Raw genomic sequence first — 188,839 nt, 5'->3', positions numbered from 1 at the left:
CGCCCGGCCCGACCCAAAATGCGCGGGTGACGAGGCGGCTTTCTCTCGGGCCGGTTCAACGGACGACGACGTGTCGACTTGCTCAAGCCCAAGATTGTCGGGGACGCGATCCGCCGTCGTCAGATGCGCGGCAGGGTGGAACGGATCCATCTGCTTATCGAGCCGGCCCATCTCCGCTCTCCATGCAGCTATCTATCAACTTCGCCAGTTCCGCCGACGCGGCAGAATGAGGGTACCCGAGGATTCGATCAATCGGAACGGAAAAGGCTCCAATCCGCGCGTGAGCCGCTCCAACGGTAGCTTGCAAGAGACACGGCGCCAACCAGGGTCTACCCCGCGGATGCTCCGACCGCGCGGATGTTAGCCGGTGAAATGCAGCACTTTGATCGTGCGACGAACGCCCACTTTCAGTCGGATAAGCCCGGTCGTGCGACCAGCAAGTCATTGATCGTTCTCAACCCAAGGCTGACTCTTAATCAGCGGGTCCCAGGTTCGAGCCCTGGTGCGCCCACCAAGTTCTTCAAGGACTTGCCCTCGCCAACCGTTTGAGACGACCGAACTGAAACGGTTTTTCAAACGGTGATTTTGGCGACCAATCGGCGGGGCCACTCTCGGCATTGTGATCTACTTTACCCGCCGAGGCGGAGGCGAAGCCGACCCGAAGGCCGCCCGACAGAACCGCTTTCAACGTTCTGTCTGGATTAGAGCCGGCCGACATAGCCGGCATCTTCCCACTTCGTTTCTTTGTCGTCGGCGACGCATGGGGGCAGCTGCGCCGCGCTGCGAGTATGTAGAGAGACCGGCGCATCCTGGCCATGGCAACCCCACCTCACAGTAGGATTGTCGCTGCGAGTGGCACCAGTCATGCCGTCAATGCCGCTCGCGCAACGATTCCTGTCCTCTCGTCAGGCTCGGCGCCGTCGAGAAAGACTTTCACCGCGGTGCGAGCGCGCAAATCGATGTCGGAAAGCGTTGGTACGTCGCCGAGCTGAAGCACGGCCTCCAGATGGACGTTTCCATGGAGCATCCCAAGAAACTGGCGGGCGCCGGCTTCGCAATGTGCTAGATCGATTTCTCCGGCCTGCTTCGCTTTTGCCAGAATTTTCGTAAGGACCGCGATGGCTGGCGTAGGTCCATGTTGCGCGTAGGCCCGTGTCGCATCGGGGTAGCGGTCCGCTTCAAGTATGGCTGTATGACAGACCTCCAGCAACGACGGCGTCATCATCGTTTCGAGGAGATTGCGCCCAATGATGATGAGTAGTTCCCTGAGTGGCAAGGAAAGCTGGTCGGCACTGACACTCAGCGCGTTGGACGAGTAATGGCTGACGACTTTGGTGAACTGGTCGACGAGAAGTTGCTGCACGTTCTCGCGCCGCGTTGACCTTTCGCGCAGTAGCTGCCGGTAGAGACCGTGCGGCGTCCATGTCCAGCTCGGTCGGCCGAGCAAGAACGCCGAGAGAACCGCGCAGTTCGACCAACCGCGAAGCTGGCTCGCTTTGCCCGGGACCGCTTCGCGGACCCGCAGGATATCGCCCGTCGCACCCCACCGAAGAAATCTGACGGCATCGGCCGGTGGCAGGATCGTCACCATCATGCGCGTCCACCACGGCTCGACGAGCAGCCAACTCCCCGTGCTCGTGGGCCGCATCGCAAAGACATGCTTATGTCTGTGATGGACGAAGCGATGCCACCATTGCCGTCGAAGGCCGGGCACGAAACAGACGATCCAGTCGGCGGGGTCGACTGTCACCAGGGACCCATTATCGTCGATGCTGTTCGCCAGGTCCGCCGGGACGTCGCCGACAACCTTCAGTCTTGAAGGGCTCTCGCTCGGGCCAGACCATCTTGACCGGCCAATATCATTGGCTGCGCTCATCGCTTCATGCTCCGCGTGCTCCCGCATCCATGAATGAAGCTTTCGATACCGGCTCTGACGCGGTCGGCGGCTGGGGCTTCCAGGCTCATTGCCGGAGTCAGCATCAGCGCCTGGTAGAGCGGTTCTCTCAGTAGTCCCAGCAATTGCTCGGCGTATAGCTGAGCGTCCGATATCGACAGGATCCCCCGCTCATTTGCTGCGGACAGAAACTCCCGTAGCTTGAGTGTGACAATCGCTTGTCCCGCCTCGTGCACCCGCTTCTTCAGCGCAGGATTGCGTGCACCCTCGGTCATCATCATCCGAACGAACCCGACCAGGGTGGTCGAGTATTCCTCCCAGGCAACGCGGCCGAACGCGATGAGTGTCTCGCGTGCATCGTCTACGGTGCCGGGGTGCGCTCTCCTCACCAACGGCTGCGATATGAGGGAGGCTTTGTGTTCGGCGATCGCGACGATGAGCTCGTCGACGCACTTGAATGCCGATAGAATGTCTTCCTTCGAGTATTCGCTTCGGTCCAAAATACTATCGAGGTCAGCGGGCGCGCCGCTCGGATGGGCGAGGGCCTCGCTGACCGCCAGCACGATCTCGGCGCGAGGGTCTGGCCTCGACACGGCATTGGCTTGGCGGGAGGGTTTCGACGCGGGGTATGTCATGTACGGCTCCTCGGTTCGGGCCAACTGCGCCGCGCGCTTCTTCGCGTGCAGGGCAAACGCGATCTTGATGGTGACCAGAACCGGCGCAGCGATGACGAAAAGAAGAGCGATGGCAGCGAACGAGGTGTCGAAAGCGATCACCGTGGATTGACCGGTGAGGGCTCGACCCAACAGACCCATCGCAGTCCGGCCGGCGGTCACGCTGTCCATTCCTCGTGCTGCGAGCATGGCACTCGTCGTTCCCAGCCGCTCGCTGACCGCGGGAAGGCCTGCGGTGACACTGGCGCTGAGCACCGTGGCATTGGTGGTGACATTGTGGTCGATCATGGTCTGGAGCCCGGCTACCCCCATGAGGCCACCGAGCTGGCGCCCGGCGTTGAAAAGACCGATGCCGGACGCTCGATTGCGGTTGTTGAGGTCGCTGAAAGCGATAAGGGTGATCGACAGGAAGAGGAAGCCAAGTCCAAAGCCGCGAAGCAGGATGGCGGCCATCATGTCATCGGCGCCACTTTCGCTGGTCGAGCCGGACAGCATCCACATCGCGGCCATGATCATCAGGATTCCGAACGGCACCGTGGCGATAGGGGGAGCGCCCCTGACCTGCATGAGAAAGGCAGCAATGAGGAGCGCGCCGACGAAAAGCGCGCCGCTCGGCAATAGGAGCTGGCCGGCCTCACTTGGCGTGAACGCGAGTACGGACACGGCAAACGACGGGATCAGGAACGCGCTGCCGAACAAGGCGGCACCGGCGACGAAACTGACGATGAAGGCGAAGGAAAAATCGCTCGACCGGAACAGGGTGAAATCGAACAAGCCTTGGCTTTTGGCCATCGCCTGTTGGCTGAGAAACGCCAGCAAGGCGGCTGCGCCGATCACGGTCAGCCACGCGATGCGAGGCTCTTCGAACCAGCGCCATCGGCTGCCTTGGTTGAGAACATAGGTGAAGCAGAAGAATGTGACTGAGATCAGCAAGAAGCCGACCCAGTCGAACGGAAGGCGCGCAGCCGCAACGGGCCTGGGGCCGTCTGCGATCAGCAGAAGTCCGATGCCGGCGAGGGCTACCGGAACAACGCCGAAGAAGATCCATGCCCACGACTGGCTGTCGATCAACCATCCCAGGAGCGCCGGAGCGATGGTCGCAGGAGCCACCACGGACCCCATCGCAAACAGAGCCTGAAGGATCGGCTGGCAGGATCGCGGATAGGCGAGAAAAATGATCGACTGTCCCGCGACAAGCAAGGTGCCGCCGGAGAAGCCCTGTATGATGCGGAGTGCGACCAGCAGATCTAACCGATACGTGATGGCGGCGATGCCGCAGGCCGTGCCCATGACCAGCGTCGAACCGATGATCAGGCGGCGCGGACTGGTGCGTGTCATGAGCCAGGAGGCGGCCATGAACCCGACTAGCTTTGTTGCGGTGTATCCGATGTCCAGCCAGGCGAACTCGTCGGGAGTCGCATGGGTGTCGCCAATGATGTCGTTGCGTCCGAGCGACAGGACGGTGCTTGCGATCGCCTCCGTCAGAGTGGCGAGCACGATGCCTGCGACAAGAATGCTTCCTGCCGCGCGCCTGTCGTAGCCTGGCGTGGCGTCGGCGATCGCGGTCATGTGCCGCTTCCTCGATCTATTTGGACACGCGCCGACAGGCCAGGCACGACGCGGCCGGGCAATGGATTTCTGTCGAAGCGGATTTTCACAGGCACCCGTTGAACGACACGAATGAAGTTCCCCGTCGCATTGTCAGCGGGGAGCAGGGTGAACGCAGAACCGCTGCCGGGCGCAAAGCTGTCCACCACACCTTCAATCGTCTGGTTCGGATAGCCGTCCACCTTGATGCGGGCGCGCTGACCGGGCCGGATATGTTCGATCTGGCTTTCCTTGAAGTTCGCCACCACCCACACGTCCTTGACCGGAACGATATCGAGCAAGGAGGTGCCCGGCGTGACAAGCCGGCCGACGCGAACCTGGCGGTTGCCGACGACGCCGTCGACCGGCGCATGCACCACGGTGTGGTCGAGATCGATCTGGGCGAGATCGCGTGCGGCGTGCGCTTGCGCCACTGCAGCAAGTGCAGCTTCGCGCTGGCTGGCAAGGACGGCGATGCGTGCCCGCTGGGCCTCCACCGTTGCCGCCGCCGCCGACACCCCCGCCTCGGTTCTCGATAGCGCCGCATCGCTTTCATCGACCTGCGCCTGGCTGACCGCGTTGGTGCGGATCAGTTCGCGGCGGCGATCGGAGGCCTTTCGCGCCAGATTCAGCTCGGCCACGCTCGCAAGTCTTTGAGCTTCGGCCTGCCGTATCAGGGCATGCTGGAGTTGGATCTCCGCATCGACATTGGTGAGGCGGGCTTGGGCGGCTTCGACATTGGCCTCGGCTTGCGCCAGGCGTGCGCGGTAGTCGCGATCGTCGATCCGGAACAGGACGTCGCCTGCACGAACGGTCTGGTTATCCTGAACCTCCACGGCCGTGACGTAGCCTGCAGCCTTCGGCGTGAGCGAGGTCATTTCGCCGCGAATATAGGCGTTATCGGTGAATGTCTCGTTCGAATGGGCATACGCCCAGCCACCAGCCACAAGCACGACAGCGCCGAGGCACAGCACCAAGCCGACCGCCTTCTTGTTAACATGCACCACGATACCCTCCTGCAACGGTTGTTGTCGCTGACAGCTCTGCCCATTCACTCGCGTTCCGGCCGCCATCGGCGGAGATCGCGGTTTCCCCGCAATTCGTCGCCAAACCTAGTTGCGCACCGTTATGGCCTTCTTGTATGTCGCGGGGTCATCGAGGATCTTGACCAAATACTCGGCCACGTCCGCGCGGGTGGCTGTTGAGGTGATGTTCCAGCGCAGATCGGTCCCGGCCTTCAGGTTTCCGCGAGCACGCTTGAATGTCAGCGTCGCCGGTCGAACGATCGTCCAATCGCAGTCACTCTCCCGGACAGCTGCCTCCTGCGCCTCCTTGTCTGCCATCACCTCCTTGAGTGCGAGCTTGACCATGAAGCCTGCGCCAAAACTCCCGGTGTGGTAGCTCTCACCGACACTCACCGAGCTCTCAACGATGAGTCGACTCTGGCCTGGAGGCATGGCGGCCAGAATGTTCTTGGTTCCCACCGAGCAAACCGGGACACCGGGCTGGCGTCGACCCAGATCCTCCTTCGCCTGAGGTACCATCCCCAACGTGCAGATCACCGCATCCGCACCTTGGACCGCAGATGCCACCGAGGCTGCATCCATTGCATCGCCCCTGACGATCCTGAGATTCGGATGCGTCAAGGGCATGCGCTTTGGGTCACGGACAAAGGCAGTGACGACGTGACCCGCGGACAAGGCGGACTCAACGACGAGCCGTCCTGTCGACCCCGTTGAGCCAAAGACAACGACGTTCATCACACTCTCCCATCGCGCGGCTTCGAGGCGCGATCGCCGTGCGGAGGGTCCGTGAAGCCAGCAGCATCTTTGCGCGGACACTCAGGTTGCGCCGGGTCATCAACGGGAGCGGGCACTCACCGTGGCGGGTGGCTTCCTTGATATGCATGTGCACGCAGAAGGCGCAGCCGTTGACCTGCGAGGCGCGCACGGTCTCGTGTTTCATCGAGGTCGAGCTCCAAGAGGATTTTGGGTGAGCGGGCCGCGTTCCGGCGCCGGTAACGCGGCCCTTATCGAATAAGTGCTTACGATGCGCCTCTCGATCGAACTGTGCGATCAGTAGTCCCAGAAGACCGGCACCCAGCGAAAGGCGTCGCCGTCGACTGCCACATGTCCGACGGACGGGAACGGCAGGTGAGTGGCCACCAGCAGTCCACCGGTCTCAGCCAGTTCCCGCAAAAGACTGATACGAACGCGGGCCGACTCCTCGGGATCGTGTTCGAAGCCGTTGTACCAGTCGGGGTGCTCGAACCCGACCGCGAACACTAGGTCGCCGGCGAACGTCAGCCGGTCGCCGCCGGACGCCACGCGGACCACGCTGTGCCCGGGGGTGTGGCCGCCGGTGCGAGTGACGATCACTCCCGGTGCCACCTCGTACTGCTCCTCGAACGGCCGTAGCTGGCTGCGGTACTCTTTCACGAACCGCTTGGCGGTCGATCGAAGCGCGTCCGGGAAACCCGGCGGCATGGCGACGTGGGAGAAATCGGGCGCCTCCCAGAACTTGACCTCGGCGGCCGCCACGTGGATCCGCAGGTCCGGACGTAGCTGTTCCTTGACCCCTTCGACGAGCAGCCCACCGATGTGGTCCATGTGCATGTGGGTCAGCACCACGTCGGTCACGGACGCAAGATCGATGCCGGCGGCCTCCAGTCGCTTGATCAATTGCCCGGCGCGCGGCAAGTGCAAGTCCGGGTCGAGCCCAAGCCCAGCATCGACGAGTATGGTCCGGTCGCCGCTGCGCACCACGACCACATTCAGCGCCCAATCGTAAGCGTCGGGCGGCAGGAACATGTCTTTCAGCCAGGTCGCCCGGACGGCCGGGTCGATGTTGTGTGCCAGCATCGCGGTTGGGAGCGGTAGCACGCCGTCGCTGACCACCAGCACGTCAATGTCGCCGACCTGAACCGCGTAGCGCGACGGAACCAGTTCGTTGGGCCCCGGTCCGCCGGAGTGTGAGGTGTTGGCTAAGCTCGTGTCGACGTCCATGCTCGATCTCCTGTTTCATGTTCAAGGTGCTGGCTGATCTCGGTTGAGTTGGCCGCGCAGCCAGCGAGAGGCGCGGCCCATTTCGCGTGAAGCCTAGAAGAAGCCACTCACGTCAGTCACACGCTCCGGATCGGCAGCGGCCAGCGCGGCGGCACGCTCGGGCTGCGGCGGATAGATCCAGACGGTGTTGATCTCCTGCTTGGTCTTCTTGGCGACCTCGCCGACCATCGCCACCTTGCGTTCCCAGCCAACGGTGAACAGCGCACCGGCTTCGCCGAGGTCGAGGCAGGTGACATAGCCCTTCTGGTGATAGGGCTTGGTCGGAACGCCCAACAGTTCGGCGGCGGCGTTGTTGCCGGCAAAAGCGCCCATTCGCGTGGCGTGCTGACACGACATCAGCGCGTAATTGCCGATATCGTCGCTTGCGGCCCTGGCGGCATCGCCGGTAGCGAAGACACCTGGCACTGATGGCACGCGCAAATCCCGGTCGACCAGTAGGCGGCCGAAATTGTCGCGCTCGGCCGGGATCTGCTGGGTCAACGGTGCCGCGCGAATACCTGCCGCCCAGATCACGGTCTCGGCCTCGATGTGCTCGCCGTCGGAAAGCGTGACGCCGGATTCGTCTAGCGATGTAATGCCGGCGCCAAGCCGGGTCTCCACGCCGAGCTTGCGCAGGGCCTCTTCGATGACAGGACGGGGGCCTTCGCCCATATCAGGCGCGATCGCCTTGTTGCGGTCGACGATGATGACGCGCGTCTTGGCGTCCTTGCCGAGGATTCCGCGCAGTCGCGAGGGCATCTCGGTGGCCGCCTCGATGCCGGTGAAACCGCCGCCGGCAACGACAACCGTGTCACGCCCGTTCGCCGCCGGCCGTTTCGCCAGGCCGTGCAAATGCTTGTCGAGGGCGATTGCATCATCGAGCGAGTCGACGCTAAATCCGTGCTCGCTGAGGCCCGGAATGTTCGGACGGAATAGCCGGCTGCCGGTCGCCACCACCAGCCGGTCGTAGGAAAGGGTCTTCTTCGCACCCTTGGTGGCGACGATGCCCACCGTGCGGGATTTGGCGTCGATGGTTTCGGCGCTGCCTTGCACGTAAGTAACATCGACGGCCTTGAGCACATCCAGCAGCGGCGCCGTCAGGGTCTCGGGCTTCGGTTCGTACAGCCGCGGCCGGACCACCAGCGTTGGCTCTGGCGCGACCAGCGCGATCTCGAGCTCCTCGGGCGAAACGCCCTGGATATCGCGCAGGCGGGCTGCGGAAAGTGCGGCGTACATGCCGGCGAAGCCGGCTCCTATGATAACAAGTCGCATGTGATCTACTCCTTGGTTTGATTTTCTCGGTAGTGCACCGCCGCTTCTCTTTGGCGGCAAGCATCCTCCGATCGACGTCGACGCGAACAGGCGGACCGAAGACCGGCGGACCTATGGTAGGCAGTTCGGTTCCGAAGACATCGGCATGGGGTTTTCACAAGCCGCGCGGCAGCCTCCGAAAGGGGATGCCCAGCCACGGTTAAGGGTCACGGGCAAAGCTGGGCTCGGGCCCCAGTTCTGGTAGGGGAGCTGGGCGCCTACTTTGGACATGATGGAAATCACGGGACTGGTCCGTTGCACGGCCTGCGCTGGAATTTCCACCTCCTCCCCCGCTGCTGAAGTGAAGCGAACTCCCAATGAAAGTCCGTACACGAGTGCGGTCACGAAGCCTTTTCGGCGTGAAGTGATTGCAAGCCGGTCGACCAAGTTCTTCCTGAGCATGTTGTCTCCGTCTGCTGGGGCGTGGGGCACCCTCATGATCTAGCGGACCGAAGATGCGACTGCGCCAGAGCGATTGCTGTACCTGCAGAGCGATTGCTGCTAACGCACGCGGCGTTGCGCTAGGGCTTTCGCCCAGCCAATCGCTGAACGCCACGGCGGGGCGTACGAGGACCGCGTAGCCGAGCTCCGCCGCCAGCGACAAAAAACCATGCGTCGGCGACTTGCAGCATGTTCATGGTGATCGAGCGGTACTGTGGCGCAGCCGAACGGACGGCGAGATCCCGGTGCTTTCCTTGAAGGCTCGGCAGAAGTGGAAGCTCGACAGGCCCGCCTCGCGAGTGAGACATCGGTATCGATGTCCGCGCAAGTGTTCGCCGGTGCGGCGGCATTGCCATCGGCGACAACGCGTCAATGACCGGCTGGATCGCGGTCCAAGAGATCGCAGGGGATGATGCCGTGCCGGACAACGCGCTCGACTGTTGTCTGCGGATTACAGCATCATGTTTCAAGAACCCGGGAATACCCATCGCGAGGTTGAGCCCGGTCGATGAGTGTCATCGTGCGAGAACGCGCCGCTCCAAACACCGCCGATATCCCACTCACCGCTAGAACCGCAGTGATGCCGTGGGGGAGAGCCATGGACGTGGTCGGCCATAAGTGCGACTGCGTCGTGGACATTTCCCGCTGTGGGGAAAAGCTTGTTACGGTAGAACGAATGCCGTCAACGCTTGTGACGTCTCCAGTCGCTTGGCGTTTCGCCGGTCAGTTTCTTGAATGCCGCGGCGAAGGCGGTCTGGGAGGAGTAGCCGAGGGCCGCCGCGATCGAGACGACGGATTCATCGCTATCGCGCAGCATGCTCATGGCCTGCTCGAGCCGGTACTGGCGCAGCCAGGCATGAGGCGAAAGCCCGGTGCTTTCCTTGAAGGCACGGCAGAAATGAAAGCGCGATAGACCGGCATCCGAAGCCAGCGCCGCGAGCGAGACGTCCGAATCGCTGTCCGAGCGCAAGCGGTCGGTGGCACGGAGCAGGACCTTCGGCGAAAGCCCGCCCATTGTTGGCTGGATCGTCGTTGGCGAGCCGGTGTGCGCAGCCAGAAGACGCGTGGCCAGAAGGTCTATTAATTGGTGCCTGAACAGCGTATCCAGCGCCTCATTGCTCTCCAGGACATCCGTCGCGCTCAAGATCAATCGGGACGTAATGGGGTCGTGATGCGCCGTTCGCTCCACGAGGTCGATCGGTGTGGCGGTGTTGGCTTCGTCAGCGACGCGCTTGAGCACTGCGTGAGGAAGATAGAGCTGAACGACATCAACAGGTTTCGGAATATCCCATCGTGAGCTTGATCCTTCTGGAATGATTATCAATACACCGGGCCGAAACGTTCCGATCGCAACCGATCTGCCTGTCCGACGCTCCATGCGCTGCATCGAGCCGTTGTAAGCCATGATGACGTGATGGCTCATAGGCTCGACGACGTCGTGCAATGGCTCATGTTTCCAGTGAGCGATCGCGCTCCCAGAGGGGTCCAAAGCCATGCTGAGTGGTTTGGTGTGAAGCACGCGTGCCATCTCAACATCGGCAGGACGGCGGTCGGAAACCTGCAAATAACGCTGCTGCGCGCCGGAAGCGTCTGACTGGTTTTGTTGGTGCGAATGATCGCGCAAGATTGGCTGGCTCATGAACCTGTCCTAGCTTCGAGGAGCATCGTTGAGCGTTCGGCGCGCGTTCTAAGCGGGTACAGGCCCAGCGTCTTTCTCAAAACTCCCGTGCTTTGCCTGATCCTGCTGTAAGCTGATGCTAGGCGCCCGCGCCGCGATTAAAGTCGCAATCAGCGCGGCGGACGGTGGCGGTTAACTGCTGTCGAAATAGGCAATCGACGCCGGGAGCCGTCGTAAGCGGCAGCGAATGGACAAAATCGCTGACGTTCTCGAGCAGACATCGAGCTTTGTGTCACGAAACTGCCACGACGAAACTGGACGACCGTGCGCTAGCGTCAGATAATGGTTCACGAAATCACGTGCGGGCGCTTGTCAGTCCAACTTCGCTGAGAGAGTTATCCTATGACCCAGGCGAGCGCCTTCGGCCGGAAGCTCGGGCGGTTTTTGCACCTGAAGGATGCGCCGCCCTCGCTGATAACGAGTTCGCTGCGCGGGGTGGAGCTCGCGGTCACCGAAACCCGGGATGACAATCCAGTGCCGGGTCTTTCCGGTTCCTTTACCGCGGAGGATGCTTTCGTCGTCAGCCTCAAACTTCACGATTATCCCGACTGCGAACTCTGGGAAAATGGCAAGTGCGTGATGAAAGCGGATGTTCCCGCGGGAGCGACCTATCTGTACGACCTCAAGCGCGATCCGCGCTACGTGATCGACAAGCCGTTCCACTCCCTGTTTTTCTATTTGCCGCGCTCGGCGCTCGACGCTCTCACTGAGCAGCCCCGCATGCCGCGCGTCGGTCAGCTTGCCTGTGAACTCGGCGTAGGCCATGACGACACGGTCGTCCGTCATATCGGCGCGTCATTGCAACAAGCGCTGCGTCGACCAGACGAGACGAACCAGCTTTTCATCGATCACATGATGCTCGCGCTCACCGCACACGTCGCCCAGGCCTACGGCGGGCTACGTCCTTCTGAACCGAATCGCGGCGGCCTTGCGCCGTGGCAGGTCAAGCGCGTCTGCGAAAGGCTGGAGTCCGATCTCGGCGGAAAGCTTTCGTTGCAGGAAATCGCGGCCGAGTTCGATCTTTCGATCAGCCACTTTTCGCGCGCGTTTCGCATCTCCACCGGCCTGCCGCCGCACCAGTGGCTGCTGCGCCAGCGTGTGAAGGCGGCCAAGCAACTGATGACGGTTCGCGACCTGTCGCTGTCGGAAATCGCAATATCGGCCGGGTTCGCCAATCAAAGCCACTTCACGAGGGTGTTTTCGTCTGTGGTCGGCGTCAGCCCGGGAACGTGGCGCCGCGAGGCGCAGGGTGCACCGGAAAGCAAGAAGTGATCGGAGCCCCGGCAGAAGCCTTTTCGCTCAGCGACGCGTTGCCTGCGAGATAGCGTAAGCGGCGCGACGCACCGCAAACATTTCGTCCAACGGATGACCGATTCCTTCGGCCAGAGTTGCCGGATTGAACACGGGTTCGTCGCAGGCATCATTTTCTTCGACACCAGTGATCACGATCGTTCCCAGCCGTACCGCTTCGCGTCCGTCCTCATCGGGCCATCGGACGGTCACGTCCATGACCGGGTCGCCCGGACGGTCCAGCAGCGCCATCACACTGAACCTCATATCGCGAGCCGCGATCCGGGATTCGAGGTCGTGCAGCAGCTCGGTGGGTTTTGCGTTGGCTGCGGCCCTGCGCCTCGCCGCCTGTTCGCCGACTGGCGCGACCTTGAACTTGATGAACCTTGTCTCGCCTCTTGAATTGGTCGCGGGGAACGCGTGCACGCCCCAATAGGTTGTTGAGGCAAAGCTTGCGGCAGGCGGATGCGCGGCGATGTAGCTCGCCTGATGCAGCGTCTCGGGATTGGCAACTGAAAATGTCTCGACCATTTCCAGATCCGGCTTGCCGTCGGGTCCTGGAGTACGGGCTCGAAGGAAAGCCAGCATCTGGTCGGGGGTCCTCGCGAAATGAACCGGGGCACTCTGGGTTAAAATATCCGAGCGCTCGCCATCGCTGCCAAGCCGGAAGCTGAATCCGCGCAATAACAGGTAGTTGGTGTCTGGGCCTTCCGCCACCGAGAAGCGCGCCAGGAGGCGCGAAGGCTTGGTGAAGCTACAGGATTTCGTGATCTCCTTCGCCTGGTCCGATGGGGTATAGGTGCCGCGAACGCATCGGCCATTGGCAAAGCTCGCACGTGACTTTGGCGGAAGGCCGGCAACCGTCTTCATGGCGGCGACTATGGATGCGGAGCCGGCAAGGCCGCGGGGGAACTTGGGCAGGACGGGACCTCGTGATCTAGAGTTGGTAAAGTTCTTGGGCAGGACAACTTGGGCGTCTTTCCCGAATCCTTCCCGCCTTGTCTGTTTCTGCGACAAAGCTTGCCGACGGCAGCATCCCCGATGCGTACCGTTCGCAGGACCTCAGTTCGCTTCTGGTCCGGCGAACTTTGGCCAAGGCTGATGCTTGGCCCGCCATTTCGGGCCAGGGCCACGCATGTAGTGCAGCTCGGGCCGGTAGCTATCGCGTAGGTCCAAAAACAGGTTCTGAAGAATGCTGGCGATGTCGGACACGGTCACAGCCGCCTTCGAGAAAAAAACAGACTTTGCGGACCAGCGCGCAGAAGCCGGTGCGATCACACGAGGACTGACAATGTTTTTCCAGATCATCGTTTTTCTCCGTCCGCTTGGATGTCGGCCGATGATTTAGCGGATCGGGTCTGCTGCTGCGCCAGAGCGATTGCCGTACCTACAGAGCGATTGCTGCTAATGCATGCGCCCGGCCAATCGGTCGGGCCTCCGCAGGTTCCGCGAGACCTTCAGGCACACCGTGACCTCGGCCAAGCGGCTCCCGATGAATCTGCTCGATGCCTTGCGAGCGGTCGAACATTCAAGCGTGCTGCGGGATCATCTCGGGGAGTTCGTACCCGCCTATCTCAAGCTGAAGCATGAGGAGTGGAACGACTACGCACGCCATCTGACCCAATGGGAGCGAGACAACACTCTGGACTGTTGAGTCGCAACAGGTGTTCAGCACTGGCGCGATGGGAAGCCGGCACGCGCCGTATCACACATAGACGATCTGGAGGACCAGGTACCAAACCATTTGCTCGTCAACGAACCATCATTGTCGGTCCAGGGGATCGGTGGCAATTGCGGCAGGTAGGATGCATATGGCATCACTTTCGCAAGCGTCACCCTGCCCGGATACCGTGCGAGAAAAGCCTTGTTCATTCCGCCGTCGAATCCGCTGTAGATCGGGGCAACTGGCACGTTGTCTTCAAGCAATTGCGCGTACGCGCGCTCGTCGGCGCGCCGTTTTTCCAGCGCCCTTCGCGCGATTTCCGGATTGACGACGAAGGGAGGGCATTTCTCGATCGGATTGAACACGAGAGGGTGCGGCGAATTCGGGGAAGGTTGCGCATCGAACACATAGCGGCGGCTACACACATCCACTTTGGGTTCGAGCTGTGTCGTCTCGAAATGATCGTTGCCGACCTTGAGCATTTCCCAGAAGGGCAGGTTGGGATTGTTTCGATGGCGCGCCAGATTCACCGGTGTCAGGCGGAACGGATAGGCTTGGACCTGGAACGATGTTCGGCCGCCGCGGAATGAGTCACGCGCCAGCGAATAGATCTCGCTGATCTGTTCGTCCGTCATGGCATAGCAACCGCTCGACCAGCAGTCGCCGTGGATCATGAGGAAGCTGCCGTTTCGCTTGTTTGCCCTGTCGAAGCTGTTCGGATAGCCGAGGTTGATCGAGAGATAGAAATTGGAGTTGGGGTTCATCAACTCAGGCGTAACTGTATAAAAGCCTTCCGGAGCCTGTCGGTCGCCCTCGTACAATTTCGGCCCGAGATCGCCCGACCACCGGCAGATCGGATAGGTCTTCAGCAATTGGAAACGGCCGGCCGTGTCCTGCTTCCAGACTTCGAGCTCTGCCTCGTCCTTGAAAAGACGCACAAGGATGGGGGAATATTTCGGCATCTTCTTCTGTTTGAGCAGCGCGAGCAGCTCGGCCGGCAATTCCTGCGTCGCCTTGGCGGGCAACGGCTTGCTGCTTTCGCCAAAGCATGTGGCAGGTGCTAAGGCAGCGGCAAAAGCCGCCGCCAGCACAATTGCGTGTCGGACCATGGCGCATATCACTGCTGTACCTCCAGCCCGTCGCGCGCCGCTATTTCTCAAATCCGACGAACATCGTAGCCTCCTCGACCGACTTCCGCTCTGACACCATCGCATTCGCCGGAAAAGTCTCATCATTCTGCCCCCGATGTCGCCGAACCACCGGACGCTGCTTCAGCAGTTCGACGCCGTGCCGGCAAGCACGCGAAGGCGCAACACAAGTCGTTCGATTGCAATACTATGGATCAATCGGACGACATCGTCTACGGAGTGAACGACCTCGAGGCAAGGTGCTCTCCGCAAGCCTCGCCGGTTCGGCAGGCTCGGCTGAACTCGACGAGAGGTGATCGCGCTGGTGCACCGTGCCTCGCCGGTACCTCCGGCAGGCGCCAGGCGATCCATCACGGCGCCTGTACGCTTCAGCACGCGATGACACATCATGGTTCTGCTGCAAGATGGTCCCCGCTCCGGGCGAAGGCACGCGCTGGCGCGACCACCATTACTACAAGATGGCTGTCTCGGCGCGGCTTTCATCTCGACGAACCGGCGTCGTCGCTAGCGACTAGCGCAGCACGACTTCTTGATCTGTCCAGCGAAGATAATGCCGCGGTGCAGCGCCTAGCTCGCGCTTAAACATGGCGGCGAATGCGCTCGGGCTGTCATAGCCCACGTCCAGCGCTACGCATGTGACGGGTTCGCCTGCGCCCAGGCGTGCCAAAGCTTCCAGGAGCCGCACGCGTTGTCGCCACATTGAAAAGCTCTGACCGGTCTCGCGGCGGAACAGCCTCGTCAGCGTTCGCCGGCTGAGGCTGTATTTGTCTGCCCAGTCGTCGAGCGTAAGGTCCGAGGAGGGGTCTCCAAGCACTGCCTTACAGATCGCCGCAAGGCGGGGGTCCGGTGGCACCTGCACGTGAAGCGTCACCTCCGGCATGTGTGAGATCTCGGCGAGCAGGAGTTCGAGAAGCTTGCCGTCGCGTCCGTCCTGGTCGTAGGTCTGCGGCATCCGCACCGCCTCGTCCATCAGGGCTTCGACGAGCGAGGATGCACGAATCAGGCGGCACGTCTCCGACGTTCCTCGTCGGCGATCAGGCGTGACATAGATCGTCTGGGCCTCGACTTCACCCCAGGCGCGCGACTGATGTACAACGCCAGCCGGAATCCATAAACCATGCCCGGGTGGAACCACGAAATGACCGCGCTCGGTCATCATCGCCGTGACGCCGGTGATCTGCAGGATGAACTGGTCGCGCCGATGCGCGTGCCGCGTGCTGGTGCTCTCGTTCGGATAAGTTGCGGTCATCGCGGCGACCGGCCGCGCGATCGTCTGAAGTTGTCCGGCATAGTTGGCGGCCGCTGCGGGGCCCTCCTGTTTGCTGCAGGTGCGCAATTCGCCAGTCACATCTCGCCGCGCTACGACTTTCACGTGTCGTGAACTCCCGATCCAAGTCCTTTTCTGCAAGGCTCTTATGCATCTTCCGGGCCAGATATGGCCCGATCGCGATGGTTCTTGTCCCCGATCAGGTAGCGCGGGACAGGGCGTTTGGCAACAATGCTCGCGCCGGCCAGATTCGCCAAAGCCGAATACGGCGTCTGGCGAGGTCCTTCTCACGCCGATATGCGACACGGAGAGCTCGATGAACAGACGCGAATTCACCCAGGCCATGCTGGCCGCCGGCGCCGCTATCCCCTTCGGCATCACGCGAGCGGCCGGCCAGACCCGCGGTGGAACACTCAACACCATCATCCAGCCCGAGCCGCCGCTGCTGGTCACCGCCTTCAACCAGCAGCAGCCGACGCTGACGCTCGGCGGCAAGATCTACGAGAGTCTTCTCAAATATGGCGCTGACCTCAAGCCGATGCCGGGCATGGCGCAGTCCTGGGAGATTTCGCCGGACGGGCTGACCTATACGTTCAAGCTGTTTCCCAACATCACCTTCCACGACGGCAAGCCGATGACGTCCGAGGACGTCGTGTTCAGCTGCATGAAGGTGTTGACCGAGACGCATCCGCGCGCGCGGCAGAATTTTGCGCGCGTCGCTTCGGCCGAGGCGCCCGATCCGCTCACCGTCGTGTTCAAGCTGAAGCAGCCCTTTGCGCCGTTCCTCGGCTGCTTTGACTGCACCTCGGCGCCGATCGTGCCAAAGCACATCTATGAAGGCACCGACTACCGCAAGAACCCGCTGAACGACAAGGCGATCGGCACCGGCCCATTCAAGCTGAAGGAATGGGTGCGCGGCTCGCATGTCCATCTGGTGCGCCATGAAGGATACTATCTGAAGGACCAGCCGTACCTGGACGAGATCATCTACCGCATCATCCCGGATTCGGCATCGCGCGCGCTGGCGCTGGAGAACGGCACGGTGCAACTCGCGCAATGGACCGACGTCGAGTTCTTCGACGTGCAGCGCTTCAAGGCGCAGAAGAACCTCGAAGTCACCACCAAGGGCTATGAGTATTTCGCGCCGCACCAGTGGCTCGAGATGAACAACCGCATCGCGCCGATGAACGACAAGCGCTTCCGGCAGGCGGTGATGCACTTGATCGACCGCGATGCGCTCGCCAAGCGGGTCTATTTCGGCAGCGCCAAGGTCGCGACCGGCCCGATCTCGTCCAAGACGAAATTCTACGACGGCAAGGTCAAGCGCTACGACTATTCGATCGACAAGGCCAAGGCGCTGCTCGACGAGATGGGACTGAAGCCCGACACCAACGGCAAGCGCGCTGAGATCAAATACATCGTGCCGCCTTACGGCGAATCCTATCAGCGCGCCGGCGAGTTCTTCCGCCAGAGCTTTGCCCGCGTCGGCATCGATCTCGTCCTCGTCGGCACCGACATGGCCGGCTGGGCCGAAAAGGTCGGCAACTGGGATTATGAGATGACCCAGAACCTGCTCTACCAGCTCGGCGATCCCGCGCTCGGCGTCTCCCGCACTTACGTGTCGTCGAACATCAAGAAAGGCATCCTGTTCTCGAACACCGAAGGCTATTCCAACCCTGAGGTCGACAGGCTGTTCGACGAGGCCGCCGTCACGCTCGACGAGGCCAAGCGACAGGAGCTTTATTCCAAGGTGCAGCAGATCCTGGTCGAGGACGTGCCGGTCGCCTGGACGCTGGAGCTCGAATATCCCATCATCTACGACAAGGCGTTCAAGAACATCGTGTCGACCGGCATCGGCTCGCACGAAACCTTCGGGTCGGTCTACAAATCGTGATCCGTCTCGGCAGCGCGGCGCCGATCGGGCTGATGGCACTGAGCCGGATTGCCCAGCTCGTCGCCGTCATCCTCGTCATCGCCACTTTCAACTTCGTGCTGGTGCGGGCCGCCCCTGGCGATCCCGCCCAGGTCATGGCCGGCCAATCCGGCGCGTCCGATCCGAAGCTGCTGGAAGATCTGCGCAAGGAATATGGGCTCGACAAGCCCTACGCCGTGCAGCTCGCAAGCTATCTCGGCCGCGTCGTCAGGCTCGACCTCGGCTATTCCTACCGCCAGCGCCGCGCGGTGGTCGATCTCATCCTGGAAAGGCTGCCGGCGACGCTGCTGTTGACGGTGACGGCCTTCTGCCTCGCGCTGCTGATCGGCACGACCCTTGGCGCGCTGGCGGGGCTGGCGGCGGGCAGCGTGCTCGATACGGTCTTCACCGTGCTGTCGCTGGTGCTTTATGCGACGCCGGTGTTCTGGCTGGGGCTGATGCTGGTGCTGGTCTTCTCCGTGACACTCGGCTGGCTGCCGCCGTTCGGTTACGAGACCATCAACGTCAAGCTCTCGCCGCTGGAGCATGCGCTCGACATCGCCAAGCACATGATCATGCCGGTGACCTCGCTGGCTGCGATCTATCTCGCGATCTATGCCCGGCTGATGCGGTCCTCGATCATCGAGGTCGCCCAGCAGGACTTCATCAAGACCGCGCGCGCCAAGGGCCTGTCCGGGCCCAGCATTGTGGTCGGCCACATGCTGCGCAACGCGCTGGTGCCCGTCGTCACCGTGGCCGGCATGCAGGCCGGCGCGTTGGTCGGCGGCGCCGTGGTCATCGAGACGGTGTTCGCCTGGCCGGGCCTCGGCCGGCTGACCTTCGATGCGCTGCTCCAGCGTGATTATCCCGTGCTGCTCGGCATTTTTCTCATTCTGTCGATCGTGGTCATCGTGCTCAATCTGCTGACCGACCTCATCTACAGGCTGATCGATCCCCGCATGACGACAGGAGCTGCGTGATGGATGCGGTTCGCGCCTTCCTGCGTCATCCTAGCGGCATGGTCGGCCTCGTCGTGCTGCTTGTCGTGGTCGTCATCGCGCTCATCGCGCCCATCGTCTTTCCGGTCTCGCCCTGGGAAATGGTCAGCGCGCCGTTCACGCCGCCCGGCGAGGACGGCCTGCTGCTCGGCGGCGACACGCTCGGCCGCGACGTTGCGGCCGGCGTTGCCTATGGTGCCCGCGTGTCGCTCGTCATCGGCATCGCCTCGGCCATGGCGGCTATGGTGATCGGCGTCACGATCGGCGCAATTTCCGGCTATTTCGGCGGCAAGGTCGATCTCGTGCTGATGCGGGTGACCGAGCTGTTCCAGACCATCCCCGCTTTCGTGCTTGCGATCCTCTTGGTCGCGACCTTCAACCCGTCGCTGCTGACGATCATCCTGACCATCGGCGCCGTGAGCTGGCCGCCGCTGGCGCGCCTCACCCGCGCCGAGTTCCTGCGCCTGCGCAATCGTGAGTTCGTCGAAGCCGCGCTGTGCCAGGGCGAGGGCTCCTTGCAGATCGTGCTCGGCCATATCCTGCCCAATGCGATTTCGCCGATCCTGGTCGTGACCTCCCTGACGGTCGCCACCGCCATCCTGCTCGAAAGCGCGTTGTCCTTCATGGGCCTCGGCGACCCCAATCTGATGTCCTGGGGTTTCATGATCGGAGCCGGCCGCACCGTCATCCGTAATGCCTGGTGGATGAGCGTGTTTCCGGGGCTCGCGATCCTCATCACCGTGCTTGCCATCAACCTGTTCGGCGAAGGTCTCTCCGATGTGCTCAATCCGCGTGTATCGAGGCGCCGGTCATGAGCGAGGCCGTGCAAGCCAAGGCACCCGTTCTGTCGGTCGAGGGGCTCTCGATCGCGCTGCCCGAAGGCGGCGATCGCCCGTTCGCGGTCGAGAACGTCTCCTTCCAGGTCAAGCCCAACGAGGTCGTCTGTCTCGTCGGCGAGTCCGGCTCGGGCAAGTCGATGATCGCCCATGCGGTGCTGTCGCTGCTGCCGAAGAGCGTCAATATTGCCGCGGGCGCCGTGACTGTCGCAGGACAAGATCCGGCAAAGCTCGACCGGCAGGCGCTGCGCCGCCTGCGCGGCGGCGAAGCCGCGATGATCTTTCAGGAGCCGTTGTCCTCGCTGAACCCGCTCAAGCGGGTTGGCAGGCAGATCGAGGAGATGATCCTCACCCATCAAAAGCCAATGCCGTCGGCAATTGAGGTGCACGAACGCGTGCAGCAGCTCCTGACGCAGGTCGGCCTGCCAAATCCAAAGCTGCTTGAGAAGAGCTATCCATTCGAGCTGTCCGGCGGCCAGCGCCAGCGCGTCATGATCGCGATGGCGATGGCCAACCGTCCGGCGCTCCTGGTCGCTGACGAGCCGACCACAGCGCTCGACGTCACCACCCAGCGTCAGATCCTGCGCCTGATCGACGATCTCCGGCGCGACCGCGGCATGGGCGTGCTGTTGATCACCCATGATTTTGGCGTCGTTGCCGATGTCGCCGACCGCGTCGTGGTGCTTCGTCACGGCAAGGTGGTGGAGCAGGGGACGGTCGAGGAAGTCCTGCGCAGTCCTAAGGCTGACTACACCCGCGAGTTGATCGATGCCGTGCCGAAGGCGCGGCTCGACGAGATCCGCCGCACCGCGGTCCATCCTACACCGCTGCTCGAAGTCATCGGTCTTGAGAAGACATTCCGGGTCAAGCGCGGCCTGTTGCAGCCGCCGCGCGAGGTCGTCGCAGCCGACGGCATCTCGCTGACCTTGTACGAGGGCGAGACGCTCGCCGTCGTCGGCGAATCCGGGTCCGGCAAGTCGACGCTCGGGCGCATGATCGTGCGTCTGACCGAGCCGGATGGCGGTGCCATCCGCTTCAACGGCCAGGATCTGCGCCAGCTCCGCGGCGAGGCGCTCCGCCAGGCGCGAAAGCAGCTCCAGATCGTGTTCCAGGATCCGTTTGCGAGCCTCGATCCGCGCCAGAAGGTCGGCGATGCCATTGCGCGCGGACCAATGGCCTTTGGCACGTCGCGCACGGAAGCGATGGAGCAGGCGAGGAAGCTGCTGGTGCGAGTTGGCCTCAACGCCGTCGCCGCCGATCGTTACCCCCACGAATTCTCTGGGGGCCAGCGCCAGCGCATCTGTATTGCGCGCGCACTGGCACTCAAGCCGCGCGTGCTCATCGCCGACGAAGCCGTGTCGGCGCTCGACGTTTCCGTCCAGGCTCAGGTACTGGCGCTGCTTGCCGAGCTCCGTCAGGAGATGAAGCTCGCCATGATCTTCATCACCCACGACCTGCGGATCGCCGCCGAGATCGCCGACCGCGTCATCGTGCTCCAGAAGGGGCGCATCGTTGAAGAGGGCGCGACCGCGGACGTTTTCACGGCCCCTCAAGCCGCCTACACACGCGAGCTGCTCGATGCGATCCCGGGCCGCGATTTCTTCGACCAGCCGGGCTTTGCCAGCGTGACCGGCGCACTACCGACAGCGAGGATGAGTTCATGACCGACAGCCGTCCCCTTCCAGCCGGCGCGCGCGAGCGCATCGAGGCCACTGTGGATGCCGCCTTCGACGAGCAGATCGACACCACGATCGCGTTCACGGCGATCCCGAGCACGCGCGCGGCGGAGGCGCCCTGTCAGGACATGTTCGCAAAGCTGTTGCGCGATCGCGGCTACGAGGTCGATGACTGGGTCATCAACCAGGACGATCTGAAGGCGCTGCCGGGCTACGGGCCGGTCGAGACCGACTTTTCGCGTGCCCGCTCCGTTGTCGGCACCTTCCGGCCGGCCAGGGAAGAGGGCCGCTCACTGATCCTTCAGGGCCATTGCGACGTCGTGCCGGCAGGTCCGCTCGACATGTGGGAGCGGCCACCGTTTCAGCCGGTGATCGAGAACGGTTGGCTCTATGGTCGCGGCGCCGGCGACATGAAGTCCGGTACCATCTCGGCGCTCTACGCGCTCGATGCGATCAAGGCCGCGGGCTACAGGCCCAAGGGCCGCATCCACCTGCAATCGGTGATCGAGGAGGAGAGCACCGGTCTCGGCGCGCTCTCCACACTTCAGCGCGGCTATCGTGCCGATGTCTGCATCCTGCCCGAACCGACCGACGAGAAGCTGATGCGTGCCCAGGTCGGCGTGATCTGGTTCCGCCTGAAAGTGCGCGGGATACCAGTCCATGTCGCACGCGCCGGCACCGGCTCAAATGCGATCAAGGCTGCAATCCACCTGATCCAGAAGCTCGAAGGTCTCGAGGCCGAATGGAACGAGCGCGCGAAGACGCACCCCTCGTTCAAATCGGTCGAGCATCCGCTCAACTTCAATCCTGGAATCATCAAGGGCGGTGACTGGGCCTCCAGTGTGCCCGCCTGGTGCGATGTCGATTGCCGCATTGGTGTGCTGCCCGGCTGGAAGATCGCCGACGCCCAGGCCGAGATCGTGGATTTCGTCGCCAAGGCGGCGCGCTCGCATCCATTCCTCGCCAACAATCCGCCGGAGATCGTCTGGTCCGGCTTCCTGTCGCCGGGCTACGAGGCGACGGAGATTCAGGAAAGCGAGGCGGTTCTCGCTCCGGTCTACGAGCATGTGTTCGGCCGCAAGCTGACCAGCTTCTCGTCAACCGCACTGACCGATGCGCGCTTCTATGGTCTCGATTTCGGCGTGCCTGCGTTTTGCTTCGGCGCCACGATGGAAGGCGCGCACGGCTTCAACGAGCGCGTCGATCTCGCCTCGGTCAAGCGCGTCACCAAGGCGCTTGCGCTGTTCACCGCGAACTGGTGCGGCATCGAGGCCAATTAGCCGAAAGAAGGAAACTCACCGCAAAAAGGGAGGTTCGCGAATGGGCAGCCAGGGTGCAGGCGGCAAGCCGCCGGTCAAGACGCAAGAGGATCTGCGCGCGCATTTCGGGCAGCTCAGCCCGCTCGCCGAGAAGAAGGTTCTCAGCCATCTCGACAGGTTCTGTCGCGACTTCATCGCGCTTTCCCCGTTCCTCGTCCTTGCCACCAGCGATGGCAACGGTCATGCCGATGCAAGCCCGCGCGGCGACGCGCCGGGCTTCGTCGCCGTGCTCGACGACAAGACGCTGCTGATCCCGGACCGGCGTGGCAACAACCGCGTCGACACCTTCGGCAATATCATCGCTTCCCCTGGCATCGGCCTGATCTTCCTGGTGCCGGGGATCAACGAGACCCTGCGCGTCAATGGCCGCGCCGAGATCTCGCAGGATGCCGAGCTGTTGACGCCGCTCGCGGTGCAGAACGTGGTCCCAATCATCGGGCTGAAGATCCATGTCGAGGAGACCTATTTTCATTGTGGCAAGGCGCTGATGCGCTCGAAGCTCTGGAATCCGGCTGCTCAGGTCGAGCGCAACAGTTTCCCGACGCTCGGCCGGATCATCGCCGAGCAGACTGTCGCCATCGCGGTCGAAGAGGCCGAGAAGACGATGGAAGAAGGATACCGTACGAGGCTCTACTGAGAATGAGCAATCTGATCTAGCGGTCCGCCCTGCAGAAGGTTTCGACGATACGCTACATGCTCGCAGCCTGCCGCCCGTGAAATGTCTGCGAGGTAGGTAGCGAGCGGCAGCACTGAGCGCACAGACGCGACGAATCCGAACGGAAGCGGCATCGTCACGCTGCGAGGAAGAACCCGATGGCCGATGCCACGCTGTTGCCGCCGGCGCGCATGCCCGGAATGGCAACGAGCACTGCGCCGACGAGCAGAATGAGAACTGCAATGAGTTGCCGCTGGGACGGCACGCGCCGTGCGACAAGCAATCCTAGCAGAATGGTGAAGATCGGCAGCGAGCCGTTGGCGAACGCTCCCCGTATGCCGCCGACGCCCCCTTCAACCCAAAGTACATCAAAATGCTGTATAGCGCGCCGGGACCACAAATTGACATCGACAGGATTGCGTGCAGCGGCAGGTGGCGCGGCCCAGGCCTTGGCGAACGGAAGAACCAGGGCGCCGGTGACCAGGGACCGAAGTGCGGTCAAATCGAAGGGTGTCAGGCCGGATTGCATGCCGGCCCTCGAGAAGACGAGAAAGCCGGACCAGATGCAGAACACGCCGGCTGCGCTCAGGAGACCGAAAATCCGCTCGTTCGATTTGGCTACAGGTGTCAAGCCCGTGTCCGATTGCTTGAGATATCTTAGCGCACTTTAAAACACCTGCGAGTTTCAAGATGCTCTCCGCAACATGGCCCTCCAAGGTGCCGCCATGGTGAGCGATCCTTGGGAGTTTTTCTAGCCGAGAGTTCCGCAAGCCGCTGTAATCGGATCTCTGGGGTGCAGCCACGCTGTGCGATGACGGAATCAACGCCAGGAACACTTCCGGCGGCGCTCCGTTAGCGCAGCAAACGCCGGGAGTTGTCCATGACCAATTATCCAAAGCCGCCTTATCCTGCGCAGCAGCAGCCGATGCCGGGCTCGACGCGGGCCATGCAGCCGCGCCCGGATCATGGCGAGGAAAGTTACAAGGGCTCCGGCCGTCTTGCCGGAAAGAAGACCATCATCACGGGCGGCGACAGCGGCATCGGCCGCGCGGTGGCGATCGCCTATGCGCGTGAAGGCGCGGATATCGTCATCTCCTATTTGAACGAGGACGAGGATGCGGCCGAGGTCAAGGCGCTGGTCGAGCGGGAGGGACGCAAGGCCGTCCTGATCCCGGGCGATATCAGCAATCCCGAACATTGCAGCGCCATCGTGCGTCGCACCGTCGAGGACCTCGGCGGCATCGACATCCTCGTCAACAACGCTGCCCATCAGGCGACGTTCAAGGACATCGCGGATATCAGCGACGACGAATGGCGGCGGACATTCGAGATCAACATCCACGCCATGTTCTATCTGGCCAAAGCCGCCGTCCCCCACATGCGGCCGGGCTCCGCGATCATCAACACGGCCTCGGTGAACTCCGACATGCCGAATCCGAGCCTGCTGGCCTACGCCACGACCAAGGGTGCGATCCAGAATTTCACTGGCGGGCTTGCGCAGATGCTGGCCGAGAAGGGCATTCGGGTCAATGCGGTGGCCCCGGGGCCGATCTGGACGCCGCTGATTCCCTCGACCATGTCGGAGGAACGGGTCAAGAACTTCGGCAAGCAGGTGCCGATGCAGCGCGCCGGCCAGCCGGCCGAGCTCGCGACGGCATATGTCATGCTGGCCGATCCGCTTTCGAGCTACACGTCGGGGGCGACGTTGCCCGTCACCGGTGGCAAGCCGTTCATCTGATCCGGGCGAGCACCGTGGCGGGGCCGCACTATCGGCGTCGCCACTCTCAATCAGTAGCTTTCAATCACGCAGCGCTGGACGCCTTGGCGTTGACGCCTTTGCGCAGGGCCACCGTGTTCAGCTTGGTGTTGGCGGCCTTCTCTTCGTTCAGATTGGTGGTGAGGAAGCGCACGATGTCGTCGTGGCCGAGCTCTTCCGCCCAGGCGATCAGCGTGCCGTACCGGCACATTTCATAATGCTCCACCGCCTGTGCGTTGGCGACGATCGCGGCGTCCAGCACGGCCTTGTCCTCGATCTCGCCGGCGGTCTCGTCGGCTTCCTTGATCAGGCCGTCGATGGCCGGGCAATGCGTGCCGCTCGGCTCCTTGCCGAGCTTGGCGAAGACCTTATCGAGGCGCTCGACCTGCTTGTTGGTCTCTTCCAGATGCGCCTTCAGCCCGGCGACGAGATCCCTGTTGGTGGCCTTGTCGATCATCTTCGGCAGCGCCTTCAGGATCTGCTGTTCCGCGTAATAGATGTCCTGGAGCCCGTGCAGCAGCAGGTCTTCCATCGACTGGATGTCCTTGGTGAAGAATCCCATAAAAGACGTCTCCTTTTCACAATGATGGCAGTGGAACGCGGAGCGGCCGCCGCTGTTCCATTCCCGTGTGCAGATCGGGAGAGCCGAATGAGCGATGGAGTGGATCATTTTGTGGGCCTGCTCGGACGTGCGGCGATGGACGTATGGGGCGACATGCCTCGCGACATCCAGGAGGCACTGTTCGAGACCGCGATGAAGGGCCGCGACACCGAGCGTGAGGAGCTGGCGCGATTGCTGCACGAGCGGCATCCGCGCACGCTGCATCCGGCCCGGCCGGGCTGACGCCGGCGGGCTGGGAACGAACATGCGATCTCCTGATTGGTGAATCGGGTGGCGCCACACGGGCTCCAACGAGGACCGCGCGAGGCGCATCGCCCGAGCCTGTCAACCTGTGAGTCGACCGACGTGACTGAAAATATCGGCAAATGGTACGACCCGATTTCGGAGCGGTGGATCGTGCCTCGCCAACCCCACACCATCGCCGCGTTCGATCGGTCGAGCGCGGAGAACGTGCCGGAGGCGAACAAGAGAGAAGAGACGCAGCGGATCTGGAATCTGCTGGTCGATTGCTGCGCACGTGGATGATGCAGCGTCGGCGCCAAAACGAGCGACATGACGCGCTCGACGACGCTCGGGAGTGTCAACGGCCTTGAGGCTGGCTTTGCGCGGGGCAGGTCAGCGTTCCCGTCAACCCTGATCTCGACGACGTCCGGAGCGGATCGGTATATTACCACCCCTGCCGACGCCGCCGGAACAAGGATCAGAGATGGACGATACGATTGGCTTCCCCGACCCCGGTCTTGACCTGTCGGACGGCTTCAAGCCGCACACCTCACATTGGGGCGTGTTCTCCGCGCGTCAGGGCGCGGCTGGGCTGGAGGTCAGGGCCTATGCGGGCGATCCCGATCCGAACGGCATCATCGACAATTTTCCCGGCGCGCTCCGCCACCAGGCGCGCATCGCCCAGCCGGCAATCCGCCGCGGCTGGCTCGAGCGCGGGCCGGGCCCCGACGATCGCCGCGGCCGCGACGAGTTCGTCTCCGTCAGCTGGGAGAAGGCGCTGGATCTTCTCGGCGACGAGCTTGGCCGCATTCGCGACACCCGCGGACCCGGCGCCGTGTTCGGCGGCTCCTATGGCTGGTCGAGTGCCGGGCGCTTCCATCACGCCCAGAGCCAGGTGCATCGCTTCCTCAATATCGCGTTGGGCGGCTATGTGCGCTCGGTCAACACCTATTCGTCCGGTGCGTCCTCGATGCTGCTGCCGCAGATCCTGGCCGGCTACGAGGACATCACCAAGCGCAACGTCACCTGGGAGCAGATCGCGGCCGAGACCGACATCGTGCTGGCGTTCGGCGGCATGGCGCTGAAGAACTCCATGGTGGCCGGCGGCTCGATCAGCAAGCATGTCGAGCGCAGCGCCATGGCGGCGGCGCGGGCGCGCGGCTGCGAGTTCATCCTGGTCAGCCCGCTGCGCGACGATCTGCCGGTGGAGGCCGGCGCCGAATGGATGAGTTGCGTGCCCGGCACCGACACCGCCCTGATGCTCGGCATCGTCCATACGCTGGTCAGTGAGAACCTGCACGACCAGGCCTTCCTCGACCGCTACACCGAGGGCTGGGCAATCTTCCTGCGCTATCTCAACGGTGAGAGCGACGGGCAAGCCAAGCACGCCGAATGGGCCGCCGCGATCTCAGGCGTCAGTGCGGATGCGATCCGCAAGCTGGCGCGGCGTCTCGCCGGAAAGCGCGCGCTCGTCACCGTCTCCCATTCGCTGCAGCGCGCCGAGCATGGCGAGCAGCCGGTGTGGATGGGCATGGTGCTGGCGGCGGCCCTCGGCCAGATCGGCCTTCCCGGCGGCGGCTATGCCTATTCGCTGGGTGCGATCGGCTATTACGGCCGCCGCGTCAACGACGTGCCGGGACCGACGCTGGGGCAGGGCCGCAACGGCGTTGCCGATTTCATTCCGGTGGCGCGCATCGCCGACATGCTGCTCAATCCCGGCACCACGTATCGCTACAACGGCGAGACGCGCACCTATCCGGATATTCGTCTAGTCTACTGGGCGGGCGGCAATCCCTTCCATCACCATCAGGACATCAATCGCCTGCGCAAGGCCTTCGCGAAGGTGGACACGCTGGTCGTGCACGAGCTCGCCTGGACCGCCACCGCCCGCCACGCCGATATCGTGCTGCCCGCGACGATGACGCTGGAGCGCGAGGACATCGGCTATTCCACCAACGATCCCCTGATGGTCGCGATGCACCGGATCGCCGAGCCGTTTGGGCTCGCGCGTGACGATTACGATATCTTCGCCGATCTCGCCGAGCGTCTTGGGGCGCGCGAGCCGTTCACCGAAGGGCGCACGTCGCGGCAATGGCTGGAGCATCTCTACGAGCCGACCCGCGCATCGCTTGCCAAACGCGGCCTCGAAGCGCCGAGCTTCGAAGAATTCTGGGCGCGCGGCAGCCTGGTCGTGCCGCAGCAGCCCGATGACGGCGGCCGGCTACGCCGCTTTCGCGAGGATCCCATCAATCACGCTTTGCCGACGCCGAGCGGACGCATTGAGATCTACTCGGCCAAGATCGCGGGGCACGGTGATGCGGATTGTCCCGGACATCCGGTCTGGCTCGACAAGACCGATGTTCCCAAGCCGGGGGCACCGTGCTTCCTCGTCGCCAATCAGCCGGTGACGCGCCTGCACAGCCAGCTCGATTTCGGCGGACATTCGCTGGGCTCAAAGCATCGCGGCCGCGAGGTCGCGCGCATGAACCCGGTCGATGCACAGGCGCGCGGCATCAAGGACGGCGACATCATCCGCCTGTTCAACGCGCGCGGTGCCTGTCTCGCCGCGGTCCGCGTCACCGAGGGCATCGCGCGCGGCGTGGTTCAGCTGCCGACCGGCGCGTGGTACGATCCGATGGATCCGGAAGACGAGGCGCCGCTCTGCGTTCACGGCAATCCGAACGTGCTGACCCGCGACGTCGGCACCTCGTCCCTGGCGCAGGGCTGCACCGGCCAGTTGACGACCGTCGAGGTGGAGAAGTTCACCGGCAATCTACCGCCGATCCGCGCGTTCGATCCGGTTTGGGCAAAGCAAGGAGAACTTTAGATGATCCGCAAGGCAACAGCAGTCTGGAAGGGCACTGGTCGCGATGGCACGGGCCATGTGTCGAGCGAATCCGGCGTGCTCGCCGGGACGCCCTATTCATTCAAGACCCGCTTCGAGAACGAGAAGGGCACCAATCCCGAAGAGTTGATCGCCGCGGCCCATGCCGGCTGTTTCACCATGGCGCTAGCCTTCGGCCTGCAGATGGCGGGTTTCACGCCGGACGAGCTCTCGACCGAAGCCGCCGTCACGCTCGAGCCCGAGGGCAAGGGCTTCAAGATCAGCAAATCCGCGCTGACTCTGCGGGCGAAAGTGCCTGGTCTCGACGATGCCGGCTTCGCCCGGCTCGCCGGCGAGGCCGAGAAGAACTGCCCGGTGTCCAAGGTGCTCAACGCCGCCATCACGCTCGACGCCACGCTGATCTAGGGCGATGGACTGAGGCTAGATCGCTGCAAAGGCGGAGGTGCGCTCCCTCTCCCGCTTGCGGGAGAGGGTTGAGGGTGTTTCCGCAATGGGCGACCGGGTGGGCGTCAACGCGCGGCTTTCGGCCGGGCGGCCGAAAGCCTATATGATGGACAAGCTTTTGAGCGATCATTGGGAGCACATCACATGACGACGGAACGCGCAGTTTTGGCCGGCGGCTGCTTCTGGGGCATGCAGGATCTGATCCGCAAGCAGCCGGGCGTGATCTCCACCCGCGTCGGTTACACCGGTGGGCACGTCAAGAACGCCACCTACCGCAATCACGAAGGCCATGCCGAAGCGATCGAGATCGTGTTCGATCCGGCCAGGACCAGCTTCCGGACCATGCTGGAGTTCTTCTTCCAGATCCATGATCCGACCACGCTCAACCGTCAGGGCAACGATATCGGCACGAGCTATCGGTCGGCGATCTTCTACACCAGCGAGGAGCAGAAGCGGATTGCCGAAGACACCATTGCCGACGTCGAGGCCTCCGGCCTGTGGCCCGGCAAGGTGGTGACCGAGGTCGCGCCCGCGCGCGAGTTCTGGGAAGCCGAGCCCGAGCATCAAGATTATCTCGAACGTTATCCTGACGGCTACACCTGCCACTTCATCCGGCCGGGCTGGAAGCTGCCGCGGCGCGCTGCGGCAGTCGGAGGCTAGAGCCTGAAGAAGGTGGCTCGCCGGCTGTGGCGGTCCACCTCCTCATCGGTCAAAGCCGACGCGAGTCCGCTCACGCATCGACATGCAAGGTCCGGCGCTGCTCCGCGGTGACGATCCCCGCCGTCAACGTGACGAGACCCATCAAGGCGGCGAGCAGCCAGAATGCCAGCGGCAGTCCGCCGAGCTGTGCGACGAAGCCGACGCCGGCAGGGCCGAGCAGGACGCCTGCGTAGCCCGCTGTCGTGATCGCCGCGACCGCAAGTCCCGTGGGCATCACCTTTTGCTGCGCCGCCCGGCGGAATAGCACGGGCACGAGGTTCGAGGCGCCGAGCCCGATCAGCAGGAATCCGGCGATGGCGACCGCTGCCACGGGCGCGGTGAGCAGCACCACGAAGCCGGCGATCGCGATGAGGCTGCCCCACAGTAACGTCGTGCGGTCTCCGATGCGCGCAACGATGGCGTCGCCGCTAAGCCGGCCGATCGTCATCGCGATCGAGAACACGATGTAGCCGATGCCGCCTTGGGCCTCGCTGACGAGCCCGGCGCCGATCACGAGCAGCGCGCCCCAATCGAGCATCGCGCCTTCGACCAGGAAGGTGATGGCGCCGAGCAGCGCCAGCAGCAGCACCGATCCATGCGGCAGCACGAACAATGGGCCTTCCTGCACCTGCACCGATCGAAGCAGGCGCGGCCAGGTCACGAGCATCGCGATCAGCATCAGCACGGAGCAGATCAACGTCGAGGCGAGCGCGCCGAGCTGCAGAGAGAGCAGCGCCGTCATCAGCGCGGAACCGGCGAAGCCGCCAATGCTGAACAGGGCGTGGAAGCCGGACATCAGCGGGCGTCGCGCGGCGCGCTCCACTTCCACGGCGTGGATATTCATGGCGACGTCAATGGAGCCGAGTGCGGCCCCGAAGACGAACAGCGCCAGCGCGAGCGTCGCGGGCGACGCCGCGATGGCCAGCAATGGCAGCACCAACGTGAGACCAAGTCCGCCCGCGATGACAATCGGTTTGCTGCCGTAGCGCGCGCTGAGCACGCCGGTCAGCAGCATCGCGATCACTGAGCCGATGCCGAGGCTGAGCAGCAGCAGCCCGAGAACGCCGTCATCGACCGCGAGCCGCGCCTTCGCGAACGGCACCAGCGGCGCCCAGCACGCGATGCCGAAGCCCGCAACGAGGAAGGCAAGCCGGGTGGCAAGGCGGGTTGCCGGCCGGTCGGCAGAAGACATGGGAACTCCGGGAAGCAGGGGAGGAGACGGTCGACAGGCCCGAGGATTGCCGCGGCTTTATGGCAGAGCCCTGCTCGAATGGTCGTGGCAGGCGCTCAACGGCTGCATGCCTCGACCTAACTGCCGAGGATCCGGCGGCAGGCGTCGACGAATACCTCAGCTCCGGTGACGATGTCCGCATCGGAGGTGTTCTCGGTCCAGTGATGGCTGATGCCGCCGATCGACGGCACGAACAGCATGCCGGCGGGCATGACGGTCGCCAGCATCTGCGCATCGTGGCCGGCCCCGCTCGGCATGCGGATGGAACGGCCACCGGCGACGGCCTTGCTCGCGGCCTCGATCGCGTCCTGAAAGCTCGCGTTCATCATCGCGGGTGCGCCGGTGCGCAGCTTCGTCACGCTGACGGTGCAGGGGCCGTTGGCACTGGCCTCGTCCGCCATGGTCCGGAGCAATTGCTCCAGCCGGGCGATGACGGTCGGGTCGTCGTCGCGGATCTGGAACAACATCTCCGCGCCACCGGGAATGATGCTCGGTGCGCCCGGATCGAGCGTGATGCGGCCGGTGGTCCAGACCGTGCGCGGGCCGCAGGCGGCGGGGAAACGCTCGTCGATCGCCACGCAGAACTTGGCCAGCGCCAGGCCCGCATCCTTGCGCACCGCCATGCGCGTGGTGCCGGCATGGTTCTGCTCGCCGGCAAAGTTGATCTGGTACTGCCAGATGCCGACGATGGACGTCACGACGCCGATCGCCAGGCGCCCGCTTTCGAGCGTGTCGCCCTGCTCGATATGCGCCTCGAGATAACCGACGTGCCGTCCCGGCTCGGTGGTGATGCGCGGGCGCCCCGCGAGCCCCATGTCGGCAAGGGCATCGCGCATGCTGCGGCCGCTGGTGCGGTCGCGCGCGGCGTCGATGTCGGCCTCGGTCACCTGTCCGACATAGGAGCGCGAGCCGAGGAAATGACCGAAATGTCCCTCCTCGTCGCACCAGGCGGCGACCTCGACCGCGCCGTTCACCGAAGTGTCGGCATTGAGCACGCGCGCCGCCTCCAGCGCATAGACGACGCCGAGCGGGCCGTCGAGCCAGCCGGCATAGTTCTGGCTTTCCAGGTGCGAGCCCGCCAGCAGCTTCGGCCCGGGCTTCGAGCTCGTCCCGAACACATTGCCAATGCCGTCGACCGTCGCGGAGAGCTCGGCCTCGGGCAGCTTCTGGACGAGCCACTCCAGCGACAGCTTGTGCGGCTCGGAGAAGGTCGGTTTGTGCACGCCGGTCTTGTAGGCGCCAAAGGCGCGCAGTGCGTGGAGGTCGGCGAGAACGCGATGGCCGTCGGCACGAGCGTCAGGCATGTTCGGCAACCTTCAGCGCCTCGGTTCGGATCTCCTCGACCAGCCGTTCCTTCAGCTGGACGAATTCAGGCGTGGTCTTGATCTTGTAGGAGCGCGGATGCGGCAGGTCCACATTGATTTCGGCCTTGATGCGGCCGGGGCGCGCGCTCATCACGATGACGCGGCTGCCGAGGAAGATGGCTTCCTCGATATCGTGGGTCACGAACAGCACGGTCTTCTGGTCGCGTTCCCAGATCCCGAGCAGCATCTCCTGCATCAGGGCGCGGGTCTGGTTGTCGAGCGCGCCGAACGGCTCGTCGAGCAGCAGGATCTTCGGATCGTTGGCGAGCGCGCGTGCGATCGCGGTGCGCTGCTGCATGCCGCCGGAGAGCTGCTTGGGCCAATGGTTTTCGAAGCCGGACAGCCCGACCTGGCGGATGAAGGCATCGGCGATCTTGTGTCGCTCCGCCTCGGACACGCCGCGCTCGCGCAGGCCGAAGGCGATGTTCTCGCGCACCGTCAGCCAGGGGAACAGCGTGTAGGACTGGAACACCATGCCGCGATCGGCGCCCGGGCCGGTCACTTCGCGTCCGTCGAGCGTGACGCGGCCGCCGGTCGGACGGTCGAGACCGGCGACGATACGCAGCAGCGTGGACTTGCCGCAGCCGGAGGGACCGAGGATGGTGACGAAGTCGTTGTTGCCGATGGTGAGATCGGTCGGCTCCAGCGCCCTGGTCGGCGCGTTGCCGTGACGCGCGGGGAAGGTGCGCGAGACCTGCTCAACCTTAAGAATGGTCATGCGAGCTTCCAGGGAAACAGCCAGGCATTGAACGCCTTGAACAGGAAGTCCGAGATCAGGCCGATCAAGCCGATCACGATGATGCCGAAGATGATCTGGCCGGTGTTGAGCAGCGCCTGGCTGTCGGTGATCATATGACCGATGCCCGAGGACGAGCCGATCAGCTCGGCGACGATGACGTAGGTCCAGGCCCAGCCCAGCACCAGCCGCAGGATCTCTGCGATCTCCGGCGCGGAGGAAGGCAGCAGCACCCGGCGGATGATCCCGCGGTCGCTGGCGCCAAGCGTATAGGCGGCCTCGACCAGATCGCGCCGGGTGGCGCCGACCGTCACCGCGACCATCAGGATCACCTGGAACACCGAACCGATGAAGATGACGAGCAGCTTCTGCAGCTCGCCGATGCCGGCCCACAGGATCAGCAGCGGGATGAAGGCCGAGGCGGGCAAATAGCGTGCAAATGAGACGAAGGGTTCGAGGAAGGCTTCGACCGGCTTGTAGGCGCCCATCAGCACGCCGAGTGGCACCGCAATGACCGCCGCGAGCGCAAAGCCGCCGACGACGCGCCAGATCGTCATGCCGATGTCGAACAGGAAGCCGTGCTTGGTGAGCAGCTCGAGGCCTTCCTGCACCATGGTGAGCGGATTGGCGAGGAAGGTCTTCGACACATGGCCGCCGAACGTCGCCCACGACCAGAGGGCGACGAACAGCACGAAGAACGCCAGGCCATATGCCGCACGTTGCTTCGATGTCACGGGATCCAGGGGACGCATCAAACTGTATCCGAATGGTGCGCCGGCTCCGCTTGAGGCGGAACCGGCAGCTTGGAGAACGTTACTTGATGAAGCTCGCGTCGTAGAGGTCCTCGACCTTCGGCACGGCCTTGATGATACCAATCTCGAGCAGGAGCTCGGCGGCCTCCTTGTTGAAGGTCAGGAACTCGCCCGCGAAGAACTTCTGGTTCGCCGCCTTGTCCTGCCAGCGCAGGTATTTCGCCGAGTTGCCGAACTGCTCGGCGGTCTGCTTCACGTCGGCGCCCATGATCTCGTAGGACTTGGCCTGGTCCTTGGCGATCATCTCGAGCGCCTCGAAATAGCTGTCGGCGAGCGCCTTGGCGGCCTTGGGATTGTCGGTGAGGAACTTCGGCGTGCAGCCGAACGTGTCCATGACCATCGGATAGTCCAGCGTGGTGGCGATGATCTTGCCCTTGTCGGGCGCGGCACGCACGGTCGACAAGTATGGCTCATAAGTCATCGCCGCATCGTTCTGGCCGGAGACGAAGGCCTGCGCGGCCGCCGCCGGCTCGAGGTTCACCACGGTCACGTCCTTGGTGGTGAGGCCGTTCTTCTTCAGCATCCAGGCCAGTGCAAAGTAGGGCGAGGTGCCCGGCGCGGAGGCGGCGACGGTCTTGCCCTTCAGGTCCTTGATCGCGGCGATGTCGTTGCGCACGGCCATGCCGTCGGCGCCGTAGCTCTTGTCGAGCTGGAAGATCTGCTTGGTGGCGACGCCGTTGGCGTTCCAGGAGATCCAGGTCTCAACGGTGGTCGCCGCACACTGGATGTCGCCGGAGGCGATGGCGAGATGGCGGTCCTTCTGCGGGATCTTCTTGATGGTGACGTCGAGGCCGTTCTTCTTGAAGATGCCGGCCTCCTTCGCCAGCGTCAGCGGCGCGAAGCCGGTCCACCCGGAAATGCCGATGCCGACCTTGACGTCCTGGGCGAGCGCCGGAGTGGAGGCCGCGAGAGCAATGATTGTCGCAAATACTGTCGAACTACGCATGATTATCGTCCTCTTGCCGATCGATGGTTTGACGTCCTGTTGATCTCTGCCGGCCCATATGGGCGGTTCCGCGAAGCGTTGCACGATTTGTGCCGACATATCCTCTCAGCCTCCCTTGAATCGCGCGACAAGGCGGTGAGAGTCACCGGGATAGAGCAGGCGCACGGCGGTGATCGTGCGTGCGCTGCGCCAGGTATAGCGGTCGATCACGAGACAGGGGGCGCCGACGGCGATCGCGAGCGCTTCCGCCGCGCGGTCGTCCGCGACGATGGCGCTGATCGTGTGCTCGGCCTCGGTCCATGGGACATGGTGAAGCAGCCAGGAGCCGGGCGGCTCGCGCGAGAAATCCGCGGTCGCGGCGTCAGGAACGGACGAGAGATCGATCAACCTGTCCTCGACCGCGAACGGGACCTTGTCGGCGCTGTGCCGGCAGGTGATCGCGACCACCTTGTTGGCCTTCTTCACGCCGAGCCGGTCGCGGTCGGCGGCCGTCGCCGCGCGCAGCTTGCGGCCGATCAGCTCGTAGCCGTAACTGCGCCCGAGCGCGGTGATTTCGGCGCGGATGTCGGCGATCTTGAGCACCGCCGACTGATGCTGCGGCCGGCGCACGAACGAGCCGGCGCGCCGCCGTCGCTCGATCAGATCGGCCTGCGCCAGCTCAGATAGCGCCTTGTTCACGGTCATGCGCGAGCAGCCGTAGCGCGCCACCAGCTCGTGCTCGAAGGGAATGCGATGCCCGGGCGGCCATTCGCCGGTCAGGATGCGCTGCTCGATGTCGGCGCGGATGCGCTTGTAGAGCGTCGGCCTGTCGGCATCGGTGACGAGGCTCATGCGACGAGCCTCCGCATCGATGCGTTGAAGCGTTCGCGTGCGGCTTGGCGCAATCCATGCTGACCGCGCTCGACCACCTTGTTGCCCCCGGCCCAGACGCAATCGATGGCGGCGCCGCCGGCAGAAAAAATCCAGCCGTCGATGACGGCATCCTGCGCGCGTCCCGCCAGCGATGAATGCGCCGTGTCGAGCGTGACGATGTCGGCGCGTGCGCCGGGCACAAGGCCGATGGCCGGTTGTGCCAGCGCCCGCGCGCCGCCGGCGAGCGCCCCGTCGAACAGCGAGCGTCCCGTAGAGCGACCTGCGCCGCCGGAGAGGACGTTGCGCTGGCGGTGCTTGAGCCGCTGGCCGTATTCGAGCTGGCGCAACTCGTCTGCGGCGCCGATCAACACGTTGGAATCGGTACCGATGCCGAAAGAGCCGCCGGCGTCGACGAACTCCCGCGCTGAAAAAGTGCCGTCGCCGAGGCTCGCCTCCGTGATCGGGCAAAGGCCGGCGACCGCGCCCGTCTTGGCGAAAGCCGTCACTTCCTCACTCGTCATGTGGGTCGCGTGAATGAGGCACCAGCGTTGATCGACGGGCGCATGCTCCAGCAGCCATTGAACCGGACGGCAACCCGACCAGGCGAGGCAATCCTCGACCTCCTTCACCTGCTCGGCGGCATGAATGTGCACCGGCCCGCCCTCGGCGAGCGGAAGAATCGCGGCGAGCTCGTCCGGCGTGACCGCGCGCAAACTGTGCGGCGCGATGCCGATATTGGCGCCGGGCAAGGCGCTGATCGCCTGGCGCGAGGCCGTGATCAATGCGGCGAACTGATCGACCGAGCAGATGAAGCGGCGCTGCCCGGCATGCGGCGCTGCGCCTCCAAACGAGCCATGCGCATAGAAAGTCGGCAACAACGTCAGCGCAATGCCCGAGGCTTCGGCGGCCTGTGCAATCCGCGTGGCCATCTCGGCGGGGTCAGCGTAGGGCGACCCGTCGCGGTCGTGGTGCAGATAGTGGAATTCGCCGACGCGGGTAAAACCCTGCTCGAGCATCTCGACATAGAGCAGCGTCGCCACAGCCGCGACCTCGTCAGGCGTCATCGCCAGCGCAAAGCGATACATCGTCTCGCGCCAGGTCCAGAACGTGTCGGTGGAATCGCCGCGCAATTCGGCAAGGCCTGCCATGCCGCGCTGGAAGGCGTGGCTGTGCAGGCTCGCAAGTCCGGGAAGCGCGATGGCATGGCGTTCGTCGCCGGCGGAGGGCGCCACGCCCGGCGTCACCGCGGCGATCGCGCCGGCGGCGATCACCACCTGCACGTCATTGGCCCAGCCGGAAGGCAGGAGCGCGGAAGCGAAATGCAGTCGGGTCATGATCTACACGCCGGCTGGACAGAACCGTCTTACGATTATATGTCTAGACATATAAGTCAAGCATCCCCAGGGCGAAGGGATACCCGCATGGCAGAGCGCTTCGACCGGATCTGGCACAATGCCCGCCTCGCGACGATGCGGGTCGATCGTCCCGATCTTGGCGAGATCGAGCATGGTCTCATCGCCGCACGCGGCGGTCGCATCGCCTATGCGGGCGCGAAAGCGGATTTTCCCGCCGATGCAGACGCTATCGAGCGGATCGATTGCAAGGGGCACTGGATCACGCCTGGTCTCGTCGACTGCCATACTCATCTTGTCTATGGCGGCAACCGCGCGCATGAATTCGAGCTGCGCCTGAAAGGGGCGAGCTACGAGGAGATCGCGCGCGCCGGCGGTGGCATCGTCTCGACCGTGGCGGCAACGCGCCAGGCGAGCGAAGCCGAGCTCGTCGCAGGCGCGCTGCCGCGGCTCGACGCGCTGACGGCTGAGGGCGCCACTACGGTCGAGATCAAGTCCGGCTACGGCCTCGACACAGAAACCGAGATGCGCCAGCTCGCGGCTGCGCGCAGCCTCGGCCGTGAGCGGCCTGTTACGATCCGCACGTCGTTCTTGGGTGCGCATGCGCTGCCGGTCGAGGCGGGTGGCGACAAGGATAGTTACATCGATCTCGTCTGCAAGGAGATGCTGCCGGCGGTCGCAAAAGCGGGCCTCGCCGATGCCGTCGATGCCTTCATGGAGGGCATCGCATTCTCCGCCGAGCAGACCGCGCGGGTGTTCGAAACGGCGAGGGGACTTGGACTGCCGGTCAAGCTCCATGCCGACCAGCTCTCGAATCTCGGCGGCGCCGCGCTTGCCGCGAAATTCTCGGCACTCTCGGCCGATCATCTCGAGCATACAGATGAAGCCGGTGCTGCCGCCATGGCGAGGGCCGGCACGGTGGCCGTGCTGCTGCCGGGCGCGTTCTACTTCATTCGCGAGACGCAGAAGCCGCCGGTCGAGACGTTCCGCAAACACAACGTTCCCATGGCGCTGGCGACCGACTGCAATCCCGGCAGCTCGCCACTGACCTCGCTGCTGCTCGCGATGAACATGGGCGCGACATTGTTCCGGATGAATGTGGCCGAGTGCCTCGCCGGCGTCACCCGTGAAGGCGCGCGGGCGCTCGGCCTGCTGAACGAGACCGGCACACTGGAAACCGGCAAATGGTGCGACCTCGCGATCTGGGATATCGAGCGGCCCGCCGAGCTGGTCTACCGGATCGGCTTCAATCCGCTGCGCCAGCGGGTATGGAGGGGGCAGTGACGGAGCAGGAGACAGCGATCGTGGTCAAGCCGGGAACAGTGAGCCTCGACGATCTCGCGCGCGTGCTCGAAGGTGCTCCCGTCGTGCTCGATCCTTCGTTCTGGCCGCGTGTCGATGCGGCTGCGCTGATCGTTGCGCAGGCCGCGCAGGCCGACGTCCCCGTCTACGGCATCAACACCGGCTTCGGGAAGCTCGCGTCGAAGCGCATTCCGCCGGACCAGACCGCGCTGCTTCAGCGCAACCTGATCGTCTCGCATTGCTGCGGCGTCGGCCAGCCGACGCCGGAGCCCATCGTCCGCCTGATGATGGCGCTGAAGATCGTCTCGCTCGGCCGCGGCGCTTCCGGCGTGCGCCGCGCGGTGATCGAGCAGTTGCAGGACATGCTGGCCCGTGGCGTCTATCCGCTGGTGCCGCAGCAGGGCTCGGTCGGCGCCTCCGGCGATCTGGCACCGCTTGCGCATATGACGGCCGTGATGATCGGCCAAGGGCAGGCGATCATCGATGGCAAGATCGTGTCCGGCAGCGAGGCACTCGTCGCCGCCGGCCTCACGCCGCTGACCCTTGGGCCCAAGGAAGGCCTCGCGCTGATCAACGGCACGCAATTCTCGACCGCCTACGCGCTATCGGGCGTGCTGCGCGCATTTCGCCTCGCCCGCGCCGCGCTCGTGACCGGTGCGCTGTCGGTGGACGCGGCGATGGCGTCAACGGCACCGTTCCGGCCCGAAATCCAGGCGCTGCGTGGCCATGCCGGCCAGATCGCGGCGGCTGCGACGCTGAATGCGTTGCTCGACGGCAGCGACATCCGTATGTCGCATCTCGAGGGTGATGAGCGCGTGCAGGATCCCTATTGCCTGCGCTGCCAGCCACAGGTTGCCGGTGCTGCGCTCGATCTGATCACGCAGGCCGCGCGCACGCTGATCGTGGAGGCCAATGCCGTCACCGACAACCCGCTGGTGCTGGTCGAGACCGGAGAGATCGTCTCCGGCGGCAATTTCCACGCCGAGCCGGTGGCGTTTGCCGCAGATGCGCTGGCGCTGGCGCTGTCGGAGATCGGTGCAATCAGCGAGCGGCGCATCGCGACGCTGGTCGATCCCGCGCTCAATTTCGGACTGCCGCCGTTCCTCACCCCCGATCCCGGCCTCAATTCCGGCTTCATGATCGCCGAGGTGACGGCGGCCGCGCTCTATGCCGAGAACAAGCAGCGTGCGCTCGCCTGCTCGATCGATTCGACGCCGACCAGCGCCAATCAGGAAGATCATGTCTCGATGGCCGCGCATGCTGCGCGGCGCCTGTCCGACATGGCCGACAATCTCGCCGCCATCCTCGGCATCGAGCTTCTGGTCGCCGCTCAGGGCATCACGCTGCGCGCGCCGCACGCAACCAGTGCGCCGCTGGTCGCCGTCATTGCCGCGTTGCGTGAGCAGGTGCCCGCACTGGGCGCCGATCGCTACATGGCCGGTGATCTGGCCAAGGCCGCTGCATTGATCGAAGCCGATGCGCTTCCAGCTGCTGCGCTCGCCCAGCTTCCCACCGATCCGTTTCCGAGACTCGTCTGAAGAGGCCCGCATGAACCGCCGTCTGGACAATGACCGTACCATCCGCGCTCCCCGCGGCAGCGACATCAGCGCCAAGAGCTGGCTCACGGAAGCGCCGCTGCGCATGCTGATGAACAATCTCGACCCTGACGTCGCGGAACGCCCGAGCGAGCTCGTCGTCTATGGCGGCATCGGCCGCGCCGCGCGCGACTGGGAGAGTTTTGACCGGATCGTTGCGGCCTTGCGCAAGCTCGAAGCCGACCAGACGCTGCTGGTGCAGTCCGGCAAGCCGGTCGGCGTGTTCCGGACCCATGCCGATGCACCACGCGTGCTGATCGCGAATTCCAACATCGTGCCGCATTGGGCGACGCTCGATCATTTCAACGAGCTCGATCGCCAGGGCCTGATGATGTACGGCCAGATGACGGCGGGCTCCTGGATCTATATCGGCAGCCAGGGCATCGTGCAGGGCACCTATGAAACGTTCGTCGAGGTCGGTCGGCGTCATTACGGCGGCAGCCTCGCCGGTAAATGGATTCTCACGGCCGGCTTGGGAGGCATGGGCGGCGCGCAGCCGCTGGCGGCGACCATGGCCGGCGCTTCGATGCTTGCGGTCGAATGCCAGCCGAGCCGCATCGAGATGCGCCTGCGGACCGGCTATCTCGACCGGCAAGCCGCAACGCTTGATGAAGCGCTCGCGATCATGGCGGACGCCGCGAAGACGAACAAGGCGGTCTCGGTCGGCCTGCTCGGCAACGCCGCGGAGATCTTCCCTGAGCTGGTGCGCCGCGGCGTCAAGCCCGACATCGTCACCGACCAGACCAGCGCGCACGATCCCATCAACGGCTACTTGCCGAAGGGCTGGACGCTTGCCGAATGGGAAGCCAAGCGCGCGTCCGATCCGAAGGCAGTGGAGCGCGCCTCGAAGACGTCGATGGTCGAGCATGTCCAGGCCATGCTGGATTTCCATGCCCAGGGTATTCCGACGCTCGACTACGGCAACAACATCCGCCAGATGGCACAGGACATGGGCCTGAAGAACGCCTTCGATTTCCCCGGCTTCGTGCCCGCCTATATCCGCCCCCTGTTCTGTCGCGGCGTCGGGCCATTCCGCTGGGCCGCGCTGTCGGGCGATCCCGAGGACATCTTCAAGACCGATGCCAAGGTCAAGGAGCTGATGCCTGACGACAAGCATCTGCACAATTGGCTCGACATGGCAAAGGCGCGCATCAAGTTCCAGGGCCTGCCGGCACGGATCTGCTGGGTCGGTCTCGGCGACCGCCATCGCCTCGGCCTTGCCTTCAACGAGATGGTGGCACGTGGCGAATTGAAGGCGCCGATCGTGATCGGCCGCGATCATCTCGACAGCGGCTCGGTGGCGAGCCCCAACCGCGAGACCGAGGCGATGAAGGACGGATCGGATGCGGTGTCCGATTGGCCGCTGCTCAATGCGCTGCTCAATTGCGCCAGCGGAGCGACCTGGGTGTCGCTGCATCATGGCGGCGGCGTCGGCATCGGCTATTCGCAGCACGCGGGCATGGTGATCGTCGCCGACGGCACGCCCGAGGCTGCGAAGCGTATCGAGCGCGTGCTGTGGAACGATCCCGCCACCGGCGTCATGCGCCACGCCGATGCAGGCTACGACATCGCGATCGAGTGCGCTCGTGACAAGGGGCTCGATCTGCCGAGCCTGGCGACGTAGCTACAGCTCTCTTGTCCACCTCTCCCGCAGCGAGAGCTGGATCGTATCGCGAGATGCAGTCCGGGTGAGGGTTACGGTCCCTCCGAACGCCGCGGGGCGTATCGACCGGCAGCTTTGGCATCGTCGCCGCCGCAGTGTGAGCCGCTCGGGCCGGCACCAGAGAGCGGTTTCGGCGTACGCCTCCGACGACGGGGTTCATCCATGAGATAGCGAACCATCGCGCCGGCCCTCATCGGCCCTATCGCAACAATGGGCCGTCCCTCGCTCCGAATACCTTGCCGGGATGTCAACCATTTATTTCGACCTGAGCGAGTTTTTTTGTTTCTTGCTAGCTCAGGTTTGCGGCATCATGCGTCGCCGGCGTGTACAGGTGGCTGACATGGCTGACGATGGGCGAGCGCCGCCCGACGGAACAGGCGGGGAGGGTCTGGGAGGGATCTTGCGCCGCAAGATCTCGGTTGTGCCGGACCTGCTGGGGTTCGGCGGTCGTGCCACTGACGTCCGACCGATCGGATGGGATGAGGTGCATGCCGACGAGTTGGCTTGGATTCGCAAGCGCCGCGAGTCGCTTGGCGGCCGTAGCGACGGTGGCAACGCGCTCGATATGCAGCTCTCAGCGCTCTCGTTATCCGGTGGCGGCATCCGTAGCGCGGCATTTGCGCTTGGCGTGATCCAGGCGCTCGCGTCTAGAAAGCTGCTCAAGCATTTTGACTATCTCTCGACCGTCTCGGGTGGAGGCTACGTCGGTGCCTTCCTCACCGCTTGGGTACAGCGTACCGACTACGACAAGGTTGAGAAGCAGCTGGACCTTTGGGCGAGGCCGGCGCCCGACTCGCCATTGTCTCATCTCCGAAGGTACAGCCGCTACCTGGCTCCGCATTCGGGCCTGCTGTCCCCAGATACCCTGACGATCGTAGCGTTGTTCACGCGCAATCTGCTGCTCAACTGGATGATCATATTTCCTTTTGTCATTGCCGGCATCATCGCCGTGAAGTTCGGGGCAATGGGCGTCTGGCTGCTTGATCGGGTCGAATGGTTGCAGGAACTGCCCGCCTTGCTCGCCAGCATCGGGCTGGCGTTGATCGGCGCCTCACTGGTGGATTCGCTGCGACAACGGCCCGGCTGGGAGAGCGAAGTTTCGCAGGGATTGCGCTTCAATCGCAACGAGTTGATTCCGATGGCGTTCGGCACCATTTTCACGATGACCGCTGCGGCAACGGCCTTCGCAACGAACAGGAACTTCGGTCTTGCCGACGCGGTGAGTATCACAGGCACGGGTGCGGTGATCGGCCTCACGGTATGGCTCCTGGCGTTCTACTTCGCGCGGAAGGCGGAACTCGATTCCAGCGACTCGGCGAGCGCGGCGTCCCCCAAATCCACTGATTCTACGGTCGCGACGGAGCCCGCCAAGCGATACGTGGTGCTGACCGCCTTCAGCTTCACCATCGCCGGCGCGGTGACCGGAGCAGCCGCTGCCCTGGTCGTCTACGCTTTCCCAATGATCAAGCCGGACTGGATGGATCGCGACCTGGCGATCATCACCTTCGGCCCTCCGCTGGCAATGAGCGCGCTGTTCTTCGGCGAGCTGGCGTATATTGGCCTCGCCAGCAAGACCCCGTGGGCAGATGCCGAACGCGAATGGCTGGCGCGGGCTGCGGGCTATCACAGTCTTGTTGCCGGCATTTACCTCATCGTTACGGTGCTGGTGCTTTTCGGGTCGCCGCTGATGTTCAAGCTGCGGCCGACGCTCGGCCCGCAGCTCATTGCCGCCGCCGGCGTCCTCGCCGGCATCCTGATCGCGGTGCTCGGCAAGGCGCCATCAACGGCTGCCATGAAGCGAGAGCAGGTCAATTCGTGGACGGCTGTCCTCTACCGCGCCATCCTCGGTTGCGCCATGCCCGTTTTCCTGGCAAGCGCCGCGATCCTGATTTCGTGGCAGTTCGACGATATGCTGTTCGGCAAGCCGCTCACGCGATCGTACTTCACGAGCGCGCCGACTCCACACGTGCCTCTCTTGATGGCGATGACCTGGACGCTATGGGCCTTCATAGGCCTTACCGTCCTCGGGCTCATTGTGTCGCATTTCGTCAATATCAATCGCTTCTCGCTGCACAACATCTATCGCAACCGCCTGATCCGTACATTCCTGGGCGCGTCGCATACGGGTCGCACGCCGAACTTGTTCACCGATTTCGACGAGCGCGATAACCTCAAGCTGCGCGATATCTGGCCAAGCAAGGCCGAGCCGCTGAAGGGAAAACCGGCGCACGAACCCACGCCGCCACCTCAATTCCTCGTCGTCAACATGGCTCTGAACACGCTGGCATCGCAGGAGCTCCAGCTGCAGGAGCGCAGAGCGCTTTCGTTCGTGGCCACGCCCCAATATATCGGCTCGGGTGACCAGAAATGGCGCCCGTCGCCGGATGCGGTCCCGATCGAGGGCTGCTTCCGTCCGGCCGCGTACTACAACGGCGGCATGTCGCTCGGCACCGCGGTGACAATCTCAGGTGCCGCCGCCAGTCCGAACATGGGGTATCACTCCTCACCATCGCTCGGCGTGCTGATGACGATGTTCAACGTGCGGCTTGGCATGTGGGCCGGCAATCCTGGTCCGGAAGGCGCCGCCACTTTCTTCCGCCAAGGGCCGCGGCCCGCCTACGAGCCGCTGTTCCGCGAGGCAATGGGAATGACCAAGGCGACCGACCCGTACGTCTACCTGTCGGACGGTGGTCATTTCGAGAATCTCGGCGCATACGAGATGATCCGCCGCCGCTGCAAGTACATCATGATCAGCGACGCGGCCTGCGATCCCAACTACGGTTACGAGGATCTCGGGAATCTGGTTCGGCGGGTCTCGATCGATTTCGGCGTACGCATCAAGTTCCGGCGGCCGCTTGACACGAGCGGAAAAGCCTCGCCCCACAAGGGCGAACCCTGCTCGCTCGCAGACATTTATTACCCCGATGATGGTGCTGCCCCGCCCGACCTTGATGATGAGGCGAAGGCGGAGCGCCGGCACGGTCTGCTATTCTACGTGAAGCCCGTCCTGTTCGGCACCGAGCCCACATCGGTCATTGCCTATTTCAATCAGCATCCCGAATTTCCGCACGAGTCGACGGCGAACCAATGGTTCGGCGAGACCCAGTTTGAGGCCTACCGCGCGCTCGGCGCTTTCGTGATGGAAGAAGCTCTCAGCGACGTCCGACCCGGATGCGGATCGGAGATCGCGGACCTGTTTGCCGTGCTCGATGACAGATACCCAAAGTGATTCTCGGACCGAAGGAGATTTTTCATGCTCTGCCCGTCTCGCGCTCGAACGACAGCCGGAGGCATTGCGGCGCTTCTGCTACTGTGCGCGCCGGCCGCGTCGCTGGCGCAGGCCGACTTCAACTGCGCCCAATTGGCAAATGCGCCGCCCGGTCTCTATGTCAAGCGATTGGAGGACGCGGCGCCGGTGCCTGTGCCGCGGGAGTTCAAATACGATATCAACGCACAATTCTACTACATTCCCGTCGGGCCACGTACGGTCGGCGAGAACGAGGAGGTTGTCTATCACATCCGCTCGCAGACAAAGGCGGCCGATGCCGGCCTACGGGCTGATCAGGCGCTGGTCTATCGCAGGGAGGTCCGGACTTCCTGCCAGCGCGGCAATCTCGTGCAGCCTTTCGCCGGCGACGAGTTCGCCTCGTTTACCGAGAACAGCCGATACGTGTCGCTGAACCGCTACTTCGATCATCACGCCGAGCGGGCGAAGGACCGGCGCGAAGATTCGGGGCTGCGCACCTATTTCCATTTCGAGGTCAGCGATGCCGGTCGCGGGTGCTTCCGCACAGACGATTCAAATAAGGTCGGCCCACTGCACGGCGCCTATGGATTTCCCGACGTGCGGCCGAACGCCGTCCTGGTGACGCGCGCAACAGAAGTTGTGGGCCCGGTTGCTGCGGACGAGCCGACTGCACGGTCGCAGCGCTATGCCGGGCTTTCCTCGGAGTTCGCCTATGTGCGGGGACCAGGGCCCGTCTGCTTCAGCTTCACCTCGCCGCGTCCCACCGCCTCTTCGCTGCGCGGCCAGATATTTACCTGGAATCGCGACTATTACGCGGTGGAGCAGGCGAAGACTTGGCGGCCGATCCGTACCGACTTCGTGATACATCGCGTACCGAAGGGCGAGCGCATGACAGCTACGATCATATGGAAGGATGGGGCGGGACAATGACGGCAGCGGAGCCCGGCACCGCGCATCAGGGGGTCGGCTGGCGTATCGTGGCGACGCCGTTTCCGAACGCGGCGATCGTCTCGGATCCCGAGCGTGAGCGCAGAATTATCAATTGGGTATGGGCGACCGTTCCGCTTCAATACTACACGCTCACGCGCTATGCAGGCGCGCTGAAGAGTAACGAATGGCTGGGGATCATCGTTTCAGTCTCGTCCTGCATGCTGCTGATCCTTCTTGTGAGCTTCGTCCTGTCCCGGATTGTTCCGATGCAGGTGCGGGTTGCGGTCGAGCCGAAGCTCGAGCGTGAAGTCAAGTTGCGAGCCTGGTCGGTGGCGCTGATCACGCATTGGGCCGCCGCGGTTACGCTGATCGCGATTTCATTTTTCCTGGGAGACATGCTCGTCGGCAAGAGCGAGGACCTGGTGCAGCAATTGTTCTGCCGGTTCGTCGTCGCTTGCCACAATCACCCCGAGCTGCTTTCGGGCGCGACTATCTCGATCTTCCTGATCTACTCGGTTCTGGCGATGGCGCTGGTGTTCGGCGTGCTCAGGTTCGGTCGAAGCACGACGCCGACGGCGACCGTTCCAGCCCCGTACGCGCTTGCAGTGATCGCTATCAGCACAATGCTGCTTGACCTCCTGCACAGTGCAGCGAAATGGCATTGAGGCAGTCAGCAAAAGGGGGGGCGGCCGCGCGACAAATCCAGCGATGCGCCGCATTCCTTTCGACCAAGACATCCGGCCGCGCTGCGGCATGCCGCGCCTGCTCAGGCCGGCACTCGCGATGTCGCTTCGGCGTACAGCCCGAGTCGGCGGGATTCGTCGGTGAGATACCCGGTCACGGCAGGGCCCGGCATGGGCTTTGCGAAAAAATACCCTTGAATGAAGTCGCATCCCAGGCGGCGCAGGGTGTCGAGCTGAGCACGCGTCTCGACGCCCTCGACGACGCAGGCGATCTCCATGTCGTCGCAGAGACCGGTGAGCGATTTGATGATCTTGTGGCTGACGGGATTCTCGTTGATGTCGGAAACGAAGCTGCGGTCGACCTTGATCTTGTCGAGCGGCAACCGGTGCACGTGGCTCAACGACGAATAGCCGGTGCCGAAATCGTCCAGCGAAATGCCGCAGCCCATTGCCTTCAGCGTTGCGATCGATTGCTGTGCGCGGACGAAATCGAAGGTGACGGCGGTCTCGGTGATCTCGAAATCGATCCGGCGCGGCGGCAGCCCGCTCTTCTCGATGATCGAGATCAGCGGCAGGATGCCCTCCGCCGCACAGACATCGTGGGCTGAGAGATTGAACGACAGGCGGATGTGATCGGGCCATGTCCTGGCGATGGCGAGCGCGCGCACCAGCAGCGCTTGCGTCAGCGGCCGGATCAGTCCGATGCGCTCCGCGGCCGGAATGAAATCGGCCGGGGAGACCAAGCCGAGGCGGGCGCTGCGCCAGCGCGCCAGAACCTCGAAGCCGGCGGTGTGCTCGCTCATGGCATCGACGATCGGCTGGAACACCAGGTCCATCTCGGTGCTGAAATCGGCGGTGCGCAGCAGATTCTCGATGACTCCACGACTGCGGATCTCGGCCTCGAGCTCGCTCGAGAAGATCACGGTGCGGCCGCGCAGATGGCGCTTGGCATGATAGAGCGAATAGTCGGCACATTCATAGAGTGCTTCCGCGGTCGTTGCCGATTGGGGAAACGAGGCAAAGCCGATTTGAGCAGGACAGCCCGGTATGGGCAGTGTCGAGCTGATAGGGAAGCCTGACCTGGTCACCGATGCGCTGGCCCAGCCGCAGCAGGTCCGCATCGTCGGGGTCGCCGCAAACGACCAGGCCGAACTCGTCGCCGCCTAATCGGGCGAATTCGACCCGCTGCGGACCAAAACCCTCGCAGACCTCGCGGATGCGCCGGCCGGCCTCGATCAGGACGCGGTCTCCGACCGAATGGCCGTAATTGTCGTTGATCGGCTTGAAACCGTCGAGATCGATGATGCCGACCGCGATCCGAACGTTCCTGCGTTCGGCATCGGTGAAGGCGCTCGACAGTTCGGCGAAGAAGCGGCGGCGGTTCGGCAGCTCGGTGAGTGAATCGAGATTGGCAAGGCGGAAGTTCTCGTCAGAGAGCGCCTGCGTCGCCGCCTGTTGCGCGAGCAGCGACTTGCGGCTGGCGACGAGATCGGCGAAGTCGCGGTAGTAGATGAACAGCACCGTCACCATCGCGGCGGAAACCAGGAGGTTGTTGACCGCGATCGCCTTCAGCGTCGGCTCGCCCGTGGCGAAGAAGAACAGCACATAGGGCACGTCGACGATCAGCGTCACGATCAGCGCCGCCGAGCGCAGATGCATCAGCGAGAAGATGCAGCCGATCACGGTGACCGCCATGTAGAACGCGACCTGGCTCTTGGCGAAGGGATCGCCGTAGGGGTAGAGCGCGAAGGACCAGGCGGTGAAGCCGGCACCGATCGGCAGGGTCAGCCAGTTGGTGGCGCGCAGATTGCGCAGGATGTCGGCGTCGCTGCGCACCAGCCGGCGCTGGCGTAGCCACCAGAAGGTCCGCAAGCCCGCGAGCACCGTCAGCACGGCCGGCACGATCATCGTCAGCCAGTCCGGCGCCACGTTCACATAGGTGTAGGCGACCGCAATCGTGTTGCTGATGAGGATGAAGTAGAGCAGCGGGATCTGCTTGGAGAAGGCGTCGAACTGCGCCCGCGTCAGGTCCGGATTGTCGGCGGGAACGCGAAACAATCGCATCGCGGCGGCAAGATGAGATTTCAAATCGGCAATAGGCATTGCAATACGAGCCCCAGATCCCCTGAAAAACGTGGGCAATCTTGCACGGCAGGGGTAAAGGGGCCGTTAGATCAATTCTGGCCCGGGCAGGCCAGCACTGGTTGCGCGCTGCCTTACGATTTTCCGATCGCGTGCATTGGTGAGGTCCCGTTAAGGATATCCGGCCGCAGCGTGCGCACGTCTCAGGCACACGTCGCCCGAAATCGCTGCAGCTACCGCCTGCTATCGCCCATGCGCGACATCAGCCTAGCACATGGCCACGAGCCTAGCACATGGCCACGGTCGGATCAGGCGAGGACGGCCTGGCGCTCGCGCGCCGGTTCGCGGACGCGCTCGCTGGTCCGCGGCTCGGCAAGCTGCGTGAAGCTCCGATGGCTCGCCTGAACGGGTGCCTCGACGATCACGCCCTCACAGACGATCTGTCCGCCGAGCATCCTGAATTCCAGCTTGTCGTAGCGCGGCATTGTCTCGCCGGGTGCCGGGGGCAGCAGCCCGATGCTTCCCTGGATGTTCAGCGCGGCTTCGCCGGTGCCGTGCAGCCGCGGATTCCACATCCTGATTCCGCTCTCCGCCCAGCGCTGCCGGATCAGCGCCGCGCGGTCGGCGGGCTCTGCGGCTCTCGCGCGAACTTTCGGGACGTTGCGGATCTCTGGCGAAGGAGACGCGAGAGCCGGAGCCGGCTCGATATCGGTGACACCGCTCAAGGAGTCGTTAGTCGCCGCAGCGAGCGGAACATCGTTTGTAGGGACTTGCGGGCTTTCGACAACGAGCGCCGGTTCGCTGTCGGCGCTGGCTTCAGAGGCATCAGTCGTGACGCTATCGGCCTCGGCGCGGAGAAGCTCGAGTTCTTCGACGGCGACCGGATCGACAGCGGCGGAAACGTCGGGCGAGGAGGCTGCCTCGATGATGACATCAGGGACATCAGTCAAGGCGGTCGCGACCTCCGCCGACGAAATCACAACCTCTTCTACGACGGCGGAGTCGACCTCTGCAGGCATCTCAGGAGGCGATGCATCATCGTCAACGATGGCGAGATTAGAGGCTGCAACTGGCTCGCTCTCCGCACCGACCGATGCAGCCAGCACCTCCTCGGAGGCTGGCGGCGTCGCGGGCGCCTCGATTTCCGTCACGGTCTCCGGAGAGGAGTCCCCGCTGATACGGATTTCGTCGGACGGATTCTCCGCGACGACAGACACAGCCGCATCGTTCTCCGCGACCAGAGCCTTGGTGGCGGGGGCAGCGTCGTCGCGCACCGGGGCGGTGCTGATCTCGGCGCTTGGAGCTTGAGCCGGGACCTCCACGTCTTCGATGATGGCGGGCGAAGCGTCCGTGGCGGTCGGCGCGACCTCAATGTTGCCGCTGTGCGGCACAGGCCGGAGTCGGGAAAACGCCCAGTTCACCGCAGGGATGCGGCGCAGCAACGATATCAGTCTCGAAAGCACTGGGAGTTGTCCAAGAGGTGCTCGGCGTGAGGCAACGCTGATTCGTCAGCAATATGAAAACCTGCCCCGGCCGTCACATCCGTGTCAATGTAGGGTGGACCAATTGCAGAACATCCGCGCATCCAGCGCGCATCCGCCCGAGTTACGCAACCCGCACAGCAGCCGATGATGCAAAATACCCCTGTTTTGCCCGACGCCGCAAGCGTGTCTTCGGCAACACCGAAATGCTCAAGCCTTTGAACCCCATCGCTACTGTGCATGGGGTTGTTTTTTCACTTCTGCAGGCGTGCCTAGCGCGCGCCGGCGCGCTTTTTCTGCGAGGTGCACCGCCCGCATCAACTCTCGTTGCGATCCGAAGCTTGGGGTTCCCGCCATCCTCGCGAGCCGCTATTCAGAGCCGTCATTGTCTGGCCGAGGACGTCGCATGAGGAAGCTTGTCACCATCGCGGTTCTGCTCTGGTCCACCATCGCATCCGCACAGGATCGCACCATCACCGTGGCTTCAACCACCTCGACGGAACAGTCGGGGCTGTTCGGTCATCTGCTGCCGCTGTTCTCTAAGGCCGAAGGCATCGGCGTGAAGGTCGTCGCCGTCGGCACCGGCCAGGCGCTGGACATCGGGCGGCGCGGCGATGCCGACGTGGTGTTCGTCCATGACAGGCCCGCCGAGGACAGGTTCATGTCCGAAGGGCAGGGCGTGAAGCGCTTCGACGTCATGTACAACGACTTCGTCCTCATCGGCCCCAAAAGCGATCCGGCGCAGATCTCGGGCAGCAAGGACGTGGCCGAGGCGCTGCGCAAGATTGCGACCGCAAAGGCGCCGTTCATCTCGCGCGGCGACAAGTCCGGCACGCATGCGGCCGAGCTGAGACTATGGAAGGAGGCAGGCGTCGACCTCAGTGCCGGCAAGGACATTTGGTACCGGGAGATCGGCCAGGGCATGGGTCCGGCGCTGAACATGGCCTCGTCGTCGAATGCCTACCTCCTGTCGGACCGCGGCACCTGGCTGTCGTTCAAGAACCGTGGCGAACTCGCCATCCTGACCGAGGGTGACAAGCGGCTCTTCAACCAGTACGGCGTCATGCTGGTCAATCCTGCAAAGCATCCGAACGTGAAGGCAAAGGAGGGACAGGCCTTCATCGACTGGCTGGTTTCGCCGCAAGGGCAGCAGGCGATCGCCGGGTACAAGGTCGGCGGCGAGCAGCTATTTTTCCCCAACGCGCCCAACTAGGACGAAGGCGACGGTCGAGACCGCGACGCTGAGAGCGAGCAGGATCAGCCCGAGTCCGAGCGCCAGCGGCAGCTCGCCTTTGCTAGTTTCCAGCGCGATCGCCGTCGTCATCGTGCGGGTGAAGCCACGGATGTTGCCACCGACGATGATGATGGCACCGACTTCTGCGATGGCACGTCCGAACGCGGCGAGAAAGGCCGTCAGCAACGAGGTCCGGCCGAGCGCGAACAGCAGGGCGATGCTGCGCAGGGCCGACAGCCCGTCGATCCGCGCCAGGTCGCCATACTCCGCCCACAACAGGCTTGCCGGCCGGTGCACCAGCGCCACCACGATCGGCGTCGCCAGCAGCGTCTGCGCGATCACCATGGCGGCCGGCGTGAACAACAAGCCCGCCGCTCCGAACGGGCCGGACCGCGACAGCAAGAGATAGAGCGCGAGCCCGACCACCACCGGCGGAAGCCCGAGCAGGGCATTGGTCAGAATGATGATGATTTGGCGTCCCCGGAAGCGGGTGATCGCAAGCAGGGCTCCAAAGGGGGCGCCGATCAGGAGCGCCAGGATGCTGGCGGTCAGGCTGACCCGCAACGACAGGGCGACGATGCCCAATAGCTCGGTGTCGGCGTCGCCGATCAGCGCAAAGGCGGCACCGATGGATCGTGCGAAATCGTTCATCCGGTCTCGGGCAAGCCCCTGTTCCGCGGTAGCCCCGCGCCGCCCTTCTCGCTGCTGCCGCTGCCATAATCAAGGGGCCAGGGGGTGGGCAACCCCGCCGGAGCCGTTGGAGAAGGGCTCAGGATGATCGATAGGCGCGGCCAGGGACCGACAATCGAGGCGCCTGGCGGCCCCGCGGGCGGCTTTCTTCCGGCCTCGGATGCGCTAAGGAACAGGATCGGGTCGCGCCGGCCCAATGGCGGTGCTAGACCCTAATGCAGGAACAATGGAGCCGGGCTGCGACTGGCGCGCCCGCAAGGATGAAGGATGTGACGCAATGATCCAGACCGTTGGCATCATCGGGGCAGGGACCATGGGGAACGGCATCGCGCAGGTCTGCGCGGCCGCCGGCCTCTCGGTCGTAATGGTCGATATTTCCGATGCGGCGGTGAACCGCGGCCTTTCGACCGTCGGCGGAAGCCTCGAGCGGCTGGTCAAAAAAGAGAAGATGTCGGCGGCCGACCGCGAGGCGACGCTCAAGCGCATCACCGGCACCACGGACCGGGCGAAGCTGTCGGATTGCGACCTCGTCATCGAGGCCGCGACCGAGAACGAGGAGCTCAAGGTCAAGATCCTGAAGGATCTCTGCGCCACCCTGTCGCCGCGCACGCTGGTCGCGACCAACACCTCCTCGATCTCAATCACCAAGCTCGCCGCCGCGACCGACCGTCCCGACCGCTTCATCGGCATGCACTTCTTCAACCCGGTGCCGGTGATGGCGCTGCTCGAACTCATCCGCGGCCTGCAGACCTCGGACGACACCCATGCCAAGGCGCTGGATTTCGCCAAGCGCGTCGGCAAAGTGGCGATCACGGCCAAGAACAGCCCGGGCTTCGCCGTCAACCGCATCCTGTGTCCGATGATCAACGAGGCGATCTTCGCGCTCCAGGAGGGCATCGCGACGGCGGAAGAGATCGACGCGGGCATGAAGCTCGGCTGCAACCATCCGATCGGGCCGCTCGCACTTGCCGATCTCGTCGGGCTCGACACCATGCTTTCGGTGATGGAGGTCTTTTACAAGGGCTTCAACGATCCTAAATATCGGCCAGCGCCGCTGCTGAAAGAGATGGTCGATGCCGGCCATCTCGGCCGCAAGACCGGGCAGGGCTTCTACACTTATTCCGCCTGACGAAGGCATTGGCGGCGGGCGCCCAGCGTCCGCCGCCAGATCCCGCAATTTGCGCTGCGACAAAGACGCCGCGTGCGATAGGCCCGACAATGTCGAACGGGCGGCCTGCGGGGATAACGGAACGGATAGCAAAGGACATGTCGGATCGACTGAAGGCCGAGCGGGAAGCTGCGGCCGCGCGCCGGAGCCTGTTGACCCAGGATGCGATCGAGCGCACCGGGATCACCGAGGAGATGATTGGAGAACTCGTCACCCGCTTCTACGGACGCGTGCGCGAGGACGCGCTGTTGGGGCCCGTCTTCGGCGTCGTGCAGAATTGGGACGAGCATCTCGCCAAGCTCAAGGATTTCTGGTCGTCGGTCGTGCTGATGAGCGGCCGCTATCATGGCTCACCGATGCGGGCACACCTGCCGCTCAGCCTGGCCGGCGGCCATTTCGATCGCTGGCTCGACCTGTTCGAGCAGACCGCGCGCGAGGTCTGCCCGCCGGCGGCGGCTGCACTCTTCATCGACAAGGCGCGTCGTATCGCCGACAGTTTTGAGATGGCGTCGGCAACACTTGCGGGCCGCATCGCTTCGCCGCGTCACGTGCTCAGGTCGTGAAGGACACGATGCCTGCGTGGGATTCCGCATCGCATCGTGGCGTCGCAGCAATTCTTCCATCATCGGATCTGATCTGCGAAATCATCATGCCATTCGCGCAACGCGATGTAGAAATCGCGAAAACGCGCTTGAACGCATTCACTCCTACGCAATCAACGCGAGCAAAGCCATATTGATGCACTGCGGCGCCAATTCTTCGCCTTGTTTTCGGCAGAGTTCCAGCGCCTGCTAGCGGGCATGGCTCGCGCATCGTTCGATACCCATTCATCATCTTCCGAAAATGCTACGGAACCCGACGTCGAAGCGGGCACCGAACAGACACGGCGATCCCTGCTGCTCGGTGCGATGGCCACGACGGCGTGTCTCGGCTGTTCAACCAGGGCCCGCGCAGGTGAGGATCCGCCCGGCTCGGATGAGCGGCCGCAGAAAGGCGATCTGCTCGTCTTCTCCGAAGGTGACCAGGAGGGAAAGCTCATCACTGCGGCTGATCTACGGGTCGGTGGACCGCCGATCCATGCCTGGCCGAAGGACCCCACCACATCGGTGGTGCGCAGCGCCTCGCGGCTCAACGAAATCCTGATCATCAAGCTCGATCCCGCCGACCTCGACGAGAAGACCCGCGCGCGCGCCGTCGACGGCATCATCGCCTATTCGGCGATCTGCTCGCATGCCGGCTGTCCCGTCACCGCCTGGGTGAAGAGCGATGTCGGCGACAAGGAGGTTTTCAAGTGCATGTGCCACAACTCCGAATTCGATCCCCGCGCGGGCGCGCAGGTCGTGTTCGGGCCGGCGCCGCGGCGGCTAGCAGCGCTGCCGCTGGCGCTCGCTGACGGTTCGCTCAGCGTCGCCGGCAATTTCATGGGAAAGGTAGGTGGCACACAGCCAGGATGATGGACGGTTGCGGGCTGGGCCCGCCTCACGACTAGCCGCCACCGCCGAAGGGCGGAAGACGGGACGAACGACAAGAAATCACAAAAAGAATTCAAGCGGATGAAAAAGGGGAACGTCCATGAAAACTTCCATGATCAGGAAGCAATGGTTACTGTCCGGCTTGGTCGCCTTCACGTGTCTTGCCTCAACCGCCGCTCTATCGGGGCCGATCGAGAGTTATTCTCCGGTCACCGCGCAGCGGCTGGAAAACCCCGAGCCCCACAACTGGATGCTTTACCGGCGCACCTATGACGGGCACGGCTATAGCCCGCTCGATCAGATCAACACCTCCAACGTGAAGAACCTCACACCGGTCTGGACCTTTTCCACTGGCGTGGTCGAAGGCCATCAGGCCCCGCCGATCGTCAACAATGGCGTGATGTTCGTGACGACCCCAATGGGCCAGGTGATCGCGCTGAATGCGAAGACCGGCGACGAATACTGGCGCTACAAGCGGCAGCTTCCTGACGATCTGTTCCAGCTGCATCCGACCAACCGCGGCGTTGGTCTGTGGGAGGACAAGCTCTACCTCGCCACCACGGACGACCACGTGGTCGCGCTCGATGCCAAGACCGGCAAGGTGCTGTGGGACACGAAGGTGCAGGACTACAGGAAGGGGCAGTACCTCACCCTGATGCCCTTGATCGTCGACGGTAAGGTCATTGTCGGCGGCTCCGGCGGCGAGTTCGGCGTGCGTGGCTATATCGTTGCTTATGATGCCAAGGAGGGCAAAGAGTTGTGGCGGACCTACACCATCCCCGGTGAAGGCGAGCCCGGTCATGACACCTGGCAAGGCGACGACTGGAAAAACGGCGGCGGGTCGGCCTGGATGACAGGCAATTACGACAAGGAGACCAGGACGATCTATTGGGGTGTCGGCAATGCCGCGCCATGGCCCGGCGACTCGCATCCCGGCGACAATCTCTACACAGCATCGGTGCTCGCGCTCGATCCCGACACTGGCAAGATCAAGGCCTATCACCAATACCACCAGAACGATTCCTGGGATTGGGATGAGGTCGACGCGCCGATGCTGATCGATTTGCAACGCAACGGCCGCACCATCAAGAGCCTGGTCCATCCCGGCCGCGACGCGATCTTCTGGGTGCTGGAGCGGACTCCGACCAAGATCAATTACGTCGCCGGATGGCCGTTCGTCTTCACTGACGTCTGGAAGGGCATCGACGAGACCGGCAAGCCGATCGTGGATCCAGCGCACAAGCCGGTGATCGGCAAGCGCGTCGAGTTCTGTCCCTCGCTGTGGGGCGGCAAGGATTGGCCATCGGCGGCCTACAGCCAGAGGACCGGCCTCGTCTACGTGCCTGCCAACGAGAATTTCTGCGGCGGCTTTACCGGCGAGAAAGTGCCACTCAAGCCGGGCGAGCTCTGGCTCGGCACCAAGCCGGAAGACATCGGCCTGAAGGTAAAGCCGGGTGCGGATCATTTTGGCGAGCTGCAGGCCTGGGATCCCGCGACCGGAAAGAAGGTCTGGCAGCACAACTTCCCCAAGTCGCATCTGTTCGGATCGGTCACGGCGACTGCGGGCGATCTCGTCTTCGTCGGCGGGACCAACGACCGCTATTTCCGCGCCTTCCACGCCAAGACGGGCGAACTGTTGTGGGAGCAGAAGACCAACTCCGGCATCGTCGGCATGCCGGTGTCATATGAGATCGACGGCACGCAATACATCGCGATCCAGTCGGGCTGGGGCGTCGACGCGCAGCGCATCCAGGATGCACTCGTGACCAACAATATCGGCATTGAAGCCAACGTGCCGCAGGGCGGCGTCGTCTGGGTCTTCGCGCTGAAGAAATAGCTCCGCGGGCGGATCGAAAGAAGCGGAGCAGCGGGGGGTGGCGAATGCGGCGGATGGCAACATCCGCCGCATTTGTTTGCGCAGCGCCAGATAGCTACTTCCCCTCGCGCTCGACCTTATCCTTCTCCTTCTGGTTCATCTCGCGAATCTTGGGATCCGGATTGTGCTGCCCGGTGGTCTGGTTGGTGGTGGCGGGCGGGGCATTGGCGTTCGGCAGCGAAGTCTGGTCGGGGCCGGTGGGGCGCGTCGCGGTGGTCGGCGGCGTCGTGTTGCTCTGGGCGAATGCGCCCGCGGCGGTCAAAAGAAAGGCGCCCGACAGCGAGACCGCGAGCGCCCTTGAGATGTTGGTCATCGATCTGTCTCCTGTCAGATCGATGGAAACGGCGCGAGGCGCCTTGTGTTCCGCCTCGCGCTTCGGTTCCGTCTCACGCCTCCAATTGCTTGCCGATCGGAAGCGCGCGGATGCGTTTTCCCGTCGCTGCGAAGATCGCGTTGATCAGGGCTGGCGCGAACGGAGGAACGCCGGGCTCGCCGACGCCGCTCGGCGGCGTGTCGTGTCCGGGCGGCACGATGTACACGTTGGTCACCACAGGCGAGTCGTCCATCCTGACGACCTGGAAGTCGTCAAAATTCTTCTGCTGCACCTTGCCGTCCTTGAAGGTGATCTCGCCGTATTTGGCGAGACTGAGCCCCATGATCGCCGCGCCCTCGATCTGCGAAGCGATGCGCTCGGGGTTGACATAGGTGCCGCAATCGATCGCCGTGTCGACCCGCGGCACCGTCAGCTTGCCCTTGTCGTCGACGGCGACCTCGACGATGGTCGCGATGTAGCTGACGAAGCTGCGGTGCACGGCGATGCCGAGACCGTGGCCCTTCGGCACCTTTCGTCCCCATTCGCCCTTCTCGGCGACCAGCTCGACCACCTTGCGCAGGCGCGCGGTGTCGATCGGGTAGCTGTCCTGGGGCTCGCCGTAATTCCAGAGGTCCTTCACGTTGGGCTTGACGATGCGAGGCGAGCCGATCAGCTCGAGCAGCATGTCTTTCTGGTCGCGGCCCGTTGCCTGCGCGATCTCGCCGACCATCGACTGGACGGCGAAGGCGCGCGGGATGTTCGAGACCGCGCGGAACCAGCCGATGCGGGTGAACGCCGCGGCTTCCGGGTTCTCACACGAGATGTTCGCGATCTCGAACGGCATATCGACCAGGCCCATGCCGATCTCGAACGGCGCCTGATGCACCGTGCCGGCGGCAAAGGTCGAGGCGATGCTGGGAGCCACGCTGCGGTGGCGCCAGGCGATCACCTTGCCGCTCTTGTCGAGGCCGGCCTCGATCCGCTCGACCGAGACGGTGTGCAGGAAGCCGTTGTGGATGTCGTCCTCCCGCGTCCACTGCACCTTCACCGGCGCGCCGAGCTCCTTCGAGAGCAGCGCGGCTTCGAGCGCAAAGTCGCATTTCGACTTGCGTCCGAACCCGCCGCCGAGCAGCGTCACGTTGACCGTGACGTTGGCCTCGGAAATGCCGAGCGTCTTGGCGACGTCCTCGCGGGTGCCGCCGGGGCTCTGAACCGGCGCCCAGATCTCGGCCTTGTCGCCCTTGACGTCCGCGACCGCCACCGGCGTCTCCATGGCGACATGGGCGAGATGCGGAAGGTAGTATTCGCCGACGATCACCTTGTCGGCGCTCTTCAGGGCAGCGTCCGCATCGCCCTCCTTGCGCAGCACGAGCCCCGGCTTGCGCGAGGCCTCCTCGAGCTCCTTGCGGTAGGCGACGGAGTCGTACTTGCCGTTGGGACCGTCGTCCCAGGTCAGCTTCAGCGCGTCGCGGCCCTTGATCGCCGCGCCTGTGTTGCGCGCGATCACCGCGACGCCGCCGAGCGGCTGGAATTTCGAGGGCCACGGCCAGCCGCGCACCTGCATCACCTTCTCGACACCGGGGACCTTCAGCGCCTCCGCCGGCTCGAACTTGACCAGCTTGCCGCCGGTCACCGGCGGACGGGCGATCACGGCATATTTCATGCCGGGCAGCCGCACGTCGGCGCCGTAGTTCGCCTTGCCGGTGGTGATATCGTGGAGATCGACAATGCCGATCTGGCCCTTGCCGAGATAACGGAAGTTCTTGGGGTCCTTCAGCTTGAGGCCCTCGATGCTGGGCACCGATTCCTTGGCGGCGTCGGCAGCGAGCTCGCCGAAGCCGAGCTTGCGCCCGCTGGCGCTGTGCACGACCTCGTGGTTGACCGCCTTGACCTCGGTCGCCGGCACGCCCCAGCGCTTGGCCGCGGCCTGCTCCAGCATTGTGCGAGCCGAAGCGCCGATCTGGCGCATCGGGATCAGATAATGCCGCGTGCTGCGCGAGCCGTCGGTGTCCTGGTTGCCGAACTTGACCTCGTCGCCATGGGCTTGCCGCACCTTGACCCTGGACCAGTCGGCCTCCATCTCCTCGGCCACGATCAGCGGCAGGCTGGTGCGCACGCCGGTGCCCATTTCCGAACGATGCCCGACGATGGTGACGATGCCATCCGCGCCCACCGAAACGAACACGCGCGGATCGACCACGACGCCATGCGGCATCTTGCCGGCGCCGGTCTCATAGGCGAGCGCCTGGCGCGACATCACGGGGGCGGCGAGCACGAAGCCGCCGGTGACGCCGAGCCCCTTCAGGATGCTGCGGCGCGACACCTTCTCGACCTTGATGTGCTTTTCGAAGCCGCGAAGCTTGCGGGGATAGTCGATGAAGTTCATGTCACACTCCCGTCGATGCGAGATGGACGGCGTTCTCGATGCGCTGATAGCAGCCGCAACGGCAGATGTTGCCGGCCATCGCCTCGCGGATCTGGTCGTGCGAGGGTTTGGGATTCTCCATCAGAAGCGCCGCGGCCTGCATGATCTGGCCGGCCTGGCAGAAGCCGCATTGGGGCACGTTGACCTGACGCCACGCCTTCTGCACCGGGTGATCGCCGTTCGGATGCAGCCCTTCGATCGTGGTGACCTCGCGTCCGGCGACGTCGTTGACGGACGTGATGCAGGCGCGCACCGCTTGCTTGTCGACGATGACCGTGCAGGAGCCGCACAGCGCCTGGCCGCAGCCGTATTTGGTGCCGGTGAGCCCGGCCTCGTCACGCAGGAACCAGAGTAGCGGGAGATCCGGGTCACCGTCCCAGCTCTGTTCCTGGCCGTTGATCTTCACCTTGATCATGATCGTGCCTCGCTCTTCATAAGCATGCCAAATTCAAAGTCCGCCGACGCCGGCCGGCGACGGTTCGTGCGTCGTCTCGCCAATCCCGCCGTGGTCCCGCGCGGGCAAATCCCGGAAGGAGGCAGGAACGCAGCTAGCGATGTCTGGATGTGCTCGATACCTCCCGTTTTCTTCTTAATTGATTGTACGTCGTGCGGCATCGTGACGGCGCGACCTTAGCAGAGATCGCGCCGACCCGGCGTTCACAGCCGAGTGTTCTCACCGGGAAAAGATTGCATCGACGGTTTGTCAAAAGCAGGGCGCGTCATCCGCCACGTTGCGTATCAAATGGACGCAACGAAAAAAGCTTCGTCCGCCGGCTGCACCGAACGGACGAAGCAGTAGGCCTCAGTCGAGGGAGGGAGAACGCAGAGCACCGCGAACTTCAAGCAGGAAGCGGACGGTCCTGCGCAGTCATTCAGAGACCAGGACTGAGGAGCCGATGGTCCTCACCCACGCGTGGTGCAGAAGCGGCGGCATCGCGCCGCGGTGGTCCCGGCAGCGGGGACCCGTGAGGCTCGCTGGCGGCAACGAACGCCAGCGAGCTGCAGATGGTGTAGCCAAGATCCGGCGGCCGGCCAGTTCAGGCGGGCGTCCAGGCAGTCTTCCTAAGCGGCTTTGGCCTTCGCGACATGGGTCGCGATCGCGTCCATCAGGGGCGGGGACAGGCAGTCATAGGGCTCGAGGCCGATCTCCTTCAGCCGCGAACGGATGCCGGCCATCTGCTCGGGCTTCACACCCGATTCGATCACGGAGGAAACGAAGGCGGCGAATTGCGGCGCCTGCGAGCCCTGCTCCTGGAACAGTTCGGGATGGATGAAGTCGAGGCCGTAGAACGGATGGTTCTTGTTCTCGATCCGGCCGTACATGTGCGTGCCGCAGGCCTTGCAGGCGTAACGCTGGATCACCGCGGAGGGGTCGACGATTTGGAGCTTGTCGCCGTTCTCGAGCACGGTGACGTTCTGGCGCGGCACGACGGCGACGACGGAGAAGGTCGCGCCCTGCGGCTTCCAGCACTTGGTGCAGCCACAGGCGTGATTGTGGGCGACGTCGCCCTTGATGCCGACCTTCACCGGGTGGTCGCTGCATTTGCAGGCCAGCGTGCCGCCGGCGAAGCTGCCGCTGCCTTGCTTGATGCCGTTGTCGATCGAGGGATGGAGTGCAACAGTCATGGTCGATCCTCCTTGGTGTGACGTTTTCGAGCTAGAACACGACGACTGAACGGATGGATTTGCCCTCGTGCATGAGGTCAAAGCCCTTGTTGATCTCCTCGAGCTTGAGCACGTGGGTGATCATCGGATCGATCTGGATCTTTCCGTTCATGTACCAGTCGACGATCTTCGGCACGTCGGTTCGCCCGCGCGCGCCGCCGAAGGCCGTGCCGCGCCAGTTGCGGCCGGTGACGAGCTGGAACGGGCGGGTGGCGATCTCCTTGCCGGCCTCGGCGACGCCGATGATGATCGAGGTGCCCCAGCCGCGATGGCAGGCCTCCAGTGCCTGGCGCATCACGGTGGTGTTGCCGGTGCAGTCGAAGGTGTAGTCGGCGCCGCCGTCGGTGAGGCCGACGAGGTGCTGAACGATGTCGCCGGTGATCTTCTTCGGGTTGACGAAGTCGGTCATGCCGAACCTGCGACCCCATTCCTCCTTGGAATCGTTGATGTCGACGCCGATGATCTTGTCGGCGCCGGCCATCTTGGCACCCTGGATGACGTTGAGGCCGATGCCGCCGAGGCCGAACACGACCACGTTGGAGCCCGGCGTCACCTTGGCGGTGTTGACGACGGCGCCGACGCCGGTGGTGACGCCGCAGCCGATGTAGCAGCTCTTGTCGAACGGCGCGTCCTCGCGGATCTTGGCGACCGCGATCTCGGGCAGCACGGTGAAGTTCGAGAAGGTCGAGCAACCCATGTAGTGGTAGATCGGCTTGCCCTTGTAGGAGAAACGGCTGGTGCCGTCGGGCATCACGCCCTTGCCCTGTGTCGCGCGGATCGCGGTGCAGAGATTGGTTTTCTGGCTGAGGCAGCTTTTGCACTGCCGGCATTCCGGCGTGTAGAGCGGGATGACGTGATCGCCCGGTTTCACCGAGGTCACGCCGGGGCCGATCTCGCGGATGATGCCGGCTCCCTCATGTCCCAGGATCGACGGGAAGATTCCCTCGCTGTCGAAGCCGTCGAGCGTGTAGGCGTCGGTATGGCAGATGCCCGTCGCCTTGATCTCGACCAGGACTTCGCCGGCCTTCGGGCCTTCCAGATCGACCTCGACGATCTCGAGCGGCTTCTTGGCTTCGAAAGCAACGGCGGCACGTGTCTTCATCGGTAGCTCCTCAAATTCTCATCAGGCGCCAAGAAGTAGTCCTGGCAGCCCTCGTAACGTTCATTTCTTGCCCATGCAGGCGTCTTCAGCCTGGGTATAGGCCTCCGTCTTCTCCTCCTTTTTCGCAGGACGCTGCCGGCCCAAGGCGTCGGTGGAGCGCGCGCGGAGATAGACGTAGAGATCGTCCATGTAGCAGGCGACGTTCGGGTTGTCGCCGAAGGCCGGCATGACGTTCTCCTGCGCGGCCGAGATGTTCTTGCGGCCGGAGGCGACCACGCCGAGGAAGTCACCGTAGCTCATCGACTTCACGGAATCCCTCAGCGCCGGCGCGTATGTCGATCCCATGCCGTCGGGGCCGTGACACACGTGACAGTCCGAATGATAGCGGCGGTATCCGGAATAGGTGAACCAGTCCACGGTGCCGTCGGCCGAAATCTTGTAGGTCGGGTTTCCGTCCTTATCGAGCCACTTTCCGTCGTCTTCCTTCTTCACGGCGGTCGGGTCGCCCGGACCCTCTGCGACCGCGCTTCCTCCGGACACAACGAAGATCATCATCACAGCAATGACAGAGCAGATTTGACGCAAGAGATTGTTCCTCGGTCGGCATTCGGTGGAGACGAGCCGGCGCGTGGAGCGATCCACGCGCCGGAGCGATGCTGACGGGTTTAGTTCGGCAGCGAGAACACGGTCAGGGTACCGCCGAGCGCCGTGTAGTTGCTGAGGGCCGCGTAGCCGCCGACCGCACCGAGGCCTGCGGTCGGGTCGGTCAGGCCTGCCGCCAGTCCGATGCCGGCCCAGCCGCCCACGCCGGAGAGAATGGCAATGTATTGCTTGCCATTGTTCTCATAGGTGGTGACGTTGCCGATGATGCCCGAGGGAGTCTTGAACTTGTAGAGCTCCTTGCCGGTCTTGGCGTCGACCGCCTTCAGGTAGCCTTCGAGCGTGCCGTAGAACACCACGCCCCCGGCGGTTGCGAGCGCACCCGACCAGACCGAGAACTGCTCCTTGTTCGACCAGACGATCTTGCCGGTCTTGTTGTCCCAGGCGATGAAGTTGCCCATGTGGCTTTCGCCCTGCGGCGGATACATCGAGAGCGTCGCACCCACATAGGGCTGACCCGCGGTGTAGCTCACCTTGAACGGCTCGTAGTCCATGCAGACGTGGTTGGTCGGAACGTAGAACAGCTGCGTGTCCGGCGAGTAGGCTGCCGGCTGCTGGTCCTTGGTGCCGAGCGCGGCCGGGCAGATGCCCTTTGTGTTCTTGTCCTCTCCGCCGTGCTCGGTCGAGTATTGTGCGACGACCTTGGGACGGCCGTAGGTCGGCGAGTTCTTGTCCATGTCGACGCCGCTGGTCCAGTTCACCTTCGGGTCGTACTTCTCGGCGACCAGCAGTTCGCCGCTCTCGCGGTCCATCGTGTAGGCGAGGCCGTTGCGGTCGAAGTGCGTCAGCAGCTTGCGGCTCTGACCGTTGATCTGCTGATCGCTGAGGATCATTTCGTTGACGCCGTCATAGTCCCATTCGTCGTGGGGTGTCATCTGGTAGACCCACTTCGCCATGCCGGTGTCGGCATCGCGGGCGAAGATCGCCATCGACCACTTGTTGTCGCCGGGACGCTGCTTCGGGTTCCAGGTCGAGGGATTGCCCGACCCGTAATAGACGAGATTCAGAGCGGGATCGTAGGAGATCCAGCCCCAGGTGCAGCCGCCGCCGATCTTCCACTGATCGCCCTGCCAGCTCTTCAGCGAAGAGTCCGGGCCGACCGGCTTGCCGAGCGACGTCGTCTTCGCCGGATCGACCTTGATCTGATCATCCGGGCCTGTGGAATAGGCGCGCCAGACCTGCTTGCCGGATTTGAGGTCGTATGCGGTGACATGGCACTGCACGCCGAACTCGCCGCCGGAGATGCCGACCAGGACCTTGTCCTTGACGACCAGCGCAGACGACGTGCCGGTCTCGCCCTTCGCGGGATTGCCGTTGGTCGCGGACCAGGCCACTTGGCCGGTCTTGGCGTCGAGCGCAACGAGGTTGGTGTCGGCCTGATGCAGGATGATCTTGCCGTCGCCGTAGGACAGGCCGCGGTTGACGGTGTCGCAGCACATCACGGGTATCACGTTCGGATCTTGCTTCGGCTCGTACTTCCAAACGATCTTGTTCTCTTGCGAAAGGTCAATAGCGTAGACCTTATTCGGGAACGGCGTGTGGACGTACATCATGTTGCCGATGATCAGTGGGCCACCTTCGTGACCACGTAGCACGCCGGTCGAGAAGGTCCAGGCAACTTGGAGTTTCCCGACATTCTGTGCGTTGATCTGGTTCAGCTTCGAATAGCGGGTATTGGCGTAGTCGCCCGCCGGCATCACCCAGTCTTTCGGGTTTTGCGACATCTTGATCAGCTCGTCATTTGCTGAAGCGCTGCCGACGGCGAGAGCCGCCGCCGAACCAAGACAGGTCGCCAGAAGCACCTTGCGCATAGTCATTCCTCCGTTGGTCTCGTTTATTATTTCCGAAGCATTGCTCAATCGCCGGGCTTCTCGTCCGGCGTCTGCTCGTGCAGGGCGGTCACGATGGGGACCAGAAACGATGCTGTGCTGTTTCCTCCTCCTGATGAGAGCCACGGGTCCACGTGCAGGAGCGGCCCGTTCTTGTTGTTCCTGCCGCAATCCCTAACGGCTTCGCCATCGGGAAACTTGCCCAAGAGCGAAGGCGGTTTGCTCGACAGCGCACGGAGGTGAAGATTTTGATTTTGCAGTAGCGAATTCAGCGGCTTCGGTGCGCCCTCGAGGCCGGCCTCGGCGCTCAGGTTCCCCTTGACGGCGCTGCAACTAAGGCGGAGGATTAAGTTTCAAGAGTGGCAATGGAACGATGGCGCTCGTTGCAAGAGACCGCTCAAATGCGAGGTAAACGTCACGCAATCACGGCTGAGGGCTCCGGCAGCGCTGGTTGCGATTCGCGCCGAACCTCCGGATCAAATCAGTGGCTGGATTAATGTCCGACACCATTCACACGCTCTCGACGACCGGAATGACGCCGAAGCGGCAGATCCAGAGCTGGATCGACGGGCTCACGAGCCTGTGCGGGCATTTCGACGTCGATCCGCTGGAAGCGTCCTCGCTCGAAGGTCGCATCGATTACACCACGGTCTCGCGCCTGAAGCTCTGCCAGATCGAGGTCAGCCAGCATCGCATCGCGCACACGCTGGCGCGCGCCAAGGCCAATGAACACCCGTACATAAAAATCCACTTCCAGACCTACGGCGTGTCTTATTTCGAACAAGAAGGCCGTCACATCGAGATCAATCCGGGCGACATCATCGCCTATGACGTCTCCTGTCCGCATTCGATCATCAGTCCTGCCTTTACCCGTCATGACGTGGTGATCGTGCCGAAGGCGCTGCTGCGCGACCGCGGATTCCCGTCGCAGCGGATGCCGGCGTGCAAATTGACGGCGAAGACGGGGACCGGGCGGATCGCCCACGATTTCGTCCATGCCACCTTCGACGAGGCGGCAAAGCTGTCGGCCAACAGCGCGGTCGGCGTCGCCGATTCGCTGATCGACCTGTTGCTGCTGCCGTTGCGCGAAGCCGACACGATGTTCGATCGTGTCGGGCCCGAAGCGATGTATGTGCGCGCGCAGTTCTTCATCCGGGAGCACTTGCGCGACCCGGATCTGTGCATCGACCAGATCTCGGCCGAGCTCGGTTGCTCCAAGCGCTATCTGCACATGCTGTTCTCGGAGCGCGGCACCACGGTGAGCGACTACATCTGGCAGGCGCGGCTGCAGAACTGCCGCCAGGAGCTCGAGGCCCACGCCGGCAAGACCATTACCGACGTCGCCTTCTCCTGGGGGTTCTCCAGCTCATCGCATTTCAGCCGGGTGTTCCGAAAATACTTCGGCGTGGTGCCGTCCTCGATCCACAAGGCACAGCAGGGCGCGGCGAGCTCGGGCGAGCATTAGACGCGGTTTTTCCAGAAGCGGCGAGGCCGTCCTTCCGATGCGCCCAACTTTCTGATCAGGCCGGCTCGAGGCCCAACGACTTCGCGCTCTCGATCCAGATCGGCAGCTCGCGCTGGTACAGCGCATTAGTCTCCTTGAAGCCGATTGCGGGCTCGAGCACGAAAGTCGAGAGAACCTCCTTCACTTTCGGATCGGTGTTGGCGGCGACGCAGAGCTCGGCCAGGCGGTCGACGACGGCTTGCGGCGTCGCCTTGGGCACGGCCCAGCCGGTAAATCCGCTCACGGTGAAGAATTTCGACGTCGCGCCCTGCTCGGGAAGGGTCTTGATCGTGGGGATCGCATCGACCTTCTTCGAATGCACGGCGAACACCGTGCCGCGGTCGCTTTGCAGGACCGACTGCGCGGCCGTGTAGCTGCCCATCGCGGCATCGAGGGTGCCTTCCAGCATTCCCGTCCACATCGGCGCCTCGCCGCGATAATGCACCGGCTCGATGTTGAGACCATACTGCTTGTTGAGCTCGTTGACGGTCATGTGCGGGGCCGAGCCCGCGCTGTAGGTGCCGAAATTCACCTTGCCGCTCTTGCGCGCGAAGGCGACGAAATCCTCCAGCGTCTTGACCCCGGTTTTCGGGTTCGCGACCAGCAACAGGCCCGCGCCGGGAATGACGCTGACGAGCGTCAGATCCTTGTCCATGTCGTAGCCGGGATTTTTCATCACCACCCGGTTCATGATGTAGGTGGTCGAGATCGAGCACAGGATGGTGTGGCCGTCGGGCTCGGCGCGGGCGACTTCCGCCGTCCCGATCGCGCCGGAGGCGCCGGGCTTGTTCTCGATGACGACGGTCTTGCCGACCTGCTTGGAGATGAACTCGCCATAGGCGCGCGCGAGCAGGTCGGTCTGGCCGCCGGCGGGATAGCTGCAGATCATGCGAATTTGCCGCGCCGGCCAGCCGCCCTGCGCCGATGCGCCGCGCGCGACGAACGGCATCGCCAGTGCACTGGTACCGGCGGCGATGAAGTGGCGGCGATCGAGCTTGGCGGACATGATTCTCTCCCTGATTTTTGCCGAACCTACTGCATCAGGCCGTCGCTGCCATGGGCCGCAGGCGAGACAGATTGGCGCATTGGCTCGCACTGCGTTCGGCCGCGGGAGCCTCACCGCTGGATGATCTTCGTCCAGACATCGCCGAGGATCGCGGGCTCGCGCGGCGGCAGATAGGTGAGGCCGGCCTGCTTGCCGAATTCGGCGATCTTGCCCGAAGCCGTGAGCTCCGTCAGCGCCTTGTTGACGGCCGCGATCAGCGTGCCATCGCTGGCGAGCCCGACATAGCCGCGATTGGCTCCGATCGGATAATAGTAGCCGGACGCCGTGATCGCCGTGTCCGGGTGCGCGGCGCGATGGGCGTCGAAGCGGGCAAGATCGATCAGCGTCGCGTCATGGTCGCCGCGCTCGAGTCCGCCGAGGAGATCGTCGCGGCCGGGGACGAGATGGGTGATGTTGTCGATCAGGCGCCCCTTGTCGAAGGTCATCAGGATGGCGTCGCCGAGTGATCCGCTTTCGATGGCGAGACGAAGGCCGGCGAGATCGCCGATGTCGCCGACCTTGCGCCCGCGGGCCTTTGGCCCCAGCACCACCGTCATCGGCGAATAGATGTAGGGCTGGCTCGGCGCGAGCACGCCGAGCGGGACGCGGCGCCGCCGATCGTCGCGCGTGGCGCCGGCGAAACCCGGCAAGCGCGCCGTCTTCATCCCGGGTGCGACAAGCGAATCCTGCGTCAGCGCGTAGCCGCCGACCAGAGAGCAGCGCCCGTCCGAGAGCAACGCATTGGCCTCGAGCTGCGGGCTCGAATCCTCATCCAGCCTGCTCTCGAACCACTGGATCTTCAGCGGGCGTCCCATCCGCTCGGCGATCGCCTGCGCCAGCAGCACGTCGAAGCCGGCATCCGGCTTGTCGCGGCGATGCACCGAGAGCGGCGGCCGGTCCTCGTCGAGACAGACCTTCAGAGGATCGTCGGCTGCGAGAGCGGCCGACGCCATCGCGGACAGAACGGCCGCAACGCTCCAGGCAACGCGCCGGCCCCTCATGGCTTCCTCCGGCTGGAGACGAACGCCCAGAGGTTTCCGATCTCGTCGTCGCTGAGAATGTCGGCCCAGGGTGGCATCTTGTTGTTCTTGCCGTTCTTCACCGTGGTGACGAAGCGCGTCTTGTCGTCGGGAATGGCACGCAGATCCGGCGTGACGGTGCCGGAATTCATCAGATTGGGGCCGTGGCAGTGGGAGCATTTCGAGGCGTAGGTCGACTTACCATGGTCGATCTGCGCCTGCATGGTATTGCCGGTGGTGTCATCGGCGCGGGCGGTCGCCGCATGCGCGACCGAGAGCACCGCGACGGCGGCGATCATCGCCGCCGTCTTGTGAGAGATCACTTTCAGCATCGTACCCGTGTTTACTGCTTGACCGCAAAGACCCACAGCGAGCCGCCGGGCGGCACGTTGGCAAGCCGCTCGTCGCCGGAGAACAGCGAGTACACGCCCCCATAGCCGCTCGTCACGGCGACATACTGCACGCCGTCCTGCTGCCAGGTCACCGGCTGTCCCTCGATGCCGGAGCCGGTCTGGAACTGCCAGAGCTTCTTGCCGGTGTCGGCGTCGAAGGCCTCGAACTCGCCGGTCAGCGCGCCAGAGAATACGACGCCTCCGGCCGTCGAGAGCACGCCGGAGAAGCGCGGAATGTCGCTCGGCGCTTCCCATTTCGATTTGCCGGTCATGGGATCGATAGCCTTGAGATGGCCGCGCGGCCCGTCGCCGTATTCCCAGAGGTCGGTCAGGTCCATGCCGAGGTACCATTCGCCCTGCTTGTAGGTGACGGGCTCGGTCTTGTACCTGCCGCCGAAGGCGAGCGTGTTGGCATAGGCGAGGCCGGTCTGCGGATTGAACGACATCGGCTCCCAGTTCTTGCCGCCGAGGATCGAGGGATACACCGTCACCTTCTTGCCCTCGCGTGCGTCCTTCGAGATGTCGGTCTCGATCGGACGTCCGGTCTTCATGTCGATGCCGGTCGCCCAATTCACCTTCACGTAAGGATTAGCCGCGAGCAGCTTCCCGTTGGTGCGGTCGAGCACGTAGAAGAAGCCGTTGCGGTTGGCATTCATCAGCGTCTTGGTCGGCTTGCCCTCGATGTTCACGTCGGCGAGCACCATCTCGGCCACGGCGTCGTAGTCGAACGGATTGTTCGGCGAGAACTGGTAGTGCCACTTGATCTTGCCGGTCTTGGGATCCAGCGCCAGCACGGAGCAGGTGTAGAGATTGTCGCCGGGGCGCACCGCCGAGTTGAACGGACCGGGATTGCCGGTGCCCCAATAGATCGTGTTCAGCTCAGGGTCATAAGAGCCGGTGATCCAGGTCGAGCCGCCGCCGAGCTTCCAGGTGTCGCCCTTCCAGGTGTCGCCGCCGGGCTCGTCCGGCGAGGGGATCGAATGGGTGCGCCAAAGATGCTTGCCTGTCGCCGGATCCCAGCCGTCGATGAAGCCGCGGGTGCCGAATTCGGCGCCGGAAATGCCGGTGATGACGACGCCGTCGGCAACGAGCGGGGCCACCGTCATCGAATAGCCTTCCTTGATGTCGGCTGCCTTCTGCCGCCACAGCTCCTTGCCGTTCTTCGCGTCGATGGCAATCACGTGGGCATCGAGGGTCGTACGGAACAGCTTGCCCTCGTGAATCGCGACGCCGCGGTTAATGATGCCGCAGCAGACGATTCGCGGCGTCTCCGCCGGATATTCGATCTTGCTCTTCCAGATCTGCTTGCCGGTCTTGGCATCGACCGCCATCGTGGCATTGTGCGAGGTGACGTAGATGACGCCCTGATAGACGATTGGCTGTGATTCCTCGCTCCGATCGTCATTGAAGCTGTAATTCCAGATTGGGACGAGATTCTTGACCGTATCCTTGTTGATCTGCTTCAGCGTCGAGAAGCGCTGGAGATTGTAGCCCATTCCGTAATTGAGAACGTTCGATGTGTCGGTCGCACCCTTGACCAGCTGCTCGGTGGTTTGTGCATTTGCACAGGTTGACGCAAGCATGACGAGGCTCGCGGCCATCGCAAAGCGTTTCATCCGTTCCTCCCAAAATGCGCGCCTTTTGACGCTGCGGCTGCAACACTCCGTCGGAAACCAAAACGCGTCAATACGAAAGTCGTAACTGCCGTGCCGATATCGTCGGCGGTCACCTGACGGAAACCTGACAAAGGCAACTCCAACTTGTGCGCAGACGCTGAGAAATTCCGCGACGCGAAGCACTATTGGGAGCAGGGCAATGCATCTCTACCGGTTGTGGCGCGCGCAAGTTGCAGGTCCGGACTTGAACCGAGGGCCGCTTGCGGGTTTATCTCGGCTCTGCCCCATTGATCTGGGGGTATGTCAGGGAGGTCTCGATGATTTCGGCTCGCTCGATTGCCCTTGCACTTGTGATTGCACTTTCGGCCGGTCCGGCGTGGTCGGCCTCCGGCAATGCGGTCAAGTTGTTCGACACCGACAATGACGGCACGCTCGATCTTGCCGAGGTGAAGAAGGTGGCCGCCGCCTCGTTCGCAAAGCTCGATCCCGATCGCGACGGCACGCTCGATGCGCGCGAATTGCGTGGACGGTTGAGCGCGAAAGAACTCGCCGCGGCAGACCCCGACCGCGACGGGACCCTCACCCTCGACGAATATCTGTCGGTGGTCGAGCAGCGTTTCAACGCAGCCAATCCCGACAAGGATGGAACGCTGGATGCGAAGGAGCTGAATTCGCGTGCCGGGCGCGCGCTCGTACGATTGCTCCGGTGAAGCGCCGCAAGCGGAACGGGCATGACGGGCGTAACGTTTGCGATCATTCCGGCCTGACGCTCGGGAACATCGGGCTGCTCGGCCTGTTTCTCCGCATGTCCTGCCGGCGCCGGGGCTGCGCTGCGGGAGAAAAGGAGATGCAAATGAATACGAAGCGTTCCCTTCTTGCTGCCTGCGCAATCCTGACGCTGAGCGCCGGGGTTGCGGTCGCCGGTCCCTGCAACACCGGCAGCGCCAGCACCGACAAGACCGACAAGGATGCCGGTTCTGGCCCTGTCACCGTGGGCTCCGCGCAATCGCACACGTCCGGTTCGGCGAGCGATAGCAGCCAGCATCCGCCGACCAGCACGATGAACCGGGCCAGCGGTGAATCGCCGGCGTCGTCCGAGGATGCGCAGCGGCAAATGCAGAGCGAGCCGACGGCGGCTCAGCGCGCCGCGGGCGCCAAGCCGAATGCCGAAATGGCCGACAAGGACTGCTGACGGCACCGTTGTCGATTGGACGCGCGGTGCATTGCACAAGGCGGTGTCTCGCTGGTCGTGTTTGACCAGGAGGGAACTTGCTTTGTCCGAGAGAGAAATTGCGGCCGCGAAGTATCGGCACAGACGTGACGGCAGTCGAATCGAGGCTTGAACTGCACTCGACGCAGCCCTAGGTTTTTCGCCGCGCGATGTCGCGCTCAATACCTTGGGAGACCCGAATGGCTTGGAAAGCTCCGAAGATCGTGGAAGTGCCGGTCGGCATGGAAATCAACATGTACGCCTGCGCCTCGCGCAAGTAAGACCGACGACCTGCCGCGGCTTCGATGGCAAACGCCGTCGGAGCCGTGGCAGTGTCGGATCTGCGCCTCGCCGTGCTCCATGCTTTGCGGATCGCGCGAAAGCCGCACGTGGGAGGGGCTTCAATTCTTTCCCCGCAAAATTTCGACCGTGCTCTGCGGCAGTGTGTTACGCTGACGCCCGGTCAGCGCTGCTGCCGCATCACAGCGGCGCGCGCCTTTGGGGCACGGGATGGGCGGCAGAGCCTGCAAGTTCTGGACGGTGATCGTGTGCGCGATCGTGCTGGCGCCGGCGCGCAGCAGCGCCGAGGCAGGTTTTGATACCGAGCACATCTTCGGCTTCATGATCGGCACCGATATCGGCAATGTCGGCGAGCGCGAATTCCAGACCCAGACGACGGGGCGCTTCGGCAAAGGCGGGGGCGCTTATCGCGCCCTTGAACATGAGGTCGAGATCGAGGTCGTGCCGCTGCCGAATTTTCGTGTCGAGGTCGGCGGCACCGCCAGCTTGCACCACATCACCGGCGTCCCTGATATAGACGACCGCCGCCAGTTCAACTTCCAGGGCATCTCGCTTGACCTGCGCTATCGCCTGCTCGACCGCGAGCGCGCACCATTCGGCTTCACGATTGCGGCCGAGCTTCACGGCGACCGCATCGACGAGACCAGCGGCGCGAAAGGGCGGATGTACGGCACCGAATTCACGCTCGCCTTCGACCGCGAACTCATTCCGAACTTCGCCATCGGCGCCCTCAACCTGATCTACCAGCCGGAATGGGCGCGCTTCGAGATTGGAGGGGCATCCGAGAAGAGCTCGACGATCGGGGCCGCGTTTGCCGGCCTGGTTCGCGTGCGGCCCAATGTGCTGCTTGGCGGCGAGATGCGCTACTTCCGGCAATATGAGGGCATCGGCCTTAGCGAGTTCTCAGGCCACGCCCTGTTTGTCGGCCCCACCGCCTATTTCCAGCTCTCCGAGCGTTCCCGGCTCACCGCAAGCTGGAGCATGCAGGCCTGGGGGCGCCCGGCCGGCTCAGGCGGCAATCTCGACCTCGTCAATTTCGAGCGGCATCAGGCGCGATTGGTGTTCGGCGTGAACTTCTAGCGCGGAAGATCGTCTTGCCCGGGCTTCTCCCGGCTACGCGGCCGAAGCCGCTTCGGCGAGGCGCGGCCCGGGCATCCACGTTCTTTGTTCCACGAGGCAAGGCGTGGATGGCCGAGCCCGGCCATAACGAGGCTTCGGCGCTATGAAACTTCCCCCTCCTTCGCGCGTAGCTTCATGTGCTAATCTCTCCATCGCCCCCTTGCGAGAGGATTCCGGCATGAACCCGATTGACCTGGTGGTGACTGTGTGCGCGGTGCTCTCGCCTGCGACCTGCGAGGAGCGGCATCTGGTGTTCCACTATTCCGGGTCGCCGCGGCAATGCGCGATGGCCGCGCCGCCCTATATCGCGCAATGGGTCGGTGAGCATCCGAAGTGGCACGCGGTGAAGTGGCGCTGCGAATATCCACACCCGAACGACAAGGCATAGCAGCTCCAACGGAGAGCCGCTGCGCTACTTGGTGCAGTCCTTCAGATCCTTGTCCGCAATCGAGAACACTGCATCCGCCTTGATCTCGATATCGCGGACGATGCACTGCCGTGCATTGGGGTAGCTGACCCTGGCGTCGTAGCGGCCGGGCTCGATGCCGTTGATGCGCAACCGCTCGTCGTGGTCGACCTCCTTGTCCTTGTCATTCAGGCACTGGTTCGGACCCCAGTCGGTCTTGCCCGCGGGTGCGAGCTGGAAGCCGGAGATGGTCTCCGTCGTGAGATTCCAGAGCCTGATGCCCTTGCCCTTGGTCTGCGCGGCGGCTTCGCCGGCAAGCGTCAACAACGCGATCAAAGCAAGAACCCCACGCATCAGCCAGTCCTCCCAAAGGGCGCCGTCATTCCTTGATCAGGCGCTCGCGGTTCTTTGCCTTGTCGAAATTCTTGGCGCGGTCAAGGCCGTTTGGTGCGATCAGCTTCGCCGAGACGAGATCGGCGCCGTCGAAATCGGCGTCGATGACGATGGCGCCGGTCAGATCGGCTCCGCCGAGTTGGGCGTTTTTCAGTGATGCGCCGCTCAGATCGGCGCCCCTGAGGACTGCGAATTCGAGGTCGACGCGCGACAAATCGGCGTTGCGCGCGTTCAGCCGTTCCAGCTTGGCGGATCTCAGCACCGCGCGCATCAGTCCCATCGACTGGTTGCGCATATCGGCGCCGAGATTCGCGTCCGCGATCGAGGCGCCGACCAGGCTTGCGCCGGTGAGGTCGGCAGCGATGCGCGCTCCTGACAGGTTCGCACCGTCGAGACGCGCGCGGGCCATTTGCGAGGCGAATAGATTGGCGCCCTTCAGGCTTGCGCCGGTAAGATCCGCATCCAGCAGCCACGCCTGATCGAGGATCGCACCGTCCAGCCGGGCGTCTCGAAGTATTGTCTTGTTGAGCCGCGCGGCGCGGAGAACCGTGTTGGACAGGTCCAGCCCCGAGAGATCGAGACCCGACAGGCGTTTGCCGGTGAAATCGGCAGGCTGCTTTGGGCTCGCTTTGGCCAACATGGCCTCGACCTCCGGCCTCGTCATTTCAGCCGAGACCATCGCGGGGGAGGTGAGGTCGACGCCACGCATCATGTCCTGCGCGCCCGCCGTCACCGCAACGAGTGCGAGGCTAAGCGCTGCAAGACCAAGCGTTGCGAAGGCGACTGTTCGTGTCATCATCAGCTCCGCCGCCCGCTAATCTAGCACGTCCGCCAGGCGACCGGCTATGAGGCATCTCGCTCAGTGCGGTCGCCTTGAGTTCGTTGCGCGAGGCCGGCCTTGATCGCCGCAATTTCGGCTTCGCCGCGTGTGTCGCGCGGGATGCCGATAGGCACCTCGGCCACGATCCGCGCTGGTCGCGGCGATAGGAAGAACAGCCGGTCGCCCAGGCGCACTGCATCGTCCAGGCTGTGTGTCACCAAAAGCGTCATCACCGGCCGGCTCGCGACGAGCGTTGCAATCTCATCGCGCAGGCGTCCGGCGAGAGCGTCATCGAGCGATGCCAGCGGTTCGTCGAGCACCAGAATATCCGGCTCGACGGCAAAGGCGCGGGCGAGCGCCACGCGCCGGGCCAAACCCAGCGAGAGCTCACCGGGATAGTGGTCGCGATGCGCTTCCAGCTCCAAAATCCTGAAGAGCTCGGCGAGCTTGGCATCAGCGACATCGGGCGCAGCCAGCCGCACATTCTGCTCGACCGAGCGCCACGGCAGCAGGCGCGGCTCCTGGAACACCATGCCGATCCGTGCCTCCGGCGGTCGCGCGACGTGGCCCGCAAAGTCGTGGTCCAGTCCCAGGATGATACGCAGCATCGTGCTCTTGCCGCAGCCCGAGGGGCCGATCAGCACGCCGACCTCGCCGGATTGCAGCGCGAACGTGACGGGCGCCAGCACCTCGTGCGTTCCGCCCGCGGCACTCCTGAAAGTCTTGCCCGTGATATCGACCTCAAGCCGCACGGGGCCGCCACCTGTTTGCGCGGGCTTCGAACGGCTGCACCAGCAAGGTTTCGATGACGAGCACGACGGCGGCGAAGGTGAGGGAATAGGCCAGCAGCCGCGGCGTGTCGAACAGCTGGAAGGCGACGCCGATCTCGAAGCCGACGCCGTTCGGCCGCCCCAGCAGCTCGGCGACGAGCACGATCTTCCACACCAGCGACAGGCCGGAGCGGGCCGAGGCCGCGATATAGGGCGCCAGTTGCGGCAGCACGACGTGGCGGAAGGCGCGCCAGCGCGGCATTGCGAACACGCTCGCCATCTCGTCGAGCGAACGGTCGAGCGCGCGCGTGCCCTCGCGCAAGGTGACGATGGCGGTCGGCAGCTTGTTGATGGCGATCGCTGCGATCGCGGCGGCCTCGGTGAGGCCAGCCCAGATATAGGCCAGCACGATCACGACCAAGGCGGGCAGGTTGAGCAGCAGGATCAGCCAGGGATCACCGAGCCGGTCGGCGAGCTTCACCCGGCCCATCAAATAGCCGATGGCACTGCCGAGCGACATCGCCAGGGTGAAGGCGAGCGCGACGCGCGCCAGCGTGGCGCCGAGATGCAGGAACAGCGCGCCGCTTGATGCTTCCGCGATCATCACCTGAAGCACCGCCGGAGGGGAAGGCAGCTTTGCGCCGCCGACCACGAGCGCGGCAATCCACCAGATCGCGAGGAACAGGGCGAACGACAGCAGGCGCAGCACCTCAGTCTCCGGGGACTGCGTGATAGAAGGTGCCGGGATCGAGCTCGGCTGCGGGGCCGACGAGGTCGCGGCCGCCGATCTCGGCCAGCACGCGGTAGAGCACGCGCGCGTCCTTTTTCTCGTCATCGATGCTCCGGCGCGGAATGCCGTCGCGGTAGCGCTCGCGGTAGGTCCTGAGCAGGGCAGGATCCGTCGTGCCGGTGAGCGGCGCGACCTTGTCCCAGGCCGCATCCGAGGTCGCCAGCAACTCCTTGGCCTTGCGGGTCATCGCGATGAAGCGCGCGACGGCCTCCTTATGGCTCGCGGCCCAGCTCTCATCGAAGACATAGCCGACCGCGGCGACCGCGCCTTTGGCACCCAGCTTCGGCAAGATGTCCTCGATGCCGGCGAGGCGCCTGAAGCCCTTCGCTTCGAGCTGGGCGCAGAAATTCCAGAAGTTGAGGCTCGCATCCATCTCCCCGTCCAGCGCCTTGGCGGCGATCAGCGGCGGGGCACCGTAGACGATGGTTGCTTCCGACTTGAGGTCGATGCCGTCCTGCTTCATCCGCGCCTGCAGCAGCAGCCAGCTCTTGTCGATCGCCCCGCCGGCGACCGCGAGCTTGCGGCCCTTGAGGTCGGCGAGCGTCTTGATCGGCGATGAGGCCGGCACCATCACGGCGCCGAGCGCGCTGGAATAGGGATAGAAGGTGAGCTTCGCACCGAGCGTGCGCTCGCGCGACACCCACAGCCAGTCCGACAGGATGATGTCGGCGCTGCCGGCGCGCATCGCGATCTTGCCGGCCTCGGTGCTCGCCAGCTCAGTGACCTCCAGCGCCAGGCCGGCCTCCTTGTCGAGGCCGGCGCTTCGGATCGCGGCCAGCTCCCACGAGAATGTTCCGGTCTTCTGCACCGCAAGGCGGATTGTGTCCGCAGCGCCGGCAGGTGCGGCTAGCGCCAGCACCGTTGCGAGCGCCCATATTCGCGCCAAAACTGTCATCACCTTGTGAGCCGTTTCCTCTGACAGAGTGCTTTTCAGCACAATACGCATAGCATAGCCTTGGTCGCAACCAGCGGGAGGACGCGCATGGATCTGGCCGGACGGCTACGACCGATTGTCGCCGCATTGACGGCGCTCGCTGCCAGCGTATGCGTGGCACGGGCCGAAGAGGCCAATGATTATCCCACCGCGGCGCGCGCGGAATACGTCTATGGCTGCATGAAGGCCAACGGCGAGACGCGCTCCGCGATCGAGCAATGTTCCTGCTCCATCGACGTGGTCGCCTCGATCATACCCTACGAGCGCTATGTTACCGCCGAGACCGCGCTCAGCATGTCGCAAGTGCGCGGCGATCTCGGCGTGCAGTTTCGCACCTCGGAGCAGGCCAACTCGGCGGTGAATGACTTAAGGCGCGCGCAGGCGGAAGCCGAGGTGAGGTGTTTTTAGCTATCGCGGCACAGACGGTGCGATCTTCCTTCTCCCCTTGTGGGAGAAGGTGGCGCGAAGCGCCGGATGAGGGGTTCTATCGGCATATTCCAGCATGAGAGGCAGGTGGGCGCGGAAACATACCCCTCACCCGTCTCGCCGCTACGCGGCGATCCACCCTCTCCCGCAAGGGGAGAGGGGGCTTCAGCGCAAGTCTGACGAAACTAAGTCCCCGGTTTCTCCACATCCCATTCATTGCGGAACACATGCCCGTCCGTATCCCGGGCCTCCGCACGAAAGCGCTTGGCGCCGTTGGAGACATAGGTGAAGCGCAGGTTGGGATCTTCCGAGATCGAGATGCCGCCTTCCATCGACAGCACGGGGCTGTCGTCCTGCGTCAATCTGAGCTGGTTGATGAAGAAGGCGGGAATATAGAGCTGCGTGACCTGGTCCATCTGCAGGCCGGAATTGTTGGGATGGCCGATCATGATCTGCGCTTCGCGCAGCCGGCTTGCCGGACCCTCTTCACGGGCGAATTGCCGGTAGCGCATCTGGCCGAGCCGGTTCTTGGCTTCCTCCACGTTCTTTGCAGCCGGCGCCGAGCAGCCGCCGGAGGCCTTCACATAGACTTTGGAGACGTAGAGCTGGCCGTCGCTGAGCTCGGCCACCGCATGCACGTCGGTGTAGTTGTTGACGCGCACACGGGTCGAGATCTCCGTGACATTGGCGTGCGGGCCGAGTTCGAACTTCGCGGCCATCGGCGCGGGATTGCGGTCGATCACCAGCGTGATCGAACGGATGCGTCTGCTGTCGCCGGGCGACAGCTTGCTGCGCAGCGTCACCGGCACGATGGCGGCATCCTCGGCGCGATAGGGCATCTCGATGCCGATGACCTCGGCGCCGTCGTTCATCGGCCGGTTGCTGAAGATGTCCTGCACCAGGCCCGGCCAGGGATCGGAGGCCTCGTCCGCCTGCGCCGGCACGGCAAAGGCGATGCCGAGGAGCAGGGCAATCAGGGGCAGGCGGCGTGTGCATGCCGTCATGGTCATGCTCCTCGGTTTAGGTGAAGCTGATCTCCTGCCAGCGTAGCGCGCCCGCTATTCCCATTCAATTTCCGAAAATGCTGCAGTTGCGTTGCGGGCGTTGTAGTCCTCGAACAGCTGCCAGTGCGGCCGCTCGTCCGCCGCCGCCTTGTCCGCAGCGGCGCGGATCGGCGCGCCCCTCTTGTTCAGGGCGCGGACGTCAGACAGCAGCGTTGACAGGTAACGTCGTTGATCGCTCAGCGCCGCTGGCCAGTCGCTCACAGGACCGTGACCGGGAACAACGCGCAGCGCCGGGATCGTCTCCAACTCTTTCAGCGTGGCGAGCCAGCCGCGAATGCTGCCGTCCATCACCGGAATGTGGCCGAGAAAGACGAGATCGCCGGCAAGCAGGGTTTTGGTGCTCTCGTCGAACACGGTCAGATCGTTGTCGCTGTGCCCGGCCGGCCAAGCGCGCAAGGTCAAGCGGCGCGAGCCCAGATCGAGCGTGAGCGTGTCCGTTACGAGCAGGGTCGGCGGTACGATCTTCACGGGATCGATCAGCTCGGGGCCCATGAGGCGCCTGAAATTGTCGAGATAGAAGGGCCCGCGGCTCGCCAGCGCCTGCGGCAGCTTGCTGTGGCCGACGAAGCTGGTTCCCTCCCCCATGAAGGCAGCATTGCCGAAGACATGGTCGGGATGGCCATGGGTGTTGATGACATAGCGGATCGGCTTTTGCGTGCGCGCTCGTACCGCCGCCAGCAGCGCCTCGCCTTCGCGCAGGCTGCCGCCAGTGTCGATCACGGCCACCGCGTCACCTCCGATGATGAAGCCGACATTGGCGATGCCGCCTTCGTTCTCGCGGCTCATCAGCGCGATGGCCCCGGAGTGTACGAAGATTCCCGGCGCGACTTCGCTCACAGGCAATTCGGCCGCCCCGGCGCGTGCTAGCGTGGCTGCTACCAGGGACAAGGCTGCGATCACGAGAGCGATGCGAGACACTTTTCCGCCTCAGTTCAAAGAATTGGCCTCATTGCACTGCAACAAAGCAAAGCCGGCAAAAGTTGGCACACGTGGCGCGTCATGCGTTGCATGGATAACATTCAAACAAAACGAGGAGGAAGCGCGATGACGCAGGCCGGACGACATCGTCGCTGGTGGTTTTCACTCTGGATCGTGATCGCATCGTGTGCCTATGGCGATCTCGCCATCGCGCAGACCAACGAGACCGGAGATCTCTCATTCGAGCTGGTCGACCCGAAGGTGCTGCGCGTCTGCGCCGACCCGCGCAACCTGCCGTTCTCGAACGAGAAGGGCGAGGGCTTCGAGAACAAGCTCGCCGAGTTTCTGGCGGACAAGCTGCAGAAGAAGCTGGACTACGTGTTCTTCCCGCAGGCCGCCGGCTTCGTGCGCATGACGCTGGGTGCGCATCGCTGCGACGTCATCATGGGCTACCCGCAGGGCGACGACCTCGTGCAGGGCACCAATCCCTACTACCGCACGACCTATGCACTGGTTGCGAAGACTGGCAGCGGGCTCGAGGACGTCGACACGCTGCAGGACGCACGCCTGAAAGGTAAGCATATCGGCATCGTCGCCGGCACGCCGCCGGCGACCAATATGGCGTTGGCAGGCCTGATGGGCGATGCAAAGCCGTATCAGCTGATGATCGACACGCGCTTCGACAATTCGGCGCAGGCGATGATCGACGACCTCGCTGCCGGCAAGATCGACGCCGGCGTGCTCTGGGGACCGATGGCCGGCTATTATGCGAAGAAAGCCGGCCCCTCGCTGCGCGTCATGCCGCTGGTCAAGGAGACCACCGGGTCCAAGCTGGTCTATCGCATCGGCATGGGCGTGCGACCCGCCGACCAGAACTGGAAGCGGCAGCTCAACCGGGTGATCCAGGAGAACCAGGGCGAGATCAACAAGATCCTGCTCGATTTCGGCGTGCCGCTGCTGGACGAGAGCAACCGGCCGCTCGGCGCGGAGACGGCCAAGAAGGCGCCATGAGCCGGCCGCTTGCCGCTGCGTTCGTCGTTGCCTTGCTCGTGGCCCCGGCGTCGGCGCAGCAGCAGGAGCCGTTCGAGCCCGAGGGATATCGTACCGACAATTATCGCGCGCCGGTGCCGGCGACGCTCGCTGGCGCGCGCGTGCTCACGACCGGCGAGGCGGAGGCGATCTGGCGTGCGAACAGCGGCACCTTCGTTGACGTGATGCCGCGCGCGCCGAAACCAAAGAACCTTCCTGTGAGCACGGTGTGGCGTGACGCGCCGCGCAGGAACATTCCGGGCAGCTTCTGGCTGCCGGACACCGGCTACGGCAACTTGCCGCCCGCCATGGACGATTATCTTCAGCGTGGCCTCGCGCGCGCCTCACGCGGCGACAAGGCCGCGCTGCTGGTGATCTATTGCCTCGCCGATTGCTGGATGTCCTGGAACGCGGCGAAGCGTGCGCTCGCTTACGGCTATGCCAACATCGCCTGGTATCCTGACGGCACCGACGGCTGGGAGGGCGCGAAGCTGCCGACGGAAGAGGCGCAGCCGGAGCCGCGGCCGGAGCAACATTGATGCAAGCAGGAGAGATCAGGCGCCAGCGCCGTTACTTCTGCTTCTGCAACTTCGTCAACGTGCCCGTACCGTTGGTCTCGGTCGCAGAATAGCTCACCCTGTCGCCGGCATGGACGGCATCCAGCATCGCCGCATCCTTGGCCTTGTACTCCTGGAGCGCGCCGGCGCTGCCTGTGCTGGCGCCGACCGTGCCCTTCTGGGTCTGCTGGATCGAAATCGTGCCGTTGAGCCGATCGATCCGCGTGATCATCCCGGTCATGTCGTCAGCAAAGGCGCTGGTTGCGAGCATGCTGAGGACCGCAGCGCCCGCAAACATGATTCTTGTGGTTCCCATCGAGGCCTCCCGACGTCTTGAGTTCACGTCGACAAGCCATCATAAATCGATTTGGTTCCGGCACATAGCGCGGCGAAAGGTTAACGTTGCCGGGGCGATTGCGGGAACTTTTCGTGAGCGGTCAGCGTAACTGACACTATTCCATTTCCTGCTGGATGACGCGTCCGAGCGCGAACAGGCGCTGGTCGAGCGAGGTTGGAACCTCGCAGACGAAGCGCACCACCTTGTTACGGTCCTCGAAGATCCGGGTCTTCCAGATCAGCTCGTTGCTGAGCGCCTGGACCTTGGCCTCGTCACGCGGTGTGGCCCCTTGCAGGGCCTGGAGCTGAATTGCCTCCTCGCGGATCTTGTCGGCGGCATCGCGCTGCTTGCGGCTGACTCGCTCGAGTCCGTTCATGACCTGGGAGCGCTGGGCGTTGAGCGTGTCGAACAGGCCGGCGAACAGCAGCTTTGCGTTCGCGGTCTTGTCGGCAGCGGAACCCGCGAGAAACTCCTTCACCAGCTTTTCCGCCTCATCCAGTGGCGTCTTGCGCGCCGCCAGTTTCGCAACGAGCGCGCTGATCCTGGCGTCGTCCTTCCATCTGTTCTGGACGTCGTCGAGCGGCGGACCGCCCCACACGGCCGCCAGCGAGATCTCGGGCACCTTCGCCTGGGTGCACGGCCAGTCCGGATAGCGCGGATCGGCGGCGTGCGCCGTCGTGCTCGCGACAGCGAGCACCAGTACAGAGGTGACCAGAACCCGAACAATCATCCTTCGCCTCCCGCAGGCCCGCGTCGCGCCAACCCGCGCGAGGGATCATAGGCCAGGATCGCACCGATCATGAAGACGATTGTGCAAACCGCGACCACCGCCAGCGAGATCCAGTTGATCTGGCCATACAGCGCGAAACGGATCAGCTCGACCGCATGGGTGAACGGATTGGCCTCGCACAGATAATAGAGATAGGGGTTGCCCTCCTGCACGCGCCAGAGCGGGTAGAGCGCGGAGGAGGCGAAGAACATCGGGAAGATCACGAAGTTCATGACACCGGCGAAGTTCTCCAGCTGCTTGATGCCCGACGAGATCAGCATGCCGAGCGAGCCCAGCATCAGCCCCGACAGGATCAGCGCCGGCAGCACGGTGAGATAGCCCTGGGGCGGCGGGGTGATGTCCCAGAGCCAGGCGATCAGCAGGAACGCATAGACCTGGAGCAGCGATACCGCGGTGCCCGCGAGCAGCTTGCAGAACAACAGGAACCCCCGCGGCAGCGGGCTCACCAGGAGCGTCCGCATGTTGCCCATCTCGCGGTCATAGACCATCGAGAGCGAGGATTGCATGCCGTTGAAGAGCTGGATCATCGCCATCAGCCCGGGCGCGATATAGACCTCGTAGAGGATGTAGGTCTCGTAGGGCGGGATGATGGAGATGCCGAGCACCTGGCGGAAGCCGGCGGCGAAGATGAACAGCCACACCAAAGGCCGCACCAGCGCCGAAACGAAGCGCTCGCGCTGATGCAGGAAGCGCAGGCCCTCGCGCCAGACGATGCCGCTGAGGCAGGTCATGTACTCGGCGAACGAGAAGCCGCGCGGCGCCTCGCGCGTCGTGATGCTGCTCATGCGCCGCCTCCAGGCATGGTTTGCGCGCCGGTCAGGCGCATGAAGGCGGTGTTGACGTCCTGCGCGCCGGCTTCCGCGACGACGCGGTTCATCGGTCCCTGCGCCAGCACCTTGCCCTGGTGCAGCACCACGAGATCGTCATCGGGCATGATCTCGTCGAACAGGTGCGTGGCCCAGAGCACGCCGATGCCTTGCTCGGTCACGAGCTGCCGCACGTGGCTGATGATGTCGGCGCGCGCCTTGACGTCGAGGCCGACGGTCGGCTCGTCGAGCAGCAAGAGGCGCGGCCGGTGCAGCAGCGCCCGGGCGATCTCCAGCCGCCGCATCTGTCCGCCCGAGAGGTCGCGCACCTTGCTTGCGGCGCGATCGGCAAGGCCGATCCGGCCGAGCAGCTCGGCGCTGCGCGCCGAGGCCTCGCGGCGGCCGATGCCGTGCAGCGCGGCGTGGTAGAGCAGGTTCTGCGTCAGCGACAGATCGAGATCGAGCGTGCGCGGCTGGAATACGACCCCGAGCAGCCGCAGCGCTTCGCCCGGGCTCTTGCTGACGTCGTGCCCGAAAATGCCGACGCGGCCGGACTGGATGCCGAACAGCCGCGTGATCAGCGAGAACAGCGTGCTCTTGCCGGCGCCGTTGAGTCCCAGCAGCGCCGTGAAGCTCGCGGGCTGCACATTGAAAGACACGTTCGTCAATGCGCGCCGCGGACCATAGGCATGGCTGACACCGTCGATCGACAATGCCGGCACCGCGGCCTCTTCGGGTCTCGGCGTCTCCTGGGCTTCGGCGATCGGGGCGGGGCTGGTCATGGCGCGATCGCGACGCCCCAGGGCAGCTCGCCGACCTGAATGGTCTTGATCACCTTCTGCGCGGCGACGTCGATGACGGAGACGTCGTTCGACACACCGTTGGTGGTGAGCAAATATTTCTCGTCCGGCGTGAACGCCATGTGCCAGACCCGCTGCCCGACCAGGAGATATTTCGTCACCTTGCGCGAGGCGACGTCGACCACGGCGATGCGGTTGGCGGGGCCGAGCGCGACGAACGCGGTTTTGTCGTCCCTGGTCATGCCGATGCCGACCGGCTGGATCGCCTCCTTGCGCAAGCCCGGAATCTCGAACGTGACCTTGCCGATCACCTCGTGCTTTTTGGGGTCGATGATCGAGACGGTGCCGCCGATCTCCGAGGACACCCACACCTCGGAAGAATCATGCTTGTACTCGGCGTAGCGCGGCCGCGCGTCCACCAGCACGTTGGCGACGATCTGGCGCGAGGCGGTGTCGATGAAATGCGCCATGTTGGTGGTTTCCGAGGTGTTGATCAGCGTCTTGCCGTCCGGACTGATGGTCATGCCCTCGGGCTCGACACCGACCTGGATGTCGCCGAGCCGGGCGCGCTTCTCGAGGTCGATCACCGTCACCGTGTTGTCGTTCTCGTTGGCGACATAGAGCGTCTTGCCGGCGGCATCCTGCGCGAACAGCTCGGGGTCGGGTCCGGAGGGCAGGCTGTCCACCACGGTTTGCGTCTTGGCGTCGATCACCTGGATGGTGTCGTCGTCGCCGACCGCGACCATCACGAACTTGCCGTCGCGGGTAAGGTCGATGCCGCGCGGACGCTGGCCGACCTTGATGGTCTTGGTCACGGTCCAGCTGTCGGTATCGATCACCGAGACTGTATTGCTCTTCTCGTTCGAGACATAGGCGATGAACGCATGCGCTGGGGCTGCCGCCAGCGCCAATGCGGAGAGAAGTCCAACACGCCACATCCGCGACATCTGCATCCTCATTTCAGCTTGCATTTGCTCTCCGGGCGATCGTAGCCGAGCGTGTCGAGCTCGGAGACCTGGTGCAGGAATCCTTCCTGCGGCGACACCGACACCACCATCCGGCCGTCGACCAGGAGGATCGGCTGACGCAGCTGCAGGTTCCAGTCGCGCAAGGTCAGTCGCGTGCCCTTGAAGGCGGCGACCGAGAAATCCGGACCCTTGATGAAATCGGTGACCTTCCTGACCTCGCCGGAATTGGTGCGCGAGGTGGCCTCGCCGATCATGCGCACCGCCGTCCAGGCCTGCATGTCGCGCGCGGTCATCCGGCGCAAATTCAGCTTGATGAAGCGGTTCTGCATCTGGATCGCGCCCCACTGATCCTGCGATGCGTCCCAGCTGCGCGGCACGAGGCCGGCGGAGCCGGCGACCGGGCGCGGATCCCAGGTGCGATAGGGCAGATAGGCGCCGAACACCTCGCTCTCGTCGGCGGCGACCAGCACGTCATAGGCCGGTGCCTGCTGCGTGAAGACGGGGATCTGACGCTGGATCTGCGCTACGCCGCTATCGGTGCGCCGCGCCCCGCCCTTGTCCTCGAAGGTTCGCTCCTGCACGATCTTGGCGCCGAACCGCGCCGCGGTGCGCCTGATAGCATCCGCGAACAGCTTGTCCTCGTCGTGCGAGCCGACCACCAGCAGCCAGCGCGACCACTTCTTCCACACCAGATATTGGCCGAGCGCGTCGGCGAGCATCGCACGCGTCGGCGCGGTGTGGATGACGTTGGCGCGGCAATCGGTCTCGCGCAGCCGCTCGTCGATCGCGCCGGCGTTGAACAGCAGCGTGCCGCGGTCGCGCAAGGCGTCCGCGACCTTCAACAGCGCATCGGCGGGCAGGTCGGCGATGATGAAGCCGTTCTTCTCGGCGAGCGCGGTCGCAGCCTGCACCACGTCCTCGCCTTCCCTGATGCGGCGCTCCTCCAGCGTGAAGCGCTGGCCGGTGAATTTCCCGGTGGTGTTGTTGTCCTCGATGGCAAGGCGCGCGCCGGCGAGGCCGTCGTTCTCGGCAGGCTGCTCGGCGAGCGACAGCGTTGATCGGGTGCCGGCGATTGCGAGATAGCCGACGCCGATCGTGACGGGATCGGCCGCAAGCGCGCTCGTCGCGGCAAGACCAAAGCCGATCAGGCCGGCCAACCATCGGATCATGTTTCCTCCAGACGATCTCCCCGGCTTGACCGCCGGTGAAGAATTGTCTCTGCTTCAAGCATGACCAATTTGTCAGGCCGTGCAACCCCGCATTTCGTCCCCGCGCGCGCGAAGCCGGGCATCACGATCATGCGAGCATTGTTGGCAACCGCAGCATTGCTGTGGACGGGGGCGGGCGCGCTCGCCGATCCACCGAAGCTCGCGGTGTTCGATTTCGAGTTGGTCGACACCAGCCTGCCGGGCGAGTTCTACGGCTCCAAGCCGGAAGAGGCGCGGCTCATGCGCATCAGCGAGCAGCTGCGCAAGGAGCTGGCAGAGTCGGGCCGGTTCCAGGTGCTTGACATCGCGCCGGTACGGGAGGCCGCCCGTGGCGCGAACCTGCAGGCCTGCGGCGGCTGCGACCTCAAGCTCGCCGGCCAGCTCGGCGCCGATCTGGAGATCACCGGCCTCGTGCAGAAGGTCTCCAACCTGATCATCAATCTCAACATCTATCTGCGCGACGTGAAGACCGGCAACATGGTCGCGGTCGCCAGCGCCGACATGCGCGGCAACACGGATGAATCCTGGTCGCGCACGATGAGCTATCTCATCCGCAACCGCCTGCTGGCGCCGAACTACGGGAAGCCGTGAAGGGGTTTTCCCTCTCCCCTTGTGGGAGAGGGTGGCTCGCCGCGTAGCGGCGAGACGGGTGAGGGGTTTCCATCCCCACGAATGGTCGTGCGAGCGGAGAGAACCCCTCATCCGGCGCTTCGCGCCACCTTCTCCCACAAGGGGAGAAGGAAGAACGTAGTCACCCCTTCAATCTCTCCGCATGCCAGTGCAGGTGATCGCTCATGAAGGTCGAGATGAAATAATAGCTGTGGTCGTAGCCCGCCTGGCGCCGCAGCGTCAGCGGGATGCCGGCCTTGGCGCAGGCGGCCTCGAGCAGCTCCGGCCTGAGCTGCTCCTTCAGGAAATTGTCGGCCTCGCCGACGTCGACCAGGAAGCCGGAGAACTTGGCGCCGTCCTCGATCAGCGCCACCGTGTCGTGATTGCGCCAGGCCTCCTTGTTCGGTCCGAGATAGCCGGTCAGCGCCTTGATGCCCCAGGGCACGAGCGAGGGCGCCACGATCGGGGCAAAGGCGCTGGCTGCGCGAAAGCGGTGCGGGTTGCGCAGCGCTACCGTCAGCGCCCCGTGGCCGCCCATCGAATGCCCCATCACCGATTGCCGCCTGGCGTCGACCGGAAAGCTTTCCGCAACCAGCTTCGGCAGCTCGTCCGTGACGTAGCTCCACATGCGATAATTGCGTGCGAACGGCTCTTGCGTGGCGTCCACATAGAAGCCGGCCCCGAGGCCAAAATCATAGGCGTTGTTGGCATCGCCCGGCACGTCGGGGCCGCGCGGTGAGGTGTCGGGCGCGACGAAGATCAGGCCGAGCTCGGCACAGGCCTTGCGGAATTCGCCCTTCTCGGTGACGTTGGCATGCGTGCACGTAAGGCCGGAGAGATACCAGACCACGGGCAGCTTGGCCCCGTCCGCATGCGGCGGGATATAGACCGAGAACACCATGTCGGTTCCGGTCACCTGGCTGGCATGGCGATAGACGCCCTGCACGCCGCCATGGGATTTGTTGGTCGAGACAGTCTGAATCGTCATGCCTAAGAGCTCCGTGGCATCTCACCACATCAAGATTGCAACGCTTGTGTGACCGAATTCGTGGCGTGGTCAGGCGACACCGCTGTCGATCGCCAGCCGCACCAGCTCCACCGAGGTCTTCACCCCGAGCTTCTGGCGCATGATGGACGAGGTATTGGCCACCGTCTTGTAGGACGATTGCACCAGCCACGCGATCTCGGACAGGCTCTTGCCGGCGCTGAGCAGCCGCAGAATCTCCATCTCGCGCGCGTTCAGCTTCGACAGCGGGTTTTGCGCCAGCGTGGGTCCGGCGAAGGCGATGCTGCGCGCGATCGCGGTCGGAAGATAGGTGCCGCCGCTTCCGACGGCGCGGATCGCCTCGACGAGGTCGTCGGGGTCGCCGGTCTTGGAGACGTAGCCCTTGGCGCCGCACTCGATCGCACGCGCGGCGAAGGCGGGGTCGTCATTCATGCTGAACATGATGATGCGCGCCTCGGGCGCGCGCTCTAGGATGCGGCGCGCGAGCTCGAAGCCGGAGACGGTTGGCAAATTTATGTCGATGATGCAGAGGTCGGGACGTTCGACGATGAAGACGCACTCGCCGTCCTCGGCGTCGGCGGCTTCCAAGATTTCGATCTCGCCTTCGTCGGCCAGCACGGCACGGCAGCCGGAGGCGACGATGGGATGATCGTCGACGATCAGAATGCGCATAGGCGTTCCCCGCGACAGCCCGTTCCCTTGGAGCTTGCCTGTTCTGCGCCGCATGAGACTGACCAGGCAAGACGCGCGTCTCGTGTCGGCTCATGCAACCCGGCTGGGATTGCTGTACGCTTCCGATTAGATATCGGGCGGTTCGCCTCTGTCAACGTCGTCGGACAGGCGCCAACCCTTCGCGAGGCACGAGCGAGACCAATGTGGCAGAATCTTTCCTTGCGCGGGCGCATCAATCTCTTGCTGGCGCTGCTGCTGGCGCTGGGGCTCGCGGTCAATATCGGCCGGCAGATCGCCGAGGCCGGCCCGCGCGTGCAGGCCGAGGACCAGAGCGTGATCCGCCTCGCGCGCGAATTCATCGAGATGATCGTTGCCGATCTCAACGAGGCACCCGATCCTGATGCCAGGCTGAACCAGATCGCGCGCGATCTCAGTCGCCTGCGCCATGTCAGCATCGCGCTGCACGATTCCGGTGGGAACCCGCTGACGCCCCGCCGGCTTGGCTCCGATGTCGACACGCGTGCCCCGCCGGCCTGGTTCGTCAGCCTGGTCCATCCGGAGCAGACCGCGGTCAGCGTGCCGGTCTCGATCCGCGGCAAGCCCGGCTCGCTCGTGATCACCTCGCATCCCGACGACGAGATCGCCGAGATCTGGGACGGCATCGTGACCCAGCTCGAGGTCGGCTCGGTGATCGCGCTTGCGCTGTTTTTCCTGATGATGAAGGTGGTCGGCCGTGCCCTGGCACCGTTACAGTCGCTGGCGGACGCCATGGGGAAGCTCGAAAGCGGACATTACGAGGCCCGCGTCGCGCCGGGCGGCGCGCCGGAGCTAGCGGCGATCTGCACCAGGCTCAACCATCTTGCCGCGACGCTTGGTGAAGCGGTCGAGGACAAGCGGCGCCTCGCCGAGCGCGCGGTGTCGCTGCAGGACATCGAGCGCAAGGAGATCGCGCGCGAATTGCACGACGAGTTCGGACCCTATCTGTTCTCGCTGCGCGCACATGCGAGCGCGCTGGCGAAGCAGGCGGACGGACGCGAGCCGAGTGCGGATGCCGTGCGCAAACATGGCAGCGCCATGCTGGAGCAGATCAATGCACTCCAGCAGTTCAATCGCCGCGTGCTGGAGCGTCTTCGGCCCGTGGGCCTTGCCGAGCTCGGCCTGCGCCAGGCGCTCGAATCCCTGTCGCGGCTGTGGCGGGAGTCGCATCCCGACGTTGCGATCGAGACCTCGATCTCGCCGGCGCTGGGCCCCACCGGCGAGACCGCCGATCTCACCATCTACCGCATCGTGCAGGAGGCGCTCACCAATGTGTTCCGCCACGCCGGTGCGACCTCGGTCAGCGTCGTCATCGAGCCGGTCGAGCAGGCCGGCGGCCGCTTCTGCGCCCGGGTGCGGGTCAGCGACGACGGCCGCGGCATGGAGCCAGGCCAGAAGCTCGGCTTCGGCCTCGTCGGCATGCGCGAGCGGATCCTGGCGCTCGGCGGCACGCTCAATGTGGTCTCGGGTGAGGGCGGTGTGACCGTGGAAGCGCTGGTGCCGACAGCGGCAACCTGATCGCATCCAAAGCGATCGGGAAAAATTCCCGATTTGGTCGGGAAAATGGGTGTGGATAGGGTCCGACCTTTTGTGGCTGGCGTCCCCATTGCGGCCGAATAAACTCGTCCCGACCAATCGGCGGAACATCAAAACAGTCGGTGGTCACGGATGGGAAGGCGGGGATGGGCAAGGTTGTTTCGTTCAAGCGTGCTTTGTTGATGGCTTCGGTGTCGACCGGGCTGGTATCGGGCTTGGTCTATGCGACCCCTGCCGGGGCCGCGCCGGACGAGGAGACCAACGTCCAGAACCTGCCGCCGGTCGAGGTGACCGCACCACCTTCGGCAGCGCGGCGCGCGGCGCCGTCGCGACCTGTTGCGCGCGTGGGGGCGCCGGGATCGGCCGCGCCGAGGACACGCCTTTACGTCTATCCGACCTCGCCGGGCACCGGCCGGGGTCTCGATGTCGACAAGGTTCCGTCGGCGATCAATGCCGTCGATGCCAACCAGATCAGGCGCACCGGTTCGCTGAACGTCACGGACGCGCTGCGCGACAACATCGCCGGCATCAACATCAGCGAAGTCACCGGCAATCCGTTCCAGCCGGATGTCGAATTCCGCGGCTTCGTCGCTTCGCCCGTGACGGGCACGCCGCAAGGCCTTGCGGTGTACCAGAACGGCGTCCGCATCAACGAGGCCTTCTCGGACGCCGTCAATTGGGACCTGATTCCGACGGCCGCGATCAGGTCGGTGACGCTGGTGACCAACAATCCGGCCTTCGGCCTCAATGCACTCGGCGGCGCGATCAACTTGCAAATGAAGGACGGCTTCACCTATCAGGGCGCCGAGCTCGACCTCATGGGCGGATCGTTCGGCCGCATCCAGGGCTCGGCGCAATGGGGCAAGCAGGTCGACCAGAACTTCGCCGTCTACGGTGCGCTCGAAGGACTGCGCGACAACGGCTTCCGCAATTTTTCCCAATCGACCGTGCGGCGCTTCTACGGCGATGTCGGCTACAGGGCCGGCGACAGCGAATTCCACGCCAATATGGGCGTGGCCAAGAACGATTTCGGCGCCAGCGCCACGGTCCCGGCCGAGCTGCTCGACAGATATTGGGGCGCGACCTACACCACGCCGCAGACCACCTCCAATCGCGTCGGCTATCTCAACCTGACCGGCAAGGTCGACGCGACGCCGACCTGGACGCTCGAAGGCACCGCGCGTGTGCGCAGGTACGAGCAAAAGGTGGTCGACGGCAACCCGACCGACGTGGAGGAGTGCGCTGCAGATCCGGCGCTGCTCTGCTTTGGCGACGACACCTCACCCGCCTACGGCGCGGGCGGCGTGCAGCTTGCCAACCCATTTGCGCCGGGCACGATCCTCGGCGCGATCGACCGCGGCTCGATCCGTTCGACCACGTTCGGCGTGTCGGGGCAGGCCACCAACACCGACCAGTTGTTCGGTCATGACAACCGCTTCGTGGTGGGCGCAACCTATGACGCCAGCGTCACGCGCTACAACGCCTCCTCCGAAATCGGCTCGATGGGAGAGAACTACGTCGTCAGCGGCAGCGGCGTTTTCCTGGGACCGACTCCTGTGGCGGACCCCGTCGCCGGCCCGGTCTCGCTGCGGACCGTCAATCAGTATAACGGCCTCTACGCGATGGATACGTTCAACGTCACGGATGCCTTCGCCATCACGGGGGGCGGCCGCTTCAATGCGGCGCGGATCACGTTGGAAGATCAGCTTGGGACTGCGCTCAACGGCGATCACACCTTCACGCGTTTCAATCCGATCATCGGCGGCACCTACAGGATCACGCCGGAATTGACCGCCTATGCCGGCTATTCCGAGGCCAACCGCGTGCCGACACCGCTCGAGCTCGGCTGCGCCGATCCCGCCAGGCCCTGTCTCATCGCGGCCTTCCTGGTTGCGGATCCACCGTTGAAGCAGGTCGTCTCCAAGACCGTGGAGGCCGGTTTCCGGGGCACCAAGGAGTTGAACATCGGCACCCTCGGATGGAAGATCGGCGGCTTTCGCGCCACCAACCACGACGACATCATGGCGGTGCCGGTCGTTGGCCGGACTGGTTTCGGCTATTTTTCGAACGTAGGCCGCACACGGCGGCAGGGGCTCGAAGCCGAAGTCAACATCAAGTCTCCGACGCTGCAGTTCCAGGCGAGTTACGCGTTCGTCGATGCCCGCTTCCTTGATCCGCTCGAGCTCGGCTCGGAAAGCCCGTTTGCCGACGATACCTCCGAGACCATTCAGGTCAGGCCCGGAAACCAGATCCCGGCAGTCCCGCGCCACCGCGTCAAGGTCGGCGTCGACTATGCCGTGACCGACGTCTGGAAGGTCGGCGGCAACGCGCTGTTCGTCTCCAGCCAGTATCTGGTCGGCGACGAGTCCAACCAGTTCGCGAAGCTGCCGTCCTATACGGTGTTCAATCTCCACACCTCCTATCAGATCGCGAAGAACGTCCAGCTCTACGGCCGCGTCGACAACATCTTCGACAAGCGTTACGTGACCTACGGCCAGTTCTTCGACCGCGACGCCTTGCCCAACTTCACCAATGGCGGCGCGGATTTCACCGACCCGCGCTCGCTGAGCCCGGCAAGGCCGCGCGCGTTTTACGCGGGGTTGCGGGTGACGTTCTAGATTTTCACTCCACCTTCACGCGCTCGAGCGGAGCCGCAGCGACGTTCGCCTGCTCCCGGCCTTTGGCCGCACTCGCGCGGTGGCGTCGCTGCACCAGATATTGATCGCCGAGCACGCCGACCAGGATCACCGTTCCCATCACCGCGAAATTGAGCGAGCTCGGAATGCCCAGCAGGTTGACGAGATTCTGCAGCACCTGGAGCAGCACGGTGCCGAGCACGACGCCGATGATCGAGCCTTCGCCGCCGCGCAAGGAGCAGCCGCCGAGCACGGCGGCGGCGATGGCGTAGAGCTCGTAGAACGAGCCGTGCACCGCCGGCGAAATCGAACGGGTGTACATCGCGATCAGGATCGCCGAAAACGCAGTCAGCCCGCCACAGATGACATAGGCCGAGATGATCACGCGGTTGGTGCGAATGCCGGAGTAGCGTGCCGCTTCCTCGTTCTTGCCGACGGCAAGAAGATAGCGGCCGAACACCGAGCGGTGAAGCACCACCCAGGCGATCACGGCCACCACGGCGAGCGCCACCACGCTGTGCGGCAGCGGGAATCCGAGCACGTTTGTGCGGCCGGCGGCCAGCCATTCCAGCATCGGAAAGCTCGCGCCGAAGCCGAAGCCCGCCGTCGCGTCCTCGGTGTAATAGCGCGCCGCGCCGCGATAGATCAGAAGGCCGCACAGCGTGACCACGAAAGCCTGGATCCGCATCCTGGTCACCAGCGTGCCATGAATGAGGCCGATCACGAGCCCGGCCGCGACGATCATCGCGAGGGCTACGACCCAGTTGACGTCGTGATTGACGATCAGGTCGATGAACAGGACGCCCAGCAGTGCGATCACCGAACCCACCGACAGCTCGATCCCGCCGATGATGATGATGAAGGCTTCGGCGATGGAGAAGATGCCGAACAACCCGATCTGGTTGGCGGTGTTCGAGAGATTGCCAACGTACAGGAATCTCGGATTGATCAGGGCGACAACGGTCCCGACCACCAGAATCAGAACGAGAAGGCTCAGGTCTTTCTTGCTCAAGGTCCCTCCGCCGTGATTGTGTGGCCAACGGCAAGCTGCAGCACATTGTGCTCACTGAACTGGCTGCGATCAAGGAAGCCCGAGATCGCGCCTTCATGCATCACCGCGAGCCGGTCGCTGACCCCGATCACCTCCTCCATGTCGCTGGAGATCATCAGGATCGCCACCCCGGCATCGGTCAGGCGGCGCAGCATGCCGTAGATTTCCTGCTTGGCTCCGACGTCGACCCCACGCGTCGGCTCGTCGACGATCAGCACCTTCGGCCGCATCGACAGCCATTTGGCGAGCACGACCTTCTGCTGGTTGCCTCCCGACAGCGAGCCGACGGCGGTCTTGACGTCGGGCGCGCGGATTTTTAGGCGCTCCCGCTGACGCACCGCGTTCTCGTTCTCGCGATCGGTATCCACCAGCCAGAAGCGCATATAGGACGCCAGATCCGGCAGCGAGATGTTTTCGGCGATCGAGACGTCGAGCAGCAGGCCCGCGCCCTTGCGGTCCTCCGGAACGAGATAGATGCCTTGCTTGATGGCGGCCCGTGGGCTTGCGATACGGATCGGCTCGCCATCGAGTCGTATCGTGCCGCCACGCAGTGGGTCGATGCCGAAGACGGCGCGGGCGAGCTCGGTGCGGCCGGACCCGACGAGACCGGCAAGCCCGAGGATCTCGCCGCGGCGGACCGACAGGCTCACGGCGCGGCCGGGATAGGTGTCGGTGACCGCATCGACGATCTCCAGCACGCTGTCGCCGGGCGGCGCGGCCGGCGGAACGTAGAGCGATTTCAGGTCGCGGCCGATCATCAAGCGGATCATCGCCGCCGGAGAGAGCTCCGCACGCGTCAGCGCGCCGACCACGCGACCGTCGCGCAGCACGACCGCACGGTCGGCGCACTGCATCACCTCGTTGAGCCGATGCGTGATGAAGATGATGCTGACGCCGTGGGCTTTCAGGCCGGCCACGGTGCGCATCAGGCGGTCCGTCTCGGCGAGCGTCAGGCTCGAGGTCGGCTCGTCCATGATGACGAGACGAGCGTCGAGCGAAAGCGCCTTCATGATCTCGACCAGCTGGCGCTGCGCCAGCGACAGGTCGGCGAGCGGCGCATCGGCCGCGAAATCGCAGCCCAGCCGCTCCAGCAGCGGCGCGACATCGGCATACATCCGTTTACGATCGATCAGCCGCAAGGGCCCGCCGTGCACGGGCTCGCGGCCGATGAAGACATTGCCGGCGACATCGAGATTGTCGAACAGGTTCAGTTCCTGATGGACGAAGGCGATGCCCGCCTTGATCGCATCCGCCACGGTGAGCGAAGATCGCGCGGCCCCGTCGACACGGATGAAGCCGCCGCTGGGCTCCACGACCCCGCCGAGCACGCGCATCAGCGTCGACTTGCCGGCGCCGTTCTCGCCGATCAGCGCAACGACCTCGCCGGGCGACACCTGCAGACCGACGTGGTCGAGGGCGACCACGCCTGGATAGCTCTTGCTGATGTCGACCAGTTCGAGAAACGGTTCTGGCATGGCAGGCTGCACGGCGGGCAGCGCGGATCTCTCCTATTTCTTCAGCATCTGCTTCATCGAGGCCATGAACTCGTCGACATTCGCCTTTTCGATGACCTTGCCGGGCACGATGATGATACCGTTAGCCGGAATGCCGGACTTGTTGCCGCCGATGTAGTTCGCCATCAGCTTCATGCCCTGATAGCCCCATTCGAACGGCTGCTGCACCACCGTGCCGACGATGCTGCCTTCCTTGACGCCGCCGAGCGTAATCGGATCCTCGTCGAAGCCGATGATCTTGATCTTGCCGAGCTTGCCGGCCTCCTTGAGCACCTCGTAGATCCGCGGCGTGTTGTAGGAGTAGAAGCCGACGAGGCAGCTCACATCGGGCATGGCGGCGAGAATGTCCTCGACGTTGCGCTTGGCGCGGGTCTGGTCGATCTCGTCGCCGCGAACGTCGACGAGCTCGACCTTCGAGCCTTTGAGCGTCTCCTTCACGCCTTCGATGCGCTCGCGTGCGTTGTCGGCGCCGGGTAGGCCGACGAAGCCGACGCATTTGCCGCCGTTCGGCAGCGCCTTGACCATCAGCTTTCCTGCCTCCTTGCCGAGGTCGGTGTTGGAGGAGCCGATATAGGCCACGCGCTTGGATTTCGGCGCGTCGCTGTCGGTGGTGAACAGCAGGGTCTGGGACGCAACCTTGTTGAGATGCTCGGTCTGGTTCTTTGGATCGACTGCGCTGACCATGATGCCGGCGGCACCGGCGGCGACGAGGTCGTCCATCACGCGCTGCTGCACGGCGGCCGCAGCCTGTTCCGGATATTTGAACTGGAGCTCGTAGTTGGGCAGCTCGCCCTGCGCCTTCTTCATCCCGGCCTCGGCGATCTTCCAGAAGTCGGACGCCCCGTTGACGACGAAGGCCAGAACCTTCTTGTCCGCCGCATCCGTCGGGCCGACACCCGCTGCGATCGCGAAGGCAACAGACACACCTGCAACCAAGAGACGCTGCATATCATTCCTCCCCTAAGGCGGTCGGCCCTTTTTGATGGCCAACTCTGCTTGAACCCAGATTGGGCGCATGCCTCACCCCCAGCGGCACGGCAATCAGCCGCTACCCGCATCGTTGCGGCAGAGGCGGGTCACCAACCCGGCCGGCGAGGTGAAATGAGGCACGTACCTCAAGCTAGCAGAAGCCCGCCGCGCACGCAATTGGAAGCAACGGTCTGGACGTCAACCGCCGCGCTCAGGCTGGTGTCGCCGGTCCCGCGGCAGCCTTTTCGGGCAATCCGCAGCCCGCTTGCGCCTTTAACCGATTGGAAACCATCGCAAATGATCTGAAAATTGTAACGAAACTCTCCGGCCGTCTCCGCGTCGGTTCGCCGGAGGGCCCGTGATGACTGAGCAGCAGTTGAGAGAGCAGGAATTCCAGATTGCGCGGTACCGGCATCTGGAGCGCGAGGTGACCGATCCGCTTGCAGCGTGTCTGCTTCACAGCATCATCGAGGAGCTCGAGGCCGAGCTGCGCAAGGAAAGGCCGGATTGGCACGGGCCCGGTCATTAACCGTTTGTTGGCGCTAATGATGCCAATTGTCGGCGTGGGAATACCAGGGGAGGCTGCTCCCATGCTGAAGGACGGCACCTACGCCGCTTGGTACAAGACGCCCATCGACCAGGGTACCGGGATCGTCCATGTCGCAGACGGCCAGATCTGGGGCCGTGACAGCCTGATGACCTATCACGGCACCTGCCAGATCGATGGAGATCGCTTCACCGCAACCGTATTGACGAAGCGTCACACCGACGGACGCGCCACCGTGTTCGGCAACGATCAAGAGCTGACGTTGACGATCGAGGGAAGCTGCCCTGGCAAGATCGCGACCTACACCGCGACAGCACCTCAGGCGCCGGGCATGATCCTCCACGGAACGCTCATCCTCAGGGAACAACAGCCGCCCCCACCTGAACCACCAGGGCAGATGCCGGCATTCAATCCCGACAAGCTGCCGAAATTGCCGAAGCGCTCGCGCTGATCATCGCGACGAAATCGCACGTCGTCTCGACTGGCCGCCGGCCGGCTCCGAATCCAGCTCATCTGCAGCGCTTCGTCATTTTTCCTCCGGCCATCCCCGGGCGAGTATCGCCGCCTGTTGCAAGGTGATGCTTCGGACCAGCGGGTCCGCATGACGGTGCACGAGTTGCCAATCCGTGCCGTCCTTGCGGTAGACTTCGGTCACGCGCAGCGACCAGTCTTGAGCCGGCAACCCGCCCACCTCGGCGCGCTGGCGCTCGACCATGACGAGAGCGACGAGCGCGTCGGATGCATAGGTTTGCAAAACCTCAAGTTCGGTTTGGCCTTCCCTGAAGTATCGGGAGAGGGCAGCCAGACGCTGGGGACTAGCGTCGAATCCCCGACTCGCAGGCCCGCCGAAGGGCTGCATCAGCGTGAAATCGGGCGCGATGCGGACAAGCTGGGACCAGCGGTCCACATCGCCACGCATGAAGGCGGCATTCTTCTCGCGGGCGCGTTCGACGAGGCCTGCTATCGCGTCGCTTCCAGCGGCCGCACCGGCCGAAAGCTGACCGGACAGGGGAATTGCTGCGGTAGCGGCCATCATCGAGCGCCGCGATATCTTTTCCTGCTCGCATGGCCACCTGTTCAGCCCGGACGGTTTGTTGGTCATTTCTCAGCTCCTGATCGAACGACGAGCGCCCATGCATGAAGCCTTGATCCCAATGAATCCAGCGATATGATTTCAGCAACATGCTGAACCAAATTGATCTATCCAGGATTGATCTGAATCTCCTCGTGCTCTTCCGCGTGGTCCTGGAAGAGCGCCATGTCGCGCGTGCAGCCGCTCGGCTGAGCCTGACGCCGTCGGCTGTCAGCCATGCGCTTGGCCGGCTCCGTCTTCTACTGAACGATCCGCTGTTTCTGCGGACCCCGAAGGGGGTCGTTCCAACGGAGCGGGCCTTGGAGCTTGGAGAGCCGGTGGCCGAGATCATCGCGCGCGTCGAACAGCTGATCGGCTCGGCCACACCGTTCGACCCGGAAAAGAGCAGCCGCAGGTTCACCATTGGCGCACCCGATGCGGTGCTGGTCTCGGCTACCGGTCCGCTGTTGCGATCGATCGCAGCTGCTGCGCCGCACATTGACATCGGGTTGATCCACCTGATGCCCGCGCCGCGCGACGGCGCGATCGGAGAGCCTTGGCAGCAATGCCTCGACATGCTGGAAAGACGCGAGCTGGACGTCGCAATGTTGCCGCTGCCTTCGGTATCACCGCGGTTCGAAGCGCGCAGCCTTTATGAGGAGGAGTTTGTGCTGGCCATGCGCAAGGGACATCGCTTGTCAAAAGCGCCAACCCATGCGGCCTTCGCGCAATCGCAACATCTGCTGGTCTCTCTCAGTGGTGAACCGCGTGGTTTCGTCGACGACATGTTGGCTAAGCGCGGCCTCCAACGCCGCATCGCGTTGACGGTCCCGAATTTCATGATGGCGCTTGCCCAGCTTTCCGGGTCTGATCTGATCGCAGCCTTGCCGCGCCGATTGGTGGAGCACCACGCGCGCCGTTTCGGCTTGGTGTTCGTCGAGCTGCCTTTCGCGCGCAAACCGGACACGATCCGGGCCATCGCGACCAAGGCGGCGATGAGAGACGCCGGCATTGAGTGGCTGATGCAGGTCTTGGTCGGTTCAATCGGAGCAAGTCGACGCTAGAATCCACCCGCTTCTCAAATCGCCCGGAACTGTTCATTGTGCCGGTCCGAAACGAAAAGAAGTGGAGCAGCATCAATGACGGAGGGGGTCTCGCGCCGCCGGTTTGCCAAGCTGGCGGGATTGTCCGCAGCTGGGATTGCGAGTCCCCTTGTCGCCGAAGCCAAGCCGGCTCGGCCGCCGCGCAATGCAGGCGGTTTTCCGGCGGGCTTTCTCTGGGGCACGGCGACCTCGTCCTATCAGGTCGAGGGCGCGGTCGAGGAGGACGGGCGAGGGGCCTCGATCTGGGACAAGTTCGTCCGCATCCCCGGCAAGATCGAGGACGGCACCACCGGCGACCGCGCCAACGAGCACTATCACCGCTACAAGGAGGACATCGCCCTCATCAAGGAGCTCGGCTGCAAGGCCTATCGCTTCTCGGTGGCCTGGCCGCGGCTGTTCCCGGACGGCGACGGCAAGCCCAATCCGAAGGGGCTCGACTTCTACAATCGTCTCGTCGACGAGCTCCTGAAGAACGGCATCGAGCCGTGGCTGACCCTTTATCATTGGGATCTGCCCCAGTCGCTCGAGGACCGGTTCGGCGGTTGGCGTTCGACCGAGACCTGCAAGATCTTCGGCGACTACGCGGCCTATGTCGCCGCGCACCTCACCGACCGCGTCAGGAACGTGTTCACGTTGAACGAGAGCGGGCGCTTCGTCTATTTCGGTTACGGCGTCGGCATCGACGCGCCGGGCTTGAAGCTGCCGCAAGCCGATGTCAATCAGATCAGGCACAACAGTGCGCTGGCGCACGGGCTCGCGGTGCAGGCGGTGCGCGCCCATGGCCGCCGCGGCACCAGGGTGGGGCCGGCGGAGAACATCGATGCCTGCGCGCCTGCCTTCGACACGCCGGAAAACGTGCGGGCCGCGGAGATCGCGCTGCGCGAGATGAATGCCGGCTACCTCAACGTCATCATGACGGGCCGCTATACCGACGCCTTCCTAAAATACGCCGGGTCCAACGCGCCGAAATACACCGATGCGGAGCTCAAGATCATCTCTTCGCCGGTCGATTTTCTCGGTCTCAACATCTATGCGCCGCAGAACTACGTGGTGGCCTCCGACCAGGGCGCGGGCTTCAAGCCGCTGCCGATCCCGAAATCGTTCCCGCACATGAATTCGGACTGGCTGCGCGTCGGGCCCGAGACGATCTACTGGGTGCCGAAGCTGGCGGCGAAGATCTGGGAGACGGATGCGATCTATATCAGCGAGAACGGCACCTCCGGCGACGATGTGGTGTCGCCCGACGGCAAGATCTACGACACCGATCGCATCATGTATCTGCGCAACTATCTCGCCCAGCTCCAGCGCGCCACCGACGAAGGCGTGCCGGTGCGCGGCTATTTCCTCTGGAGCCTGATGGACAATTTCGAGTGGGTGTACGGCCTTAACAAGCGTTTCGGGCTGTACCACGTCAATTTCGACACCCAGGTCCGCACGGCAAAACTCAGCGCCAGCTTCTACCGCAACGTGATCGCGAAGAACGCGGCGGGGGCGTAGCTCTTCTCCCTCTCCCCGTTCTTACGGGGAGAGGGAGGGGTGAGGGGCTCTCTCCGCGAGTCCATCTGTCACCCTGTCACCGTTCTTGCTGAGGCTCCCCCTCACCCGGATTTTCCGCTGCGCGTAAAATCCGGCCCCTCCCCGCACGCGGGGAGAGGCGAAGGGCGAGCGCCGCACATTGACTCTCTTCTCCCCCTTATTCAAAACCGTTCTCAACACCCATAAACAAGAGGACGACGCCAATGCCTGACGCGCTGATCATTGATGCCTGCCGCACGCCGCGGGGCATCGGCAAGGCCGGCAAGGGAGCCCTGTCGGGCATTCATCCGCAGCAGCTCGGGGCGACCGTGCTGCGCGCACTCGCCGACCGCACCGGCATCGATACCGCCGATGTCGACGACATCGTCTGGGGCTGCAGCGCGCAGGTGGCAACGCAAAGCGGCGATCTCGGCCGCATGTCGGCGCTCGATGCCGGCTACGACGTGCGCGCCAGCGCGGTGACGCTCGACCGCTTTTGCGGCAGCGGCATCACCAGCGTCAACATGGCGGCAAGCTCGATCATGGCGGGTGCGGAAGACCTCGTCATCGCCGGCGGCTGCGAGATGATGTCGATGGAGGGACGCCGCGGCGGCGGTCCGATGATGATGGACGGCGGCAATCTGCGTCTGCGGGCACGGCATCCGCAGTCGCATCAGGGCGTCTGCGCCGATGCGATCGCGACGCTGGAAGGCATCACCCGAAGCGACGTCGACGCGCTCGGGCTGGAGAGCCAGAAGCGCGCCGCGCATGCGATCGCGAACGGCCACTTCAAGAACAGCCTCGTGCCGGTCCACCGCGAGGACGGCAGTCTGGCGCTGGATCATGAAGAATACCCACGGCCGCAGACCACGATGGAAGGCCTCAGCAGCCTGAAGCCGGCATTCCCCGCCGTCGCGGACTACGCGCTCGACGACAAGGGCACGACCTATCGCGGCCTGATCCTGCAAAAGTACCCTGATCTCGAAATCGACTTCGTGCATCACGCCGGCAACTCCTCCGGCGTCGTCGACGGCGCTGCTGCGATCCTTTTGGCCACGCCCGCTTATGCCAAGGCGCATGGTCTTAAAGCCCGGGCCCGCGTGGTCGCGATGGCCAACATGGGGGACTCGCCGACCCTCATGCTGAACGCACCGGTGCCGGCAACGCGCAAGGTGCTGGCCAAGGCGGGGCTCACCATCGACGATATCGACCTGTTCGAGATCAACGAGGCCTTCGCCGTGGTGGCGGAAAAATATATCCGCGACCTCAAGCTCGATCGGGCCAAGGTCAACGTCAACGGCGGCTCGATCGCGCTCGGCCACCCCATCGGCGCCACCGGCTCGATCCTGATCGGCACCGTGCTCGACGAGCTCGAACGGCGCGACCTCAAGCGCGGTCTTGTCACCATGTGCGCCGCCGGCGGCATGGCGCCGGCCATCATCATCGAGCGCGTCTAGCCAATCGCCCACTGACTTTCTCCCCATTTTTACGGGGAAGAAGACCGGCGACCAGCGATCCGACCCTTATTTTTCAGGGTGAAACACGACCGGCCTCTCATAAAGAGGCCGGTCGTCGCTTGTCGAAAGCGGCGAATCAGTTCTAGCAAGGTTGCGTGCGGGCCTTTGAAACAAGGCAAAAACCGCTGCCCGAGGCTTCATCCGCTCCGGAAGTAGCTAAAAAGCAGGGTTTTTTGTCACAGCAGGCCAGAAAAGCCCGTAATTTCGCGACAAAACTGTGCAGAAGGCTATAGGCCTTCAACGGTTGGTCTAATATGCAACCGGCAACGAATCAGAGGAGACACGATGCCAACCCAGATGTCCAAATCGCAATTGATCGAAAAGATTGCGACCGCCACCGAGCTTTCCAAGCGTGACGTCAAGAACGTCATGGAGACGCTGACCGATGTCGGCCACAAGGAGCTCAAGAAGAACGGCCTGTTCCTGGTGCCGGGCTTCGCCAAGTTCGTGGTCATCAAGAAGCCCGCGACCAAGGCGCGCAAGGGCACCAACCCGTTCACGGGTGAAGAGATGATGTTCAAGGCCAAGCCGGCCCGGAAGATCGTCCGCGCCCGCCCGGTCAAGGCCGCCAAGGACGCCGTGGGCTAACAACGCAAAGGCCCCCTCGAACGAGGGGGCCTTTTGTCTGGGGCTGCCGCGAGGGTTCGAGACGGAGGGCTCAACCCTTGCGGCGCTTCACTCGGACCGTAGCAGGCTGAAGCCGCGGCTCGGGTCCTGCGAGCCCATCGCGAATCCGGTCGATCGCGCGATCGAGCAATTGGCGCAGCCGCTGCGTCTTCCGCGACCGCTTCGCTCTTTCCAGCAGTTTCTTCATCGCCTTTACTCCGCCGCTTCCTTGGCTTCAGCCGGCTCGAGCGCCGCGGCGATGGCTTCGTCGACGCGCTCCAGCCAGATGAACTCGAGGGTGTCCCGCGCGCTCTTCGGGATGTCGTCATAGTCCCGCTTGTTGCGCGCCGGCAGCATCACCCGCTTCAGGCCGGCAGCAGCCGCAGCCACCACCTTCTCCTTGATGCCGCCGACCGGCAGCACCAGGCCGCGCAGCGAGATCTCGCCGGTCATCGCGGTGTCACTCCTCACCGTGCGGTTGGTGAGCAGGGAGGTCAGCGCCGTGAACATCGCAACGCCCGCGCTCGGCCCGTCCTTCGGTGTTGCGCCCGCGGGGACGTGAACGTGGATGTCGCTCTTCTCGAACGCTTGCGGATCGATGCCGAGCTGAGAGGACCGGCTCTTCACCAGCGTCAGCGCAGCCTGCACGCTCTCGCGCATGACGTCGCCGAGCTGGCCGGTCAAAATCAGCCCGCCCTTGCCGGGCACGCGCGTGGCTTCGATGAACAGGATGTCACCGCCGACCGGCGTCCAGGCAAGGCCGGTGGCAACGCCCGGAACGCTGGTGCGCAGTGCGATCTCGCCCTCGAAGCGCGGCTGGCCGAGGACGGTGGCGATGTCCTTTGCCGTCACCACGACCTTCGCGGCCGTGCCTTCGGCGACCTGCACCGCGGCATGGCGGAGCACCTTGCCGATCTCGCGCTCGAGGTTACGCACGCCGGCCTCGCGGGTGTAGCCCTTGACGATCAGCTTCAAGGCCTCCGGCTCGATCTCGGCCTGCTCGGCCGAGAGGCCGTTGGCCTCCAGCTGCCGCCGTACCAGATAGCGCCGCGCGATCTCCAGCTTCTCGTCCTCGGTGTAGCCGGCGAGGCTGATCAGCTCCATGCGGTCCAGCAGCGGACCCGGGATCTGGTCGAGCATGTTGGCGGTCGCGATGAACACGACGCGCGACAGGTCGAAGGGCACGCCGAGGTAATTGTCCCGGAACGTCCCGTTCTGCTCGGGGTCGAGCACCTCCAGCATCGCGGCGGACGGATCGCCCTGCACGCCACGGCCCATCTTGTCGATCTCGTCCAGCATCATGACGCAATTCCGCGCGCCCGCCTTCTTGATGCCCTGGATGATGTTGCCGGGCAACGCGCCGATATAGGTGCGGCGGTGACCGCGGATCTCGGCCTCGTCATGCACGCCGCCGAGGCTGACGCGTACGAAAGGGCGATCCATCGCGCGCGCGATGGATTGGCCGAGCGAGGTCTTGCCGACGCCGGGCGGGCCGACGAAGCAAAGGATCGGCGCCTTGCCCTGGGGGGCGAGCTTGCGCACCGCCAGATATTCGATGATCCGGCTCTTGATCTTCTCCAGGCCGAAATGGTCGGCATCCAGGATGGCTCGCGCCTCCTTGATGTCGATCGGCTTCTCCGCGGGCAGCGCCCAGGGCAGCTCGATCAGCCAGTCCAGATAGGTGCGGACCATGCCGGCCTCGCCGGCGGCCTCCGGCATGCGCTCGTAGCGGCGCAGCTCCTTCTTGGCATGCGCTTCCGCCTCCGGCGGCATGTTGGCCTTGGCGATCGCAGCGGTCAGCTCGGCGACCTCGGCCTGCTTGCCGTCGCCTTCGCCCAGCTGGCGCTGGATCGTCGCCATCTGCTCGCGCAGGATCGCCTCGCGCTGCCGCTCGTCGAAGGAGGCCTTGGTCTGCTGGCCGATTTCGTTGCTGATGCGCAGCACCTCCAGCCGCTCGGCCAGGTGCTTCGACACCTTCTCGACGCGGAGCGCGAGGTCGATGGTCTCCAGCACCTCCTGCTTGTCCTGCGGCTTGATGTCCATGAACGAGGTCGCCAGATCCGCCAGCGCGCCGGGCGCGCTGGTGCCCTGGAACATCGCGGCGAGCTCGGGCGGCGCCTGCGGCAGCAGCTCGATCGCCTCGATGGCCTGACGCTGCAGATTCAGCGCGCGGGCCTCGATCTCGGGTGAGGTCGTGGCCGGCTCGGGGATCTGCTGGAAGCGCGCGGCCGGGAACGGCGTCCCCGGCAGGAAGTCGAGGATGCGCGCGCGCTGCACGCCCTGGCAGACGATGTGATGGGTGCCGTCGGGCGCGGTGATGTAGCGCACGATGTTGGCAATGGTTGCGACCCTGTAGAGGTCGTCCGGCCCGGGGTCATTGGTCTCGGGGCTGCGCTGCAGGACGATGCCAATCGGCCGCTGCTCGCGCAGCGCCTGCTGCGCGGCGGCAATGGACTTCGCCCGGCCGATCGTGATCGGCGCGATCGCGCCCGGAAACAGCACCATCTCGCGCACGGGGACGATGATCAGCGCGTCGTCGGGGATCTTCACGTCGTTATTGCTTTGTTCGTTGTTCATCTGTTCGGTGGCCATGATCGACCTCAGGATTTCGCGAGGCGCAGTGCGACGCAGCCGTCCATCACGAAGCGGCTGATGGCGTAACGGCCGAGGGGCAATGCAATGCGGCGCTCAAAACGCCCTTGCGGCAGCTCGAGCCGATGGATGCGGGCGTTGCGAAGCTCCGGCGGGAGGGTGCGCTGACCCGAGATGACGAGCACGCCGTCATGGATGACGGTCTCGACATTGTCCGGATTGACGCCGGGAAGCGCGACCAGGATCAGGAGCTCACGCTCGGTCTCGAGCACGTCGATCGGCGGCTCCCAGCAGGCTTCCTGGCGGCCGAACTGCTGGCGCAGCCGATCGGCGCGGGTCAGCGAGTCCAGGGCTTCGGACAGCATCCAGTCGAGGGGATTTTTGGGTTGCATGATGCGGGCTCTGGGGTGGGAAAGCCTGCATATGGGGCCGGTTCCAAGGAAATCCAGTACGGTGGCGCGCACGTGCCATGCGCCGCCGTGCGATCAAGACAAGCGAACGCCGCGGCATGCGGCCGCGACGTTCCGTTCATTGGCAGGGCGCGGGCTCAGGCCGCCGCGCGGTACTCTTGTTCCGCTTCGAGGTTGATCACGGAGGTGGCGAGCTCGGTCAGCGTCTGATCGGTCGCCTCTTCCTCGTCCAACGTCTCCTGGAGCAGCCTTGCGGCGTCCTGCATGCCGAGCTCTTCGGCCCAGGTGCGCAGCGTGCCGTAGCGGGAGATCTCGTAGTGCTCGACCGCCTGCGCTGCCGCGAGCAGTCCGGCATCGAGCGCCGGCGCGCCCTTGAACTCCTTCATGATCTCGGCGCCCTCGTCGGCAATGCCGTTGATGGCCTCGCAGGGCTTGCCGCGTGCCGGCTTGCCCAGCATCTTGAAGATCTGGTCGAGCCGTTTGACCTGGCCCTGGGTCTCACGCAAATGCTTGTTGAAGGCGGCCGTAAGCTCCTTGGAATTCGCGGCCTTGGCCATCTTGGGCAGGGTCTTGATGATCTTGTTCTCGGCGAAATAGATGTCCTTCAGCGTCTCCAGAAACAGGTCGCTGAGCATCTTCGGCGCCTGACGCGGCCGGCGCGCCGCGGTCTTCTTGGTCGTGCGTTTCTTCGCTCGTTTAGCCATACGTCCTCCTCATGAGGTAACACGGGAAGGCCTCGCCCTCCTCAATCCTCAGGCGATCAAAGCCGCTCCACGAATGAAAGTTCCAAACTGCAACCGGCGAAGGCTCAGGTCGGGCGCTTGTAGGGATCTTCCTGGCGCTGCCGTGCCTCGGTGTTGCGATCGAGCTGCGCCCGCTCGCTGCGGCGCAAGTTGCCCGCCTTCATCACGCCGTAAACGAGCGCCCCGCCGAGCACGAACGCGCCGATGAACCAGAGCCAGAGCATCTGGGCCGAGGCGTGGCCCAGGAGCATGCTAATGCCGCTGTCGCTCATGATTGGTCTCCACGATTGTCCATTGCTATCACGCTGAGCTAAGTCGGCGGTCGAAACCTCGTTCCATGCGACCGCAGCCGGCGACGTCAGACCAGGTCGGTCAGCGGTTGCCGCACCGCTTGCGCTTTCGGCTCGCCGCCCCGGGCGGTGAAGTCTCCGGCTTCGGTGGAAGTCCGCAGCCATTTCGTCACGTCGCTGATTGCTTCCCGCGGCGAGTGGCCGAACTTGCGCAAGCCGCGAAAATATTCGAGCTGAAGGTGGGCCGACGTGCCGCGCTTGGGGATCGACTTCAGATGCTGGATGTCGTCTTCGATGCCGAGATGGTCGACGTGGGGTGCCACCATGGCGATCACCGAATCGAGCCAGCTTCTGAACGAGACCGGCTCGAACGAGACCAGGTCGATATAGGTGCCGTCGGTTCCGTAGCGCTGGGCGCGCCAGCGATTCTCCTCGACCAGCGCGCGATGCACGGCCGAGTAGGTGGCGTTCAGCTCGGGATGGTGGACGGCGTGGCGGACCAGCGCGCGGAACAGCGCCGCGATCGCCACCGAATCCGCGATCGCCGTGCAGCAATCGGTGATGCGCAGCTCGAGAGTCGGATGCTGCAGCGAGGGCCGCAGCGCCCACCAGACATAGGTGGCGTTGGGGACGATGCCGGCATCGACCAAGGTCTTCACGTAGGTCTCGTATTCGGAAAGGTTCCGAAACATCTCGGGAAAGCCGGTCCGGGGCAGGGCATCGTTGGCGGCATTGCGGTAGCCCAGCAATCCCGTCGGGTAGCCGCACCAGAACGGCGAGGAGGTCGAGAGCGCCAGCAGCAGCGGCAGGAACGGCACCAGGCGGTGCATGATCTCGACGCGCAAATCGGGCTCGGGGACCTCGACATGGACGTGCAGTCCGCTGATCGGGTTGCCGAGGCCGACCATCCCGAGATCGCTGATGACCTTGCTGTAGCGACGCTTGCGCGTCATGCGCTGCTGCTGCGGCTGCGCCAGCGGGTGTGTGCCGGCCGCGATGATGCCGACGCCGTGGTCCTTGCCGACCTCGGTGAGCACCGCGCGATAATGCGCGAGCTCGGCCAGCGCATCGGTCGAAGACGTCAGCGGCGGCGTCGCCACCTCGATCTGCGATTGCAGGATCTCGGTGGTCAGCCGCTCGCCGAGGCGCTTCTGCGCCGCGGCCATGTAGGGCTTGGGCAGCTCGGATCGCGGCGCCGCGGACTGGCGGTTGACCAGAAAATATTCCTCCTCGATGCCGAAGCGGTAGCGGTGCATCGCCTACGCCGCCCCTTGTGCCTTGGCGTGGCGGCGAACCGCGTCTCCAAAAGCCGCCAGAATGCGCGCCGAGGCGTGGTCGGAGCTCGCCCAATAATCGGGATGGAAAAGCGTGCCGAGCGCAAAATCGCTGGCGCCCTCGACGCTGACGGCCTCGATCGAGCCGTCGTCAGCGACGGCCTCCGCGACGAGACCCGGTGCGAGATCGGCGATCAGGAAGCTGTGCAGCGAATTCACTAGAATCGAATCCGCGCCGCAGATCTGCTGCAGGACGCCGCCCTTGCGCAAGGCCACCTTCTGCCGCAGCCGATAGCGGGCATCCTCGTTGTCCGCGTCGGGCGTGCCATGGCGTTGCTCCTCGGGCAAATCGTCTGGCTCTTTCGCCAGCGTGCCGCCGAAAGCGACGTTCAGCTCCTGGAAGCCGCGACAGATGAACAGAGCGGGGATGCCCCGCGCCAGCGCCCGCGGGATCAGGCGCAGCGCGACCTCGTCGCGGAATTCGTCGAACGGGCCGTCACGCTTCTCGTCGACCGTTTGTCCATAGCGGGACGGATGGACGTTGGTCTGTCCGCCGCCGACGAAGAGGCCGTCGAGCCTGTCCAGATAGGCATCGATGTCAGCCTCCGGCGCCGCGGGCAGAATCCGCGGCACGGCGCCGGCGACGAGGCCGATCGCATTGACGCAGACCATCGAAACGGCGGCGAGCTGTTCGCCGCGCGCGACCATGGAATCGGAGAGAATGCCGATCTGTGGTGCGCCGCTGCGCCCCTGCCACTGCCCGCGCGAGGCGCTACGCCGCCACTGCTGAAGGCCGTACGCCACGGCATCCGCTGCGCTGCCGAATTGATGAATCGCCGCCTTGAGCTCTCTGACGTTTGTCCCTAATCGAAGTGCCCAACGGCTGCAGGCAACGGGATCGTGCGGATCAATTCTGGAACGGGGCTCGTGCAATTGCTTCGGCTGCTTCTGTTCGTGTATCGATGCACAGTGAAACGGCAATCGTCGGGAATGGTTGCTTTGCGATTGCACCGTTCGATCTCATTGCCTCCGCACCAGCCTTAACTTTTGTTATGGCTCTCGCGCGTCCTCGGCATGCTGCTCGCCGCCTATTCCGTGCAGTTCGTTATCAACGGGGTCGGTCCGGATCGGCCTGCCCCAGCAGCTGCGACAATCTGTTAACCTGTCGCTATCCCGTTCGGCCGGAGTGTCACGGGATCCGGGACGCTTTCGCTTGCACTGTCATGTTGCTTTGACGTAACTCGGTCCAACAAGCCCTCGACAGGAAATCGACATGTCGATGACAGCGGACGAGCTCGGCAAGAGACAGGCCATTATCGACGCCTGCCGGCGCATGAACGCGCTCGGCATCAACCAGGGCACATCGGGCAATATCAGCGTCCGGCATGTGGACGGCCTCCTGGTCACGCCGACCAGCGTGCCCTATGAGGCCATGCGTCCGGACCAGATCGTCTTCATGGCCATGGACGGCTCGCACGCGCCCGACCAGAAGCCGTCGAGCGAATGGCGCTTTCATCGCGACATCCTGAAGTCGCGGCCCGACGTCAACGCCGTCGTGCATGCCCATCCGACCTATTGCACCATCCTGGCGATCATGGGCATGGAGATCCCGCCCCTGCATTACATGATCGCGGCGGCGGGCGGCGACAGCATCCGCTGCGCGCCCTACGCGACGTTCGGAACGGCGGAGCTGTCCGAGCACGCCGTGCGGGCGCTGGAGGGCCGGCTCGCCTGCCTGCTCGATCATCACGGCATGATCGCGATCGGCAAGACCCTGGACAAGGCGATGTGGCTGGCGGTCGAGGTCGAGACGCTGGCGCGGCAATATCACGGCTGTCTGCAGATCGGACAACCGCCGCTGCTCCCGAGCGAGGAGATCGAGCGGGTCCGTCAGCGCATGGCCGGCTACGGCCTGTCGGAAGGGTAGGGCGGGCCAGACGGTGTTAGTGCGGATCAAACATCTCGTGGATCGCAAGAAGACGAACCGCACCATGGTTCGGCTGCGCGCCCTGCTGCGCAGCAACGAGTTCTACCTGATCCCGCTGGCGCTCGTGATCGGCACGCTCGCGGGCGCGGTCGTGACGCTGATGGCCCACATCGCGCAGATCGCGCATGTCGTGATCTACGGCATTCCCATTGACGTCCACCTGTCGGCCCACGCGAGCGTCAGCCCATGGGCGGCACTGATCGCGCCTGCGCTCGGCGGGCTGGTGCTCGGAATCATGGAATGGTCGCGGCGGCGCATGAAGATATCGAACGCGGTCGATCCGATCGAGGCAAACGCGCTGCGGGGCGGCAATCTGTCGATGCGCGACAGCGGGGTGGTCGCAGGCCAGACCCTGATCTCGAACGGCTGCGGCGCCTCCGTCGGCCTCGAGGCGGGCTACACCCAGATCGGTTCGGGCATCGCCTCGTTGATCGGCAAATTCTTCAATCTCCGCCGCAACGATCTGCGCCTGATGGTCGGCTGCGGGGCCGCGGCGGCGATCGCGGCGGCGTTCGGCGCGCCAATCACCGGCGCCTTCTATGCCTGCGAGCTGATCGTCGGCGTCTATGCCGTAGGCAGTGCCGCGCCGATCCTCGCCGCCTCCCTCGCGGGCGCCTTGACCGCGCAATGGCTGGGCGGCGCGCCATACTCGCTGGAGATACCCAAGGTCAGCGCCGTCGGCGTCGAGCAATATCTGGCACTGATCGGGCTCGCCCTCATCACCAGCGGCGTCGGCATCGCCGTGATGCGCTCCTCGCCGATGTTCGAGCGGCTGTTCGCCTGGATGCCGGTCTGGCTGCGTCCTGTGATCGGCGGGCTCATCGTCGGCGGGTTCGCCATCATCACGCCGCAGGTTCTCGCGGCCGGCCATGGCGCCATGGTGCTCGATCTCTTCCACGACATGACGATCGGCCTGATCGCGCTGATCATCGCCTTGAAGGTGACGGCCTGCCTGATCTCGCTCGCCTCCGGCTTTCGCGGCGGCCTGTTCTTCGCCTCGCTGTTCGTCGGCAGCCTGATCGGAAAGTTCTTTGCCGCGGTGCTGCTGCTCATCAGCCCGAACTTCGCGATCGATCCGCTGGTGGCGATGTTGACTGGCATGGCGACGCTCGGCGTCGCTATCGTCGGCGGCCCGCTCACGATGTCGTTCCTCGTGCTCGAGATGACACGTAACGTCGACGTCACCGCCGTGGTGCTGGCCGGCTGCATCGTGACCTCGATCTGCGTGCGCTTCATGTTCGGCCATTCCTTCTCGACCTGGCGCCTGCATCTGCGCGGCGAGACCATCCGCAGCGCCAACGACGTCGGCTGGCTGCGCAATCTCACGGTCGAGCGCCTGATGCGCTCGGACGTCGGCAAGGTGCCCTCGACCACGACGATCGCCGCCGCGCGCCGCGAGTTCGCGCTCGGCTCGCGGCCGGGAATCGTCATCGTCAACAATACTGACGAATATATCGGCCTCGTCCTGCTGCCCGATTTGTTCTCCAGCGACCTCGACACCATCGCCGACGACATCCAGGTGGTCGAGCTCGCCCGCCTGATCGACATCGTGCTGATCCCGGAAATGAACGTGAAGTCGGCGATGGCGGTGTTCGACGAAGCCGAGGCGGAGATGCTGGCGGTGGTCGATTCCACCGACAGCCGCAAGGTGGTCGGCTTCCTCACCGAGAGCTTCGCCCGCCGCCGCTATGTCGAGGAAATCGACAAGGCGACGAGAGGCGTGCTGGGGGCGCTGTCGTAGGCGCGGTTACCGGCCGGGTGGTGCTGCGACGAGCCAGGCCACGATCCGGCGGACCAGCGGCAGCACCAGGAGCAGGGTCGGGAAGGCGACGAGCCAGGACAGTCCCCAGGCGCCCGGCCAGGCCGCCAGGAACGCCGGCGTTGCCCCCAGGCTCCGCAGCGTCGAAATGACCGATACCACCGCCGTCATGAGGATGGACAGCACGAATGGCGTCACGATCGGCGCATAGCGCGCCGGCAGTTTGCGAACCACAATCATCTGGTTTCTCTAGGAAAGGGCGCGTCGATCTCGGTGAACCTGGAAAATGGCATCGATCCCGACGGCGTCGGTTGATGCGTTGGTTCACGTAAACGCTTACGGCGACCGAAAACGGCGCGGCCGTTCATTAACCGCTCAGGTTGGCTGGTTCAAGCTGGGTCTGATCGTTCGGGATTTACAATCGTTCAAAGCGTGGCAGATCGCCGCGATCATGAAACCATTTCAGTGGTTTGCGGATTATAGATCGTTTGCTTATGTTTCTTTGGGCGAGAACAGAGGAAATTCGAACATGAGTATTGGACCCGTGATTTCCGCAGCCGGCCGCAACACGATCGTGGTCGCGCTCGCTGGCCTCGCCCTGATTGCGGCTTCCGCATCCCCGTCCGCAGCGGCTTCGGCCGGGACACCGGCCGCCAAGTCGGCTGTCAAGGCGGTCGTTGCCGGCCAGGCTGCCTCCGACGTCACCGATTTCAGCTCGCACCGGCGGCGTTACTATCGACGCGGGCCGAATGCCGCGGGTCTCGCCTTCATGGGCATGGCCGCAGGTCTGATCGGAGGCGCGATCGCCGAGAGCCGCCGCCGCGAATATTATGAAAACCGCTATTATTATGGCTATGGCCCGCGTTACTACGGCGGCCCTGGTTACTACGGCGGTTCCGGCTACTACTACGATCCGGGCTATCGTTACGCACCGTACTGAGCTCTCCAGGTCTCGACGAGCTCAATCTCGTCTCTCGTGGCCCGGATGGAGCGAAAGCGTAATCCGGGGCTGCGCGCTCGGCATCTTGCGCTGTCCCGGATTACGCTTTCGCTCCATCCAGGCTACGGGACCGAGGTGTGTCGCGGCGCTGTCAACCCGCTCGCGCGAAAATATTCCGCTTTACCGAAATTCGGAAATGACGTATGTGTCGCCCATCCCGGCTCAATCTCGAGGGGCGATCATGAGGTCGTCATTGTCGCGAGCCGGGCTTGCGGTGGACGCGGCAGCGTCGTGTACGAGAGCTGAGGGCAGGGCGGATTGCTCTCCGTGAGCCCCTAAGCTTCGTACGGACGAGCGGCGCTGTCAGGTTCGTCGCGCCGGCATTTCGATGGCAACGTGCACAACGCCGTCGAACCCTGCGGCGCCAACGGACCGCGCGTACGGCAAAACCGTGTGGTCCTGGCGTCCAGTGCTTTTTTTCGCCTCCAAAAATGGAGGGCAAATTCTTGAAATTAAAGAATAATTCTGATATTCGTTCGCAGGAGCGAGATGCCCGCCCGAGCCTGCTGGGCCCTGATAGGCCCTAGTTTCGCAGGGGTGCGCTGAGCCTTGCGGCGCGAACGTGCTTCGTGATCATGGCCCCTGAGCGAAAGCCTCGACCCACCCAAACGTTGATTTGCGTCAAGCTTTACTGCCCAGCGCGGCAATTCAATTCTTGCCAATGCTTAGGAAGACAATGGAGCCTAAGAATGCCTGCTTACATGATTGCACTGAACAGAGGCGTGCATGATTGGAAGAAACTCGACGAGTATTGGAAGGCAGCGGGCCCGTCCTTTGAGGGTCTGGGTGCCAAGCGCTTGGCCATTTACACTCCGCTCACCGCATTGGAAGTGATGGGTCCGCTTGAGGGTGCCGTCGTGATTGAATTTCCCGATTTGGACACAGCCAAGCGTTGGTATGAAAGTCCGGCCTATCAAAAGGCCAAGCAAATCAGGGACGGCGTGGCTGATACAGAATTATTCATTATTGACGGCGGTTTCGTCCCCGCCGAAGAACGTATGCCACACCTCAAGCGGCAGTCTTGAGCCACAACCCGCGCGTTGTTGCAATGGCCGCAGGCCTCGTTCCCGCAGATCGGACGTTCACCCGCTGGCATTCGCCGCTAGCGGTGCCATCATCGTCCTTTGAACGATGCGGCTCTCGGAGGGACGCGAGAGCGCGCCCAAGATCCTTGGTTGCAGTGACAGCGGGGCTACGTCGATCGGGCTCGATTGAATTCATAGGCTTGGAGATTGCATCGAGCAGCCCCAAGAAGAGGCGCACTGATGCCCAGCCGGGCTGCGCGTTCCGCTAAATCACCAATCGTATGCTCGCCTTCTGTGGGCTTCCCATCTTCCATATCGATCAGCATTGACGGCCCGTAGGTCGATCCCGCTTGAGAAAACATGCCACGCATAATGCCGGCCGTATCAGGAGCAGGTGGGGGGGCTGGCGGATAACCTGCCGCCGTCACCGCACTCGTGCATTCATCAATTACATTAGAAACAAACGATGGTCCGGACGCTGACGCGGCAATTGCCCCCGCCCGGGACCTCGTCAAGGTTGCTACTGTCGCGCTGATAACAAAACCGAAGAATTTGGCCCACATCATCGCGATTATGTTGTCGCTGATCTGTACGGGGATTCCGCCTGCTTCCAGCGCGGCTTTGATCGCTGCACAACGGTCGGAAGGCCGGCCGTCCAGCTCTCCTATGACGTTGAGATTGATCCGTAACTGGCTCTGCTGGATGGTCCGTCCGGCATCAAGGCGGTATTGATGGTCGTTAGACCGCCCAGCACACGCGCTTGGCCGAACCGTTCCGTTAGAACATCTATATGACGAACGCCATTCAGTACGGGAACGATCACGCTGTGTTCGGCCATGGCCTGAGCCATTGCGCCCATGGCACCGTCTAAATCGTAGGCCTTGCAGCACAGCAGAATAACATCGTACGTCCCATTCAGCTTCGGCTGCTCAACAGTCTTGACCTTCGTCCGGAGTTCACTGCCATCCTGTAGCTTTACGATCAGGCCGTGCTGCTCAAGTTGGGCGGCGCGCTTGGGCCGGACGAGGAATGTCACGTCAGCGCCGCCTTTGATTAGCATTCCGCCAAAATAGCCGCCGAGCGCGCCCGCACCTAATATTAGGTACCGCATTTGCTGCTCCCATGTCCGCCGCTTTGGAAGAAGCATCAAAGCATGACGAGTAGCCTTTGGGATAGAGTTAATGATCTAACGGGACACAACTGTGGGTGTTCGGGTGGCGGCAGTCGGTCCCCTGCAGGCGGCCATCAGGGTCTTATGACGGTGCTGCTACTGCGGGGGGACGTGCGACCGCCCCTATTGTCGATATTTGGCGGGAAAAAATTCGTGGTTGCAGTTGCGGGGCTCGTCAGAAGGTCTGCTCCAAATCTATCTTGCCACAGGTAGTGATATCACAAATGTCGAGCCTTGGGGCCCCGATTTGCTGAGAAACAAACGACCTTCATACCTCTCGATAATCGTGGAGCATATCGCCAAACCCAATCCCATGCCCGCCGGTTTGGTCGTATGGAACGGCTCAAATATCCGCTTCTGCTCCGGCGGGGGCACGCCGATGCCAGTATCCTGGACCGACAATTGAACGAAAGAGCTTTGATCAATCCGAGTTTCGATGGTCAATCGTCGGCTGCTTGGGGGAATGGAAACCATCGCCTCGATGGCGTTTTTCAACAAGTTCAGTACTACCTGCTGTAGCTGTCGGGGATCAGCACGCACGAAAGTAGCTTCGGTCCGAAACTCCGTCGCCACGAGAACTTCATTGAACTGCAGTTCGTGCTGCAGCAACCGTAACACTTGCCGCGCGATGTCCTCAATGCTGATCAGGGCCACGGCTGGTTGATAGGCAGCATCCTTAAACAGCGCGCGAACGCTTGCGATTGTTTCGTTGACCCTAAGGCTGGCTACTCCAATGTCCTTGAGGATGGCGCGCGCCTCATCGACCTTAGGAGGTTGTGCGGCAAGTTGCTGCTGAGCGGTGTCCGCATCCAGCGTTATTGCTCCCAGCGGTGACCTGATTTCGTGAGCGATCGCCGCGGTGGCTGCATCAATGCTATCAATTCGGTTGGCACGCTCCCTCCGCTGCATCACTAAGGCGCTGGCCAGCCGCGAATAGAGCACAGTCATCTCTGTGACCAATACGGCCAGCAGCAAACAGCTTGCGATCAGCGCAAATCCACGAGCGGTGTACCATCCTACTGAAAACCGAGTGGAGCCCGCATATATCGCCACAAGAAAGTTGGGAAGCGCTGCAAACAATGTGACCATCAGCCACAGATCGAGCACCGTGCGCCTTCGGACAAAAAGCACCAGAAGCACGAGGCAACCCAACAGCGATAGACCGATGTTAAATTGATTGCTGAGCGGTGTCTGCAGCATAAGACCTGTCGTGAAAAACTGCGGCAGATGCTTAGTTTCCTTTATCGCCAAAAATGAGAGCAGAGCTATTGTCCCAAACACCCAAGCCAGCGTTATTGCTATACTTGCCTTCGTCGAGAGCCTTGACGTCTTTCCCCTGTCCTTCATCAGCGCATAGGCAAGAATACTGAGCGGAAAAGTGGTGTACCAAAGGACAAAAAACCAAGCTGGCGTGTTGTAAACGTCACCTATGAGCCCGTTTGGGGCGTAGCTGCCGGGAAAGCTGAGTGTCTGTAGGAAAGCAAACGAACCAGCGAAGATGTATCCGCCAGCTACGGCGAGCAATGCGCTGTGTGGCTGCACCGCGTATTGCGCAAATAACAGGGTCGCCGTTATCAGATCCGCTGCGCTCATTACCGTCTGAACAACGGGAATGAAACTGTCAATTCTCCCGGGTTGTCGGCTCACGAAAGGAAGAATAAGCGCTGAAACGGCCAGCAAGACGACCACGACACCGACAGCTACCGCTCGGTGGGGCGCGGTGTAAGGCATCAAGGCGACCACCATCGGAGGATCGCGATCTGCAGTCAGCACAAACTGGCGTGGATCATCGTTCAGCATTTCTGGTCCTATCGGCGGCCGATGTTCGCAACATACCGAAGGCTTTGGCGCTCGTGCAATGATGCATCTTTCCCGAACCAGATAAGCCAAGGTCCTATGCGTCGGATGTAGAAGTGAGCTATCCTTCTGCAACGCAGCAGGATCCATGACGATGCCTGAGACCGTTACCGTTGGAGGCCCGCCCGTCGTCGAGCCCGTCCCTCCAGCGCGATCTAGAAAGCCCGCGACGGTCAGTGCATCGGTGCCGGCCGCTCACCTCGACTGCAGCCGGACCTATCCCGACAAGCTCGAAGCCGAGGGCGTGATCCAGCGACAGAGTGACGGCTTCCCGCTCGACCAGAGCCGCGTTGCGTACCTCCGGCACTTGCGGCGCGAACGGCAGCAATCGTCGCGCAGTGAGGCTGACGAGGTCGATGCTCTGATCGATCAACGCGCGGGCATCACCCTGACGCACGTGTCGGGCACCGCGGCCCGGTGCTCGCGCGACATGCAGGTGCGGCGCACCATCGACGCCGTAGTGCTACAGATCAGACGCGAGCTGGCGGAAGCTGCTCTCGCCAAGGCGGACGAATGGGAGAGCCGCCGCTCGGCGGGGAGGACTGAGGGCAGCGGCGTTCGCGCCCTTGACCGTTCGGTTGTGGTCGCCGCGTGATTGGCTGCTATCCGTAGCGGCTTGCCGACTGCCGGACCTTTGGGCGATCTTTCGCGGTCATGGGCACCAAATCTCTCGAGAGCATCTACGGCGCGTCCGTTCGGGCAGCGGCCGAGCAGGCGGCGGAAGCACGCAAGAAAGCAGACCGGCTCGCGGTCGAAGCGCGGAACGCTCGCATGCTTGGCTTCAAGGGACCGGCCCAGCCGTCCTCAACGCTGGGCGATGCGCTCAACGCCGCTTACGGCTATCTGGAGGTGCGGTGTATCGGCTGCGACACCAACCAGACCTTTGCTCTGGACATCGTTCGGCGGCCAAAGTGCACGCAGGTTCATGAGCTGGAGCGGTACATGCGGTGCAAAAACTGCTCGCAGGTGCGCGGCTATCCGTACAAGCGCAGCCAACTGGTCGCGCTGCGACCGACAAAGATTTCGACCAGCAGTCCGCCGTCAACATGGTGGCCCGGGGGGCGGTAGGATGACTGATTGGATTGAACTGGGACTGCGCGACCGATGATACAACCCCAACTCCACATGACCTTCGGTTGGCGTCACAAGCTCATCAAACAGCACGATTTTTTTGTTCAACAGATGCGCGCGCGCATCCTTGCTCAATTCTCGGAGATCGAAGCAGAAGCCGAGAAATATGCCGAAGATGAATATGAGCGCATCGGAAGCTCGCCAGGCAGCGAATACGATTTCTACGATTTGGCGCATGTGGCCGAGACAGCGAACGATAATGCCCTTGAGTTCTATTCGCTACTCGACGACCTAAGGAAACAAGCGACGCTGAGCGCCGTTGCTGGAATGTATCACCAGTGGGAAAAGGAACTTCGGAAATTCCTTGAACTGGAGATGCGTCACTATTTCAAAGCCGCCGCAGTGAAACAACATGCTTGGGTAAAGGATGTCCGGAACCTTTTTGATATTCTCAAGGAGTTCGGCTGGGACTGTACCGCACTTGCATTCTTTCCAAGGATCGATGCCTGTCGCTTGGTCGTGAACGTCTAGAAGCATGGCAAAGGAAGATCGCTTGACGAGCTACACGACAAATATCCTCAGTATCTCAACAATCCGATGCGAGAATTTAAAATCTTCGACGGCCATCTCGATCATGAATGGCTGGAGGTATCGGATGAGCAGGTTTCCGAATTTGCCGCGGCGATAAGGGAGTTCTGGGCGACTTTCCCTGAGCTGCTGTACTGGCAAAAGCCATAGTCCAACCAAGCCGCCATCGCTGCGCTGCTTCGCGTCGTTAACCGATACGTCGGCAACCTCGCGCCGATGCCGGCGTCTTTCCGAGATGCGTGGATGCGCGCATCGTGGGTCAGGGCATTGCAACGCCCGCTGCCAGATGACGCGCTCAAGATTGTCGCAAGGGGAGGAGATAAGGAGGATGTCGCCCTTGCTGCACCACAGTAACTGACCCTTCCCGAAACAATCGGCCTTCTCAAGCCTTGCGACGACGCCCCCGGGTTGTACAATCGTCAGGTGTTTAGGGCGGCGGGCGTGGCGGGGAAAACGGCAAAACCAAAGGAGCCGGTGGTTGACCGACGTTGGGCTGAAACAGCCGCAGCGCGCAAGACGCTTATGTCATGGCCCTCGTGGTCCGATCCGGAGCCGCCTACGCCGAGCACTAAGCCCATGTCGAGATCGGATCTGCATACCGTAGCCGCTGAGACAACGGAGGTGGTCATTCCGCTGGGCGACGAAAACGGGGTCGGTCTGGAAGGCGTCCGGCTTCGATTAAGTGCTTGGGCCTATCGCCGCCAGCATGAGGTAACGGCGACGCTGGAGATCACGGGTGGCCGACGTTCATTTGTGAACATCGCCCGCGTTGACGCTTGGCCCGCTGACCCACACTTCAACACTCTCGCTCGCAAAACTGCAGGTTTGGGACACGTGCCACCGGTGGTCGAAGAAAGCCACGTCCACCGCTTCGAGGACAACGCGAAGGTCGGGGGCAAAGCCTTTCTGCCCCCTTACAATCTGCCCATTGCCGTGCCGGTCGCGGAACCGTTAACGAGTTTTCGGGGCTTTTTGCGTACGGTGGCGCAAGAGTTTAATATCCAAGGGCTGGACGATTTCCCCACCCCGCATTGGCAGGAGTACTTGCTCTGATCGAACTCCAAAAATCCATTGCCCAGATAGCGGACGAAGTGGCCCGGGCTCTCATCCGGATCACCCCAGCGACGGACGCCGCGCGTCTGTCTCTGCCGCTGCTTTACCCTGGCGGCTCAATGGTCGGCGTCGAAATCTCTCGTCTGCGCGATGGCTTTCTCGTCAGCGATGCCGGAGGAGCGCGACGAGAAGCCGGTCTCATGGGCGGCGAGAAAACGTTCGTGCGACTTGCTGGCGATGTTGCCGAGCGTTTCGGCGTCCGCTTTGGCCGAAACATGATTTTCGAGATGGAGGTCGGGGTTGAGGAGCTGGTTGTCGTTGTCGCATCTGTCGCGAACGCGGCAAAGACCGCCGTCGAGAATACGGCCACCATTCTTGCCATGACCGAACACGCTGACGCGCGGGCCGCGCTTTGGGATAAGCTAGATCGCGTCTACGACCATAGAAAAATCAAGCAAAGGGCAAAGATCAGGGGCAAGTCGGATACGTGGGAGTTCGATGCTGCGGTGGAAGCTGATGACCATGTTGCGCTCTTTGAAGTAATTAGTCCGAACGCCAACGCCGTAAATAGCGCTGTGACGAAATTTCTAGACGTACAAGATATCGGAGTCGGGGCTCCGACGCGCATCGCGGTCCTGACGCGAAAAAACCAAACGCCGCATCTCCCAGTATTGGGGCGGACAGCAACGCTGCTTCCAATTGATGCACCGAACGACGCGTTTTTGCGTGCCGCATAGCCGACTGGCGAGCATCTGTGGTCGAGCTGTGCATGTGATCACCTCCTGCAACGTCGCAGTGACCCATCGAATTCCGAGCGTCGGCCACGGAGCTGCAGCTGCTGCGAGCTAGGACGCGGCTGACATCGACAGCAAAGTCATTGAACGGTCGATAGCCTCGCGAGGGCCGCGCTGTTGGATCGCAAGCCAACGGACAAAGGACGCTGTTCTTGCTGTCAGCCTCCAAGCGACGCTGCTTCAATCCTAACGTTTGTCTAGAATGTCGGTCAGCCATCTGAGGCCGAGTTTGGCAGGGTTCTTGGCTGCAAGATTGGCCAACCAGAATTGCGAAAACACGACCGGCACACCAGCGTCTATGCCAAGAATTTCTCGAAAACCGCGTTCGTCACGCGGGAGGTTGAGGGCTTCCCGATCTACCGTCCATCCTCCGGGGTGTCTTGTTACGGCGACGAAGATCCCTTGAACGATCTGACAATAGCCCTCCTGCGAATACCACCAGCCGCGGCGAGGAGATCCTGTCGGGCTGGCCCAAACCTGCCTAAGGGCTTTGATGAATCTCATCGTCGGCCACGCCACCTTCGTGACTGAAGCTGGCAACTCTGCGCAGACGCGCTCATCCCGAGATTTTACGACGTAGTCGGGTAGAGCATCAGGATGACAGATAGGAATGAGTAGCTCGTGTGCGAGTCCATTGATCATGTGTCGCTCCGTTACTACAAGAATCAATCCTGCCGTCACAGTTCATGGACACTAGGCTACGCGTCGCCGCGTCCTCCCTTTGCCACGCCCTCGCGCCGGGTTGCGTTCGTCATTATGATCAATGGCGGTCTGCCATGCGACCACCTGATCACGAAACCAGAAGCGTCGGTTCGGGCTCACGTAGACTGAGCGCGGGAATTTGCCGGCGCGTTCAAGGCGGAAAAGCGTGGTGCGTGAGATCGGGACGAGCTCAAGAACCATTTGTTCAGTGAGCATGGGCCGGAGTTCACGCCGGTCGCTTCGCTTTGAGGTGGTCATCGCGCGTCACCTCGGTATTTCTTGAAACAGCGCGCACGATAACGCGTTGCAAATTCCAGTCGAGCGCTTCTTGGATCACGAGTTCGGGACTAAGCTAAAGAAAGCTATTTAAGAAGTGCCTGTGTTGCAGCGACTTCTCGGATTTAAATAGTTCGGAGCTAAGCAAAAGTAAGCACCCAATTTTCGAACAAATTTCTTTTCGTCTGCAAAGGTCACGCGCACACTGTTCGTCAACAAGGCGAGTGAAGGCGCTCGCTATCAACAAGAGGAGTATGTCATGGCGTGTCTATCGCGCGAAGAGAATAGCCGACGCAATCCGGTGCCGCGCGCATCGTGGACCGTCGATGAGTTCTGCTCTTCCGTTGGCATTTCGAGATCCACGTACGAACGGGCAAAGCGTGAGGGGTGGGGGCCGCGCGAGATGGTACTCGGTCGCACGGGCATTCGGATCGCGGATGAAGCCGTGAATGAGTGGATCGCCAAGCGAGAAGAGAAAGCAGCGCTCATCGCTGCGGATCGACGCGAACGTCCGAGTGGGGAAGTCGAAGAGCAGACTGCCGCATAAGAGAACGCCGCCCTGTCTGGGGCGGCGCCATCTTCTCAACCGACCGGACCTTGGCGGCGAAACGGAAATGACCCGCCTTTTACACCCGGTCCGCAAATTGGCCAAGAGGCTAGGAAAGGACCGGACATGCAACTCCGGCGTCCAAGGATCGTTCATGCTCGCAGCGTGGGGCCGGACCGCAGCAAGACTATTCCGATCAGCCGGCATAGTCGGTTCGTCAGCCGCTTAAACTCGTGGGCGCGCTCAAGCCGGGCTCCTCACGCGTGGCTATCATCGAGCCGGTTTGGCTGTCCGTTGCGGCTGAAGCTCAAGCAATGTTGGCGTCGAGCCAAGGCGTACAAGATGCGCCGACCGCTCATCTTCCCAGAAAAAATGCACAGAAGGTTTTCGTATCCCCCATCTGCCGCCAAGCGAGCGGGGGAGGAGTCTGATGACGGAAAGGAGGAATATCATGGATATGCGCGACTACATCGGCCCGTCGTATATCAAGTACCCTGATGTTGTGGACGCGCCGCGCAGGGAAAAGATCAGGGCGATTGAAGATGGCAACTTTGACTCCAAGGTCCTTGAGTTCGAGAGCGGGGACCTGTTTTCACTCAACAAGACCAACGCCCGGACATTAGCTCGGGCTTACGGTTGGGAGTCCGACAACTGGATCGGGAAAGTTGTGGAGCTCTACGCCGGCGAGACAACTTTCGAAAAGCAGGCGCAACAGAGCGTGCTCGTGAGGCCGATTTCGCCGCCTGAGATCGACAAGGATCGCGTCCCGTTCTGATGCTTGCCCCCGGTAGTCGAAGCTGCCGGGGGCGTTTTACGGCGCTAGAGATGGCAGAAGCAATCTTATTGCCCTCAGAGGTCCGGAAGAAGCTACGCACTGCTGGCTTCTCGCCGCTGCCGATTGTTGGCAAGCGACCGCCGATGGAAAAATGGGAGACAAAGCATGACGTCAATGTCGACGAGATCATGCTGTGGGATCAAATTTATCCAAGTGCGCGCAGTACTGGCATCTTAACTTCTCTTGCTCCCACCCTCGACATTGACATCCTCAACGAAGAGGCGGCTGAAGCGGTCGAGGACCTAGTGCGCAAACGATATGAGGACAGGGGGCGCGTACTCGTTCGCATAGGACGTGCTCCGAAGCGCGCAATTCCGTTTCGTACAGAGCGGCCGTTCAAAAAGATCGAGGCAAAATTGATCGCCCCGAATGGCGAGACGGCTGAAAAGATCGAACTGTTAGCGGACGGTCAGCAGGTTCTCTGCTTTGGCAGCCATCCTGAAACAAACAGGCCCTACTTATGGTTTGGAGGGCAGCCAGGCGACATCCGACGAGACGAATTGCCATGTCTGGCCGAGGGCGAGGCGCGCCAGCTCGTGAACGACAGCGCAGATCTGTTGGTCCGCGATTTTGGTTACGAGCGGGTGGCACCGCGCCCGAAGCCGATTGGTGGAGATGTGGATGCTGACGGAGCGTCCGATTGGCAGAGTCTGTTCCGGGACATCCTATCGGGTTGTGGCCTGCACGACGCCTTGCGCAATTTGGCCGCCAAAATGATCCGCGCTGGTGCCACTTCGGGCGCCGTATGCAACCAGTTGCGCGCACTAATGCATGCGTCGTCCGCGTCGCGTGATGAGAGGTGGCGGGCTCGATACGATGAAATCCCCCGCCTTGTTCAGAGTGCGGAGAAGTACCGTGAGCACGCCGATACGGAGACCGGCGAGAAATCGGTTGGGCTAGGCGAATGGAACGCGGGGAAGGATGTCATGCCGCCGCCGCCTCGCGAGTGGCTGCTCGGCAACAGTTTCTGTCGCAAGTACGTAAGCTCGGTGCTTGCCGACGGTGGGACCGGCAAGACGGCATTGCGTGTCGCTCAGGGATTAGCACTCGCTACGGGCCGCCCTTTGACCGGTGAACATGTGTTTCAGCGCTGCCGCGTGCTGATTGTTAGCCTCGAGGACGATCGCGAAGAGCTGCGTCGTCGCGTGCTGGCCGCGCGGTTGCACTACAACATTCAACCGTCAGAAGTCGAAGGTTGGCTATATTTGGCAGCTCCAGGGCGGCAGGCAGGAAAATTGAAGATCATGAACGCTCGCGGCCAAACCGAAGACGGGCAGCTCAAGGCCAACCTTGAAGCGGCGATCAGGACCAACGCGATCGACTGCGTAATTATCGATCCCTTGGTGAAGACGCATGGGGTGGAGGAGAACTCTAATAGCGCCATAGATGATGTGGCTCAGGCCCTAACAGATCTTGCTATTGGCTATAACATCGCCGTTGACGTGCCGCATCATACATCCAAAGGCAGTGACAAACCCGGCGATGCCCACCGGGGTCGGGGTGCGAGTGCCCTAATCGACGCTGCGAGGCTCACCTACACGCTGACGGTGATGGGGGAGTTGGATGCACAGACATTCGGCATCCCTGTAAATGAACGCCGCCGTTACATTCGGCTTGATCGTGCCAAGGTCAATACGGCGCCTGCAAGTGGCCCGGCGACATGGTTCAAGCTGGTCGGTGTCAATCTGGCCAATGGAAGCGATCTCTACCCAAACGGGGATGAAGTTCAGACTGTAGAGCTATGGACGCCGCCCGAGACCTGGGCGGGCATGGATAATGCCCTTCTCAATCGCATCCTAACCGAGATCAATGATGGTATGCCGGATAAGACCCTCTACAGCGCGGCGCCCAATGCACGGGCGAGGGCGGCGTGGAAGGTCATTTGTAGGGCTGCTCCCGAGAAAACTGAGGAGCAGGCCCGAGAGATGATCCAGACTTGGCTCAAAACGGGGGTGCTGATCGAGTGCGAGTATTACAATGAGGTGGCCAGAAAGTCCGCGACGGGCCTCTACGTTGACGACGCCAAGCGGCCCGGAACGACCTGCTCATTTGACCAAATCTAATGGCGCAGCAAACGCGCAACCAAGTCTGCGCGTTATTAACCGGTGCCCTAAGGGAAAAGCAAAAGCGCAAAGGGGTGCGCTTTGGCTTTTCCCCACAGGAGCACCAAATGCGCAAATGCGCTGACCAGCAGGTCGGAAGGTCACTGGACGGGCCGGGACTGAAAGCAATGGGCCTACCTCTCTTCATCGGTCCCACAGACGTGACTCTTGCGGAACAAACCTCGTGGCACCAACTCCTGTGGGTCTTAGCCTGATCCAGAGGATGCCGCGATGGGGAGGAGCCCGGGAAGTGGCAATGCAGCATGGAGAGCTTCGAGGGTGCAGTCCGCCATCAAGCCTCGACGTGCGAACAGGCGTCTTTGCGAAGCTATCGCGCGATGTACGGGCCAGCGCTGTCGCAACATCGCTCTGAAAGGTGTACCGACGTGCCTCAAGCATGGTGGCCGTGGGCTGCAGATCATCAAAAGAAACAGGGAGGCGAAATATGTGCTCTCTCGGAAAATGCTCACCAAAAGAAAGCGGCCTGCCAGAGGTATGCCTCTGGAATGATGAGGGGTAAGCGACGCGGCGCAATGACGAGCGGCCAAAGCCGCTTGCGATGCAGGGTCAGTCGCCGTCGATCCCAAGCCGCTTCATGACGCGCATCACCGTCATCGCATTCCACGCGCCGCCTCGGGGCGAAGGAATGCCTCGCTCGGTCAGCTCCTGTGCAATCTCACGGTAGGGCAACTCCCACATCTCCTTCAGGATGGGCTCTATACGGGCATCCCGAGTCGCTGCAGCGGCCTTATTGACGTCGGCCTGTCTTTGGTTGCCCAGCTTTCTGCCGCGATGCTTGGCCTCCGCAAGGGCGAGGCGGGTACGTTCGGCGATGACGTTACGCTCTTTCTCTGCTACCGCCGCATAGATATGCAGCATGAATGAGTCCACATCCCTGCCCAATTCGGTGACGATAAACGGCACCCGCTTGGCCATCAGCCCGGCGATGAACGCCACGTCGCGCGACAAACGGTCCAATTTGGCCACGACGACTGGACATTTCAGCTTCTTTGCCTTGCGCAAGGCAGCAGCAAGCTGGGGACGCCTCTCCAGCGCGTCTGCTCCCTTGCCGGTCTCCACTTCGGTAAACTCACCAGCAATCTCCATCGCTTCATTGGCGGCGAAGGTCGAGATGAGGCGCCGCTGGCCGTCGAGACCGAGGCCCGAGCGGCCTTGCTTCTCTCGGGAAACGCGATAGTAGGCGACGATAGGCTGCAACATGCTCAATCCTGTAACAAGCGAACGAACGTGAGTATGTTACAAGCGGTGCAGGAGCGCAAGCGTCGCTCCCCCGAGTACTTGTGACGGGCGGGCGATCGAATAGCCCCATCATAACAGCAGAGATCGGCAATTGCGTAGGCGTCGGAAGCTGTTCGGCAGGTGGCGGTCGCCCCCTGGTGCCCCCCGAACCATGAGTCTGGCACGAACGCAACGCACCGCGACAAAATTTTTTCGCTAGTGAACTGCCACATGCACCGATCACGACACGAAGTGAGTCAAATTGACTCACTAGAAGCGCCCGGTGGTCCGACAGTATTGCCTTAGCATCCTTTGGTCGCTACGCCCTGTCCTGACACCGCTGTCCATGGAGCCTGGGTGCCAGTAGCGTTAATTGCCGCAGTCGGAAGGGCCTTGGCGGCGGTGTCAACTATCGTTGGACCGCACGCATGCGCAGCACATCCCGTAATCCGTAGAGCCGCTGCTACTTTTCGTTGAGAGCGCAAGACCCGAAGCCATTATGGTCGTGATGTCGCCTCGATATCTGGATAACAAATGCGAGCACGGAGGGCGACTGCAATGTCTCACAGAGCAAAGGCAATATTGAACACGCCGATCCATGATCGGTGGATGGCGGAGATCACCTATTTGGACGGCAAGCCACAGCTGACGATCGTATTTGAGGAGCTGGAGGACCTCGACGAGATCGTCGAGCGCGGGCCAGACTGGAATACGATCGACAAGATCGTCATCACGCTGAACCGTCCGCTGCCACCCTGCGATCTTTACAAGGAGCTGTTCGGCAAGTGATGAGCTTGACCTAGCTGTCCGCTCGGCTTGCGCACTCTCTTGGGAACGAACCCGACGTCCGCTTCTGAGAGGTGAGCCGACAGGCCAGTGCAAGGTACTGAAGGCAGGCGTTTTCACACAACCAAGACCCGAAGGAGACGTCTGACCACGCGATCGTTGCCAAACGTGCTCCTAATTTCGATCGTGGAGGAGGCGTTAGCTTCTGAGTGCGGACAGCTGATCCGTGTCATATCGTGCGCGAAGCTCAGCAATTGTTCCGGGATCGGCTGCGCCGCCACGCGCTACAGTCTCGGCCAGCTCTTCGAAATAGCGCTCGTGGCCGGGCGGGGACACTGTCATGAGCACGCGTGCGATCCTGTCGGAGGCGTTACCGATGTTGTGCGGCACGCCGGGTGGCAAGAAAAGATAGGTGCCGGGCGTGGCGCGCACGCGTTCGCTGCCGACTTGCCAGTCGCATTCCCCTTCCAGCACATAGAAAGTTTCCTCCTGCACGCGATGGACATGCAGGCCGGTGAAGAAGCCTGGTGGAATCGTCCACTTAAACATCGAGGTATGCCGGGTGTCATTGGCGGTGACCAGAAATGCCATGGGATGTCCGGCGAGCTTCACAGACTTCCCTTCACCAGGCCTTCGGATGATCGCTTTTCCACTCATATTGGCTCTCCAAGTTGGCGTGATCGGGTGCCGCAGGCTGCCTTTTCCTCATCCAAAGGTCGTGAAACATCTCCGAAATTGGTGCAAAATGTCTCCGAAATGACCCAACGGCCCCCACCAGGTACCTACAGATTTGGCTCTTTTGCACTGGACGCCGAGACGGGCGCGCTGTCTTGCGAGGGCGTGCCGAGCTTGCTGGGTCAGCGTGGGGCCGCGCTGCTGCGCTTTCTCCTGGAGCGCGCCGCGTCCCCCGTCAGCAAGGACGCGCTGATCGATGCGGCGTGGCCGGGACTCGCTGTCGAGGAGAGCAATCTCACCGTCCAGATCGCTGCGCTGCGCCGCGCGCTCGAGCTGGGCGGTGGGAGAGGTTGGATTGAGACGCTGCCGCGCCGTGGCTATCGCTATATCGGCCCGCCGGTGACGCGAGTTAGCGCGAATGCCGGTGAGGCCGATCACGCCGCGCTTCTGGTGCCGGAAAAGCCGTCGATCGCCGTGCTGCCATTCGAGCACTCCGGCGAAGCCGCCTGGTTCGCCGATGGCATGGTCGACGACATCATCACGGGGCTGTCGCGCATCCGGTGGGCTGTTTGTCATCGCGCGCAATTCCAGTTTCGTCTGGCGTGGCCGCACTGCCGATGTGAAGCAGGTCGGTCGCGATCTCGGCGTACGCTATGTCCTGCAAGGCACCGTGCGGCGCGCAGACGACCGCGTCCGCATCAACGCGCAGCTCGCCGACGCCGCCAGCGGCGCGCAGATCTGGGCTGAGCGCTACGACCGCACTGTGGGCGACCTTTTCGCTTTACAGGACGAGATCGCGCTAGCCGTGATGGGCGCGATAGAGCCAAGTCTGCGCCGCGCCGAGGTCGACCGCATCCGCCGCAAGCGGCCCGACAGTCCCGACGCCTACGAACTCGTGCTGCGTGCGCAGCCGGATGTCGATTCAGGCATGCCCGATCGCGCCGCACTCGCCTTGCCACAGCTGCAGCGCGCTCTGGCCCTCGATCCCACATACGCGCTCGCCCATGGCCTTGCAGGGATGAGCTATCACAATCGCTTTCTACGCGCCGGGTTGAAGGAAGAGGATCGCCTCGCGTCGGTGTGCCACGCGCGCCTTGCCATCGAGCACGGACGCGATGATGCGATGGCGCTAACCTTTGCTGGCTTCTCGCTTGGCATGGACGCCCATGATCGCCAGGCCGATTTCGCCGCATTCGAGGCCGCGCTCGCCTTGAGTCCCTCGACCGCGCTCGCGTGGATCCTCGGCAGCGTTGTCGCGGGATGGGTTGGTGAGGCGGAACGTGCAATAGACTGGAGCGAGCGCGGCTTGCGCTTGAGCCCGTTCGATCCGTGGGCTTTTGCCGCCTACGACGCGCAGGCGCTCGGACATTTCTGTCGCGATCGTCATGCGGAGGCTTTGCGTGCAGCCTACAAATCCAACCTCGCCAATCCCGCCCACAGCATTACGTGGGTGCAGCTCGCGGCTTCACTCGCTGCCCTCGGGCGGCTGGAGGAGGCGAGGGCGGCCGCGGCCTATGTGCTGGAACTACAGCCGACCTTCCGCATCAGGGGCCAGTTCGCCGGAGTTGCCTGCTCGCCTGAACTGGCGGCGAAGCTTGGCAAAGCCCTGCGCGCGGCCGGGCTCCCGGAATGATGTGAAGCCTGATCAACAAGTCTGCTGATGGCCCATGGCTGACCTCCGCTCTTGGCCTCGCACCGTCCGCTTCCGACGGCTGAGCGGAAAGCCATCGGGGAGACGCCGAGGGCAGCCTTTGACCACAAGCCTTCTTTGACCATGGGCGTCGCTCGTGGTGGAGCATTCTGCTATTGTGGCTTTTTCATTGTTGAGTATCGGCCAATGGAGCACGCGATGCCAAACAGCGATGAGATCGAGGCGAAGTCGCACAACCCGGTGCCGCAGGGCTATGTGCTTGGTCCCGGAGAGGGTGAACACCTGATCCATTTTCGTGATGGCGGCAACATCTTCATCAAGGCCGACCCGGTAACGGGGTCCAATAATCTTGGCCTGGGCATTCAGCAGCTACCCAAGGGCTCAGGCATTCCAGCTCACCGACATCTCGACAGGGACGAAGCCTTCTACGTTCTGGAAGGCAGTGGCACGGTCACACTCAACGATGTGCGTCACTCTTGCGAAAAAGGTGGAACGATTTTCATACCCAGGAACACCTGGCATGGTTTCAGTAGTCCAGATCAGGAAATGGTTCTGCTGTGGATCATGGTGCCCCCAGGCCTCGACGGTTTCTTTCGCGAAACCTGCAGCCGACCCGACGAACCGCGAAAAGAATTCACGCGGGAGCAGATCAACGCAATAGGTTTCAAATATGGGACAGAATACTAGGTGGTCTCAGACATTTGCCTTCAAGCGCTAAGACGCTGAGTCCGAAATTGGCCTGGAGGTGCCGAGAGCAGCCGTTGACCCATGGCGGACATCGCCAGCGCGGCGATTAAGTGAGAAGTGCGAGATCGCGCCACGTCAGACACGTCGCGGGTCGCTTTCCGGGTGCGAGGCCACGTACTCGATGTCGCTATGGGCAATGCCGATATCGTGCAGGTCGCGGCTGTTCAGACCGTACAAGGCGGCCCGCACTTTCTCACGTTGGTGCTGTTTCTGAATCGCATTCCTGGCTCGCTCAATGAAAACCTGTGACTTTCCGGGGCAGCACGGCAGGCTGTCCCAATACTGTCGCCATAGAATGCCAAGGGATTGACGAGCGCGCTTTACTTGGTCCTTACATTTTTGTCACTGGCGGCTTAATCTTTGCCCCGACCGGCGTGTTGGAGCCTGGTGTTCGGAAGTTGCTTAGGGAAATGGTAGCTTGCGTTATCTCTTCGACAACTGCGCTTTGGATAGTGACCGCCGCGAGTTGCGTCGCGGCGCCGAACTGGTCGCCGTCTCGCCGCAGGTCTTCGACTTGCTTGAATACCTGATCCGCAACCGGGAGCATGTGGTCGGCAAGGACGAGTTGATCGAGGCCATATGGAAGGGGCGAATTGTCTCTGAGGCGGCAGTCACGACCCGACTGAATGCCGCTCGAAGCGCCATCGGCGACTCGGGCGAAGCGCAGCGCCTCATCAAGACCCTTCCACGCAAAGGCTTCCGGTTCGTCGGATCAGTGCAGGAAGCGACGAGGCTCGAGGGCGAGGCAATCGGCGATGCCTCCGTGCAGGGGCTGATACCGGATCTTCCGTCCGCTGAGAAGGCCTCCGTGGCCGTTCTCCCGTTTACCAATCTTAGCTCCGATCCGGAACAGGACTACTTCGCCGATGGAATGGCCGAAGACATCATTACAGCGCTGTCTCGGTTCAAAGCCCTGCTCGTCATCGCGCGCAACTCGAGCTTCACTTACAAGGGGCGCCTCGTCGATGTGAAGCACATCGGGCGCGAACTTGGGGTGCGCTACGTACTGGAGGGCAGCGTCCGAAGCGCTTTAGGCCGCATGCGCATCACAGGCCAGCTCATAGATGCCGCTACCGGAGCACATCTTTGGGCCGACCGATTCGAAGGCGACCTGGGAAACGTCTTTGATCTGCAGGACCAGGTAACTGAGAGCGTGGTAGGAGCGATCGCGCCGACAGTTGAAAAAGCGGAGATTGAGCGCGCCAAGCGTAAGCCAACAGGAAGTCTCAATGCCTATACGGTCTATTTGCGCGGATTGGCCAAATTTTATCAGATAGATACCAACCGGCGGGCGATCGACGACGCATTGCAGCTATTCAACAGCGCGACTGAACTCGATCCCGATTTTGCGGCCGCGTACGGCCGTGCTGCCTCTTGCTACGCGTATGGAAAGGGGATCGGTTGGTTTTCTGGCGCCGAGGAAGAGATTGTGCAAGCAACATTACTCGCTCGACGCGCCGCCGAGATGGGCAAAGATGATGCAATCGCACTCAGCGGGAGCGGGTGGACCTTCGCCTACGTCGTTGGTGATTTCGAACAGGGTGCCGCCTTGATCGACCGCGCACTTTTTCTCAATGTCAATTTGGCAGAGGCTTGGCACTTTAGTGGTTGGATTAAAAACTGGCTCTGCGAGCCGGACCCGGCACTTAAATGCTTTGCGCACGCCATGCGTCTGAACCCATTGGATTCGCGGATAGCGGGGATGCGAACTGGGACGGCATATGCGCATTTCCTGTTGGGCCGCTATGAAGAAGCAGCGTCTTGGGCGGCAATGGCATTGCAATACAACCCGGAATTTCCCGCCGGACTCCGTGTGGCAGCCGCGAGTAACGCGATGGCCGGCCGACTCGAACAGGCACGCAAGGCCATGGCGCGTCTCCGGCAACTCCGACCCGCGCTCCGAGTATCCAGCATACGGGGCCTGGTGCCTCATCGGCGGGCTGATGACCTTGCGCGATTTGAAGAAGGGTTGAGGAGAGCCGGATTGCCAGAGTGACCTTGGTTCATCTGGGCAAACGCCCGATCGAAGGAGGCGCAAGGTCGGCGATTGCCCTAAGGCGAAGAAAGGCAAGACGTCCGGCACGTCAGCAGTCCAGGCTAGACCAGACATGGCAGAGATATGGATCGATGGGCTCGATAGAGCCTAGGCGCATTCGCAGATGCGCGGTGGCCCAAAGTCATGAATCGGTAGGACGGGTGAATATCGGCATGAACTGATTGCCCGTCTGCCCTTGAGCGAGGGTGCCGCAATGGTTGGTGGGCCAAACAAAGAGGCAAGTAATCGCTCCGTGCCTGCCGTTCTCATCATGTTCGCTTTTGGAAAATCCTTCTCCAGACCGCAGGTGGAGTTTGCGGGGCGAACCGCGAACCAATTGTGGCGGTGTGGAATAATCGACTACGACAGCGATCAGCTTGCCCACCGAGCATCTATTGCGCTCGTCGGTGCCGTAAGAGCACTGACGTCGCGAGATGGAGGCTGCAGGGGGCTGTCGGGCGCAGACTCGGAGCCGCGTATCAAGTGAATTGTGCCGCGCAATCAGCGAGGTTAGAGCGGCAGTCGCCCTTGATCCTCAGACCAGTCGATGATCTCGAAAAACATCCCTCGATTGAGCATTTCAGCCTCGAGGTTTCCCGCGTGCTCCTTCCATTCCTTAGTCTCGCGAACCCGGAAACGGGGAGCATCCCCGGCGGCCTTTTGCGCGTCGTCAGATGCCAAGGCTCCGCGAACGCTCTCGTACATCATCGTCAAGCTGTCGTTTGTGAAAGCGCGGTAATCCATGCAGCCATAGGCCGTCACCGGGTTGAGTTCGGCGACAGCTCCCAATGTGTGAGTTCTAGGTTATTGCGCTGGTCGAAGATGCTGATATCGCGCCGCGGTTAACGGACCGTTCACTGTGCTCCTAACAGGAACAGCAATAGCGGCGCACGGCCGAACACGCCTGCGGAGCACGAGAGCGAGGATCAGCCGGTTGACGGGCCGCTTTTGGGAGGCGATCCGACCAAGCTCGTGCAAGGTATAGAAGGCAGCTTGTGACCCCTATAGGAAGTCGGCGGGTCCAGTCTGGCCATCCACCGTCGGTAAATCTCGCAGCCATTCGCCGGATCGATTGCCTCGCGGGTCAATACCACGGTGCGAGGCGACGTAGTCGATCTCTCCCCGCGTGGAGCCAATATCCATCAGCTCCATGTCGCTCAAGTTGGACAGGGTGGTGCGCAGTTTTTGGCGCTCGCGGCGCTCCTGAAAGGCATCCCAATACTTCCAGATGAAGTTGGCGACATGCCGGATCGATCCGGATGTCTGGTCCAGCCACATTGTGCCGTGCGTCGTGCTCATTGCGGTGTCTCCCGGGACCGTTCTTCCTTTACCGGCGCGAGGTTACCGCGAGAACGGCAGACACGCTTGATCGACCGCTTACATTTTCCTCACCGGCAGCTTATTCTTGCCACGTCCAGCGCGGCTAAAGCCCGGTTATCGGGGAGCTCTCGTCCAAGGAGTTTCGCGTCTTGCGCTATCTCTTCGAGGAGTACGCATTCGACACTGAGCGGCGCGAGCTGCATCGCGGGGCGGACCTTGTCTCCGTCGCGCCACAGGTGTTCGATCTGCTCGAATACCTGATCCGCAACAGGGAGCGCGTCGTCACTAAAGACGACCTCATCGATGCCATTTGGAACGGGCGCAGCGTTTCGGATGCGGCACTTACGACCCGGCTCAATGTCGCCCGAAGCGCAATTGGCGATTCCGGCGAGGAACAGCGCTTCATCAAAACACTACCGCGCAAGGGCTTCCGTTTCATCGGACCGGTGCAGGAGACGCGAGAAGTTGCGGGCGCGGATCTGAGCGATGCGCCCGAGAGCGCACTTGCGCTCCCCGACAAACCCTCCGTCGCCGTGCTGCCGTTTAAGAATATGAGCGGCGATCCCGAGCAGGAATATTTTGCGGAGGGCATGGTGGAAGAGATCATCACCGCGCTGTCGCGGTTTAAGTCTCTGTTCGTTATCGCACGTCACTCGAGTTTCACCTTCAAAGGTAAAGACGTCGATATCAAAGAAGTCGGGCGCCGGCTCGGCGTACGCTATGTCCTCGAGGGGTCTGTGCGGAAGGCATCGGGGAAAGTTCGCATCGCAGGGCAGCTGATCGATGCAGTTACAGGCGCGCATCTATGGGCGGACAGGTTTGAGCGTGACCTTACCGACGTCTTCGCTCTCCAGGACGAAGTAACCGTCGCCGTTGTTTCGGCTGTTCAACCAAAGATGCTTCAAACACAAATTGAAATGGCGACGCGGCGGCGGCCAGAGAACCTCACCGCTCATGACTTGTTTCTTCGATCCATGCAACAGTATTACCTGACGACCCGCGAAAGTTTGGCCGAGGCGATCAGGCTGGCTCATTGCGCTTTGGAGCTAGAACCGAGGTTCGGGTCTGCAGCGGCTTTGGCAGGCGACTGCCATGCGAGCAACGTCGCTCTAGGCTATGCCAACGATCCTCAGTTCGACTGCAAGGAAGCAGTTAGGCTCGCTCGTTTAGCATTGAGGATCGATGATGGTGATCCAGACACGTTGTCACGGGTTGCCGTAATCTCGGCGTGCATGGTCGGCGATAGTGAAGCCGAGATCGAAATGGCTGACCGGGCGGTGGCGCTCAACCCAAATTCATGGCGTACTTGGAACAACAGAGGCTGGGTCTATATAATGGCGGGCCAGCCCGAGGAAGCGATACGAAACTTTGAACGTGCCATTCGCATGAGCCCGGTAGATCCGTTGCTACACATGACGTTTCTTGGCATTGGGCATGCCCTTATGGGACTTCGGCGCTTTGACGAGGCAATCGTCGCATTGAAGAGGGCCCTTCGTCAGAAACCCTCCTTTATGCCAGCTTATCGTGGTCTCGCGTCCGCCTTTGCCCATCTTGGACGCGACGCTGAGGCGCACGCCGCGGCGGCGCATGTGCTTGAGATCGATCCCGCCTTTACAATATCGGCACATATCGCCCGGGTTCCCAAAAGCTCAAAGCTGATTATTGAGGGGCTTCGAAAAGCGGGGTTGCCCGAATAAGCCAGCGCACACGCCCGCGCCGACGAGGTGATCGAATATAGCGCCCTCCTGCTGCGCTGCATGAGTCCGGATTTGGCTCATTTGCGAAGTTGCGCCTCGACGGTCGGAAGTCCGCTCGGTTAGCCAGATAGGACCAGATTTGCTCAACCTGAGTTCTTCGCGCTTTGACCCAAACGCGACATTTGGCCCTCGACACAAAGGGATCACTGCCGGGCGAAGAATCCCCCGCGGTCACAATCTCGGTGGGGAGAGGTAAGTGACCGCCGGTTCGCTGCGATCGTTCAACGTGCCCTGGCTCGGGTTAGCAAATACTCCATCCGTATCATGTTCGCGGAGTAGTAGGGTGCAGCGAGCGTTTCAAATTCATTACGCAAGGCAGCAAGCCGCTCCGGTTCCTCGGCCGAAGCTTCCATCAATTTCTGCATGGGGCCCATGGAGCGCTCCGCGAACTCTCGGTAATGCGACAGACTGAGAGCAGGAAAATGCATGATGCCGCGGGAAAAAAATGGGGCCTCGAACTTGTCGCCAAGCCGTTCAGCGACAGTGCCGGGGCTTCCCCATTGGGGAGGTGGTGCGGCGCCAGGTGGGGGCGGTGGCGAATTTTTGCCAACGAAAGCAAACATGCGGCCAACGAAGTGCTCCGGTGGCCAGGTCGCAAATGCGACGCGACCGCCTGGCTTCAAAACGCGCCGCATCTCCGCGACAGCTACATCAGGCCGGGGCGCAAACATGTGACCAAACTGGCTCAGCACGACATCAAATTGGCCATCCGGGAATGGAAGATTTTCAGCGTCCCCCTCGAACCATTGTACAGTGGCCAGCCTGGCTATCTGAGCATTCTCGCGCGCAACGTCCAGCAGCGCCGGCGTCAGGTCGAGTCCCGTTACCGATGCGCCTGCCCGAGCTGCCGTAATCGCGACGACACCCGTGCCCGTTCCAACGTCGAGCACGGTCTCGCCAGGCTTCACTTGTGCGAAGTCGACGAGATGCGCCGCGACCGGTGTGGTGAAGGCGGCAGTCGGTGCAAACGACGCCCACATGTCGCGCTGGCGGGACTTTAGTTCTGAGAACGGATCAACTGTCGATGACATGGTCGCTCCCTATGGCTAAAGAAGATTTCTCTCGCAAGCAGTTTGGAAACTGGTGACTTAGGGCACGCAGGGCATCGGCGGAAGCCAGCCCCAGACTACAGTAGCCCAGGCGGCCCGAGGCTGGCCAGGGCAATTCGTCGCTAGCGGCGGCGGAGCAGTGCGTCCGGTTCTGGCCCATCGCTGCCCAGCGGAATGCTCGGTGGCCGTCGGCTGTCAGGTCCAGAGCGGAAACTAATTGCAGCGGTCTGGACCGCCGATTTTGACCCGATGCGGACATTCAGCGCATTGCCCAGTGTTGTTGCTGTCACGAGCGACCGAAGGTATTCTGACGCCTCACTGCGAGGGGTACAAATTTGTTTCGGCTCGGCAATCTGGTAGTGTCTCAGTTCGAAATATCAGCGGCAATCCGCTTCGCAAGGAAGACACGCTATGGATGAAAAGTCATCTGTCAAACCGATGGACGAGAAGCACACTGCGCGGTTGCTCGATGCCGCGAAGTGCGCCGCCAAGGCGCTGAAAGAGAATCCGCCGCCTGACACCTTCACAGGCCGAAAGACACAAGCGGACGACTAAATTTCGTAGTGAGACACTTGTTCGCCATAGAAGTGGCGGTTCAATCATAGCTGTCGATCAGGAGATTCTTCGCTCATCCATCGAGCGAAAAAACCATTGCGTTTGGACCGAGGCTGGTGAACGTCGCTACGCATCCTTCAAGGAAGGAGGGCTTCACGCGTTACATAGTGACGGGACGCCAAGAGAATAGCTCAGAAGAGTAAGCCGCCTCAACTGTCGATGTCCCTTGATGGCCCATTTGCGAAGTTGCGCCTCGGCGGTCGGAAGTCCGCTCGGTCAGCCAGAGCGGACCAGATTTGCTCAACCTGAGTTCTTCGCGTTTTGACCCAAAGCGGACGTCAACCCTCCGGCACCCCGGCCAAGCGCAGACCCTCGTAAATTCTGTCGCGTCCGGCAAGGAAGGTCGGATTGTTGCTCGGTGCTGTGGCGCGCAAGCGGCGGATGGTGAAGGTCGGATCAAGGACAAGGGCCGCTCGGGCAGCGGCCTTTGCCTCATCCAACTCGCCAAGCCGCACCAAGGCGCCGGCGAGCCAAACCTGCGCAAGTGGATTGTTGCGATTGGCCTCAATGCTGCGCCTTAGCCAAACCACCGCTTCCGCGGCGGCATCAAGGTTCAACTTGGCTGCGCCAATGACCATCAGCCAACGGAAGGCTCTTATGTCGCGAGGAGACAGCCGGAGCGCCTCAAGGATGTGCATCTCGGCTTCCATGGCTCGACCGGTGTAGGTTTTTGCCAGACCGATCCAAGCGTGGGCCTCGGCCAAATTGCGATCCAGCGCCAACGCTCGTTCGCATGCCGCAATACCTTGAGCGGCGCGATTTGTGGTGATCTGGACGAGGCCGAGAAGCAAGTGTGCCATGGCATTCTGCGGCGCCAGCGACAAGGCCTTGCCCAGCGTCTTCTCTGCCGCTGCAAGGCGAGGGGCCGCGTCGTCGGTCAAGAAAGACGCTGGAAAAGTTACATCGACCTCTGCTCTGCCGACCAGTGCCTCCATGCAGGACGGGTCGAGCACCAAGGCACGTTCGAAAAAGCCCTGTGCTTGCGTCAGTTGCTCGGGGGTCTGCCCCATGTTGGAGATGGCTCTGCCTCGGAAATACAGGTCCATCGCGTCCGGGTTTGCGGAGCTCTCGGCTCGCCGCGCCTCAGCTGCAATCAGCTCGGCGTTCAGCACGTTGGCCAGCCGTGACACAATTTCGTCCTGCATGTCGAAAAGGTCGGCGACAGGTTGGTCGAATCGCTCTGCCCAAAGATGGTTGCCCGTTTCGGCGCTGATCAGCTGTACACTTACGCGAAGCCGGCTACCGGCCCGCTGAATCGAACCTTCCAGGATATAGCGAACGTTCAGTTCGCGACCGACCTGTCTGAGATCGATCGACTTGCCCTTGTAGGTAAACGCTGTATGTCGGCCAATGACGAACGAACCGCTGATGCGCGACAGGTCCGTGGTCAGGCTCTCCGTAACGCCGTCGGCGAAATAGTCTTGTTCGGCGTCGCCGCTTATGTTTGCGAACGGCATCACAACAATGGAAAGACGAGGTGCCGAGGCGGGGGAGGTCTCCTTTTTGTCATGCGCCGCTGCAACTGAACGCCCCTGATCTTCAATGACCTTGCCGACGAACCGGAAGCCCTGGCGCTGCAGTGTCCTGATTACCTGCTGCCTTTCGCCGGTATCGCAGACGGCGGTCCGGGCTGCATTGAGACGGGTCGTCAATGCGGCATCCGAGACAATGCGGCCGTTCCAGACTGCGCTGATGATGTCGTCTTTGCTGACCACCCGTTCCCTATTGCGGATCAGGTAGTGAAGCAGGTCGAACACTTGTGGTGCGAGGGCGATCAGCTCGGCGCCTCGACGCAGCTCGCGCCGGTCCGTGTCAAGTGTGTGTTCTTCAAAGTGATAGCGCATCTGCCACTTCCTCCATGCCCAGGGATGTTCGGGAGGCGCTGCAACGGCCGACTGCAAAACATTAAGCCGCCGGTAAGCAAAATGTAAGCCGCAGATAAAGCAGGTCTGTTCGGGCGCAGGCACGTTCCTTCCGGTGACCGCTTACGCGGAGGCAAATTTCATGAGCACGAACCACGTTACAGGCGGAACGGCACGTCTGAATCTTTCCGTCCATCCGATCTGCGCCTTCTTCAAACAATACTGGCGTACTTTTCAGGAGGAGCGGCGGCGTCAAAAATTGCGGACCGCTTTGTATGCACTCAACGATCATTACCTCAAGGACATCGGGATTTCGCGCGGCATGATCGAACATATTGGCTCGCACCCGACCGTCGACCCGCGATTTGTCGGGAGAGACTACCTGGAGAGTGGCTGAAGATGGAGCCTATTGGTTCGGTCGCAACGGTCCGCTTGTGGCCCATCGCTGCCGTATCCCACGGCCGAGGATATGTCGGCTGTCACGGGAAGACCGGATCACACTTAAACCGGGCTAAAACGTCGCGATTGACCCTAAGCGGTCCTCGAATCCACTTGTGTTAGATGGTGCGCACCGCAATTTCTGAGATATCATCCGTTTGCGGGAAGTCTGGTACTCGATGCATCTTTACTGTGTGCGGAGCAGCAGGAGGTGACACCATGGCCGCCAAAGCTTTGTCGGACCTTACGCGGCTGATTAACGGTTATCAGATTTCGCAGGCCATTCACGTGGCGGCCCGGCTTGGCATAGCCGACCACCTTAGTTGCGGGCCCCTAGGCAGCAACGAACTTGCTCAGCTCAGCGGATCGCATCCGAGGACACTCTATCGGCTCTTGCGGGCGCTGGCTTCAGTCGGTGTTTTCCATGAGGCCGAGAACAAAACGTTCTCGCTCACCCCGATGAGCGAGTGTCTCCGTTCCGACTCGCCGACTCCACTCGACGGCTGGGCCGCATATGTCGGCCGACCTTATGCCTGGCAGGCCTGGGGCCATCTTGAACACAGCGTCCGCACCGGCGGAGGTGCCTTTCGGCATCTCAATGGTCAGAGCGTATGGGAGTATCGCAGCACCCGTCCGGAAGAGAACGCGATCTTCAACCGAGCCATGACGGCCAATTCACGCGGCGCGATTGAAGCGATTATCGCCGCCTACGATTTCAGCAGCTTTCGTCACGTCGCGGATATCGGGGGTGGTGAAGGCCAGCTGTTGGCGGGAATTCTCGCCGCAAACAAGGGCCTGCGCGGAACGCTGTTCGATCAGCCGCACGTGGTTGCCAAGGCGGCGAAAGTTCTGAACCAACATGGTGTCGCGGACAGATGCGAAATCGTCGGAGGCAGTTTCTTTGAAACCATCCCGGAGGGAGCTGACGTCTATGTGATGCGGGCGATTATCCACGATTGGGACGATAAGGAACCGATTTCTATCCTGAAGACCTGCCGCCGCGCTATAACGGCTGGTGCCAGATTACTCCTCATTGAACGTGAGGTGGACGCGCCGAACGAAGGGCCGATCTCCAAATTCAGTGACTTAAATATGCTCGTCATGCTCGGGGCGCTTGAACGGAGCTATGACGAGTATTCCGCGCTATGTCGAACAGCCGGATTTGAGATGCGCGGCACAGCTCGCGCAGGCTCGCACTTCCAGGTCATCGAGGCAGTTCCCTACTTAGACTGAACCAGTGCGGGTCCTTTCTTCACGGCCGCAGGGTCTGCATCCGATACGCTTTCACAACCTGAGGTCTGGTTATGACCCAAACCAGCCGTTCTGGGGAGAGCCAAATCGCACAACTCGTCGTCGCACGCGCCAGCGGCAAGGTGCCACATACTATAGTGGAGGGTTGTGCTCAGCGGGCGATACACGCTTAGGCTTGGTTGAGTTATGGTAGTATGTTCGTTGCTGCCTGCTAACCTGAGGCCATATGAGTCTGTGGTACTTTTTGAGCGACTGGTTCGCAGGTGTCCCAACCGTTGGAGTGCTGTTCAAGCGATCATGATCAATGTTGCATGGGCATGCATCCTCCTCTTTGTAATGCTAATTCTTCAGCTTCCCGCTGAATACGCAGCTGTCGTTTACTTTGGTGTGCTTGTTGCGAACTGCGTGGTGGGATGTTTTTGCACTTCAGCGCGCGCAAATGCGTGATTGAGCGACACCAATTGTGCCCATAGCCGTCCTTCTGCCCCGTTCCGCCAATTTGTCCGCTTTTGGCCCTCAGTGGAACAACGAGGCGTCGATCGTCAAGTCGGCTGTCAGCATTAAACCGCACCCGAACTTGATTTCCGCTTCGAGAGCCCCCGTACGAGCGGAGCGGACGCATCGTCGCGATGACAGCGCCACAGCTTCCAGACGGGCAATAGGAACCAAGACGACCGGTACGCAATTGGGATGCAATTCTCCATGGAGGCGCTTCCCGATGCTGTAAGCGTCGATTCCTGGAGCGCGTTCATGAACCTATCAAAGAACTCCAAGGGAGGCGCCAATGTCTGACGTCGTAGCAACGTCGCCCATGCAGTATCTTGACAGAGCGACCCGAGCTTTGCAGGCAATAGGTATTGCCCCGCCCCAGGCCATGGAGGCTCCAATTGCCGGGTTGCTGGAGAAAATCACCGCTCTCGATGAAGATCGAATCGTCATCATCGCTCGCACTCTCGGTCAGACCAGCGTCTTCAACGAGGTCGTCCGCGAGCAAGTTCAGGCGATGGAGATCGGCGAACGTTACCGTCAGATCACCGAATCCTTCAACTCCATTCGCGATGACACCAAGAAAATGGTCGACCAGCTGGAAGACCAGAAGATTGATCTTTTCGAACGCATCAACAACGTTTGGATGAAGCTGTCTCGCGGTGATGTTGCCGATCGCTTTGATGAGATCAGGCAAGTTTATCTTGACGTCACACGCTCAACGAAGGACCAGATCCAGCGTGAGCAGGTCATTCTGGACGCCTACCGTGACTTCCGCGGCGCGCTCAAGCATGCTGAGGTGATGGCGCTGGAGGTGCTCAAGATAGCGGAGGAAAGCCTCGCCGGCGCCCAGGCGCAGTTGCAGAAGGCGTCTAGTGCCGTGGCCAATTTCACGGGACAGGAGGTATCTGAACGCGCACGGCTCGAACTCGCCCGTGACGAGCAACTCCGGCGCACCCAGGACGAGGAGAAACGCTATCAGATCGCCAAGGACCTCTCGGACAACCTAACGATTGGCTACAACACGTCTGAGGTCGTCATGGCGCGGCTCATGCAGATGACAAACGCCAAGGAGCGCGTTTACGCGCAAGCCGTGACCTTCTTCTCGACCAACGATTCCGTCTTCACGGCTCTGAAAGCCTCATTCACGGGCATGTTCGGCCTAAATGAGTCGACACAGACCCTGAATGAAATGAAAGAGGGTGTGTCCCGCAGCCTCGAAGTGCTGGCTGAAATTGGCGATCAGGTCGGAGAAGCTGCCGTCAGGGCGGGGTATGGCCCGACGATCCGCGCGGATGCGGTCAAGAAGCTCGTGGATTCCGTGATCACGTTTCAGGAGCGCTCCCAGGAGATCATCGGGGAAATGCGACAACTTGCGACACGGAACTCGGCCGAAATCCGTGACGCGGTCGAGGAAGGCAAGCGCCGCATCGCGCGTCTCGTAGCGGAAGGACAGGCACTGCCGGCCAATGGCTGATCAAGCTGCATCGATGGAGCAGGAGCCCTTGAAGGCTCCGTCGAGCCTCAATGACGTGATGCTCGCGATGGACGTCGTCGACACGCTGCGCCACCAGGAGAATCTCGTCAGTCGAGAGCTGGGCGAAGAGCAGCGGGACGCCCAGCTCCTGAAGCGATTGCGCGAGATCTATCATGGGCAGGGCATCGAAGTGCCTGACAGTATACTGGTGGAGGGGGTGCAGGCTCTCAAGGAGCAGCGCTTCGTCTATAACCCGCCTCCTGCCAGCTTCGCCCGCACGATCGCGCTTGCCTGGATCAATCGTGGTCGCATCGGTCGGCGTGTAATGTCTTTGCTTGCGCTGCTGGCGTTCGGCTGGGGCGCTTACCACTTCGGCGTAGTCGAGCCAGCAAATCGACGGGCAGCGCAGGAACAGGCTCAAGCGGAGCGTACCAGGGTCGACCTGGCCGAGAGGCTGCCGGCAGCCCTGGAGCAGAAGCACGAGGATCTCCTGCGGGAAGCGAAGGTGCCAGCAGCGCGGGAGAAGGCCGACGCCCTTCTTGCGGATGGAACAGCCGCCATTGCCCGCGGCGACGCCGATGGCGCACGGAAGGCCGTCGACGATCTCGACACGCTGCGCGCGGAGCTGCGCCGGGAATACGTCCTACGTATCGTCTCGCGACCAGGCGATGCGACCGGCGTGTGGCGCATACCGCAACGCAATCCGGCCAGCCGCAACTATTATTTGATCGTTGAACCGGTCACGCCTGACGGGCGCGTTCTAAAGCTACCGGTGACGAGCGAAGAGGACGGCCGCACCGTCGAGGTCTCAAAGTGGGGCGTGCGTGTGAGCGAGGCAACGGCCATGCAGGTGCAGCGAGACAAGAACGACGACGGAATCGTGCAGCAGAATAATCTCGGCGAGAAGCGGCGCGGCCAGCTAGACGTGGAATACAAGTTGCCGGTACTCGGCGGGGCGATCACGCAATGGTAAGACCATGATATCCGGAAGGCAGGCGCTTGCCGAGATCGAACAGTTCATCCAAAAGGCTCGCCAGCAGGAGGCGCAAGTCGAGCGGGCCTATGCGAAGGCGACTGAGGAGGTGGGTCGCCTCCGCCTCCAGCGTACGGAAGCGTTCCGCGAACTCGCACGTCTAAAGCTTGACGCAATCAGGCAGAACCAAGTCGTCGGCGAGTTGGATGTAGCGGAGCGTCAGGCCATCAGCCTGCTCGAGAGCCGTCAGCAAGCCTTGCAGCGATTGACCGAGCGACGGCACGAAGCCGAGCAACGGGTGCGGCAAGCGGAGGCCGAGCGGCAGGCTGCCTTGGATGAACTGCAGCGGGCCTTGGCCAACGCGGAAACGATTCGTAAGAGCGTCGAAGCCAAGATCAGCCTCAACCGCGAATGGATTTCTGTGCGGGCGCGAGTTAACGAGATCACCGGACAAGCCCAGCAAGCCGAGAAGAAGGCCATACAGGCGGAAGCCGACCGGGAGGAAAAGCGCCGTCCTTACGAAGCCGATCCGCTGTTCATGTACTTGTGGAGCCGGAAGTTCGGAACCGCCGCCTACCGGGCAAACCCGTTCACCCGCTACATGGATCGCCTGGTGGCCAGCGTAGTCCGGTATGACCAGGCGCGGGTCAACTACTCTCTTCTTAACGAAATCCCCGAGCGCCTACGCGACCACTCCAGGAAGATTATCGAGAAGCTGCAAGAGGAACGATCCAAACTGAAGGCCCTGGAGCGCAAGGCGCTCGTGGACGCTGGCTCCGAGGCTGCTGAAGCTGAAGTCGCCAAGGCGCGGAACACGGTAACACATCGCGAGCGCCAGCTTGAACAGGCGCGCGCGGCCCTGGCTGCTCAAGACCGCGCCTATGACGCATCGATCCTCGAGGGGGACGCTCCCTACCGTGATGCGGTCGAGCTGCTGGCAGTCGCCGACCAGCGCGAAGATCTGCACGAACTCTACGAGGAGGCCACTCGCACGCCGACGTCCAAGGACGAGGAGATTGTCAGGCGGATTCAGTCTACGGACGCAGCAATGAATCTGGCGCTACGACAGGCAGTAGAGACCCATAAGAGGCTCAAGGAGCTTGCTCACCGCCGTGCGACGGTCGAAACCGAATGGGCGCAACTCCGGCATCAAGGCTACGACACGCCTTACGGCACTTTCGGCAACGAGGCATCACTCGGAAACGTCCTTGGAGGTATTTTGACCGGCGCTGTTGGAGGCGCGATACTGGGGCAGGTTCTACGTGATGGCTTCCACCATGGGCCCAGCCCATGGGACTCGGGCTTTGGCGGAGGGCTGCCGATCCCGCCGCCGGATGGTTTCGGGACCGGAGGATCCTTTGGCGGCGGAGACTTCAGGACGGGTGGATCATTCTGATTCCACCATGCAGGCTAGTATCCCGTATCGTTGGCATGGAGCCGCTACGTGGAATCGATGTGAGCGTTGCAGTAGGTCGCCGCCGAGAGGCCAGTCGACTGCAGAATGCGCATCTTGTCTCTCTAAGCGGAGCCCGTCCGGGCATGGCCGGCGAGAAACCAGCCGCATGGACCCTTTCCCGCGCACTTCAATGCTGGCGAGCGAAGCGCGCTTAAACACCTCTAGGAGGATGCCGACAGACTCCCCGGATTGCCCAATATTTGATGTCCGCTTCTGGCCCGTAGCTGATGTCTTGCGGCGCTCGCGCCAACGTCCGAAAGTGACCCGAAGCGGACATGATGCTCAGTTTCCGCGAGGCCACTCGAGCAGCCATAATCCGAGGTAATGGTTGTAGATCAGACGACCCTTTGTCCCTACTTCGCGCAGAGCCTCTGCAGCCGCTTCACGGCAATTCGTCGCTTGGATGTAGTCTTAAGACGGTCTCGTAGTTGCGATACGCACGAGCGGGTAGGTCAATTAAAATTCGGAATTGTGGAAATTGTCAACGTGCCTGCAGTTTGTCAACGCAGCCGAAACACCTGAGGCGAGCTTAGAAGCTCATGGAAAGGATGGCTGCCAAGCCCAAGGCCGCTATGGCCCACGCCAGCACATGCAACATCCAAGGCTGCATCCAAGGCTGCATCGTTGCCTCCTGCCAGGACGCTGTATCGGGATCGCGAAAGTTAGTTGCGATAGATCAATGTCCTTGGAAAAAATCAGCGGGTGCTCAGAGAGAAACGCTACTGGTGCGAGCACCGGGTTGAGTGCCGCGAACTGCGATGATGGCGGCCATTGATTTCTCGCCGGACGTGTAAGAGATTTGACTAATCGCCGGGGGGATGGAAATGGACGATCGGGACGCCATAGCGAAGGCCTTCTGGCAGACTGAGAACGACTGGAATACCGTTCTCATCCTGATCACAAAATCACAGGACCACTTAATTCCCACACATATGATGTCGTGGGCATCCTCGTGGGTAAGTGCCGGCGGCAACACGAGTAGCCTCATGGAACATTGTAATCGCTACTTTGAAGAAGCTTATTTTGCGCACGGTGGGACGGGTAATCCTCCAAAGTTCACGCAACTCAAGCGAGAATATCTTGAGAATGCTCGCGAACCTGCGAGCCAGACGTCCACTCCGAGCGCTGCACAAACCTCAACGTCTCCCCAAGGTGGTGCCACCTCCGCTGGTGCGCTTATACTTCTAGGGATCGTCTTTGTGCTGGCAATCCTTTTTACCCGCTAGCTCACGACGCGGTTCGGCCGCGGCAAGTTGGCCCATCGGCGAAGTGCGCCTCGGCGGTCGCTAATCCGCTCGTTAAGCCAGAGCAGCTCAGATTTGCTCAACCTGAGTTCTTCGCATTTTGACCCATCAGCGAAGTTGCGCGTGGTCTGACGGAGGTCCGCTCACTGCGGCAGAGCGGACGAGATTTGCTCAAGACCCAAAGCAGAAGCTGAGCCTGCACTCATGCCCCCGGATCGAAATTAATTCTTGCGGTTGTTCGCGCCTGAAGCCGGGATGTGAGTATCGTCAAGGTCCTCAAGCATTGGCAAGGTCAGCAACCGACGCTGAAGGAGATGTGTAGCAGTAATGCTGTCGCAGTTTGGCTTGCCATTGCGTTCTAGGAGGGGGAACAAATGTTTCTCGCTTCGTGGAGCTGGAGCAGACAGACGTCTGTCGGGGATGGCGCATGCAACACCATTGACCTAAGCCACTTTCAATGAGCCCGAGTGAACCGCTACGATGCCTTCACCATAGAGCTTAAGAGCGCACATGAGACGGCGGGAGTTCATCACGCTTCTTGTCGGCGCGGCACCTCTGTGGCCGCTTACGGCGAGCGCGCAACGTTCAGCGGCACCTGTTATTGGTGTGCTGTCGGTGGGTTCCCCTGACATTGCGAGTCCTATGATGCAGCATTCGAAAGAGGTCTCGCGGAGAGGGGTACGTAGTTGGAAGAAACGTTACGATAGAACGTAGATGGGCGCGAGGAAACCACAATAGGCTTCCGGAGCTCGCTCAGGAGCTCTTGCATTTCAACCCAGCGCTGATCATCGGAGGGGGCAATGTGGTTGCGCTCGCGGCAAGGAAAGTAACTTCAACCACTCCGATCGTATTCATAATCGCGTCAGACCCCGTGAAGCTCGGACTTGCAAAGAGCTTCGCTCATCCCGGGGGCAACGCCACGGGCATATCTATGATGACAGCGAGGCTTGTCCTCAAGCGTCTCGAACTGATCCAGGAGCTGCTCCAACAAAAGGCTACCGTCGGATTTTTGGTAAACCCTCACAATCAAGACTTGCTTCAGGAAATTGACGAAGTTGCCCGTTCGACCGGGCGGACCTTGGAAGTAGCCAAGGCGCGCAACCAGGATGAACTAGAACCCGCTTTCAGACATCTTGTTAGTGCTCAAGTCGGGGCGGTCCTCGTGGGCAACGATGCGATATTCTTCAACCTACGTGCGCAACTTGTCGCATTGGCTGATCGTCATTCGCTTCCGGCGTCCTATGAATTCCGCGAATTTCCGGCCGCCGGTGGTCTGATGAGCTACGGGCCGAGCCTTGTCGCAAACTTTGAAAAGCCGGCACTTACGCTGCACGCATTTTAGGAGGTGCTCGGCCGGAGGATTTGCCCATTCAGCAGCCCACGGAGTTCAATTTGGTTCTCAACTCAGCAACCGCGCGATCCCTAGGCATCGAAATCCCGCCATCACTGCTCGCCCGTGCGGACGAGGTGATCGAGTAGGACGATGCTGCAATGCACGAGTCCAGAACTGCCCGTGGCGGACCGTAGTTCAGAGTGCCGCAAGATCTGCTTCCTGAGAGTGACCCGAACGTAGTCTGGAGCTATGCGATCGACCCACAATTCGAATGCAAGGAAGTCGCTCGGCTTATTGCGCCTGGCCTGAACTTTGAAAACCATGATCCAGACGTTAGCACCGGCTGCACTAGTCCGGCTTTCGCAAGGGGGGCCACACTCAACCCGCTACAATGGCCGCAAATGCAGCGCGAAGCCCTCACAGCTGCCCGCAGTGCTGCTAGGAACGACGCTGTCGAATTCTGCGTTGTCTGATGCAGGTCACGTTGGACCAGCGGGGGCGGCTCCGGGCAATGTCCCTCCCTCCAGTGTCGAGCCGGGGCCGCACTCCCGTATCGTCCTTTCGCCGTCATCTTCTGAGCAGAAGCCCGAGGCTGCGGGCGGTTCGCCTGATCGACCCCACATGTCTTCGAAGTTTTTTTGCTGTTTCAGCTGACTTCGCGCGTTGTTTGACCAAGTTGATTAGGAGCTGAAGCTCACCGTCAGTCCAATCTTTCGGCTTGAGATCCCGCATCGCTCCTCCGATTCGGATCCCGACATTAACAAATGTGAAATCGATTCGCGCTTCCGTAGTTCTTCTGGTTCGCCACAACCTGAGCCCTGATGGCCCTCAGGTATGTGGGCCTCAAAAGTCGCGACCCGGTCAGGGTGGCTGCCGGGGCACTGAGGGTTTCTCCGGCTTAGGGGCGGCTGCAAGGACGTCGGAAGTACAGAAGTGATACAGGCGGCGGTGCAGACAAGACCACCTGCCGAGCATTTGGCGGCGGCATCTTTTCACCTGCCGCCAAGAAACGATTGCACCACAACGTGCTGGCGATTGCGCTCTCTTCGCTCATTGGGAGGTGAATGAATGCGGCAGTCTTGTGCCTTCACCTGTCGGAGAGCCGCCGTTCTGCTCGAACTCGGCGGGGGACAGTCGGGAGGTGCACGCTGGCGGCATTTGCGTGGCAAAGTGCTGCAAGCACTTGCAGTTGAGGCCTGCGACTTTTTAGGAACGTCGGATCCAAAAGCAAGTTGCGGGATCAAACAGGCTTCAAGGATCAACGTCATGGCCAACTCTCCCGAAATGGCTCGTCCGAGCCACCGCACGCCCCCTCAGACGAGCGAGGTCGTTCCCGCTGATGAAATTCGCACAATCATGTTGAATCAGGTCGCGTGGGGCGCCGTTTTCGCGGGTGCAGCGATCGCGCTTGTCATGCAGATTATTCTAAACATGATCGGCCTAGGCGTGGGTTTATCCACGGTAGACGTTGGGGAAGGTAGCACGCCCAGCGCAAGCTCGATGTCGGTTGGTGCAGGCATCTGGTTTATAGTTTCCGGCATTCTGGCTGCGGCACTAGGTGGCTACGTAGCCGGTCGGCTTTCTGGCAAGGCGTCTGCTTCAACCACGGCTTATCATGGACTAATGTCATGGGCAGTCTCAACGCTGGCAGTGATGTATCTGCTTTCTTCCGCCGCTTCGGGCTTGGCTGGTGGCGCTCTCAGCACAGCATCTTCCGCTTTGGGCGGAGCGGGAAAAGCGCTCGGAGGGTCGGTCCAAACGGCAGTTCAAACGGCAGCGCCTACGCTGAACAATGTTAGCGATCCGATGGCTGCCATCGAAAGCAAAGTTAGAGGCGCCTCGGGAGGGCAAGATCCCGCCGCGCTTCGTGATGCCGCGGCCACAGCCGTCCGCGCGGCCCTAACGGGTGACGCTTCTCAGCAGTCAGCGGCTAACGACAAGGCCGCCGAAGCTTTAGCCAAGGCTCAGAACATATCACAAGACGAAGCAAAGGCGCAGATCAGTCAGTACCAACAGCAATATAAAGAAGCGGTAGCCAAGGCGAAGGAGCAGGCAAAGCAGGCGGCGGATACAGCTGCCAAGCGTGTCTCACAAGGTGCATTGTTCGCGTCAGTGGCATTGTTACTGGGCGCCTTGGCCGCGTTCTTTGCAGGGCAAGCCGGGGCCGTGAATCCAACAGTGTCGGCGCAAGTCGCCCGTCGATGACAACAACGACCCGAGAAATTGACTCAGCTCGAACAACCAAGTTTGTCAGCTCACCGAAAGTCGTCGCTTCAGCGCCTTGTCCCTCGTTCGTTGAAAAGCATGCGACCTAATCATGCATATCATCTCTGGCAGATGATCAGGAAGGTGGTCGCACGCGGACGAGCGGCTCCAAACGATCGTCTTGGCGCCCATTGCTTCACGCAATCGCTCCGAGTCTTGTTGGACTAAGGACGAGGTGAGTGTTCGATAAGCTGATCTTGCAGCCTCTTGCGACACCACGCTCGCATCGGCGCCGGTCCAACTATAAGAACTTAGCTCCAAGCTCGCGTTGCCCGGCAGCTCTGTCTATCGCGAGCGCTTCGCAAACCTTGCGAAAAAATTAAGAACGATGCGTTGTTTCTCGCGTTGGACGCATGTCCATAGAGGAGGCAAACATGCAAGGACAATGCGTGGTAGCAGTATACAACTCTCGTAACGACGCAGAGGAAGCGTACCGTGCTGTGGTCGGTTCAGGCGTTCCAGCAGATCATGTGAGGCTGAGCAATCAGCCATCACAGTCAAGCAGCGAAAGAGCAAGCGCCAGCTCGGATGGAGAAAGTTTCTGGGACTGGCTGTTTGGAAGCGATGTGCCGGCAGACGAGCGCCGCCTGTATGAAAGCCACATGGAAAGGGGCGGCACCGCATTGTCGGTGCTAGTGGATGCTCCCACCATGGCCGATCTTGAACGCATCGAAGGTGTGCTGCAAGAGTACAATCCGGTCGAGATCCACGAAGAAAACGGGGGCGGCTCGACAGCGGTCGGAAGCGGAGTATCAGGAAGCTCGGTGAGCCAAGAAGGGTATGACTCTCAAGGCGATGAACGCGAGAAGGTTATCCCTCTCCCGGAAGAAGAACTGAAGGTGGGCAAACGGGCCACCGAAACCGTCAAGCATATAAGAACTTACGTAGTCGAGGAGCCTGTGCAGAAGGACGTACAACTGCGCGATGAGCGAACTGTGATCGAGCGCCGTCCAGCTACGGGAGCTGCGACAGGGAAACCAACGGAACGGGAGTACGAAGTGCGAGAACTGCATGAGGAGCCCGTAGTCCAGAAGGAGACTCGAGCCGGTGAAGAACTGGTGGTACGCAAAGAAGCGGCCCAACGTACTGAGAGAGTTGCTGATACGGTGAAGAAAACCAGGGCCGACATCGACAAGACTGAGCGTTGAGCTTAGCTGATCAACCGCCGGCATCGAAGATGGTATGGCGAGTGAGGGCGGCTTTGGCCCGCTCTCACTTGCTCGGTTATTAGAATAGTCGTGCGTCAGAGCGAAAACGCCACCAATCTACTTCATCGGCCTTACGGATTCTAGCTCACATGGACGTTAGACCGGACGCGGAGCAGTGCTCACTCGAGCGCCGATTTTGGCCCTTTGCGGTCAACTTCTGCAGGGACGCGCATGTCCGGTTATGAGGTACAATCCGACATTATGATCTTTATGATCTTTGCCGCTGGGCCATTAACTCATGTCAGTCCCAAGCCGCTCAGTGACGACTATATTTCGGAATGGCGTGGGTATTTGACTTGGTTGGAGGAGTGCTGCTGACGCTCGATGGCGGGAAAGTGGTCGCCTCCGTGAACAGTTTTGTTCGTGGAGTCAGTCATGTTGCTTTCAGAAAAATTCAGTGAGCGAACCATTTCCGATATGGATGTGTCGCATTGGAGCGAGTGTGTAGATTGATGCCGCTGGCATTCGAAGTCATCCAGCCGGAAAGTTCGTGGCGGAAAAGATCGTCGAGTGCGCCAACAAGCACACGCAGACGCTCGGCGGTTTGACCGAGGCGGGCAGGCGGGCGGTCGCTGAACTCGCGGCCGAAATCGTTGAAACGAATTGAGCTACTGCAAGACTTTCGGCAGCACGAGCACAATCTCGATTTCCTGCTTGAGGATGCGGCTGGCTATGTCTGCGATGAGCAGAGAGAAGTCGTCCTCTATCGTAGCGGCTGCAGGTTCGTCCTTGGCGTAGACGTACAGTAGAGGACCTTCAACCTCAGCAAAACGAACACCGGCAAAAACGCGGTCGAACTCAGTCGCTCCGAGGATCGCAGCTACGCGAGCCTGAATGGCGAAGTCCTGAATGTCGGTTAAGTTCATGCTAGCCAGATGGATATTAGGTACGGCTAAACAAGAGCGCCTGCAATCACTTGGCACGAGCGTTTGTCCACATGGAAAGCTGGTTGAGCACCCTTGGCTGGAGGGGCGTAGACGCGAGCGCACCCGTAGGAGGAAAGGACGGCCAGGTCCTGTCGTTGCCGAAACGAGAACTCCCGTTTGGCGGAGAGGGTGTTTGCGGCAGGAACGCTATCGGCTTGGTGTTCCCGAGCCGTTCGGCGGGCGTTCTCGTTGACGTTGAAAATACAACCGGGAATCGAGATCTCGGTTGTATGTGAGAACACGCTCGGAACGCCGCCTCAGCTCCGCGGTTGGAAAGTCGTGAGTAAGGTAGGTAAACTGCCCGCCGTTGGCCCCCAACCTGACGGTGGGCTTTTTGTGAGTTGCGTAAGTGGCGAAGCGTACCAGAAGGGCACCGGCCAAAAAGCCACGTGCCGCTATGCCATTCTTTATCAGCCCCCAGCTTGCGACCTTGAAGATGAAAGCGCCTTCGGGGTCTCAGTGGATTCATGAAGTCAAATACGATGGCTACCGCGTCCAGCTTCATATCGATGGTGACGACCGCAAGGTCTTTACCCGCAATGGCCTCGACTGGACTCATAAGTTCTCCGTCATCGCCGGCGCCTTTGACATCCAAGGACAAGCCATCGTCGATGGCGAGGTGGTGGTCATCCACGAGAACCGGACCAATTTCTCCGAACTCCAGGCAGACCTCGCCAGAGGCGAACAGGACCGCTTGCTATTCTTCGCGTTCGACCTTCTGTGGCTCGATGGCAAGGACCTTCGGAAAGAGCCGCAGCTTGAGCGGAAGAGGCTGCTGCAGGATTTGATTGATCTAAACGAGCTGGGGCAGCCCATCTTCTACAGCGAGCACCATGAGGGTGACGGGCAGGCATTGTTCGAAGCTGCAAGGAAGCTGAATTACGAAGGTATCGTCTCCAAGAGAGTTGACGCCCCATATCGGTCGGAGCGTGTGGAAGCCTGGCAGAAGGTTAAAGTCGTTCAGAAGGGAAAATTCCCCGTCGTCGGGTTCATCAAGGATCCAACCGGCGTCGCCGCTCTCTACCTCGGCAAAGAGAAGGGGAAAGAACTGGTCTATATGGGCAAGGTCGGAACCGGCTGGAGCCGGACGACATCGCGCAAGATCAGGGACGCCCTGGATACGGTAGTGAGCCCGAAGCAGAAGCTCACCAAGCCCGTCAAAAAGCCGAAGGCCACCTGGGTGGAGCCGAAGTTCTACGCAGACATTGAGTACCGAGACATCACGTCGGAAGGATTGCTACGTGCGAGTTCCTTCAAGGGGTTGTCTCGGAAATAACTTATGTTCCGCCGGCCAGAGCGTTCGTGCGCATCGTTAGGAACGCAGCTCAGAAGGCAAGCTTGGAGCGCATTAGATCCTTCCGCCCCTAGACTAGGCCTCCGCCACCCGGAGGCCTTTCCTGGCGTATTGGTCCATTTGTCGCAGGCGACAATCGGCTGCAACAAAAGCTCCCTTGGCGACTTCTGCTTTCGGCAGGAGACCCATTTGAATGACCGACGCACTGGATAGACAAGCGCTTGAAGTACGGCTGGCCCGGTGCCTTGAGCTAGCCAAACAGTTTCCGACTGGCCCCACCGCTCAGATGTTAGAGGATCTGGAAGTCGAGCTGCGCGACCAGATCCGTGTCCTTGAATTTAAGCGATTGGCCTGAGCGCACGCGATATCGGGTTGCGTTCAGGGCTACGTCTGAGACGCTGGGTCTCCCTTTGCCAGTTGGTCAGTGCGCGCTGGAAAGGTTGCGGTGAAAATGGTGCTATCGTCCGTCGAAATGGCAGAGATCTCTCCACCATGCGCCCTTGCGATTTCCTGTGAGATATAGAGACCAAGCCCCAATCCCTTCTGGTTAGGCAGAACGTCACCGCGATGAAAGGCAGTGAAAAGGTGCGGCATCGCTTGTGCCGGGATCGGCGGTCCTTTGTTTATCACCTGGATCCTAAAGCCCGCATCATTGGACCTCGCAACAATATTGATGGGCTCATCGGGCGCGCCATATGTAATCGCGTTGCCGAGCAGATTGGATATCATCTGGCTCAATCTGCCCGCGTCCACGTTCACAGCCGCTGATGCGTCAACAGCCGACAAGATGCGGCGGTCGGAGTGCACTCTCTCGAACTCGGATACGATCTGCATGATGATGGGCTGCAAGTCCTGGGGGTGAGACCTCAGCTGCATCCCGGAGCCCAAACGGGAGCGGGCAAAATCCATGACATTATCTATCAACCCCGCCATCCGATTGACGCTACCGTGCAAGAGTGCAATCCAATTTTTTCCTTCCTGATCGACCTTCTTCTCCAGGAGCCTGAGACCACCCTGGATCGAGGCAAGCGGATTTCGGAGGTCATGGCCGAGGACGGCGATAAATTGCTCGCGAAGCTCGGCATTCTTGCGTTCCGCTGCAAGCTTGCTCTCCGTCAATTCCACACGGTCGGCTGCGTCGAGATGCGCCGCAATCAGTTCTGCAAAGAGCTTGAACATGCCCACGACTTCGGGGGTATTCAGCTTGCGCGGTTTTGGGTCAATCGCGCAGAGAGTTCCGAAGAATGAACCATCCGGAAGAACAATCGGGACCGAGATATAGCTCTGGAAACCGTACTGGGCCGGCGTATGGTGGTTGCAGTACTCTGTATCCTCGCTGACATTATCGATAATCACAGCCTCGCGACTCTGACGAATTTCGTGGCAAATTGTGCTCTCGATTTTCAGTTCGTCACCCGGCTTCAGTCCGAAGGCAAGGTCGTCTCGTGAAGCACAGGTAATCCATCTGTCCTCGGTGACGCGGGCAACTGCGGTAAACCCCATGCCCGTCGTTCGGCTCACCACGTCTAGAATGGTCGAGACGGCGGCAATCCCGCTTACTTTCGCGATGTCATGTTCGAATTCCATCCACCCCTCACACGCAGGAACTCATATCCCGGTCTGAACGCTGCTTTAGCCTAACCAGATAAATACCTATCTGCACAGCGCGAAATGCGCCCTGCAATGCCTGCATGCCCGCCCGCCTATTTTAATCAGCGCTCTTTGGTTATAGCGGTAGCGAGCTTTGTCTCGCTGAACTGGCCGACGTCTTGATTGCGGTGAACATCCGTCCGGAGCGCATCTAAGCCGCTTCAGCCTCCAGCATCTCCTCGCTACGCCTTTGATTGATGAGGTTCAACAGATGCGCCGAAGCTCGCGCATCGCACAGCGCTCTATGGTGATTTTCGAGCTCGATCCCGTAGATCTCGCAGAGCTTGCCCAGCCCGTAGGAGTTGTGCCCTGGATAGCGGCGCCTCATTCCGGCGCACGTGCAGAGCTTCGGAAACCGAAAGCGTCGCCCAATACGCTCGAATTCATAGGCAATGAAGCCGTAGTCGAAGCTGACGTTGTGAGCGACGAAGATGCCGTCGCCCATGAACTCCATGAAGCCGTCCGCGACTTCGGCGAACAGAGGTGCGTCCCGAACCATTTCATTCGTGATGCCGGTCAGCTGGACGATTTTTGCCGGAATTGCACGCTGGGGGTTAATGAGAGAGTGCCACTCGCCGACGACACAGTGGTTGCGGACCTTCACAGCGCCGATCTCAGTAATGCGGTCGCCATTTGACCATGAGCCGGTGGTCTCGATGTCGACAACCACGTAATCTTGCTCGGGGTCAAAACGGTATTCGACCCGGCCGATCTCAGCCATGATGCCGGCGGCGCCGAGTTGACGAAGGCGGGTCAGTTGGTTGCGGCGGATCACATCCCCTTCCGCCCTGACCTCCATGAAAGACGCCTTGCCGCCTTGCACCAGCATGAGGTCGGGGAAGCCGTCGCGCATGCCACGGAAATCGTCGCACATGCTGCGGACGATACTGGCGACGCCGGCTGGATCGGATCCTTCGAGCAGGGCGCGCAATGCCTCCACTTGCACGTGATCCCAACTGAAGATCCCGTTCGGGCGGCCCCATTTTGCTGCGACGGTGCGGAGAATCAACGGGAGGCCGGATCCGGACGCGATGGCTGCTAGTTTCTCGTCGATTGTCGCGGCGAAAAGCCGACTGAAGCTGCGGTCCTTCAGACAATGAGGTAGCCAGTCGAACCCGCTGGGCATCCGCATGTTCTCGAACAGCTCGTCCCAGAAGAGCAGGCCGAACAGCGTGTGCCACAATACGTTCTCAGTGAAGAAAACTTGGGTGCCCTCGCGCCGCAGCACGCCGGCGACGCCCGCTTCGGGATTGCCGCGGTGGGTATCGTCGACGGTAATCGTGCGGCCAGACCGCAAAAGTTCGGTGTAGAGGCCTGTACGCCTGCCGCCGAACTTACGGGCGTAGAAGTCGGTGGCGAAGAGATGCTCGCCGTCGCTCGCGGGATCATCGATCATCCGCTGTAGCAGCGCTTCGGCCTCGGCCTTGTCGCCGGTGTTGTAGAGCAGGCGAACCAAGCGCTCGCTGCAGTCGGGAGAAGGCCCGGCACGGTAGAGCTGCCGGGCGAGATCGCTCTCACCCGCCTTCTCGAAAAAAAGGCCGGTCTGATGCGCGGCTCGGCTGCGGAGATCGGCGGCGAACTGGGTGGTGCAGGCAGGCCCGGCGAGCACGTCGATGGCGGCCCGTCTGTGGGCAGTGTCTGATCCGTCCTCCAGACTGGCCAGCACCTGGCTGTAATGGAACGAGGCGAGAGCCTCCTCGGCATCGGTGAAGCGCGCGCTGAACGAGGTCTCGCGGTTGGTGCGGAGGATGCCTAAGTCGCGTAGCGCGAAGTTCTTCAGGCTCACCTCGGTCTTGCCGAAATACAGGTAGAGCAGGAACTCGATCGGACGCGTCCCGTCGAGCGCGATGAAGTTGCGGGCGCCGCAGTGCTGCGCCGCGACCGAGAAGGGGATGCTCTGTAGATAATAATCGATGAACTTCGGCTTCGACCACGATTTGCGGACAACTCCTCGCCCGGCCGCCTGCGCGCCAGTAACGAGGATGTCCTTTGGCAGGCATGAGACGAAGGCTGCATAGTCGGCCTCGCCGAGCTCGCGTGCGTGACCGGCCGCGGTCAGATTGGTTGCCGCCCGCTCGACGTCATCAATCTCGGGGTAGTTGAACAGGGATCTGTTGAATATGGCACCACGCCTGTTGATCATGCGGACCAGCAGACATCGTGCATCTCTCGAAAGTCCCTCGAACCGCGCTATGAAGGCGTGATGCTCCGGACCAAGCACCGGGGCGTACGTCCGCTGCACGAACCCCAGCATTTCGGCGAAGTGGTCGAGGTAATAGTAGACGGGCAGTTGAGGCAGTTTGGCCAAGCGGACCTTCGCGGCAGAATCGTTCGTTCTATTTCTGTTCTGATGCTGTCCTCAGAGTCAAGCGCCTCGACCGGCTACTGACCAGAGCCGCGGACATCTGTCGTCACGGGCCCCACGTCTTCCTTCACGCCGCGCGCGACGATCTGCAGCGCGCCGTCTGGAAGCGGGCGTTGTAGTTCCAAGGCTTCATCCGCCGGAGCCGTCATCCAGATCTCGACCTCTTCGCGCGTGGTCAGGATCACAGGCATTGCCTTCGGGTGGATGGCGAAGACTTCGGCATTCGCCTCTGTTGTGAGGAACGCATAGAGGTCGTTAGTGGTCTCGCCTTCCTTGACCTTTCTGACCGAGGTCCAGTTGGCGCAGATGCCTGCGAAGCAGGCGAGAGGGCGGCTCTCGTCGAGCGCGAACCAAATGTCGCCGCCCTCAGCCTTGTTGAACTCGCTAAATGAGTTGAATGGCACGACGCAGCGGTTCTCCACGCCCAGCCAGCGCGTCCAGTGCTTGCTCTTCACGTTGCGGATGTTCGTCGTGCCGCTGTCGGGCTCCATTCGGAGCAACTCCTTGAAATCGACGGTCTTGCCCTTGGCCTGCAGCTTCTCGGCCCGCTTCTTCGTCGCGTCCATGAGGGCCTTCGAAGATGACGGCATGCCCCAGCGAGCGGTCGCCAGCTCACGGCCATCTGGACCGTTTCGGACGATGGGCGCCTTGTAGTCGGGAAAGACGCCGGGCATAGGCGCGAGGTTGCCGACGTACTGGTTGACCACGCGGAACAGCGCGCTGATGGCGGCCTGGTTCGTGGTGATCGAGTAGAGATTGCACATAGTCACGTCTCGGGAGAAGCGGGGCGGGGATGGTGCGCGAGCTGCAGCAGCCTTGCGGAAGGGCGACGACCCGCCTTAGCACATTTGTTGCAGCGAAGCCTGCTGGCCAGATCGTGCACAAAGCTTGTCGCGGTGTGCGGCAATGCAGCCAGATCAACATCTCGTTTGGTCTTGCAGCGGGAGCATTGGATCTCGAGCCACCGGTAGCCGCCGTTGATTGCCTGATCGACGGTGGGCGAAGGATCGATGGGTTCGCCGTTCGCCCACATGCGTTCGTTCCAGCTCTCGCAGAGCAGGCGATCGGCGTCTTGATCAGCGCTTCGCCTTCGGCGCGAGCCGCTGCGGATTGCGCTGCGAGAATGGCGGTCATCGCGCGTGCTTTGCCGAGCTCCTTGCCTAAGGCCTTGCGATCGCCGCCGAGAGCGGCGTCGGGTGATGCTTCGGAGCCATTCGAGACGCAAGCCATCAATCAGACAGGCTCGAAGGACGGCCAGCAGCCGTCCTCCTCATATCGCCCGGTCCGATTTTGGCAGGTGTTGTTCAGCAGCCGTTGCCCGACCTCCTTCCAGATCGCGTGCTGCCCGTACAGGCGGACGGCATCGGCCTTCTGGATCTCAACAATGCGCTCGCACCGGCGGCAGGAAACGCGCAGGACATGCTGCGGGAGCTGGGACAGGTGAAGTCCTGCGGCCCGTCCCACAGGTTCGGCGTCAGCCGGCAGATCGTCGAGGATGGCGCGCCAGTATTCGTCTGGCATCTCGTCCTGCGGACCAGGCGGGCGCTCCCGTCCGACGGGATTACCCATTGACCTTGCTAGCTTTTCCATCTGTTTTGGGGTGGGCATCCGCCAACTCGCAGGTCGATCGCTCATGCTGCAAATTAGAACATAAAGAGAACAAAAGTCGAGTCCGAGCACGGAGACTGGCTAAAAATTTTGGAGCCGGAGGTGTCGGAACCAACCGCTATGGATCGTCTTGAATCCAAGCCACCTTGAAACGGAGTACTGCGTACATGGCCCCCGACGCTCACTGGGGCGCGCGCGATCGCTGCGTGCTGCGATTGGCATGACAGTGAGCCTTGGTTGCGGCTTCGCGACAGCAACATGCTGGGATGGCGCGCCGGTCGTCACGCCGCCGCCTTTCGACCCCGAGACTCATGCACGTCATTATCCCGAGCCGCCGGTCTCTATACGACTGGCAGCATCACGGGTTGCCGCACTCGCCGCCTAAGAGGCTGCCTGGACGGCTCGACAGTCCAGTTAAGTGAGCAGACCCACTTACGCCGACCGGACATACGTCAGGCATCCTGCTTTAAACGCGGGCCGCCGGCCGGTTCGACGGCCGGTTCTAGCGGCACTGCGCTGGGTTACCTATCGGGACGTGAAGTGAGGTCTGGCGTCATAGCGGTCGTCGGGAGAGCACTGCGCTCGCGCTGCATACGCAGCGCGAGCGCATCAGTCGTTGGCATCCGGATCCGGTGCGCGAGTGCGAACGGATCGAAGCCAACCCATGCGGCTAGTTGGCATCGGAGCGTGAGATCGAACATCTCTACCAAATGCCGGGTTGGGCGAGCTGCCATGTCTCAATCAGGCGTCAATAGATCCAACGTGACACGGCGCGACGAGATTCAGCCCCGCTTCAATGCTGACAGACCGATTCGGCTGCGAGCCGCAGCCCCACCTGTTCGGTGGCCTTCCGGCTTGGAAGCCCAATAATCCGCCGCAACTCGGCCGCGACCCCATCCAGCACCGCGCGCTTCTCATTCATCCGCTTTGAGTGATTGTAGACCTTGCCGGTGACGGTCGGAACGATCACGTCACCCTTGCGGATGACGGCATGATCGAGGCACTTGGCAATTGCGGAATCGTCAAAGCCGAGGTCGCCCGCGAGCGTTGCCGCCGTCCGCCTCAAATCGTGCGGCGTGAACGGCTTGAGGCCGAGTAGCTCGCAGAGGCCGGCAGTCTTCGTCTTGTCCTTGTTCTTCTCGTTCTTGGTGCCACGCAGGGCGTCGGCCATAGCCTTGCGGTGGATCGGCTGGCCCTTATACATCGGGCTCTCGAACACAAACTGCTGATCATCCGAGGTTAGCGCTTCCATAATGATCTCAACCGCCAGATCAGACAGCGGCTGCTGGATCACCCGCCGCTTCTTGACCCGCTTCAGCGGAACGTCGAAGCGCGGATGCTCGCCATCGAGGTCGAACAGCTCATCCCGACGCGCGCCGAGCAGCTCCCGTGAGCGGAGCATCGTGACCAACTCGAACTTGAGCGCCAGCCGGGTCCGTCGGTCATAGGGGAGGTCATTGCGGTCCAGCCCATGCCAAAAGATCCTGATCTCGTCTTCGGAGAGGACGCGGGTGCGAGGATGCTCCGGGTCGAGTTTCGGCAGGTTGACGCAGGGGCTGGCCGTCACATAGTCACGGCCGGCCTCGGCTGCCCAGTTGAACAGGCCGGAAGCTGCCTTGCGCATGTGGCGGGCGTTGCTCACCGAGGGCTTACCGAACTTGCCCGCAACGATGTCGTTCGAGAGCGTCGCGATGTCGTGCTTGGTGACCTCCATCGCCAGCTTCTTGCCGAGCCGGGGCCGGAGAAACCGTTTGAGGTGGCTCGCCGTATTCTCCCAGCTCTCCAGCCGCGGCCGCATCTCGCCGTCCGGCTTCTTGACCGGCGTCTTCATCCACTTGATGCGCTCGTCGATGATCTCAGCGACGGTCTTGCCGCGCTTGGCCTTCGTGGCCTTCTGGTCCCGGAAGGTCTCGGCGAGAGCCTCGCCGCCCAAACCCTTGAGCCCGTAGACCTTGCTGCGGGCGTCCTCGACGGTGAAGGTCTCGGGATTATAAACCCCGAGCCAGCCTGTGCGCTGCTTGCCAGTCTGCCGGTCGGTGAACTTGAAGGAGAAGGTGGCGACACCGGCCGTGGTGATGCTGACGTACAGGCCAGGGCACTTCCGGTCGTAGATCTTGGTGCGGCTGGCGACCCGCCTCTCGCACAGCCGGTCGGTCAGAATGACGCTGCTGTTGCGGCCCCGCTTGCCGGCGGGGGAGGGGACAATGGTAGTATCCATGTGGTTTCGGCTCCTAAGGCTTGGGACCAAAGGGCTCGGCTTTGAGGCTTTCAGTTTGTCGTGCGGACGCTGAAAGGTTTAGGGCCGGGCCCTTATTTTGGTGAAGCCTGCTGAAACAGCCCGCATCAGGGTAATTAAAAACAGCTTGTATTACAGGGTTTTCTTAGTTTCGGCGTGTTTCACCGAGTGCCAAAATATAGACGTGTGGTCCTGGCCGTCGTTGCTACGGTCAAGCTCTGGCGAATGCGGCATTGGCGTCAACCGGCGCGGTGCCGGTGACTTTCGCGGGAGCGAGGGAGGCCAGAGGGAACTCGGCTCCCGGGAGAGCGCGGCATAAGCCGTCCGACCATCGCGCAGGGAAGGCCGTGTGTTGGGCTTCACCTGTATGCTGCTGTGCGGTTCTTCCTGCGTGTGCTTTTCGCGCAGCGGACCGCGGGTGCCAGCCGGCACCCGGTCTTCCCTGCGCCCTCTTGGCTATGAGGGCGGCGAGACGAAGCAAAGCTCGGGCGAAGCAGCCGCGAGGCCGAGTACGCACGTCTGCGTCCACACATTCGGTGTCATCGCCCGGCTTGACCGGGCGATCCAGTACTCCGAGACGCCAGTGATTGAATCGAGAGGCCGCGGCGTACTGGATTCCCCGCTCCAGTGCGCGATTGCGTACAAGGCGGGGAATGACAGTGTTACTCGGAGAACGCACCATCGCCTCATCTTCGTCGTTCCGAACGCAGCACCACGCTCAGCTCTCGTGCCCCGGACGCAGCGCATCCGCGCCGGCGCCCCTTTGCCCGGCAATTCTGCCGGTGGACTCACCTCCTGCAATCCGGTTCAATGGCAACGAGCTTTCAGGCGATCGGCCAGGCCGGGTGGCGTGCCCCAACTTATACGAGAGCCTCCCGCGCCACTTGCGCGAAACCGTCGGGAGTGCTTTTTGCTGAAAGTTCCCCGTGGGGCGCGCATCGCCCCCGATCCAGAGAGATGAGATGAGCAAACTCGTTATCCGCGCCGGCGATTTCACCTTCGATGCCCGTTTCGAGGAGCAGGCGGCGCCCAAAACCGTCGCCGCCTTCCGCAAGGCGCTGCCGTTCGAAAGCCACATCATCCATGTGCGCTGGAGCGGCGAGGGCGTGTGGATGCCGCTCGGCGACCTCGACTTCGGCGTCGGCTACGAGAACCACACCAGCTATCCCGCCCCCGGCCAGATCATCCTCTATCCCGGCGGCATCAGCGAAACCGAGATCCTGCTGGCCTATGGCGGCGTGCACTTCGCGAGCAAGATGGGCCAGCTCGCCGGCAACCATTTCATCACGCTGACCTCGGGCCTGGAGAACCTCGCAACGCTGGGCAAGAGCGTGCTGTGGAAGGGCGCGCTGCCGATCCGCTTCGAGGAAGTCTGAGTGACCGAGCCCCGCTATCCGCGCGATCTCCGCGGCTACGGCCGCAACCCGCCGCATCCGCAATGGCCTGGTGACGCGCGGGTCGCGGTGCAGTTCGTCGTCAATTTCGAGGAGGGTGGCGAGAACAACATCCTGCACGGCGACCGCGCCTCGGAAGCCTTCCTGTCCGACGTGCTCGGCGCGCAGCCCTGGCCCGGCCAGCGCCACGCCAACATCGAATCCATGTTCGAATATGGCTCGCGCGCCGGCTTCTGGCGGCTGTGGCGGATGTTCAACGAGCGGAGCTGGCCGACCACGGTGTTCGGCGTCGCCACCGCGCTCAAGCGCAATCCCGAGATTGTCGCTGCGATGAAGGAGGCGGGCTGGGATATCGCCAGCCACAGCCTGAAATGGATCGAGCACAAGGACATGACCGAGGCGCAGGAGCGCGCCGAGATCGCCGAGGCCATCCGCGTGCATACCGAGGCGACCGGCGCACGTCCGCTCGGCTGGTACACCGGGCGCTCCTCGATCAACACCAACCGTCTCTTGATGGAGGAGGGCGGCTTCCTCTATCTCTGCGACTCCTATGCCGACGATCTGCCCTATTGGGTCAAGGGCGCCAGCGGCAAGCAGCTCATCATTCCCTATACGCTCGATGCCAACGACATGCGGTTCATCAACCCGCAGGGGTTTGCCGAGGGCGAGCAGTTCTACACCTATCTGAAGGACGCCTTCGACGTGCTCTATGCGGAAGGCGAAACCGCGCCAAAAATGATGTCGGTCGGTCTGCATTGCCGCCTCGCGGGCCGGCCCGGCCGCGCAGCGGGCTTGATCCGCTTCCTCGACTATATCGGCAAGCACGAGCGCGTCTGGGTGCCGACGCGGCTTCAGATCGCGCAGCACTGGCACGAGAAGCACGCCCATCTTGCCGCCGACGCATTCGAGATCGGGTGAGATGATGTCGCAGATTTCACTCGCCGATCTCAACGCTGCAAGCACGGCCGACTTCGTCGCGGCGCTCGCCAACGTCGTCGAATATTCGCCGTGGATCGCCGAGCAGCTCGCGGCAAAGCGGCCGTTCGCCGGCATCAACGAGCTGCACGCCGCGCTGATGGCCGCGATCCAGAGTGCCGAGCCTGACGTGCAGCTGGCGCTGATCCGGGCGCATCCCGATCTCGCCAACAAGACGCAGCGCGCCGCGGGCCTCACCGCGGAATCGACCGACGAGCAGAACAGCGCCGGGCTCGACCGGCTGTCGGATGCCGAATATTCCGCGTTCGAGCGGGCCAACAACGCCTACCGCGACAAGTACGGCTTCCCCTACATCGTCTGTGTGCGCCGTCACACCAAGGATTCCGTGCTGCGCGACTTCGAGGCGCGGCTGCTCAACATCGCCAAGACCGAGATAAGGCGTGCGATCGAGGAGATCGGCCGCATCTCGGCGCTGCGGCTCGACCAGCTGGTCGCCGCCGACGACAGGCTGAAGGTGCACGGCCGGCTCTCGACCCATGTGCTGGACAACCAGATCGGCAAGCCCGCACCTAGCATCCCTATCGAGCTCGTGGAGCTCGCGAGCCTTGGCGAGAACCGCGTCATCGCGCGCACGGTGACCAATGCCGATGGCCGCACCGACCAGCCGCTGATCGGCGGCCGTCCGCTGCCGATCGGCCGCTACGAGCTGCGCTTCAGCGTCGCGAAATATTACGCCGCGCGCAACGTGCCGCTGTCCGATCCGCCGTTCCTCGACGAGATCCCGCTGACTTTTGCGATCAGCGAGCCGGAAAGCCATTACCACGTGCCGCTGCTGGTCACGCCCTGGAGTTACTCGACCTATCGCGGCAGCTAGAGCACGATCCGGAAAAGTGCGTAGCGGTTTTCCGACAAGATCATGCTCAAAACAATAACCTAAAGCGCGATGACGATTCATCCTAGTCGCATCGCGCTTTAGACATGCTGTGCCGATGCGGCGGCTGACGCCGCGTCGGCCTCCGCGGCAGCGCCACCGCTCAATCCGTTGAAGAAGGCATTGAGCAGCACCGACACGACCGCGCAGAGCAGAATGCCGGACTCCAGCAGCGGGTGCAGATCGTGCGGCAGATTGCGGAAAAAACCGGGAGCAACGAGCGGTATCAGTCCAAAGCTGATCGAGATCGCGACAATGAACAGATTGTAGCGGTTGTTGCGGAAATCGACCGAGGCCAGGATGCGTGCGCCGGTGGCCGCCACCATGCCGAACATCACGAGGCCGGCGCCGCCGAGCACGACCAGCGGCACCGCCTCCACCAGCGCAGCGAGCTTCGGCAAGAGCCCGAGCACAAGCAGGATGCAGCCGCCCGTCACCGTCACCCAGCGCGAGCGCACGGCCGTGACCGAGACGAGGCCGACGTTCTGCGAAAACGAGGTATAGGGAAACGTGTTGAAGATGCCGCCGAGCAGCGTGCCGAGCCCGTCGGCGCGCAAGCCGCGGCTCAGGGCTTCGCGGTCGACGGCCTTGCCGGTGATCTCGCCGAGCGCCAGGAACATACCGAGCGATTCGATCATCACCACGATCATGACGATGCACATGGTGATGACAGGCACCAGGTGGAATTGCGGCATGCCGAAGCGGAAGGGAAGCACGAGTGCGCCCCAGGAGGCGGCGGCGACCTTGTCGAAATGCATCACGCCCAGAATGCTCGCGAGCACCGCGCCGGCGATGATGCCGAGCAGCACGGCCACGTTGGCGAGACACCCGCTGCCCCATTTGATCAGGCCGAGGATGACGAGCAGCACGAACAGCGAGATGCCGAGCCCCTGCAATTGCCCATAGGCTGGATTGGGAAAGCTGCCGGGAACGCCGTCGACCACCTTCGTCAACGTCGGTAGGCCGCCGCCGGCCCAGTTGATGCCGACGCGCATCAGGGAGATGCCGATGATGAGAATGATGGTGCCGGTGACGACGGGAGGAAACAGCGGCAGCAGCCGGCTGACGAACGGCGCAACGACGATGCCGAACAGGCCGGCGGCGATCACGGAGGCGTAGATGCCGAGCAGGCCGATTTCCGGTAAAGCTGCCATCGACAGCATCGGGCCGACCGAAGCAAAGGTCACGCCCATCATCACGGGCAGGCGGATGCCGACGCCGGGGAAGCCGAGGCACTGGACCAGCGTCACAAGTCCGCAGGCGAACAGGTCGGCGCTGATCAGGAAGGCGACGTCCTCCGGCGGCAGCTTCAGCGCGCGGCCGATGATGAGGGGGACCGCGACCGCGCCGGCATACATCACCAGCACGTGCTGGAGCCCGAGCGCGAGCAGGCGCGGGACCGGCAGGACCTCGTCGACGGGATGGACGTCGTTGCTCATGGATGTATCCCCCGAAACATCTATCTAGCCAAATTTGTCATGGAGCGCCGGAAACAGCCGGTCCGGCTTGAAGGGCGGCGCAGTAAAGCGAATGCCGGTGGCGTCTGCGATCGCGTTGCCGAGCGCGGCGGCGACCGGATTGTAAGGGCTCTCGCTCATGGACTTCGCGCCGAGCGGGCCGATCGTGTCGGACGTCTCGGCGAAGAGGACCTCCGTGCGCGGCACGTCGGCGAAAGAGGGCAGGTGGTAGTCGCGGAATTTCGGATTGGTGACGCGCCCGCTCGCGTCGATCACCATCTCCTCGTAGAGCGCAGCGCCGAGCGCCTGCGCCACGCCGCCTTCGACCTGTCCGCGGCACTGCATGGGATTGGCGACGACGCCCGCGTCCGCGGCGTGCACGCTCCTGAGAATCCGGAGCTCGCCGGTCGCCTTGTTCACCGCGACGCGAAAGCCCTGCACGTTGAACCCCACCGATCGCGGCGTGCCGCCGGACGTGCCGCTGCCTGCGAACGGCCGGTCGCGCTCGCGGGCGAGCTTCGCCAGCTCCGTAAAAGGCATGCGGCGGACGCCGCTGACGACGGAGTCCGCATCGAGCGCGCAAGTCTCCACATCGCACAGCCAGGCGCCGGCGGCTGCCGCCTTCAGCTCGCTCGCAAGCTGCATGGCTGCCGCATGCGTCGCCTTGCCCGCAACGAAAGTGCCGGCGCTGCCATACGCGCCGGTGTCGTGGCCGCCATGGGCGGTGTCGGACTGGCGCAGACGAATCTTGTCGACGGTGGTCGCCAGCGTGGTCGCCGCGATCTGGCGATGCACGGTGCTGGTGCCGTTGCCGAACTCGGCCGTGCCGACGGTGAGGTCGAAGCCTCCGTCGTCGTTGAGCGCGATCGTTGCATCGGCGAAGTGGCCGGCCGGCGGCACGGTGTCGATCATGGTCAGCGCGATGCCGTCGCCGATCAGCCAGTCCGGCGACAGCGCCGGCTGCGGGGAATCGACCTGCATCGCGCGCTCGACGAGATCGAGGCACTGGTCGAGCCCGTAGGAGCCGTAGAGCACGTCGTGATATTCGGAGGGCGGCGGCGACAGCATGGGATCGCCAGGCCTCACGATATTGCGCCGGCGCATCTCGTAGGGGCTGATTCCGAGCTGCTCCGCCAGTTCGTCAATCGCCGCTTCCACCGCGATCAGCGCCTGCGGCAGGCCATAGCCGCGAAACGCGCCCGCCGGCACCGTGTTGGTGTAGACGGCGACGCCGTCGACCCGCTTGTTCGGGCAATTGTAGACGGCGATGGACTCCGCCAGCGCGTGGAACATCACGGGGCCGGCGTGATTGCCGTAGGCGCCGGTGTTGGAGAGCACGTCGAGCTGGAGCGCAGTGAGCTTGCCCTCGCTGTCCGCGCCAGCCCTGACGTGGATCCGCATCGGATGCCGCGTCGAGGTCGCGATGAACTGCTCCTCGCGTGTCAGCTCCAGCTTGACCGGCCGCCCGGTCTTCAGCGCGGCAAGCGCCAGGATGTCCTCGACGAACATCTCCTGCTTGCCGCCGAAGCCGCCGCCGACGCGTTCGCAGAACACGCGGACCTTGTCCATGGGAAGCTGGAAGATGTCCGATAGCGCACGCCGGGTCAGGAACGGCACCTGCGTCGAGGTGCGGACGTTGAGCACGCCGGAATCATCGAGCCAGGCAAGGCCACCATGGGTCTCGAGCGCAGCGTGCTGCACACGGTGACTGTGGAAAGTGGCCTCATAGGCAGCGGCGGATGTGGCGAGCGCCGATGCAACATCGCCGAATTCGCCATGCGTCTCCGCGACCAGGTTGCGCTGGGCATCGGCAACGCGGTTCGCGCTGGTGCGATCGGGATGAATGACCGGCGCACCCGGGGCCATCGCCAGCTCGGGATCGATCAGCGCCGGCAGGATCTCGTAACTGACTTTCAGCTTGCGGCACGCCGCCTCGGCGGCGGCTTCGGTCTCGGCGACGACGGCGGCAACCTTCTGGCCGATGAAACGGACGACGTCATCGAGGACGCGGGTATCCTCCGGGTCCATCCAGTCCTTCTCGTGCCGCGCCGTCGAGATCAGGACGGACGGCGCATCCTCGTGCGTCAGCACGGCGTGCACTCCGGGGATGCTCAGCGCGTCCGACTTGTCGATCGCGACGATCCTGGCGTGCGCATGCGGCGAGCGCAGCAGCTTGATGTGCAGCAGACCATCGATTGCGGTGTCGAAGGTGTAGCGTGCCGTGCCGCGGACCACGTCGGGGCCTGCGGGGGCGGGCAGGCTGCGGCCGAAGGCGGCGCCGGCCTCGACGCTCGTCTCGACATTGGTCTTGCCGAGGATCGCGTCCTCGATCGACCGATAGCCGGTGCAGCGGCAGATATTGCCTTTCAGCGCCGTGCCGAGATCGGTGCGCTGCGCCTGGTTCAACGAGGCGCAGGTCAGGATCATGCCGGCGGTGCAGAATCCGCATTGAAAGCCCTGTGCATCGAGAAAGGCCTGCTGCATCGGATGCGTGCCGTGATCGCCGCCAAGGCCTTCGATCGTGGTCACGCTGCGGCCCTCGGCCCGGAACGCCGGGATCAGGCAGCTGTGCACCGGCTCACCGTCGAGCAGCACGGTGCAGGCGCCGCAGTCGCCGGCATCGCAGCCCTTTTTCACGCCGAAATGGCCGAGCTCGCGCAGGAACGTGCGCAGGCACTGGCCGGCGCGCGGCTCCTGGGAAAATGCCTTGCCGTTGACCTCCAGGCTCATGCGGGGGGCGCTCCCAGCAGCTCGCCGCGAATCTCCTCGGCCAGGCGCATCGTCATGTGCTTGCGCCAGAGTGGCGCGCCATGGATGTCCGTGTGGTACAGATCATCGGTAATCTCCTGCATGAGCGCGGCGCGCAGCGCGCCTGCGTCCGGGGCTTTGCGGAAGCGCAGCTGGATCGGCCGCACCGTCGACGCGGTGACCGTGAGTGTCAGCGTATCATCGGCTTCGAGACTGCCGATCAGCAGCGCCGCGGAGCGGCCGACGGGCGCCAGCGAGATCTGGCGGAAGGCCGTGCGGCGCTTCAGCGCGGGAAGCGGGATGTCGATCTGCCGGAGCAGGTCGCCTGGCGTCAGGCGATTGCGCTGGTTGCCGGTGACGAATTCGGTGACCGGAAGCCTCTGTTCACCGCCGCCGGCCTTCCAGATGGTGCAGACGCCGTCGAGTGCCGACGTCAGCGAGATCATCGGTCCCGCCGGCAGCGACATGCAGAGATTGCCGCCGACGGTCGCGGTCTTCCAGATCTTGAACGAGGCAAGGAAGGCCCGGCAGCACTGGTTGATCAGCGGCGCTGCGAGCCAATCAGAGGGGCAGGCGAGTCCATCGAGCTCTGCGATGGTGCAAGTGGCGGCGATCGAGAGGTGGCTCTCTGTGATCGCAAGTGCCGGCCATTTCAGATCGGTGAGATCGATCAGTCGCGTCAGATGCGTTTGCGGCTCCGAGAACAGCCAGGTGCCGCCCGCGAGCCAAGCATCACCTGCCGTCCAAACGGGCAGCTGCGCGCGCGTTTGCGGATGGGCGACGGCTGTGATGGTATTCAAGTCCATGGCTGCGCCAACGCTTCCGACGGTTGAATGGTCCGAGCGAAGTGTTGCAAGACGGGAGCCAAGTGGCAACAACAAGTCGAAGCAAGGACGCAATCGTCCTCGGCCTTGCAGGTCCGCCGTCAGGGTGGGCGAGGAGAAGCAGGATCATGACTGAGGCAAGTTCGACCTGGATCAGGGATCCCCTGGCCATCCTCGCCGACGGGGCCGAGCGCGGCATTGTCGTGAAGGACGGCCGGATCGTCGAGCTCGTGCCGGCGGGCGGTGTGCCCGCAACCGCCGATGTCGCAGTGTTCGATGCGGGCGAACACGTCGTGCTGCCGGGCCTGATCAATACCCATCATCACTTCTACCAGACGCTGACGCGGGCGCTGCCGGCCGCGATGGACCGCGAGCTGTTCCCCTGGCTCCAGGCGCTCTATCCGGTGTGGGCGAAGCTGACGCCGGAAGCGCTCGAGCTCGGCGTCACCGTGGCGATGTCCGAGCTGCTGCTCTCCGGCTGCACCACCACGACGGATCACCACTACGTCTTCCCGCCCGGACTCGAAGACGCCGTCGATATCGAGGTGGCGGTGGCGAAGCGCCTCGGCGTGCGCGTGCTGCTCACGCGCGGCTCGATGAACCTGTCACAGCGCGACGGCGGCTTGCCGCCCGACAGTGTCGTGCAGGACGAGGACACCATTCTCGCCGATAGCGCCCGCGTGGTCGCCAAGCATCACCAGCGCGGCGCGGATGCGATGGTGCAGATTGCGCTCGCGCCATGCTCGCCGTTCTCGGTGACGACGTCGCTGATGCGCGCCACGGCCGATCTCGCCGACAAGCTCGACGTGCGCCTGCACACCCATCTCGCCGAAACCGAGGACGAGAACAGCTTCTGCCAGCAGATGTATGGCTGCCGTCCGCTCGACTATCTCGAGCAATGCGGTTGGCTCAATGCGCGCACCTGGCTCGCCCATGGAATCTTCTTCAATCCGGACGAGATGAGACGGCTCGGCAAGGCCGGCACGACCGTCAGCCATTGTGCGTGCAGCAACCAGCTGCTCGCGTCGGGCTGTTGCCCGGTGTGCGACATGGAAGAGGCCGGCGTCGGGATCGGCATTGGTGTCGACGGCTCGGCCTCCAACGACGGATCCAACCTCATGCAGGAGGTGCGGGCCGCGTTCCTGCTGCAACGCGCGCGTTATGGCGTCACGAAGGTCAGCCACAAGGATGCGTTGCGCTGGGCCACCAAGGGCTCGGCGGCATGTGTGGGCCGGCCGGAACTCGGCGACATCGCCGTCGGCAAGGCCGCCGATCTTGCGCTGTTCCGGCTCGACGAGCTGCGCTTCTCCGGCCACGGCGATCCGCTGGCTGCGCTCGTACTGTGCGGGGCGCATCGCGCCGACCGGGTGATGGTGGCTGGAAAATGGGCGGTGATCGACGGTGCGATCCCAGGTCTCGATGTGGCAGACCTCATCCGCCGCCACAGTTCCGCGGCGCGGGCCATGCAGGCTGGATAGCCGGGCGAAATAGAGAAAGAGGGGGCAGCCACAAGTGCCGGGTGCTTCTGGCCACCCCCTCCGAACCTCCTCCGGGAGGAGCAGGTGATTTAGTCAATGCAAGAAGCGTGCTACTTGCCCGGCAGCTTGTCGTCGATGCCTTTGACGTAGAAATTCATGCCGAGGATCTGGCCGTCATCCAGGTGAGCGCCGCCCTTGCACTCGACCGGCTTGCCGTCCTGCCCAACGATCGGGCATTTGAACGGATGCAGCTTGCCCGCGGTGATTGCGGCCTGGGCATCCTCGGCCATTTTTTTCACATCGTCAGGCATGTTGGTGTAGGGCGCCATCGTGAACATGCGGCTGTCGAGGCCACCCCAAGTGTCCTCGGACTTCCAGGTGCCGGCGAGCTCGGCCTTGACCCGCTCGATGTAGTAGGGGCCCCAGTTGTTGATGATCGAGGTCAGCTGGGCCTTTGGCCCGAACTGGATCATTTCGGAATCCTGGCCGAAGGCCAGCTTGCCGCGTTCGCTGGCGATCTGCATGGCCGCGGGCGAATCCGTGTGCTGCATGATGACGTCGGCACCCTGGTCGATCAGCGCCTTGGCGGCGTCGGCCTCCTTGCCTGGGTCGAACCAGGTATTGGCCCAGATGATCTTGACCTTGATGTTCGGATTGATGGTCTGCGCCGCCAGTATCGTCGCGTTGATGCCGGAGACGACCTCCGGAATCGGGAACGAGCCGATATAGCCGAGCACGCCCGACTTCGACATCTTGGCCGCAATCAGGCCTTGAATGTAGCGGCCCTGATACCATTTCGCCGAGTAGGTCGACATGTTCGGGTTGCGCTTGTAGCCGGTGGCGTGCTCGAAATGCACGTTCGGATATTTCTTGGCGACCTTCAGCGTCGGATCCATGTAGCCGAACGATGTGGTGAAGATCAGTTTGTTGCCGGCGCGGACGAGCTGCTCGATCGCGCGCTCGGAGTCCGGGCCTTCGGGCACGTTCTCGAGATAAGTGGTCTCGATCTTGTCGCCCAATTCTTTCACCAGCGCCTGGCGACCGAGGTCGTGCTGATAGGTCCAGCCGAGGTCTCCAATCGGACCGAGATAAACGAAGCCGACTTTCAGCTTGTCGGCGGCGGAGGCCGCACTGACGCTCCCAGCGAGCAAGAGCCCGGCAGCCAGTGCAAGAAGTGATTTCCTCATCATCGATCTCCAAACTTCGGGGGAAGCCACGATCCGCAGCATGCGCGCCCCATCGCGCACGCCTTGGAATGAAACTCAGCGGTCAGGCACGAACACCGTACCGAGCGCAGCCGGCGCGGTCGAGCCGCCGGTGCGCGCTCGGGAGATAAGGACCAGCACGATGACCGTCGCGAGATAAGGCAGCGCCGACATGAATTGCGAGGGAATGCCGACGCCCCATCCTTGCGCATGCAGTTGCAGGATCGTCACCGCGCCGAACAGATAGGCGCCGATGACGAGCCGGCCCGGCCGCCAGGACGAGAACACCACTAGCGCCAGTGCGATCCAACCGCGGCCGGCGGTCATGCCCGGAATGAAGAACGGCGTATAGGCGAGCGGCAAATAGGCGCCCGCAAGACCCGCGCAGGCGCCGCCGAACATCACGGCGAGGGTGCGGATGCGCAGGACGGGATAGCCGAGCGCATGCGCGGAAACGTGATTGTCGCCGCAGGCGCGGAGGATCAAGCCTGCCCGGGTGCGGTACAGGAACCACCAAACCGCGACGATCAGTGCGATCGAGAAATAGACGAAACCATTCTCGCCGAACAGCACGCGGCCGATCAGGGGGACATTAGTGAGACCGGGAATGACGAGTTGCACGGCCGGCGTGATGCGCTCGCCGACGAAGCCGGCGCCGATCAGACCCGAGAGGCCAACACCCAAGATGGTCAGCGCGAGGCCGGTTGCGACCTGGTTGACGGCGAGCCCGAGTGCCATCAGCGCGAAGACGAGCGACATCAGCGTGCCCGCGACGATGCCGAACAGCGCGCCGATAAAGATCGATCCGGTCAGCCAGGCGCCGGCAAAGCCACAGGCCGCGCCGACGATCATCATGCCTTCGACCCCGAGGTTGAGCACGCCGGAACGCTCGGCCACGAGTTCGCCTGTCGCGGCCAGCAACAGCGGCGTCGACGCGGCGAGTACCGCCAGGATGATGGCCTCAACCAGCTCCACGGGCCACCACCTTGTTCGGGAACACCAGCTTGAAGCGGTAGAGAATGAGGGAGTCGCAGGCGAGCACGTAAAACAGCAGAATGCCCTGAAAGACCTTGGTGACGTCCAGCGGAATCTTCATCGCGATCTGCGCCTGCTCGCCGCCGATAAAGGTCAACGCGAGGAAGAGGCCTGCAACTAATATTCCAAGCGGGTTCAGCCGGCCGAGGAAAGCGACGATGATCGCGGTAAAGCCGTAGCCTGGCGAGATGCCGGGCTGGAGATGCCCGACTGGACCCGCCACCTCGATGATGCCGGCAAGCCCGGCCAGCGCCCCGGAGACGGCGAAGGTCAGGATGATGAGCTGGTTGGCGTTGAAGCCGCCGAACCGCGCGGCGCGCGGCGCGGCGCCGACCACGCGGATCTCGAAACCCTTGATGGTGCGCCCGAGCAGGATCGCGGCTGCCGCGACGACGAGCAGGGCGATGATGGAGCCGAGATGCAGCCGGCCGCCTTCGATCAGCAACGGCACGGTCGCTACCGGATCGAACTCGGCCGTGGTCGGGAAATTGAAGCCGTGCGGATCGCGCCAGGGGCCGCGCACGAGATAGTCGAGGAAGAGGTCGGCGACATAGACCAGCATCAGGCTGGTCAGGATCTCGCTGGCGCCGAATTTCACCTTGCAGATCGCCGGGATCAGCGCATAGAGCGCGCCCGCAGCGGCGGCGAGGACGAGCATAGCCGGCAGCACCCAGGCGCCGGCATCAGTACCTTGCGTCTTCACCGCGATCCAGCTTCCCGCGACTGCGCCGATCAGGAATTGCCCTTCGGCGCCGATGTTCCAGGCGTTGGCGAGATAGCACAGCGACAGGCCGATCGCGATCATCACCAGCGGCGTCGCCTTCACCGCGATCTCCTGGAGCGAATAGCCATCGGTGAGGGGCGCAATGAAATAGGCGTGCAGGGCAAGCAGTGGATTCTTGCCAAGGATCGCGAACAGGATGACCATGGTCACGATCGTGAGGCCAATCGCGATCAGGGGGGACACCAGCGCGATCGTGCCAGAGCGCTCGGCACGCTTCTCAAGCACCAGCTGCATGCGCGATCTCCTTTGGCTGCAGGCTGCTGCCGCCCATCAGAAGGCCCAGCTTCTCGCGGCTTGCTTCGCGTGCCGAGAGCGGAGCCGACAGCTTGCCGTGGAACATCACGGCGATGCGGTCGGCAATCTCGGCGAGCTCGTCGAGATCCTGGCTGGTCACGAGTACCGCGGCGCCTGCGGTGGCGAGATCAAGCAGCGCCTGACGGATGACGGCGGCGGCGCCGGCATCGACGCCCCAGGTCGGCTGGCTCACCACCAGTACCGCGGGATTGCGCAGGATCTCGCGTCCCACGATGAACTTCTGCAGATTGCCGCCGGACAGGCTGGCGGCCTCGGGATCGCGCTTGGCCTTGCGGACGTCGAAGGTTTCGGTGGCGCGGTCGACCGTTCTCAGCGTAGCCGCCGTATCGATGAATCCGCGACGGACCATGCCGCTGGCGGCATGGCCGGTGAGCAGCGCGTTCTCCGACAGTCTCATCCGCGGCGCGGTGCCGTGGCCGAGTCGCTCCTCGGGAACGAAGGCCGCCCCCAGCTTGCGCCGCTGGGTGATCGAAAGGTGACCGGCGGCGATGCCCTCGATCACCACCGTCCCGGGGGCCTTCGCGAGGCGCTCGCCGGAGAGCGCTGCGAACAATTCGTCCTGGCCGTTACCGGCGACGCCGGCGATGCCGAGAATCTCGCCGCCCTTCAGCTCGAATGAGATGTGCTCGAGCCGTACGCCGTGCGCTTCGACGGGAGCCAGCGAGAGATCGTTGACGACGAGCCGCGGCACGGTGGTCTTGCGGCCGGATGCGCCCTTCACCTCCTTGACCTCGCCGCCGACCATCATCCGCGCAAGTGAGGCGGCGGTTTCGAGCCGCGGGTTGCAGGTCTCGACCTTCCTGCCGCCGCGCAGGATCGTCGCGGCGTCGCAGAGCCGCTTCACCTCCTCCAGCTTGTGGCTGATATAGAGGATGGCGCGGCCCTCGGCCTTGAGGCGATCCAGCACGATGAAGAGCTGGTCAGCCTCCTGCGGCGTCAGCACCGCGGTGGGCTCGTCCAGGATCAGGAATTTCGGATCCTGCATCAGGGCGCGGACGATCTCGATGCGCTGACGCTCGCCGACGGAGAGTTGCCACACCTCACGCCTGGGATCGAGCGGCAGACCGTAAGTCTTCGACACCTGTTCCAGCCGGGCCGACATGTCCTTGAAGGATTCCTTGCCGTCGAGGCCGAGCGCGACGTTCTCGGCAACCGTGAGATTGTCGAACAGCGAGAAGTGCTGGAACACCATGCCGATGCCGCGGATGCGCGCTTCGGACGGACCGGACAGCACGATCCGCTCGCCCTGCCAGTGAATCTCGCCGGCGCTGGGCTGGATCAGTCCGTAGATCGCCTTGACCAGCGTCGACTTGCCGGCGCCGTTCTCGCCCAGCAGGGCGTGGATTTCCCTCGGCCGGATCTCGATATCGATGCAATCGTTGGCGAGGAAATCGCCATAGCGTTTGGTGAGGCCAATGGTCCTCAGGAGCGGGGACTCGCCGGAATGCTGGCCGTTGGATGTCGGATCTAACATTCGTTGATGCGCTTGCATGGGTGACGTGCCTCAATACTGGGCCAGTTTGGACCCCAGCGTAAGATGTGAAAAAGCATCATCCCTTGCTCAACGCGTCGGCAGGCTCTCGGCCCAGCGCCGGTCATCGATTCCGAGCAATCATATCCCGCAAACAGCACCCGGACGGTTGGGGGCGATCGCGTCTGCGAGCGGTGCCTGTTGCAAATTTGTGACGGTCCAAGGCAAATCGGAACCCGCTGCGCAGACCTGACGCCATGTTGAGCAACGGACGCGTCGGTCGTCCATCGCGGGGAGCGCAGCGGCCGCAATGGCTGCCTCAATGCGGCACTCCACGGTGTCGTCCCCTTTGGGATGTGCTGCTACTTCGTCCAAACGCCGTCGTGCAGCGCTTCGGCTTCGTCTTCGAGCAGTGGGCCGACGACCTCCGTCGGCCGCTGGCCGCTGGCAAAGACCTCGCGGCATGGCAGGTTGAGCGTCGGATTTTCCGGATGGTTGCCGGTGATGCAGCGCAGGCGATGCTCGCTGAGGCCATAGACGACACGGCCAATACCGGCCCAGTAGATCGCGCCGGCACACATCGCGCAGGGTTCGGCTGAGGAATAGAGCGTGGCCTTCGCCAGCACCTCGCGATCGAGCGTACGGCAGGCCTGGGTGGCTGCGAGACGCTCGGCATGCGCGGTGCCGTCGCGATCCGGCATGTAGCCGTTCTCAGTCTCGATCAGCACCTTGCCGTCGGCATCGACGACGATACAGCCGAAGGGATGGTTGCCATGGGTGAGGGAACGGCCGGCGACCGCGAAAGACAGGCGCAGAAAGTGTTCGTCCCGCCCGGATGCGTCGCCCATCGATCCTCCGTTCAGTGCCCTGCCATGTGGCGGCCGACCACCGTGAGATCGGCTTCGCTGGTCCGCGCTTCATACACGAATTCGCCGTGGAACATCACCACGAGCCTATCCGACAGTTCGAGCAGCTCGTCGAGGTCCTCGCTGACGAGCAGGACGGCGGCGCCGCGGTTGCGCGCGGCCATGATCTCGGCATGGATCTGCGCCACCGCCGCGAAATCGAGGCCGAAGCAGGGATTGGCGGCGATCAGCACCTCGACGTCGCCGCCGAGCTCGCGGGCCAGCACAGCCCGCTGTACGTTGCCGCCCGACAGCGCCGAGATCGGCGTATCGGGCGTGCGGGTCTTGATCTTGTACCGGGCGATCTTCGTCCTCGCGTCGTCGCGAAAGGCGCGAGGGTTGAGCCACCAGCCGCCGCGGGCGAAGGGGGCACGGTCGAATTCCCGGAAGGCGACGTTTTCGGCGACGCTCATGCCGCCGACGCAGGCATTCTTCAGCGGCTCCTCGGGCAGCAGCGACATCCTGTGCCGCCGCATCTCCTCGCGGCTTGCGTGATAGGGATCGCCGGCGACGCGCACCTCCCCGCTCTCGGCCTCGCGCTGGCCGGCCAGCACCTCGACGAGCTGGCGCTGGCCATTCCCGGAAACGCCGGCGATGCCGACGATCTCGCCGGCGCGAACGGTGAGCGAGACATCGTGCACGGCAACGGCACCCGCATCGTCCAGGGCGCGGAGCTTTTGGAGCTCCAGCCTGGCCTGACCGGCTTCGCCGGTGCGCGGCGGCTGCACCGTCAACTCCTCGGCACCGATCATGGTGCGGGCCATCGCGTCCGGCGTCAGCTCGGAAACCTTGCCGGCTCCAGCGAGCTTGCCGCGGCGCAGGATGGTGACGTCATCGGCAAACGCCATGACCTCGCGGAACTTGTGCGTGATCATCAGGATGGTCAGCTCGCCCTCCACAACCATGTCGCGGAGCATGCCGAGCACCTCGTCGGCTTCCGCCGGGGTCAGCACCGAGGTCGGCTCGTCCAGGATCAGGAAGTGCCGCTTCAGATAGAGCTGCTTGAGGATCTCGCACTTCTGCCGTTCGCCGGCAGAGATGTCGGAGACCTTTGCGGAGAGCGGTACCTTGAAGGGCATGTTGCCCAAGAACGCCTCCAGCTCCTTCATCTCGTTCGGCCAGTTCACCACGGCTGGCACGTCGTCGCGCGCCAGCACGAGATTTTCGGCAACGGTCATCGCCGGCACCAGCGTAAAATGCTGATAGACCATGCCGAGGCCGAGCGCGTGGGCATCCTTCGGGTTGGCGATCGCCTGCTCGCGGCCGCCGACGAGAATGTCGCCTTCGGTCGCGTGGTAATAGCCCATGATGCATTTGACGAGGGTGGATTTGCCGGCGCCATTCTCGCCGAGCAGCGCATGGAACGAGCCCGGCCGCACCTTCAGCTCGACATTGTCCAGCGCCAGGAAGTCGCCGAAGCGCATGGTCATGGCGATGGCATCGACGCCGAAGGCGCCCGATGGCGGCGGCGTTTCGCCGATGATCACGAAATTGCTCCGATGAAGGCATCAGAGGTCGAGACTGCGCCGAACACCCCGCCCTGCATCTTGATCATCTTCAGCGCGTGGTCGTGGTTGCTCTTGTCGGTCGCGCCGCAGCAATCGTGCAGCAGGACGCATTCGAAGCCGCGGTCGTTGGCCTCGCGCATCGTGGTGTGGACGCAGACGTCGGTCGTGATCCCGGTCAACACGATGTTCTCGATGCCGCGCACGCGCAGGATCAGCTCCAGATCGGTGGCGCAGAACGAGCCCTTGCCGGGCTTGTCGATGATCGGCTCGCCCGGTAGCGGCGCGAGTTCTTCGATGATGTCCCAGCCGGGCTCGCCGCGCACCAGGATGCGTCCGCACGGGCCGGGATCGCCGATGCCGGCGCCGATCTGGCGCGAGCGCCAGCGCTTGTTGGCGGGCAGGTCGGAGAGATCGGGGCGGTGGCCCTCGCGGGTATGGATGATATGGAAGCCTTGCTTGCGCATCACTGCGAGCAGCCGCTTGATCGGCTCGATAGGTGCCCGTGTCAGCGAGAGGTCGTAGCCCATCTTGTCGACATAGCCGCCGACGCCGCAGAAATCGGTCTGCATGTCGATGATGATCAGCGCGGTGTTCTCGGGGCGGAGATCACCATTGTAGGGCCAGGCATAGGGCTCGGACTTGATGTAGCGCTCGGGCATGGACGACCTCGTGCGTGTTACCGTGTGATCGAGAGTTCGGCGGGCGCGCCGGTCAGCGTCCGCTTCGGCGAGCAGGTGATGATCATGATCGCCAGCGTCAGGATGTAGGGCGCGGCGTTGAATAGGTGATAGCCAGAGGTGACGCCGACCGATTGCAGCGCCGGACCCAGCGCCGCCGCGCCGCCGAAGGCGAGCGAGGCCCACAGGCAGAGCAGGGGATCCCAGCGCGCGAAGATCACGAGCGCCACGGCGGTGATGCCCTGGCCCGAGGAAAGGCCCTCGTTCCAGCTTCCGGGGTAGAACAGGGACAGAAACGAGCCGCCGATGCCCGCGAGGAAACCACCGGCCATGGTGGCGCGCAGGCGGATCAGCAGCACGGAATGGCCCATCGCGCGTGCGGCATCCGCGCTCTCGCCGGCGGTGCGGATGAGCAAGCCCCAGCGGGTGGTGCGGAAGGCCCAATAGAGGATTGGCGCCAGCGCCACGCCGATCAGGAACAGCACGTTGATGCGCAGCGCTGCCTGGACTTGCGGAATGTCGCTCCACCAGCCGAAGTCGATGGCGGGCAGCCGCGGCGCTGTCGGCTCGATCAGCGGCTTGCCGAGATAGAACGCAAGGCCAGTGCCGAACAGCATCAAGGCAATTCCGACGGCAACGTCATTGACGCGCGGCAGCGAGCAGATGCCGGCATGCAGCGCACCCAGCAGCGCGCCGGTGATGCCGGCGGCAAGCACGCCGAGCCACGGAGAGCCGGTGAGATAGGAGATGCCATAGGCGCTCATCGCGCCCATCACCAGCGTGCCTTCGAGGCCGAGATTGATGCGGCCCGCACGCTCGGTGATGCATTCGCCCAGGCTCACGAACAGGAATGGGGTGGAGACGCGAATGGCACCGCCGAGGACGGCGAGCGGGACGGTCCAGAGGCCGATCGATCCGTCTGCCATCTCAGGATTTTCCCTTCAGGAATCCGATGCGTCCGTAGAGCGCATCGCTGGCGAGCACGAAGACGAAGATGATGCCCTGCAGCACCAGCACGGACGCATCCGGCAGCCCCAGGCGGCGTTGCAGCAGGCCGCCGCTAGCGCTGATGCCGCCGAGCAGGATCGCGACGGGGATGATGGCGAGCGGATTTTGCCGCGCCAGAAAGGCTACGAGAATGCCGGTGAAGCCATAGCCGGCGGCGAGGTTGGCGTTGGTGCGTCCCTGCACGGCGGCGACCTCGACCATGCCGGCGAGGCCAGCCGCGCCGCCGGCAAGGAAGCAGACGGTCAGGATCAGCTTGTCGACGCCGAGACCGACGATCTTCGCAGCACGGATGTTGCCGCCGGCCACGCGCGCGGCGAAGCCGAACACGGTGTGATAGATCAGGATGTAAGAGGCGATCGCGGCAATCAGGCCGAACACGAAGCCCCAATGCACGTCGGTGCCTGGAATGGAGCCGATCATGTTGGCGGCGCCGATCTCGCGGGTGGACGGCTTGTTGAGGCTGGCGGGATCGCGCATCAGCCCCTCGACGAGATGGTTGAGGATCGCGAGCGCGATGTAGACGAGCAGCAGGCTCGAGATGGTCTCGTTGACGCCGCGATACTGCCGCAAGCCGCCTGAGAGCATGATCCACAGCCCGCCGCCGATCACGCCGGCGCAGACCATGGCGACCTGGACGACGAGCGGCGGCATGCCTTGAAGCGCGAGTGCGGCGCTGGTTGCCGACAATGCGCCCATCAGCAGCGCGCCTTCGCCACCGATGATGACCATGCCGAGCTGCGCCGGCAGCGCGGTACAGAGTGCGGTGAGGATCAGGGGCGCTGCGCGCGTCAGCGTGTTCTGCCAGGAGAACCAGGTGCCGAACGCGCCGTAATACATGTAGAAATAGAGATCGAGGGGATTCTTGCCGAACATCGCGACGAAGATGCCGAACACCGCGAGCGCGCCGACCAGCGCCGCGCCCGGGATCAGGACATATTCGATCGTGCCGCCGTGACGCTGGAGGAAACCGGGATCGGCGGCCGGGGCGACTGTCCCGACCGCCTCCGTGGAATCCGCCGCTTCCGTCGTCACGAAGTGGCTCCGAGCACGCCCTCGACCAGGTAGTCCATCTTCTCCAGTTCAGGATCCTTCTGGCCGCGGTCGGTACCGACAGGGATCACCGTCTTGCCCTTGTTGTCGACCAGCCCGCCCTTGAAGATGGCGAAGCCTTCTGCCGACAGGAATTTTGCCTTGGCCGCGTCGGCCGCCTTGCGCGCTTCGGCCGAGACCGCTTCGCCATAGGGCGAGGTCTTGACGATCTCTTCCTTCAGGCCGCCGCGGTAGAAATTCGGGATGCCTTCGCCGGAGGCGATCATCTTGACGAACTTCGGATAGAGCGCTTCCCAGTTCCACTCCGCGCCGGTGAGATAGGCCTTGGGTGCCAGCGCCGACTGGTTGGTGTGATAGCCGCAGACGAAGGCGCCGCGTCGCGCCGCGTTCTCGACCATGGTCTTGGGCCCATCGACGTGGCAGGTGAGCACGTCCACGCCCTGATCGATCAGGCTGTTGGTGGCTTCGGCCTCCTTGACCGGCATCGACCAGTCGCCGGTGAAGATCACCTGCGTGGTGGCCTTTGGATTGACGGACTTGGCGCCAAGCGTGAAGGCGTTGATGTTGCGCAGCACTTGAGGGATCGGCTTGGCCGCGACAAAGCCGAGCTTGCTGCTCTTCGATGTCAGGCCGGCGACGATGCCGGAGATGTACTGAGCCTCGTCGATGTAGCCGAAATAGCTGCCGGCGTTCTTGGGGTCCTTCTCGCTCCAGAGGCCGCCGCAATGCTCGAAGCGGAGCTTCGGGTACTTGTTGGCCATCTTGATCATGTGCGGATTGTAGTACCCGAACGAGGTCGGGAAGAGCAGGGTAGCGCCATCGAGATTGATCATGGACTCGATCGTCTTCTCGACCGCATCGGTCTCCGGCACCTTCTCCTCCTCGACCACCTTGAGGCCGGGAATCTTCTTCAGCGCCGCCGCGCCCTGCGCGTGCGCCTGATTGTAGCCGTAGTCGTCGCGCGAGCCGACATAGATGAAGCCGATGGTGGTCTCGGCCGCGACGGCCGGGCGCAGGCCCGCTGCCGCGCCGAGGGTGAGGGCCGCGCCGCCCTGCAACACATGACGTCGTGAAATCCTGCCAGAATCCATTGCTCGCTCCCCTTGGCGGATGCCCCGCCTTGATCTCACGGCTGCGCCGGCTTGGCGGAGCCGGGATCAGGCGTCGCAAGCTTCGTGCCAGAGACTATGAAGCGTGCAGTTAGTTATAAGCCATTGAAATAAACATCGAATAATATTTGTTCTGAACTTGGCGAGGAAAGTGGCAGGCTAATTTATGGGCAATATAAAGGTATTGTATGCAGAGGAGTTGAGCAGCCAGAACCTGCCCGCGCATGTGCATGACCTGCGTCGGACGGTCGGCCGGCAAGGCGCATTCATGCTAACCACGCGCTGACTGGGACGGGGCCGGAGGATTTCCGCTGGCACCGAACTTGTATCGATTGTCGTCAGGACCGCCGTGTCCTCAGAAGATGGAAAGCTCGCCGAGATGGGCGCTGGTACCGTTCACGATGCATCGCTCGGCAATGAGATCGTTCGCCGGATCAACGAGCTCGGCGCGATCTCGGAAGAGCCCGAGAAGCTCACCCGCATCTTCCTCAGCAAGGAGCTGCGCAAGGCCGCGGACCTCATCATGGGGTGGATGCGCGAGGCCGGCATGAGCGCCCATCTCGATGCCATCGGCAATGTCTGCGGACGGTACGAAGGCGACCGGCCGGACATGCCCTGCCTGATGCTCGGCTCGCATTACGACACCGTGCGCGATGCCGGCAAATGGGATGGACCGCTGGGTGTGATCACGGCGATCTCTTGCGTCGCCGATCTCAACCGCCGCGGCAAGCGCCTGCCATTTGCGATCGAGGTGATCGGCTTTGCCGACGAGGAGGGGGTGCGGTTCGCTTCGACCTTGCTCGGCAGCCGTGCGGTGGCCGGCATCTTCGATCAGGGCGTGCTGAATACGCGCGACCGCGACGGCGTGTCGATGCGCGAGGCGCTCGTGCAGTTCGGCCTCGACCCCGACCATATCGGTGCGGCCGCGCGCGCGCGGCGCGAGCTGCTTGCCTATCTCGAATTGCACATCGAGCAGGGGCCGGTGCTGGAAGCGCAGAACCTGCCCGTGGGCGTCGTCACCGCCATTGCCGGGGCCACGCGCCTTGCGGCCCGGCTCTCCGGTATGGCCGGTCATGCCGGCACCGTGCCGATGGCGCTGCGCCGAGATGCGCTCGCCGGCGCGGCCGAATGCATCAATGCGATCGAGCAATTTTGCCGCACCGACGAGGGCGGCCTCGTCGGCACCGTGGGCTACATCCAGGCGAGGCCCGGCGCGACCAATGTCATTCCGGGCGAAGTATCCTTCACCATCGACATGCGCGCGCCGACCGATATGCACCGCAAGCGCGCGGTGGCCGATATCGTGCGCCAGATCGAGGCGATCGCCAAGCGGAGGCAATTGGCACTCCAGCTCGACGTCACCCACGAGAATCGCACCGCGTCCTGCGCGCCCTGGCTCAAGCAGCAGATCGCGCGAGCGATCGAAGCCGAAGGCTTCTCCGTGTTCGAGCTGCCGAGCGGGGCAGGGCACGACGGCATGGCGATGATCGACATCGCCGATGTCGGCATGATCTTCGTCCGCTGCCGCGGCGGCATCAGCCATCACCCGGACGAGCATGTCGCGCTTGCCGATGCCGATGCCGGAGCGCGTGTGCTGCTGCGGGTGATCGAGAATTTCGGGCCGCGTAAGGCCTAGGCGAGCGTCACGAACCCGCAAGTCACCGGGTAGAGATACGAATCAGTCATGTTTAAGATGGTGGCCATCATCACGAGGGTCACGAGACAATCAGCCGATTGACGGACATGAACAGCGACATCTCTTTTCCATCACATCGTGAAAACCGGTTCTATCAGGGGATGGCTGCGACCTTCGTCGCCAACGCCCTTCAGGCGGTCAATTTCCTCGGTGATCGATTCCTGAGACAATCGCATCATTCGTTGTCGGCGATCGAGGACCTCTATCGGCACTCGATGGACAGCGCCTTTTCGGTGACCGAGGCCTTCCTCGTCACCGGCGCACCGCACGCCTCGGCCTATTACCCCCGCGACTTCGCCTGGTTCTATCCCGACGTTCTCGATCCTGAAACCATCATGGATGCGCAGGACGCCGTGCGACGGGTCCGTCTGCTCGAGAAGAGCGTGCGCCTGCTGCTGGAGGCCGTTCGCGCCGACGTGGTCACCACGACCATCGTACCGGCCGGGCGCGGCCGGTATCTCGGCGTGAACTATTTTTCGCGACCCTCGGATACGCTGCTCGGCATTCTCGCCGGTCTGCAGCAGATGATCTCTGCCGAGGAGAGGGCGTCGTCTTACCTTGCGATGTCGCAATGCGCGCACGCCGGCCGCTTGTTGCTGGCCGAATATGGCGGAGACCTGAAGCGCGCGATCCTGAAGCTTGCGAGCGAGCTGGAGTCCTTCGACGCTGACGGCACCAGATATTTGCTGTGCGACGCCAACGGCCCGCGCTCCGCGGCGACGGATACCCGCGCCGAGCGCCGGCGTTTCGTCACCAATGCCTGCGTCTGCACGACCTTCGTGTGGGGCGTGCAGCTCGGGATCGTCGGCGAGAACGAGCTGAAGCGGCTGCTCGGGCGCGACCTTGCGCAGTACAAGAGGGATCTGCTCCGCCTCTTCGGCAAGAACGGCTACATCAGGCATTCCCTGGACGGCCCGGCGAGCTCACCGGCATCGTCGGTCGCGTTGGATTTCGTCAGCGTGCATCGCGGCTTTTGGGATATGAGCGAGGCGAGCGAGCGCGCGCTGTTCGCGGCCACGACGGATCTGATCATCGCCGAGCCACGGTTTCGCATTCCGAGCACGTTCCACTTCCTGGTTTCGGCGGACAACCCGCGGACCAAGATGATCCACAAGATTGCAGCTCCCGCATATCAGGGGCGTTCCTCCTGGCCGACGTTCAACGTCGAATTTGCCGACCGCATGCTGGATTACGATGAGTTCTCGGGTGGCGATACCTATCGGGCCTGCGCGCAAGGAATCCTGAAGGACATTCGCGCCACGACCGAACTCCACGGCGGCTATCAGGAGCTGATTTCGGAGCAGGGTCTGAAGTATCGCACCTGGGCCTATAAGGGTGCCGTGGCCCACTCGTGGTTTCCGCGCTTTCTGTCGGTCTGGAGGAGGGCCTACGGCACGCCACTCCTCCAGTGGAACGATTGATCGCCGAACCTCTATCCCGCCGTCACGTCGACCACCTCGCCGCCCTCCAGCACCTTGGCCGCCTTGGCCGGTCGAGATCGCCTTCCCAGGCCGCGACCGCGACGGTTGCGACGCAATTGCCGACGGGGTTGCCGAGCGCGCAGGCCACGGTGCCAGATTGTCGCGGTTTCACCCGAGAAACCGGGTTATTCCGCCGCCTTCGCCGTCTTGCCGAACATCCGCGTCGGGGCCGGGAAGCCGCACGAGGTGCCGTCGGTGACCTTGACCTGATTTTCCCACGGCAATCGGAAGGTGCCGGCGACCATGTCCTGCATGAAGGTGTAGGGGCAGTCCATCGCGCCGCCCTTCACCGCGACATAGCCGCGGTGCCAGAGCTGGTAGATGTTGTTTTCGACGCCCCAGTTGATGCGGGCTTCGCGCACGAGATCCGGCCGGACCTCTGCGGTGATGATCTCGTCGGCACGGCCGGTCGTACCATGCGCCAGGACCGTGCCGTCGAAATTGATGATCATGCCTTCGCCCATGGAATCGAACGAGCCGTCCGAGCCGCACATGCAGACATTTGCGGTGATCATCAGATTCTGAAACGAATTGGCCTGGTTGGTGAAGCGCCAGGCTTCGCGGATTGGCGCGGTGTAGCCGGCGGTGCGGATCATGATCTCCGCGCCTTTGTAGGCGCATTCCCGTGCCATCTCCGGGAACATGCCGTCATGGCAGATGATCAGCGCGATCTTCGCGCCCTTCGGTCCCTCGATCACGGGAATGCCGATGTCGCCGGGCTCCCACGGCTCGACCGGAATCCAGGGATGAAGTTTGCGATAGTAGAGCTTGATCTCGCCGTGATCGTCGATGATCAGGCCCGAGTTGTAGGGATTGCCATGCGGGTTGAACTCCATGATGGAGAAGCAGCCCCAGATCTTGTTGTCGACACAGGCCTGCTTGAAGGCCGCAACCTCCGGTCCGTCAAGCCGACACATGATCTCCGGATTGGTGTCCATCGACAGGCCGTGCAGCGAGTATTCGGGGAAGACCACCAGATCCATGGTGGAGAGATTGCGGCGGGCCTTGCCGACCATCCAGACGATGCGCTCGGTCTGCCTGGCGAGATCGGCCGCGCTCACCACGCTAGGCAGCTGCAGCTGCACAAGTCCGATAACCACACCGTTGGGGGATTTGTTCAGCCCGCCAAGCCCGTTCATGATCAGCTCCCTTGCCTGTCTGGCGCAGCGTCGTCGCGCGCCAGATCTTGTCGCAAGAAGCAAATCCGATTTCGATGAAGAGCTAAAGGTTATTTTTCAGGCGATGGCGCAGTTACGCGGCAGCAGGCGATCTCGTCACGCCACGAGATCGAGCAGCCGGCATGAGCCGCGCACCAGCACCTTGCGTCCTGTGGATGTTATCGCAGGCACGCCGTCATTCATGACAACGAGGCCGAGCTTGGCGAGGCTTTCGACGAGATAGGCCTTCGCGAGGCGACCGTTCGACACCGGGTTGCGAAGCGCCTTTAGCGCTTCCCACTGGTCGGTCGATAGATCAAGGTCGAAATCGTTGCTCATGGTGCCTCAGCCGATCGTCCGGTTCGCGTGCCCCTGTTAGCGGCGCCGCATGAAGACCATGCGACGACAATGAGTCGGGAATTCGGTCAGCTGTTTAGAACATCTCTTCACAAATTGCGGCACTTCGTTGCGCCACAAGAGTTAACGTCGTTAGTGCACGACTACCGTCACGTTCTCATCACTAATTGATGATCCGCACTTGATGTTGCGATGCGAGCTGCCGCAGTGCACGGCAAGCATCACTGTCCTATTTGGCGTCGCGATATGCCCAGAAATGATGAGGCGGGAGATTGAGGACTCTGTTACCTTGGCCTGCGGGGAATGGCTTCACACGGCCGGAGTGGAGTGCATGAACAGGCTGGTGGAAATTTGCAGTCAGGAATTCCTTTGCCGAGAGCGCGCGGCGCTCGATTCGAAGCGCCGGCCGTTCTGGCTGGCGCAGGCAGAAGAATGGGAGCAGCGCGCGCTCGACGAAATCGCGCGTCACTTTCGGGAATGCAATCAGGCCGAGCTGAACGCCGCCTGACGGAGGCGGCTGTTATTGCTTATTGATAAGTCGCCACAATATCGGAAACAGCGCGTTCGAGCTGTTGCGCGGTGGCGCATTGGCGCACGACGCTGCAAAAGGTTGCGTAGCGCGGCATCTCGGAATCGCCAAAGCCCCAGGCGAGCCGCCCCTCGGGATTGAGCCAGACCAACCGCTTCGAACGCTCGGAGATCCGGCGCAAAATGTCGGCGCGTGGGTCGAGATTGTTGCTGCGGGCATCGCCGAGCACGATCACCGTGGTCTGCGGCGTCAGCGCGCTCATGAACTCCTTCTCGAAATCGACCAACGAGGCGCCGTAATCCGACGAGCCGAAACCGACCTTGGACATGATCTCGGACATCGCCTCCTCCGGCGACTTCGTCTCCAGGATCTCGCTGACCTCGATCAGGTGCGAAGAAAAGGCGAAGGAGCGGACGTCGTCGACCACCTCGTGCAGCGAGTGGATCAGCAGCAGGAAGAAGTCCGAGACTTGCGCAACGGAGCCCGAGACGTCGCACAGCGCGACGATCTTCGGCCGGTCGCGATGCTTGCGCTTCCATGCCGTGAGGAAGGGCACGCCGCCCCAGGCCGCGTTGCGGCGGAGCGTTCGGCGAACGTCGAGATGGCCGCGGCGCTGGCGCTTGCGCGGCTTGGAATAGCGCTCGCGCAGCCGGCGTGCGATCTGGCGGATGAGGGCACGCATCTCGGCGACCTGGCGCCGCTCGATGCGGGCAAGCGGCGCGTTGCGCAGGATCTCGTTGCGGAGGTTTTCGGCCTCCTCGCGGGCATAGAGTGCGAGCCCTTGCGAGACCGTATCGCGCACGGCTTCGCGCAAGGCATCGAGCGCGGCGCGCAGGCGCTCGGCCAGCGACGGGTTGGTCGCGGTCAGTTGGTCGAGATCGTCGCGCAGGCGCTGGAGGCCCATGGCGTCGAGGATGCGGCTGGAGAATATGCCGCGCTGGGTGGAGTAGCGGATGTCGGCCAGGGAGGCCGCGCCGGAGGCGCTGGCAATCGCGGCAGCGATCGCGTTGCGATCCTGCGACAATAGCATCTGCGCCAAGGGACCCAGGCCCTGGGAAGGCTGACCTTCGCCCGCCTCGCTCGCCGAGCCGGCGGAGGGCGGCTGATCCTCGCCTTGCGCAGCATCGTCTTCGCCGGCAGCCTCAGGCTGCTCCTGTCGCGGCTCCGGCTGGCTGAAGAACAGATCAAAGCAGTCGCCGAGCGCGAGCTTCTCGTCCTGCGACTTGGCGAGCGTCAGCAGCAGCGCATCGCGTAGCACGGCGCGGTCGGAGATGCCGACCTGCGCGACGGCGCGCATCGCATCGATGCTTTCGGCCGGCGAGACGTGAACGCCAGCCCCGCGTGCCGCCCGAAAGAAGCGATGGAGATTTTCGCGCATCGGCGTCAACCGAAGACGTTGGACCGGGCCGCCTTGGCAATGAAGGTCGTCACCTGCGGCGTCGCGGCCTCGATGTCGGCTTCGTATTTCAGGAGCACGTTGAGCGTGTCCTTGACGATCTCAGTATCGAGTTCGGAAGCCTGGAGCAGCACCAGCACACGCGCCCAGTCGATGGTCTCGCTGACCGAGGGCAGCTTCTTCAGGTCGAGCGAGCGGATCTCGTGGATGAAGCCGACCATCTGCCGCCGCAGCGTCTGCGAGATGCCGGGCACGCGGCTTTCGACGATGCGCTCCTCGAGCCGCTGCTCGGGAAAGCCGATATGCAGATGCAGGCAGCGTCGCTTCAGGGCATCGCCGAGGTCGCGCTCGCTGTTGGAGGTGAGGATCACCGTTGGCGGTGTGATCGCCGAAACGGTTCCGAGCTCGGGGATCGTGACCTGGAAGTCGGACAGGATTTCCAGCAGCAGCGATTCGAATTCGGCGTCCGACTTGTCGATCTCGTCGATCAGGAGCACGCAGCCGCCCGGCTGCTCAAGCGCCTGGAGCAGCGGCCGCGGCTCGACGAATTCCTTGGAGAAGAACACGTCGCCGAAATCGTGGAGCTGGTCGAGCGCGGCATGCAGCGTCTGCGCGCCGCCGAGAACCTCGCCGAGCTTGTCCTTGAGGATCTGCGTGTAGAGAAGCTGCTTGGCGTATTTCCACTCGTAGAGCGCCTTGGCCTCGTCGAGGCCCTCATAGCATTGCAGGCGAATCATCTTCATGCCGCGCCAAGCCGCGATCGCCTTGGCGAGCTCGGTCTTGCCGACGCCCGCGGGGCCCTCGACCAGGATCGGCTTCTCGATCTGCTGCGACAAATAGACGGCAGTCGCGATCTGCCGGCTCGCGATGTAGCCCTGCGCGGCGAGGCCGCTCTCCACTGCCTCGATCGAGGTCGAGGCCTTCTGATCAGCCACGAAAGCCGCTCCCAAAGGTGTCTTGCGTGAGGCTTGTTCTGCCTGCGTTCCAGGCAAAGGACAAGCCACGTTTGGGAGACATCTGACCCGCGTGAACGGCGTTTTTTCCGCTAAGCGCAAATAGTTAAGC

General features: G+C 62.9%; 169 protein-coding genes and 8 pseudogenes. 79 read left to right on the top strand and 98 right to left on the bottom strand.

Annotated features, from left to right (window positions below; all coding sequences use genetic code 11):
- Positions 1–862: 862 nt before the first annotated feature.
- The 9 genes and pseudogenes from I6F09_RS18720 to I6F09_RS18680 all read right to left on the bottom strand — a co-directional run bounded on the left by I6F09_RS18720 (position 863) and on the right by I6F09_RS18680 (position 10,479).
- Entirely contained in the window at positions 863–1,876 is a 1,014-nt protein-coding gene (locus I6F09_RS18720; RefSeq protein WP_225114614.1) for a TetR/AcrR family transcriptional regulator C-terminal domain-containing protein, read from the bottom strand.
- Positions 1,873–2,529 (bottom strand): TetR/AcrR family transcriptional regulator C-terminal domain-containing protein, encoded by a 657-nt coding sequence (locus I6F09_RS37575; RefSeq protein WP_225188740.1) that lies wholly within the window; start codon positions 2,527–2,529, stop codon positions 1,873–1,875. The genes I6F09_RS18720 and I6F09_RS37575 overlap by 4 nt, the downstream gene beginning before the upstream one ends.
- Positions 2,530–2,559: 30 nt before the next feature.
- Positions 2,560–4,137 (bottom strand): annotated as a pseudogene (locus I6F09_RS18710) (DHA2 family efflux MFS transporter permease subunit); the annotation flags it as partial.
- Positions 4,134–5,162 (bottom strand): HlyD family secretion protein, encoded by a 1,029-nt coding sequence (locus tag I6F09_RS18705; RefSeq protein ID WP_225188730.1) that lies wholly within the window; start codon positions 5,160–5,162, stop codon positions 4,134–4,136. The pseudogene I6F09_RS18710 and the gene I6F09_RS18705, both read right to left, overlap by 4 nt.
- Positions 5,163–5,267: 105 nt before the next feature.
- Positions 5,268–5,915, bottom strand: a complete 648-nt coding sequence (locus I6F09_RS18700; protein ID WP_225142612.1) for an NAD(P)-binding oxidoreductase — start codon at positions 5,913–5,915, stop codon at positions 5,268–5,270.
- Positions 5,863–6,120: a carboxymuconolactone decarboxylase family protein gene (locus I6F09_RS18695; protein ID WP_225188729.1), complete on the bottom strand. Its 258-nt coding sequence runs from the start codon at positions 6,118–6,120 to the stop codon at positions 5,863–5,865. Before I6F09_RS18695 ends, I6F09_RS18700 begins: the two co-directional genes overlap by 53 nt.
- 110 nt (positions 6,121–6,230) lie before the next feature.
- Positions 6,231–7,160 carry an MBL fold metallo-hydrolase gene (locus I6F09_RS18690; protein ID WP_225150342.1) on the bottom strand — a complete coding sequence of 310 codons (930 nt, stop codon included), beginning with the start codon at positions 7,158–7,160 and terminating at the stop codon, positions 6,231–6,233.
- Positions 7,161–7,253: 93 nt separating this feature from the next.
- Positions 7,254–8,471 (bottom strand): NAD(P)/FAD-dependent oxidoreductase, encoded by a 1,218-nt coding sequence (locus I6F09_RS18685; protein WP_225130245.1) that lies wholly within the window; start codon positions 8,469–8,471, stop codon positions 7,254–7,256.
- A 1,162-nt stretch (positions 8,472–9,633) separates the two neighbouring features.
- Positions 9,634–10,479, bottom strand: a complete 846-nt coding sequence (locus tag I6F09_RS18680; RefSeq protein ID WP_225114641.1) for an AraC family transcriptional regulator — start codon at positions 10,477–10,479, stop codon at positions 9,634–9,636.
- Between the two features lie 492 nt (positions 10,480–10,971).
- Here I6F09_RS18680 and I6F09_RS18675 point away from each other — a divergent pair, with 492 nt between their 5' ends.
- Positions 10,972–11,901 carry an AraC family transcriptional regulator gene (locus tag I6F09_RS18675; protein ID WP_225142617.1) on the top strand — a complete coding sequence of 310 codons (930 nt, stop codon included), beginning with the start codon at positions 10,972–10,974 and terminating at the stop codon, positions 11,899–11,901.
- 27 nt (positions 11,902–11,928) lie between these two features.
- On the opposite strand, the gene I6F09_RS18670 is transcribed toward I6F09_RS18675, so the two are convergent.
- Both I6F09_RS18670 and I6F09_RS18665 read right to left on the bottom strand, forming a co-directional pair.
- Complete coding sequence (locus I6F09_RS18670) at positions 11,929–12,789, bottom strand: catalase (protein ID WP_225188728.1); 861 nt, start codon at positions 12,787–12,789, stop codon at positions 11,929–11,931.
- Between the two features lie 192 nt (positions 12,790–12,981).
- The gene (locus I6F09_RS18665; RefSeq protein ID WP_109142908.1) at positions 12,982–13,227 is read right to left on the bottom strand and encodes a hypothetical protein; all 246 of its coding nucleotides are present in this window, start codon (positions 13,225–13,227) and stop codon (positions 12,982–12,984) included.
- Positions 13,228–13,381: 154 nt separating this feature from the next.
- On the opposite strand from I6F09_RS18665, the pseudogene I6F09_RS18660 reads away from it, so the two are divergent.
- Positions 13,382–13,573: pseudogene (locus I6F09_RS18660) on the top strand (type III glutamate--ammonia ligase); the annotation flags it as partial.
- 14 nt (positions 13,574–13,587) lie between these two features.
- Here the strand turns inward: I6F09_RS18660 and I6F09_RS18655 are convergent.
- From I6F09_RS18655 to I6F09_RS18645, 3 genes and pseudogenes are all read right to left on the bottom strand, one after another.
- The gene (locus I6F09_RS18655; RefSeq protein ID WP_249784525.1) at positions 13,588–14,691 is read right to left on the bottom strand and encodes a murein L,D-transpeptidase family protein; all 1,104 of its coding nucleotides are present in this window, start codon (positions 14,689–14,691) and stop codon (positions 13,588–13,590) included.
- 40 nt (positions 14,692–14,731) lie between these two features.
- Positions 14,732–14,815, bottom strand: a pseudogene (locus I6F09_RS18650) (nitroreductase); the annotation flags it as partial.
- A gap of 426 nt (positions 14,816–15,241) precedes the next feature.
- A complete protein-coding gene (locus tag I6F09_RS18645; protein WP_109142911.1) occupies positions 15,242–16,102 on the bottom strand; it encodes a helix-turn-helix transcriptional regulator in 861 nt (286 codons plus the stop codon).
- A 211-nt stretch (positions 16,103–16,313) separates the two neighbouring features.
- On the opposite strand from I6F09_RS18645, the gene I6F09_RS18640 reads away from it, so the two are divergent.
- The 6 genes from I6F09_RS18640 to I6F09_RS18615 are packed head-to-tail and all read left to right on the top strand — an operon-like array spanning position 16,314 to position 23,375.
- The gene (locus tag I6F09_RS18640; protein WP_109142912.1) at positions 16,314–17,891 is read left to right on the top strand and encodes an ABC transporter substrate-binding protein; all 1,578 of its coding nucleotides are present in this window, start codon (positions 16,314–16,316) and stop codon (positions 17,889–17,891) included.
- Complete coding sequence (locus I6F09_RS18635; protein WP_225188727.1) at positions 17,888–18,889, top strand: ABC transporter permease; 1,002 nt, start codon at positions 17,888–17,890, stop codon at positions 18,887–18,889. Before I6F09_RS18640 ends, I6F09_RS18635 begins: the two co-directional genes overlap by 4 nt.
- The gene (locus I6F09_RS18630; protein WP_225188726.1) at positions 18,889–19,722 is read left to right on the top strand and encodes an ABC transporter permease; all 834 of its coding nucleotides are present in this window, start codon (positions 18,889–18,891) and stop codon (positions 19,720–19,722) included. Before I6F09_RS18635 ends, I6F09_RS18630 begins: the two co-directional genes overlap by 1 nt.
- Positions 19,719–21,407, top strand: coding sequence for an ABC transporter ATP-binding protein (locus I6F09_RS18625; protein WP_225188725.1), 1,689 nt, complete (start codon positions 19,719–19,721; stop codon positions 21,405–21,407). Before I6F09_RS18630 ends, I6F09_RS18625 begins: the two co-directional genes overlap by 4 nt.
- Positions 21,404–22,699, top strand: coding sequence for an ArgE/DapE family deacylase (locus tag I6F09_RS18620; protein ID WP_225188724.1), 1,296 nt, complete (start codon positions 21,404–21,406; stop codon positions 22,697–22,699). Before I6F09_RS18625 ends, I6F09_RS18620 begins: the two co-directional genes overlap by 4 nt.
- Before the next feature lie 40 nt (positions 22,700–22,739).
- Complete coding sequence (locus I6F09_RS18615; RefSeq protein ID WP_036029306.1) at positions 22,740–23,375, top strand: pyridoxamine 5'-phosphate oxidase family protein; 636 nt, start codon at positions 22,740–22,742, stop codon at positions 23,373–23,375.
- 154 nt (positions 23,376–23,529) lie between these two features.
- Here I6F09_RS18615 and I6F09_RS18610 read toward each other — a convergent pair whose 3' ends face one another.
- Complete coding sequence (locus I6F09_RS18610; RefSeq protein ID WP_346730120.1) at positions 23,530–23,922, bottom strand: hypothetical protein; 393 nt, start codon at positions 23,920–23,922, stop codon at positions 23,530–23,532.
- A gap of 351 nt (positions 23,923–24,273) precedes the next feature.
- Here I6F09_RS18610 and I6F09_RS18605 point away from each other — a divergent pair, with 351 nt between their 5' ends.
- The gene (locus I6F09_RS18605) at positions 24,274–25,131 is read left to right on the top strand and encodes a glucose 1-dehydrogenase (protein WP_225188722.1); all 858 of its coding nucleotides are present in this window, start codon (positions 24,274–24,276) and stop codon (positions 25,129–25,131) included.
- 64 nt (positions 25,132–25,195) lie between these two features.
- On the opposite strand, the gene I6F09_RS18600 is transcribed toward I6F09_RS18605, so the two are convergent.
- Positions 25,196–25,711 (bottom strand): ferritin-like domain-containing protein, encoded by a 516-nt coding sequence (locus I6F09_RS18600; protein ID WP_109142919.1) that lies wholly within the window; start codon positions 25,709–25,711, stop codon positions 25,196–25,198.
- An 87-nt stretch (positions 25,712–25,798) separates the two neighbouring features.
- Here I6F09_RS18600 and I6F09_RS18595 point away from each other — a divergent pair, with 87 nt between their 5' ends.
- The 4 genes from I6F09_RS18595 to msrA all read left to right on the top strand — a co-directional run bounded on the left by I6F09_RS18595 (position 25,799) and on the right by msrA (position 29,942).
- Positions 25,799–25,993: a hypothetical protein gene (locus I6F09_RS18595; protein ID WP_036029310.1), complete on the top strand. Its 195-nt coding sequence runs from the start codon at positions 25,799–25,801 to the stop codon at positions 25,991–25,993.
- A gap of 484 nt (positions 25,994–26,477) precedes the next feature.
- Complete coding sequence (locus I6F09_RS18590; protein WP_225188721.1) at positions 26,478–28,820, top strand: molybdopterin guanine dinucleotide-containing S/N-oxide reductase; 2,343 nt, start codon at positions 26,478–26,480, stop codon at positions 28,818–28,820.
- A complete protein-coding gene (locus I6F09_RS18585) occupies positions 28,821–29,243 on the top strand; it encodes an OsmC family protein (protein ID WP_225188720.1) in 423 nt (140 codons plus the stop codon).
- 183 nt (positions 29,244–29,426) lie between these two features.
- Entirely contained in the window at positions 29,427–29,942 is a 516-nt protein-coding gene (gene msrA, locus I6F09_RS18580) for a peptide-methionine (S)-S-oxide reductase MsrA (RefSeq protein ID WP_036008049.1), read from the top strand.
- Between the two features lie 70 nt (positions 29,943–30,012).
- Here the strand turns inward: msrA and I6F09_RS18575 are convergent, their stop codons facing one another.
- The 7 genes from I6F09_RS18575 to I6F09_RS18545 all read right to left on the bottom strand — a co-directional run bounded on the left by I6F09_RS18575 (position 30,013) and on the right by I6F09_RS18545 (position 37,256).
- Complete coding sequence (locus I6F09_RS18575) at positions 30,013–31,173, bottom strand: MFS transporter (RefSeq protein WP_225188719.1); 1,161 nt, start codon at positions 31,171–31,173, stop codon at positions 30,013–30,015.
- Between the two features lie 116 nt (positions 31,174–31,289).
- Positions 31,290–32,516 carry a Zn-dependent hydrolase gene (locus I6F09_RS18570; protein ID WP_225188718.1) on the bottom strand — a complete coding sequence of 409 codons (1,227 nt, stop codon included), beginning with the start codon at positions 32,514–32,516 and terminating at the stop codon, positions 31,290–31,292.
- Entirely contained in the window at positions 32,509–33,294 is a 786-nt protein-coding gene (locus tag I6F09_RS18565; RefSeq protein WP_192893118.1) for an ABC transporter ATP-binding protein, read from the bottom strand. Before I6F09_RS18565 ends, I6F09_RS18570 begins: the two co-directional genes overlap by 8 nt.
- On the bottom strand, positions 33,291–34,064 hold the full coding sequence (locus I6F09_RS18560) for an ABC transporter permease (RefSeq protein WP_036008029.1): 774 nt from the start codon (positions 34,062–34,064) through the stop codon (positions 33,291–33,293). Before I6F09_RS18560 ends, I6F09_RS18565 begins: the two co-directional genes overlap by 4 nt.
- A gap of 61 nt (positions 34,065–34,125) precedes the next feature.
- A complete protein-coding gene (locus tag I6F09_RS18555; protein WP_057026646.1) occupies positions 34,126–35,070 on the bottom strand; it encodes an ABC transporter substrate-binding protein in 945 nt (314 codons plus the stop codon).
- Between the two features lie 105 nt (positions 35,071–35,175).
- Positions 35,176–35,901 (bottom strand): histidine utilization repressor, encoded by a 726-nt coding sequence (hutC, locus tag I6F09_RS18550; RefSeq protein ID WP_074448225.1) that lies wholly within the window; start codon positions 35,899–35,901, stop codon positions 35,176–35,178.
- On the bottom strand, positions 35,898–37,256 hold the full coding sequence (locus I6F09_RS18545; protein WP_225188717.1) for a formimidoylglutamate deiminase: 1,359 nt from the start codon (positions 37,254–37,256) through the stop codon (positions 35,898–35,900). Before I6F09_RS18545 ends, hutC begins: the two co-directional genes overlap by 4 nt.
- A gap of 87 nt (positions 37,257–37,343) precedes the next feature.
- Between I6F09_RS18545 and hutI the strand changes: the two genes are divergently transcribed.
- The 6 genes from hutI (at position 37,344) to I6F09_RS18515 (ending at position 46,676) form a co-directional block, all read left to right on the top strand.
- Positions 37,344–38,558 (top strand): imidazolonepropionase, encoded by a 1,215-nt coding sequence (gene hutI, locus I6F09_RS18540; RefSeq protein WP_225188716.1) that lies wholly within the window; start codon positions 37,344–37,346, stop codon positions 38,556–38,558.
- Entirely contained in the window at positions 38,555–40,114 is a 1,560-nt protein-coding gene (hutH, locus tag I6F09_RS18535; RefSeq protein WP_225188715.1) for a histidine ammonia-lyase, read from the top strand. Before hutI ends, hutH begins: the two co-directional genes overlap by 4 nt.
- 10 nt (positions 40,115–40,124) lie before the next feature.
- Positions 40,125–41,795, top strand: a complete 1,671-nt coding sequence (gene hutU, locus I6F09_RS18530) for a urocanate hydratase (RefSeq protein ID WP_225114636.1) — start codon at positions 40,125–40,127, stop codon at positions 41,793–41,795.
- Positions 41,796–42,234: 439 nt separating this feature from the next.
- On the top strand, positions 42,235–45,063 hold the full coding sequence (locus I6F09_RS18525) for a patatin-like phospholipase family protein (RefSeq protein ID WP_225188714.1): 2,829 nt from the start codon (positions 42,235–42,237) through the stop codon (positions 45,061–45,063).
- A 168-nt stretch (positions 45,064–45,231) separates the two neighbouring features.
- Positions 45,232–46,011 (top strand): hypothetical protein, encoded by a 780-nt coding sequence (locus I6F09_RS18520; protein WP_225188713.1) that lies wholly within the window; start codon positions 45,232–45,234, stop codon positions 46,009–46,011.
- A complete protein-coding gene (locus I6F09_RS18515; RefSeq protein WP_225188712.1) occupies positions 45,915–46,676 on the top strand; it encodes a hypothetical protein in 762 nt (253 codons plus the stop codon). The genes I6F09_RS18520 and I6F09_RS18515 overlap by 97 nt, the downstream gene beginning before the upstream one ends.
- Before the next feature lie 101 nt (positions 46,677–46,777).
- Here I6F09_RS18515 and I6F09_RS18510 read toward each other — a convergent pair.
- Together I6F09_RS18510 and I6F09_RS18505 are read right to left on the bottom strand one after the other, a co-directional pair.
- Positions 46,778–48,797: pseudogene (locus I6F09_RS18510) on the bottom strand (EAL domain-containing protein).
- A 287-nt stretch (positions 48,798–49,084) separates the two neighbouring features.
- On the bottom strand, positions 49,085–50,218 hold the full coding sequence (locus I6F09_RS18505; RefSeq protein WP_225188711.1) for a hypothetical protein: 1,134 nt from the start codon (positions 50,216–50,218) through the stop codon (positions 49,085–49,087).
- A gap of 445 nt (positions 50,219–50,663) precedes the next feature.
- Here I6F09_RS18505 and I6F09_RS18500 point away from each other — a divergent pair, with 445 nt between their 5' ends.
- Complete coding sequence (locus I6F09_RS18500) at positions 50,664–51,470, top strand: extracellular solute-binding protein (RefSeq protein WP_225188710.1); 807 nt, start codon at positions 50,664–50,666, stop codon at positions 51,468–51,470.
- Here the strand turns inward: I6F09_RS18500 and I6F09_RS18495 are convergent.
- The gene (locus I6F09_RS18495; RefSeq protein ID WP_225188709.1) at positions 51,444–52,142 is read right to left on the bottom strand and encodes an ABC transporter permease; all 699 of its coding nucleotides are present in this window, start codon (positions 52,140–52,142) and stop codon (positions 51,444–51,446) included. The two genes, I6F09_RS18500 and I6F09_RS18495, sit on opposite strands and share 27 nt — an antisense overlap.
- Positions 52,143–52,458: 316 nt before the next feature.
- Here I6F09_RS18495 and I6F09_RS18490 point away from each other — a divergent pair, with 316 nt between their 5' ends.
- The 4 genes from I6F09_RS18490 (at position 52,459) to I6F09_RS18475 (ending at position 56,658) form a co-directional block, all read left to right on the top strand.
- Complete coding sequence (locus I6F09_RS18490; RefSeq protein WP_036007996.1) at positions 52,459–53,310, top strand: 3-hydroxybutyryl-CoA dehydrogenase; 852 nt, start codon at positions 52,459–52,461, stop codon at positions 53,308–53,310.
- A gap of 137 nt (positions 53,311–53,447) precedes the next feature.
- Positions 53,448–53,912: a group III truncated hemoglobin gene (locus I6F09_RS18485; protein ID WP_225188708.1), complete on the top strand. Its 465-nt coding sequence runs from the start codon at positions 53,448–53,450 to the stop codon at positions 53,910–53,912.
- Positions 53,913–54,149: 237 nt separating this feature from the next.
- Complete coding sequence (locus tag I6F09_RS18480) at positions 54,150–54,803, top strand: Rieske 2Fe-2S domain-containing protein (protein ID WP_036007969.1); 654 nt, start codon at positions 54,150–54,152, stop codon at positions 54,801–54,803.
- Positions 54,804–54,933: 130 nt separating this feature from the next.
- The gene (locus I6F09_RS18475) at positions 54,934–56,658 is read left to right on the top strand and encodes a methanol/ethanol family PQQ-dependent dehydrogenase (protein ID WP_085972394.1); all 1,725 of its coding nucleotides are present in this window, start codon (positions 54,934–54,936) and stop codon (positions 56,656–56,658) included.
- Positions 56,659–56,752: 94 nt separating this feature from the next.
- Here I6F09_RS18475 and I6F09_RS18470 read toward each other — a convergent pair whose 3' ends face one another.
- The 7 genes from I6F09_RS18470 to xoxF5 form a co-directional block, all read right to left on the bottom strand.
- Entirely contained in the window at positions 56,753–57,010 is a 258-nt protein-coding gene (locus I6F09_RS18470; protein ID WP_036029352.1) for a hypothetical protein, read from the bottom strand.
- 73 nt (positions 57,011–57,083) lie between these two features.
- Positions 57,084–59,396 carry a molybdopterin cofactor-binding domain-containing protein gene (locus I6F09_RS18465; protein ID WP_225188707.1) on the bottom strand — a complete coding sequence of 771 codons (2,313 nt, stop codon included), beginning with the start codon at positions 59,394–59,396 and terminating at the stop codon, positions 57,084–57,086.
- 1 nt (position 59,397) lies between these two features.
- Entirely contained in the window at positions 59,398–59,850 is a 453-nt protein-coding gene (locus I6F09_RS18460) for a (2Fe-2S)-binding protein (RefSeq protein ID WP_109142932.1), read from the bottom strand.
- A gap of 647 nt (positions 59,851–60,497) precedes the next feature.
- A complete protein-coding gene (gene gfa / locus I6F09_RS18455; RefSeq protein WP_036007953.1) occupies positions 60,498–61,061 on the bottom strand; it encodes an S-(hydroxymethyl)glutathione synthase in 564 nt (187 codons plus the stop codon).
- 31 nt (positions 61,062–61,092) lie between these two features.
- Positions 61,093–62,202 carry an S-(hydroxymethyl)glutathione dehydrogenase/class III alcohol dehydrogenase gene (locus tag I6F09_RS18450; protein WP_027574628.1) on the bottom strand — a complete coding sequence of 370 codons (1,110 nt, stop codon included), beginning with the start codon at positions 62,200–62,202 and terminating at the stop codon, positions 61,093–61,095.
- Positions 62,203–62,262: 60 nt separating this feature from the next.
- The gene (locus tag I6F09_RS18445; protein WP_036007993.1) at positions 62,263–62,754 is read right to left on the bottom strand and encodes a c-type cytochrome, methanol metabolism-related; all 492 of its coding nucleotides are present in this window, start codon (positions 62,752–62,754) and stop codon (positions 62,263–62,265) included.
- Positions 62,755–62,867: 113 nt separating this feature from the next.
- Positions 62,868–64,673 carry a lanthanide-dependent methanol dehydrogenase XoxF5 gene (gene xoxF5, locus I6F09_RS18440; RefSeq protein ID WP_225188706.1) on the bottom strand — a complete coding sequence of 602 codons (1,806 nt, stop codon included), beginning with the start codon at positions 64,671–64,673 and terminating at the stop codon, positions 62,868–62,870.
- Positions 64,674–65,187: 514 nt separating this feature from the next.
- On the opposite strand from xoxF5, the gene I6F09_RS18435 reads away from it, so the two are divergent.
- Complete coding sequence (locus tag I6F09_RS18435; RefSeq protein ID WP_025037738.1) at positions 65,188–66,156, top strand: helix-turn-helix domain-containing protein; 969 nt, start codon at positions 65,188–65,190, stop codon at positions 66,154–66,156.
- A 55-nt stretch (positions 66,157–66,211) separates the two neighbouring features.
- Here I6F09_RS18435 and I6F09_RS18430 read toward each other — a convergent pair whose 3' ends face one another.
- The 4 genes from I6F09_RS18430 to I6F09_RS18415 all read right to left on the bottom strand — a co-directional run bounded on the left by I6F09_RS18430 (position 66,212) and on the right by I6F09_RS18415 (position 70,267).
- Positions 66,212–67,201 (bottom strand): tripartite tricarboxylate transporter substrate binding protein, encoded by a 990-nt coding sequence (locus I6F09_RS18430; RefSeq protein WP_225188705.1) that lies wholly within the window; start codon positions 67,199–67,201, stop codon positions 66,212–66,214.
- A gap of 110 nt (positions 67,202–67,311) precedes the next feature.
- Complete coding sequence (locus tag I6F09_RS18425; protein ID WP_225188704.1) at positions 67,312–68,241, bottom strand: transporter substrate-binding domain-containing protein; 930 nt, start codon at positions 68,239–68,241, stop codon at positions 67,312–67,314.
- The gene (locus I6F09_RS18420) at positions 68,238–68,591 is read right to left on the bottom strand and encodes a cytochrome c (RefSeq protein WP_036007938.1); all 354 of its coding nucleotides are present in this window, start codon (positions 68,589–68,591) and stop codon (positions 68,238–68,240) included. The genes I6F09_RS18425 and I6F09_RS18420 overlap by 4 nt, the downstream gene beginning before the upstream one ends.
- A gap of 11 nt (positions 68,592–68,602) precedes the next feature.
- Complete coding sequence (locus I6F09_RS18415; protein WP_128263279.1) at positions 68,603–70,267, bottom strand: methanol/ethanol family PQQ-dependent dehydrogenase; 1,665 nt, start codon at positions 70,265–70,267, stop codon at positions 68,603–68,605.
- A 317-nt stretch (positions 70,268–70,584) separates the two neighbouring features.
- On the opposite strand from I6F09_RS18415, the gene I6F09_RS18410 reads away from it, so the two are divergent.
- The 5 genes from I6F09_RS18410 to I6F09_RS18390 all read left to right on the top strand — a co-directional run bounded on the left by I6F09_RS18410 (position 70,585) and on the right by I6F09_RS18390 (position 73,284).
- Positions 70,585–70,977, top strand: a complete 393-nt coding sequence (locus I6F09_RS18410; RefSeq protein ID WP_036007934.1) for an EF-hand domain-containing protein — start codon at positions 70,585–70,587, stop codon at positions 70,975–70,977.
- The gene (locus tag I6F09_RS18405) at positions 70,974–71,459 is read left to right on the top strand and encodes a hypothetical protein (protein ID WP_225127670.1); all 486 of its coding nucleotides are present in this window, start codon (positions 70,974–70,976) and stop codon (positions 71,457–71,459) included. The genes I6F09_RS18410 and I6F09_RS18405 overlap by 4 nt, the downstream gene beginning before the upstream one ends.
- Before the next feature lie 218 nt (positions 71,460–71,677).
- Positions 71,678–71,758, top strand: coding sequence for a pyrroloquinoline quinone precursor peptide PqqA (pqqA, locus tag I6F09_RS18400; protein WP_008562446.1), 81 nt, complete (start codon positions 71,678–71,680; stop codon positions 71,756–71,758).
- A 229-nt stretch (positions 71,759–71,987) separates the two neighbouring features.
- Positions 71,988–72,857 carry a hypothetical protein gene (locus I6F09_RS18395; protein ID WP_225188703.1) on the top strand — a complete coding sequence of 290 codons (870 nt, stop codon included), beginning with the start codon at positions 71,988–71,990 and terminating at the stop codon, positions 72,855–72,857.
- A 217-nt stretch (positions 72,858–73,074) separates the two neighbouring features.
- Entirely contained in the window at positions 73,075–73,284 is a 210-nt protein-coding gene (locus tag I6F09_RS18390) for a hypothetical protein (RefSeq protein WP_036007926.1), read from the top strand.
- A 24-nt stretch (positions 73,285–73,308) separates the two neighbouring features.
- On the opposite strand, the gene I6F09_RS18385 is transcribed toward I6F09_RS18390, so the two are convergent.
- Genes I6F09_RS18385 through I6F09_RS18365 form a run of 5 tightly spaced genes read right to left on the bottom strand, consistent with a single transcriptional unit; the run spans position 73,309 to position 76,970 of the window.
- Positions 73,309–73,656 carry a hypothetical protein gene (locus I6F09_RS18385; protein ID WP_225156476.1) on the bottom strand — a complete coding sequence of 116 codons (348 nt, stop codon included), beginning with the start codon at positions 73,654–73,656 and terminating at the stop codon, positions 73,309–73,311.
- Between the two features lie 25 nt (positions 73,657–73,681).
- Entirely contained in the window at positions 73,682–74,491 is an 810-nt protein-coding gene (locus I6F09_RS18380) for a pentapeptide repeat-containing protein (protein ID WP_225127874.1), read from the bottom strand.
- Positions 74,492–74,538: 47 nt separating this feature from the next.
- Entirely contained in the window at positions 74,539–75,267 is a 729-nt protein-coding gene (locus tag I6F09_RS18375) for an ATP-binding cassette domain-containing protein (RefSeq protein ID WP_109142936.1), read from the bottom strand.
- Complete coding sequence (locus tag I6F09_RS18370; protein ID WP_036042015.1) at positions 75,257–75,994, bottom strand: ABC transporter permease subunit; 738 nt, start codon at positions 75,992–75,994, stop codon at positions 75,257–75,259. The genes I6F09_RS18375 and I6F09_RS18370 overlap by 11 nt, the downstream gene beginning before the upstream one ends.
- 1 nt (position 75,995) lies before the next feature.
- Positions 75,996–76,970, bottom strand: a complete 975-nt coding sequence (locus I6F09_RS18365; protein WP_225188739.1) for an ABC transporter substrate-binding protein — start codon at positions 76,968–76,970, stop codon at positions 75,996–75,998.
- Positions 76,971–77,057: 87 nt separating this feature from the next.
- On the opposite strand from I6F09_RS18365, the gene I6F09_RS18360 reads away from it, so the two are divergent.
- Complete coding sequence (locus I6F09_RS18360; RefSeq protein WP_109142938.1) at positions 77,058–77,417, top strand: hypothetical protein; 360 nt, start codon at positions 77,058–77,060, stop codon at positions 77,415–77,417.
- A 203-nt stretch (positions 77,418–77,620) separates the two neighbouring features.
- On the opposite strand, the gene I6F09_RS18355 is transcribed toward I6F09_RS18360, so the two are convergent.
- Positions 77,621–78,439 (bottom strand): quinoprotein dehydrogenase-associated SoxYZ-like carrier, encoded by an 819-nt coding sequence (locus I6F09_RS18355; protein WP_225188702.1) that lies wholly within the window; start codon positions 78,437–78,439, stop codon positions 77,621–77,623.
- 54 nt (positions 78,440–78,493) lie between these two features.
- Entirely contained in the window at positions 78,494–79,417 is a 924-nt protein-coding gene (locus I6F09_RS18350; RefSeq protein WP_225188701.1) for a quinoprotein relay system zinc metallohydrolase 2, read from the bottom strand.
- A 126-nt stretch (positions 79,418–79,543) separates the two neighbouring features.
- Here I6F09_RS18350 and I6F09_RS18345 point away from each other — a divergent pair, with 126 nt between their 5' ends.
- Together I6F09_RS18345 and I6F09_RS18340 are read left to right on the top strand one after the other, a co-directional pair.
- Entirely contained in the window at positions 79,544–80,428 is an 885-nt protein-coding gene (locus I6F09_RS18345) for a substrate-binding domain-containing protein (protein ID WP_057026625.1), read from the top strand.
- Complete coding sequence (locus I6F09_RS18340; protein WP_036029396.1) at positions 80,425–80,985, top strand: PQQ-dependent catabolism-associated CXXCW motif protein; 561 nt, start codon at positions 80,425–80,427, stop codon at positions 80,983–80,985. Before I6F09_RS18345 ends, I6F09_RS18340 begins: the two co-directional genes overlap by 4 nt.
- Positions 80,986–81,016: 31 nt before the next feature.
- On the opposite strand, the gene I6F09_RS18335 is transcribed toward I6F09_RS18340, so the two are convergent.
- The 6 genes from I6F09_RS18335 to I6F09_RS18310 form a co-directional block, all read right to left on the bottom strand.
- Positions 81,017–81,319, bottom strand: a complete 303-nt coding sequence (locus tag I6F09_RS18335; RefSeq protein ID WP_036007909.1) for a copper-binding protein — start codon at positions 81,317–81,319, stop codon at positions 81,017–81,019.
- A 136-nt stretch (positions 81,320–81,455) separates the two neighbouring features.
- A complete protein-coding gene (locus I6F09_RS18330) occupies positions 81,456–82,070 on the bottom strand; it encodes a hypothetical protein (protein ID WP_225188700.1) in 615 nt (204 codons plus the stop codon).
- Positions 82,067–82,915, bottom strand: a complete 849-nt coding sequence (locus I6F09_RS18325) for an ABC transporter permease (RefSeq protein ID WP_036029401.1) — start codon at positions 82,913–82,915, stop codon at positions 82,067–82,069. The genes I6F09_RS18330 and I6F09_RS18325 overlap by 4 nt, the downstream gene beginning before the upstream one ends.
- Entirely contained in the window at positions 82,912–83,718 is an 807-nt protein-coding gene (locus I6F09_RS18320) for an ABC transporter ATP-binding protein (protein WP_225131831.1), read from the bottom strand. Before I6F09_RS18320 ends, I6F09_RS18325 begins: the two co-directional genes overlap by 4 nt.
- On the bottom strand, positions 83,715–84,683 hold the full coding sequence (locus I6F09_RS18315; protein WP_225112039.1) for a YVTN family beta-propeller repeat protein: 969 nt from the start codon (positions 84,681–84,683) through the stop codon (positions 83,715–83,717). The genes I6F09_RS18320 and I6F09_RS18315 overlap by 4 nt, the downstream gene beginning before the upstream one ends.
- 8 nt (positions 84,684–84,691) lie before the next feature.
- Positions 84,692–85,873: an ABC transporter substrate-binding protein gene (locus I6F09_RS18310; RefSeq protein WP_225188699.1), complete on the bottom strand. Its 1,182-nt coding sequence runs from the start codon at positions 85,871–85,873 to the stop codon at positions 84,692–84,694.
- Between the two features lie 60 nt (positions 85,874–85,933).
- On the opposite strand from I6F09_RS18310, the gene I6F09_RS18305 reads away from it, so the two are divergent.
- Positions 85,934–86,503: a DUF3280 domain-containing protein gene (locus I6F09_RS18305; protein WP_225142639.1), complete on the top strand. Its 570-nt coding sequence runs from the start codon at positions 85,934–85,936 to the stop codon at positions 86,501–86,503.
- A gap of 160 nt (positions 86,504–86,663) precedes the next feature.
- Here the strand turns inward: I6F09_RS18305 and fghA are convergent, their stop codons facing one another.
- Positions 86,664–87,509, bottom strand: a complete 846-nt coding sequence (gene fghA / locus I6F09_RS18300; protein WP_128263293.1) for an S-formylglutathione hydrolase — start codon at positions 87,507–87,509, stop codon at positions 86,664–86,666.
- A 69-nt stretch (positions 87,510–87,578) separates the two neighbouring features.
- Entirely contained in the window at positions 87,579–88,199 is a 621-nt protein-coding gene (locus tag I6F09_RS18295; protein ID WP_036007891.1) for a response regulator transcription factor, read from the bottom strand.
- A 201-nt stretch (positions 88,200–88,400) separates the two neighbouring features.
- Between I6F09_RS18295 and I6F09_RS18290 the strand changes: the two genes are divergently transcribed.
- A complete protein-coding gene (locus I6F09_RS18290) occupies positions 88,401–89,753 on the top strand; it encodes a histidine kinase (RefSeq protein WP_192893121.1) in 1,353 nt (450 codons plus the stop codon).
- 164 nt (positions 89,754–89,917) lie between these two features.
- Positions 89,918–92,389, top strand: coding sequence for a TonB-dependent receptor (locus I6F09_RS18285; RefSeq protein WP_225188698.1), 2,472 nt, complete (start codon positions 89,918–89,920; stop codon positions 92,387–92,389).
- Between the two features lie 4 nt (positions 92,390–92,393).
- On the opposite strand, the gene I6F09_RS18280 is transcribed toward I6F09_RS18285, so the two are convergent.
- Genes I6F09_RS18280 through I6F09_RS18270 form a run of 3 tightly spaced genes read right to left on the bottom strand, consistent with a single transcriptional unit; the run spans position 92,394 to position 95,920 of the window.
- The gene (locus I6F09_RS18280) at positions 92,394–93,419 is read right to left on the bottom strand and encodes an ABC transporter permease (protein WP_225188697.1); all 1,026 of its coding nucleotides are present in this window, start codon (positions 93,417–93,419) and stop codon (positions 92,394–92,396) included.
- Positions 93,416–94,933, bottom strand: a complete 1,518-nt coding sequence (locus tag I6F09_RS18275; protein WP_225152325.1) for a sugar ABC transporter ATP-binding protein — start codon at positions 94,931–94,933, stop codon at positions 93,416–93,418. Before I6F09_RS18275 ends, I6F09_RS18280 begins: the two co-directional genes overlap by 4 nt.
- Before the next feature lie 33 nt (positions 94,934–94,966).
- On the bottom strand, positions 94,967–95,920 hold the full coding sequence (locus I6F09_RS18270) for a sugar-binding protein (protein ID WP_225188696.1): 954 nt from the start codon (positions 95,918–95,920) through the stop codon (positions 94,967–94,969).
- A 382-nt stretch (positions 95,921–96,302) separates the two neighbouring features.
- Here I6F09_RS18270 and I6F09_RS18265 point away from each other — a divergent pair, with 382 nt between their 5' ends.
- Both I6F09_RS18265 and I6F09_RS18260 read left to right on the top strand, forming a co-directional pair.
- A complete protein-coding gene (locus I6F09_RS18265; protein ID WP_192893123.1) occupies positions 96,303–96,470 on the top strand; it encodes a hypothetical protein in 168 nt (55 codons plus the stop codon).
- 61 nt (positions 96,471–96,531) lie between these two features.
- A complete protein-coding gene (locus tag I6F09_RS18260) occupies positions 96,532–96,939 on the top strand; it encodes a hypothetical protein (RefSeq protein ID WP_036007872.1) in 408 nt (135 codons plus the stop codon).
- A gap of 75 nt (positions 96,940–97,014) precedes the next feature.
- Here I6F09_RS18260 and I6F09_RS18255 read toward each other — a convergent pair whose 3' ends face one another.
- Entirely contained in the window at positions 97,015–97,590 is a 576-nt protein-coding gene (locus tag I6F09_RS18255; RefSeq protein WP_225142943.1) for a nuclear transport factor 2 family protein, read from the bottom strand.
- An 80-nt stretch (positions 97,591–97,670) separates the two neighbouring features.
- Here I6F09_RS18255 and I6F09_RS18250 point away from each other — a divergent pair, with 80 nt between their 5' ends.
- The 4 genes from I6F09_RS18250 (at position 97,671) to I6F09_RS18235 (ending at position 102,283) form a co-directional block, all read left to right on the top strand.
- On the top strand, positions 97,671–98,624 hold the full coding sequence (locus I6F09_RS18250; protein WP_225188695.1) for a LysR family transcriptional regulator: 954 nt from the start codon (positions 97,671–97,673) through the stop codon (positions 98,622–98,624).
- Between the two features lie 75 nt (positions 98,625–98,699).
- Entirely contained in the window at positions 98,700–100,160 is a 1,461-nt protein-coding gene (locus tag I6F09_RS18245) for a GH1 family beta-glucosidase (RefSeq protein ID WP_225188694.1), read from the top strand.
- 242 nt (positions 100,161–100,402) lie between these two features.
- The gene (locus I6F09_RS18240; protein ID WP_225188693.1) at positions 100,403–101,635 is read left to right on the top strand and encodes an acetyl-CoA C-acetyltransferase; all 1,233 of its coding nucleotides are present in this window, start codon (positions 100,403–100,405) and stop codon (positions 101,633–101,635) included.
- A 345-nt stretch (positions 101,636–101,980) separates the two neighbouring features.
- Complete coding sequence (locus I6F09_RS18235; RefSeq protein WP_018320691.1) at positions 101,981–102,283, top strand: HU family DNA-binding protein; 303 nt, start codon at positions 101,981–101,983, stop codon at positions 102,281–102,283.
- A gap of 70 nt (positions 102,284–102,353) precedes the next feature.
- Here I6F09_RS18235 and I6F09_RS18230 read toward each other — a convergent pair whose 3' ends face one another.
- The 7 genes from I6F09_RS18230 to I6F09_RS18200 form a co-directional block, all read right to left on the bottom strand.
- Entirely contained in the window at positions 102,354–102,509 is a 156-nt protein-coding gene (locus I6F09_RS18230; RefSeq protein WP_225112009.1) for a hypothetical protein, read from the bottom strand.
- A 5-nt stretch (positions 102,510–102,514) separates the two neighbouring features.
- Positions 102,515–104,893, bottom strand: a complete 2,379-nt coding sequence (lon, locus tag I6F09_RS18225) for an endopeptidase La (protein WP_225188692.1) — start codon at positions 104,891–104,893, stop codon at positions 102,515–102,517.
- An 8-nt stretch (positions 104,894–104,901) separates the two neighbouring features.
- Entirely contained in the window at positions 104,902–105,285 is a 384-nt protein-coding gene (locus I6F09_RS18220) for an Hsp20/alpha crystallin family protein (RefSeq protein ID WP_024342525.1), read from the bottom strand.
- Positions 105,286–105,440: 155 nt separating this feature from the next.
- On the bottom strand, positions 105,441–106,007 hold the full coding sequence (locus I6F09_RS18215; protein ID WP_036042072.1) for a ferritin-like domain-containing protein: 567 nt from the start codon (positions 106,005–106,007) through the stop codon (positions 105,441–105,443).
- A gap of 104 nt (positions 106,008–106,111) precedes the next feature.
- Positions 106,112–106,318, bottom strand: coding sequence for a hypothetical protein (locus tag I6F09_RS18210; protein WP_036007833.1), 207 nt, complete (start codon positions 106,316–106,318; stop codon positions 106,112–106,114).
- Positions 106,319–106,404: 86 nt separating this feature from the next.
- Positions 106,405–107,592, bottom strand: a complete 1,188-nt coding sequence (locus tag I6F09_RS18205; protein WP_225188691.1) for a carboxylate-amine ligase — start codon at positions 107,590–107,592, stop codon at positions 106,405–106,407.
- A 3-nt stretch (positions 107,593–107,595) separates the two neighbouring features.
- Entirely contained in the window at positions 107,596–108,414 is an 819-nt protein-coding gene (locus tag I6F09_RS18200; RefSeq protein WP_244608944.1) for a gamma-glutamyl-gamma-aminobutyrate hydrolase family protein, read from the bottom strand.
- A 469-nt stretch (positions 108,415–108,883) separates the two neighbouring features.
- Between I6F09_RS18200 and I6F09_RS18195 the strand changes: the two genes are divergently transcribed.
- Together I6F09_RS18195 and I6F09_RS18190 are read left to right on the top strand one after the other, a co-directional pair.
- Positions 108,884–109,537: an L-fuculose-phosphate aldolase gene (locus I6F09_RS18195; protein ID WP_225188690.1), complete on the top strand. Its 654-nt coding sequence runs from the start codon at positions 108,884–108,886 to the stop codon at positions 109,535–109,537.
- A gap of 13 nt (positions 109,538–109,550) precedes the next feature.
- Positions 109,551–111,338, top strand: coding sequence for a chloride channel protein (locus I6F09_RS18190; RefSeq protein WP_225150426.1), 1,788 nt, complete (start codon positions 109,551–109,553; stop codon positions 111,336–111,338).
- Positions 111,339–111,344: 6 nt separating this feature from the next.
- Here I6F09_RS18190 and I6F09_RS18185 read toward each other — a convergent pair whose 3' ends face one another.
- Positions 111,345–111,596, bottom strand: coding sequence for a DUF2798 domain-containing protein (locus I6F09_RS18185; RefSeq protein WP_036042074.1), 252 nt, complete (start codon positions 111,594–111,596; stop codon positions 111,345–111,347).
- A gap of 289 nt (positions 111,597–111,885) precedes the next feature.
- Between I6F09_RS18185 and I6F09_RS18180 the strand changes: the two genes are divergently transcribed.
- Together I6F09_RS18180 and I6F09_RS18175 are read left to right on the top strand one after the other, a co-directional pair.
- Positions 111,886–112,296, top strand: coding sequence for a hypothetical protein (locus I6F09_RS18180; RefSeq protein ID WP_225133400.1), 411 nt, complete (start codon positions 111,886–111,888; stop codon positions 112,294–112,296).
- Between the two features lie 749 nt (positions 112,297–113,045).
- Positions 113,046–113,381, top strand: coding sequence for a DUF1330 domain-containing protein (locus I6F09_RS18175; RefSeq protein ID WP_225188689.1), 336 nt, complete (start codon positions 113,046–113,048; stop codon positions 113,379–113,381).
- A gap of 664 nt (positions 113,382–114,045) precedes the next feature.
- On the opposite strand, the gene I6F09_RS18165 is transcribed toward I6F09_RS18175, so the two are convergent.
- Together I6F09_RS18165 and I6F09_RS18160 are read right to left on the bottom strand one after the other, a co-directional pair.
- A complete protein-coding gene (locus tag I6F09_RS18165; RefSeq protein WP_225188688.1) occupies positions 114,046–114,492 on the bottom strand; it encodes a 2-dehydropantoate 2-reductase N-terminal domain-containing protein in 447 nt (148 codons plus the stop codon).
- A 255-nt stretch (positions 114,493–114,747) separates the two neighbouring features.
- The gene (locus I6F09_RS18160; protein ID WP_225188687.1) at positions 114,748–116,352 is read right to left on the bottom strand and encodes an MASE4 domain-containing protein; all 1,605 of its coding nucleotides are present in this window, start codon (positions 116,350–116,352) and stop codon (positions 114,748–114,750) included.
- Positions 116,353–116,503: 151 nt separating this feature from the next.
- Here I6F09_RS18160 and I6F09_RS18155 point away from each other — a divergent pair, with 151 nt between their 5' ends.
- The 6 genes and pseudogenes from I6F09_RS18155 (at position 116,504) to I6F09_RS18130 (ending at position 119,858) form a co-directional block, all read left to right on the top strand.
- Positions 116,504–117,004: a hypothetical protein gene (locus tag I6F09_RS18155; RefSeq protein ID WP_225188686.1), complete on the top strand. Its 501-nt coding sequence runs from the start codon at positions 116,504–116,506 to the stop codon at positions 117,002–117,004.
- Positions 117,005–117,063: 59 nt separating this feature from the next.
- Complete coding sequence (locus tag I6F09_RS18150; RefSeq protein WP_225188685.1) at positions 117,064–117,477, top strand: hypothetical protein; 414 nt, start codon at positions 117,064–117,066, stop codon at positions 117,475–117,477.
- Positions 117,478–117,534: 57 nt separating this feature from the next.
- Complete coding sequence (locus I6F09_RS18145) at positions 117,535–118,011, top strand: hypothetical protein (protein ID WP_225188684.1); 477 nt, start codon at positions 117,535–117,537, stop codon at positions 118,009–118,011.
- A 288-nt stretch (positions 118,012–118,299) separates the two neighbouring features.
- Positions 118,300–118,422 (top strand): annotated as a pseudogene (locus I6F09_RS18140) (SOS response-associated peptidase); the annotation flags it as partial.
- Between the two features lie 267 nt (positions 118,423–118,689).
- The gene (locus tag I6F09_RS18135) at positions 118,690–119,121 is read left to right on the top strand and encodes a hypothetical protein (RefSeq protein WP_225188683.1); all 432 of its coding nucleotides are present in this window, start codon (positions 118,690–118,692) and stop codon (positions 119,119–119,121) included.
- Positions 119,100–119,858, top strand: coding sequence for a hypothetical protein (locus I6F09_RS18130; protein WP_225188682.1), 759 nt, complete (start codon positions 119,100–119,102; stop codon positions 119,856–119,858). Before I6F09_RS18135 ends, I6F09_RS18130 begins: the two co-directional genes overlap by 22 nt.
- 243 nt (positions 119,859–120,101) lie before the next feature.
- Here the strand turns inward: I6F09_RS18130 and I6F09_RS18125 are convergent, their stop codons facing one another.
- Positions 120,102–120,557: a hypothetical protein gene (locus I6F09_RS18125; protein ID WP_225188681.1), complete on the bottom strand. Its 456-nt coding sequence runs from the start codon at positions 120,555–120,557 to the stop codon at positions 120,102–120,104.
- Positions 120,558–121,891: 1,334 nt separating this feature from the next.
- Between I6F09_RS18125 and I6F09_RS18115 the strand changes: the two genes are divergently transcribed.
- Together I6F09_RS18115 and I6F09_RS18110 are read left to right on the top strand one after the other, a co-directional pair.
- The gene (locus tag I6F09_RS18115; RefSeq protein WP_225188680.1) at positions 121,892–122,215 is read left to right on the top strand and encodes a hypothetical protein; all 324 of its coding nucleotides are present in this window, start codon (positions 121,892–121,894) and stop codon (positions 122,213–122,215) included.
- Between the two features lie 50 nt (positions 122,216–122,265).
- The gene (locus I6F09_RS18110; protein ID WP_225188679.1) at positions 122,266–124,338 is read left to right on the top strand and encodes an AAA family ATPase; all 2,073 of its coding nucleotides are present in this window, start codon (positions 122,266–122,268) and stop codon (positions 124,336–124,338) included.
- 606 nt (positions 124,339–124,944) lie between these two features.
- Here the strand turns inward: I6F09_RS18110 and I6F09_RS18105 are convergent.
- A complete protein-coding gene (locus I6F09_RS18105; protein WP_225188678.1) occupies positions 124,945–125,598 on the bottom strand; it encodes a recombinase family protein in 654 nt (217 codons plus the stop codon).
- Between the two features lie 627 nt (positions 125,599–126,225).
- On the opposite strand from I6F09_RS18105, the gene I6F09_RS18100 reads away from it, so the two are divergent.
- Positions 126,226–126,405: a hypothetical protein gene (locus I6F09_RS18100; RefSeq protein WP_225188677.1), complete on the top strand. Its 180-nt coding sequence runs from the start codon at positions 126,226–126,228 to the stop codon at positions 126,403–126,405.
- 195 nt (positions 126,406–126,600) lie between these two features.
- Here I6F09_RS18100 and I6F09_RS18095 read toward each other — a convergent pair whose 3' ends face one another.
- Positions 126,601–127,059, bottom strand: a complete 459-nt coding sequence (locus I6F09_RS18095) for a cupin domain-containing protein (RefSeq protein ID WP_225188676.1) — start codon at positions 127,057–127,059, stop codon at positions 126,601–126,603.
- On the opposite strand from I6F09_RS18095, the pseudogene I6F09_RS37730 reads away from it, so the two are divergent.
- From I6F09_RS37730 to I6F09_RS18070, 4 genes and pseudogenes are all read left to right on the top strand, one after another.
- Positions 126,958–127,401, top strand: a pseudogene (locus I6F09_RS37730) (hypothetical protein); the annotation flags it as partial. The gene I6F09_RS18095 and the pseudogene I6F09_RS37730 sit on opposite strands and share 102 nt — an antisense overlap.
- 193 nt (positions 127,402–127,594) lie before the next feature.
- Entirely contained in the window at positions 127,595–128,710 is a 1,116-nt protein-coding gene (locus I6F09_RS18085) for a transcriptional regulator (protein WP_225188741.1), read from the top strand.
- Between the two features lie 216 nt (positions 128,711–128,926).
- Positions 128,927–129,415: a cupin domain-containing protein gene (locus I6F09_RS18080; RefSeq protein ID WP_225188675.1), complete on the top strand. Its 489-nt coding sequence runs from the start codon at positions 128,927–128,929 to the stop codon at positions 129,413–129,415.
- Positions 129,416–129,893: 478 nt separating this feature from the next.
- The gene (locus tag I6F09_RS18070; RefSeq protein WP_225188674.1) at positions 129,894–131,471 is read left to right on the top strand and encodes a winged helix-turn-helix domain-containing tetratricopeptide repeat protein; all 1,578 of its coding nucleotides are present in this window, start codon (positions 129,894–129,896) and stop codon (positions 131,469–131,471) included.
- A gap of 549 nt (positions 131,472–132,020) precedes the next feature.
- Here the strand turns inward: I6F09_RS18070 and I6F09_RS18065 are convergent.
- A complete protein-coding gene (locus tag I6F09_RS18065; protein WP_225188673.1) occupies positions 132,021–132,299 on the bottom strand; it encodes a hypothetical protein in 279 nt (92 codons plus the stop codon).
- A 213-nt stretch (positions 132,300–132,512) separates the two neighbouring features.
- Entirely contained in the window at positions 132,513–132,809 is a 297-nt protein-coding gene (locus tag I6F09_RS18060) for a DUF1127 domain-containing protein (protein WP_225188672.1), read from the bottom strand.
- A 170-nt stretch (positions 132,810–132,979) separates the two neighbouring features.
- On the opposite strand from I6F09_RS18060, the gene I6F09_RS18055 reads away from it, so the two are divergent.
- Entirely contained in the window at positions 132,980–134,527 is a 1,548-nt protein-coding gene (locus tag I6F09_RS18055) for a winged helix-turn-helix domain-containing tetratricopeptide repeat protein (protein ID WP_225188671.1), read from the top strand.
- A gap of 281 nt (positions 134,528–134,808) precedes the next feature.
- Here I6F09_RS18055 and I6F09_RS18050 read toward each other — a convergent pair whose 3' ends face one another.
- On the bottom strand, positions 134,809–135,618 hold the full coding sequence (locus tag I6F09_RS18050; protein ID WP_225188670.1) for a class I SAM-dependent methyltransferase: 810 nt from the start codon (positions 135,616–135,618) through the stop codon (positions 134,809–134,811).
- 911 nt (positions 135,619–136,529) lie between these two features.
- Positions 136,530–138,095, bottom strand: coding sequence for a winged helix-turn-helix domain-containing protein (locus tag I6F09_RS18045; RefSeq protein WP_225188669.1), 1,566 nt, complete (start codon positions 138,093–138,095; stop codon positions 136,530–136,532).
- 160 nt (positions 138,096–138,255) lie between these two features.
- Between I6F09_RS18045 and I6F09_RS18040 the strand changes: the two genes are divergently transcribed.
- From I6F09_RS18040 to I6F09_RS18000, 10 genes are all read left to right on the top strand, one after another.
- On the top strand, positions 138,256–138,510 hold the full coding sequence (locus I6F09_RS18040) for a DUF1127 domain-containing protein (RefSeq protein ID WP_225188668.1): 255 nt from the start codon (positions 138,256–138,258) through the stop codon (positions 138,508–138,510).
- A gap of 260 nt (positions 138,511–138,770) precedes the next feature.
- Positions 138,771–139,784 carry an acetylserotonin O-methyltransferase gene (locus I6F09_RS18035; RefSeq protein ID WP_225188667.1) on the top strand — a complete coding sequence of 338 codons (1,014 nt, stop codon included), beginning with the start codon at positions 138,771–138,773 and terminating at the stop codon, positions 139,782–139,784.
- An 802-nt stretch (positions 139,785–140,586) separates the two neighbouring features.
- Positions 140,587–141,765, top strand: a complete 1,179-nt coding sequence (locus I6F09_RS18030) for a cell surface protein (RefSeq protein WP_225149805.1) — start codon at positions 140,587–140,589, stop codon at positions 141,763–141,765.
- Entirely contained in the window at positions 141,758–142,738 is a 981-nt protein-coding gene (locus tag I6F09_RS18025) for a DUF6384 family protein (protein WP_225188666.1), read from the top strand. Before I6F09_RS18030 ends, I6F09_RS18025 begins: the two co-directional genes overlap by 8 nt.
- 4 nt (positions 142,739–142,742) lie before the next feature.
- A complete protein-coding gene (locus I6F09_RS18020) occupies positions 142,743–144,134 on the top strand; it encodes a hypothetical protein (protein WP_225188665.1) in 1,392 nt (463 codons plus the stop codon).
- An 884-nt stretch (positions 144,135–145,018) separates the two neighbouring features.
- Complete coding sequence (locus I6F09_RS18015; RefSeq protein ID WP_225188664.1) at positions 145,019–145,420, top strand: hypothetical protein; 402 nt, start codon at positions 145,019–145,021, stop codon at positions 145,418–145,420.
- A 670-nt stretch (positions 145,421–146,090) separates the two neighbouring features.
- Positions 146,091–146,780 (top strand): ABC transporter substrate-binding protein, encoded by a 690-nt coding sequence (locus I6F09_RS18010; RefSeq protein ID WP_346730121.1) that lies wholly within the window; start codon positions 146,091–146,093, stop codon positions 146,778–146,780.
- Between the two features lie 20 nt (positions 146,781–146,800).
- The gene (locus tag I6F09_RS37570) at positions 146,801–146,917 is read left to right on the top strand and encodes a hypothetical protein (protein WP_276573866.1); all 117 of its coding nucleotides are present in this window, start codon (positions 146,801–146,803) and stop codon (positions 146,915–146,917) included.
- Positions 146,918–148,055: 1,138 nt separating this feature from the next.
- Entirely contained in the window at positions 148,056–148,976 is a 921-nt protein-coding gene (locus I6F09_RS18005; RefSeq protein ID WP_225188735.1) for a PhnA-like protein, read from the top strand.
- Between the two features lie 434 nt (positions 148,977–149,410).
- Positions 149,411–150,184: a YsnF/AvaK domain-containing protein gene (locus I6F09_RS18000; RefSeq protein ID WP_225188663.1), complete on the top strand. Its 774-nt coding sequence runs from the start codon at positions 149,411–149,413 to the stop codon at positions 150,182–150,184.
- Between the two features lie 668 nt (positions 150,185–150,852).
- Here I6F09_RS18000 and I6F09_RS17995 read toward each other — a convergent pair.
- On the bottom strand, positions 150,853–151,110 hold the full coding sequence (locus I6F09_RS17995; protein WP_225173121.1) for a hypothetical protein: 258 nt from the start codon (positions 151,108–151,110) through the stop codon (positions 150,853–150,855).
- 409 nt (positions 151,111–151,519) lie between these two features.
- Here I6F09_RS17995 and ligD point away from each other — a divergent pair, with 409 nt between their 5' ends.
- Together ligD and I6F09_RS17985 are read left to right on the top strand one after the other, a co-directional pair.
- Positions 151,520–152,446 (top strand): non-homologous end-joining DNA ligase, encoded by a 927-nt coding sequence (gene ligD / locus I6F09_RS17990; RefSeq protein ID WP_225188662.1) that lies wholly within the window; start codon positions 151,520–151,522, stop codon positions 152,444–152,446.
- A 211-nt stretch (positions 152,447–152,657) separates the two neighbouring features.
- Positions 152,658–152,819, top strand: a complete 162-nt coding sequence (locus I6F09_RS17985) for a hypothetical protein (RefSeq protein ID WP_225188661.1) — start codon at positions 152,658–152,660, stop codon at positions 152,817–152,819.
- Positions 152,820–152,848: 29 nt separating this feature from the next.
- Here the strand turns inward: I6F09_RS17985 and I6F09_RS17980 are convergent, their stop codons facing one another.
- The 6 genes and pseudogenes from I6F09_RS17980 to I6F09_RS17955 all read right to left on the bottom strand — a co-directional run bounded on the left by I6F09_RS17980 (position 152,849) and on the right by I6F09_RS17955 (position 160,305).
- Positions 152,849–154,051, bottom strand: coding sequence for a GAF domain-containing sensor histidine kinase (locus I6F09_RS17980; RefSeq protein WP_225188660.1), 1,203 nt, complete (start codon positions 154,049–154,051; stop codon positions 152,849–152,851).
- Positions 154,052–154,265: 214 nt separating this feature from the next.
- Positions 154,266–156,422: an exonuclease domain-containing protein gene (locus I6F09_RS17975; RefSeq protein WP_225188659.1), complete on the bottom strand. Its 2,157-nt coding sequence runs from the start codon at positions 156,420–156,422 to the stop codon at positions 154,266–154,268.
- Positions 156,423–156,496: 74 nt separating this feature from the next.
- Positions 156,497–157,243 (bottom strand): SOS response-associated peptidase family protein, encoded by a 747-nt coding sequence (locus I6F09_RS17970; RefSeq protein ID WP_225188658.1) that lies wholly within the window; start codon positions 157,241–157,243, stop codon positions 156,497–156,499.
- Between the two features lie 2 nt (positions 157,244–157,245).
- A pseudogene (locus I6F09_RS17965) lies at positions 157,246–157,693 on the bottom strand (hypothetical protein).
- 19 nt (positions 157,694–157,712) lie between these two features.
- Complete coding sequence (locus tag I6F09_RS17960; protein ID WP_346730119.1) at positions 157,713–158,000, bottom strand: hypothetical protein; 288 nt, start codon at positions 157,998–158,000, stop codon at positions 157,713–157,715.
- A gap of 880 nt (positions 158,001–158,880) precedes the next feature.
- Entirely contained in the window at positions 158,881–160,305 is a 1,425-nt protein-coding gene (locus I6F09_RS17955; protein WP_225188656.1) for a site-specific integrase, read from the bottom strand.
- 980 nt (positions 160,306–161,285) lie between these two features.
- Here I6F09_RS17955 and I6F09_RS17950 point away from each other — a divergent pair.
- The 3 genes from I6F09_RS17950 to uraD are packed head-to-tail and all read left to right on the top strand — an operon-like array spanning position 161,286 to position 163,527.
- Positions 161,286–161,699, top strand: coding sequence for a DUF3830 family protein (locus tag I6F09_RS17950; protein WP_036045261.1), 414 nt, complete (start codon positions 161,286–161,288; stop codon positions 161,697–161,699).
- Positions 161,700–162,635: an allantoinase PuuE gene (gene puuE, locus I6F09_RS17945; RefSeq protein ID WP_109142962.1), complete on the top strand. Its 936-nt coding sequence runs from the start codon at positions 161,700–161,702 to the stop codon at positions 162,633–162,635.
- A 4-nt stretch (positions 162,636–162,639) separates the two neighbouring features.
- Positions 162,640–163,527, top strand: a complete 888-nt coding sequence (uraD, locus tag I6F09_RS17940) for a 2-oxo-4-hydroxy-4-carboxy-5-ureidoimidazoline decarboxylase (RefSeq protein WP_225188655.1) — start codon at positions 162,640–162,642, stop codon at positions 163,525–163,527.
- 98 nt (positions 163,528–163,625) lie between these two features.
- Here the strand turns inward: uraD and I6F09_RS17935 are convergent, their stop codons facing one another.
- The 3 genes from I6F09_RS17935 to I6F09_RS17925 are packed head-to-tail and all read right to left on the bottom strand — an operon-like array spanning position 163,626 to position 168,595.
- A complete protein-coding gene (locus I6F09_RS17935) occupies positions 163,626–165,023 on the bottom strand; it encodes a nucleobase:cation symporter-2 family protein (RefSeq protein ID WP_225188654.1) in 1,398 nt (465 codons plus the stop codon).
- 24 nt (positions 165,024–165,047) lie between these two features.
- Positions 165,048–167,771 (bottom strand): molybdopterin cofactor-binding domain-containing protein, encoded by a 2,724-nt coding sequence (locus I6F09_RS17930; protein WP_225188653.1) that lies wholly within the window; start codon positions 167,769–167,771, stop codon positions 165,048–165,050.
- Positions 167,768–168,595 (bottom strand): FAD binding domain-containing protein, encoded by an 828-nt coding sequence (locus I6F09_RS17925; protein ID WP_225127634.1) that lies wholly within the window; start codon positions 168,593–168,595, stop codon positions 167,768–167,770. The genes I6F09_RS17930 and I6F09_RS17925 overlap by 4 nt, the downstream gene beginning before the upstream one ends.
- Before the next feature lie 146 nt (positions 168,596–168,741).
- On the opposite strand from I6F09_RS17925, the gene I6F09_RS17920 reads away from it, so the two are divergent.
- Positions 168,742–170,091, top strand: a complete 1,350-nt coding sequence (locus tag I6F09_RS17920) for an 8-oxoguanine deaminase (RefSeq protein ID WP_225127633.1) — start codon at positions 168,742–168,744, stop codon at positions 170,089–170,091.
- A 110-nt stretch (positions 170,092–170,201) separates the two neighbouring features.
- On the opposite strand, the gene I6F09_RS17915 is transcribed toward I6F09_RS17920, so the two are convergent.
- The 10 genes from I6F09_RS17915 to I6F09_RS17870 form a co-directional block, all read right to left on the bottom strand.
- Positions 170,202–171,278, bottom strand: a complete 1,077-nt coding sequence (locus I6F09_RS17915) for a BMP family ABC transporter substrate-binding protein (protein WP_036007807.1) — start codon at positions 171,276–171,278, stop codon at positions 170,202–170,204.
- A 75-nt stretch (positions 171,279–171,353) separates the two neighbouring features.
- On the bottom strand, positions 171,354–172,271 hold the full coding sequence (locus I6F09_RS17910; RefSeq protein ID WP_109142969.1) for an ABC transporter permease: 918 nt from the start codon (positions 172,269–172,271) through the stop codon (positions 171,354–171,356).
- Complete coding sequence (locus tag I6F09_RS17905) at positions 172,258–173,349, bottom strand: ABC transporter permease (protein ID WP_109142970.1); 1,092 nt, start codon at positions 173,347–173,349, stop codon at positions 172,258–172,260. The genes I6F09_RS17910 and I6F09_RS17905 overlap by 14 nt, the downstream gene beginning before the upstream one ends.
- Positions 173,333–174,904, bottom strand: coding sequence for an ABC transporter ATP-binding protein (locus I6F09_RS17900; RefSeq protein WP_109142971.1), 1,572 nt, complete (start codon positions 174,902–174,904; stop codon positions 173,333–173,335). Before I6F09_RS17900 ends, I6F09_RS17905 begins: the two co-directional genes overlap by 17 nt.
- A 359-nt stretch (positions 174,905–175,263) precedes the next feature.
- Positions 175,264–175,749, bottom strand: coding sequence for a nucleoside deaminase (locus I6F09_RS17895; protein ID WP_225188652.1), 486 nt, complete (start codon positions 175,747–175,749; stop codon positions 175,264–175,266).
- An 11-nt stretch (positions 175,750–175,760) separates the two neighbouring features.
- Positions 175,761–177,293: an ABC transporter ATP-binding protein gene (locus I6F09_RS17890; protein WP_225188651.1), complete on the bottom strand. Its 1,533-nt coding sequence runs from the start codon at positions 177,291–177,293 to the stop codon at positions 175,761–175,763.
- Positions 177,290–177,973, bottom strand: coding sequence for an isochorismatase family cysteine hydrolase (locus I6F09_RS17885; protein ID WP_057028619.1), 684 nt, complete (start codon positions 177,971–177,973; stop codon positions 177,290–177,292). Before I6F09_RS17885 ends, I6F09_RS17890 begins: the two co-directional genes overlap by 4 nt.
- A 17-nt stretch (positions 177,974–177,990) precedes the next feature.
- Positions 177,991–178,917, bottom strand: a complete 927-nt coding sequence (locus I6F09_RS17880) for an ABC transporter permease (protein WP_036045297.1) — start codon at positions 178,915–178,917, stop codon at positions 177,991–177,993.
- A 1-nt stretch (position 178,918) separates the two neighbouring features.
- Positions 178,919–180,031 carry an ABC transporter permease gene (locus I6F09_RS17875; protein WP_225188650.1) on the bottom strand — a complete coding sequence of 371 codons (1,113 nt, stop codon included), beginning with the start codon at positions 180,029–180,031 and terminating at the stop codon, positions 178,919–178,921.
- Entirely contained in the window at positions 180,028–181,140 is a 1,113-nt protein-coding gene (locus tag I6F09_RS17870) for a BMP family ABC transporter substrate-binding protein (RefSeq protein WP_225152356.1), read from the bottom strand. The genes I6F09_RS17875 and I6F09_RS17870 overlap by 4 nt, the downstream gene beginning before the upstream one ends.
- Positions 181,141–181,537: 397 nt before the next feature.
- On the opposite strand from I6F09_RS17870, the gene I6F09_RS17865 reads away from it, so the two are divergent.
- Together I6F09_RS17865 and I6F09_RS17860 are read left to right on the top strand one after the other, a co-directional pair.
- Positions 181,538–182,794: an allantoate amidohydrolase gene (locus I6F09_RS17865; protein ID WP_225188734.1), complete on the top strand. Its 1,257-nt coding sequence runs from the start codon at positions 181,538–181,540 to the stop codon at positions 182,792–182,794.
- Between the two features lie 107 nt (positions 182,795–182,901).
- Positions 182,902–184,275 carry a hypothetical protein gene (locus I6F09_RS17860; RefSeq protein WP_225188649.1) on the top strand — a complete coding sequence of 458 codons (1,374 nt, stop codon included), beginning with the start codon at positions 182,902–182,904 and terminating at the stop codon, positions 184,273–184,275.
- Between the two features lie 11 nt (positions 184,276–184,286).
- On the opposite strand, the pseudogene I6F09_RS37725 reads toward I6F09_RS17860, so the two are convergent.
- The 3 genes and pseudogenes from I6F09_RS37725 to I6F09_RS17850 all read right to left on the bottom strand — a co-directional run.
- Positions 184,287–184,423: pseudogene (locus tag I6F09_RS37725) on the bottom strand (C4-dicarboxylate transporter DctA); the annotation flags it as partial.
- Positions 184,424–184,460: 37 nt separating this feature from the next.
- A complete protein-coding gene (locus tag I6F09_RS17855) occupies positions 184,461–185,474 on the bottom strand; it encodes a formamidase (protein WP_225142692.1) in 1,014 nt (337 codons plus the stop codon).
- A gap of 135 nt (positions 185,475–185,609) precedes the next feature.
- Positions 185,610–185,831 (bottom strand): hypothetical protein, encoded by a 222-nt coding sequence (locus I6F09_RS17850; protein WP_225127624.1) that lies wholly within the window; start codon positions 185,829–185,831, stop codon positions 185,610–185,612.
- 349 nt (positions 185,832–186,180) lie between these two features.
- On the opposite strand from I6F09_RS17850, the gene I6F09_RS17845 reads away from it, so the two are divergent.
- Positions 186,181–186,357, top strand: a complete 177-nt coding sequence (locus I6F09_RS17845) for a hypothetical protein (RefSeq protein ID WP_225188648.1) — start codon at positions 186,181–186,183, stop codon at positions 186,355–186,357.
- A gap of 19 nt (positions 186,358–186,376) precedes the next feature.
- Here the strand turns inward: I6F09_RS17845 and I6F09_RS17840 are convergent, their stop codons facing one another.
- Positions 186,377–187,756 (bottom strand): VWA domain-containing protein, encoded by a 1,380-nt coding sequence (locus I6F09_RS17840; RefSeq protein ID WP_225188647.1) that lies wholly within the window; start codon positions 187,754–187,756, stop codon positions 186,377–186,379.
- A gap of 5 nt (positions 187,757–187,761) precedes the next feature.
- The gene (locus tag I6F09_RS17835; protein ID WP_036007771.1) at positions 187,762–188,709 is read right to left on the bottom strand and encodes a MoxR family ATPase; all 948 of its coding nucleotides are present in this window, start codon (positions 188,707–188,709) and stop codon (positions 187,762–187,764) included.
- Between the last annotated feature and the right edge of the window lie 130 nt (positions 188,710–188,839).

This window comes from Bradyrhizobium sp. IC3195, assembly GCF_020193585.1.
In the GTDB taxonomy this organism is placed as follows: domain Bacteria; phylum Pseudomonadota; class Alphaproteobacteria; order Rhizobiales; family Xanthobacteraceae; genus Bradyrhizobium; species Bradyrhizobium yuanmingense.
This window is presented reverse-complemented; position numbering and strand designations above follow the sequence as displayed.

Excerpts from the sequence above, each read along its gene's own strand:
- I6F09_RS18720 (WP_225114614.1), bottom strand. The coding sequence starts at position 1,876 with ATGAGCGCAGCCAATGATATTGGCCGGTCAAGATGGTCTGGCCCGAGC.
- I6F09_RS37575 (WP_225188740.1), bottom strand. The coding sequence starts at position 2,529 with ATGACATACCCCGCGTCGAAACCCTCCCGCCAAGCCAATGCCGTGTCG.
- I6F09_RS18700 (WP_225142612.1), bottom strand. The coding sequence starts at position 5,915 with ATGAACGTCGTTGTCTTTGGCTCAACGGGGTCGACAGGACGGCTCGTC.
- I6F09_RS18695 (WP_225188729.1), bottom strand. The coding sequence starts at position 6,120 with ATGAAACACGAGACCGTGCGCGCCTCGCAGGTCAACGGCTGCGCCTTC.
- I6F09_RS18690 (WP_225150342.1), bottom strand. The coding sequence starts at position 7,160 with ATGGACGTCGACACGAGCTTAGCCAACACCTCACACTCCGGCGGACCG.
- I6F09_RS18685 (WP_225130245.1), bottom strand. The coding sequence starts at position 8,471 with ATGCGACTTGTTATCATAGGAGCCGGCTTCGCCGGCATGTACGCCGCA.
- I6F09_RS18680 (WP_225114641.1), bottom strand. The coding sequence starts at position 10,479 with ATGGCACGCGTGCTTCACACCAAACCACTCAGCATGGCTTTGGACCCC.
- I6F09_RS18675 (WP_225142617.1), top strand. The coding sequence starts at position 10,972 with ATGACCCAGGCGAGCGCCTTCGGCCGGAAGCTCGGGCGGTTTTTGCAC.
- I6F09_RS18670 (WP_225188728.1), bottom strand. The coding sequence starts at position 12,789 with ATGAAGACGGTTGCCGGCCTTCCGCCAAAGTCACGTGCGAGCTTTGCC.
- I6F09_RS18665 (WP_109142908.1), bottom strand. The coding sequence starts at position 13,227 with ATGATCTGGAAAAACATTGTCAGTCCTCGTGTGATCGCACCGGCTTCT.
- I6F09_RS18655 (WP_249784525.1), bottom strand. The coding sequence starts at position 14,691 with ATGGTCCGACACGCAATTGTGCTGGCGGCGGCTTTTGCCGCTGCCTTA.
- I6F09_RS18640 (WP_109142912.1), top strand. The coding sequence starts at position 16,314 with ATGAACAGACGCGAATTCACCCAGGCCATGCTGGCCGCCGGCGCCGCT.
- I6F09_RS18630 (WP_225188726.1), top strand. The coding sequence starts at position 18,889 with ATGGATGCGGTTCGCGCCTTCCTGCGTCATCCTAGCGGCATGGTCGGC.
- I6F09_RS18625 (WP_225188725.1), top strand. The coding sequence starts at position 19,719 with ATGAGCGAGGCCGTGCAAGCCAAGGCACCCGTTCTGTCGGTCGAGGGG.
- I6F09_RS18620 (WP_225188724.1), top strand. The coding sequence starts at position 21,404 with ATGACCGACAGCCGTCCCCTTCCAGCCGGCGCGCGCGAGCGCATCGAG.
- I6F09_RS18615 (WP_036029306.1), top strand. The coding sequence starts at position 22,740 with ATGGGCAGCCAGGGTGCAGGCGGCAAGCCGCCGGTCAAGACGCAAGAG.
- I6F09_RS18610 (WP_346730120.1), bottom strand. The coding sequence starts at position 23,922 with ATGCAATCCGGCCTGACACCCTTCGATTTGACCGCACTTCGGTCCCTG.
- I6F09_RS18605 (WP_225188722.1), top strand. The coding sequence starts at position 24,274 with ATGACCAATTATCCAAAGCCGCCTTATCCTGCGCAGCAGCAGCCGATG.
- I6F09_RS18600 (WP_109142919.1), bottom strand. The coding sequence starts at position 25,711 with ATGGGATTCTTCACCAAGGACATCCAGTCGATGGAAGACCTGCTGCTG.
- I6F09_RS18595 (WP_036029310.1), top strand. The coding sequence starts at position 25,799 with ATGAGCGATGGAGTGGATCATTTTGTGGGCCTGCTCGGACGTGCGGCG.
- I6F09_RS18590 (WP_225188721.1), top strand. The coding sequence starts at position 26,478 with ATGGACGATACGATTGGCTTCCCCGACCCCGGTCTTGACCTGTCGGAC.
- I6F09_RS18585 (WP_225188720.1), top strand. The coding sequence starts at position 28,821 with ATGATCCGCAAGGCAACAGCAGTCTGGAAGGGCACTGGTCGCGATGGC.
- msrA (WP_036008049.1), top strand. The coding sequence starts at position 29,427 with ATGACGACGGAACGCGCAGTTTTGGCCGGCGGCTGCTTCTGGGGCATG.
- I6F09_RS18575 (WP_225188719.1), bottom strand. The coding sequence starts at position 31,173 with ATGTCTTCTGCCGACCGGCCGGCAACCCGCCTTGCCACCCGGCTTGCC.
- I6F09_RS18570 (WP_225188718.1), bottom strand. The coding sequence starts at position 32,516 with ATGCCTGACGCTCGTGCCGACGGCCATCGCGTTCTCGCCGACCTCCAC.
- I6F09_RS18565 (WP_192893118.1), bottom strand. The coding sequence starts at position 33,294 with ATGACCATTCTTAAGGTTGAGCAGGTCTCGCGCACCTTCCCCGCGCGT.
- I6F09_RS18560 (WP_036008029.1), bottom strand. The coding sequence starts at position 34,064 with ATGCGTCCCCTGGATCCCGTGACATCGAAGCAACGTGCGGCATATGGC.
- I6F09_RS18555 (WP_057026646.1), bottom strand. The coding sequence starts at position 35,070 with ATGCGTAGTTCGACAGTATTTGCGACAATCATTGCTCTCGCGGCCTCC.
- hutC (WP_074448225.1), bottom strand. The coding sequence starts at position 35,901 with ATGAGCCTCGTCACCGATGCCGACAGGCCGACGCTCTACAAGCGCATC.
- I6F09_RS18545 (WP_225188717.1), bottom strand. The coding sequence starts at position 37,256 with ATGACCCGACTGCATTTCGCTTCCGCGCTCCTGCCTTCCGGCTGGGCC.
- hutI (WP_225188716.1), top strand. The coding sequence starts at position 37,344 with ATGGCAGAGCGCTTCGACCGGATCTGGCACAATGCCCGCCTCGCGACG.
- hutU (WP_225114636.1), top strand. The coding sequence starts at position 40,125 with ATGAACCGCCGTCTGGACAATGACCGTACCATCCGCGCTCCCCGCGGC.
- I6F09_RS18500 (WP_225188710.1), top strand. The coding sequence starts at position 50,664 with ATGAGGAAGCTTGTCACCATCGCGGTTCTGCTCTGGTCCACCATCGCA.
- I6F09_RS18495 (WP_225188709.1), bottom strand. The coding sequence starts at position 52,142 with ATGAACGATTTCGCACGATCCATCGGTGCCGCCTTTGCGCTGATCGGC.
- I6F09_RS18490 (WP_036007996.1), top strand. The coding sequence starts at position 52,459 with ATGATCCAGACCGTTGGCATCATCGGGGCAGGGACCATGGGGAACGGC.
- I6F09_RS18485 (WP_225188708.1), top strand. The coding sequence starts at position 53,448 with ATGTCGGATCGACTGAAGGCCGAGCGGGAAGCTGCGGCCGCGCGCCGG.
- I6F09_RS18480 (WP_036007969.1), top strand. The coding sequence starts at position 54,150 with ATGGCTCGCGCATCGTTCGATACCCATTCATCATCTTCCGAAAATGCT.
- I6F09_RS18475 (WP_085972394.1), top strand. The coding sequence starts at position 54,934 with ATGATCAGGAAGCAATGGTTACTGTCCGGCTTGGTCGCCTTCACGTGT.
- I6F09_RS18470 (WP_036029352.1), bottom strand. The coding sequence starts at position 57,010 with ATGACCAACATCTCAAGGGCGCTCGCGGTCTCGCTGTCGGGCGCCTTT.
- I6F09_RS18465 (WP_225188707.1), bottom strand. The coding sequence starts at position 59,396 with ATGAACTTCATCGACTATCCCCGCAAGCTTCGCGGCTTCGAAAAGCAC.
- I6F09_RS18460 (WP_109142932.1), bottom strand. The coding sequence starts at position 59,850 with ATGATCAAGGTGAAGATCAACGGCCAGGAACAGAGCTGGGACGGTGAC.
- gfa (WP_036007953.1), bottom strand. The coding sequence starts at position 61,061 with ATGACTGTTGCACTCCATCCCTCGATCGACAACGGCATCAAGCAAGGC.
- I6F09_RS18450 (WP_027574628.1), bottom strand. The coding sequence starts at position 62,202 with ATGAAGACACGTGCCGCCGTTGCTTTCGAAGCCAAGAAGCCGCTCGAG.
- I6F09_RS18445 (WP_036007993.1), bottom strand. The coding sequence starts at position 62,754 with ATGATCTTCGTTGTGTCCGGAGGAAGCGCGGTCGCAGAGGGTCCGGGC.
- xoxF5 (WP_225188706.1), bottom strand. The coding sequence starts at position 64,673 with ATGCGCAAGGTGCTTCTGGCGACCTGTCTTGGTTCGGCGGCGGCTCTC.
- I6F09_RS18435 (WP_025037738.1), top strand. The coding sequence starts at position 65,188 with ATGTCCGACACCATTCACACGCTCTCGACGACCGGAATGACGCCGAAG.
- I6F09_RS18430 (WP_225188705.1), bottom strand. The coding sequence starts at position 67,201 with ATGTCCGCCAAGCTCGATCGCCGCCACTTCATCGCCGCCGGTACCAGT.
- I6F09_RS18425 (WP_225188704.1), bottom strand. The coding sequence starts at position 68,241 with ATGAGGGGCCGGCGCGTTGCCTGGAGCGTTGCGGCCGTTCTGTCCGCG.
- I6F09_RS18420 (WP_036007938.1), bottom strand. The coding sequence starts at position 68,591 with ATGCTGAAAGTGATCTCTCACAAGACGGCGGCGATGATCGCCGCCGTC.
- I6F09_RS18415 (WP_128263279.1), bottom strand. The coding sequence starts at position 70,267 with ATGAAACGCTTTGCGATGGCCGCGAGCCTCGTCATGCTTGCGTCAACC.
- I6F09_RS18410 (WP_036007934.1), top strand. The coding sequence starts at position 70,585 with ATGATTTCGGCTCGCTCGATTGCCCTTGCACTTGTGATTGCACTTTCG.
- pqqA (WP_008562446.1), top strand. The coding sequence starts at position 71,678 with ATGGCTTGGAAAGCTCCGAAGATCGTGGAAGTGCCGGTCGGCATGGAA.
- I6F09_RS18395 (WP_225188703.1), top strand. The coding sequence starts at position 71,988 with ATGGGCGGCAGAGCCTGCAAGTTCTGGACGGTGATCGTGTGCGCGATC.
- I6F09_RS18390 (WP_036007926.1), top strand. The coding sequence starts at position 73,075 with ATGAACCCGATTGACCTGGTGGTGACTGTGTGCGCGGTGCTCTCGCCT.
- I6F09_RS18385 (WP_225156476.1), bottom strand. The coding sequence starts at position 73,656 with ATGCGTGGGGTTCTTGCTTTGATCGCGTTGTTGACGCTTGCCGGCGAA.
- I6F09_RS18380 (WP_225127874.1), bottom strand. The coding sequence starts at position 74,491 with ATGACACGAACAGTCGCCTTCGCAACGCTTGGTCTTGCAGCGCTTAGC.
- I6F09_RS18365 (WP_225188739.1), bottom strand. The coding sequence starts at position 76,970 with ATGACAGTTTTGGCGCGAATATGGGCGCTCGCAACGGTGCTGGCGCTA.
- I6F09_RS18360 (WP_109142938.1), top strand. The coding sequence starts at position 77,058 with ATGGATCTGGCCGGACGGCTACGACCGATTGTCGCCGCATTGACGGCG.
- I6F09_RS18355 (WP_225188702.1), bottom strand. The coding sequence starts at position 78,439 with ATGACGGCATGCACACGCCGCCTGCCCCTGATTGCCCTGCTCCTCGGC.
- I6F09_RS18345 (WP_057026625.1), top strand. The coding sequence starts at position 79,544 with ATGACGCAGGCCGGACGACATCGTCGCTGGTGGTTTTCACTCTGGATC.
- I6F09_RS18340 (WP_036029396.1), top strand. The coding sequence starts at position 80,425 with ATGAGCCGGCCGCTTGCCGCTGCGTTCGTCGTTGCCTTGCTCGTGGCC.
- I6F09_RS18335 (WP_036007909.1), bottom strand. The coding sequence starts at position 81,319 with ATGGGAACCACAAGAATCATGTTTGCGGGCGCTGCGGTCCTCAGCATG.
- I6F09_RS18330 (WP_225188700.1), bottom strand. The coding sequence starts at position 82,070 with ATGATTGTTCGGGTTCTGGTCACCTCTGTACTGGTGCTCGCTGTCGCG.
- I6F09_RS18325 (WP_036029401.1), bottom strand. The coding sequence starts at position 82,915 with ATGAGCAGCATCACGACGCGCGAGGCGCCGCGCGGCTTCTCGTTCGCC.
- I6F09_RS18320 (WP_225131831.1), bottom strand. The coding sequence starts at position 83,718 with ATGACCAGCCCCGCCCCGATCGCCGAAGCCCAGGAGACGCCGAGACCC.
- I6F09_RS18315 (WP_225112039.1), bottom strand. The coding sequence starts at position 84,683 with ATGTCGCGGATGTGGCGTGTTGGACTTCTCTCCGCATTGGCGCTGGCG.
- I6F09_RS18310 (WP_225188699.1), bottom strand. The coding sequence starts at position 85,873 with ATGATCCGATGGTTGGCCGGCCTGATCGGCTTTGGTCTTGCCGCGACG.
- I6F09_RS18305 (WP_225142639.1), top strand. The coding sequence starts at position 85,934 with ATGACCAATTTGTCAGGCCGTGCAACCCCGCATTTCGTCCCCGCGCGC.
- fghA (WP_128263293.1), bottom strand. The coding sequence starts at position 87,509 with ATGACGATTCAGACTGTCTCGACCAACAAATCCCATGGCGGCGTGCAG.
- I6F09_RS18295 (WP_036007891.1), bottom strand. The coding sequence starts at position 88,199 with ATGCGCATTCTGATCGTCGACGATCATCCCATCGTCGCCTCCGGCTGC.
- I6F09_RS18290 (WP_192893121.1), top strand. The coding sequence starts at position 88,401 with ATGTGGCAGAATCTTTCCTTGCGCGGGCGCATCAATCTCTTGCTGGCG.
- I6F09_RS18285 (WP_225188698.1), top strand. The coding sequence starts at position 89,918 with ATGGGCAAGGTTGTTTCGTTCAAGCGTGCTTTGTTGATGGCTTCGGTG.
- I6F09_RS18275 (WP_225152325.1), bottom strand. The coding sequence starts at position 94,933 with ATGCCAGAACCGTTTCTCGAACTGGTCGACATCAGCAAGAGCTATCCA.
- I6F09_RS18270 (WP_225188696.1), bottom strand. The coding sequence starts at position 95,920 with ATGCAGCGTCTCTTGGTTGCAGGTGTGTCTGTTGCCTTCGCGATCGCA.
- I6F09_RS18265 (WP_192893123.1), top strand. The coding sequence starts at position 96,303 with ATGACTGAGCAGCAGTTGAGAGAGCAGGAATTCCAGATTGCGCGGTAC.
- I6F09_RS18260 (WP_036007872.1), top strand. The coding sequence starts at position 96,532 with ATGCTGAAGGACGGCACCTACGCCGCTTGGTACAAGACGCCCATCGAC.
- I6F09_RS18255 (WP_225142943.1), bottom strand. The coding sequence starts at position 97,590 with ATGACCAACAAACCGTCCGGGCTGAACAGGTGGCCATGCGAGCAGGAA.
- I6F09_RS18250 (WP_225188695.1), top strand. The coding sequence starts at position 97,671 with ATGCTGAACCAAATTGATCTATCCAGGATTGATCTGAATCTCCTCGTG.
- I6F09_RS18245 (WP_225188694.1), top strand. The coding sequence starts at position 98,700 with ATGACGGAGGGGGTCTCGCGCCGCCGGTTTGCCAAGCTGGCGGGATTG.
- I6F09_RS18240 (WP_225188693.1), top strand. The coding sequence starts at position 100,403 with ATGCCTGACGCGCTGATCATTGATGCCTGCCGCACGCCGCGGGGCATC.
- I6F09_RS18235 (WP_018320691.1), top strand. The coding sequence starts at position 101,981 with ATGCCAACCCAGATGTCCAAATCGCAATTGATCGAAAAGATTGCGACC.
- I6F09_RS18230 (WP_225112009.1), bottom strand. The coding sequence starts at position 102,509 with ATGAAGAAACTGCTGGAAAGAGCGAAGCGGTCGCGGAAGACGCAGCGG.
- lon (WP_225188692.1), bottom strand. The coding sequence starts at position 104,893 with ATGGCCACCGAACAGATGAACAACGAACAAAGCAATAACGACGTGAAG.
- I6F09_RS18220 (WP_024342525.1), bottom strand. The coding sequence starts at position 105,285 with ATGCAACCCAAAAATCCCCTCGACTGGATGCTGTCCGAAGCCCTGGAC.
- I6F09_RS18215 (WP_036042072.1), bottom strand. The coding sequence starts at position 106,007 with ATGGCTAAACGAGCGAAGAAACGCACGACCAAGAAGACCGCGGCGCGC.
- I6F09_RS18210 (WP_036007833.1), bottom strand. The coding sequence starts at position 106,318 with ATGAGCGACAGCGGCATTAGCATGCTCCTGGGCCACGCCTCGGCCCAG.
- I6F09_RS18205 (WP_225188691.1), bottom strand. The coding sequence starts at position 107,592 with ATGCACCGCTACCGCTTCGGCATCGAGGAGGAATATTTTCTGGTCAAC.
- I6F09_RS18195 (WP_225188690.1), top strand. The coding sequence starts at position 108,884 with ATGTCGATGACAGCGGACGAGCTCGGCAAGAGACAGGCCATTATCGAC.
- I6F09_RS18185 (WP_036042074.1), bottom strand. The coding sequence starts at position 111,596 with ATGATTGTGGTTCGCAAACTGCCGGCGCGCTATGCGCCGATCGTGACG.
- I6F09_RS18180 (WP_225133400.1), top strand. The coding sequence starts at position 111,886 with ATGAGTATTGGACCCGTGATTTCCGCAGCCGGCCGCAACACGATCGTG.
- I6F09_RS18175 (WP_225188689.1), top strand. The coding sequence starts at position 113,046 with ATGCCTGCTTACATGATTGCACTGAACAGAGGCGTGCATGATTGGAAG.
- I6F09_RS18165 (WP_225188688.1), bottom strand. The coding sequence starts at position 114,492 with ATGCGGTACCTAATATTAGGTGCGGGCGCGCTCGGCGGCTATTTTGGC.
- I6F09_RS18160 (WP_225188687.1), bottom strand. The coding sequence starts at position 116,352 with ATGCTGAACGATGATCCACGCCAGTTTGTGCTGACTGCAGATCGCGAT.
- I6F09_RS18155 (WP_225188686.1), top strand. The coding sequence starts at position 116,504 with ATGCCTGAGACCGTTACCGTTGGAGGCCCGCCCGTCGTCGAGCCCGTC.
- I6F09_RS18150 (WP_225188685.1), top strand. The coding sequence starts at position 117,064 with ATGGGCACCAAATCTCTCGAGAGCATCTACGGCGCGTCCGTTCGGGCA.
- I6F09_RS18145 (WP_225188684.1), top strand. The coding sequence starts at position 117,535 with ATGACCTTCGGTTGGCGTCACAAGCTCATCAAACAGCACGATTTTTTT.
- I6F09_RS18125 (WP_225188681.1), bottom strand. The coding sequence starts at position 120,557 with ATGATCAATGGACTCGCACACGAGCTACTCATTCCTATCTGTCATCCT.
- I6F09_RS18115 (WP_225188680.1), top strand. The coding sequence starts at position 121,892 with ATGGATATGCGCGACTACATCGGCCCGTCGTATATCAAGTACCCTGAT.
- I6F09_RS18110 (WP_225188679.1), top strand. The coding sequence starts at position 122,266 with ATGGCAGAAGCAATCTTATTGCCCTCAGAGGTCCGGAAGAAGCTACGC.
- I6F09_RS18105 (WP_225188678.1), bottom strand. The coding sequence starts at position 125,598 with ATGTTGCAGCCTATCGTCGCCTACTATCGCGTTTCCCGAGAGAAGCAA.
- I6F09_RS18100 (WP_225188677.1), top strand. The coding sequence starts at position 126,226 with ATGGCGGAGATCACCTATTTGGACGGCAAGCCACAGCTGACGATCGTA.
- I6F09_RS18095 (WP_225188676.1), bottom strand. The coding sequence starts at position 127,059 with ATGAGTGGAAAAGCGATCATCCGAAGGCCTGGTGAAGGGAAGTCTGTG.
- I6F09_RS18085 (WP_225188741.1), top strand. The coding sequence starts at position 127,595 with ATGGCATGGTCGACGACATCATCACGGGGCTGTCGCGCATCCGGTGGG.
- I6F09_RS18080 (WP_225188675.1), top strand. The coding sequence starts at position 128,927 with ATGCCAAACAGCGATGAGATCGAGGCGAAGTCGCACAACCCGGTGCCG.
- I6F09_RS18060 (WP_225188672.1), bottom strand. The coding sequence starts at position 132,809 with ATGAGCACGACGCACGGCACAATGTGGCTGGACCAGACATCCGGATCG.
- I6F09_RS18050 (WP_225188670.1), bottom strand. The coding sequence starts at position 135,618 with ATGTCATCGACAGTTGATCCGTTCTCAGAACTAAAGTCCCGCCAGCGC.
- I6F09_RS18045 (WP_225188669.1), bottom strand. The coding sequence starts at position 138,095 with ATGCGCTATCACTTTGAAGAACACACACTTGACACGGACCGGCGCGAG.
- I6F09_RS18040 (WP_225188668.1), top strand. The coding sequence starts at position 138,256 with ATGAGCACGAACCACGTTACAGGCGGAACGGCACGTCTGAATCTTTCC.
- I6F09_RS18035 (WP_225188667.1), top strand. The coding sequence starts at position 138,771 with ATGGCCGCCAAAGCTTTGTCGGACCTTACGCGGCTGATTAACGGTTAT.
- I6F09_RS18030 (WP_225149805.1), top strand. The coding sequence starts at position 140,587 with ATGTCTGACGTCGTAGCAACGTCGCCCATGCAGTATCTTGACAGAGCG.
- I6F09_RS18025 (WP_225188666.1), top strand. The coding sequence starts at position 141,758 with ATGGCTGATCAAGCTGCATCGATGGAGCAGGAGCCCTTGAAGGCTCCG.
- I6F09_RS18020 (WP_225188665.1), top strand. The coding sequence starts at position 142,743 with ATGATATCCGGAAGGCAGGCGCTTGCCGAGATCGAACAGTTCATCCAA.
- I6F09_RS18015 (WP_225188664.1), top strand. The coding sequence starts at position 145,019 with ATGGACGATCGGGACGCCATAGCGAAGGCCTTCTGGCAGACTGAGAAC.
- I6F09_RS18005 (WP_225188735.1), top strand. The coding sequence starts at position 148,056 with ATGGCTCGTCCGAGCCACCGCACGCCCCCTCAGACGAGCGAGGTCGTT.
- I6F09_RS18000 (WP_225188663.1), top strand. The coding sequence starts at position 149,411 with ATGCAAGGACAATGCGTGGTAGCAGTATACAACTCTCGTAACGACGCA.
- I6F09_RS17995 (WP_225173121.1), bottom strand. The coding sequence starts at position 151,110 with ATGAACTTAACCGACATTCAGGACTTCGCCATTCAGGCTCGCGTAGCT.
- I6F09_RS17985 (WP_225188661.1), top strand. The coding sequence starts at position 152,658 with ATGACCGACGCACTGGATAGACAAGCGCTTGAAGTACGGCTGGCCCGG.
- I6F09_RS17980 (WP_225188660.1), bottom strand. The coding sequence starts at position 154,051 with ATGGAATTCGAACATGACATCGCGAAAGTAAGCGGGATTGCCGCCGTC.
- I6F09_RS17970 (WP_225188658.1), bottom strand. The coding sequence starts at position 157,243 with ATGTGCAATCTCTACTCGATCACCACGAACCAGGCCGCCATCAGCGCG.
- I6F09_RS17960 (WP_346730119.1), bottom strand. The coding sequence starts at position 158,000 with ATGCCAGACGAATACTGGCGCGCCATCCTCGACGATCTGCCGGCTGAC.
- I6F09_RS17955 (WP_225188656.1), bottom strand. The coding sequence starts at position 160,305 with ATGGATACTACCATTGTCCCCTCCCCCGCCGGCAAGCGGGGCCGCAAC.
- I6F09_RS17950 (WP_036045261.1), top strand. The coding sequence starts at position 161,286 with ATGAGCAAACTCGTTATCCGCGCCGGCGATTTCACCTTCGATGCCCGT.
- uraD (WP_225188655.1), top strand. The coding sequence starts at position 162,640 with ATGTCGCAGATTTCACTCGCCGATCTCAACGCTGCAAGCACGGCCGAC.
- I6F09_RS17935 (WP_225188654.1), bottom strand. The coding sequence starts at position 165,023 with ATGAGCAACGACGTCCATCCCGTCGACGAGGTCCTGCCGGTCCCGCGC.
- I6F09_RS17930 (WP_225188653.1), bottom strand. The coding sequence starts at position 167,771 with ATGAGCCTGGAGGTCAACGGCAAGGCATTTTCCCAGGAGCCGCGCGCC.
- I6F09_RS17925 (WP_225127634.1), bottom strand. The coding sequence starts at position 168,595 with ATGGACTTGAATACCATCACAGCCGTCGCCCATCCGCAAACGCGCGCG.
- I6F09_RS17920 (WP_225127633.1), top strand. The coding sequence starts at position 168,742 with ATGACTGAGGCAAGTTCGACCTGGATCAGGGATCCCCTGGCCATCCTC.
- I6F09_RS17915 (WP_036007807.1), bottom strand. The coding sequence starts at position 171,278 with ATGAGGAAATCACTTCTTGCACTGGCTGCCGGGCTCTTGCTCGCTGGG.
- I6F09_RS17905 (WP_109142970.1), bottom strand. The coding sequence starts at position 173,349 with ATGCAGCTGGTGCTTGAGAAGCGTGCCGAGCGCTCTGGCACGATCGCG.
- I6F09_RS17900 (WP_109142971.1), bottom strand. The coding sequence starts at position 174,904 with ATGTTAGATCCGACATCCAACGGCCAGCATTCCGGCGAGTCCCCGCTC.
- I6F09_RS17895 (WP_225188652.1), bottom strand. The coding sequence starts at position 175,749 with ATGGGCGACGCATCCGGGCGGGACGAACACTTTCTGCGCCTGTCTTTC.
- I6F09_RS17885 (WP_057028619.1), bottom strand. The coding sequence starts at position 177,973 with ATGCCCGAGCGCTACATCAAGTCCGAGCCCTATGCCTGGCCCTACAAT.
- I6F09_RS17880 (WP_036045297.1), bottom strand. The coding sequence starts at position 178,917 with ATGGCAGACGGATCGATCGGCCTCTGGACCGTCCCGCTCGCCGTCCTC.
- I6F09_RS17870 (WP_225152356.1), bottom strand. The coding sequence starts at position 181,140 with ATGGATTCTGGCAGGATTTCACGACGTCATGTGTTGCAGGGCGGCGCG.
- I6F09_RS17865 (WP_225188734.1), top strand. The coding sequence starts at position 181,538 with ATGGGCGCTGGTACCGTTCACGATGCATCGCTCGGCAATGAGATCGTT.
- I6F09_RS17860 (WP_225188649.1), top strand. The coding sequence starts at position 182,902 with ATGAACAGCGACATCTCTTTTCCATCACATCGTGAAAACCGGTTCTAT.
- I6F09_RS17855 (WP_225142692.1), bottom strand. The coding sequence starts at position 185,474 with ATGAACGGGCTTGGCGGGCTGAACAAATCCCCCAACGGTGTGGTTATC.
- I6F09_RS17850 (WP_225127624.1), bottom strand. The coding sequence starts at position 185,831 with ATGAGCAACGATTTCGACCTTGATCTATCGACCGACCAGTGGGAAGCG.
- I6F09_RS17845 (WP_225188648.1), top strand. The coding sequence starts at position 186,181 with ATGAACAGGCTGGTGGAAATTTGCAGTCAGGAATTCCTTTGCCGAGAG.
- I6F09_RS17840 (WP_225188647.1), bottom strand. The coding sequence starts at position 187,756 with ATGCGCGAAAATCTCCATCGCTTCTTTCGGGCGGCACGCGGGGCTGGC.